General features: G+C 66.9%; 193 protein-coding genes and 1 pseudogene (1 of these 194 cut by a window edge). 102 read left to right on the top strand and 92 right to left on the bottom strand.

Translation table 11 applies throughout. From position 1 onward, the window contains the following. The 15 genes and pseudogenes from B9C43_RS43820 to mpaM form a co-directional block, all read left to right on the top strand. On the top strand, positions 1–10,220 hold the 3' portion of the coding sequence (locus tag B9C43_RS43820) for a non-ribosomal peptide synthetase (protein WP_084433291.1). It extends 1,960 nt beyond the left edge of the window; 10,220 of the gene's 12,180 nt are visible here — the last part of the coding sequence; its start codon lies beyond the left edge, outside the window; its stop codon occupies positions 10,218–10,220. A gap of 18 nt (positions 10,221–10,238) precedes the next feature. Next, positions 10,239–15,837, top strand: a pseudogene (locus tag B9C43_RS43815) (amino acid adenylation domain-containing protein). After that, complete coding sequence (locus B9C43_RS43810; RefSeq protein WP_033383682.1) at positions 15,834–16,043, top strand: MbtH family protein; 210 nt, start codon at positions 15,834–15,836, stop codon at positions 16,041–16,043. Before B9C43_RS43815 ends, B9C43_RS43810 begins: the two are co-directional and overlap by 4 nt. Before the next feature lie 122 nt (positions 16,044–16,165). Next, positions 16,166–17,341, top strand: a complete 1,176-nt coding sequence (locus B9C43_RS43805; RefSeq protein ID WP_033383683.1) for a cytochrome P450 — start codon at positions 16,166–16,168, stop codon at positions 17,339–17,341. Between the two features lie 22 nt (positions 17,342–17,363). Next, the gene (locus B9C43_RS43800; protein WP_084433290.1) at positions 17,364–18,518 is read left to right on the top strand and encodes a cytochrome P450; all 1,155 of its coding nucleotides are present in this window, start codon (positions 17,364–17,366) and stop codon (positions 18,516–18,518) included. Beyond that, entirely contained in the window at positions 18,508–19,704 is a 1,197-nt protein-coding gene (locus B9C43_RS43795) for a cytochrome P450 (RefSeq protein ID WP_033383680.1), read from the top strand. Before B9C43_RS43800 ends, B9C43_RS43795 begins: the two co-directional genes overlap by 11 nt. Positions 19,705–19,867: 163 nt before the next feature. Next, positions 19,868–21,094 (top strand): cytochrome P450, encoded by a 1,227-nt coding sequence (locus B9C43_RS43790; protein ID WP_084433289.1) that lies wholly within the window; start codon positions 19,868–19,870, stop codon positions 21,092–21,094. A 67-nt stretch (positions 21,095–21,161) separates the two neighbouring features. Continuing rightward, on the top strand, positions 21,162–22,640 hold the full coding sequence (locus B9C43_RS43785) for a tryptophan halogenase family protein (RefSeq protein WP_084433288.1): 1,479 nt from the start codon (positions 21,162–21,164) through the stop codon (positions 22,638–22,640). A gap of 59 nt (positions 22,641–22,699) precedes the next feature. Next, entirely contained in the window at positions 22,700–23,926 is a 1,227-nt protein-coding gene (locus B9C43_RS43780) for a glycosyltransferase (RefSeq protein ID WP_033383677.1), read from the top strand. A gap of 165 nt (positions 23,927–24,091) precedes the next feature. Next, a complete protein-coding gene (locus B9C43_RS43775) occupies positions 24,092–24,910 on the top strand; it encodes a PIG-L deacetylase family protein (protein WP_033383676.1) in 819 nt (272 codons plus the stop codon). A gap of 33 nt (positions 24,911–24,943) precedes the next feature. Continuing rightward, positions 24,944–25,912 (top strand): acyltransferase domain-containing protein, encoded by a 969-nt coding sequence (locus B9C43_RS43770; protein WP_143447017.1) that lies wholly within the window; start codon positions 24,944–24,946, stop codon positions 25,910–25,912. Between the two features lie 97 nt (positions 25,913–26,009). Then, on the top strand, positions 26,010–26,834 hold the full coding sequence (locus B9C43_RS43765; RefSeq protein WP_084433286.1) for a PIG-L deacetylase family protein: 825 nt from the start codon (positions 26,010–26,012) through the stop codon (positions 26,832–26,834). Positions 26,835–26,906: 72 nt separating this feature from the next. Next, positions 26,907–28,655, top strand: coding sequence for an ArnT family glycosyltransferase (locus B9C43_RS43760; protein WP_084433285.1), 1,749 nt, complete (start codon positions 26,907–26,909; stop codon positions 28,653–28,655). A gap of 38 nt (positions 28,656–28,693) precedes the next feature. Next, entirely contained in the window at positions 28,694–29,167 is a 474-nt protein-coding gene (locus B9C43_RS43755; RefSeq protein WP_051895527.1) for an acyl-CoA thioesterase, read from the top strand. Positions 29,168–29,295: 128 nt separating this feature from the next. Next, positions 29,296–30,093 carry a daptide-type RiPP biosynthesis methyltransferase gene (mpaM, locus tag B9C43_RS43750; RefSeq protein WP_033383671.1) on the top strand — a complete coding sequence of 266 codons (798 nt, stop codon included), beginning with the start codon at positions 29,296–29,298 and terminating at the stop codon, positions 30,091–30,093. A 180-nt stretch (positions 30,094–30,273) separates the two neighbouring features. Here the strand turns inward: mpaM and B9C43_RS43745 are convergent, their stop codons facing one another. Beyond that, entirely contained in the window at positions 30,274–31,557 is a 1,284-nt protein-coding gene (locus tag B9C43_RS43745) for an aminotransferase-like domain-containing protein (protein WP_084433284.1), read from the bottom strand. A 268-nt stretch (positions 31,558–31,825) separates the two neighbouring features. Between B9C43_RS43745 and B9C43_RS43740 the strand changes: the two genes are divergently transcribed. The 11 genes from B9C43_RS43740 to B9C43_RS43690 all read left to right on the top strand — a co-directional run bounded on the left by B9C43_RS43740 (position 31,826) and on the right by B9C43_RS43690 (position 45,058). Further along, a complete protein-coding gene (locus tag B9C43_RS43740; RefSeq protein WP_084433283.1) occupies positions 31,826–32,656 on the top strand; it encodes an alpha/beta fold hydrolase in 831 nt (276 codons plus the stop codon). Continuing rightward, complete coding sequence (locus tag B9C43_RS43735; protein WP_084433282.1) at positions 32,653–34,389, top strand: amino acid adenylation domain-containing protein; 1,737 nt, start codon at positions 32,653–32,655, stop codon at positions 34,387–34,389. The genes B9C43_RS43740 and B9C43_RS43735 overlap by 4 nt, the downstream gene beginning before the upstream one ends. Before the next feature lie 15 nt (positions 34,390–34,404). Further along, positions 34,405–35,604 carry a cytochrome P450 gene (locus tag B9C43_RS43730; protein ID WP_033383664.1) on the top strand — a complete coding sequence of 400 codons (1,200 nt, stop codon included), beginning with the start codon at positions 34,405–34,407 and terminating at the stop codon, positions 35,602–35,604. 207 nt (positions 35,605–35,811) lie between these two features. After that, positions 35,812–36,885 (top strand): 4-hydroxyphenylpyruvate dioxygenase, encoded by a 1,074-nt coding sequence (gene hppD / locus B9C43_RS43725; protein ID WP_407657159.1) that lies wholly within the window; start codon positions 35,812–35,814, stop codon positions 36,883–36,885. Next, on the top strand, positions 36,882–37,973 hold the full coding sequence (locus tag B9C43_RS43720) for an alpha-hydroxy acid oxidase (RefSeq protein WP_084433280.1): 1,092 nt from the start codon (positions 36,882–36,884) through the stop codon (positions 37,971–37,973). Before hppD ends, B9C43_RS43720 begins: the two co-directional genes overlap by 4 nt. Positions 37,974–38,213: 240 nt before the next feature. Continuing rightward, positions 38,214–39,797, top strand: coding sequence for an outer membrane protein assembly factor BamB family protein (locus B9C43_RS43715; RefSeq protein WP_033383659.1), 1,584 nt, complete (start codon positions 38,214–38,216; stop codon positions 39,795–39,797). Positions 39,798–39,996: 199 nt separating this feature from the next. Then, positions 39,997–41,097, top strand: coding sequence for a 3,5-dihydroxyphenylacetyl-CoA synthase DpgA (gene dpgA, locus B9C43_RS43710; RefSeq protein ID WP_084433279.1), 1,101 nt, complete (start codon positions 39,997–39,999; stop codon positions 41,095–41,097). After that, a complete protein-coding gene (gene dpgB / locus B9C43_RS43705) occupies positions 41,091–41,747 on the top strand; it encodes an enoyl-CoA-hydratase DpgB (RefSeq protein ID WP_084433278.1) in 657 nt (218 codons plus the stop codon). The genes dpgA and dpgB overlap by 7 nt, the downstream gene beginning before the upstream one ends. Then, positions 41,744–43,042: a (3,5-dihydroxyphenyl)acetyl-CoA 1,2-dioxygenase DpgC gene (gene dpgC / locus B9C43_RS43700; protein ID WP_200825965.1), complete on the top strand. Its 1,299-nt coding sequence runs from the start codon at positions 41,744–41,746 to the stop codon at positions 43,040–43,042. The genes dpgB and dpgC overlap by 4 nt, the downstream gene beginning before the upstream one ends. Further along, the gene (gene dpgD, locus B9C43_RS43695; RefSeq protein ID WP_084433277.1) at positions 43,039–43,842 is read left to right on the top strand and encodes an enoyl-CoA-hydratase DpgD; all 804 of its coding nucleotides are present in this window, start codon (positions 43,039–43,041) and stop codon (positions 43,840–43,842) included. Before dpgC ends, dpgD begins: the two co-directional genes overlap by 4 nt. 130 nt (positions 43,843–43,972) lie before the next feature. After that, positions 43,973–45,058: a 3-deoxy-7-phosphoheptulonate synthase gene (locus B9C43_RS43690; protein WP_084433276.1), complete on the top strand. Its 1,086-nt coding sequence runs from the start codon at positions 43,973–43,975 to the stop codon at positions 45,056–45,058. A gap of 11 nt (positions 45,059–45,069) precedes the next feature. Here the strand turns inward: B9C43_RS43690 and B9C43_RS43685 are convergent, their stop codons facing one another. The 6 genes from B9C43_RS43685 to B9C43_RS43660 form a co-directional block, all read right to left on the bottom strand. Next, positions 45,070–46,632, bottom strand: a complete 1,563-nt coding sequence (locus B9C43_RS43685) for an alkaline phosphatase D family protein (protein ID WP_084433275.1) — start codon at positions 46,630–46,632, stop codon at positions 45,070–45,072. A gap of 43 nt (positions 46,633–46,675) precedes the next feature. Continuing rightward, the gene (locus tag B9C43_RS43680; RefSeq protein WP_143447016.1) at positions 46,676–50,386 is read right to left on the bottom strand and encodes a tetratricopeptide repeat protein; all 3,711 of its coding nucleotides are present in this window, start codon (positions 50,384–50,386) and stop codon (positions 46,676–46,678) included. A 9-nt stretch (positions 50,387–50,395) separates the two neighbouring features. Next, positions 50,396–50,731 (bottom strand): trypco2 family protein, encoded by a 336-nt coding sequence (locus tag B9C43_RS43675; protein WP_084433274.1) that lies wholly within the window; start codon positions 50,729–50,731, stop codon positions 50,396–50,398. Between the two features lie 47 nt (positions 50,732–50,778). Beyond that, positions 50,779–51,126, bottom strand: a complete 348-nt coding sequence (locus B9C43_RS43670) for a YybH family protein (RefSeq protein ID WP_033383633.1) — start codon at positions 51,124–51,126, stop codon at positions 50,779–50,781. A 1-nt stretch (position 51,127) separates the two neighbouring features. Then, on the bottom strand, positions 51,128–51,838 hold the full coding sequence (locus tag B9C43_RS43665; RefSeq protein ID WP_084433273.1) for an SDR family NAD(P)-dependent oxidoreductase: 711 nt from the start codon (positions 51,836–51,838) through the stop codon (positions 51,128–51,130). Positions 51,839–51,937: 99 nt separating this feature from the next. Continuing rightward, positions 51,938–52,861 (bottom strand): LysR family transcriptional regulator, encoded by a 924-nt coding sequence (locus tag B9C43_RS43660; protein ID WP_084433272.1) that lies wholly within the window; start codon positions 52,859–52,861, stop codon positions 51,938–51,940. An 83-nt stretch (positions 52,862–52,944) separates the two neighbouring features. On the opposite strand from B9C43_RS43660, the gene B9C43_RS43655 reads away from it, so the two are divergent. The 5 genes from B9C43_RS43655 (at position 52,945) to B9C43_RS56115 (ending at position 60,943) form a co-directional block, all read left to right on the top strand. Continuing rightward, positions 52,945–53,238 carry a muconolactone Delta-isomerase family protein gene (locus B9C43_RS43655; RefSeq protein ID WP_084433271.1) on the top strand — a complete coding sequence of 98 codons (294 nt, stop codon included), beginning with the start codon at positions 52,945–52,947 and terminating at the stop codon, positions 53,236–53,238. Next, positions 53,235–54,314: a YbfB/YjiJ family MFS transporter gene (locus B9C43_RS43650; RefSeq protein ID WP_235039199.1), complete on the top strand. Its 1,080-nt coding sequence runs from the start codon at positions 53,235–53,237 to the stop codon at positions 54,312–54,314. Before B9C43_RS43655 ends, B9C43_RS43650 begins: the two co-directional genes overlap by 4 nt. A gap of 206 nt (positions 54,315–54,520) precedes the next feature. Then, positions 54,521–58,273, top strand: a complete 3,753-nt coding sequence (locus tag B9C43_RS43645) for a discoidin domain-containing protein (RefSeq protein ID WP_235039198.1) — start codon at positions 54,521–54,523, stop codon at positions 58,271–58,273. Beyond that, positions 58,266–60,077 (top strand): glycoside hydrolase family 127 protein, encoded by a 1,812-nt coding sequence (locus B9C43_RS43640; RefSeq protein WP_143447015.1) that lies wholly within the window; start codon positions 58,266–58,268, stop codon positions 60,075–60,077. The genes B9C43_RS43645 and B9C43_RS43640 overlap by 8 nt, the downstream gene beginning before the upstream one ends. Before the next feature lie 23 nt (positions 60,078–60,100). After that, entirely contained in the window at positions 60,101–60,943 is an 843-nt protein-coding gene (locus tag B9C43_RS56115; RefSeq protein WP_033383622.1) for a hypothetical protein, read from the top strand. Between the two features lie 39 nt (positions 60,944–60,982). On the opposite strand, the gene B9C43_RS43630 is transcribed toward B9C43_RS56115, so the two are convergent. The 7 genes from B9C43_RS43630 to B9C43_RS43600 form a co-directional block, all read right to left on the bottom strand. Then, a complete protein-coding gene (locus tag B9C43_RS43630) occupies positions 60,983–61,531 on the bottom strand; it encodes a hypothetical protein (protein WP_084433267.1) in 549 nt (182 codons plus the stop codon). A 21-nt stretch (positions 61,532–61,552) separates the two neighbouring features. After that, the gene (locus B9C43_RS43625) at positions 61,553–62,953 is read right to left on the bottom strand and encodes a glycoside hydrolase family 30 protein (protein ID WP_084433266.1); all 1,401 of its coding nucleotides are present in this window, start codon (positions 62,951–62,953) and stop codon (positions 61,553–61,555) included. Further along, positions 62,950–64,416 (bottom strand): PQQ-dependent sugar dehydrogenase, encoded by a 1,467-nt coding sequence (locus B9C43_RS43620; RefSeq protein WP_235039197.1) that lies wholly within the window; start codon positions 64,414–64,416, stop codon positions 62,950–62,952. The genes B9C43_RS43625 and B9C43_RS43620 overlap by 4 nt, the downstream gene beginning before the upstream one ends. 88 nt (positions 64,417–64,504) lie before the next feature. Then, the gene (locus B9C43_RS43615; protein ID WP_143447014.1) at positions 64,505–65,329 is read right to left on the bottom strand and encodes a carbohydrate ABC transporter permease; all 825 of its coding nucleotides are present in this window, start codon (positions 65,327–65,329) and stop codon (positions 64,505–64,507) included. A 1-nt stretch (position 65,330) separates the two neighbouring features. Beyond that, positions 65,331–66,206 carry a carbohydrate ABC transporter permease gene (locus B9C43_RS43610; RefSeq protein WP_235039196.1) on the bottom strand — a complete coding sequence of 292 codons (876 nt, stop codon included), beginning with the start codon at positions 66,204–66,206 and terminating at the stop codon, positions 65,331–65,333. 3 nt (positions 66,207–66,209) lie between these two features. Beyond that, the gene (locus B9C43_RS43605) at positions 66,210–67,481 is read right to left on the bottom strand and encodes an ABC transporter substrate-binding protein (RefSeq protein WP_200825962.1); all 1,272 of its coding nucleotides are present in this window, start codon (positions 67,479–67,481) and stop codon (positions 66,210–66,212) included. Between the two features lie 11 nt (positions 67,482–67,492). Next, entirely contained in the window at positions 67,493–69,364 is a 1,872-nt protein-coding gene (locus B9C43_RS43600) for a glycoside hydrolase family 127 protein (protein ID WP_235039195.1), read from the bottom strand. A 130-nt stretch (positions 69,365–69,494) separates the two neighbouring features. On the opposite strand from B9C43_RS43600, the gene B9C43_RS43595 reads away from it, so the two are divergent. Further along, on the top strand, positions 69,495–70,511 hold the full coding sequence (locus B9C43_RS43595; RefSeq protein ID WP_084433263.1) for a LacI family DNA-binding transcriptional regulator: 1,017 nt from the start codon (positions 69,495–69,497) through the stop codon (positions 70,509–70,511). Between the two features lie 238 nt (positions 70,512–70,749). Beyond that, complete coding sequence (locus B9C43_RS43590; protein ID WP_235039194.1) at positions 70,750–71,757, top strand: glycoside hydrolase family 43 protein; 1,008 nt, start codon at positions 70,750–70,752, stop codon at positions 71,755–71,757. Positions 71,758–71,808: 51 nt separating this feature from the next. On the opposite strand, the gene B9C43_RS43585 is transcribed toward B9C43_RS43590, so the two are convergent. Beyond that, positions 71,809–73,608 (bottom strand): alpha-galactosidase, encoded by a 1,800-nt coding sequence (locus B9C43_RS43585; protein WP_160097122.1) that lies wholly within the window; start codon positions 73,606–73,608, stop codon positions 71,809–71,811. Positions 73,609–73,625: 17 nt separating this feature from the next. Beyond that, positions 73,626–75,077, bottom strand: coding sequence for a glycoside hydrolase family 43 protein (locus tag B9C43_RS43580; protein WP_084433262.1), 1,452 nt, complete (start codon positions 75,075–75,077; stop codon positions 73,626–73,628). Between the two features lie 254 nt (positions 75,078–75,331). Between B9C43_RS43580 and B9C43_RS59760 the strand changes: the two genes are divergently transcribed. The 4 genes from B9C43_RS59760 (at position 75,332) to B9C43_RS43560 (ending at position 80,635) form a co-directional block, all read left to right on the top strand. Further along, the gene (locus B9C43_RS59760) at positions 75,332–75,457 is read left to right on the top strand and encodes a hypothetical protein (protein WP_268811616.1); all 126 of its coding nucleotides are present in this window, start codon (positions 75,332–75,334) and stop codon (positions 75,455–75,457) included. 322 nt (positions 75,458–75,779) lie between these two features. Next, positions 75,780–78,371, top strand: coding sequence for a P-loop NTPase fold protein (locus tag B9C43_RS43570; RefSeq protein ID WP_084433260.1), 2,592 nt, complete (start codon positions 75,780–75,782; stop codon positions 78,369–78,371). 37 nt (positions 78,372–78,408) lie between these two features. Continuing rightward, entirely contained in the window at positions 78,409–80,175 is a 1,767-nt protein-coding gene (locus B9C43_RS43565; protein WP_235039193.1) for a vWA domain-containing protein, read from the top strand. Then, a complete protein-coding gene (locus B9C43_RS43560) occupies positions 80,156–80,635 on the top strand; it encodes a hypothetical protein (RefSeq protein ID WP_143447013.1) in 480 nt (159 codons plus the stop codon). The genes B9C43_RS43565 and B9C43_RS43560 overlap by 20 nt, the downstream gene beginning before the upstream one ends. Positions 80,636–80,677: 42 nt before the next feature. On the opposite strand, the gene B9C43_RS43555 is transcribed toward B9C43_RS43560, so the two are convergent. After that, positions 80,678–81,409 carry a carboxypeptidase-like regulatory domain-containing protein gene (locus B9C43_RS43555; RefSeq protein WP_084433257.1) on the bottom strand — a complete coding sequence of 244 codons (732 nt, stop codon included), beginning with the start codon at positions 81,407–81,409 and terminating at the stop codon, positions 80,678–80,680. A 238-nt stretch (positions 81,410–81,647) separates the two neighbouring features. Between B9C43_RS43555 and B9C43_RS43550 the strand changes: the two genes are divergently transcribed. Together B9C43_RS43550 and B9C43_RS43545 are read left to right on the top strand one after the other, a co-directional pair. After that, on the top strand, positions 81,648–84,497 hold the full coding sequence (locus tag B9C43_RS43550) for a PKD domain-containing protein (protein ID WP_084433256.1): 2,850 nt from the start codon (positions 81,648–81,650) through the stop codon (positions 84,495–84,497). Positions 84,498–84,571: 74 nt separating this feature from the next. Continuing rightward, positions 84,572–85,285, top strand: a complete 714-nt coding sequence (locus B9C43_RS43545) for a hypothetical protein (RefSeq protein WP_084433255.1) — start codon at positions 84,572–84,574, stop codon at positions 85,283–85,285. Positions 85,286–85,341: 56 nt separating this feature from the next. Here B9C43_RS43545 and B9C43_RS43540 read toward each other — a convergent pair whose 3' ends face one another. The 3 genes from B9C43_RS43540 to B9C43_RS43530 all read right to left on the bottom strand — a co-directional run bounded on the left by B9C43_RS43540 (position 85,342) and on the right by B9C43_RS43530 (position 88,995). After that, the gene (locus tag B9C43_RS43540) at positions 85,342–86,196 is read right to left on the bottom strand and encodes a DMT family transporter (RefSeq protein WP_051895631.1); all 855 of its coding nucleotides are present in this window, start codon (positions 86,194–86,196) and stop codon (positions 85,342–85,344) included. Positions 86,197–86,364: 168 nt separating this feature from the next. Then, positions 86,365–87,327, bottom strand: a complete 963-nt coding sequence (locus B9C43_RS43535; RefSeq protein ID WP_235039192.1) for an alpha/beta hydrolase — start codon at positions 87,325–87,327, stop codon at positions 86,365–86,367. Positions 87,328–87,432: 105 nt separating this feature from the next. Further along, positions 87,433–88,995, bottom strand: a complete 1,563-nt coding sequence (locus B9C43_RS43530; RefSeq protein ID WP_084433253.1) for an AMP-binding protein — start codon at positions 88,993–88,995, stop codon at positions 87,433–87,435. Positions 88,996–89,085: 90 nt separating this feature from the next. On the opposite strand from B9C43_RS43530, the gene B9C43_RS43525 reads away from it, so the two are divergent. The 8 genes from B9C43_RS43525 (at position 89,086) to B9C43_RS43490 (ending at position 98,939) form a co-directional block, all read left to right on the top strand. After that, positions 89,086–89,919, top strand: a complete 834-nt coding sequence (locus tag B9C43_RS43525; protein ID WP_084433252.1) for a helix-turn-helix transcriptional regulator — start codon at positions 89,086–89,088, stop codon at positions 89,917–89,919. 73 nt (positions 89,920–89,992) lie between these two features. Further along, positions 89,993–90,646 carry a TetR/AcrR family transcriptional regulator gene (locus tag B9C43_RS43520; RefSeq protein ID WP_084433251.1) on the top strand — a complete coding sequence of 218 codons (654 nt, stop codon included), beginning with the start codon at positions 89,993–89,995 and terminating at the stop codon, positions 90,644–90,646. Between the two features lie 198 nt (positions 90,647–90,844). Then, positions 90,845–92,620 (top strand): CocE/NonD family hydrolase, encoded by a 1,776-nt coding sequence (locus B9C43_RS43515; RefSeq protein ID WP_084433250.1) that lies wholly within the window; start codon positions 90,845–90,847, stop codon positions 92,618–92,620. A gap of 2 nt (positions 92,621–92,622) precedes the next feature. Beyond that, a complete protein-coding gene (locus B9C43_RS43510; protein ID WP_084433249.1) occupies positions 92,623–94,152 on the top strand; it encodes an ABC transporter substrate-binding protein in 1,530 nt (509 codons plus the stop codon). Between the two features lie 15 nt (positions 94,153–94,167). Next, positions 94,168–95,478 (top strand): GH1 family beta-glucosidase, encoded by a 1,311-nt coding sequence (locus B9C43_RS43505; RefSeq protein WP_084433248.1) that lies wholly within the window; start codon positions 94,168–94,170, stop codon positions 95,476–95,478. After that, on the top strand, positions 95,466–96,407 hold the full coding sequence (locus B9C43_RS43500) for an ABC transporter permease (RefSeq protein WP_084433247.1): 942 nt from the start codon (positions 95,466–95,468) through the stop codon (positions 96,405–96,407). The genes B9C43_RS43505 and B9C43_RS43500 overlap by 13 nt, the downstream gene beginning before the upstream one ends. After that, complete coding sequence (locus B9C43_RS43495) at positions 96,404–98,233, top strand: dipeptide/oligopeptide/nickel ABC transporter permease/ATP-binding protein (RefSeq protein ID WP_200825960.1); 1,830 nt, start codon at positions 96,404–96,406, stop codon at positions 98,231–98,233. Before B9C43_RS43500 ends, B9C43_RS43495 begins: the two co-directional genes overlap by 4 nt. Beyond that, on the top strand, positions 98,205–98,939 hold the full coding sequence (locus B9C43_RS43490) for an ATP-binding cassette domain-containing protein (RefSeq protein ID WP_143447012.1): 735 nt from the start codon (positions 98,205–98,207) through the stop codon (positions 98,937–98,939). Before B9C43_RS43495 ends, B9C43_RS43490 begins: the two co-directional genes overlap by 29 nt. A gap of 9 nt (positions 98,940–98,948) precedes the next feature. Here B9C43_RS43490 and B9C43_RS43485 read toward each other — a convergent pair whose 3' ends face one another. The 10 genes from B9C43_RS43485 to B9C43_RS43440 all read right to left on the bottom strand — a co-directional run bounded on the left by B9C43_RS43485 (position 98,949) and on the right by B9C43_RS43440 (position 108,994). Beyond that, positions 98,949–100,220, bottom strand: coding sequence for a glycosyltransferase (locus tag B9C43_RS43485; protein ID WP_084433245.1), 1,272 nt, complete (start codon positions 100,218–100,220; stop codon positions 98,949–98,951). Continuing rightward, the gene (locus B9C43_RS43480; RefSeq protein ID WP_084433244.1) at positions 100,217–101,389 is read right to left on the bottom strand and encodes a phthiocerol/phthiodiolone dimycocerosyl transferase family protein; all 1,173 of its coding nucleotides are present in this window, start codon (positions 101,387–101,389) and stop codon (positions 100,217–100,219) included. Before B9C43_RS43480 ends, B9C43_RS43485 begins: the two co-directional genes overlap by 4 nt. Continuing rightward, a complete protein-coding gene (locus B9C43_RS43475) occupies positions 101,386–103,365 on the bottom strand; it encodes a CocE/NonD family hydrolase (RefSeq protein WP_160097120.1) in 1,980 nt (659 codons plus the stop codon). Before B9C43_RS43475 ends, B9C43_RS43480 begins: the two co-directional genes overlap by 4 nt. Further along, positions 103,362–104,366: a 3-oxoacyl-ACP synthase III family protein gene (locus B9C43_RS43470; protein ID WP_084433242.1), complete on the bottom strand. Its 1,005-nt coding sequence runs from the start codon at positions 104,364–104,366 to the stop codon at positions 103,362–103,364. Before B9C43_RS43470 ends, B9C43_RS43475 begins: the two co-directional genes overlap by 4 nt. Positions 104,367–104,381: 15 nt before the next feature. Further along, positions 104,382–105,122 (bottom strand): ABC transporter permease, encoded by a 741-nt coding sequence (locus B9C43_RS43465; RefSeq protein ID WP_084433241.1) that lies wholly within the window; start codon positions 105,120–105,122, stop codon positions 104,382–104,384. Beyond that, complete coding sequence (locus B9C43_RS43460) at positions 105,119–106,045, bottom strand: ATP-binding cassette domain-containing protein (protein ID WP_084433240.1); 927 nt, start codon at positions 106,043–106,045, stop codon at positions 105,119–105,121. The genes B9C43_RS43465 and B9C43_RS43460 overlap by 4 nt, the downstream gene beginning before the upstream one ends. A 78-nt stretch (positions 106,046–106,123) precedes the next feature. Next, on the bottom strand, positions 106,124–107,113 hold the full coding sequence (locus B9C43_RS43455; protein WP_160097118.1) for an AraC family transcriptional regulator: 990 nt from the start codon (positions 107,111–107,113) through the stop codon (positions 106,124–106,126). A 289-nt stretch (positions 107,114–107,402) separates the two neighbouring features. Continuing rightward, complete coding sequence (locus tag B9C43_RS43450; RefSeq protein ID WP_084433238.1) at positions 107,403–107,780, bottom strand: STAS domain-containing protein; 378 nt, start codon at positions 107,778–107,780, stop codon at positions 107,403–107,405. Positions 107,781–107,791: 11 nt separating this feature from the next. Next, positions 107,792–108,211, bottom strand: a complete 420-nt coding sequence (locus tag B9C43_RS43445; protein WP_143447010.1) for an ATP-binding protein — start codon at positions 108,209–108,211, stop codon at positions 107,792–107,794. Positions 108,212–108,508: 297 nt separating this feature from the next. Beyond that, positions 108,509–108,994, bottom strand: a complete 486-nt coding sequence (locus B9C43_RS43440; RefSeq protein ID WP_084433236.1) for a GbsR/MarR family transcriptional regulator — start codon at positions 108,992–108,994, stop codon at positions 108,509–108,511. An 87-nt stretch (positions 108,995–109,081) separates the two neighbouring features. Between B9C43_RS43440 and B9C43_RS43435 the strand changes: the two genes are divergently transcribed. Continuing rightward, entirely contained in the window at positions 109,082–109,897 is an 816-nt protein-coding gene (locus B9C43_RS43435; RefSeq protein ID WP_084433235.1) for a class I SAM-dependent methyltransferase, read from the top strand. 40 nt (positions 109,898–109,937) lie between these two features. Here B9C43_RS43435 and B9C43_RS43430 read toward each other — a convergent pair whose 3' ends face one another. From B9C43_RS43430 to B9C43_RS43380, 12 genes are all read right to left on the bottom strand, one after another. Continuing rightward, positions 109,938–110,645, bottom strand: coding sequence for a carbohydrate-binding protein (locus B9C43_RS43430; protein WP_084433234.1), 708 nt, complete (start codon positions 110,643–110,645; stop codon positions 109,938–109,940). 136 nt (positions 110,646–110,781) lie between these two features. Further along, positions 110,782–112,164, bottom strand: a complete 1,383-nt coding sequence (locus tag B9C43_RS43425) for a rhamnulokinase (protein ID WP_084433233.1) — start codon at positions 112,162–112,164, stop codon at positions 110,782–110,784. After that, positions 112,164–113,564, bottom strand: coding sequence for an L-fucose/L-arabinose isomerase family protein (locus B9C43_RS43420; RefSeq protein WP_084433232.1), 1,401 nt, complete (start codon positions 113,562–113,564; stop codon positions 112,164–112,166). Before B9C43_RS43420 ends, B9C43_RS43425 begins: the two co-directional genes overlap by 1 nt. A 9-nt stretch (positions 113,565–113,573) precedes the next feature. Beyond that, on the bottom strand, positions 113,574–115,595 hold the full coding sequence (locus B9C43_RS43415; protein ID WP_084433231.1) for a bifunctional rhamnulose-1-phosphate aldolase/short-chain dehydrogenase: 2,022 nt from the start codon (positions 115,593–115,595) through the stop codon (positions 113,574–113,576). A 9-nt stretch (positions 115,596–115,604) separates the two neighbouring features. Continuing rightward, positions 115,605–116,975 (bottom strand): BNR repeat-containing protein, encoded by a 1,371-nt coding sequence (locus B9C43_RS43410; RefSeq protein ID WP_084433230.1) that lies wholly within the window; start codon positions 116,973–116,975, stop codon positions 115,605–115,607. 1 nt (position 116,976) lies between these two features. After that, on the bottom strand, positions 116,977–118,143 hold the full coding sequence (gene rhaI / locus B9C43_RS43405) for an L-rhamnose isomerase (RefSeq protein ID WP_084433229.1): 1,167 nt from the start codon (positions 118,141–118,143) through the stop codon (positions 116,977–116,979). A gap of 10 nt (positions 118,144–118,153) precedes the next feature. Then, entirely contained in the window at positions 118,154–118,471 is a 318-nt protein-coding gene (locus tag B9C43_RS43400; protein WP_084433228.1) for an L-rhamnose mutarotase, read from the bottom strand. Next, a complete protein-coding gene (gene rhaS, locus B9C43_RS43395) occupies positions 118,471–119,535 on the bottom strand; it encodes a rhamnose ABC transporter substrate-binding protein (RefSeq protein WP_084433227.1) in 1,065 nt (354 codons plus the stop codon). Before rhaS ends, B9C43_RS43400 begins: the two co-directional genes overlap by 1 nt. Next, on the bottom strand, positions 119,499–120,518 hold the full coding sequence (locus tag B9C43_RS43390) for an ABC transporter permease (protein WP_084433226.1): 1,020 nt from the start codon (positions 120,516–120,518) through the stop codon (positions 119,499–119,501). Before B9C43_RS43390 ends, rhaS begins: the two co-directional genes overlap by 37 nt. Further along, on the bottom strand, positions 120,511–121,503 hold the full coding sequence (locus B9C43_RS43385; protein WP_033383963.1) for an ABC transporter permease: 993 nt from the start codon (positions 121,501–121,503) through the stop codon (positions 120,511–120,513). The genes B9C43_RS43390 and B9C43_RS43385 overlap by 8 nt, the downstream gene beginning before the upstream one ends. Further along, positions 121,500–121,748, bottom strand: a complete 249-nt coding sequence (locus B9C43_RS56110) for a hypothetical protein (protein WP_143447009.1) — start codon at positions 121,746–121,748, stop codon at positions 121,500–121,502. Before B9C43_RS56110 ends, B9C43_RS43385 begins: the two co-directional genes overlap by 4 nt. After that, positions 121,745–123,235 (bottom strand): sugar ABC transporter ATP-binding protein, encoded by a 1,491-nt coding sequence (locus B9C43_RS43380; RefSeq protein WP_084433224.1) that lies wholly within the window; start codon positions 123,233–123,235, stop codon positions 121,745–121,747. The genes B9C43_RS56110 and B9C43_RS43380 overlap by 4 nt, the downstream gene beginning before the upstream one ends. 109 nt (positions 123,236–123,344) lie before the next feature. On the opposite strand from B9C43_RS43380, the gene B9C43_RS43375 reads away from it, so the two are divergent. From B9C43_RS43375 to B9C43_RS43350, 6 genes are all read left to right on the top strand, one after another. After that, positions 123,345–124,325 (top strand): LacI family DNA-binding transcriptional regulator, encoded by a 981-nt coding sequence (locus B9C43_RS43375; protein WP_084433223.1) that lies wholly within the window; start codon positions 123,345–123,347, stop codon positions 124,323–124,325. A 105-nt stretch (positions 124,326–124,430) separates the two neighbouring features. Further along, positions 124,431–124,808, top strand: coding sequence for a YciI family protein (locus tag B9C43_RS43370; protein ID WP_084433222.1), 378 nt, complete (start codon positions 124,431–124,433; stop codon positions 124,806–124,808). Positions 124,809–124,825: 17 nt separating this feature from the next. After that, entirely contained in the window at positions 124,826–126,001 is a 1,176-nt protein-coding gene (locus B9C43_RS43365) for an RNA polymerase sigma factor (protein ID WP_084433475.1), read from the top strand. Between the two features lie 13 nt (positions 126,002–126,014). After that, positions 126,015–126,341, top strand: a complete 327-nt coding sequence (locus B9C43_RS43360) for a TfoX/Sxy family protein (RefSeq protein ID WP_084433221.1) — start codon at positions 126,015–126,017, stop codon at positions 126,339–126,341. Between the two features lie 4 nt (positions 126,342–126,345). After that, positions 126,346–127,254 (top strand): AraC family transcriptional regulator, encoded by a 909-nt coding sequence (locus B9C43_RS43355; protein WP_235039191.1) that lies wholly within the window; start codon positions 126,346–126,348, stop codon positions 127,252–127,254. Between the two features lie 59 nt (positions 127,255–127,313). Beyond that, a complete protein-coding gene (locus tag B9C43_RS43350) occupies positions 127,314–128,498 on the top strand; it encodes an epoxide hydrolase family protein (protein ID WP_143447007.1) in 1,185 nt (394 codons plus the stop codon). Here B9C43_RS43350 and B9C43_RS43345 read toward each other — a convergent pair. Genes B9C43_RS43345 through B9C43_RS43325 form a run of 5 tightly spaced genes read right to left on the bottom strand, consistent with a single transcriptional unit; the run spans position 128,479 to position 133,722 of the window. Beyond that, a complete protein-coding gene (locus B9C43_RS43345; protein ID WP_033383969.1) occupies positions 128,479–129,123 on the bottom strand; it encodes a response regulator in 645 nt (214 codons plus the stop codon). The two genes, B9C43_RS43350 and B9C43_RS43345, sit on opposite strands and share 20 nt — an antisense overlap. A gap of 3 nt (positions 129,124–129,126) precedes the next feature. Then, complete coding sequence (locus tag B9C43_RS43340) at positions 129,127–130,302, bottom strand: sensor histidine kinase (RefSeq protein WP_143447006.1); 1,176 nt, start codon at positions 130,300–130,302, stop codon at positions 129,127–129,129. A 10-nt stretch (positions 130,303–130,312) separates the two neighbouring features. After that, a complete protein-coding gene (locus B9C43_RS43335) occupies positions 130,313–132,796 on the bottom strand; it encodes an ABC transporter permease (RefSeq protein ID WP_084433217.1) in 2,484 nt (827 codons plus the stop codon). Between the two features lie 3 nt (positions 132,797–132,799). Further along, positions 132,800–133,534 carry an ABC transporter ATP-binding protein gene (locus tag B9C43_RS43330; protein ID WP_084433216.1) on the bottom strand — a complete coding sequence of 245 codons (735 nt, stop codon included), beginning with the start codon at positions 133,532–133,534 and terminating at the stop codon, positions 132,800–132,802. Continuing rightward, a complete protein-coding gene (locus tag B9C43_RS43325) occupies positions 133,531–133,722 on the bottom strand; it encodes a hypothetical protein (protein ID WP_084433215.1) in 192 nt (63 codons plus the stop codon). The genes B9C43_RS43330 and B9C43_RS43325 overlap by 4 nt, the downstream gene beginning before the upstream one ends. Positions 133,723–133,942: 220 nt before the next feature. Between B9C43_RS43325 and B9C43_RS43320 the strand changes: the two genes are divergently transcribed. After that, positions 133,943–134,314, top strand: coding sequence for a DinB family protein (locus B9C43_RS43320; RefSeq protein WP_084433214.1), 372 nt, complete (start codon positions 133,943–133,945; stop codon positions 134,312–134,314). A 72-nt stretch (positions 134,315–134,386) separates the two neighbouring features. Next, positions 134,387–134,818, top strand: coding sequence for an SRPBCC family protein (locus tag B9C43_RS43315; RefSeq protein ID WP_084433213.1), 432 nt, complete (start codon positions 134,387–134,389; stop codon positions 134,816–134,818). A 16-nt stretch (positions 134,819–134,834) separates the two neighbouring features. Here B9C43_RS43315 and B9C43_RS43310 read toward each other — a convergent pair whose 3' ends face one another. Then, entirely contained in the window at positions 134,835–135,074 is a 240-nt protein-coding gene (locus B9C43_RS43310) for a DUF6480 family protein (protein WP_033394025.1), read from the bottom strand. Positions 135,075–135,175: 101 nt separating this feature from the next. Between B9C43_RS43310 and B9C43_RS43305 the strand changes: the two genes are divergently transcribed. Further along, entirely contained in the window at positions 135,176–135,673 is a 498-nt protein-coding gene (locus B9C43_RS43305) for an ATP-binding protein (protein WP_160097116.1), read from the top strand. A gap of 26 nt (positions 135,674–135,699) precedes the next feature. On the opposite strand, the gene B9C43_RS57115 is transcribed toward B9C43_RS43305, so the two are convergent. Beyond that, entirely contained in the window at positions 135,700–135,861 is a 162-nt protein-coding gene (locus tag B9C43_RS57115) for a hypothetical protein (RefSeq protein WP_160097114.1), read from the bottom strand. Between the two features lie 215 nt (positions 135,862–136,076). Between B9C43_RS57115 and B9C43_RS43300 the strand changes: the two genes are divergently transcribed. Then, positions 136,077–137,039 carry a glucosyl-3-phosphoglycerate synthase gene (locus tag B9C43_RS43300; RefSeq protein ID WP_084433212.1) on the top strand — a complete coding sequence of 321 codons (963 nt, stop codon included), beginning with the start codon at positions 136,077–136,079 and terminating at the stop codon, positions 137,037–137,039. Continuing rightward, the gene (locus B9C43_RS43295) at positions 137,036–138,208 is read left to right on the top strand and encodes a glycosyltransferase (RefSeq protein WP_033394023.1); all 1,173 of its coding nucleotides are present in this window, start codon (positions 137,036–137,038) and stop codon (positions 138,206–138,208) included. The genes B9C43_RS43300 and B9C43_RS43295 overlap by 4 nt, the downstream gene beginning before the upstream one ends. Here the strand turns inward: B9C43_RS43295 and B9C43_RS43290 are convergent, their stop codons facing one another. The 5 genes from B9C43_RS43290 to B9C43_RS43270 are packed head-to-tail and all read right to left on the bottom strand — an operon-like array spanning position 138,209 to position 143,472. Then, positions 138,209–139,318, bottom strand: coding sequence for a zinc-dependent alcohol dehydrogenase (locus B9C43_RS43290; protein ID WP_200825959.1), 1,110 nt, complete (start codon positions 139,316–139,318; stop codon positions 138,209–138,211). After that, on the bottom strand, positions 139,315–140,283 hold the full coding sequence (locus B9C43_RS43285; RefSeq protein WP_084433211.1) for a Gfo/Idh/MocA family protein: 969 nt from the start codon (positions 140,281–140,283) through the stop codon (positions 139,315–139,317). The genes B9C43_RS43290 and B9C43_RS43285 overlap by 4 nt, the downstream gene beginning before the upstream one ends. Before the next feature lie 29 nt (positions 140,284–140,312). After that, on the bottom strand, positions 140,313–141,605 hold the full coding sequence (locus B9C43_RS43280) for an MGH1-like glycoside hydrolase domain-containing protein (RefSeq protein WP_235039190.1): 1,293 nt from the start codon (positions 141,603–141,605) through the stop codon (positions 140,313–140,315). Continuing rightward, a complete protein-coding gene (locus B9C43_RS43275; protein ID WP_084433210.1) occupies positions 141,602–142,399 on the bottom strand; it encodes a sugar phosphate isomerase/epimerase family protein in 798 nt (265 codons plus the stop codon). Before B9C43_RS43275 ends, B9C43_RS43280 begins: the two co-directional genes overlap by 4 nt. Further along, positions 142,396–143,472 carry a zinc-binding dehydrogenase gene (locus B9C43_RS43270; protein ID WP_084433209.1) on the bottom strand — a complete coding sequence of 359 codons (1,077 nt, stop codon included), beginning with the start codon at positions 143,470–143,472 and terminating at the stop codon, positions 142,396–142,398. Before B9C43_RS43270 ends, B9C43_RS43275 begins: the two co-directional genes overlap by 4 nt. A gap of 110 nt (positions 143,473–143,582) precedes the next feature. Between B9C43_RS43270 and B9C43_RS43265 the strand changes: the two genes are divergently transcribed. The 4 genes from B9C43_RS43265 to B9C43_RS43250 are packed head-to-tail and all read left to right on the top strand — an operon-like array spanning position 143,583 to position 147,916. After that, positions 143,583–144,956 carry an ABC transporter substrate-binding protein gene (locus B9C43_RS43265; protein WP_200825958.1) on the top strand — a complete coding sequence of 458 codons (1,374 nt, stop codon included), beginning with the start codon at positions 143,583–143,585 and terminating at the stop codon, positions 144,954–144,956. A 5-nt stretch (positions 144,957–144,961) separates the two neighbouring features. Then, on the top strand, positions 144,962–145,897 hold the full coding sequence (locus B9C43_RS43260; RefSeq protein ID WP_084433207.1) for a carbohydrate ABC transporter permease: 936 nt from the start codon (positions 144,962–144,964) through the stop codon (positions 145,895–145,897). Continuing rightward, the gene (locus tag B9C43_RS43255; protein WP_033382472.1) at positions 145,894–146,760 is read left to right on the top strand and encodes a carbohydrate ABC transporter permease; all 867 of its coding nucleotides are present in this window, start codon (positions 145,894–145,896) and stop codon (positions 146,758–146,760) included. Before B9C43_RS43260 ends, B9C43_RS43255 begins: the two co-directional genes overlap by 4 nt. Continuing rightward, positions 146,744–147,916, top strand: coding sequence for an ROK family protein (locus tag B9C43_RS43250; protein ID WP_235039189.1), 1,173 nt, complete (start codon positions 146,744–146,746; stop codon positions 147,914–147,916). Before B9C43_RS43255 ends, B9C43_RS43250 begins: the two co-directional genes overlap by 17 nt. A 19-nt stretch (positions 147,917–147,935) precedes the next feature. On the opposite strand, the gene B9C43_RS43245 is transcribed toward B9C43_RS43250, so the two are convergent. After that, positions 147,936–148,334 (bottom strand): STAS domain-containing protein, encoded by a 399-nt coding sequence (locus B9C43_RS43245; protein ID WP_084433205.1) that lies wholly within the window; start codon positions 148,332–148,334, stop codon positions 147,936–147,938. 218 nt (positions 148,335–148,552) lie between these two features. Here B9C43_RS43245 and B9C43_RS43240 point away from each other — a divergent pair, with 218 nt between their 5' ends. Both B9C43_RS43240 and B9C43_RS43235 read left to right on the top strand, forming a co-directional pair. Then, on the top strand, positions 148,553–148,999 hold the full coding sequence (locus tag B9C43_RS43240; RefSeq protein ID WP_084433204.1) for a nitroreductase family deazaflavin-dependent oxidoreductase: 447 nt from the start codon (positions 148,553–148,555) through the stop codon (positions 148,997–148,999). A 320-nt stretch (positions 149,000–149,319) separates the two neighbouring features. After that, positions 149,320–150,027 carry a GAF and ANTAR domain-containing protein gene (locus B9C43_RS43235; protein WP_084433203.1) on the top strand — a complete coding sequence of 236 codons (708 nt, stop codon included), beginning with the start codon at positions 149,320–149,322 and terminating at the stop codon, positions 150,025–150,027. Positions 150,028–150,043: 16 nt separating this feature from the next. Here B9C43_RS43235 and B9C43_RS43230 read toward each other — a convergent pair whose 3' ends face one another. From B9C43_RS43230 to B9C43_RS43215, 5 genes are all read right to left on the bottom strand, one after another. After that, on the bottom strand, positions 150,044–150,853 hold the full coding sequence (locus B9C43_RS43230) for an ANTAR domain-containing response regulator (protein WP_084433202.1): 810 nt from the start codon (positions 150,851–150,853) through the stop codon (positions 150,044–150,046). Positions 150,854–150,926: 73 nt separating this feature from the next. Continuing rightward, entirely contained in the window at positions 150,927–151,184 is a 258-nt protein-coding gene (locus tag B9C43_RS43225) for a hypothetical protein (RefSeq protein WP_084433201.1), read from the bottom strand. A gap of 13 nt (positions 151,185–151,197) precedes the next feature. Next, a complete protein-coding gene (locus B9C43_RS43220) occupies positions 151,198–152,007 on the bottom strand; it encodes a GAF and ANTAR domain-containing protein (protein ID WP_084433200.1) in 810 nt (269 codons plus the stop codon). 247 nt (positions 152,008–152,254) lie between these two features. Further along, the gene (locus B9C43_RS56105) at positions 152,255–152,488 is read right to left on the bottom strand and encodes a hypothetical protein (protein ID WP_143447005.1); all 234 of its coding nucleotides are present in this window, start codon (positions 152,486–152,488) and stop codon (positions 152,255–152,257) included. A 44-nt stretch (positions 152,489–152,532) separates the two neighbouring features. Beyond that, on the bottom strand, positions 152,533–153,336 hold the full coding sequence (locus tag B9C43_RS43215; RefSeq protein ID WP_235039188.1) for an ANTAR domain-containing protein: 804 nt from the start codon (positions 153,334–153,336) through the stop codon (positions 152,533–152,535). Positions 153,337–153,561: 225 nt separating this feature from the next. Between B9C43_RS43215 and B9C43_RS43210 the strand changes: the two genes are divergently transcribed. The 7 genes from B9C43_RS43210 to B9C43_RS59755 all read left to right on the top strand — a co-directional run bounded on the left by B9C43_RS43210 (position 153,562) and on the right by B9C43_RS59755 (position 164,310). Beyond that, positions 153,562–154,200, top strand: coding sequence for a hypothetical protein (locus tag B9C43_RS43210; protein ID WP_235039187.1), 639 nt, complete (start codon positions 153,562–153,564; stop codon positions 154,198–154,200). Between the two features lie 211 nt (positions 154,201–154,411). Then, positions 154,412–160,393: a ThuA domain-containing protein gene (locus B9C43_RS43205; protein ID WP_084433198.1), complete on the top strand. Its 5,982-nt coding sequence runs from the start codon at positions 154,412–154,414 to the stop codon at positions 160,391–160,393. Between the two features lie 56 nt (positions 160,394–160,449). Beyond that, on the top strand, positions 160,450–160,962 hold the full coding sequence (locus B9C43_RS43200) for a hypothetical protein (RefSeq protein WP_084433197.1): 513 nt from the start codon (positions 160,450–160,452) through the stop codon (positions 160,960–160,962). 90 nt (positions 160,963–161,052) lie between these two features. After that, the gene (locus B9C43_RS43195) at positions 161,053–162,690 is read left to right on the top strand and encodes a sigma-70 family RNA polymerase sigma factor (protein ID WP_084433196.1); all 1,638 of its coding nucleotides are present in this window, start codon (positions 161,053–161,055) and stop codon (positions 162,688–162,690) included. Positions 162,691–162,820: 130 nt separating this feature from the next. Next, the gene (locus tag B9C43_RS43190; protein WP_084433470.1) at positions 162,821–163,657 is read left to right on the top strand and encodes a DUF4097 family beta strand repeat-containing protein; all 837 of its coding nucleotides are present in this window, start codon (positions 162,821–162,823) and stop codon (positions 163,655–163,657) included. 87 nt (positions 163,658–163,744) lie between these two features. Continuing rightward, complete coding sequence (locus B9C43_RS43185) at positions 163,745–164,179, top strand: hypothetical protein (protein ID WP_084433195.1); 435 nt, start codon at positions 163,745–163,747, stop codon at positions 164,177–164,179. Further along, a complete protein-coding gene (locus B9C43_RS59755; protein WP_268811615.1) occupies positions 164,176–164,310 on the top strand; it encodes a hypothetical protein in 135 nt (44 codons plus the stop codon). Before B9C43_RS43185 ends, B9C43_RS59755 begins: the two co-directional genes overlap by 4 nt. A 6-nt stretch (positions 164,311–164,316) precedes the next feature. Here the strand turns inward: B9C43_RS59755 and B9C43_RS43180 are convergent, their stop codons facing one another. Beyond that, positions 164,317–167,448, bottom strand: coding sequence for an ATP-binding protein (locus B9C43_RS43180; RefSeq protein ID WP_084433194.1), 3,132 nt, complete (start codon positions 167,446–167,448; stop codon positions 164,317–164,319). A gap of 620 nt (positions 167,449–168,068) precedes the next feature. On the opposite strand from B9C43_RS43180, the gene B9C43_RS43175 reads away from it, so the two are divergent. Beyond that, entirely contained in the window at positions 168,069–168,611 is a 543-nt protein-coding gene (locus B9C43_RS43175) for an NADPH-dependent FMN reductase (protein WP_084433193.1), read from the top strand. After that, positions 168,608–169,783: an MFS transporter gene (locus B9C43_RS43170; RefSeq protein ID WP_084433192.1), complete on the top strand. Its 1,176-nt coding sequence runs from the start codon at positions 168,608–168,610 to the stop codon at positions 169,781–169,783. The genes B9C43_RS43175 and B9C43_RS43170 overlap by 4 nt, the downstream gene beginning before the upstream one ends. Here B9C43_RS43170 and B9C43_RS43165 read toward each other — a convergent pair. Further along, positions 169,719–171,095 carry an MFS transporter gene (locus tag B9C43_RS43165; protein WP_084433191.1) on the bottom strand — a complete coding sequence of 459 codons (1,377 nt, stop codon included), beginning with the start codon at positions 171,093–171,095 and terminating at the stop codon, positions 169,719–169,721. The genes B9C43_RS43170 and B9C43_RS43165 overlap by 65 nt on opposite strands. A gap of 92 nt (positions 171,096–171,187) precedes the next feature. Here B9C43_RS43165 and B9C43_RS43160 point away from each other — a divergent pair, with 92 nt between their 5' ends. Further along, positions 171,188–172,144, top strand: a complete 957-nt coding sequence (locus B9C43_RS43160; RefSeq protein WP_084433190.1) for an Lrp/AsnC family transcriptional regulator — start codon at positions 171,188–171,190, stop codon at positions 172,142–172,144. Here the strand turns inward: B9C43_RS43160 and B9C43_RS43155 are convergent. After that, positions 172,128–173,288 (bottom strand): cytochrome P450, encoded by a 1,161-nt coding sequence (locus B9C43_RS43155; protein WP_084433189.1) that lies wholly within the window; start codon positions 173,286–173,288, stop codon positions 172,128–172,130. The genes B9C43_RS43160 and B9C43_RS43155 overlap by 17 nt on opposite strands. Positions 173,289–173,384: 96 nt before the next feature. Here B9C43_RS43155 and B9C43_RS43150 point away from each other — a divergent pair, with 96 nt between their 5' ends. Continuing rightward, entirely contained in the window at positions 173,385–173,708 is a 324-nt protein-coding gene (locus tag B9C43_RS43150; protein ID WP_033382453.1) for a PadR family transcriptional regulator, read from the top strand. Then, positions 173,705–174,952 carry a DUF1700 domain-containing protein gene (locus B9C43_RS43145; RefSeq protein WP_084433188.1) on the top strand — a complete coding sequence of 416 codons (1,248 nt, stop codon included), beginning with the start codon at positions 173,705–173,707 and terminating at the stop codon, positions 174,950–174,952. Before B9C43_RS43150 ends, B9C43_RS43145 begins: the two co-directional genes overlap by 4 nt. A 57-nt stretch (positions 174,953–175,009) precedes the next feature. On the opposite strand, the gene B9C43_RS43140 is transcribed toward B9C43_RS43145, so the two are convergent. Next, positions 175,010–176,494 (bottom strand): FAD-dependent monooxygenase, encoded by a 1,485-nt coding sequence (locus B9C43_RS43140; RefSeq protein ID WP_200825957.1) that lies wholly within the window; start codon positions 176,492–176,494, stop codon positions 175,010–175,012. Positions 176,495–176,568: 74 nt separating this feature from the next. Between B9C43_RS43140 and B9C43_RS43135 the strand changes: the two genes are divergently transcribed. Together B9C43_RS43135 and B9C43_RS43130 are read left to right on the top strand one after the other, a co-directional pair. Then, the gene (locus B9C43_RS43135; RefSeq protein WP_084433187.1) at positions 176,569–177,318 is read left to right on the top strand and encodes a TetR/AcrR family transcriptional regulator; all 750 of its coding nucleotides are present in this window, start codon (positions 176,569–176,571) and stop codon (positions 177,316–177,318) included. Positions 177,319–177,658: 340 nt separating this feature from the next. Further along, positions 177,659–178,114 (top strand): hypothetical protein, encoded by a 456-nt coding sequence (locus B9C43_RS43130; protein ID WP_084433186.1) that lies wholly within the window; start codon positions 177,659–177,661, stop codon positions 178,112–178,114. Between the two features lie 32 nt (positions 178,115–178,146). On the opposite strand, the gene B9C43_RS43125 is transcribed toward B9C43_RS43130, so the two are convergent. Continuing rightward, positions 178,147–181,278: an AfsR/SARP family transcriptional regulator gene (locus B9C43_RS43125; RefSeq protein ID WP_084433468.1), complete on the bottom strand. Its 3,132-nt coding sequence runs from the start codon at positions 181,276–181,278 to the stop codon at positions 178,147–178,149. 46 nt (positions 181,279–181,324) lie between these two features. On the opposite strand from B9C43_RS43125, the gene B9C43_RS43120 reads away from it, so the two are divergent. Both B9C43_RS43120 and B9C43_RS43115 read left to right on the top strand, forming a co-directional pair. Next, on the top strand, positions 181,325–182,935 hold the full coding sequence (locus B9C43_RS43120) for an AfsR/SARP family transcriptional regulator (protein WP_084433185.1): 1,611 nt from the start codon (positions 181,325–181,327) through the stop codon (positions 182,933–182,935). Between the two features lie 50 nt (positions 182,936–182,985). After that, the gene (locus tag B9C43_RS43115; RefSeq protein ID WP_084433467.1) at positions 182,986–183,726 is read left to right on the top strand and encodes an SDR family NAD(P)-dependent oxidoreductase; all 741 of its coding nucleotides are present in this window, start codon (positions 182,986–182,988) and stop codon (positions 183,724–183,726) included. A gap of 65 nt (positions 183,727–183,791) precedes the next feature. Here the strand turns inward: B9C43_RS43115 and B9C43_RS43110 are convergent, their stop codons facing one another. After that, complete coding sequence (locus tag B9C43_RS43110) at positions 183,792–184,670, bottom strand: SDR family NAD(P)-dependent oxidoreductase (protein ID WP_084433184.1); 879 nt, start codon at positions 184,668–184,670, stop codon at positions 183,792–183,794. 68 nt (positions 184,671–184,738) lie between these two features. On the opposite strand from B9C43_RS43110, the gene B9C43_RS43105 reads away from it, so the two are divergent. Next, a complete protein-coding gene (locus tag B9C43_RS43105) occupies positions 184,739–185,320 on the top strand; it encodes a TetR/AcrR family transcriptional regulator (RefSeq protein ID WP_084433183.1) in 582 nt (193 codons plus the stop codon). Positions 185,321–185,466: 146 nt separating this feature from the next. Continuing rightward, the gene (locus B9C43_RS57110; RefSeq protein ID WP_033382439.1) at positions 185,467–185,847 is read left to right on the top strand and encodes a hypothetical protein; all 381 of its coding nucleotides are present in this window, start codon (positions 185,467–185,469) and stop codon (positions 185,845–185,847) included. Between the two features lie 27 nt (positions 185,848–185,874). Here the strand turns inward: B9C43_RS57110 and B9C43_RS43095 are convergent, their stop codons facing one another. The 6 genes from B9C43_RS43095 to B9C43_RS43070 all read right to left on the bottom strand — a co-directional run bounded on the left by B9C43_RS43095 (position 185,875) and on the right by B9C43_RS43070 (position 190,193). Further along, on the bottom strand, positions 185,875–186,450 hold the full coding sequence (locus B9C43_RS43095; RefSeq protein ID WP_084433182.1) for a DUF6346 domain-containing protein: 576 nt from the start codon (positions 186,448–186,450) through the stop codon (positions 185,875–185,877). Continuing rightward, a complete protein-coding gene (locus tag B9C43_RS43090) occupies positions 186,451–187,437 on the bottom strand; it encodes a WXG100 family type VII secretion target (protein WP_051895254.1) in 987 nt (328 codons plus the stop codon). Further along, positions 187,425–187,751, bottom strand: a complete 327-nt coding sequence (locus B9C43_RS43085; protein ID WP_051895253.1) for a hypothetical protein — start codon at positions 187,749–187,751, stop codon at positions 187,425–187,427. The genes B9C43_RS43090 and B9C43_RS43085 overlap by 13 nt, the downstream gene beginning before the upstream one ends. Further along, complete coding sequence (locus tag B9C43_RS43080; protein WP_084433181.1) at positions 187,748–188,224, bottom strand: YbaB/EbfC family nucleoid-associated protein; 477 nt, start codon at positions 188,222–188,224, stop codon at positions 187,748–187,750. The genes B9C43_RS43085 and B9C43_RS43080 overlap by 4 nt, the downstream gene beginning before the upstream one ends. 96 nt (positions 188,225–188,320) lie before the next feature. Then, positions 188,321–189,070, bottom strand: a complete 750-nt coding sequence (locus B9C43_RS43075; protein ID WP_033382437.1) for a thioesterase II family protein — start codon at positions 189,068–189,070, stop codon at positions 188,321–188,323. Between the two features lie 100 nt (positions 189,071–189,170). Further along, positions 189,171–190,193, bottom strand: a complete 1,023-nt coding sequence (locus B9C43_RS43070; protein ID WP_033382436.1) for an LLM class flavin-dependent oxidoreductase — start codon at positions 190,191–190,193, stop codon at positions 189,171–189,173. Between the two features lie 69 nt (positions 190,194–190,262). Between B9C43_RS43070 and B9C43_RS43065 the strand changes: the two genes are divergently transcribed. Then, on the top strand, positions 190,263–191,084 hold the full coding sequence (locus tag B9C43_RS43065) for an alpha/beta fold hydrolase (protein WP_033382441.1): 822 nt from the start codon (positions 190,263–190,265) through the stop codon (positions 191,082–191,084). Here B9C43_RS43065 and B9C43_RS43060 read toward each other — a convergent pair. The 4 genes from B9C43_RS43060 to B9C43_RS43045 form a co-directional block, all read right to left on the bottom strand. After that, positions 191,081–191,506, bottom strand: a complete 426-nt coding sequence (locus B9C43_RS43060; RefSeq protein ID WP_084433180.1) for a hypothetical protein — start codon at positions 191,504–191,506, stop codon at positions 191,081–191,083. The two genes, B9C43_RS43065 and B9C43_RS43060, sit on opposite strands and share 4 nt — an antisense overlap. Before the next feature lie 108 nt (positions 191,507–191,614). Continuing rightward, on the bottom strand, positions 191,615–192,538 hold the full coding sequence (locus B9C43_RS43055) for a chymotrypsin family serine protease (protein WP_084433179.1): 924 nt from the start codon (positions 192,536–192,538) through the stop codon (positions 191,615–191,617). 13 nt (positions 192,539–192,551) lie between these two features. After that, positions 192,552–196,403, bottom strand: coding sequence for a hypothetical protein (locus B9C43_RS57105; protein ID WP_084433178.1), 3,852 nt, complete (start codon positions 196,401–196,403; stop codon positions 192,552–192,554). 13 nt (positions 196,404–196,416) lie between these two features. Further along, the gene (locus B9C43_RS43045) at positions 196,417–199,437 is read right to left on the bottom strand and encodes a hypothetical protein (RefSeq protein ID WP_143447002.1); all 3,021 of its coding nucleotides are present in this window, start codon (positions 199,435–199,437) and stop codon (positions 196,417–196,419) included. A 67-nt stretch (positions 199,438–199,504) separates the two neighbouring features. On the opposite strand from B9C43_RS43045, the gene B9C43_RS43040 reads away from it, so the two are divergent. The 3 genes from B9C43_RS43040 to B9C43_RS43030 all read left to right on the top strand — a co-directional run bounded on the left by B9C43_RS43040 (position 199,505) and on the right by B9C43_RS43030 (position 202,051). Beyond that, a complete protein-coding gene (locus B9C43_RS43040) occupies positions 199,505–200,248 on the top strand; it encodes a helix-turn-helix transcriptional regulator (RefSeq protein WP_084433176.1) in 744 nt (247 codons plus the stop codon). A 57-nt stretch (positions 200,249–200,305) separates the two neighbouring features. Continuing rightward, a complete protein-coding gene (locus B9C43_RS43035; RefSeq protein ID WP_160097112.1) occupies positions 200,306–201,178 on the top strand; it encodes an alpha/beta fold hydrolase in 873 nt (290 codons plus the stop codon). Between the two features lie 156 nt (positions 201,179–201,334). Beyond that, a complete protein-coding gene (locus tag B9C43_RS43030) occupies positions 201,335–202,051 on the top strand; it encodes a heparin lyase I family protein (protein ID WP_084433174.1) in 717 nt (238 codons plus the stop codon). A gap of 87 nt (positions 202,052–202,138) precedes the next feature. Here the strand turns inward: B9C43_RS43030 and B9C43_RS43025 are convergent, their stop codons facing one another. Continuing rightward, positions 202,139–202,855, bottom strand: coding sequence for a DUF4386 domain-containing protein (locus B9C43_RS43025; protein ID WP_084433173.1), 717 nt, complete (start codon positions 202,853–202,855; stop codon positions 202,139–202,141). Between the two features lie 203 nt (positions 202,856–203,058). Here B9C43_RS43025 and B9C43_RS43020 point away from each other — a divergent pair, with 203 nt between their 5' ends. Continuing rightward, the gene (locus B9C43_RS43020; protein ID WP_084433172.1) at positions 203,059–203,733 is read left to right on the top strand and encodes a TetR/AcrR family transcriptional regulator; all 675 of its coding nucleotides are present in this window, start codon (positions 203,059–203,061) and stop codon (positions 203,731–203,733) included. A 4-nt stretch (positions 203,734–203,737) separates the two neighbouring features. Here the strand turns inward: B9C43_RS43020 and B9C43_RS43015 are convergent, their stop codons facing one another. From B9C43_RS43015 to B9C43_RS43005, 4 genes are read right to left on the bottom strand one after another with little or no spacing between them, the layout of a single operon-like run. Beyond that, entirely contained in the window at positions 203,738–204,301 is a 564-nt protein-coding gene (locus B9C43_RS43015; protein ID WP_084433171.1) for a DUF5825 family protein, read from the bottom strand. Continuing rightward, entirely contained in the window at positions 204,298–206,109 is a 1,812-nt protein-coding gene (locus tag B9C43_RS43010) for a RiPP maturation radical SAM C-methyltransferase (RefSeq protein WP_084433466.1), read from the bottom strand. The genes B9C43_RS43015 and B9C43_RS43010 overlap by 4 nt, the downstream gene beginning before the upstream one ends. 7 nt (positions 206,110–206,116) lie before the next feature. Continuing rightward, complete coding sequence (locus B9C43_RS57100) at positions 206,117–206,260, bottom strand: hypothetical protein (protein WP_160097110.1); 144 nt, start codon at positions 206,258–206,260, stop codon at positions 206,117–206,119. A gap of 46 nt (positions 206,261–206,306) precedes the next feature. Beyond that, positions 206,307–209,114 (bottom strand): AfsR/SARP family transcriptional regulator, encoded by a 2,808-nt coding sequence (locus B9C43_RS43005; protein ID WP_084433170.1) that lies wholly within the window; start codon positions 209,112–209,114, stop codon positions 206,307–206,309. Between B9C43_RS43005 and B9C43_RS43000 the strand changes: the two genes are divergently transcribed. After that, on the top strand, positions 209,113–209,745 hold the full coding sequence (locus B9C43_RS43000; RefSeq protein WP_084433169.1) for a DUF4386 domain-containing protein: 633 nt from the start codon (positions 209,113–209,115) through the stop codon (positions 209,743–209,745). The two genes, B9C43_RS43005 and B9C43_RS43000, sit on opposite strands and share 2 nt — an antisense overlap. Here B9C43_RS43000 and B9C43_RS42995 read toward each other — a convergent pair. After that, positions 209,711–210,844, bottom strand: coding sequence for an MFS transporter (locus B9C43_RS42995; RefSeq protein ID WP_084433168.1), 1,134 nt, complete (start codon positions 210,842–210,844; stop codon positions 209,711–209,713). The two genes, B9C43_RS43000 and B9C43_RS42995, sit on opposite strands and share 35 nt — an antisense overlap. A 110-nt stretch (positions 210,845–210,954) precedes the next feature. Here B9C43_RS42995 and B9C43_RS42990 point away from each other — a divergent pair, with 110 nt between their 5' ends. The 3 genes from B9C43_RS42990 to B9C43_RS42980 all read left to right on the top strand — a co-directional run bounded on the left by B9C43_RS42990 (position 210,955) and on the right by B9C43_RS42980 (position 213,405). After that, complete coding sequence (locus B9C43_RS42990; RefSeq protein WP_084433167.1) at positions 210,955–211,869, top strand: AraC-like ligand-binding domain-containing protein; 915 nt, start codon at positions 210,955–210,957, stop codon at positions 211,867–211,869. A 52-nt stretch (positions 211,870–211,921) separates the two neighbouring features. Beyond that, positions 211,922–212,491, top strand: coding sequence for a flavoprotein (locus B9C43_RS42985; RefSeq protein ID WP_200825956.1), 570 nt, complete (start codon positions 211,922–211,924; stop codon positions 212,489–212,491). 428 nt (positions 212,492–212,919) lie between these two features. Continuing rightward, positions 212,920–213,405 carry a hypothetical protein gene (locus B9C43_RS42980; RefSeq protein WP_084433166.1) on the top strand — a complete coding sequence of 162 codons (486 nt, stop codon included), beginning with the start codon at positions 212,920–212,922 and terminating at the stop codon, positions 213,403–213,405. A gap of 43 nt (positions 213,406–213,448) precedes the next feature. Here the strand turns inward: B9C43_RS42980 and B9C43_RS42975 are convergent, their stop codons facing one another. From B9C43_RS42975 to B9C43_RS42960, 4 genes are all read right to left on the bottom strand, one after another. Then, positions 213,449–213,736, bottom strand: coding sequence for a DUF4235 domain-containing protein (locus B9C43_RS42975; RefSeq protein ID WP_033382416.1), 288 nt, complete (start codon positions 213,734–213,736; stop codon positions 213,449–213,451). Next, a complete protein-coding gene (locus tag B9C43_RS42970; protein WP_051895244.1) occupies positions 213,736–214,074 on the bottom strand; it encodes a DUF3618 domain-containing protein in 339 nt (112 codons plus the stop codon). Before B9C43_RS42970 ends, B9C43_RS42975 begins: the two co-directional genes overlap by 1 nt. Beyond that, positions 214,071–214,469, bottom strand: a complete 399-nt coding sequence (locus B9C43_RS42965; protein ID WP_033382415.1) for a phage holin family protein — start codon at positions 214,467–214,469, stop codon at positions 214,071–214,073. Before B9C43_RS42965 ends, B9C43_RS42970 begins: the two co-directional genes overlap by 4 nt. Before the next feature lie 62 nt (positions 214,470–214,531). Then, a complete protein-coding gene (locus tag B9C43_RS42960) occupies positions 214,532–215,092 on the bottom strand; it encodes a CGNR zinc finger domain-containing protein (RefSeq protein WP_084433165.1) in 561 nt (186 codons plus the stop codon). Between the two features lie 50 nt (positions 215,093–215,142). Between B9C43_RS42960 and B9C43_RS42955 the strand changes: the two genes are divergently transcribed. Further along, on the top strand, positions 215,143–215,826 hold the full coding sequence (locus tag B9C43_RS42955; RefSeq protein ID WP_033382409.1) for an AzlC family ABC transporter permease: 684 nt from the start codon (positions 215,143–215,145) through the stop codon (positions 215,824–215,826). After that, a complete protein-coding gene (locus B9C43_RS42950) occupies positions 215,823–216,131 on the top strand; it encodes an AzlD domain-containing protein (protein ID WP_033382408.1) in 309 nt (102 codons plus the stop codon). Before B9C43_RS42955 ends, B9C43_RS42950 begins: the two co-directional genes overlap by 4 nt. A 6-nt stretch (positions 216,132–216,137) precedes the next feature. On the opposite strand, the gene B9C43_RS42945 is transcribed toward B9C43_RS42950, so the two are convergent. Next, entirely contained in the window at positions 216,138–216,746 is a 609-nt protein-coding gene (locus B9C43_RS42945; protein WP_084433164.1) for a lipoprotein, read from the bottom strand. A 220-nt stretch (positions 216,747–216,966) separates the two neighbouring features. Between B9C43_RS42945 and rox the strand changes: the two genes are divergently transcribed. From rox to B9C43_RS42915, 6 genes are all read left to right on the top strand, one after another. Next, positions 216,967–218,433: a rifampin monooxygenase gene (rox, locus tag B9C43_RS42940; RefSeq protein ID WP_084433163.1), complete on the top strand. Its 1,467-nt coding sequence runs from the start codon at positions 216,967–216,969 to the stop codon at positions 218,431–218,433. Between the two features lie 232 nt (positions 218,434–218,665). After that, positions 218,666–219,892 (top strand): PQQ-dependent sugar dehydrogenase, encoded by a 1,227-nt coding sequence (locus B9C43_RS42935; protein WP_084433162.1) that lies wholly within the window; start codon positions 218,666–218,668, stop codon positions 219,890–219,892. A gap of 323 nt (positions 219,893–220,215) precedes the next feature. Next, positions 220,216–221,331, top strand: a complete 1,116-nt coding sequence (locus tag B9C43_RS42930) for an erythromycin esterase family protein (protein WP_200825955.1) — start codon at positions 220,216–220,218, stop codon at positions 221,329–221,331. 450 nt (positions 221,332–221,781) lie between these two features. Next, positions 221,782–222,762, top strand: a complete 981-nt coding sequence (locus B9C43_RS42925) for an SDR family NAD(P)-dependent oxidoreductase (protein WP_084433160.1) — start codon at positions 221,782–221,784, stop codon at positions 222,760–222,762. A 27-nt stretch (positions 222,763–222,789) separates the two neighbouring features. Then, a complete protein-coding gene (locus tag B9C43_RS42920) occupies positions 222,790–224,043 on the top strand; it encodes a M24 family metallopeptidase (RefSeq protein WP_084433159.1) in 1,254 nt (417 codons plus the stop codon). A 70-nt stretch (positions 224,044–224,113) separates the two neighbouring features. Then, on the top strand, positions 224,114–224,968 hold the full coding sequence (locus B9C43_RS42915; RefSeq protein WP_084433158.1) for a helix-turn-helix transcriptional regulator: 855 nt from the start codon (positions 224,114–224,116) through the stop codon (positions 224,966–224,968). Positions 224,969–225,029: 61 nt separating this feature from the next. On the opposite strand, the gene B9C43_RS42910 is transcribed toward B9C43_RS42915, so the two are convergent. From B9C43_RS42910 to B9C43_RS42900, 3 genes are all read right to left on the bottom strand, one after another. After that, a complete protein-coding gene (locus tag B9C43_RS42910) occupies positions 225,030–225,359 on the bottom strand; it encodes an NIPSNAP family protein (RefSeq protein ID WP_200825954.1) in 330 nt (109 codons plus the stop codon). Between the two features lie 65 nt (positions 225,360–225,424). Beyond that, positions 225,425–226,081 (bottom strand): response regulator, encoded by a 657-nt coding sequence (locus B9C43_RS42905; protein ID WP_084433157.1) that lies wholly within the window; start codon positions 226,079–226,081, stop codon positions 225,425–225,427. Beyond that, positions 226,078–227,232 carry a sensor histidine kinase gene (locus B9C43_RS42900; protein ID WP_235039186.1) on the bottom strand — a complete coding sequence of 385 codons (1,155 nt, stop codon included), beginning with the start codon at positions 227,230–227,232 and terminating at the stop codon, positions 226,078–226,080. Before B9C43_RS42900 ends, B9C43_RS42905 begins: the two co-directional genes overlap by 4 nt. 159 nt (positions 227,233–227,391) lie before the next feature. On the opposite strand from B9C43_RS42900, the gene B9C43_RS42895 reads away from it, so the two are divergent. After that, a complete protein-coding gene (locus B9C43_RS42895; RefSeq protein ID WP_084433156.1) occupies positions 227,392–227,832 on the top strand; it encodes a DUF6326 family protein in 441 nt (146 codons plus the stop codon). A 109-nt stretch (positions 227,833–227,941) separates the two neighbouring features. Here B9C43_RS42895 and B9C43_RS42890 read toward each other — a convergent pair whose 3' ends face one another. After that, a complete protein-coding gene (locus B9C43_RS42890) occupies positions 227,942–228,718 on the bottom strand; it encodes a MerR family transcriptional regulator (RefSeq protein WP_084433155.1) in 777 nt (258 codons plus the stop codon). Positions 228,719–228,784: 66 nt separating this feature from the next. Continuing rightward, positions 228,785–229,948, bottom strand: a complete 1,164-nt coding sequence (locus B9C43_RS42885) for a serine hydrolase domain-containing protein (RefSeq protein ID WP_084433154.1) — start codon at positions 229,946–229,948, stop codon at positions 228,785–228,787. 438 nt (positions 229,949–230,386) lie between these two features. Between B9C43_RS42885 and B9C43_RS42880 the strand changes: the two genes are divergently transcribed. Next, positions 230,387–230,686: DUF5662 family protein (locus B9C43_RS42880; RefSeq protein ID WP_235039185.1), on the top strand; the 300-nt coding region annotated here is incomplete at its 3' end.

Below are 230,686 nucleotides of genomic sequence, written 5' to 3'. Positions count from 1 at the left end.
AGATGTGGGTGCCGCTGGTGTCTGGCGCCCGGGTGGTGCTGGCCGGATCGGGTGCGGTGGACGGCGAGGCACTCGCCGGATACGTGGCGGACGGCGTCACGGCCGCGCACCTGACCGCGGGGGCTTTCCGCGTGCTGGCCGAGGAATCGCCGGAGTCGGTCGCCGGTCTGCGCGAGGTGCTGACCGGTGGGGACGCGGTGCCGTTGGCGGCGGTGGAGCGGGTCCGGCGGACGTGTCCGGACGTGCGGGTGCGGCATCTCTACGGCCCGACCGAGGCCACGCTGTGCGCGACGTGGTGGCTGCTTGAACCCGGCGACGAGACGGGATCGGTGCTGCCGATCGGACGTCCGCTCGCGGGGCGGCGTGTCTACGTCCTCGACGCGTTCTTGCGACCCGTACCCCCGGGTGTGGCCGGCGAGCTGTATGTCGCCGGAGCCGGTGTGGCGCAGGGATATCTGGGCCGTTCGGCGTTGACGGCCGAGCGGTTCGTCGCCGATCCGTTCGTTGCCCATGCGCGGATGTACCGCACCGGGGACCTGGCGTACTGGACCGGCCAGGGTGCGCTGGCGTTCGCCGGACGTGCCGACGACCAGGTGAAGATCCGCGGGTATCGGGTCGAGCCTGGCGAGATCGAGGTGGTCATGGCCGGCCTGCCAGGTGTCGGCCAGGCCGTGGTGTCCGCGCGGGACGAGCAGCTGATCGGTTATGTGGTCGCCGAAGCGGGCCAGGACGTCGACCTGGTCCGGCTGCGCGAACAACTCGCCGAGACGTTGCCCGAGTACATGGTTCCGGCCGCCCTGCTGGTGCTGGACGAGTTGCCGTTGACGGTCAACGGAAAGGTGGACCGCCAGGCACTGCCCGAACCGGACTTCGCCGCGAAGTCGTCCGGCCGCGAGCCGGCCACCGAGGCCGAGCGAATCCTTTGTGGAGTATTCGCCGAAGTCCTTGGCCTTGACCGGGTGGGGATCGAGGACAGCTTCTTCGAGCTGGGTGGGGACTCGATCTCGTCGATGCAGGTGGCGGCCCGTGCCCGGCGCGAGGGAATTTCCCTTACGCCGCGGCAGGTTTTCGAGCTTCGGACCCCTGAGCGCCTGGCCGCGCTGGCGCAGGAGACGCAGACCACGCGACGCTCTACAGTGGACACTGGCGTGGGAGAGATCCCATGGACGCCGGTGATGCGCGCGCTCGGAGATGACGCGGTGCGTCCTGGCTTCGCCCAGGCGAGAGTCGTCGTCACCCCGGCGGGCTTCAACCCGGATGCACTGGTGAACGCCCTGCGAGCGGTGCTGGATGCGCATGATCTTCTGCGGGCACGGGTGGAGCCCGACGGACGGCTGATCGTCGCCGAGCGCGGTGCGGTGGACGCGGCCGGGCTCTTCACGCGGGTCGCGGCCCAGGCCGGGAACATCGACGAGATCGCCCAGCGGGAAGCCAGGACGGCGGCGGGCACGCTGGACCCGTCGGCGGGAACCATGGCGCGGGTCGTGTGGGTCGACGCCGGAAACGCCGAGCCGGGCCGGTTGGCGTTCGTGGTGCATCACCTGGCAGTCGACGCGGTGTCGTGGGGAATCCTGCTGCCGGATCTGCGATCGGCGTACGACGATGCGAACTCCGGCGGGACCCCCGCCATCGAACCCGCGACGACGTCGTACCGGCAGTGGGCGCGGCGGCTGACCGAGCAGGCGTTCAGCGAGAACACGATCGCTGAAATGGATCACTGGGTCGCCGTGCTGGATGGCGCGCAGCCATTGCCGGAGCAGCACACCGGGTGGTCGCACTCGTGGTCCACGACCCTGTCGGGAACCGACGCGCGCAACTTGGTCGGCCACGTGCCGGGGGCTTTCCACTGCGGCGTTCAAGAAGTCCTGCTGGCTGGCCTCGCGGGCGCGGTGGCGCGCTGGCGCGGTGCTGACGGCGGGGTTCTGGTGGACGTGGAAGGCCACGGTCGCCACGCAGCCGACGGCGAGGATCTGCTGCGTACCGTCGGCTGGTTCACCGGCGTTCACCCGGTCCGCCTCGACGTCTCCGGCGTGGATCAGTCACCGGGCGACTTGCTCAAGGCCGTGAAGGAACAGGTCCGTGCCGTCCCCGGCGATGGGCTGGGTTACGGACTGTTGCGCTATCTCAACCCCGACACCGGAGCCAGGCTCGCCGAGTTGCCGTCCACGCAGATCGGGTTCAACTATCTCGGCCGTTCCAGTGCCACCACCGAGGACACCGCGTGGCAGGTGACTGAAGGATCGCTGGGCGGCGGCCAGGACGTGGTCCTGTCCCACGCACTGGAGATCGGTGCGGACGTCCAGGACACGCCGGACGGACCCCGGCTGAGGCTTGCCATCGATGGCAGGGATCTCGACCCCGCCACGGTGGAGCGGCTCGGCGAGGCCTGGCTGGAGATGCTGACCGCTCTCGCCGCCCTGGCCGAGGATCCCGCCGCGGGCGGGCACACACCGTCCGACTTCGATCTCGTCGAGCTGACGCGGCGCGACGTGGCGGAGCTGGAGACAGCGGCACCAGGGCTGACGGACATCTGGCCGCTGTCGTCGCTGCAGGAAGGCATGCTCTTCGAACGAGCCTTCGACGAGGACGGGGTCGACGTCTACCAGACCCAGCGGATCCTGGACCTCGACGGGCCGCTCGACGCGCAACGGCTGCGTGCGGCATGGAACCAGCTGGTCACCCGGCACGAATCGCTGCGGGCGAGCTTCCACGAGCTCGGCTCCGGCGAAACAGTGCAGGTCGTCGTCCGCGAGGCCGAAATCCCATGGCGTGAGGCAGATCTGTCGCATCTCGACGAGGCGGCCGCGGCCGCGGAGGTCGAACGCCTTCTCGCAGAGGATCGGGCGCAACGGTTCGACGTGACGCAAGCGCCGCTGCTGCGGCTGCTGCTGATCCGTCTCAGCGAGGACAAGCACCGGTTCGTGGTGACGTCGCACCACGTTCTGCTGGACGGCTGGTCGACGCCGATCGTCCTGGGTGAGATGTCGACCGGCTATTCGGGTGGACAGGTCTCGTCGACGGCACCGTCCTATCGGGACTACCTGGCGTGGCTGAGCCGTCAGGACGAGGAAGCGACCCGATCGGCGTGGCGGTCCGAGCTTGCCGGCTCGGACGAACCGACCATGGTGGACGCCGACGCGGACAAGACGATGGTGATGCCCGACGAGCATTCCGAATGGCTGTCCGAGGAAGCGACCCAGACCCTCACCGATTTCGCACGCGGTCACGGCTTGACGGTGAGCACGATCCTGCACAGCGCATGGGCGTTGGTGCTGGGGCGGCTGGCGGGCCGGACCGATGTGGTGTTCGGAACGGTGGTGTCGGGGCGTCCGGCGGATGTGCCGGATGTCGAGCGGATGGTCGGGATGTTCATCAACACCGTCCCGGTCCGTGTCCGGCTCGAAGGCAGCCAGCCGGTGCTGGAGATGCTCAAGGACCTGCAGAGCCGCCAGTCCGCGCTGACCGAACACCAGTACCTCGGGCTGCCGGAGATCCAGAAGGTGGCGGGTACCGGCGCGATCTTCGACACCATCGTGATGGTCGTGAACTACCCGCACGACGCCACCGGTCTCGGTGACGACAGCGGGGTCGCGATCAGCTCGGTTCACACGCGGACCGGCACCACCTACCCGCTGACGATGAGCGTTTCTCCCGGAAACCGCTTGCGGATCAACGTGTCCTACCGGCCCGATCGGATCGGCCAGGAAACGGCCACCGAGGTGGCCCGGCAGGTCGTACGGGTCGTGGAACGGCTAGTGGCGGAGCCCTTGCTGCCCGTGGGCCGTCTGGCCGTGACGAGCGAATCGACACGCGCGTCGGTGGTGCAGCACTGGAACTCGACCGGCGAAGCGGCCAACAGGTCGTCCGTGCTGGAGCTGTTCCGGCGGCAGGCCGACGCTTCTCCGGACGCGGTGGCGGTCATGGACAGCGGACGCACCCTGTCCTACGCCGACCTGGACCGGGAATCGGATCGGCTGGCGGGGCACCTGGCCGGGATGGGCGTGCGGCGCGGTGACCGCGTCGGTGTGGTGATGGAACGCGGCACCGACCTGTTCGTCGCGCTTCTCGCGGTCTGGAAGGCCGGTGCCGCGCAGGTACCGGTGAACGTGGACTACCCCGCGGAACGCATCGAGCGGATGCTGGCCGACGCCGGTGCATCGTTGGCGGTCTGCGTGGCAGCGACCCGCAACGCGGTGCCGGACGGGGTCGAACCGGTGGTCATGGACGCACTGGTGATCGAGCATGAGGTGCCGCCGCTGACAGTCGGGGCACAGGACGTGGCCTACGTGATGTACACGTCGGGTTCGACCGGGGTGCCGAAAGGCGTCGCGGTGCCGCACGCGAGCGTGGCCGCACTGGCGAGCGACCCGGGCTGGTCGCAGGGCCCTGACGACTGCGTGCTGCTGCACGCGTCGCACGCGTTCGACGCGTCGCTGGTCGAGATCTGGGTGCCGCTGGTCAACGGAGCCCGCGTGATGGTCGCCGAACCGGGCGCGGTCGACGCGCAGCGGCTGCGAGAAGCGATCTCCCGTGGCGTGACCACCGTCCACCTGACGGCAGGCGCTTTCCGTGCGGTGGCAGAGGAATCGCCGGATTCCTTCATCGGGCTGCGAGAGATCCTGACCGGCGGGGACGCGGTACCACTCGCGTCGGTCGTACGCATGCGCCAGGCATGCCCGGAGGTTCGTGTCCGGCAGCTTTACGGCCCCACCGAGATCACCCTCTGCGCCACGTGGCTCGTCATCGAGCCGGGGGCGCAGACGGGCGATACCTTGCCGATCGGCAGGCCGCTGGCCGGCAGGCAGGCATATGTGCTCGACGCGTTCCTCCAGCCGGTAGCCCCGAACGTGACCGGCGAGCTCTACATCGCAGGCGCCGGCCTGGCGCACGGATACCTCGGCAACAACGGGCCGACCGCGGAACGGTTCGTCGCCAACCCGTTCGCTGCCGGTGAGCGGATGTACCGCACCGGCGACCTGGCGCGGTGGACGGACCAAGGTGAGCTGCTGTTCGCCGGACGGGCCGACTCCCAGGTGAAGATCCGCGGTTACCGGGTCGAGCCGGGGGAGATCGAGGTCGCGCTGACCGAGGTTCCCCAAGTCGCGCAGTCGGTTGTGGTGGCGCGGGAGGACCGTGCGGGTGAGAAGCGGCTGATCGCGTACGTCACCGCGGACGAGGAACTGGAGTCCGAAGCGGTTCGCAAGCACCTCGCCGCGCGGCTGCCGGAGTTCATGGTGCCCGCGGTGGTGGTCGTGCTGGACAGCTTCCCGTTGACGGTCAACGGAAAGATCGACCGCGCGGCCCTGCCCGACCCCGGGTTCACCGGCAAGCCAGCCGGTCGCGAACCGCGCACCGAGACCGAACGAGTGTTGTGCGAGCTGTTCGCCGAGGTCCTTGGGCTGGATCGGATCGGCGCCGACGACAGTTTCTTCGAGCTGGGCGGGGACTCGATCCTCTCGATGCGCCTCGCTGCCCGCGCACGCCGCGAGGGTTTCGTCTTTGGTGCCAAGCAGGTCTTCGAGCAGAAGACGCCCGCGGGCATCGCGGCGATCGCCGCGCGTGGCGACCAGACACGGGCCGACCTCGCCGACGGCGTCGGTGATGTCCCGTGGACGCCGGTTCTTCAGGCACTGATCGAAACTGATCCCGGTGCGCTGACCCGAGGCGCACTGGCCCAGTGGGTGACCGTGGGTGCCCCCGATGACCTGTCGTTGGATGCGTTGGCGGCCGGATTGGCCGCGGTGATCGACACCCACGACATGTTGCGGAGCCGGATCGTCGAAGCCGACGGAGCACAGCCCCGGCTGCTCGTGGCCGAGCGGGGTGCGGTGGACGTGGCGACGTTGGTCGAGCGGGTCGAGGCCGGTGCGGGTGATCTTGACGAGATCGCGGATCGCTGCGCCAATGAGGCTGCCGCACGGCTGGATCCTGCCGCGGGCGTGGTGCTCCGGGCGGTGTGGGTGGACGCGGGACCTGGCCGCGTCGGACGGCTCGTGGTGGCGGCGCATCACCTTGTGGTCGACGTGGTGTCGTGGCGAATCCTGCTGCCGGACCTGCAGGCAGCATGTGAAGCCGTGGTCGCGGGCCGGGAACCGGCGCTCGACCCGGTGGACGTCTCGTTCCGGCGTTGGGCGCGAACCCTGGCCGACCAGGCGTCGACCCGGACCGCGGAACTGGCGGCGTGGACGGAGATCCTCGACGGCGGGCAATCGCGGCTGGGCGAGCTCGATCCCAAGCGCGACACCGTATCGACCGCGGGACGCAAGTCCTGGACCTTGCCGCGCGAACAAGCGGGTGTGCTCGTGGAGAAGGCCATCTCGGCCTTCCACTGCGGTGTCCACGAAGTGTTGCTGGCCACCCTGGCGGGCGCGGTCGCCGATTGGCGCGGCGGCAATGCCGTCGTGGTGGACGTCGAAGGTCATGGCCGTCAGCCCATTGACGAGATGGACCTGTCGCGGACACTCGGCTGGTTCACCGACATCCATCCGCTCCGGCTGGATGTGACTGGGGTCGACACGGCCGAGGTGCTCGCGGGTGGCGACGCGGCTGGTCGCTTGCTGAAGCAGGTCAAGCAGAACGTGCGAGCCGTGCCCGACGGCGGGCTCGGCTACGGGATGCTGCGTTACCTCAATGCCGAGACAGGGCCGCTGCTGGCGGCGCTGCCGAAGGCGGACATCGGGTTCAACTACCTTGGCCGCTTCTCGTCCCGGCCCGACGGTGCCGTCGTGCCCTGGCAGATGGCGGGAACCATCGGTGGTGCGGCGGAGCAGGACATGCCGTTGCGGCACGTCGTGGAGATCGACGCGGTCGTGCTGGACGCCGCCGACGGACCCGAGTTCACCCTGACCGTCACCTGGGCAGGGCGGATTCTCGGTGACGCCGAGGCGGAGTCGCTCGGCAAGGCATGGCTGGACATGCTGACCGGCCTCGCCGCACACGTCGGCGCCGGTGGCGCAGGCGGGCACACGCCATCCGACTTCCCCCTGATCTCGCTGACGCAGCGAGACGTGGAGGAGGTCGAGGCTGCCGTACCGAGCCTGGTCGACATCTGGCCGCTCTCCCCGCTCCAGGAAGGCATCCTGTTCCATGCCGCCGACCAGCGCGGCGCGGAGGTCTACGCGGCCATGCTCGCTCTCGCCGTCGAGGGCCCGCTGGACGTTGCCCGCTTCCGGGCGTCCTGGCAGGCCCTTGTCGACCGGCATGCCGCCCTGCGGGCGAGTTTCCATCAGGTCGAGTCCGGCGAGACCGCGCAGGTGATCGCGGCCGAGGTCACGTTGCCGTGGCGGGAAACCGACCTGTCGCACCTGCCCGAGGACGAGGCGCTGGCGGAATTCGAGCGCCTCGCGGCGCAGTCACAGGCCGAGCGGTTCGACCTGGCCCAGGCGCCGCTGCTGCGCGTGCACCTGGTGCGCCTCGCCGAACGCAGGCATCGGCTGATCATCACCTCGCACCACATCTCGGCTGACGGATGGTCCTTGCCGATCTTCTCCGCCGACGCGATGGCGGTGTACGAAGCCGGCGGTGACGGTGCGGCTCTGCCTGCCGCGACGTCGTACCGCGACTACCTCGCCTGGCTCGCTCGCCAGGACAAGGAGGCCGCAAGGGAGGTCTGGCGGACCGAACTCGCGGGCCTCGACGAGGGAACCCACGTCGTACCGCCGGACACGATCACCGCGCCCATCGAGCGTGAGCGCCTGCTGTTCGAACTGGACGACGAGCTGAGCAGGCAGGTCGTGGAGTTCTCCCGCCGCCACGGCGTGACGATGAACACCCTCTTCGAGGGGATCTGGGGGCTGCTGCTGGCCCGGCTGACCGGGCGCAATGACGTGGTCTTCGGTACCACGGTGGCCGGGCGTCCGCCCGAGATCCCCGGCGTCGAGTCCGCGGTCGGCCTGTTCATCAACACCCTGCCGGTCCGAGCTCGCCTCATCGGCGCGCAACCGTTCCTCGACATGCTGACCGACCTGCAGGAACGTCAGGTCGCGACGATGGCGCACCAGCACATCGGGCTGGCCGAGATCAACCAGCTCGCCGGCCAGGGCGCGACATTCGACACGCTCGTGTTGTTCGAGAACTACCCTCGCCCGCCGCGTCCGGCCGACGACCCCGACACCCTCTCCCTGCGCCCAGCGGGAACGCTGAACGACAGCGGGCACTACGGGCACTATCCGCTGTCGCTGCGCGCGTCGGAAAGCGGCGGCGTGCGTGGTGACATCGTCTTCCGTCCGGACGTGTTCGACCGGGTCCAGATCGGACAGATGCGCGCGGCGATCATCCAGGCGCTGCAGCAGGTGGTGGCAGATCCGCGGATACCGGTCGGCCAGGTCGCCCTGATCAGTCCGCAACAGCGCCGTCTGGTCGTCGAGGAGTGGAACCAGACCGATGTGCCGCTGACGACCGAGACGCTGCCCCAGTTGGTCCGTGAGCAGGCCAAGCAGACGCCGGATGCCGACGCGGTGCAGGACGCGGTGCGGAGTCTGTCCTACAGCGACTTGCTCCGCGAGGTTGAGGCGCTGGCACGACTGCTCGTGGGGTTGGGCGTGCGGCGTGAGGACCGGGTCGGCGTGTTGGTCGAACGCTCGGCCGAGCTGGCGGTGACCCTGATGGGGGTGTCATTCGCCGGCGGGGTGTTCGTGCCGGTCGATCCGGACTACCCGCGTGAGCGGATCGAGTTCATGCTGACCAACTCGGCGCCAGAAGTGTTGGTGTGCACGAAGACGACCCGAGCGGTCGTGCCCGCGCAGTTCACGGGCACAGTGGTGGTGCTCGATGAGCTGCCCGCCGCCGATCCGGCAGTGGTGTTGCCGCAAGTGGCACCGGAAGACGCGGCGTACGTGATCTACACGTCGGGGTCGACAGGCGTGCCCAAGGGCGTCCTGGTCACCCACTCCGGCCTGGTCAACCTGGGGTACGCGCACATCGAGCGGATGGCTGTGACATCGGCGTCGCGGATCTTGCAGTTGTCCGCGATCGGCTTCGACGCCATCGTCTCTGAGCTCTACATGACTCTGCTGGCCGGCGCGACCTTGGTGCTGCCGGACGCGTCGAGCATGCCGCCTCGGGTGACGCTCGGTGACGCGATCCGCAAGGCGGGGATCACGCATCTGACCGTGTCGCCGAGTGTCCTGGCCAGTGAGGACGACTTGCCGGACACTCTGCGGACGGTGTTGACGGGCGGCGAGGCACTACCGCCCGCGCTGGTGGACCGCTGGTCGCCGGGCCGTCGGGTGATCCAGGCCTACGGGCCGACGGAGACGACCATCTGCTCGACGATGAGTGCCCCGTTGTCTCCGGGACACGAGCAGGTCCCGCTCGGCGGCCCGATCTACAACGTGCGGCACTACGTCCTCGACGCCTTCCTGCAGCCGGTGCCACCCGGGGTGGTCGGCGAGCTCTACATCACGGGCGTCGGACTGGCTCGCGGATACCTCGGACGCCCTGGCCTGACGGCGGAGCGGTTCGTCGCCAGCCCGTTCGCTCCCGGTGAGCGGATGTACCGCTCAGGCGACCTGTTCCGCTGGACCCAGGAAGGCCAGCTGATGTTCGCCGGCCGGGTCGACGCGCAGGTCAAGGTGCGTGGCTATCGGGTCGAGCCCGCCGAGATCGAGGCCGTGCTGGTGCAGCATCCGGGTGTCGGCCAGGTGGCCGTCGCCGTCCGCAGGGACGGGCCGGGCGACAAGCAACTGGTGGCGTACATCGTCCCGGCGGCCACCGAGGCGGATACGGGCGCGCTGATGTCCGCACTGCGTGAGCTGGCGGCGGAACGCTTGCCGGAGTACATGATGCCTGCGGCGTTCGTGCCGCTGGACCGGATGCCCTTGACGCCCAACGGAAAGCTCGATCACCGGGCGCTGCAGGCCCCGGACTTCGCGGGGATGGCGTCCAAGCGGGACCCGCGCACGGCCATGGAGGCGAGGCTGTGCGAACTGTTCGCCGACGTTCTCGGCCTGGACCGCGTCGGCGCCGACGACAGCTTCTTCGAGCTGGGCGGTGACTCGATCCTGTCGATGCAGCTGTCGGCCCGGGCCCGCCGCAAAGGGCTGGAACTGACCCCGTGGCAGGTGTTCGAGGAGAAGACGCCGGAACGACTGGCGGTCGTGGTCACGGAGCTTCCGGCGCAGGGCGAGGACACCGCGGCGGCTGAGCCCGCAGGCGGCACGCTCGTCGATCTTTCAGCTGACCAGCTGGACCAACTCGAGGCCGGACTGGCCGGCGAATAACTTCCATAAGGAGCAATCGTGACCGTTGACGATACTCGGGCGAAGCCGCGCTCCGGCGTGGAAGACGTCTGGCCTCTTTCGCCGCTGCAGGAGGGAATGCTCTATCACACGGCCCTCGACCGCGACGGGCAGGACACCTATACCGTGCAGTCCGTCTACGCCATCGACGGCCCGCTGGACTCTGCACGGCTGAAGGCGTCGTGGCAGGCGGTCGTGGACCGGCATGCCGCGCTGCGGGCCTGTTTCCGCTACGTCAGTGGCGCGCAGATGGTGCAGGTCATCGCGCGCGACGCGGAGATCCCCTGGCGCGAGACGGATCTTTCCGGGCTGCCGGACGACATCGCCGACAGCGAGGTGGACCGGCTGGCGGCCGACGAGTTGGCCGAGCGGCTGCGCATCGAGGCGGCGCCGCTGATGAAGCTGCACCTGATCCGGCTCGGCCCGGACAGTCACCGGCTCGTGCACACCCTGCACCACGTCCTGCTGGACGGCTGGTCGGCGCCGATCATCCACCGCGAACTGTCCGCGATCTACGCGGCGGGAGGGGATGCGTCGGGGCTGCCCGCCACCGTGTCCTACCGGGACTATCTCGCCTGGCTTGGTCGGCAGGACAAGGAGGCGGCCAGGGCGGCATGGCGGGCGGAGCTCGCCGGGCTGGACACACCCACCACGGTCGCCCCGGCCGACCCGACCCGCGTGCCGGACATCAGCACAACGGTGATCGAGCTGTCCCCGCAGCTGACGGACGACCTGGCAAGGATGGCGCGTGGCCACGACCTCACGCTGAACACAGTCGTGCAGGGCGCGTGGGCCATCGTGCTGTCGCAACTCGCCGGCCGTGTTGACGTGGTTTTCGGGGCGACCGCCTCGGGGCGGCCTGCCGAGGTGGCCGGTGTGGAGTCGATGGTCGGCCAGCTGATGAACACCTTGCCGGTGCGTGTCCGGCTCGACGGCGGGCGGCGGGCGGTCGAGCTGCTCGCGGAGTTGCAGCGCAACCAGTCGGCACTGATGGCTCACCAGCACCTCGGTCTGCAGGACGTGCAGGCCGTCGTCGGACCCGGAGCGGTCTTCGACACGCTCGTCATCTACGAGAACTTCCCCCGCAAGGGACTCGACCAGCCGCAGGACGGCGGCCTGGCGCTGCGCCCGGCGAAGCGGGGACGTAACGCCTCGCATTACCCGTTCACGCTGATCACCGGGCCCGGCGAGCAGATGCCGCTCATCCTCGACTACGACCAGGGCCTGTTCGACCACGCAGCCGCCGAATCGGTTGTCGGCGCGTTGGCCCGCGTGCTGGAGCGCCTGGTCACCGAGCCCGATGTGCTCATCGGCCGGCTGACGCTGCTGAGCGAGACCGAGCGCGCCTTGGTGGTGGACGAATTCAACGCGACCGCCGGCCCGGTGCCGGGGGAGTCCGTGGTCGCGATGTTCGCAGACCGGGTGGCGCAGGCGCCGGACGCGGTGGCGATCACCGACGCCAGTGGCACGGACCTGACCTACGCCGAGGTCGACAAGGCGTCGAACCGGCTGGCCAACTACCTCGTCGGACGTGGCGTCGGCCGCGGCGACCGGGTCGGGGTGGCCATGGAAAGGTCCCCGGACCTGTTGATCACGTTCCTGGCGATCTGGAAGGCCGGCGCCGCGTACGTCCCGGTGGACGTCGAGTACCCGGCTGAGCGGATCGCGTTCATCCTCGCCGACTCCGAGATCTCGACCGTCGTCTGTACCCACGCCACCAGCGGAGTTGTGCCGGAGAACGCGATCGTCCTCGACGCGCCGCAGACGCGTGCGGCCGTCGACGAGTCGGCCGGCACGGCGCCGGAGATCCGGCTGAGCGCGGGCGACCTGGCGTACGTGATGTACACGTCGGGGTCGACCGGGACCCCGAAGGGCGTGGCCATCCCGCACGGCGCGGTGGCCGGCCTGGCAGGCGACGCGGGCTGGCAGATCGGTCCCGGCGACGGCGTGCTGATGCACGCGACGCACGTCTTCGACCCCTCGCTCTATGCGATGTGGGTTCCGCTCGTCATGGGTGCCCGGGTGTTGCTCACCGAGCCGGGAGTGCTGGACGCGGCCGGGGTACGCCAGGCCGTGCAGCGGGGCGCGACCGCCGTCCACCTCACCGCCGGTACCTTCCGCGCGCTGGCGGAAACGTCCCCGGAATGTTTCACCGGCCTGGTCGAGATCGGGACCGGCGGTGACATGGTTCCGGCGCAGTCGGTGGAGAACCTGCGGCGGGCTCAGCCCGGCCTGCGGGTGCGCAACACCTACGGACCGACCGAGACCACGTTGTGTGCGACGTGGCTGCCGATCGAGCCGGGTGACGTGATCGATCGGGAACTGCCGATCGGTCACCCCATGACCAACCGTCAGATCTACATCCTCGACGCGTTCCTGCGCCCGGTCGCGCCTGGTGTGGCGGGGGAGCTGTACATCGCGGGCACGGGGCTGGCATGCGGGTACATCGGCAAACCGGACCTGACCGCCGAGCGGTTCGTGGCGTCCCCGTTCCTCGCCGGTGAACGCATGTACCGCACCGGCGACCTGGCGCGCTGGACGCGCGACGGCGAGGTGGTGTTCCTCGGCCGCACCGACGAGCAGGTGAAGATCCGCGGCTACCGCGTGGAGCTTGGCGAGGTGGAGGCCGTGCTGGCGGCCCAGCCGGGCGTGGTCGAGGCAGTCGTGATGGCGCGGGAGGATCAGCCGGGCGAAAAGCGGCTGGTGGGCTATTTCGTCTCCGACGGAAGTGCCGCGGAGCCAGACGAGATCCGCAGGCAGATGGCACTGGTCCTGCCCGGGTACATGGTTCCCATCGCCGTTCTCGCCCTGCCTGGCCTGCCTGTCACGCCCAACGGCAAGGTGGATCGCCGGGCCCTGCCCGCTCCGGATCTCGCGGGAAGCGCGTCGGACAAGGCGCCGGAGAGCGAGTCCGAGAAGATCCTGTGCGGGCTTTTCGCCGAGATCCTCGGCGTCGACCAGGTGGGCGTCGACGACGCCTTCCATGACCTCGGCGGCAGTTCCGCGCTGGCCATGCGGCTCATCGCGCGGATCCGTGAGGAGCTCGGCGCGGATCTGCCCATCCGGCAGCTGTTCTCCTCGGCGACACCCGCGGGTGTCGCCCGGGCGCTGGCCGCGAAGTCGCGCCCCGCGCTGGAAGCCGCCCAGCGGCCGGATCGGGTGCCCCTCACCGCACGGCAGCTGCGTTCCTGGCTGCTGGCTCAACCCGGAGAGGAGTCGGCAGGCCTGCAGATCTCGGTCGCGCTGCGGTTGCGCGGCCGGTTGGATGTGCCGGCGCTGGCGGCGGCGCTCGGCGACGTCGCGGCCAGGCACGAGATTCTCCGGACGACCTTCCAAGGCGACGTACAGAGCGTTCACCAGCACATCCACCCGGTCTTGGCGGTTGAGCTGACTCCGCAACCCGCCACCGAGGAGGACCTTCCCGGGTTGCTGGCCAAGGCAGGCGAGTCGGTCTTCGACCTCACCCAGGATGTGCCGTGGCGCGCAGAGCTGTTCGAGCTCTCGGAAAAGGAACACGTGTTGCACCTGAAGGTGCACCGGATCCTGGCCGACGACGACTCGATGGACGTGTTCTTCCGTGACCTGGCCGCCGCGTACGGCGCGCGGCGCGCGGGCCGGGTCCCGGAACGTGCGCCCCTGGCTCTGCAGTTCGCCGACTACGCGATCTGGGAGCGGCGACTGCTCGAGGGCGAACGCGAGCCGGACAGCCTGATCAACGAGCAGATTGTCTTCTGGCAGGACAACCTGGCCGGCATCGACGGGGAGACAGTGCTTCCGTTCGACCGCCCGCGGTCGGCTGTCCCGTCGCGGCGGGCCGGTTCGGTCGAACTGCGGCTGGACGCCGGCCCGCACGCCCGGTTGCTGAAGGCGATTGATCCGACCGGCGCGCACACGCTGCAAGCGGTGCACGCCGCGCTCGCCATGCTGCTGGCCAGGTTCGGAGCCGGCAACGACCTGGTGATCGGCACGACGCTGCCACGCGATGACGACCAGATTGACCTGGAGCCGATGGTCGGACCGTTCGCCCGGCCGCTTGCCCTGCGTACGGACCTCTCGGGCGACCCGACCTTCCTGGAGGTCGTCACCCGGGCGCAGGAGGCTGCCCGGACCGCCCGGCAGTACCTGGACGTGCCCTTCGAACGGATCGTCGAGCTGCTGGACCTGCCCGGCTCGCTTTCCCGCCACCCGGTGTTCCAGGTGAGTTTGGAGGTGCAGGAGGAGGACCTCGGCGCGTGGGACGCGATGGAACTGCCCGCCGTACGCACCATCGTGGAACCTGTCGGGCCTGAGGCGATCGAGCTGGATCTCGCGTTCAAGCTCACCGAGCGCCGCGACGAGGATGACAACGAGGACGGCATCGAGGGCACTCTCCACTTCGCCGCCGACCTCTTCGACCAGGCCACGGCCGAGTCGTTGGCCCGTCGGCTGGTCCGTGTGCTCGAACAGGTGGCGGAGGACCCCCAACGGCGGATCAGTGACCTGGATGTCTTCCTGGACGACGCCGAACGCGGACGTCCGGTGGAGGCACCGGCGACGTGGTCCGGGGCTGTGCCTCCGGTGGCCGCCGACCTGGCCAAGGACGGCCCGCTCGGCGCGCTCGTGCTCGACGAAGGGCTGCGTCCCGTCGTCGCAGGGGCCGTTGGTGATCTGTACCTGACCGGTTCGGTGGTGGACACGAGCCCTGCCGAGAAGACTGTGGCCTGCCCATTCGGTACAGAGGGGAGGCGGATGGTGCGCACGGGTCTGCTTGCCCGCTGGAACTCCGCCGGCGCCCTGACCGTGGTGGGCGAGCGGCGGCAATCGAGCACTTCGGTGCGCACCGGCACGGGTGACTTCGAGGTACTGCTGCCGCTGCGAGCAGGCGGCAACCGCCCGCCGCTGTACTGCGTCCATGCGAGCGGGGGCCTGAGCTGGAACTATGCGCCCTTGCTGCGGAGTCTTCCGCCGAATCAGCCGGTCTACGGAGTACAGGCACGCGGCCTGGCCCGTACCGAACCGCTGGCAGCCAGCGTCGAGGAGATGGCGGCCGATTACGTCGAGCAGATCCGCGCCGTGCAGCCGACCGGGCCGTACCACCTGCTCGGTTGGTCACTCGGCGGCCGGATCGCGCAGGAGATGGCCGCGGTGCTCGAGGCGCAGGGGGAGAAGGTCGGCCTGCTCGCCTTGCTCGACGCCTACCCCACCGACAAGGGGAAGTTCCGGCGCTCGGGCGGTGACGCGGCCGACCAGGAGGCCAAGGACTTCGACAAGCAACAGGAGCAGCAGGTGGAGCTCGCCGCGGGCATAGCCAGGGAGGCAGGCACCCGGACGCGCTTGGACGAGGTCATGCAGCACCTCGCCCGAGTCGGGCCGATGCACACCTCCCGGAGCTTCAGCAGCGACATCCTGCTCTTCGTCGCCACGGTGAACCGTCCCTCGCATCTGCCCGCGGCGGACGCGATAGCCAGCTGGCAGCCCCTCACCACCGGGACCGTGGAGCCGCACGAGATCGCCACCGACCACATGCAGATGCTGCAACCCGCGGCGCTGGCCCAGATCGGAGCCATCGTCGCCGAGAAGCTCCGGCCCCGGCCGGAGAAGTGAAAGGACACAACGATGACCAACCCGTTCGACAACGAAGACGGTTCCTTCTTCGTGCTCGTCAACGACGAGGGACAGCACTCGCTCTGGCCCTCGTTCGCGGAGGTGCCCGCCGGCTGGACCCGGGTCCACGGCGAGGCCACCCGCCAGGAATGCCTCGCCTACGTCGAGGAGAACTGGACGGACCTGCGGCCGAAGAGCCTCATCGCCGAAGTCGGCGCCTGAGCGAGGGGTGTCCAGCCGCTTGATGCGGACGGTTGGACGGGCGCCGAGCCCGTCCGACCGGCCTGGGACCACCGCCGCCAGACGCGCCGGTCGGATGAGGCGAAAGGACCTGTGAAGTGGAAGTGTTCGAGGAGCTCAACGTCGTGCTGCCCACGCAGATGCACTGGAGGGACCGATTCGATCCGGTACCGCTGCTGCGTGGCTTCATGGCCAAGGGCCCGATGAGCAAACTGGGCACCGAGGATTCCCCGGAAGGACGGACCGCGTGGCTCGCCACCGGGTTCGACGAGGTCCGGCAGGTTCTCGGCTCGGACAAGTTCAGCTCCCGGTTGCTCTACGGCGGGACCGCCTCCGGTATCACCTTTCCCGGTTTCATCACCCAGTACGACCCGCCAGAGCACACGCGCCTGCGCCGGGTGCTGTCACCCGCGTTCACTGTCCGGCGGATGGAGCGGTTCCGGCCGCAGGTCGAGCAGGTCATCGAGGACACGCTGGACGCCATCGAGTCCATCGGTGGCCCGCTGGACTTCGTCCCGCACTTCGGGTGGGCCATCGCGACGACGGCGACTTGCGACTTCCTTGGCATTCCACGGGATGACCAGACGGAGCTGTCGCGCACCCTGCATGCCAGCCGGGCGCAACGGGCAGGCAACCGGCGGATAGCGGCCGGGAACAAGTTCATGACGTACATGGAGCAGATCGTGGCTCGCACGCGCCGCGATCCCGGTGACGACATGCTCGGTGTCGTGGTGCGCAAGCACGGGGACGAGATCACCGACTCGGAGCTGACGGGGTTGGCCGCGTTCGTCATGGGCGCGGGCGGTGATCAGGTGGCTCGGTTCCTCGTGGCAGGCGCGTGGCTGATGGTCGAGGCCCCCGAGCAGTTCGACCTGCTCAGGCAGAAGCCGGACGTCGTGCCGGACTGGCTTGAGGAAGTGGTCCGGTATCTCACCACCGACGAGAAGCTCACTCCTCGTATCGCGCTTGAGGACGTGCGCATCGGTGATTTCCTTGTCAAGGCAGGCGATACCGTCACGTGCTCCTTGCTGGCCGTCAACCGCCGGGACTTCCCCGGCCCGGCGGATCAGTTCGACATCACCCGGGAGAGAACGCCGCATGTCGCGTTCGGGCACGGCATCCATCACTGCCTAGGCAGGCCGCTGGCCGAGTTGGTATTCCGGTCGGCGATTCCGGCTCTGGCGCACCGCTTTCCGACACTTCGGCTGGCCGAGCCGGAACGCGAGATCAAATTGGGGCCGCCGCCGTTTGACGTGAAGGCCCTGCTGCTCGACTGGTAAATGCCAGAAGCTGAGGAGAATCATGGTAGTTCCGCTGCCGCATCAGCGGCTTGGGCTCGATCCGGTGCCGGAGCTCATTGAACTGCAGAAGGCCGGGCCGCTGCACGAATATGACACCGAGCCGGGGATGGACGGCCGCAAGCAATGGCTGGTCACCGGATATGACGAGGTCCGGGAGATCCTCTCGGACGCGACCCGGTTCAGTTCCATGCGCCCGGTCGACGACGAGGCGGAGCGAGCCTGGTTGCCGGGAATCCTGCAGGCGTACGACCCGCCTGACCACACCCGGCTGCGCGGAACCGTGACCAGGGCGAACACTGTCCGGCGGATCGAGAGCCTGCGACCAGGCGCCGAGGAGATCGTCGAGGAGTGCTTGGACGACCTGGAGAGCATGGGCTCGCCTGCCGACTTCGTCCGGAACGCCGCCTGGCCCATCCCGGCGCTGATCGCCTGCGACTTCCTCGGCGTCCCTCGTGACGATCAGGCTGAGTTGTCACGGATGTTCCGGGAGAGCCGGGAGAGCCGCCTGCCCAGGCAGCGGAACTTGTCGGGGCTGGGCATCGTCAGCTACGCCCAGAAACTGGCAGCTCGCAAACGTCACGATCCCGGCGAAGGGATGATCGGCGGCATTGTGCGCGACCACGGGGATGAGGTCACCGACGAGGAGCTGGCCGGGCTCGCCGAGGGGGTCATGATCGGGGCGGTCGAGCAGATGGCCTCCCAGCTGGCGATCGCGGTGCTGCTCTTCGTTACCCATCCCGCCCAGATGGCGCTGCTGCGCGAGCGTCCGGAGCTGGTGAACGGTGCGGTTGAGGAAGTGCTCCGCTACGCGTCGATCGTCGAGACCCCTTCGCCAAGGACCGCACTTGTCGACATGCGCATCGGCGGACGCGACATCCATGCCGGTGATGTCCTGACCTGTTCGATCCTCGCGGTCAACCGGGCGCGGGGGGACCGATTCGACATCACCAGGGAGAACCCCGAGCACATCGCGTTCGGGCACGGCATCCACCACTGCATCGGGGCACCACTGACCAGGCTCCAGCTACGAGTGGCGCTGCCCGCGGTGGTCCGCCGGTTCCCGTCGCTGCGGCTGGCGGTCCCTGAGGAGGAACTGCGGTTCAAGCCCGGCAGGCCGGCACCCTTCGCCGTGGAGGAGCTTCCCGTTGAGTGGTGACGACTTGCCGCCGGTGCACACTCGCCGGCAGGGCTTCGATCCGGCGGACGAACTACGCGCTGCCGGAACACTGTCGAAGATCACCATCGGATCAGGGGCGGACGCGGAGACCACCTGGCTGGCCGCGGGGCACGCCATCGTGCGGGAGGTGCTCGGCGATCACAAGCGGTTCAGCACACGGCGCCGCTGGGACCGGCGGGACGAGATCGGCGGGAAGGGCATCTACCGGCCGGCTGAGCTGGTCGGCAACCTGATGGACTACGACCCGCCCGAGCACACCCGGCTGCGGCAGTTGCTGATGCCCGCGTTCACCATGCGCAAGATGCGGCGGCTGCAGCCGGAGATCGACCAGATCGTGGCGGACCGTCTCGATGCCATGGAGCAGGAGGGATCCCCGGCGGACCTGGTCGAGCTGGTCGCCGACGAGGTGCCGGGGACCGTGCTGTGCCAGCTGCTCGGGGTGCCCCGGGACGACCGAGCCACTTTCATGCAGCTGTATCACCGGCATCTGGACGCCTCACTGAGCCAGAAGAGACGGATGGCCGCCGGTGAGGCGTTCTCCCGCTATCTGCTGGCGATGATCGCCAGGGAACGCAAGGACCCAGGTGAGGGTTTCATCGGGACGGTCGTGGCCGAGCATGGCGACACGGTCACCGACGAGGAGCTCAGAGGCGCCAGCGTGCAGCTGATTCTGGCCGGCGACGACAACATCTCCGGCATGATCGGGCTGGGCGTGCTGGCGCTGCTGCGGCACCCCGAACAGGTCGCCGCGTTCCGGGGTGACGATCAGTCGGCGGACCGGGCGGTCGACGAGCTGATCCGGTACCTGACGGTCACGTATGCCCCGACGCCCCGGATCGCCATGCAGGACGTCACCATCGCAGACCAGGTGATCAAGGAGGGGGAGACGGTCACCTGCTCGCTCCCGATGGCAAACCGCGATCCCGCGCTGATGCCGGACGTGGACCGCCTCGACGTGACGCGTGAGCCTGCCCCGCATCTCGCGTTCGGGCACGGCGTGCACCATTGCCTGGGAGCCGCGCTGGCCCGCATCACCCTACGAACGGTCTACACCGCGCTGTGGCGGCGTTTTCCCGCGCTGCGGCTGGCGAACCCGGAGCAGGAAACCATGTTCCGGCTGACCACCCCGGCGTATGGATTGTCCAGTCTGATGGTCGCATGGTGAACGCAGGCACGTTCACTACGGCAATCCATACCGTCCATTGTTAGGCGCTGGACATATTTCAAGACCGCAGGCGAAGATTGGATTGTCCGAACGTTCGGGTCATGTGCACCGGTTTGTGTCTCCGGAACGCTATTCGTGGTCAGTGAAGGAGTTTTCAATCGGTATGGATCACGATATCGATGAGGTCGCGCCAATCGTGCAGCCGACGGCGAACTACATGCTGAGAACGCTCTGCGATCCGCATGAGGACATGTTCACGCTCAGGGCGCACGGCCCGCTGGTCCGGATAGTCGGGAGTGCGTCCACTCAGCTGCGGACGGACTATGTCTGGCAGGCATTGGGCTACGACGTCGTGCGACAGATACTCGGTGATCACGAGAACTTCACGACGCGGCCCCGGTGGAGTTCGGCGGAATCGCCCCTCGATGAACCCATACCGCAGGATCTTGTCGGGCAGTTGTCGGTTTACGACCCGCCCGAGCACACACGCCTGCGCGGAATACTGACGCCGGAGTTCACCGCCCGGCGGATCCGCAGGCTTGAACCCGCGATGCAGGAATTGATCGACGATCGCCTCGACGCGCTGGAGGTCGAGGGGCCGGGCGCGGACATCCAGGCGTTGTTCGCCGATCCGGTCGGCGGCGGAGCCCTGTGCGAGTTGCTCGGCATCCCGCGTGATGATCGAACCGAGTTCATCAGGCGGGTCCGGCAGAACGTCGCTCTCAGCCGCGGATTCAAGGCAAGGGCGGCCGACAGCGCGGCGTTCAACCGGTACCTGGACGGCCTGATCACCCGGCAGCGGAAGGACCCCGACGAGGGGTTCATCGGCATGATCGTGCGAGAACACGGAGACGAGGTCACGGACGCCGAGCTGCGGGGTGTGTTCACCGCGTTGATCCTCGGTGGTGTCGAGACTGTCGCGGGAATGATCGGTTTCGGGATTCTCGCGCTGCTGGAACATCCGGACCAGCGGAAGGTGCTGTTCGCCGGCCGTGAAGAGGCAGATCGGGTGGTCGCCGAACTGCTGCGTTATCTGTCGCCCGTGCAGCAGCCGAATCCACGGATGGCCGTCAAGGACGTGGTCGTCGGTGGCCAGCTGATCAGGGCGGGGGAATACGTCCTGTGTTCGATCCTGATGGCCAACCGGGATGAAGCGCTGACGAAGAATGCCAACGTCCTGGACGTGAACCGTGATTCCGGCTCGCACGTCGGATTTGGGCACGGCATTCATTACTGCATAGGCGCGGCGGTGGCCCGGACGCTACTGCGTATGGCATATCAAACCTTGTGGCTCCGCTTCCCAGATCTGCGCCTGGCTGTGCCCAGGGAGGAAATAAAGCTAAGAAACGCGTTCATTGACTGCCCGGATCAGTTACCGGTCGCCTGGTAGCACGTGAGCGCGGCCCGGTTCTCGAAATCAGCCGCAGCAATGGCACTCGATACAGGAATGGTGGGACATGTCGGTCGAAGAGTTCGATGTTGTGGTGGCTGGTGGCGGGCCGAGCGGTTCGACCGTGGCCACCCTCGTGGCAATGCAGGGGCACCGGGTGCTGTTGCTGGAGAAGGAGGTCTTCCCCCGCTACCAGATCGGTGAGTCCCTGCTGCCCTCCACGGTTCACGGGGTGTGCAAGATGCTCGGCGTCACCGAGGAGCTGGCGGCGGCGAACTTCCCGGTGAAGCGGGGCGGCACGTTCCGGTGGGGCGCCCGTCCGGATCCGTGGACGTTCTCCTTCTCCGTCTCGCCGCGGATCACCGGCCCGAAGGCGTTCGCCTACCAGGTCGAGCGGGCGAAGTTCGATCACATCCTGCTGAAGAACGCCAAGAGCAAGGGTGTGGACGTGCGCGAGGGCTGCACGGTCACCGAGGTGCTGGAAGACAGTGAGCGCATCACTGGCCTGCGGTACACCGATCCCGACGGCAACCAGCGTGAGGTGTCCGCGACCTTCGTGATCGACGCGTCCGGCAACAAGAGCCGGTTGTACTCCAAGGTCGGTGGCGCGCGGGACTACTCGGAGTTCTTCCGCAGCCTGGCGCTGTTCGGCTACTTCGAGGGTGGCAAGCGGCTGCCCGCGCCGTACTCGGGCAACATTCTGAGCGTCGCGTTCGACAGTGGCTGGTTCTGGTACATCCCGCTGAGCGACACGCTGACCAGCGTCGGTGCCGTGGTGCGCCGGGAGGACGCTGAGAAGATCCAGGGTGACCGGGAGAAGGCACTCAACGCGTTGATCGCCGAGTGCCCGCTGATTTCGGAGTACCTTGCCGACGCGACCAGGGTGACGTCCGGCAACTACGGGGAGCTGCGGGTCCGGAAGGACTATTCCTACCAGCAGTCGTCCTACTGGCGTCCGGGCATGATCCTCATCGGTGATGCCGCGTGTTTCGTGGACCCGGTGTTCTCCTCCGGAGTGCACCTGGCGACCTACAGCGCGATGCTCGCCGCTCGTTCGATCAACAGCGTCCTCGACGGTGATCTGGACGAGAAGACCGCGCTGACCGAGTTCGAGGCGCGCTACCGCCGCGAGTACGGCGTGTACTACGAGTTCCTCGTGGCGTTCTACGAGATGAACGTGAACGAGGAGTCGTATTTCTGGCAGGCCAAGAAGGTCACGAAGGACATCGAGCACACCGAGCTCGAGTCGTTCGTGGACCTGGTCGGCGGGCTGTCCTCTGGCGAGGCGGCGCTGGCAGCGAAGACCCGGATCGCCCAGCACAGTGCCGAGTTCGCCGCGGCCGTCGACCAGATGGCGAGCGGTGACGACGCCAGCATGGTGCCGCTGTTCAAGTCGCACGTGGTCAGGCAGGTCATGCAGGAGGGCGGCCAGGAGCAGATGCGGGCGATTCTCGGCGAGGACGCCGAGCCCGAGCTGCCACTGTTCCCCGGCGGACTGGTGACCTCACCCGACGGCATGAAGTGGCTGCCGCACCGTCCGGTGTGACGCCACCGCCCGTCAGTCAATTCGCCGATAGCCATCATCCACGGGACAAGGATTGCGAAATGCGTGTGTTGTTGTCGACGACTGGCTCACGCGGAGACCTCGAACCGCTGGTGGCGTTGGCGGTGCGGTTGCGGGCACTCGGTGCGGAGGTGCGGATGGCCGCACCTCCGGACTACGTGCAGCGGCTGGCCGAGGTCGATGTGCCGCTGGTGCCGGTCGGCCGGTCGGTGCGCGAGGCGATGCACGGTGCGAAGCCGCCGTCGCCTGGGGACGGGCCCCGGCTCTCGGCCGAGGCGATCGCCACGCAGTTCGACATGCTCCCGGCGGCTGCCGAGGGGTGTGACGCGGTGGTGGCCACCGGCCTGCTGGCCGCCGCGGTGGCGGTGCGGTCGGTGGCAGAGAAGCTGGGCATCCCCTACTTCTACGCCTTCTACTCGCCGATGTACGTGCCGTCGCCGCACTACCCGCCGCCACCGCCGCTCGGCGGTTCGCACCCGCCGGACGTGACCGACAACCGGGCGCTGTGGGACCGGAACAACCAGGGTGCCTACGCACGGTTCGGTGGTGCGCTCAACAGTCAGCGGGCTTCACTCGGCCTGCCGCCGGTGGAAGACATCTACGGCTACGGCTTCACCGATCGGCCTTTGCTGGCCGCGGACCCCGTCCTGGCTCCGCTGCGGCCGACAGACCTGGACGTCGTGCAGACCGGTGCGTGGATCCTGCCGGACGAACGGCCGCTTTCCGCGGAGCTGGAAGCATTTCTGGCGGCCGGTCCACCGCCGGTGTACGTGGGTTTCGGCAGCGGGCCGGCGCCGGCTGACGCCGCGAGGGTGGCCATTGAGGCGATCCGTGCTCAGGGTCGCCGGGTGATCCTCTCCCGCGGCTGGGCCGACCTGGTCCTGCCCGACAACCAGGGCGACTGCCTGGCCGTCGGCGAAGTGAACCACCAGGTGCTGTTCGGCCGAGTGGCCGCGGTCGTGCACGCCGGCAGTGCGGGCATCACGACCGCGGCCACTCGGTCCGGCGCTCCCCAAATCGTGGTGTCCCAGATGACGGACCAGCCGTACTTCGCCCGCCGGGTGGCCGAGTTGGGCATCGGTGTGTCGCACAACGGCCGGAACCCGACTGTCGAGTCCTTTTCGGCTGCGCTCGCCACGGCCCTGGCCCCGGAAACCCGCGCGCGAGCGACGGCCGTGGCAGGCACCATCCGCGCTGACGGGGCAACTGTGGCGGCGGAACTGCTGCTTGACATCGTCAGCCGGGAAAGGCCGTCTGTTTCCGTATGAACAACGCCGAGTCGGTGCCGAGCAGCCGGAGGATGCGACTCCTTCGGCCACTCGGCACCGATTCCTTTTTGGACTCGGGGTTTCTCGCCGCGCCGGTCGCACCGAGGAGCACTGTCCAGGCTGCACGTGTTGTAGCGTCGCAATGCAGTCAGCAGACTGATCCCTATGTTTGAAAACCCTGGTGCCGCCCGGTTTCTGGCGATATCCCCGCATTTGGGCGATGCGGCCCTGTCCATCGGGGCCGGCCTCTTCCAGGCCGCGCAGCACGGCGCGAAGGTGACCGTCTATTCGGTATTCGCCGGTACCGCGTCACCTCCTTACTCCCCGGCAGCGGAGCGAATGCACACAATCTGGGGTCTCTCGCCGGACGACGACGCGCAGCTCTATCGCCGAAAGGAAGACGCTGCCGCTCTCGACCACCTGGGGGTGGCTTATCGACATGGTCGCTTCCTCGACTCCATCTATCGCAAGCTGTCCGATGGCCAGTGGTTGACAGACCACAAAGAGGGCAAGCAGAAGCTGGCGACCAACCAGGACGCGCCGGACAGTGATCCTGATCTTGTCGCGGAGATCGAGGATGATCTCAAGCCGATCATCGACGAGGTCGATCCGACGGTCATCGTCACGTGTGCGGCCATCGGTGGGCACCCCGACAATGAGGCCGCGCGAGACGCCGCGTTGTTCACCGCGTACGAGAAGAACATCCCGGTACTGCTGTGGGAAGACCTTCCCTATGTGCTATTCCGATCGGACGCTGTCGGACTGCCGCAGGGTTTTCGTCTTGGCGCTCCGGAATTCAGCTCTGTCGAGCCGGATGCGCGGACGCGGAAGTTTCAGGCTGTGGAGCACTATCCGTCTCTTCTTTCGATGTTCAACGGGCCAGGCAAGGATTTGTTCGGTCAGCTGGAAGAGCATGCCCGGAAAGCGTCACCACAAGGCGGATACGGCGAAACGACCTGGCCGGTCACCCGTCACGAAGATTAGACACCGAGTCGTCGAAGCCGAGGGCGGTTGCCGATGGATGCCAAGGTAGTACGCAGTGACCTGAAACTGGGGGACGGGGAGAGGATGACGGCGTGGCTCTCCCAGCTCGACGAGCTCGGCCCGCCTGCTGAGCCGGTCCGGCTGCCGCAAGGCGATGACGCGCGTGAGCTGTTACGGCGGCTGGAGGTGGCGGACGCGGACGCCGAGGAGATCGTGGCGGCCATCCCCGATCCGGATCGTGACCCGGCCCTGTGGTGGCTGCTCGAACGCACCCACCACGCGATCGTCCGGAACATGGGCGACTGGAAGGTCAAGCGGCGTGGTGCGCCGTCCCTGGCGTACGACACCGGCCCAGCCGCGCGCTACTTCCATGTGTACGTCTACCTCGCGACGGTTCCGGCGGTGCGCCGCTTCCACGCGAGCCGAGGCATCCCCGAGGCGACCACCTGGGAGACGCTGGCGCAATTGGGGGAGTCGGTCGCCGTGCATCGCCGCAAGCACGGCGAGGGCGGCATGAACATGCAGTTCTGGACCGCCTACATCCTGTCCGGCATCGTCTACCGGCTCGGCCGTCTCCAATTCAGCCTTGGCGTCGGCAGTGACGGAACGCCCGAGCTCGGCATGCACATCCCCGAAGGGGGCGGACCGCTGATACCGGAGATCTTCTACGACTCGTTACGCCGGGCCCGTCCGTTCTTCGACCGGTACTTCCCGGAGCACGGCGCTCAGGTGGCGACGGGCACATCGTGGCTGCTCGATCCGCAGCTGACGGAATATCTCCCCGAGGACTCCCACATCATGCGGCTCCGCCGGGATTGGACGCTCACCGACTCCGAGCCGTTCGCGATCGGGGACGATTCGATTCTGGAGTTCGTGTTCCGCTACAACGGTCAGCCGCTGGACGAACTTCCGCAGCGAACCAAGCTGGAGCGGGCGGTGGTCGCCCACCTGAAGGCGGGGCGTCACTGGCACGACCGGGTCGGCCGGGTCCCGCTGCCATAACCGGTACGCCGTCCGGAGCCGGTCACACAGGCCACTGTGAAGACTGTCCAGTCCTCACGTGTTGTAGCGTGGCAATGCAGTCACCAAACTAATCCTTATGTTTCAAGACCCCGAGGCGACTCGGCTACTGGCAATATCTCCTCATTTGGACGACGCAGTCCTTTCCATTGGGGGCGGTCTCGCCCAGGCGGCGCAGGACGGTGCCAAAGTGACTGTTTATACGGTGTTTGCCGGTACCGCGCCACCTCCTTATTCCCCGGTGGCGGAGCGAATGCACGCGGTCTGGGGTCTCTCGCCGGATGACGACGCACCGCTTTATCGGCGAAAAGAAGATGTCGCCGCGCTTGATCACCTAGGGGTGAGCTATCGGCACGGCCGATTCCTTGATTCGATCTATCGCACGTTGCCCGATGGCCGGTGGCTGGCAGACCACGCAGAGGGCGGGCGGAAGCTGTCAGTCAGCGAGCACGCGCCGGACGGTGACCCTGATCTTGTTGCTGAGATCAAGGACGACATCAAAGCGATGATCGACGAGTGCGCTTCGACGTTGGTCGTCACGTGCGCGGCCATTGGCGGTCATCCCGACCACGAGGCCGCGCGAGATGCCGCACTGCTCGCCGCGCGTGAGAAAAACATTCCGATACGGCTGTGGGAAGACCTTCCCTATGCGGTATTCCGGCCAGCGTCGGTCGAATTGCCGCAGGGCTTTCACCTCGGCTCTCCCGATTTCAGCTCCGTCGCGACAGAGATGCGGACACGGAAATTTCAAGCCGTGGAGTGTTATGTTTCCCAACTGGCGATGCTCGACGGAAACGACGTCAGTATGTTCGACCGGCTGGACGAGCATGCTCGGAAAACTTCCCCACATGGCGGTTACGGCGAAACGACCTGGCCGGTTATCTGTAAGGAAGACGACAGCTGAGCAAATCCACGCTCGCGTGAACTGAAGTCCTGCTCTCCACCATCGACGCCATATCGAGCCCGGAGGTACAGAGTGTCTGCAACACTCACTCATCTGCCGGCGCCGCCCCAGGACCTCGTGTCCGATGACGGCCGACCCAACCGCTGGGCGGTATGGCGCTCGCCTCCTGGGCAGCCGAAATGGGCCCGGCCCGCGCTGCTGGGCATCGCGTTCGTGGCACTGGTGCTCTATGCCTGGAACCTCCCGCTGGTCGACTACGCGCCGCTGTACTCGGACGCCGTCAGGAGCATGTCCGGGAGCTGGAAAGCGTTCTTGTTCGGCGCCGTCGACCCGGGGGCGACGTACACGCTCGACAAGCTCGCCGGGTCGTTCGTACCGCAGGTCATCTCCGCCAAGATCTTCGGCTATCACGCCTGGTCCCTGGCGCTGCCGCAGGTGATCGAGGGCGTGATCTCGGTGCTGGTGATGTACCGGGTCGTGCGGCGGTGGGCGGGCGTGGTGCCCGGCCTGCTCGCCGCGGGCATCTTCACCCTCACCCCGGTCGCCGCGTCCATGTTCGGGCACAGCATGCAGGACGGCCTGCTGACGATGTGCCTGCTGATCGCCGTCGACTGCTATCAGCGTGCCGTTCTGGAAGGACGCCTCCGGTCGCTGGTGTGGGCCGGTGTCTGGGTCGGGCTGGGTTTCCAGGCCAAGATGATGCAGGCGTGGATGATCCTGCCCGCCCTGGCGGTCGGCTACCTGCTGACCGCGCCGATCGAAACGCGCCGCCGGCTGAAGCACCTGGGGATCGCCGGGGTGGTGACGTTGGCGGTGTCGCTGTCGTGGGTAGCGCTCTACACGGTCACTCCTGCCAGCGCCCGGCCGTACGTCAGCGGGAGCACGAACAACAGCGCCTTCGCCATGGTGTTCGGATACAACGGCCTCGGGCGCGTGGGCATCGACATCCCCGGCGCCGCGGACGCCAACGGCAGGAACGGCCCGAAGGTCGGTCCGAGGGGCGGCGGTCCACGGGGCGGTCCGAACGTCCAGGAGGGACCAGGGCCGAATGGTCCGCAGGCCCAGGAAGGTGCCGGGCCGAACGGTCCGAAGCCCCAGGAGGGATCGGGTCGCGGGAAGGTCGGTCCGAAGGCTCTCGGCCTCCCGCCGATCGCTCTGGGGCAATTGGGCGGGCCACCCGGAGGGGACCAGTCCAAAGTGGAGAGCAGGCCGGACCCGATGGGGTGGACCAAGCTGTTCGACGGCCACCTCGGCGTCGCGATCGCCTGGCTGTTCCCGCTCACGTTGCTGGCTCTGCTGTGCGGGCTCTGGTGGTGGCGGCGGGCCGAGCGCACTGACCCGGTGCGCGGCGGGGTGGTGATGTGGGGCGTGTGGCTGGTGACCTTCGGCTTCGTGTTCAGCGCGAGCGCGGTCGCGCACACCGCGTACGTTGCCTCACTCGCGCCTGCGATTGCTGCCCTGTCCGCTCTCGGCATTGTGATGTTCTGGCGGGCATACCGGCGTGGCGGCAGACAGGGTTGGCTGCTGCCGGCCGCGGTTGCGGCCGAACTGGCTTGGTGCGCCTGGCTGTGGTCCCACTACCCCAACTTCTTGCCGTGGGCGAAATGGGGCTCGCTCGTGCTCGGCGTAGCCGCCCTCGCTGTGCTGGTTTTGGCGCGAGTGATCAAGCCCGTCTCCAACGCCCTGGTCACGGCCGGACTCGCCGTCGGCGTCGCAGCCATGCTGGCCGCGCCCGCCACGTATGCCATCTCCGTCCTTGATCCCAATTACTCCGGCAACTCCTTCGACGCCAATGCCGGACCGGCATCAGGCTCCGCGTGAGGTGAGCCCGGTGAAGACAATGAGGATGAGGGGATCGAATGACCGAGGTCGTCACCCAGCTCACGGCCCCTGCGCGGCCGATCGAGGTGCACGACGCTGCCAAGCGGCACATCTACCACCGCCAGATCCGCTTCGCCGACATCGACGCCCACGGCCACGTCAACAACGCCCGCTTCCTTGAGTACCTCGAGGACGCCCGGATCGCCCTCTACCTCGACTACGCGGGCGTACTGCAGGAGGACCGCAACGGGCTGCCCTCGGTGGGGGTCGTGATCGTCCGGCATGAGGTCGGCTACCGCAAACCGCTCAAGTTCCGGCACGGCCCGGTGCGCATCGAGTCGTGGGTGACCAAGATCAACGGGGCCAGTTGCGAGATGGCCGCGGAGATCTGCTCGGACGAGGGTGTGTTCCTCGAGGCCCGCTCGACGATCGCGGCGGTCAACCCGGATACCGCGAGGCCGCGTCGCTTCACTGTCCTCGAGCGCGCTTTCCTCGAGCGCTACATGCCGTGATGCGCATTCAGCTTCCTGCGGTATTCCAGTGTCGCTCACGCCCCAGCATCGTCAATCCTTCGATCATGTCGGAGATGGATTTCTGCCAGTAGTTTGGCCTTATGAGCAATCAAATAGAGCGCGGATCCGTGCGGACCGTCCACGCGGATGTCCTGCTGGCCTCGGTAGGCGAGAGAGGCGTTCTGTGCGACTTCTATGACGAGGACGCCGCGGGCACTTACCAGGATTTGATGCGCGAAGAAGAGGATGGCACCCCGGAAGCGCGGGAGTTCGCCGCCCACATTCGCCCGGCCTCCGGACCGGTGCTTGAGCTCGCGGCTGGAACGGGCCGGCTGACATTTCCTCTGCTCAATCTCGGCTTCGAGGTAACCGCCCTTGAACTGTCGGCCGCGATGCTCGACACCCTCCGTGGACGGTTGGCGGACGCCCCTGCGGACGTCCGGGACCGGTGCACCGTGGTCCAGGCAGACATGACCGCCTTCGCGTTGGCCAAGCGCTTTGGAACGGTGCTCGTCAGCCCGGGCACCATCGATCTTCTTGACGAGGCCGACCGGCCCGGCCTGTACGCGTCGGTTCGTGAGCATCTCGCGCCGGGCGGGCGATTCTTGCTCAGCCTTGCCCAGTCGGACGCCGTCAAGTCGGAGTCACTCGAGCGCCATCAACAGTTCCCAGGCAAGAGCGGCCGGCTGTACAAGATGCATGTCAAAGCGTTCCCTGCGGAGAAGATCCGCGAGGTCACCATCTACCCTGCCGATGAAACGGCTGACCCGTTTGTCGTCTGCACGAGCCGCATCAGGATTCTCAAAGTGGATCAGATGGTGGCGGAACTGGAAGAGGCCGGCTTCGACGTGATCACGCGGACTCTGCCCGCTTTCAAGGAAATGTTGTTGCTGGAGGCGACACCGAGGAGCGACTCCTCGTCGTGACCCGCCACGCTCACGCCGAAGCCGTACGGCGCGGATGAGCAGATGAGTGGTGCGGGACTTTCGCGCAGGCAGACCACGGCCGGGCGCGAGCAGGTTGCTTGACGGGCTGACCATCGCCCGCTGCTCGCCCCGCCGCTGTCCACGACCCGGATCGGCGCAGATCGACGCGCAAGCCCGTCTTCAGAGGCGTGCGGTGATGAGTGCGGCGAGCCGGGAGACGCCCTCTTCGATCAATTCCGGCGTGAGCAGGCTGATCGACAGCCGGAGTTGGCTGAACCCGTCCTTGCCGCCGTAGAAGTGATGCATCGGGGTGAACAACACGCCATGGTCGCGAGCAGCGTGTGCCAGCAGTTCGTCGTCGACGGTGAAGGGCACGGTGACGGTGACGAAGAAGCCGCCCGTCGGTGTGTTCCAGCTGACTCCGGGGCAGGTACCGAGCCTGCGGGACAGTTCGCCCAGCGTGAGGTGGAGGTTGCGCTGGTAGATGGCAATCTCGCGGGCATTGGCCTTGGTCAGGCTGAAGTCGTTGAGCAGGAGCTTCCCGGCGATCACCGCCTGTGCGATGGGGGAGGTGTTCACCGTGAGCATGCCCTTGAGTTTGGAGAGCTGGTCGGCGAGCAGGCCGCCCCCGGCCACCTGCTGGTCCGCCACCACGTAGCCGACTCGGGCGCCGGGCATGCCGGTCTTGGCGAAGGAGCCGATGTAGACCACGTTTCCCGACCGGTCGAGGGATTTCAGCGACGGGAGGCGTTCGGATCCGAAGAGCCCGTACGCGTTGTCCTCCAGCAGCAGGATGCCGTTGGCCTCGGCGACCTCGAGCAGGCGGTGGCGGGCGGGCAGGTCCATGCTGGTGCCGGTGGGGTTGGCGAAGTTGGGTGTCACGTAGCAGGCCCGGACCCGCTTGCCCTGTTCGTCGGCGCGTTTCAACTGCAGGACAAGGTCTTCCGGGTCGATGCCGTTCCCGGTCGACCGGACCGGCCAGACGGGCGTGTCGGTGAGCAGCGCCGCTCCGGTCAGGCCGACGTAGGTGGGGGCGGGGGCGAGCAGCACGTCATGTTCGTTCGCGCGCAGCGTGCGCAGGATCAGGAACATGGCCTCCTGAGCGCCCACGGTGACGACCACGGACTCAGGGGAGGCGTCGATGTTCTCGTCCTCGGCGAGGTTGCGGGCGATGAGATCGGCGATGACGCCTTTTGTGGTGCCGTATTGAAAGAGCGTGCGGGTGACCACTGCCTCGTCCAGTTTCCGATCGCGCCGCAGATGCTCGCAGTAAGCGTCGATGTACTCATGAATGAGACGGACGTCGAAAAACTCCTCATACGGCCGGCCAGCTGCCATGGAAATGGCTACCGGATATTCGTCGATCAACTCGTTCAGAAGGTTCATCGACGAGATGGCCGGATCGGTGAGCGATCCGTGTAGCGTTTCCATGCTCAGCTGGGTGGACAGACCGTATGAATCCATGAATACTAGGATTTCCGTACGCAGTCGAGGTGTCAAGCAACGGCAGTGGACGCGATCTGACGGCGATTCTCGCTGATTTCCACTCCAGTACTCACCGGGGAACGAGTGGTAGTCGAATGTCCATCGTCAATTCCGCCAGACACTCGATCTCTGCCGGTACGGTCGGACGAGTGCGCCACAGCACCTGGGGAAGGGCACAACCGTTGAGGGGAAACAAGAACTCGTCGCTGCGCGCCCGTGCATGTGCGGTGGGCGGGGGAGGACCTGCATGCTGATGACAACTGAGACCGGGATCCGGTTGTCGTACCACGACCATGGCGAGGGTCCTCCTGTCCTGTTGCTGACCGGCACCGGGGCGCCGAGCTCGGTGTGGGACCTGCACCAGGTGCCCGCGCTGCGCGCCGCCGGATTCCGCGTGATCACCATGGACAACCGTGGCATTCCGCCAAGCGACGAAGGCGCGGACGGGTTCACCATCGACGACCTCGTCGCGGACGTGGCCGCCTTGATCGAGCACCTCGGCGTGGCGCCGTGCCGCGTGGTCGGCACGTCGATGGGCTCGTACATCGCCCAGGAGCTGGCACTGGCCCGTCCGGAACTGCTGGACGCGGTCGTGCTGATGGCGGCGTGCGGCAGGAGCAGCCTGGTCCAGCGGGTGCTCGCGGAGGGCGAGGCGAAGCTGATCGAACTGGGCACCGAGCTGCCATCGGGGTACCTTGCCGCCGTCCGCGCCATGCACAACCTCGGACCCGCAACGCTCGCTGACGACGACCTCACCGCGGACTGGCTCGACCTGTTCGAGGCGTCGGACGGCCGGGGACCGGGTGTCCGGGCGCAGCTGCGGCTGAGCGCGTTGCCCGACCGCATTGAGGCCTACCGTGGGATCAAGGTGCCCTGCCACGTCGTCTCGTTCGAGCACGATCTCGTGGCGCCGCCGTCGGCCGGACGGGAGCTGGCCGCCGCGATTCCCGGTGCCACACACCGCACCATCCCCGGTTGCGGGCACTTCGGCTACTTGGAGAACCCGGAAGCGGTGAACCGGGAGCTGATCCGGTTTCTCCGCGCCGAGTCCGCCGCGCGACTGGAGGAGACCGCATGACCGGCGCGTTACAGCCGCCATCCACGGCGCCTGCACTGTTCGAGGCAACCGCCGCCGCGGTGCCGGACCGACCGGCAGTGGCGATGGGTACCACCACACTGACCTACGCCGAGCTGAACGGGGAGGCCAATCTCCTCGCGCGCCGGCTCGTCGCGCACGGGGTCGGTCCGGAAAAGCTTGTCGCACTGGCGATGCCGCGGTCGATCGAGTTCGTCATCGCGATCCTGGCCGTGCACAAGGCAGGTGCCGCGTATGTGCCCGTCGATCCGGACTATCCGGAGGATCGCAAGCGGCACATGCTGGACGACACGTCAGCGCACTGCCTGCTGGCTCTGCCGGGGCAGGACGTGGCCGGTGCTTCCGTTGTGATGACTGTGGAACGGCAGCCAGGCCGGTCCGAGCCGAACCTGACCGACCAGGACCGGCTCAGCCCGTTGCTTGCCGATCACCCCGCGTACGTCATCTACACATCGGGCTCGACCGGGCAGCCGAAAGGCGTGCTGGTCACGCATCGAGGCATCCCGAACCTGGCCGACGACTACGTACGCCGCCAGAACCTGTTGCCGGACAGCAGGTTGCTGGCTTTCGCGTCACCCAGCTTCGACGCCGCCGTCGCCGAGTTCTGGCCGATCTGGCTGGCCGGTGGCTGCCTGGTGCTCGCTCCCGCGCCGGACCTGATCCCCGGCGAGCCGCTCGCCCGGCTGGTGCGCGACCAGCGCATCACCCACATCACGTTGCCGCCGTCCGCGCTGGCACCGCTTGAGGAGGGCGGCGGCCTGCCCCCGGGACTGACCCTCCTGGTCGCGGGCGAGGCGTGCCCGGCTCCGGTCGCGAAAAGCTGGGCACGGGACCGTGTCATGATCAACGCGTACGGCCCGACCGAGGCCACGGTCGCGGTGACCGCGAGCGACCCGCTGACCGGCGAAGGCACGCCACCGATCGGCAGGCCGATCACCGGTGTCAGCACTTACGTCCTGGACGACCGGCTGCAGCCTGTCCCAGACGGGGACGTGGGCGAGCTGTACATGACCGGCCCTGGCCTTGCCCGCGGTTACCTGCGCAGGCCGGCCGCGACCGCGGAGCGGTTCCTGCCGAATCCCTTCGGTGGCCCGGGTGAGCGCATGTACCGCACCGGCGACCGGGTGTGGGCAGGGTCGGACGGCCAGCTCGTCTTCGTCGGCCGCGTCGACGATCAGCTGAAGGTTCGTGGTCACCGGATCGAGCCAGGCGAGGTCGAGTCCGCGCTGCTCGCGGTGGACGGGGTGGCCCAGGCCGTGGTGACCGAGCACGACAACAGGCTTGTCGCTTACGTGGTCGGCACCGCGGGTGTGCGGGTGGCTGCCGAAGACCTCTTGCCACAGTTGCGAAAGCAGCTGCCCGGTTACTTGGTGCCCGACGTGGTCGTGGGCTTGCCGCGGCTGCCGACGTCGCCGAACGGCAAGGTCGACCGGACCGCCCTGCCCGATCCCGATGGCGCCGAACGCGTGACCTCGGGGCGGGCGCCGAGCACACCCACGGAGATCCACCTGGCCGAGTTGTTCGCTGAAGTGCTCGGTGTCCGCAGCGTCGGCGTTGACGACAGCTTCTTCGACGTCGGCGGCCATTCGCTGCTGGCGACTCGTCTGGTGGCCCGGATCCGGTCCAGCCTGAAAGTCCGGCTGAGGGTGCAGGCCTTCTTCAACGCGCCGTCCGTGGCACAACTGGCCAAGGTGCTCGACGGCGCATCGACGTGACCTGGAGAGGCATTCATGCGGACGACGAAAGCCGTCGATGCGGTTGATCTCGGCAACCCCGATCTGTACACGACCTTGGACCGGCACGCCCGCTGGCGCGAGCTCGCGGCGCAAGACGCGATGGTGTGGAGTGAGCCGGGCAGTTCACCGACCGGCTTCTGGTCGGTGTTCTCGCACCGGGCGTGCGCCGCGGTCCTCGCGCCGTCCGCGTCGTTGACCTCCGAGTACGGGATGATGATCGGCTTCGACCGGGACCACCCGGATCAGTCGGGCGGCCGGATGATGGTGGTGTCCGAACAGGAGCAGCACCGCAAGTTGCGCAAGCTGATCGGGCCGTTGCTCTCCAGGGCGGCCGCGCACAAACTGGCTGATCGGGTGCGGACCGAGGTCAGCGGCGTCCTCGACGAAGTGCTCGACGGTGGGGTCTGTGACGTGGCTGCGGCGATCGGCCCGCGTATTCCGGCCGCTGTCGTCTGCGAGATCCTCGGTGTGCCCAGCGAGGACGAGGACATGCTCATCGAGCTGACCAACCACGCGTTCGGCGGCGAGGACGAATTGTTCGACGGGATGACGCCACGTCAGGCGCACACCGAGATCCTTGTCTATTTCGACGAGTTGATCACCGCGCGCCGCGAGCGCCCCACCGACGACCTCGTCAGCACGCTGGTGACCGATGACGCGCTCACGATCGACGACGTGTTGCTCAACTGCGACAACGTGTTGATCGGCGGCAACGAGACCACACGGCACGCGATCACCGGTGCGGTGCACGCGCTCGCCACGGTGCCCGGCCTGCTGACCGGGCTGCAGGACGGGAGTGCGGACGTCGACACCGTCGTGGAGGAGGTGCTGCGCTGGACCTCGCCCGCGATGCACGTGCTCCGGGTGACGACCGACGATGTCACGATCAACGGCCGCGAGCTGCCGTCCGGCACACCGGTGGTCGCCTGGTTGCCGGCCGCGAACAGGGATCCCGCCGAGTTCGACGATCCCGACACGTTCCGCCCCGGGCGAAAGCCCAACCGGCACATCACGTTCGGCCATGGGATGCACCACTGCCTCGGGTCGGCGCTCGCCCGGATCGAGCTCTCTGTCGTGCTGCGGGTTCTCGCCGAGCGAGTGTCGCAAGTGGAGCTGTTGGACGAGCCGACCTGGTTGCGGGCGATCGTCGTGCAGGGCTATCGGGAGCTTCCGGTGCGGTTCACGGGGCGTTGACTGGGGGCGCGCTGACAGACGTCAATGCGAATCGGCCGAGTCCTGGCGCTCGGTCAATTCGGCATAGAAACCTTTTTGCTTTGAGGTTGTCGTGACCCGGTGAGGTGTCAATGGACAACCATTGATGTGCATTTTGCTTGAAGCCATCCTGTGAACGAGTAGCACTTCTATATTTCACGGAGGACAACCTTGACTGCGGGATCGTCTGTGCAGAATTTCGAGATCGACTATGTGGAAATGTATGTGGAAAATCTCGAGGTGGCTGCGTTCAGCTGGGTGGACAAGTACGCGTTCGCCGTGGCCGGTACGAGCCGGTCGGCGGACCACCGGAGCATCGCGCTGCGGCAGGGGCAGGTGACGCTGGTTCTCACCGAACCCACGTCGGATCGTCATCCCGCGGCGGCCTACCTCCAGACGCACGGCGACGGTGTCGCTGACATCGCGCTGGCCACTTCGGACGTCGCCGCCGTTTACCAGGCCGCGGTGCGAGCAGGGGCAGAAGCTGTCCGCGCGCCGCGGCGGCACACGGACGCAGAGGTCGTCACGGCCACCATCGGCGGTTTCGGCGATGTCGTGCACACCCTGATCCAGCGCGACGGTGCAACGCCCGCGCTGCCTCCTGGCTTCACCGGCTCGCTGGATGTCACCCACCACGGCAGGGGAGATGTGGACCTGCTGGGGATCGACCACTTCGCGATCTGCCTGCCCGCGGGTGACCTAGGTCCCACGGTGGAGTACTACGAGCGGGCACTGGGGTTCCGGCAGATCTTCGAGGAGCACATCGTGGTCGGTGCTCAGGCGATGAACTCCACCGTCGTGCAGAGTGCGTCGGCAGCGGTCACCCTCACTCTGATCGAGCCGGACAAGAACGCCGACCCCGGCCAGATCGACGAGTTCCTCAAGGATCACCAAGGGGCGGGCGTTCAGCACGTCGCCTTCAGCAGCAACGACGCGGTCGGCGCGGTCAAGGCGCTGTCCCAGCGCGGGGTGGAGTTCCTGAAGACGCCGGGGACCTACTACGACATGCTCGGTGAGCGGATCAAGCTGCAGACGCATTCGCTGGACGACCTGCGGGCGACGAACGTACTCGCCGATGAGGACCACGGCGGCCAGCTGTTCCAGATCTTCACCGCCTCCACTCATCCGCGCCACACCATCTTCTTCGAGGTCATCGAGAGGCAGGGGGCCGGCACCTTCGGCAGCGCCAACATCAAGGCCCTGTACGAGGCCGTGGAGCTGGAGCGGACCGGGCAGAGCGAGTTCGGCGCCGCTCGGCGATGACGTACGTTTCCCTGGCCGACCTCGAACGTGCCGCCCGTGCGGGGCTGCCCGGCGAGATCTGGGACTTTCTCGCCGGGGGCAGCGGTACCGAGTCGTCTCTGGTGGCCAACCGCACCGCGCTCGAGCGGATCTTCCTGATCCCCCGGATGCTGCGCGACCTGACGGACACCACCACCGAGGTCGAGATCCTTGGCCGGCGCGCCGCGCTGCCGATCGCGGTCGCGCCGGTCGCGTACCAGCGGCTGTTCCATCCCGAGGGGGAGCTCGCGGCGGCTCGCGCGGCCAGGAACGCAGGCGTGCCCTACACCATCTGCACCCTGAGCAGCGTCGCGCTGGAGGAGATCACGGCCGTCGGCGGCCGGCCGTGGTTCCAGCTGTACTGGCTGCGGGAGGAGAAGAGATCTCTGGAGCTCGTCCGCCGCGCGGAGGACTCCGGATGCGAGGCGATCGTGTTCACCGTCGACGTGCCGTGGATGGGGCGGCGATTGCGTGACATGCGCAACGGCTTCGCACTGCCGGAGTCGGTGACGGCGGCCAACTTCGACGCCGGAACTGCCGCGCACCGTCGTACCCAAGGAGCTTCGGCCGTCGCCGATCACACCGCCCGCGAATTCGCCCCGGCCACATGGGAATCTGTGGAGGCGGTCCGCGCGCACACGGGCCTTCCGGTGGTGCTCAAGGGGGTCCTCGCCGTCGAGGACGCACGCCGGGCCGTTGAGGCAGGTGCCGACGGCATCGTGGTGTCCAACCACGGAGGGCGACAGTTGGACGGTGCCGTGCCAGGCATCGAGATGCTCGGCGAGATCGCCGCCGCGGTCGCCGGCGGCTGCGAAGTGTTGCTGGACGGGGGAATCCGTAGTGGCGGGGACGTCCTCAAGGCAATCGCTCTCGGTGCGTCGGCCGTGCTGGTCGGGCGGCCCGTGATGTGGGGGCTGGCCGCGGCGGGCCAGGACGGCGTTCGGCTGGTGCTCGACCTGCTCGCCGACGAGTTCCGCAACGCGATGGGCTTGGCGGGATGCGATTCGGTGAGCGCGATCCGTCGACTGAGCACCAGGACCCTTGGTACGGCTGATGATCCGGGGAAGTGACTGAGCGGTCCTTGGCATGACACGAAGCCTGCGGCGTCGTTGGAGATCCTGACGGCCATGCTGTTCGCCGGCTGCGCCCGGGTTGGACGAGGCTGGCAGCAGGCCATGGCCGACGCCCGCGGCCGCTGCACCAGGAGATCGCCCGTGTCCTGTCACTGTCCAACGGGTGGATCGACGTGTGTGGTGTCTGGCGGGAAGATCGGTGTGTTTATTGGGGTTTGTTTCTGGAAGGGGTTATTTGTGTTGTCGCGCGCCAGGAAACTGCTCGCGCTCGGTGCCGTCGTGGCTCTGACCGTCCCGCTGACCGGCAGTGTGTCGGTTGCTGAACGGTCCACAAGCGACGGTGACTGGGCGACGTGGCAGAAGGATCTCTTCGGTTCTCGATACGCCGCGGCCGAGCACCGCATCAATGCGCGGAATGTCAAGGACTTGAAGCTGAAATGGGCGTTCGCCTATCCGAAGACCGCGAACTCGATCGCGCGCAGCGAGCCGGCTGTCGTCGGTGACACGATCTACTTCGGCGGCTCGGACGGCAAGTTCTACGCCCGGCACGCGAAGACCGGTGCCGCGAAGTGGGAGTTCGCCCTGGCGTCGGTCAACCCCGCGGAGCGCGCGATCGTGTGGGACGGGCCGGCGGTGTCGGGCGGCAAGGTCTTCTTCGGCGACGCGAGTGGCTACTTCTACGCGCTCGACGTCCGCACCGGCGCGCTGAAGTGGTCGAGTCGCCTCGACGCGCACCCGTACGCCACCGTCACCAGCTCGCCGATAGTCTACAAAGGACGTGTTTACGTCGGCGTATCCAATTCCGAGAACTCCGAGGGCGGCCGGGACTACCCGTGCTGCACGTTCCGCGGCCACATCGACGCGCTCGACGCGGACACTGGAAAGTTGGACTGGCGTTACTACACTGTGCCGCAACCACAGCAGGTCGGCACCTGGCCGAGCGGCGCGGCGAAGTACGAGCCGTCTGGCGTCGGAGTGTGGAGCTCGCCCGTGATCGACCCGTTCACCGGCACACTCTACGTAGGCACCGGCCAGAACTACTCCGGCAGCGGCGGCGACTTCGACACGCTGCTGGCGCTGGACGCCAGGACAGGTGGCGTGCGGTGGAAGAACCAGGTCACCAAGGCCGACACGTGGCGGGTGGAGTGCACCCAGCCGGATCCGGCAGGCTACTGCCCGGGACTTGCCGACGGCACCGCGCTTGACTACGACATCGGCGCCACACCGAACATCTTCCGCGTCGGCCACCGCACGCTCGTCGGTGTCGGCCAGAAGTCGGGCGTCTACCACGTGTTCGACGCCCGCACAGGCGAGGTCGTGTGGCGCCGCCAACTCGGCGTGGCGGCTGGTGGTGGTACAGGCGGCATCCAGTGGGGCTCCAGCTACGACGGCAAGCGGCTCTATATCGCCTCGTACAACGCCAAACCGGGCACGCTGTTCGCGGTGAACCCGGCGAACGGCGACCTGTTGTGGCAGACACCGAACCCGGCGGACGGCTGCACCACCGGTGGCGCGGGGCAGAACCCCGGCCGCTGCACCCTGGCACACGGGCCAGCCGCGACCAGCAGCCCCGGCCTCGTGTGGGAGGGCTCGAACGACGGCAAGCTACGGGCGTATGACTCTGCGAACGGCCGCGTGCTGTGGACCTACGACACGGTCCGCACCTTCACCGGCGTCAACGGAATCGAGGGCAGTGGCAGCGCGATCTCCGGCACCGGCGGCGGTGCGGTGATCGCGAACGGAATGGTCTACGTACAGTCGGGCTACTGGCCGCAGTACCCATCCGACACAGGACGCGTGCTACTGGCGTTCAGCCTTTGATACTCCGGGGATGTCCACCTGCCACGGGTGGACATCCCCGGCGTACCGCTCGTGACGTTGGACGATCTGGACCGCCCAGATCGGCCGCGGTTACCTTCGCGATGAGGCGATGAGATCAACGAAAGGTGAGGTCAATGGCCGTGTCACAGGTCAAGCAGCTACTGAGGAGCAAGCTCCGTACCTGGGGGTGGATGTATCGATGACGACCAGCATCGCGCCGGCCGAGGATCTTTCCGTCCTCACCGGACTGACCGAGATCACCAGGTTCGCCGGCGTCGGGACCGCCGTGTCCGACACGTCCTACTCGCAGTCCGAGCTTCTCGAAATCCTCGACGTCGACGATCCCAAGATCCGGTCGGTCTTCCTCAACAGCGCGATCGATCGGCGCTTCCTCACGCTTCCCCCGGAGAGCCCCGGCGGCGGACGGATATCCGAACCGCAGGGCGATCTTCTGGACAAACACAAGAAGATCGCTGTCGACATGGGCTGCCGGGCGCTCGAGGCCTGCCTGAAGTCGGCGGGAGCGACGCTTTCGGACCTGCGTCACCTGTGCTGCGTCACGTCCACCGGCTTCCTGACCCCCGGCCTGAGCGCACTGATCATCCGTGAACTGGGGATCGACCCGCATTGCAGCCGTTCGGACATCGTCGGCATGGGGTGCAACGCGGGCCTGAACGCACTCAACGTGGTCGCGGGCTGGTCTGCGGCACACCCGGGCGAGCTCGGCGTCGTCCTGTGCAGCGAGGCATGTTCCGCCGCTTACGCCCTGGACGGCACGATGCGGACCGCGGTCGTCAACAGCCTGTTCGGCGACGGAGCCGCCGCACTTGCCGTCGTCTCCGGTGATGGGCGGGTGTCCGGTCCGCGGGTCCTGAAGTTCGCCAGCTACATCATCACCGACGCAGTCGACGCGATGCGCTACGACTGGGACCGCGACCAGGACCGCTTCAGCTTCTTCCTCGACCCGCAGATCCCTTACGTGGTCGGTGCGCACGCCGAGATCGTCGTCAACAGGCTGCTGTCCGGTACGGGCCTGCGGCGCAGCGACATCGGGCATTGGCTGGTGCACTCCGGCGGCAAGAAGGTGGTCGACGCAGTCGTCGTCAACCTCGGCCTGAGCCGGCACGACGTCCGCCACACCACCGGTGTGCTGCGTGACTACGGCAACCTCTCCAGCGGCTCCTTCCTGTTCTCCTACGAGCGACTCGCCGAAGAGGGCATCACCCGGCCCGGGGACTACGGCGTGCTCATGACCATGGGGCCTGGCTCCACAATCGAAATGGCGCTCATCCAATGGTGAATAGCGAACTGGTGCTGCGGCTCGATGGCACTCGGCCACTGTCGGCGGCGTCGGTCGAGGAGCTGGCCGGCCTCTGTGACCGCGCCGAGGACCATCGGGAGTCCGGCCCGGTCACGATCCACGTCACGGGTGCCCCGCCTGCCGGCTGGTCCGAAGGGCTGACAGTCGGTCTGGTCTCCAAGTGGGAACGGGTGGTGCGCCGGTTCGAACGGCTCAGCCGGGTCACGATCGTGGTGGCGTCGGGCGACTGCGCCGGAATGGCACTGGACCTCCTGCTGGCTGCGGACGTCCGGATCGTCGCTCCGGGCACCCGCTTGCTGCTCGCCGAGGCCGGCGGTGCCACCTGGCCGGGGATGACCGTTCACCGGCTCACGCAGCAGGCTGGTGCGGCCGCGATCCGGCGGGCTGTGTTGCTTGGTGCCCCGATCGATGCCGACCGGGCGCTCGCCCTCAACCTGATCGACGAGATCTCCGAAGACCCGGCAGCGACGCTGGCCGATCTGGCCGAGACGGTCGATGCCGTGGACGGCAAGGAAATGGCGATCCGCAGGCAGCTGATCTTCGAAGCCGGCTCGACCACCTTCGAGGACGCGCTCGGTGCTCACTTGGCCGCGGCTGACCGGGCCTTGCGGCGGGAAGCCGCGTCGTGACAACGGATTCCGTGACTCTGTCGCCAGGGCTCGACCGCCGAGCCCTGGCGATGGCGGCTCAACGAGTCGATGACCTGCTCGATGAGCTGCCGTTGCCTCCTGCCCGGACCTCTGCGCAGCGCGACACCGCGTCCTCGGCGCTGGACAAGATCAGGGCGATGCGCGCGGACTACGTCGAGGCGCATGCCGAGGACATCTACGACGAACTCACCGCGGGCCGGACTCAGTACCTGCGCGTCGACGAACTCGTCCGGGCCGCCGCCTCGGCTTATCCCGGCCTGGTGCCCACGGACGAGCAGATGGCAGCCGAGCGTTCGCGGCCACAGGCGGAAAAGGAAGGGCGCGAGATCGACCAGGGCATATTCCTGCGCGGGATCCTGCGTGCCCCGAAGGCCGGTCCGCACCTGCTCGACGCCATGCTTCGACCCAGCCCCAATGCTTTGCGGTTGCTTGGAGAGTTCGCCGAGTCCGGCGTCGTGGAAATGGAGGCGGTCCGGCTGGAGCGCCGTGACGGCGTCGCGTACCTGACCCTGTGCCGGGACGACTGCCTGAACGCCGAGGACGTTCAGCAGGTCGACGACATGGAGACCGCGGTCGACCTGGCGCTGCTCGACCCGTCCGTCCGAGTCGGGATGGTCCGGGGCGGAGAGATGACGCATCCCCGGTACCGGGGGCGCCGGGTGTTCTGCGCGGGCATCAACCTCAAGAAGCTGAGCTCTGGCGACATTCCGCTCGTGGATTTCCTGCTGCGGCGCGAACTTGGCTACATCCACAAGATCGTTCGCGGCGTGTTCACGGGCGGTTCGTGGCACTCGCGGTTCATCGACAAGCCATGGCTGGCGGCCGTCGATTCCTTCGCCATCGGCGGCGGAGCCCAACTCCTGCTGGTCTTCGACCACGTGCTCGCGGCGTCCGACGCCTACATCAGCCTGCCCGCGGCGAAGGAAGGGATCATTCCCGGCGCGTCGAACTACCGGCTCACCCGGTTCACCGGGCCGCGCGTGGCCCGGCAGGTGATCCTCGGCGGCCGTCAGATCCGGGCGGACGAGCCGGACGCACGGTTGATCGTCGACGAGGTCGTCCCGCCGGAGGAGATGGACGCGGCGATCGAGAGCGCACTTGCCCGCCTCGGCGCGGACGCGGTGCTGGCCAACCGGCGCATGATCAACCTGGCCGAGGAACCACCCGAGCAGTTCGGCCGATACATGGCCGAATTCGCCCTGCAGCAGTCGTTGCGCATCTACGGCGCGGACGTGATCGGCAAGGTCGGCAGGTTCGCGGCGGGATCGGCATGAACTACACCCGGGTGCGGTACGAGAAAAAGGACCACGTCGCCTACGTGACGATGGACCGGCCCGAAGTGCTGAACGCGATGGACCGGCAGATGCACGAGGAACTCGCTGGCATCTGGGATGACGTCGAGGCCGACGACGAGATCAGGGTGGTAGTCCTGACCGGCGCGGGGAATCGCGCGTTCACCGTCGGCCAGGACCTCAAGGAACGCGCTCAGCGCAACGACGCCGGCGAGGAAGAGTCGACATTCAGCAGCCGGGGCCAGGCAGGCCATCCCCGGCTGACCGACCGTTTCACGCTCTGCAAGCCGGTGGTCGCCCGGGTACATGGCTACGCGCTGGGCGGAGGCTTCGAGCTGGTGCTCGCCTGCGACATCGTCATTGCCTCGACGGAGGCGGTATTCGGCCTGCCAGAGGTCCAACTTGGACTGATCCCGGGGGCGGGAGGCGTGTTCCGGCTGCCGCGGCAGCTGCCGCAGAAGGTGGCGATGGGCTACCTGTTGACCGGTCGCCGGATGGATGCGGCGACGGCCCTTCGATACGGACTGGTGAACGAGGTCGTGCCGCTGGATGAGCTGGATCAGTGCGTCGCCGGATGGACCGACAGCCTCGTGCGCGCTGCCCCGCTCTCGGTTCGCGCGATCAAACAGGCCGCACTGCGGTCGCTCGACCTCCCTCTCGAAGAGGCATTCACCGCCACGTATCCCTGGGAGGAGCGCCGCAGGCGGAGCAAGGACGCGGTCGAGGGCGTCCGGGCCTTCACCGAGAAACGGGATCCGGTTTGGACAGGGCAATACATGTGAAGATGGGTTTGCTGACCCGAGACCACCAGTTTCGAGCCAGGTCAGTCGTTGACCTCCAGACCGCCGGCCGGGCCGGGAAATCCTGGCTATCGCTACCGCCTGGTGCCGGCAGAAACCGTGGATACCTGTGATGACAACACCTACTGCCGCCGCCGCGGTCGACCTGGACAACCAACGGATCGACCGCATGGTCCCACTGGTCACACCGGCCCTGCTGCACCACGAACTGCCGCTCAGCGCCAAAGCGGCAGACACCGTGCGACGAGGTCGTGAGACTGTCCTGCGCGTTCTGGACGGTACGGACGACCGGCTGCTCGTGATCACTGGGCCATGCTCGATCCACGACCCCGCCGCGGCACTCGACTACGCCGACCACCTCGCCACCATGGCCGGCCGGTTCACCGACGACCTCCTGATCGTCATGCGCGTGTACTTCGAAAAACCACGAACGATCGGTGGCTGGAAAGGCCTCATCAACGACCCCCACCTCGACGGCACCGGCGACGTCAACCATGGACTGCGGATCGCCCGGCACCTCCTGCTCGAGCTCGCCGAACGCGGCCTGCCCGTCGCATGCGAATGGCTGGACACCACCATCCCGGCGTACCTCGCAGACAGTGTCTCGTGGGGCGCTATCGGCGCCCGCACAGTGGAAAGCCAAAACCACCGCATGCTCGCCAGCGGCTTGTCGATGCCGGTCGGGTTCAAGAATCGCCGCGACGGCGACATCACCGTGGCCATCGACGCGATCCGCGCGGCGGCAGCACGTCACGTCGTTCCTGGCGTCGATCCCGGCGGCCTGCCCGCCATCCTGCATACCGTCGGCAACCCCGACTGCCATCTTGTGTTGCGTGGCGGCAATTCCGCGCCCAACCACAACGCCTTGTCTGTCCACACAGCACTCAATGCGCTGCAGGACGCGGGTCTGCCCCGCCGGGTCGTGATCGACGCCAGCCATGACAACAGCCGCAAAGACCACCACCGGCAACCTGTCGTCGCCGGGCAGATCGCCGACCAGGTCAAGGACGGCCAGCACGGCATCGTCGGCGTCATGCTCGAATCCAACCTGCACGCTGGTCGCCAAGACCTGCGCCCCGGCCAGCCACTCACGTACGGTCAGTCCATTACGGACGCCTGCATCGACATCCCGACGACGCAGACCGTATTGCAGACCCTCGCCACAGCAACCGCGGCTCGCCGCCGCCTCGGCAAGTAATCTCGCCGGGGTCAGTCACTCAACGGGATGGTGATGATCGGAGTCAGGCCGTGAACGTCGGCCTTTTCCAGTTCCACCACTGCTTTCCGGCCACTGATCCGGAGTGTGCCCAGTGCGTTGGTCATGTACGGGCCCGCGAGCTTGCGCCAGTCCAGAGGCGGTCGCAGGGATCGCTTTCCCAGTACGACAGCCAAAGCGCGGGACCAGCCGATCCGGAACAGCGGGTGGAAGATGCGGGGGATCCGGTTGTGCATGGGGGAGCAGACCAGTTGGTACACCTTGGCGTTGACCGGGGTGTCGAAGCTCGCCTCGGCCACGTAGAGATGGTGCACGTCGCCCGAGAGCACGCACACGGTCGCCGCTGAGCCGGAGGCGGAACGCTGCACGAGCCGGGTCAGGCGGTCGAATGACGTCTTGAACGCAGGCCAGTGTTCCTGGTCGACGGCCCGGCGGATCTTCTCGGCGATCCGGCCGGGTAGTCCGGGCCGGGCGCTGGCGGCTTCGTTGGCTGTCTGCATGGCGCTGATCGCGTGTGGCATCAGCCAGGGCAGCGACGAGCCGATCAGCAGGTGGTCGTACGAGCCTTCGGCGTTGGCCTCGATCCATTCGAACTCGTCGTCGCTGACGATCGAACGCCGTCCGCTGGACAGGATCCGGCCCGCTCTGGTGTCGATCATCAGCAGCCGGACGCGCCCGAAGTCACGCCGGAAGCTCCACCGCGTCGTCCTGCGGCCGTTCGCCTCCCCGGTCGCCGACTGGGCGAAGTCCCGCAGCACCTCGGTGGCGTCCTCGGCGGCACGGACTTTCGCGTACGTCGCGTCGGCGGCCAGCTCGTCCGGGTGCAGGTTGCCCAAGTGCTGATACACCCAGTACGACATGAGGGCACTTGTCTCCCGCTCGGCCCACCACGGCTTCTCGGCCATGTGGTCGCGCCAGGCAGGCGAGGTGTTCCAGTCGTCGATGACTTCGTGGTCGTCGAGGATCATCGAGGTCGGCACGGTCGACAGCAGCCAGCGCACCACCGGTGTCGACCACGCCTCGCGGTAGAGGTGCGCGTACTCGTCGAAGTCGGCGACGCCGTCCGGCTCACCGGTCCCGCGCCGGTCGGCGATCCACCGCCCGGTGGCCTTGGACGTCTCGTCGGCGTAGATCTGGTCGCCGAGCAGCACCAGCGAGTTCGGCCAGTGCACGGGATCCTGTCCGGCCATTCGCCGCGCGTAGGCGGCCAGCGCGTCCGTGCCGAACACGCGCTGCTCCTCGGCGTCGTCGCTCTGGGGCATCCGGCACGACCCGAAGACCACGGTGACGTCGTCCGAGATCGCGGGAATCCGGCTCGGTGGCAGCGTCGTACCGGCTTCGGGCCAGACCTGGGCACCGTCGAGATGAACCTGGTACGGCGCACCCGGTGTGAACCCCGTGACCACGACGAGCGCGTAATGATGGCCGCTGACTTGGAAAGTCTCTGCCGAGCACCCGGCGATCGTGACGGTGCACGGCCCGTCGGTCTGCACCCAGATCGTCGCCGACGAGTCGTCCACGTGCCGCAGCACCGGACCCAGCACAAGATCGGTCACGCCGTGAATTCAACACGACGGTCGCATCCCGAACGCCACGACATCAAGCGTCCAGCGAGCCGGGTGGGAAGAGGTCGGGCCGGGCGGTGCTCAGGAAGCTGGCGGTTTCGGTGTACACCGCCTTGGCCTGCGCCAACCGGCCCAGCTCGGCCAACCGGTAGGCAAGGTTGCGCATGCTGCCTTCGAGATCGGGCAGGAAGGTTTCCGGCCGATCCGCGGCCAGCCGACGGTAGTGCTCGACGGCTTCAGTGATCGGCGCCAGTGCCTCGTCCATCCGGTTGAGCTCGGACAGCCGGTGCGACAGGTTTCCGAGGCTGGTCGCGAGGTCCGGCAGGAACTCCTCTGGCCGACCGGCCGCCAGCCGACGCCGGAGCTCGACGGCTTCGGTGATCGCCGCCAGCGCCGCCTCGGACTGCCCGGCGTGAAACAGCCGTCCTGACAGGCTGTTGAGGCTGCTGGCGAGTTCGGGAACGAAGGCGCCCGGTGTGGCCGTCGCCAATCGGCGATAGATCTCGACCGCCTCGGTGCACGCGGCCACGGCCTCCTCTTGCCGGCCGTCGTCCTCCAGGTCCATCCCATGGTTGTCAAGGCTGCCAGCCAGTCGCGGCAGGAATGTCTCCGGCTCAACGGCTGCCAACCTGCGGTAGATCGCGACGGCTTCGGTGCTCGCCGCAACAGCCTTGGCCGCCTCCCTTAGTTCGGCGAACCGGTTGGACAGGTTGGTCAATCTGTAGGCGAACAAGGGAACGTCCGGCAGCGTCCTGGAGATGTCGACGGCTTCGGCGAAGGCCGTCATCGCCTGCCGCGGCTGCCCCAGAGTCCAGTGCCGGGCGGCCAGAATGTCCAAGCTCTCCGCGAGTTCGGCTGCGAAGGCGCCTGGTGTGGCCACGGCCAACCGGCGGCGGATTTCGACTGCCTCGGTCATCGCCGCCAAGGATTCCTCTGGCCTGTCCAGTTTCACAAGCAGGTTGGACAGGTTGCGCAAGAGGAGGGCGAGGTCTGGGGCGACGGCGTCAGGGCGTGCCGCGGCGAGCGAACGATAGATGCCGACGGCCTCGTGCTGGGCTGCCAGGGCTTCCTCTCCCCGGCCCTGGTCTGACAACAGTCCCGACACGGTGTTCAGGCTGTCGGCGAGGTTTCGCCGGAACAGGTCGGGCATCGCCTCCGCCAGTGCGCGATGGAGCCCGACAGCCTCGCTGCTCGCCAGCATGGCCTCGTCGTGGCGCCCCGCCTGGTGCAGCAGCCTCGCCATGACGCCCAGGCTCGCGGCACGGCCGGGCACGACCGCGTCCGGCCAAGACGCGGCGAACGCACGGTGGATGGCGACCGCTTCAGTGATCGTCTCCAGCGCCTCTTCCCACTGGCCCAGATCCTCCAGGTCCGCGGCGAGACCGTTCAAGGCGTCGGCCAGCCCGAGCTGGAACTCGTCCGGCTGGTCGGCGGCCAGGGTGCGGTAGAGGCTGACGGCCTCCCTGCTCGCCGCCAGCCCTTCTTCGCCGTGCCCCTGCTGGACCATGGCTCCCGCGAGGTTGATCAAGCCGTCGGCCAGTTTGGGGAGATAGACGTCCGGCTGGTCGGCTACCAGCGTGCGGTAGAGCCCGACTGCCTCGGTGATCGCCGTCAGCGATTCCTCCCACCGGCCCAATGCGATCAACCGCGCTGACAGGTTGTGCAGACTGGTTGCCAGGGAGGGAATGTTGTTGTCCGCGCGGTGCTGCGCGGCGAGCCGCCCGCTCATGTCGGCAGCCCATGCGGCGAGGACGTGACTGCTCGCCGGGAGGGCGTCGGAGAGGATTTCCAGTTCCCGCACCGGGAACGCGGGGTCCTCGACGATCCGGTGCAGGGCGTCGATGAGTGGTCCCGGACGCTCGACCTGGACGATCACCCGGACGGCTGGCAGAGCGAGCGTGGCGTGATGCCGTACGCACAAGCTCGTCAACCACTCATCGAGCCGCGCCTGCAGGATCGGATGCCCTACGGCGCGGGAACACAGGGTGAGCAGCCGTTCGGCCGGGTCCTGCGCGAGATCGATCACCAAGTGGTCGAGGAAGTCGGGCTGACGCTGGATATGACGGCCAAGGAAGCGCTCTGCCAGAAGGTCGGGCTGCAGGACGTCCCACGGCCGTGCGGACACGACGGGCGGATAGAGGTCGGCGATCCAGCGGCGGACCGCGTCGACGCGGATGCGAGGCTGATCGGACAGGGTGGGCACCCGGGTGAGAACTGCGTGGGCGTCAACGCTGGTGGCTGCGTCGAGGACGATCGCCGCGATCAGCGCGTCGGTCAGCGTTTCCATGCTCAGGGACTGGTCGAGGCCACGGGCACGGGCGATCATCGTCCAGTAGCGCAGTTCGTGTACCAGCAGCCGGTCTATGACATCGCCGGCGCCGTCCTGAACGACGGTGGGGTAGGCGGCATCGAGCAGATCGGCCAACGCCGTCATGTGCAAGGTCAGCGCGCTCTGGAAGCCCGCACCTTCCACAACGCGCTCCGGCAGCCGCTCAGCGATCGGCAGCCAATCGATGTCGGTGTGACCGCGTACCGCGGGCAACGCGGCCGCGAAAGCGGCCACTGCGTCCCGATAGCCCGCACGCCGTCCTTCGAGCTCGGGTTCCAACGGGGGCAACGGGATCGCGGCGGCACCATCCAGGATTTCCTGCGCCGGCGCCGATTCGGCTGGCAGAGTCTCCCACCAGGTTCCCGCGGTGCGTGCCATGAGCAGCACCTTGATCGGGCTCACAGTAGGGTGCCGCGCGCAGGCCTCAAGCAGTGCGTCGAGCTGATCGATCCGAGACTCGGCGTAGTCCACGACCACCAGCAGTGGCGCCGCCGCCGCGGCCACGGTACTGAGCTGCTCCCGCGTGGCTCGTGGGTCCAACCACACCGTGGTCCACTGCGCGGGCAACCGGCCTGCCAGCTCCCGAGCCAGGCGCGTCTTGCCCTGGCCGCCCGGTCCATGCACGAGCCGCACGCTCACACCAGGCAGCTCGGCCCACCCGAGCAGTTCGCCCAGCAGCTCGTCACGGTGCCGGAACGGCACGATCTCACGCCGAGGCTGCACCAGGGACGCGGCGGACATCACCAGACCGGCGTACTCCGGCTCGACCACGTGCTGGAACTCCGCTGGCTCCAACACAATCCGGCCATCGGCATGCTCGGCCAACGCAGCGCGGAACCGTTCGTCGTGAACCAACACATAAGCGGGTACAGCCTCCAGGCGCGCGTGCCCCCAGCCAGCCGGATCCGACGCGATGACCCCGGTGAGCAGATCTCCGCAGAACAACGCGGCGCCGGACAACCCGCCCCACGGCGAGCCACCTTGGGGCGGCGGCTGATCGAGCGAGAGCACGTAACGGTGGCCCACCGCCCGGTCACCCGGGTTGATCGTGCCGCTGGGCTGCACCGTCTCCGCCGGCCGATCCCGGCGTTGCACCACGTCCGGCAGCCCCCACGTCTGTCCGTGCGTGCCGGGCAGGTTGGTCACCAACCGGCCCCAGCGCACGCGCGGCAGCACACCGCCGTCCACGATGGCGCGTTCGAGCCGGACCAAGGCCGCGTCGTCACGGCCGCCGGGAGTGCCGCGCCACACCACACTGCCACGGACGGTGTCCGGGTGACCAGGCCGGAACACCACGACCTCAGTCCCGGCTTCGCCGACCACATGGGCCGACGTGAGAACCAGTGCCGCGGTGACCAGATACCCCGAGCCGGGCACAGTGGGGCCGGAGACACCCACAACCCGCACCCGGTCCACCAAACCCCCTTAGCGCTGCAGGTCGTCCTCGCCTTCGACACCAGGACCGGGTGCGCGCGCCGGGTCGCCGGAGATCATCAGGTCCTCGCCGTCCGGGGTGGTCGGGGTGACGGTGAGCTTGACCTTGTGGGTCCGGGCGCGTGCGGCCCCGACCTCGGCGTCAGCGGACAGCACCCATGCTTTGAACCCGGTCTTCGCCTTCGCGTCCGCCCGCAGCTCGACGGCGAACTCCAACTCGATCGGGCCGACCTTGAACCCGATGTGCTGCCCCGGGTCGTGCCGCGCGGCCGCCTCGATCAACTCGTCGCGCAACGCCGTCACCGCGGCGGCCAGATCAATGTCCACGTCCGAAGGTCGACCTTCCGTACCGCGACGTTACGGTTCGGACGCCGTCAGGGGAGTCTGGACACCTGATAGTGGGCGATGAGGTCGTCGCGTACCAGCACGCTGAGATATACGTTCAGTGCCGGACGGTCGGTGAAGGAGAAATCGACGCTCAGATAGCCGAGTACCACGTCGTCGGAAATCCGGCGGGTTTCGAGAATCTTGTACTCCGCTGTCAGGCCGAGCGGCTGGGAATCGTAATACTCGGCCACTGCCTCGCGGCCTACGCCGTAGGGATGTAAGCCCTGGAAAATTGCGTCCCTGGTGAAATTCTCGGCTACCCGCTCGGGTTCGTGTGCGTCGACGGCGTCCTTCCACCGGTCCATCACGTCCTGCAGGATCGTTGTCTCGTTCATGTCAGTGCCCCGCGCTCTGGCCACCGTCGACGTGCAGGATCTCGCCCGTGACGAAGCCGGCTTGTTCCAGGTAGGTGATGGCGTCGACCACCTCGTCGATCTCGCCGAGACGGCCGACCGGATGCAGTGCGGCGAGGAAGTCATGCGTCTCCGGTGCGTGCATCGGTGTGCGGATGACGCCGAGCGCGACGGTGTTGACGCGGATGCTTCTGGCTGCGTACTCGGTCGCGAGCGACTTGGTGACGGCGTTGATGCCGCCCTTGGTCAGCGACGCGAGTGCCGACGGCAGCGGGGAAAGCGCGTGGTCGACCAGGGTGGTGGACACGTTCACCACGTGGCCGGGATCGCCTTGGGCAGCCATCGCCGCGATGGCGCTGCGGGAGATGTCGAAGAAGCCGCGCAGGTTGGTGCCGGTGACGGCGTCGAAGTCCTCGTCGGTGTACTCGGTGAACGGCTTGGCGATGAAGGTGCCCGCGTTGTTGACCAACGTGTCGACCCGGCCGAATCGGGCAAGCGCTTGCTCGACGACCCGGGCTCCTTCGCCCGGTCGCGACAGGTCAGCGCGCACGTTCAGCACCTCGGGGTCGTCCGAAATGCCGATGGACCGCGACACGGCCACTACCGAATAACCGAGCTTGCGATATGCCGGAACGAGAGCCGCGCCAATTCCCTGCGATGCGCCCGTGATGATTGCCACCTTGCGAGTGGACATATCGAATACCTGCTTTCGAGGGAGGAACGGAACTTACGTTCTGATCGTGCGCGCGCACGAGTTGCCGCGCCACGACTTGTTTCCTCCCTCGTGAGAGGTTCAGTCTCCGAGTGGCCGATGCGGGTCGTCCCCGGGCAACCACACGCCCTTTTCCCGCAGGCCGAGGTCGCCGACGTCACGGGTGATGGCGTGGGCTGCGGCCAGCACGGTGGCTCGGACCTCGTCTTCCCGCCATACGAGCGACCACGTCCACACCACCTGCGGGTCGATCACCGGGCGGTGGACGAGATCCGGCGGCAGCGGCGTGTTCTGTCCCTTGGGTGAGTTCAGTACCGGCGTGGTGCATGCCCGGACGTGGTCGAAGAACGCGGGTCCGGTGATGGCGCCGTTGTGGATGCGCACAACGCGAGCGCCGGTGTCGCGGGCGAACTCTTCGGCGTAGGAGTTCCAGGACGCCCATGATGTGACGTCGTCGTCCACAAGCACCGCGATGTCCTGTGCCCGCACCGGGCTGGTGTCCGTGCCGGTGGACACCGCGTAGAGCCGGTCCGCGCCGAGCAGCCGGCCCACCAAGCCGTGCTGGGTGAGATCCGCGGTGCGTACCCAGCACACGGCCAGGTCGAGGCTGCCGTCGGCCACGCGTGCCGCCTGCGCGTGCGACGGCACCACCCATGTGTCCACGTACAGCTGGGCGACACCGGACGTGCGCTTGGTCAGATCAGGCGGCAGCCAGTTGACGTAGCCGATGCGCACCGGCTCGGACCCGGACAGCTGCTGAGCCCGGCGACGCAGTTCGTCGGCGCGATCGAGCAGTGCGCGCACCTCGGGCAGCAGCGCCGCACCGGCCGCGGTCAGTGTGACCGTCCGGCGGTCACGAGCGAACAGCGGCACACCCAGGTCGCGCTCGAGGGCCTTGATCTGTTGCGACAGTGACGGCCCTGCGATCAGCAACCGAGCCGCTGCCCGGCCGAAGTGCAGTTCCTCGGCGACCGCGACGAAGTACCGGAGCTGGCGCAGTTCCACAGCGGAATCCTAGGAGGTTGAGCCTCTCACACGAGAGAAAACATGTCGTGGCGGCGAGTTCGGGCCAGTCGCACGATGAGGCCATGACACGAGAATTCATCGTCGAGATCACCACGACGATCCCCGACGGCGTCTCGCCCTCCGAAGTGGACGAACGTCGTGCGGCGGAAGCCTTGCGGGCCAAAGAACTCGCGGCCAACGGAAACCTGGTCCGGCTGTGGCGGCCGATCGGCGAACTGCGCAGCACCGGCCTGTGGCGCGCCGAGGACGAGCACGACCTATGGGTGAACGTGCTCGACACGCTGCCGCTGCGGTCCTGGATGGCCATCACCGTCACCGCGGTGCAACCGCACCCGAACGACCCCGGCCAGTCTTGAGCGCACGTCAGGCCGCCGCGGCGCTGGCGGCGGGTATGGGCATCGGGCGTTTCGCCTACACGCCGATCCTGCCGTTGATGGCCGCCCAGGCCGGTCTCACTGCTCAGGCGGGAGCGAGTCTTGCGACCGCCAACTACGCGGGTTACTTCGTCGGCGCGCTCGCCTGCACAGCCATTCCGGGCCTGAGCCGTTCCCAAGCCGTGCATCGCTGTTCGCTCGTGCTGCTCGTGGCCACACTCGCCGCGATGCCGCTCACCCACAGCACGGTCGTCTGGCTGGTGCTCAGGCTCATTGCGGGCCTGGCGAGCGCGCTGGTGTTCGTGATCGCCGTCGGCGCACGTCCGGGCTGGGGCATGGGCGGCATCGGGGCGGGGATCGCCTTGTCTGGCCTGGTCGTGCTGGCGCACGCGCAGTGGCAGGTCGCGTGGTGGCTGGCGGCGGGGTTGTCCGCACTGCTCGCCGTCGGTGCGTGGACGCTGTGCCCAGGCACGCCAGCTACATCTGCGACGCCGTCGGCGGACGCTCCTCGACGATGGTTCGTCGCGCTGTTCACGAGCTACACCCTTGAAGGCGTCGGTTACATCATCGCCGCGACGTTCCTTGTCGCCGCTATCAATGGGCCGCTTGGCAGCGGCGCCTGGGTGCTCGTCGGCCTCGCTGCGGCCGGTTCACCCGCCCTGATGCTCCTGTTGGGCCGCCGTTGGGCGCAGACCCGGCTTCTCCCGGTGGCTTTGATCATCCAGGCAGCGGGCATCGCGTTGCCCGCACTCGTCGGTGGACCCGTGGCTGCCTTGGTCGCGGCTGTCCTCTTCGGTGCCACGTTCGTCGGGATCGCGACGACAACCCTCGGCATTGGCGCGCACCTGCGGGTTCCTCGCGCGGCTTCCGCGTTGACCGCAGGGTATTCCGCCGGTCAGATCCTCGGCCCGCTGCTGGCCGCTCCGCTGCTGCACCACGGGTACCATCTCGCCCTGCTGCTGGCCTCGGTGATCGTTCTGCTCGGCGCGGTAGCCGCGAACGGACTCAGGACGGCCGCCAGGCCGCGCTCTTTCACCGCTGGAGGAACCGGGTCCTGAGTCCGGGAAACACGCCGAAACATTTCGGCAACCGCTTTCAATGATCATCTCGTGCGAATCCGGAGAAGCTGTCGTTGACAGTGCTGTAACACGTCCATTACCCTCCGAAAAGGTTTTCGGCACTCGCGAATCCCGCCTGCCTTCGGGAAGTGATGCGTATGCGCAGATCAGCCGCCGTCACCGTTTTGGTCGCATGTGGACTGTCCATGGCAAACCCCGTTACCGCGGCACAGACGATTGGTTACCCCAGCTTCACGGGGCCTGCCATTGCTCAGCCGCCGGTCGCGTACACCACCAACGACATGATGCGGGCCATCTACGACCAGGAGAGTCAGGGCACTGACTTCTGGATGGACCGCCTGCTAGCCCGGCAGGGCAACGATCCTGCTGGTACGTGGTTGATGACGCGTGGCCGTGCCGTGTTCATGAAGACGCATGATCCGGCCGTGATCGGATTCGGTGGCCAGGTCGCGTATTGGGAAAGCATCCACAACCGCGGTGCGTACTCGATCAGTCTTCCCGGCACGTTCACCGAGAACGTCAGCCAGCGCGTGCAGGCACCGAGTTACTGGAAGGGCTTGTACACCAGTGGCTCCCTGCGGGTTGAGGCGCTGAAGTTCATCACGCACAACAACGTGGCGGTCACCAACCTCACCGTTACCAACACCGGGAGCAGTCAACAGTCCGTGCAGATGCGGGCCAGTTCGCCGTACGCCAAGACCGTGGAAGGCAATGAGCTCACCGGAAGTGTGGACGCGAAGAACAAGCTGACCACGGTGTTCCCCAGGCTGGCCGGCGACGGGTTCACGGTGAGCGGCACCGATCTGACCCGCTCGATCACCGTCCCGTCTGGCCAAAGTGTACAGACAAAGGTCGTCATGGGGTTCGTGACCGAGGAGATCCCGGCATCGCTGACCGAGTACCAGTCCTACCGGGCCGCGACTCCCGCTGCGGCCCATGCCTCCCATGTGCGTGCCTACAACCGTTGGTGGGCAGACAATGTGCCGTATTTCGACGTCCCGGATCCGGCGATCAAGAAGCACATCTACTACCGCTGGTGGCTGATGCGCTTCAACTACCTCGACGCGGACATCCCCGGCAACGACTTCCAGTTCCCCACGTCGGTCGAAGGCGCGTTGGGGTACAACAACGCGATCGTGTTGACCGTGCCGATGTTCGTCGACGACCTGAAGTACCTGCGCAACCCGATGTATTCCTTCGGGCCGTGGGTCTCGGCCGGAGAGGTGTCCCGTAACCGCCGGTACACCGACAATCCCGGCGATCCGGAGAACTGGAGCAACAGCTATGCGCAGTACATCTCCGAAGCGGCATGGCGTAGTTACCAGATCCACGGCGGGCAGCCAGCGATCGCGGGCAACCTCGCCCGCTATGCCGAGCAGGACGTCAAGGGACAGCTGGACTTCTACGACCAGGACCGCAACAACCTGATCGAGTACGACTGGGGCGCGCTGACCGGCAACGATGCCGACGCCGTTTCGTTCCACTGGCGCGACGGGCGTCTGGACCGCACCGAGTCCGCGTACGTCTACAGCAACGCTTTGGCTGCGGCGCAGGCCTACGACACGGTCGGCAACACCGCGAAGGCCAACGAGATGCGTGCCATCGCCGCCCGTGTTCAGCAGGCTGTCGTGAACGTCCTGTGGAACCAGCAGGCTCAGGTGTTGCAGCACAGGCATGTGGCGACCAACTCGTTGGTGCCGTGGAAGGAGATCAACAACTTCTACCCCTACTCGGTCGGCCTGATGCCGAACACCGCTCAGTACCGGGAAGCGCTGCGGTTACTGGCCGACGAGAAGGAATACCCGATCTTCCCGTTCTACACGGCCAACCAGCGGGACAAGGCCGCCGCCGCGGCCGCGGGCAAGCCGGGTACCAACAACTTCTCGCAGATCAACTCGACCGTGCAGTTCCGGCTGCTGTCCTCGGCGCTGCGCAACTACCCGACCTCGTACGTCACCACGGAGATGTACAAGAAACTGCTGTACTGGAACGCGTGGGCGCAGTACGTCGGCGGCGACACCCGGTGGCCTGACTCCAATGAGTTCTGGGCCGACTGGAACGCCGCCACCAAGACCATCGACTACCGATCGTGGATCCACCACACGACACTGGGCAGCAGCAACTGGACGGTCGTCGAGGACGCGATGGGCCTGCGGCCACGTAACGACGACAAAGTCGAGCTGTCCCCGATCAACATCGGCTGGTCGCATTTCACGGTCAACAGCCTGCGGTATCGCAACAACAACCTGACCATCGTCTGGGACGACCCCGCCGACGGTGTCACCCGGTATCCGGGCGTGCCGCAGGGATATTCCGTTTACGTCAACGGAACTCGGGCCGTCACCATCGACCGCCTCACTCATGCGGTCTGGGATCCGCGGACCGGCGCGGTGACGTTCCTCGGACAAGCGGGAACCGTGCTCCACAGCACCTCGGTGCCCGGTATGCAGGCACCCAGCCAGGTCGTGCACACCGACGCACGGATGGTCGACGTGTTCGCCAAGGCCGGTGTGAACCTCCAGTCGAACAGCCCGAACCTGGCAGCGGGCGCCACCGCTTCGGCCTCGTACACGGCCACCGGGACAACCGCGGCGGCTGCCGCGGACGGCTTCACGATCAACGAACCGTTCTGGGGGAGCAAGGGATCACCGAACGCGCAGGACCACTACGAACTCGACCTGGGCTCTGCCAAGACGTTCGACGACGTTCGCGTGCATTTCCGCAATGACAGGGCAGGGTATGCCGAACCCGCGATGTACCAGATCCAATACCTCAACGGAAGTACATGGGTGACGCTGCCAGGCCACAAGACACCGGCAGTGCCAAGGTCCAACTACAACCGCGTGCAGTTCCCCGCGATCACCGCACAGCGGGTCCGGGTGGTGATGACGCATCAGCCCGGGCTGAAAACCGGACTGACCGAGATGAAGATCTTCAACACCGGCAGTCCACCGACAGCCACGAACACAGCACCCTATGTTCTCGCGAGGCGCGATCCGGCCGTGAACCAGCCAGGGCAGGCGAGGCTGCTCGGCAAGGTCAAGGACGACGCCCTGCCGTCCGGCACGTTGACCACGACGTGGTCCAAAGTAAGCGGCCCTGGCAACGTCGTCTTCGACGCTCCCAACACGGCTAACACCACGGCGTCTTTCAGCGCTCCCGGCACATACACGCTCCGGCTGACCGCCAGTGACGGTGCCGCATCCACGTCGTCTCAAGTGACCTTGACCAGTACACAGGGCGCCTTCAACCTCGCTCCGTCCGCCACACCGTCCGCCTCGTACACGTCTGCATGGGAAAGCGTGGCGGCAGTGAATGACGGGTTCGAACCAGCAAGCTCGAACGACAGCCCGCGGTGGGGCACGTGGCCGGAGACCGGCCAGCAGTGGGCCGAACTCACTTGGGCACAGCCTCAACGCGTGAATGCCGCCGCGCTGTACTTCTTCGACGACGGTGGGGGAGTCCGGGTGCCGAGTGCCTGGAAACTCCAGTACTGGAACGGTTCCGCGTACGTCGACATCCCGAGTCAGTATCCGGTGGCGGTCAACCAGTTCAACAACGCCACCTTCGCCGGTGTGACCACAACCCGGTTGCGCGCAGTGCTCACCTCAGGCGCCGGATCGGTCGGGTTGGTCGAGTTCAAGGCACTGGCGGAGACTCCGGTTTCGCTCAAGCGGGTGCGGTCGACCGACCAAGTCAGCATCACGTTCGTTGAACCCGAGAACATTGTGACCACTGTCGGTGTGGCACCTGTGTTGCCGCCGACCGTCACAGCGACCTTCAACGACGGCTCGCGCGACAACGTCACCACCTCAGTGACTTGGGCCGCTGTCGATCCGTCGCGTTATGCGCAACCAGGGACCTTCACCGGGACTGGCCAGGTTCCGGGCACATCCCTGATCGCACAGGCGAACGTGGAGGTGAAAGCCAATGGGTGAACTCAGCCGTAGAACCGTACTCCGCGCCGGTGCTATGGCGACCGCGGCCACCACACTGGGCGCTGGCCCTGCCTCGGCCGCCGACATCGGTGTCTCAGCGGATGCCTTCCCGCTGTCCGCAGTGACCCTGTTGCCTGGTCCGTTCCAGGCCAACACCAGCAGAACGCACAGCTACCTGCTCTTCATCAACCCGGACCGTTTGCTCCACACATTCCGGCTGAACTACGGCCTGCCTTCATCGGCAACGCCGTGCGGCGGATGGGAATCACCGACCACGGAGTTGCGCGGACACTCCACTGGGCACCTGCTGACGGCATTGGCCCAGGCGTACGCGAGCACCGGACGCGCGGAGTTCAAGTCCAAAGGCGACTACCTCGTCGCCGAACTGGCCAAGTGCCAAGCCAGGGCGCCCTCGCCCGGCTACCTCTCGGCGTTCCCGGAGAGCTTCATCGACCGCGTCGAAGCCCGCCAGCCGGTGTGGGCGCCGTACTACACGCTGCACAAGATCATGGCCGGTTTGCTGGACATGCACACGCTGGCTGGCAACGCCCAAGCGCTGACCGTGCTCACAGGCATGGCCGCGTGGGCAAAGCGGCGCAACGACCGGCTCACCCTGACCCAGCGGCAGAACATGCTGGACACCGAGTTCGGCGGGATGAACGAGGTGCTGGCGAACCTGTACCAGCTCAGCGGGAACCCCGAGCACCTCGCTGGCGCACGGCACTTCGACCACGCCGAGATCTTCGACCCGCTGGCGGCGAACCAGGACCGGCTCAACGGATACCACGCCAACACCCAGATCCCTAAGGCCATCGGCGCGATCAGGGAGTACCACGCCACCGGCGAGACCCGGTACCGCGACATCGCGGTCAACTTCTGGAACATCGTCACCCGGGATCACACCTACGTGATCGGCGGCAATTCCAACGGCGAGTACTTCAAGGCGCCGCGTCGGATCGCGAGCGAACTGAGTGACACCACCTGTGAGTGCTGCAACTCCTACAACATGCTCAAGCTCACGAGGCAGTTGTTCCGCACCAACCCGCAAGTGTCCTACGTGGACTATTACGAACGGACGCTCTACAACCACATCCTCGGTGCGCAGAACCCGCAGTCGGCACACGGCTTCCACTGCTACTACGTCCCGTTGCGGCCCGGTGGGATCAAGACGTACAGCAACGACTACGACAACTTCACCTGCTGTCACGGTACCGGCATGGAAAGCAACACCAAGTACGTCGACAGCATCTACTTCTTCAGCGGAACCACGTTGTACGTCAACCTGTTCATCGCCTCCGAGCTGCGCTGGCCCGGCCGCGGCATCACCGTCCGGCAGGAGACGCGGTTCCCGGAGTCGCCGTCGACGAGGCTGACATTCACCGGGTCCGGCCAGACCGCACTGAAACTGAGAATTCCGTCGTGGACCTCGGGTGTGCGGATCCGTGTCAACGGCACGAACCAGAACGTGCCGGCCACACCGGGCACCTTCGCGACGATCAACCGCACGTGGGCCAGTGGTGACGTCCTGGAGCTCGACCTGCCGATGGTGTTGAACCGTGAGGTCACCCCGGACGACGGAAGCGTGCAGGCCGTGAAGTACGGCCCGATCGTGCTTTCCGGCGCGTACGGCACCACGAATCTGTCCACAATGCCCACACTGAACCCTGCGTCGATCCGTACGACGAGCACACCGCTGCGGTTCACCGCGACGGCAAGTACCGGGCCGGTGAACCTGTTGCCGTTCTACGCCATGCACGGCCAGCGGTACACGGTGTACTGGAGGATCGGCTCCGCTGCCCCATAAGGGAATGCGATAGGAGGAGAGCGATGAAACGACGAAGGGGCACCGCCCTGCTGGCCGCGGTCGCGGCCACGGTGTCCATGTTCTCGATGTTGTCGGCGCCTGCGAGCGCGGCGGACCAGTGGAACCCGCCCGCGAACCTCGTCCGGCCGATCGACGAGGTCTGGCGGCACGTCGAGACCACGTACCCGAACCTGTACGGGTTCCGGAACTACGGCTGGGACCAGATCATGGCCAACCGTGGGTACATCAACTACTGCGTGCGGTGGGACTCCAGCCAGCCGGTGTCCGCGGCCCTGCGCGACCGGATCCACGCCGGACTGGCCCGGCAGTTCAAGAAGTGGATGGACGTCCAGCTGGAGAACGGCCAAGGCTACAACAACTGGCCGTACCGCGAGATCCCGCTGAAAGTCGTCGGCTGGGCCGTGCGCAACCGCGGTACTCTGCAGTGGACGGACAGTTCCGTCGACATCTACGTGGGCAACATCAACGAGAACGCACCGCAGTGTGCTCCCGAATGTGGCCGGTTCTTCAACCAGAACGGCAGTTACCCGCGCTGCCCTGGCGGAGTCGCGCGGCACTATGACATGTCGTTGTGGCTGACCGCCGGTTTGGGCGGTGGTTTCGGTGGCGACTGGGGTCAGCGGATCGGCAGCGAGTACTACGTCAACTCGCTCAACAACGACAACATCCACATCTTGTTGCACGAGATCGGTCATTCGTTCGGTCTTGACGACTTCTACGACTGGACGCCGACAGGTGTCTGCTGCTTCCTGATGAAGGCGGGCAGCGCCGCGCAGATCACCGAGTTCGACAAGTGGATGTTCCGCGACTTCTGGCGGCATCTGAAGAGCCGGTACGGGTATTAGGACGACAGGGGCGGTGAGTCACTCACCGCCCTTCGCCGGCTACCGCTCGATCAAGGGCGCGAACACCGTCCGCCAGTTACCCTGCAGGTTCTCCCCGAGCGACACGAAATAGCGGGACACCACCAGTTCCGCGTCCGGACCAGTCAGTTCCATGCAGCGGTCGACGGACTCCCAGTCCTCGTCCGGATCGAGTTCAAGGCGCTTCAAGGCGGCGACGACCTCGTCGTCCTCGAACAAGTCGGTATTCCACGAACTTGCCGCGCCCAGCAGGTAGCGCAGGTGATACGTCGTCCGCCCGGACCGCAGGTCGTCGGTGGAGAAGTCACGGTCGTCCGGTTCGGTCAGGTCGGAATTGTCCACCGCGTCGGTGACGAGTTCCGACCAGTAGGCCTCATCATGGGTGCCGTCGCGCTGCGCCATGTACTTCGCGGCGTACGCCGCCATCTTCGCCTGGTCCTCGAGCAGAGGGGAGAGGACCAGGTCGCTGCTGTAGTCGAACCCGAAGAAGTACCGGGTGCCGTCCAGCGTGATCGATTCGATCCCGCCGGCCCAGCCGACCCGGTCGGGGTCCAATGGTGCCAAGTTCACCGCGCTATTTTCCGCAACGCCTCAGCGCAGCACCACTGTGGTCAGCGAACGGGGAGCGAGGTGCGCGGAGAGTGTCCGGCCTCGTACCCGGACAGTGTCGGTCGCCGATACGGAACGCGTGGTGTCCGTGACGTAAGCGGCCGGACGGCCCGGCACGTCGAGGGTGAAATCGGTGCTGACGGTCGTGGCCGCGGTGTTGAGGATCGTCACCACCCGGCTGCCGTCAACGTTGCGGTACGCCGAAACTTTCAGCGCGGCATCGCCTGACCGCGCCTGCACACGCACTGCGTCCGGCCGGATGAACCGGCTGTAGGAAGCCAAGGCCCACAACCGTTTGGAAATCCGGTAGCTGTCGGTGCCGTCACCGAGCTGGATCAAGCCACGGGTTGCGCCGAGCGACGCACCGAACCAGAACACGTAGCCGTTCGCCTGCCCGGCGGTCAGCGTGTCGTGGATGTTCTGCGCCACCGCGAAACCGTCGTACCCGCTGTTGTCGTCCCAAGCCTCGTTCCAGGTGGTGCCGTTCGGCGACCACTCGGACATCCAGGTCCGCTTGCTGGTCGGCAACGGTCCGGTGACCGGGTTGCGGTACGGGTGGCCAGTGTGTGTCGCAACCTCCGCACGTGCCACCGGATCGGCCTCGATCGCCGTGGTGTACTCGATTTGCTGGCTCCAGCCCGCCGCGTCACAGCAGGCGACCTTGATCGGCATACCTGAGCGCCGGACACGAGGGCCGAACACCTTGGTGAACTCGGCTGCCTGCGCTGGGGTGAACCGCATGGAGGCGTACGACGTTGTCAGGTCGGGTTCGTTGGTGAACCCAAGGTCGGTGATGGCAACGCCTTCCTTGGCGTAGAACCGGGCGTACTGCACCAGATAGTCCGCATACGCCTGCCGCCAGTCGCCACTGGCGCAGTTCGTGCCCTGCAGGCCGCAGAGTGTTCCGCCGTTCGCGTCGTCGCCGTTGTCCTTCATGTAGCCGGGCGCGCTCCAAGCATCGGCGTAGAACCGAGTCACGCCGTATGCCTTGGCCTGCTTGGCCAACCACACCTGCCCGCCGTCATCGCCGTCCCACACGTACTTCGGCGGCGCGGTGGGGCCGCCGGGGTCCACCGGCTGGATGGAGCGCATGTGGTCGTAGACGTTGTCGGCGGACGAACCGATGCCCAGCCGCAGAATGCTCAGTCCCGCTCCGGTGCGCCGGTTGAGCAAGAGGTCGAGCACTTCCCGTTGGTTGCCCTGTGACAGGCCACGTATTCGGTCCGCGCGCTGAAATGCCTGTGAGAAGCCGAACCCGTCGATGGGCTGGAGGCTGTGACGGAAGGTGATGCTGCCCGCGGCACGCGGCTCAGCCTGTGCCGCGGGCACCGCCAGAACTGACAGGGCGAGTCCGGCGACGATGAGTGCGGGGATGCGACTCATCGGCAACTCGATTCGTTCAGGGCGAACGACGTCGGCGGGGAATTCGCGCCCGGGTGGGACGCGAGGAAGCCGAACGTCGCCGACTTGCCTGGCTCGATCTTCGCGTTCCAGTTCGCGGCTGCCGCTGAGACAGCCTGGTCGCTCTGCCGCACCGTGGCGTTCCAGCTGTTGGAGACCTGCTGGCTGTTGGCGAACGTCCAACGCAAGTTCCAGCCGTCGATCACCGTGGTGCCGTTGTTGGTGACCGTCACCGACGCGGTGAACCCGGTACCCCACTGCGACTCCACCCGGTAGGACACCGAACAGTCCACCTTGCGCGCGAAACCGACTTGGTGCAGTTGTCCCGGCAGGTCGTTGACCAGATAGATCTCACCGTCGGCGGACGTGCCGAAACTGGTCGGCTGGATGGGGAACTCACCGATCTTCGCCTGGGCGTACGTGCCGTCGGCGTTCTTGCGCAGTGCCCACGCGGGGTTGCTGCAGTAGTCGGAGGCCACGTACGTGCCCGCGGCCAGGTCCGCGTACCGCGAGCCGCGGTAGACGACCCCGCCGATGACCGAGCACCCTTCGACCGAGGTCTGGTAGCTGAACACCGGATCGGTGTACGTGGCTCCAGGCGTGCATCGGGCAGGGTCGAAGACCTGCGGACCTTCCCGGCAGGACCATCCCAGGTTCGCGCCACCCGCGGTCAAGTGGTCGATCTCCTCGAACGCGCCCTGCCCCACGTCACCGATCCACAGTGATCCGTCGGCCGGATCGAGCGAGAACTTCCACGGGTTACGCAGACCGTACGTCCAGATCTCCGCCCGCGCGCCTGCGACGCCGGCGAACGGATTGCCCGGCGGGACGCAGTACGGCAGCGGAGCGCAGGCTCGGCTGACGTCCAGCCGGAGGATCTTGCCCAGCAACGTGTCCAGGCGCTGGCCGCTGCGGAACGGATCGCCCGCGTCGCCGCCGTCGCCGATTCCCCAGTAGAGGTAGCCGTCCTTGCCGAACGCGATGTGGCCACCGTTGTGGTTGGAGTACGTGGCGTGCTCCTGGTTCAACAACTCCTCGACCTGGCCATCGGTCAGCCGGTATCGCGCCAGGGTGACTGCGTTGTCCGGAACCCGGGTGTACGCCAGGTACACCGTCTGGTCGTGGGCAAAGCCTGGCGACGCGGCGATGCCGAGCAGGCCACGCTCGTTGCCGGTCTGGCTGACGCGGTCCTGGATGCTCAGGATCGGGTCGGCCGCAAGGCCGGTCGTCGGGTGGTAGGCGCGGACCGTGCCTGCCTTCTCAGTGATGAACAGGCGGCCACTGCCGTCGTCCGGCGCGACGATCGCCGTGGGTCTGCGCAGCCCAGAGGCCACTTGCGTGGTGGTGACCGAGATTTCGGCCAGGCCCGCAACCGCCGCTGGCCGCGGCTGGGCTGCCGCTGGAGTGCTGACCAGGCTGGCCAGCACTCCTGCCGCGGCGGCCATACCCAGATGGTGTCGCCACATGTCCACTCCGACGGTGCAGGGAATCTGGGAGCGCTCCCAGAGTGGACCGTCCGGCTCCTCTTGTCAATCAGCCCTTCAGCGCGCCCGAGCTGAAGCCGCGGACGTAGTGCCGTTGCAGCAGCATGAAAAGGATCATGCATGGGATCGCCGAGACCACGATCCCTGCTTGCAGAGCGCCGTAGTCGATGGCCCCGAAGTTGCCGGAACGCATCGCCGCGAGAGCTGTGGGCAACGTGAACTTGTCGCCGTCGGACAGAAAGATCAGCGGCGCGATGAACTCGTTCCACGAGGCCAAGAACGCGAACAGGCCGACCGTCACCATGCCGGGCACCACGGCGGGAAGCAGCACCGACCACAGCACACGCAGCGGCCCGCAGCCGTCGACCAACGCGGCCTCGTCAAGTTCTCGTGGCACGGCCTCGAATGAATTGCGCATCATGAACAACGCGAACGGAAGCTGGAACATCACCAGCACGATCGCCAGCCCCGGCAAGGAGTTCTGCAGCCCCAGCGAGCCGAGGAGGACGTACAGCGGGATCAGGATCGTCGGGTACGGCACCATCATGATCGCCAACGTAGCGAGGAACAACACGGTCCGGCCGGGAAAACGGAACCGAGCCAAGGCGTATCCCGCCAGCACCGACACGAACAACGTCCCCGCCACGGTCATCACAGCGACAGCCGCACTGTTGACCAGATACGTTCCCAATCCGGCGCCGTAGTCGAACAGTCGTTGGTAGTTCTCGCCGCCCACACCGCCGGAACCCCCTGTCGCCCGTGGTCCGGTCACCGACGACCACGCCGTCCACACCAGGGGGAACACGAACAGGATCGCCAGCGCGAGGCCGGTGGTCAGATGTGCCGCGTGCCGGATCCGGATCACCAGGCGCATCTCATTCCCCGCCCTTGCGCACAATGGACAGTTGGAGCACGTTCCCGGCGATCAGCGCCACCAGGACGACCACGGACATGGCCGCCGCGACGCCGAGGTCCAGCAGCCGGAACGCCTGCCGGTACAACACCATCACGACAGTGACCGTCGAGTTGTCCGGTCCGCCGCCGGTCAGCAGGTAGAACTGCTCGAACGCGAGCAGCGAACCGGTGACCGACAGCACGAGGAGCAGAGCGATGGTGGGGCGCATCAACGGCAACGTGATCGAGCGCATCATCCGCCACCACCCGGCACCGTCGATCCGCGCCGCCTCGTAGACGTCGACCGGGATGGCCTGCAGACCTGTCATCAGGATCAGCATCTGGAACCCGGCGAACCGCCACGTCACCATCGCCACGGTCGACCACAGTGCGCTGTCCGGCGTGTCCAGCCATTGCACCGGCTGGTCCACCACGCCCAGCCAGATCAGCACATCGCTCAGCGGGCCCACATCGTTGCTGTACAACGCGAACCACAACAAGCTCGCGGCTGCCAGACCGACAGCCGCGGGCAGGAAGTACGCCGTGCGCATCAGCCCCACACCCGGCCGGGAGTGCTGCACCAGCAACGCCATTCCGAAAGCGATCACGAACAGCACGACCGTGGTGATCACGGTGTACTTCACCGTGAACCAGATCGCGGACGTGAACAGCTCGTCGTCCGCGATCGCGGTGTAGTTGTCCGTGCCGGTGAAAGTGGGCTCACCGAGCAGCGGCCACTCGTTCAGCGACATCCACACGGCCAGGCCGAGCGGGATCAGGAAGAAGACGCCGACGACGAACGCCGCGGGCAGCGACAGCACCCAGCCGACACCGGCGTCCCGCCGGAGCACACGCACTTGTCAGGACTTACCAGACAGCAACGCGGTGACCTTCGGATTGTTGTCCCGCAAGGCACTGGTCAGATCCGGGCCGAAGAGCGCCCCTCGGATCATCGCCAACCACGGTCCTTGCGGGTCGTTGAACGTGGCCCCGAAGTTGACCGCCTTGGGAGTCCGTCCCTTCTTCACGACGTCGTTGAACACGGCGACCCGCTTGTCGGCGGGCGCCCGGTCGGTGAGATCGGTACGGGCCAACACGTCACCCCGGGCCGCCAGGACGTCCAACTGCGCTTGGTCCGACAGCGTCCACGAGACGAAATCCCACGCCGCCGCGGTCTTCTTGGTCGTGGACGACACGCCGAGCACATCGCCGCCGACGAACGTGGACTCGGTGCCGTTCAGGCCCCGGATCGGCGCGATACCGATCTCGAGGTCCGGTCCCTCGTTCATCAACCGCAGCATGGTCGAACCCATCGGGCCGACGCCGATCTTCCCGGTGGCGAACGTGGAGACCCACGTGTTGCCGTTCTCCTGGCGGACACCCTGCGGCACAACGCCATCGGTCGCCATCTTGCGGTACACCTCGAAAACCGCCTTGGCCTGCGGGCCGTCCAGCAACGCCTTCGTGCCGTCTTCGGACAGCACTTCTCCGCCGTCGGCCCAGATCGACGGCCACATCGTGAACAACGCGCACCCCGGGCAGTTCCCACCGAAATACGAACCGCTCACGCCGTCGCCGAGTTGCTGGATCTTGGCCGCATGCTGTGCCATCTCGGTCAAGGTCGCCGGTGGCTGCTCCGGATCGAGCCCGGCCTTGCGGTAGAGGACCTTGTTGTAGAACACCGCGGAGACGTCCAGCGTGTGCGGAACCGCGTACGTCTTCCCAGAGTCGGTAGTGGCGTCCACATGCGACTTGGCGAGCGCACCCGCGAACGGCAACGCTTTCACGCTGTCGGAGATGTCCTGGAAGAAGCCCTGTTTGATGAAGTTCGGCGCGTAGACGACGTCGGCGCCGAGCAGGTCCGGCAGGTTGCGCCCGCCTGCCGCGGTCGAGACCTGTTGCAAGTAGCTGTCGTTGGGCACCACCGTGAGCTCGACCTGGTTGCGCCCGAGCTTGTTGTACGCCTCGACGAAGGACCGGGTCTGCGCCTCGGTCGCCGCCCTCGTCCAGATCGAGAGCGTCTGACCGGTCGCGCCACCACCTTCCGCCGAACCGCCGCCACATGCCACAGTGGACGTTCCTAGGCCGAAGACTGCCAGTGCGGCCAAGCACCGTTGCCATCCGGTCCGCACGGCTCCTCCTTTCATTGTGGTGGATGTTCTGGTACGAAGACCCGCATCGTGCTGGGCCCTCGGTTGCCCCACAGGTGGTACGGCACGAAAACAGCCGTACTGGACAGCTCCTGCGGCGTGATCGCGTTGCCGTACGGCCAGGATCGGTCGGGCAGACGTGACCATCGGGCAGGTGCTGTCAGGGTGAGCCCGCCCGACGGTTCGGGCGGCTGGGTCGTCAGTACGGCCAAGGTGGCAAGGTCCGCGTTCGACTGATCCACCGACTCGAGGCAGTAGACCAACGGGCCGCGTTCCGCCGCGACACAGCCGCGGACGGCGTCGATGCGGGGGTCTGGCCACGTCCACCGCGCGGTCATCGGCAAGTCCAGCACAATCTGGTCCCCGGCTTGCCATTTCCGGCGTACCTTCGCGTATCCGGGCCGCACTGTCTGCTGGGAGTCCCCGGTACGGATCGTGGCGTTCGCCGCCCAGGAAGGTATCCGGACCGAAAGCGTCCACTCACGACTGACAGTGCGCAGGACGTGCACGGTCACCTTGCCGTCATGGGGGTAGTCGGTCTGGACGTGCAGATCGGCCACATCGGTCTGGATCTGCGCGGCCATGAACTGGTGCAGTTGCACGCCTTCGACATCGGTCGTGGCGACGTAACCGCCGAGGCTCGCCAGCGTGCGTGCGATGTTGGTCGGACAGCAGGAGACCTCGTACCACGGTGCGCGCATTCCGGCCGCGGCGCGCGGGCTTTCCGCGTCCGTGACAGGGAGGTCCGGCAGCCGTCGCTGGTGCAGTGTGTTGCGGTAGAAGAACGACGTACCCTGCTCGTCCGGCGAGACCGCGACAGCGTTGAACAGGGTGCGCTCGATCAGATCGGCGAAGCGGGCCTCGCCGGTGGCGAGCAACAACCGCCAAGACAACATCACCGAGGCGATGGCGGCGCATGTTTCCGCGTAGGCCCGATCCGGGGCCAGTTCGAACGCCTCTCCGAAGGCTTCATCCTGATGGCGTGACCCCATGCCGCCGGTGATGTACGTCCGGCTGGCAAGCGTTTGCTCCCACTGCCGTACGACCGCCCCGAGCAGTTCGTCGTCGCCGGTTTCCACGGCTACGTCGACCGCGCCGCAGGCCAGGTACAGCGCTCGGACCACGTGTCCGTGCAGGACATCGGCCTGTTTGACAGGCACGTCGTCCTGGAAGTACTGACGGCCGAACTCGATGTCGGCCAGCGTCCGCGTCCCTCGCCGGTCGATGAACAGCTTGGCCTGCTCCAGGTACCGGCGTTCGCCGGTCGCCCGGTGGAGCTCGACCAGTGCCATCTCGATCTCCGGGTGCCCGCACACGCGCTCTCGTCCGTCCGGTCCGAACTCGGCACAGACGTGATCGGCCGCGCGGATGGTCACAGCGGTGAGATCGTCTTCGCCGGCCGTGCGCAACCTCGCCACCCCGGCCTGCATCAGGTGGCCATAGCAGTACAGCTCGTGGCCCCACTCGAGGTCGCTGTAGCGCGCGGCTTCGAACTTGGTGTTGAGATACCCGTCGGGATGCTGTGCCGCGGCCAGGAGCTCACCGAAGTCGAGCACCTCTTTGTCGAGCCGTTCGTTGCCGCTGCGGCCGACCTCCCATGCCATGGCTTCTGCCACCTTGTACACGTCGGCATCGGAGAACTCACGGCCACGTCGTGCCGCCGGGAGCGTGCCGTCGACCGCAGCGGTGAAGTTCGCCAGCCAGCCGGCTCGGCGCATCCAGGTCAGGCAGTGCCCGATCGTCCGGTCCGCGTTGCGTTCCTGTCGCTTGCCCCAGAAGCCCCCGGTCAGCCGGACGTCGTCGATCGCGATCGGTCGAAGGGCGCCCGTTGTGGGAAGAACCGGACAGGCCATCGGCTGCGGCACGGGACGTCCCCCTCGGTCGAAAGAAACCGAAAACGTTTTCGAAACGCTAGGCGGCGGCGGGTGCACTGTCAAGAGCGGCTGATGTCGTATCCTTGGCCGAAGGCTGAAATCGGGTCGTGGAAAGGTTTCGATGGGCAGACGGGGTAGTGGAACGCCGACGCTCACCGACGTGGCCGCGCTGGCCGGCGTGTCGCCCGCGACCGCGTCGAAAGCGCTCAACGGCCGTGACGAGGTCGCCCCGGCGACCCGGGCGAAGGTGCTCGAGGCGGCCGAGAAGCTCGCCTTCCGGCCCAACGCGCTGGCCAGGAGCCTGGTGTCCGGCAACACCAGCACCATCGGCCTGCTGACCAGCGACAGCGGTGGGCGGTTCAGCATCCCGGTGCTCCTAGGTGCCGAGAACGCGTTGGGCGACAACCAGATCTCGGTACTGCTCGCGGATGCCCGTGGCGACGCGATCCGGGAACGGCACTACGTCCGCACCCTGCTTGCCCAGCAGGTGGCCGGCTTGATCGTGGTGGGGGAGAGCAGCAACCGCCGTCCGTCGATCGGCCGGGACGTGCCGGTTCCGGTGGTCTACGCGTACGCCGAGTCGACCGACCCGCAGGACTTGTCCTTCCTGCCGGACGACCGTGGTGGCGCGAAGATGGCGCTGGAGCACCTCTACTCGCTCGGCCGCCGCAAGATCGCCCACATCACCGGGCCGGTCGACTACCGCGCCACCGTCGAGCGCGTCAACGGCCTCAACGAGTTTCTCGACGATGTCGGTTTGCCGCTGGCTGGGCGGGAAGTCCGCTACGGCGAGTGGTCCCAGCGCTGGGGCAGGCACGCGGCCGAGTTCGTGCTGAACGACGACCCGGACGTGGACGCGATCTTCTGTGGCAGCGACCAGGTGGCCGCCGGTGTCACCGAGACGTTGGCGGCGCGGGGAGTGCGGGTGCCCGACGACATCGCCTTGGTCGGCTTCGACAACTGGGAGATCTTCTCGACCGAGACCAGCCCGCCGCTGACCACAGTGGACATGAATCTGCAGCGGCTCGGTGCGATCGCCTCCCAGCACCTGTTCGCGGCCATCGGCGGTGAGCAGGCCACCGGCATACGGCACTTGCCTTGTCGCTTGGTCATCCGGGACTCCTCCGGCGGCCGGTGAGGCGCCGACCCTGCTGACCATCGCGCATTCCTTTCAGGACAAGGGATCACTGCCGACGTCGGCATCGTCCACATCGGTGCTTGTTGGTTGCTGGCTGTGTACAAGCGAGTCGTATTCGTTGTAGCGTGGTGGACGGGCGCCCCTCTTTCCCTTTCTGCTTGGAAGAAATGAGGGCTCGATGATGTGTCCTGTTTCGGCAAAGCGATCGCGGTGGACCACGTGGCTGATGGCCGTGTGCATGGCAGCCGCGCTGATCACCCTGGTTCCCGTCGGGCAAGCCCGTGCCGCGGCCACATTCACAAATCCGTTGGACCGCAACGGGCCAGACCCATGGCTCCACTACTACAACGGTTATTACTACCTTGCCGCAACCACATGGAACTCGACGATCACGATGCGCAAATCGCGCACGCTGGGCGGGCTGGCGACCGCGCCGGAGACGGTCATCTTCAACCTGACCCGGCCCAACGGCGCCGGGACGATGTGGGCGCCGGAGTTCCACCTGCTCGACGGGCCGAACGGCAAACGTTGGTACTTCTACTACACGGCCGGCCGGATACCGTTCAACCTTGGCAGTCAACGTATCCACGTGCTGGAGAGCGCCGGGACCGATCCGATGGGACCGTACAACTTCAAGGCGGACATGCTGGATCCCCAGCAGGACAACACATGGGAGCTCGACCCGAGCATCCTTCAGCTCAACGGCAAGCTCTACCTGCTCGGCACCTTCTACAACGGATCCCAGCCCAACTTCATCCGCCCGCTGTCCAACCCCTGGACGGCAAGCGGTACGAGGCGCATCCTGTCCAGCCCGACCTACAGCTGGGAGACCGTGGGCGGTGCGGTCAACGAAGGTGCCGAGGTCCTGCAGCGCAACGGCAAGACCTTCATCGTCTTCTCCGCGAGTCACTGTTCCACTCCCGACTACAAGCTGGGAATCCTGACCTACAACGGGGGTGATCCGCTGCAGCAGTCCTCGTGGGTCAAATCCAGTCAGCCGATCTTCCAGCGCAGCAACGCCAACGGGGTGTTCGGCCCTGGGCACAACGGGTTCTTCAAGTCGCCCGACGGTACGGAGGACTGGATCGTCTACCACGCCAACAGTTCCGCCAGTGGTGGCTGTGACATGAACCGTTCCACCCGCGCCCAGAAGATCACCTGGAACGCCGACGGGACACCGAACTTCGGCGTCCCAGTGGCGCTGGGAACGAGGCTGGCCGTGCCATCCGGTGAACCCGCTTCGTAGTGCACCGTCCGCCGCTGGCGGGTGATCCACCTACCAGCGGCGGTATCCATGTCAGGCCCGGGTGCGCTGCCACTGTTGGTTGGTGCCGGTGCCGCAGGTCATCTGCACAGCGAGCGCGCCGTCGGTGGCTGCTGCGTTCTGGATGGTGAGGCATTTGCCGCTATGCCGGGCGATCAGCTGAAGATCACCGTTGCCGGTGTCCTGAAGCCGCCACTGTTGGTTCGCGTCGGTGTGGCACGTCCACTGGGTGATCCGGACACCGTCGGCGGTGGCGCCGGTGCCGCCGTACACGTCCAGGCATTTACCGCTGTTGACGTTGACGACGTTGTAGTACCCGTCTCCGGCATCGCGGAAGTCCCACCGTTGGTTGTTCTGCCCATTGGCCGCCCACTGGACCACATCCGCGCCGTCGTCGGTGGAGAGGTTGAAGACGTCCAGAAGTTTGGCGCTGTGCCGAGCAGTGAGGGTGTACGCGGCGGCAGTGCTCTGTGGTGAGAGCCGGTACAATCCAGCGCCGTGTGCCGGGAGTGACCTGGTGAGCGTTCCGTTGACGGTGCCGATGTTGGCTCCAGACCACAGGTCCGTCACGGTGGCTGAGCCGATACCGAGGGCGGTGAGGTTGAGCGAGACATTGCCCGCCGCACCATCGCGGTTGAACAACGCGACGTACTTGTCGTTGCTGCCCGGTATGTCGGCCGCCCATGCCTGGCGGGTGCCGTCGACGATCTGGCGGTTGTTGGTGCTGTTCTGATCAACGGCCATCACCGCGGCATTGGTCATCAGCGCCAGGTCGGACGGACGGTTCTCCACGAGGTTGCCGCCCCACATCAGTGGCGAACGGTTGATCGTCCACAGTGTCATGAGGGTGCGTTGCTCGTCCGGAGTGAGGTTCGAATAGCGCGGCGCGCCAACTGGCCCAAACTTCGACAACCGTCCTATGGGGATCATGTCCGGGTCGGGATATGCGCCCTTCGCGCGGTACGGCGTCCAGTTCCGAAGTTGGTCGAACAGCGTGTTCACGCCGGGCCAGTCGTCCCACAGATCGTTGACGATGCGCCACATGTGGGCATTGTTCTGCACGTGCGTTCCGGCCGAGAGTGGCGTGGGGCCGGGGGAGAGGCTGAGCACCATCGGCCGTCCACTGCGCTGGATGGCCAGCCGGTAACCCTCGACCTCGGCTTGCCGGTATGTCGGGGCGGCGATGTCGTCGACCTTGACGTAGTCCACGCCCCAACTGGCCAGCAGCTGGAACATCGAGTCGAGGTACGCCTGGGCACAGGGTTGGCTCATGTTCAAGCCCCACATGAGGTTGAGCCAGGCCGCGGTGGTGTCGTTGTTGATCTGGCTGGCACGGCAGTTGGTGCCGAGGATCGGCACGTTGTCGGCCACGGCCTGGCGGGGGATCCCGCGCATCAGGTGTACGCCGAACTTGAGACCTTGCGCGTGAACGTAGTCAGCCAGCGGTTTGAAGCCGTTGGTGCCCGCCGCTGACGGAAAACGTGTTGTGTCAGGCAGCAAGCGGCCGTTGGCGTCCATCCTCAGCCGAGGGTTGAGGTTGCTGTCCTGATTGGGACTGTTGTTGTGCCTGCCTGGGTAGTACCACGCCCAGTCGATGACGATGTACTGCCAGCCGTGCTGCCGCAGGTTGGTCCTCATGTAGTCGGCGTTCGCCTTGACGTCCGCTTCGGTGACGCTCCAGTTGAACGCGTCGTAGCTGTTCCACCCCATCGGCGGGGTGTCGGCCGTTCCGTTGTCCCATGCGCTGGCCACAGTCGGTTGGCTGACGGCGACAACCGCCGAGATCGCCAAAGTTGCCACCGCAGTCGCCGAACGCCGTCGGAAACGCTTCATCTCGATCTCCGGTCGGGTCAGTTGGTGATGCGGAATGTGGCGTCGGCGCGGCCCGTCGCGTCCGTGATGGGATCAAGCCGGAGCACGTAGTTCAGGTGTCTGACGTACCGATCTGGGAAGTTGTAGGACTGGAAGGACGTCCACGAGGAGTCGGCGAGGCCGGGGACTTGGCGGAAGGTGGCATCCGCCCGGAACGCCGCCGATCCGTCGTCGGGCGCGAGCACGAAGTCGTACCCGTAGTGCCGCAGGTAGTACCCGGGATAGTTGACCGAGTGGAACGACACGTGGCCCGAGTTGTCCGCCAGTCCGGGAACCAGCCGGAACTGGGCGTCCTGGAGCGGACTGACGTTGGGATCGATCCGGACGTCCAGGTTCACGTGCCGGACGTACCGATCCTGGAAGTTGTAGGACTGGATCCGGTTGACCGGAGCGGAGTTGCCCCACCGGCCGAGGACACGGCTCTCCTCCGCGGCCGTCAGGTTGAGAATGGAGCCGTGGCGCTTGCGGTCGGCGCCCATGCTGTAGTCCGAGCGGGTACGGAAGTTGCGGGTACTGCCGAGGTTCGTCGACGTGATCGGCATGTATCCGCGACCGGTGGCGAACTGGTCGAGCCAGAGGTTCCACTCGTTGCGGCCGTTGAACTGGGCCCACATCGGACCTTCCACGACGGTGCCACCGGTCGCACCGTTGGAGATGCCCATGTGCGAGAGGTTCCCGATGGACGTCCAGGAACCCAGGATCGAGTTACTGCCCTCGATCGTGATGTGTCCGTCAGCCGAAGCACGGTAGTAACGGAACCCGCCGACGCTACCGGGCACCTCGATGATCTGCGTGTCGATGATCCCTTGGGTGCCAGGGCGTTCGATGTACACGGCCGGTGTGGTGGTACTACGGAAGTCGCGGGTGCGTGCGGCGTAGATACGGTGCTTGTACGCGCCGTTGACCGGGGTGTTCGTCGCCCAGTACAGGACATAGTCGCCTGTCGCGGAGTCGTAGATGGCCTCCGGTGCCCACGCGTTGCCTGCGCCTGAGATCGCGCCCGCGACGTTGAGCAGCCATGGGGCCGACCAGTTCACCAGGTCCCGCGATTCCCACACGACCAGCGATTTGCTCCCTCGTTTGGCGGCGTCGTCCCACGAGATCCCACTCGCCATACGCAGGTCGGTCGCGACGATCCAGTAACGGTCACCGGCGGGGGAGCGGACGATCGCCGGATCGCGAACGCCTCTGGTGCCCACAGTGGACAGCATGACCGGCGCGGAGGTGTTCAGATCGTTCCAGCGTAAGCCGTCCTTGCTGTGTGCGAGGTAGATCTGTTCACCGTTGGCCGACTCACCGGTGAAGTGGACCATCAGATATCCGGTGAACGGGTCGGCAGCCGCGGACTGCGATGCTGTCGCCGACCATGCGGTGAACGAGAGAACGATGACGGCGAGCAACGCGGTCACCCGGGATAGCGCTCTGGACATCTACGGCTTCTCCTCATTGACAAGCACGTGATTGATCACTGCAGGGGAATGTTAGCGCTAACATTTTGTTCTGTTAGATAGTAGACCCGATACCCGCGCGACATCAACGCTTCCTGCTCGCCGAGGCGCGCCCTAGCGTTCGCAACATGCCGTACGAGGGCATGATTGTTAGCGATAACAAGTGTGGTTGGCCGCGCTGGTCCTGAGGGCGACCATGCTGACCGGAGTGGTCAGCGGCCCTTGGGCAGGTGCGCATGCCCGACGAGTCGGTGTTCTATCCCCAGCGTGACAACACGCAGCGGGCGGCCGCCGCGGCGGTCACCGTGCTGAGCGGGTTCCAGCCCGAGACGGTGATCTCGGGCCTGCTCACAACGGGTTGACCGATTTCAACTTCGCGCCGCTGTTCCCCGGTGTTCCTGACCCGAACCCGCCTCTGGCGGGCAATCGGTTGTGCTCGTCGATGGCGCCTCGGCTCAGGTCGAGAAGGCGTTCCTCGCGCGGCCGGAGACCGCTGAACTGATCGCGGGAAGTCGTCCGATGATCGACGGTCTGTGGCGGTCCGGCGTAGCCCATGGTTGGGCCGGAGTTGCCAACGACGCGGCCGTCACTGACTCAACGATGTCCTCCATGGACGGTTGCCACGTTCGGCAAGCTTCCCGAATCGCCGGGGCCGGGAAAAGGACACACTCTAAGGTCGGACGAGTGACTTCTGAGGCCTTTCCTGGAACCACCGGCCCGATCCGTGCCATCGCGGTCACCGCGGACGGTTCCCGCATCATCTCTGGCGGCGAGGACGGCGTCGTTCGCGTGTGGGATCTGGTCAGCGGTGCTGGCCTGGCCGTGCTCACCGGTCACAAGCGGCCAGTGCAGGCGATCGCGGTGTTGCCCGGCGGCGACCTCATGACCTGCGACGGGGACGAGACCTGGCGGTGGGATCTGGGCAAGGACACCAGTGAGTCCGCGCCCTGCCGGTGGAGCTTGGCGGCCACGGTGATCGCGCCGGACGGACCTCTTGTCGTGGGCGGGTGGCTGAACCACGTGGGTGTCTGGACTGTGGCTGGCGGCGAGATGCTCGCGCGGCGGACCGCGGACAACGCGTTGGTCCAATCGGTTGCGGCGACAGGGGATGCGTCCGTCGTGGCGTTCGGCGACGACAAGGGCTTGGTGCGGCTCTGGCGGCGCGGGGACGACTCCATCAAGGTTTTTGGCGGTGGGGCAGCGGTCAGCCGTGTCGCGCTGGCCGCCGACGGCACCCAGGTCCTCGTCGCTGACCAGGCAGGCGGGGTCCGGCTCTGGAGTGAGCAAGGCAAGGTGCTCACGGAGTTCGCCGAACCGGCCGAGGTGAGTGCGATCGCGTTCGGCGCTGATGGCTGGTCGGTGGTGTCCGGCAGGCAGGACGGCGTCATCGTGGTGCGGGACGTTGTCCGTGGCGGTACGACGACCCTCGTCGGGCACACCGACCGAGTGCACGCGGTCGCCGCTGTGCCGGACGGCAGGTTCCTGGTCAGTGGTGGGGCGGATGGCACGATCCGGGTGTGGGACCACCATGCCGGCGTCGAAGTGCTCAGCAGCGGTGCGCCATGGCGGATGCCGCCCCGGCGGGTCGGGCTGACCAGCGACCAGGAAACCGGCGAGGATCTGCTGGGGTTCTACGACGACGTCGACACCATGGCCGCGATGATCGCCGACCGGGCCACCGAACCGCCGCTCTGCGTGGCGCTGTTGGGCCAGTGGGGGTCGGGCAAGTCGAGCTTCATGCGCCAAGTCCAGGACCGCGTCGACAAACTGGCTGAGATCTCCCGGCGCGACCGGGACCGCAACATGTTCGCCGCCAACGTGCGTCAGATCCGGTTCAACGCCTGGCACTACAACGACGACCACCTCTGGGTCGGGATGGTCGACCACCTGTTCCGCAACCTGGCCGCGCCGGAGGCCCAGCCGAAGGTCGAGGATGTCCGTGCGGAACGGGAGAACCTGCGTTCCCGCCTGACGGCCATTCAGGCTTTGAAACAGCGGTCGCGCGGGTGGTTGCTGCTGTTCGGTGCCACGCCGCGTGAAACGCGTCGCCGCTGGTTGGCGTTCATCCTCGCCGTGCTCGCGATTGTCGTTGTGGTGCTGGGCTTTACGGTGTGGCGCAACGTGATCGTAATAGTCGGTGCCGCGTTGACCGCCCTGTTCGCGGCGGCCGCGCCGTTCACCAGACTGGCGGCGCCGTATCGCAATTCCCTGGACGTGGTACGACGTGAGCTGGACAAACACCAGGTCAGCCTGGACACGGCGGAACGGGAGACCACCGAGCGGCTACACCGGCTCGACGCGGCCGAAAGGCTCGCCGCGCTGATCGAGGAAGCCCGCACCGGCCGGTACGACGAGTACCGCGGTCTGCTCGGCCGCGTACACGACGACCTGCAACGGTTGAGCACCGACATGGAGGACGCCAAGCGCCAGTGGGAGGCGACGGACGGCAAGGAGCCGTGTCCGCTGGAACGGATCGTGCTCTACATCGACGACCTCGACCGTTGCTCGCCTGCCAAGGTCGTGGACGTCCTCGCCGCGGTGCACCTGCTGTTGGCGTTGCGGCTGTTCGTGGTGGTCGTCGCGGTGGATCCCCGTTGGCTGCAGCAATGCCTTCGCCAGCACCACAGCGAACTGTTCGAGCGCGGTGAAGCGCGCCCGCCGGACTACCTGGACAAGATCTTCCAGGTGGTCTTCGCCTTGCGCCCCTTGGGTTCGGCGGCTGGGGAACTGGTCAGCTCACTGATGCCGTACGTGGATCCGGTGCGGGCGCCGGAGTCCGGCCTGGCGAATGCCGAACCTCCGGGCGCACCGGCTGTGTCGTCTGTGTCGTCTGTGTCGCCGGGGATCCGCAAGCACATGACGTTCACCGACCTGCAGCCCGACCGGCTGCGGATCACCAAGGCCGAACGCGACTTCGTACACCTGCTACAACCCAAACTCAAGACACCCCGGACCGTGAAGAAGCTGGTCAACCTGTACCGCCTGGTGCGCATCGGAATCCCGGACGCGGAGCTGGAGGCGTTCGTGGCCGGGCCGTACCAGGCCGTGCTGATCCTGCTCACCCTGCTGGTCGCCGATCCTGAAGAGGCGCGGTCGGTTTTCACGCGCCTGGCAACGGCGAAAGACCTGGCTGAGGCGCTTCCGCCGAACTGGCTGACGATGCCGGAAGATCAAGTGCACACGGATGTCGCGACGTATCGCACCTGGACAGGGACGATCGCCCGGTTCAGTTTCGAGACCTACGACCTTGTCGAACCGCTGAAAGTTTCAGGGTGACACAGTGATCCACACGGTCATGAGTTAACTTTGCGGGATGGGGAGGTTGCCGAGCCGGCCGCGAATGGTGCTGGCGCTGGTATGTGGTGCGGTGATGGGTGCGATCGTGCTGGTCGCGGTGATGATCCTGGTTCCGGCTACCGAACGGGCCACCAACTGCGTGACCCTGGTGACCAGTTCGTCCACCGAGAAAGGCGATCTGATCAAGGAACTGGCCGATCGCTACAACGCCGCCGGCCGGACCTTCGGTGGCCGTTGCGCGCGGATCGAGTCCTACAAGAAGACCTCGGGCGCCACCCTCGATCTGCTGGCCGCCGGTAAGTGGGCGGACACCGAGGAGGGCCAGCCCGAGCCGCAGGTGTGGATGCCGAGTTCGGCGCTGTGGCTGGGACTGCTCGAACAGCGTGGCAAGGCGGGGCAGATCGGCGCGGGGCAGGGCACGTCGCTGACGGTCAGCCCGATGGTGATCGCCATGCCGAAAGTGATGGCCGAGGCGTTGGGCTGGCCGCACAAGGACATCGGCTGGGGCGACCTGAACCTCAACAGCCGCGGCGGCTGGGCCGCGACCGGGAAACAGAACGAGCACTGGGGCCGGTTCACCCTCGGCAAGGACAACCCACTGCGGTCGACGTCCGGTCTTGCCTCGACCATCGCGACGTATCACGCCGCCACGAAAGGCGATTACAACAACATCGACACGGCGGACGCGGTCGCGTTCGTGCGCGGAGTCGAAGCCTCGGTCGCGTACTACATCGACGATTCCGTGCGGTTCCTGAAGACGCTGTACGAGGAAGATCAGAAAACCGACACGCCGTACATCAGTGCGATGGCGATGCAGGAACAAATGGCGTTCCTGTACAACCACGGCGCGCCTACCGGAGATCCCAAGCAGCTCAGCAGCAACCCGGTCAACCTCAAACGTCCGCTGGTGTCCATCCAGCCCAAAGAGGGCACGCTGGTCATGGAGCACCCGTTCTACACGCTCGCGTCGGCCACTGCGGACCAGAAGGACGCCGCGCAGGACTTCTACGACTTCATGCTTGAGCGGCCGCAGCAGGACCGGTTCCAGGAACTCGGTTTCCGGGACCGGTCCGGAACTGCCAATGGCAGGGTGCTGGCAGGTGCCAACGCGAAGAACAGCGGGGTGCCCAACCGGATCGCGGTGCCCTCCGCGGCCGACCAGGACAGGATGCTCAAGGCCTGGGAGTACACCCAGCGGCGAGGACGGATTCTGCTGGTGCTCGACACGTCCGGCTCGATGGGTGACCCCTTCGACAAGAACAGGAAGGATCCGCCGTTCGCGTCCAAGCGGATCGAGCTGCTCAAACCCGCGGTCCAGAAACAACTGGCCCTGCTGCACGACGACGACATGGTCGGCCTGTGGACGTTCGCCACGGACGGTTACACCGAAAAGGTCCCGATCGGCCGGGCAGGGGACGTCCGCGGCACGATCAGTTCGACTGTCGCGGACCTCAATCCGTCAGGGGAGACCGCGCTGTACAAGACTGTGCTGGACGCCAACAAGAAGATGCAGGACGAGTTCGACTCTTACCGGATCAACGCGATCGTCCTGTTGTCCGACGGCGAGGACACCGATGGCAGCGTCACCAAGGAGGCGATGCTGCAACAGATCGACGCGTCCAGATTGGACAACACGGTCCGGATCTTCACCATCGCCTACAGCGCGGACGCTGACAAGGGCGTGCTGGCCGAGATCGCCGACAAGTCCAAGGCACGCAGCTATGACGCCAGCAACCCGGTGAACGTCGACAGGATGTTCGTGTATGCCTTCAGCAACTTCTGACCGGTTATGGTTCCGGCTCGGGGCGGTGATCCTGCCGATCGCTTTCGGCGTGGCCACGTTCTTCGCCGCGGGCCGGTATGCCTGGCTACTGGGTGTGGGGGCGGCGGTGGCGGTGGCCGCGGTCATCTGGGCCATGTACTGGTTCCTGGGACGACCAGCGGAACCGCCAACGCCGCGGTTGGTGAAGACCACCTCGGATCAGGACCGGTGGATGAAGGTCTGGACGGAGGTGAACGAGAGCGAACTGCCCGAAGCCAAGACACTGGAACCGATTCTCAACGACTACATCGCTGTCATCACCGCGGCGGCGCACAAGCTCGGCGATGACGATGACGATGTCATCCAGTTGCGCAACGACCTTGAGATGCTGGTCAAGGTCCTCCACCAGAACCCCGCCAACCTCCAGTCCGCGATCCAGAACCTGAAGACACTCGTCACCGAGGTACGTGCCCGGTTGTGAACTCGGCGCGCGTGAACTGGGCGCCACGCCTGGGAGACGACGTCAGACCCGCGGGTAGAGCCGCAAGGAAAGCGGGCCGTGCTCGTTCGCACGCACGTCCGCGTACGTCACCGGGTCGTGCCAGTAGGCGTCCGGCGTCCGCACCCTGACCTCGTACCGCCCGACCGGCAAATCGGTGATGAGGAATTTGCCGTCCGAATCGGTGAATGTCGTTGCCGTGCGGTCTATGTCAAAGTGACCGACGACGGTTATGCGCACGCCCGCCACACCCTCGCCCGGATCCACGCGGTGGTCGCCATTGCGATCGTGGGTGGCTTGCCCGGTAAGGATTCCCGTAGCACCTGGTACGGAAGCCTGGCTGCTGCCAATGTTGTTCGACTCGTCGGCGTCGCCGTTGGCTCCTCCGAAACCGTAGGCGATGGTCACCCGGCCGACGTTCGCCGAAGAGGCAGTCACGGTGCCGCGGAGCTTCACGTGGACGGTCCCTCCGGCCGGGATCGTGATGCCCTCGTCGGACGGGCCGACCCCACCCCAGTCGGTGATGTCCAGTTCCCACGGCTCACCGGAACCACCGGCGTTGATCACGACCTTGAACGCGTCCACCGATCCGGTGTTGACCAACACGTATGTGACTGTTGCTGTGTCTCCGGCGGCGTATTCGTATTTGCCGAACATGGTCGCCGGCACACCCACGTTCGGCAACGCCGGCGCCGCATGGCCAACCGCGGGAACAGCCGTGAGCGTTCCCGACAAGGCCGCCGCGAGTATCAGCAAACGTGAACTCTTCCGTATTCCCACTGTCTCCTGCCCCCATCGGGTCGTTGTCACGGCAAAGATCACCTCGATCACTCGTGGTAATCTCTCTGACTGTCGCGCTGACGCAGGTTCAGCATGGGGCAGCCGAGTGGATGCCGGGGAGGGGTTTCCCGTCGACCGCGGCGGGGGAAACGGGCTCCGGGACCGCCCTTGGTGACCACAACGGTGTTCGCGCCGATCATGACGGGGGCCAAGGATGATCAAGGCCAAGCGCTGGGCTGCGGCAGTGGCAGCCGTGACGTGCCTCGCCGGTGTCGTAGTGCTGGGTATGGACAAGGCGCATCACGCACCGCAGGTGCGGCTGCACGGTGGCGCCGCGTGGTTGGCTTCCAGCAAAGTCGGCCAGTTGACCCTGTTGGACGGTGCCTCGGCGGAAGTGGCCGCCCGAGTCCCGGTCGCGCCACCAGGCGTACCGATCCGTGCGTCCCAGGTGGGATCGACCGGATACGCCCATAACCTTGTGGACGGATCGGTTGTCAGAGTGGACGGTGCGACCCTGCAACCGTCCGCACCCACGCTCTCCACAGCCAGGCTTTTTGCCACACCCCAAGCCCTTTACGCCTTGGACTCGGACCGTGGCCTTGTCACGCCACATGACCCGGTCACACTGACGCCCCTCGGCGCACCGCATTCTCTTACCGCCAATGGCGACAACTCCATAGTGGACGGCAACGGTCGACTGTGGACTCTCGACCCCCGCACGGGTGACCTGACTTGGTTCTCCCTGAATACCCAGCATTCCCGGACCGGCGCGGGTACCGCGCTCGCGGTCGCCGACGGTCGTCCAGTGACGCTGGATCTGACTCGCCGCAGGGCAGAACTCCTCGACCCGGAAACCGGATCGGTGGACGAATCGATGCCCGTGGGCGTGCGGTCCGACGACACCGTGGCGGTGGCCGGTTCTCCGGGCAAGCGCCGGATCTTGATCTCCGTCGCCTCCCGTGGCCTGCTCCTGGTGTGCGAGTTCGGGGCCTCCTGCAAGAACCCTGCCCCCTTGGGGGCGGGAAAGGCGGATCTCGGGGCGGCGGTGGAAGTGGGTGACCACGCGATCGTGCCCGACTACTCCACCGGGCGGGTGTGGATCGTCAACCTGGAGAGCATGCGCGTTGTCGTGCAACGGCAACTGTTCGACCACCCGGTGCGCTTCGAGCTGCTGACCCGCGACGGCGTGGTGTTCTACAACGACCCGGACAGCGCCGAGGCAGGCATCCTGGACCTCAACGGAAACCTCCGGGCGGTCTCGAAGTACAACCCGGTCAAACCGGAATCCGGCCCCGCCCAAGTCGCCGTGGACAGCCGCGACACGTCACGGCGACAACCCCCTTCAGCCGGCCGTCCACGCTCCGGGCCGCCTGGCGCGGTGCCACCGGTGCTTGGACCAGGCGTCACTGAACCCGCGCCCGTGGGCGCTCCGATGGCGGACATCGTCATCAAGCCCCGCAACCGCGGGTTGGTCGGCGAGGAGTTCGAACTCGCGGTGGTCGCGCGCAGCCCGATCGGCCTGGCTACCGCACAGTGGACGTTCGGCGACGGGACTTCGGCGACCGGGCTTGTCGTGCGTCACCAATGGGATCGTGCTGGCGAATTCCAGGTCAACGTGGCGACGACGCTCACCATCGGCCTGCCTGCCCCAGTCGCCACCGCCACGGTTGTCATCGAGCCTGCGGACGCACCTCCTCGGATTGCTGGGATCAGTGTCGATCCTGAGGCTCCTCGGGTTGGCGAGGTCGTGCGTTTCAGCGCGGAGGTCACGGGCCGGTCGCCTGATCGGTGGGAGTGGGCTGTACAGGGCGAACCGGCGTCTTCGGCTCCGGAGTTCCGGCATACTTTCGCTGCCCCAGGCACGTATACCGTGAGTCTCGCTGTGACGGCTGGGGCTATGCGGGTTCAGCAGTCCCGGCAGGTGACCGTCGCGCCTGAGCCTCCGCCGGTGGGTTGCGGTGACGTCCTTGTCGCCAGCGCTGTTCTGAAGAGCGACCTCGTGTGCCCGCAGGAGATCGGGCTGACCATCGCCGCTGACAACGTGACGCTGGACCTCGGCGGCCACAGCATCACCACCGGCAACCCGACAGAAAACAGTGCCGGGATCAAAGTGGCCGGGCCTGCGGTGGTGCGGAACACCACGATCAAAAACGGAAGTGTTCGCGATTTCACTTCAGGCATCGCCCTGAGCAACGTCGCTGGAGTGAAAATCTCACATGTGGGACTGAGTGCATCCCAGCCCATCGGGTCGTTGTACAAGGGCGTCGCCATCCGTGCCGCCAACGCTCAAGGTGTTTCGATTTCCGATGCGAGTATCGGCGGGCACGCCGCGTTCACGTTCCAGGACAGCTCGGAAGTCACAATCAGCGATTCAAAGGTCGAGGACCGTGCCGCGGCTGGCGGCAAGTGCCTGAATCGCAGCTCATGCACGATACTGCGAAGCACAGTCATGCTGCACAGTGTCGACTGCGCGAACGCGGCACATGACGTGAGCTCCGCCATCCATATCGAGGGCGGCGTCCTCGGGGTGTGGAACATCGGCGATATCTGCCGATCGGTCATCGTCAGAAACAACACCATGACCCCGGCCCGAATCACAGCAGACAGGGCTCTGGAGTTCGCCGGGAACACCGTCTCGCACAAGCACAATTGGCCCAAGCGGAACGATATGGAGATCTTCGCCGAGAATGCCACCAGTTCGCTCATCGCGGACAACACGTTCTCGGAAATGCAAGTAGGGCTGACTGTGCACGGACCGACTGGTGGCGTCATGAGAAACGCCTTCTTCGGCAACCACATCATCGGCCTGAAGGCACTTCATGGCCGGTCGATGCTGATCTCCGAGAACACGTTCGTCGCCAACGGGCCCTACTACAAGGGAAGCCCCATGCATCACGGCGGCTTGATCTACACGGCAGATCGAAACGACCAGGTGAGCATCTCCAACAACCGCGCGCGAGACAACACCGGATACGGGATATACGCCGAGAACGCCGGCGGCGACGGGAATACCACGTTCGGCGACGAGAAGGGCTGCGTCGGCGTCGTGTGCGTACCACCCTGAGGGTTCGCTGTTCAGGGTTCGGTCGGGGACTTACCTGATCAATTCCGCGTCGCCAGCCGGAACCCTCTACAGGCATGACCTTCACACGATTCCTTCGCGCGGCCGCCGTTACCGTTGCCGCGACAACGTTTCTGGGGCTGACGGCGCACACCGCGACCGCGCAACCACCGGCATTCGACTTCAGCGACTGCCCGGCGATCCCGGCAGGCGCGGATCCGGCCAAGTGGCGGTGCGAGGTCCTCGTCTCCACCGGCACCGTTCGATTAGGCACGCTCGCCGAACTACCGACCGGATCGATGCGGCTGACCTTCGCCGAGGGCGAACTGGACGGCAAGTACGCACAGGTCTTCGGCGCGCTGCGCAGTGAGCCGGTCCGGGTGCCCGGCGGCTTGCTCGGCATCCCCGAGGCCGAGGCAAACCCGTTGCTGCGCATGGACATCCAGCTCCGCTATGGAGGGTTCTCCGACTTCTACTCCGACGGCGACCGCATGGGCACGCAGCACCTCAAGCTCGGCGTTGTCTCACCGCTGGTTCCGAAGAAGTGCACGATCGGCAGTGACGCCGACCCGATCGTCTTCCGACCCATTCGCACTGCGGGCCCTGATGTGATCTCCACGAACCCGCAGGTGTTGCGGTTCACCATCAGCGACAACGCCTTCGCGGTACCTGGTCCACATGACTGCGGCGCGTTCGACCGCCTGCTGAGCAAGAGACTCGGTGTGCCGGCACGCGCCGGAACCAATGCGATGACGCTGACCACCTATGTCGGCCTGCGTGGCTATGCCTGAGTAGTCGCAGTACGGGTAACTGACCCGCCACACATCGAATGGCTCGCAGCATCGCGTCAGTGCTGCGTGACCTGAGGGTGGTGGCGGGTCAGTTGCACCACTCCGCCGATCGCCACCAGCCCCGCGCACACCATGCCGACGGCTGTCCAGGTGCTTGCGGCCGGAGCCTCGTCGAGCAACCAGATCGCGATTCCGGTCGCCACCAACGGGTTGAGCACCGTGTGGCAGCCGACCACGACGTCCGGCGGCCCGCTGGCGTAAGCGAGCTGAATGAACCAGGAACCGACCGCGAAAGTGACGACCAGCCCGATCACCGACACCAATGCGACGTCGGCCCACCCGTTGATCTGCACGGTGTACATCACGTCGCGGGCCAATATTGACAGCAAGCCGTAACTTGCGCCCGCACCACTGGCCAGCAACACGCAGCGGACGATTCCACGGCGCAGTACCGCGGACAGCCCGAGCAACACGGTCGTGCCCGCGATGATCTGGCATGCCAACCACACCGATGAGTCCGGGAAAGCCACCGCGGTCGCGGTACCGGACGCGAGTGCGACGAACACCGCGATACCGAGCGCACTGGCTATGACCGCCGTGGTGGCGACACGATCCAATCGTTTCTTCGAAGTGTGCGCGTTCAGGATGGCGGTCGCAGGCAGTGCCAGCACAACGATCGGCGCCACGATGGTCACCGGTGCCAGCGCGAGTGCCAAGGTCTGCAACGCAGCGCACGTCAACAGCGTCACGAAGCCAAGCAGCCATTGGCGGTTGCGCAGCAAACGCCTCGCGATACGCAGTCCTCGCCGGGAGACTTCGGCCTCGTCGCGTACGCCCTGGTGCTGGAGGTGGGCGCCGATCGCGCTACAGCAAGCGCTGATGACGGCGAGTGTGATGGCGAGCGCGGTCATCGGGTGTCAGCTGCGCCGCAGTAGTGACCACAAGTCCATCGTGTCCTCCTAGCGCAGGTCGTTGAAGTCTCCTGCCGCTAGTACCCGATGTGGCCGCGATCAACCAATCGATGGGCGCATCGGGTGCGGGACGAGCCTGACTGCTCGCCCCGCACCCAGAACAGTGGATCACGCGCCGATCGCGCGGGTCAGCATCGGGAAGGAGGTGTGCAGTTCACGTTGCCACCAGGGCCAGGAATGCAGGCCCGCGCCGTAGAAGTGCGGTGTGACGGTGCCGCCGAGTTGCTGGATCCGGTGCACGAACGCGACACTCTGGTCGAGACACACCGGTTCGACCGCGAAGTCGGGCAGCGCGCCGCTCGGGTCGAGTGCGCCGGGCTGGCCATTGCCGCACGAGACGTACAGTGGGATGCCGAGCAGCTTGTCCGCCAAGTCGTACGGGTTGTGAGCGGCCCACACGTCAGCGTTGAGGGCGGCGTCTCCCCAGAGTGCGTACGGGTCATAGCCGTCTTTGAGCAGGACGCCTTGGATGAGGCTGATCGAGCGTGCGGATTGGCGTGTGTGGAGCAGACCGCTGTACGACGCCGCCGCACGGAACATGCCTGGACGGCGGGCCGCGTACGACATCGCGCCGAACCCGCCCATGGACAGTCCGGCGATGGCGCGTGAAGTGCCTGCGCCGTAACCACGTTCGAGGATCTGGACGACCTCGGTGAGATGAAAGCTCGCCCAACGTGGGGCCCCGCCCGCGCCATGGTTGCGCCAGTCCGAATAGAACCCGTCGCGGCCGCCGGACGGCATGACGACGAGCATGTTCTTCTGCGCGGTAAGTGCTGCGACATCAGTGGATCGCGTCCACGAGGTGTAGTCGTCACCAGCGCCGTGCAAAAGGTAGAGCACGGGCCAGGCCCGAGTCGTACCGGGCGTCCAGCCGGTTGGGACAAGCAGTCGTACGGGTGCGTTGGTCTCCAGTGCGGGCGACGAGATGGTGATGTCCAGCATTCGGGGATTGATCTGGGTTTCACCGACGACGCGGGCTCCGTTCTCCGCGACGGCTGTGCCGGACAAAGCCAGCGATGACAGGGCGGCTGTGCCGAACACGAATGTCCGGCGCGTAATCTGGGCAGGCACCATTGCCTCCTTCAGATACAGGGAAAATGACCGGAGCCGGAGACGGGCGCGTTGTCTCCAGCCCCGACCGCCGCGCTCAAGGCGGGGGCTTGGTAATGAAACCGGCTACCGGTTTCGGCGCAGCACGGATCGCTGCAGTTTGCCGCTGGAAGTCTTGGGCAGTGCCGGAACGAACCGGATTTCGCGGGGATAGACGTGCGCGGCGAGCCGGGTTTTCACCATGTGTTGCAGCTCGCTGCCCACTGATTCCGGAATACCTTGCCGCAGCACGACATACGCGATGAGGACCTCGCCGCGCAACTCGTCGGGAATTCCGACAACGGCTGCTTCAGCGACGCCATTGTGCTGCAGCAACACGTTTTCGACCTCGTGCGGGGAGATCCGGTACCCGGCCATCAGGATGATGTCGTCGTCGCGGCTGGAGAAGTAGATGTGGCCGTCGGCGTCCTTCGCGGCGGTGTCACCGGTGAGGTACCAGCGACCGTCCTGAGTGAACCGGCCAGGTGCTCCCCGGTAGCCGGAGAACCACATCATGGGACTTCCGGCCGTGTTCACCGCCAGCCTGCCGTTCTCGCCGGCCGGCGCGATCGAGTCCGTGTCCGGTCGCAACACGTCGAGTGACCAGCCGGGCAGGGCGAGGCCCATGGATCCTGGCCGTGGCTCGCATTCGACGTCGGGATGCCAGCCGTTGGCCACGGCCATCCCGAGTTCCGTTTGTCCATAGTGGTCCCGGACCGGCGACCCCAACGCGTCCTTCGCCCACGAAGCCACGTCAGCGGGGAGAGGTTCACCCGCGGAGGAACAGTGCCGCAGACGCAGACCTGAGATGCCTGCGTTGCGCAAGGCGCGGTACACGGTCGGGCCCGCGGTGAAGTTGGTGACGTGGAACTCGCGGAGCACAGCGCCGGTCAGCTCCGGCGAGAAACCACTGTGCAGCAAAAGACTTCGCCTGCCGAGGGACAGCGGGCCGATGATGGCCTGGTAGAGGCCGTACGCCCAGCCCGGGTCGGCGGCGTTCCAGAACACGTCGGACTCCTGCTGATCCAGGCCGTACAGCTGGTAGGAACGCATAGCCGCGACGGCTTTCAACGGAACCAGTACACCTTTGGGCGAACCAGTCGTACCCGACGTGTACAGCTCCACGATCGTGCCGTCACCGCCGACGGTGGCAGGAAAGGGTTGTGGCTCTGCGGAGAGCAGACTGGCGAACGACATGTCGCCGTCGGCCGGATCGCCTGTGGTGATGACGTGTCCCGGCCACGCGCCGAGCTTCGCACGTTGAGAGGGTTCCGTGATCACGGCTTTCGTCTCGTTACCGGTGATTCTCGTGGCGATCGCGGGTGCGGCCAGCGCGGTGAACAGCGGGACCTGGACCGCGCCGAGGCGCCAGATGGCCAGCGTCGCGATGACCAGCTCGGCGGATTTGCCCAGAAGCGTGGCGACCCGGTCGCCTCGGCGTACGCCCAACGCCGTCAACGCCGTGGCGAATCGAGCGGACCGTTCTCGTAGTTCCCCGAAAGTGAGATTGTGGAAGGCCAGGTCGGGTTCGATGACGGTGAAGGCGATCGCATCCGACGGGTGCTGGTCGCACAGGAGCTCCGCGGTGCAGGCCTCGGGACGGCCGAACAGGGCGAGCAGGCCGGCGACGTGCTGCGCTGGGCTTGTCATGGGAGCTCCTGGCGTATCGTTTTCGGGATGTTCCAAGGATCTTTTCCCGGCAGTCATCGAGCTACCCCCGGGTGAGGGGAGGAAAGCGGCATGTACCGGACCACGGACGACCGCCCGCCGATTCAGCGGACACTGACGCACATCCAGGAGACGACCGGACTCCCGCTGGCGTTCGGGGGTGTGGTCGACAGCGAGCGGCAGACCAGACTCACTCAGTTCGCCGGGCCGATCGCGGGTCCACTGCGTGGCGTCCGGCTCGACTACGGCCGTGGGCTCGGCGGCAAGGTGGTGGTGCTGCGCCGTCCGGTCGTGCTCAACGACTACGTCACGGCCGAGGGGATCAGTCACCACTACGACCACATCATCCGTGCCGAAGGCCTGCACGCGATGGTGGCGGTTCCGGTGATCGTGCGGCGGGTGGTGCGTGCTGTGCTCTACGGAGCACTGCGCAGCGCCCTGCCGATCGGCGACCGCGTCGTGCAGTCGGTGATGGAGTCGGCGCGGGACCTCGAGCAGAACCTGGCTGTGCAGGACGAGGTCACGTTGCGGATCAAGTCGTTGGAGAAGTACGACGTCGCAGACCCCGCGCGGCCCCAATGGGAGTCGCTCCGCGAGGCGTACGCCGAGCTGCGGGTCGTGGCGAACGGCTTGCCGGGCGACGAACGGCAGCGGGTGCTTCAGGTCTGCGACAGGTTGTCCACCCTAGGCGAGCGGACGCGCGACAAGAGGCCGAAACTGTCCGCGCGTGAGGTGGACGTGCTCGCGTGCGTCGCGCTGGGCTGGACGAACGACCAGGTGGCGAATGATCTCGGGCTGAGCAAGGAGACCGTGAAGAGCTACCTGCGTACGGCCATGCGCAAGCTGCACGCCCGATCACGGATGGAGGCCGTGGTCACCGCCCGGCGCCTTGGTCTACTGCCGTGAAGGTACGAAATAGGGTACGTTAGTACCAGATATTGTATGTGGCTCGGCCTGAGGAGTCTCCTGCGGTGCCATCATGCGAGGGACGAACATGCAAGGGGACGAAGCCATGACCGCGAAGCCGTCCTGGATGACGCCACCGGCGCGCGCGGGCCGGGCCCGCAAGATGTCCGACGCCCGGCGCGAGGACCTGTTGCAGCGCCTGGAGAACCTCATCCTGGCCGAGGGGTTCGCCCGGCTGACGGTCGACGACCTGGCCGGCAGGCTGCAGTGCTCCAAGTCGACGTTGTACGCCATCGCGTCGAGCAAGGAGCAGCTGGTCGTGGCCGCGGTGCAGCACTTCTTCCGCGAGGCGGCCGTACGGGTCGGCGAGAAGGTCGCGTCCATCACCGACCCGCCGCAGCGGATCGCGGCCTACCTCGCCGGGCTGGGCGAGGAGATGCGGCACATGTCCCCGGAGTGCTATGCGGACATGGTGAGTTTCGAGGCGACGGCCGAGATCTACGCCAAGCATTCGCTCGCCACCGCGCACCGCGTTCGCGAGTCCATTCAGGACGGTGTAGCGTCCGGCGCCTTTCGCGCGGTGAACGCCGAGTTCGTCTCGGCCGCGGTGAGCTTGTTGATCGACGGCATCCAGCACGGCGAGCTGCTCGACCGCAGTGGCCTGTCCACTGCGGACGCTTACACAGAGTTGGGTGCACTCGTACTGTCCGCTCTCGCCAATCCGTAACGACGTAATTCGCCCCGCGCGGGGCTTGCGGTTTTCCGACCCGCCTGTCTACCGTACGAGAACCGGTACTCAAGTATTCAATTTAGTACCCACTCGGCGGCCTTGGCGGAGGCAACGGTGCCCGTGCGCACAGAAACAGATCGTCATTACGCGGTGACTGTCCGCCGCGATGTCCGGATTCCGATCCGGGAAAGGGACATGACACTTTCCGGGGACTTGTTCCTGCCGGAAGACGCGGGCCCGGTGCCCGTGCTGATCACTGCTTTGCCGTATCGCCGGGACGTCTCGGCGATGAACGGGTCCACCACAGAACGGTGGTTCGCGTCGCGCGGGTATGCCTCGTTGCTGGTCGACCTGCGTGGCACCGGCTCTTCGGATGGTTCGCAAAGGCCGCCGTTCGACCCGGCGGAGACCGACGACGCCTTGGCGGCGATTGACTGGGCCGTGGCACAACCGTGGTGCGACGGGATGGTCGGAATGTGGGGTCATTCCTATGGCGCGATGACCACTCTTCGCACGGCGTCTGCGAAGCCGTCGGCGTTACGGGCCATCATCGCGGTCCAAGGGCTGACGGATCCCGCGCGGGATTTCGTGCACCCAGGTGGTGTTCGTGGCGCGTTCTCACCCTTGGGTGTGTGGGCGATCGGCAACTTGTTCAACCAGTTGTTGCCACCACTCGACGACTACGAGGATCCAGCCGAGCAAGCCCGTTGGCGTAGGCGACTGACCGCCGCGCCGTACCTGCTTGACCTTTACCGCAACGGTCCTGGTGCGCCGACGTGGGAGGATCGCGCGGTGGACCTCGCGGCTGTCGAGGTTCCCTCGTTATGCGTGGCGGGGTGGCGTGACCTGTTCGTCGACGGCACCATCCGCGCGTACGAGCGGATCAGCGGGCCGAAACGATTGGTCGCCGGCCCGTGGATGCACGTGATGCCCCAGGAATGCCCGAACACCCCGATCGATTTCCTCGGCCTGGCGAAGTCGTGGTGGGACAAGTGGTTGTGCGGCATCGAGAACGGCGCCGACGAACCTGCTGTCAGCGTGCACGTGATGGGCGCACAGCCGCGTTGGCTGGAATTCCCCGAATGGCCGCCGCGCGGAACCGGCCGGACCGACGACGTGAGCACCTGGCAGCGCTGGACACCACAGGAACCCGACCCAGCGGTCGGGTTGCAGTCCGGCCTCTGGTCCACCCCGGCCGGACTGTTCGGACTTCCGCTCGATCAGCACGACGACGACGTCCACAGTCTGTGCTACACGTCGCCGCCGCTGGACAAGCCCTTGCTGATCAGTGGACGCCCCGCGGTCGAAATCGGCCATCCGTGGCGGAGGGTCTCGGTGAAGCTGACGGACGTCGACCCGGCCGGAAGGTCCACTTTGGTCACCGCGGGCATCGAGTCCGGTGCGGTGGAAACACTCGGCGTGGGCCTGAACCCGGTCACGTACGAGTTCGCGGAAGGTCACCGGATCCGCGTGGTGCTCGCACCGAGCGACTTTCCCCGTGTCTGGCCGGAGTCCCCGGCCGCGACCGGCTGGCCGGCGCTGAACACTGTCTCGCTGCCTGTGGTCTCGGCGCAGGACGCCACCGAGATCGGCTATCCGGCACCGGACGAAGCCACGGACCTTCCCCTCATCGAACCGGAGTCCCCGGAGCCCGCTGTCTGGGAGACCACAACGGATCTGCTCAACGACACTGTTTCACTGAAGCTGGCGGCGACCAACGTTGTGCGCCCGGACCGGGCAGGCATCCGCAAGCACCGCCTGCGCATCGGCCAAGTGCTTGTCGCCACGGCGAATCGCGCCGACCCCGAGGCGTCCAACGTCACCGGGACGATCACCGGGACCGTCGACATCGACACGGGCGCGCACATCACGATCGACGTCAGCCTGATCGCGACGTCGTCGAGCGTCGAAGCCACTGGCCGGATCACCTGCGACGGTGACACCGTTCTCGACCGGCGTTGGAGGGGTTAGCCATGAGCGCCACAGCCGTACTGACCAGACGTGAATTCACCATCGCGAGCCTGATGCTGGCCACGGCCGCGTGCGGCACGTCGACTCCCCGCTCGCCGCAAGGATCAAGCGTGCTGCGGATGGGTACCTACTGGCCACCGGTCAGCCTCAACCCGGCCAAAGCGGGTGGGGAATCGTCCTACTACCTCAGTCCCGCGTACGAACCGCTCATCTACCGCGCCCCGGACGGCACATATCAGCCACGGTTGGCCAATTCGTGGCGGTACCTCGGCACCGGCAACAAGGCCTTCGAGATCACGCTGCGGCAAGGTGTGACGTTCAGCGACGGCAGCCCGGTGAACGCCGACGCGGTCAAGGCAAGCATCGAGTACTTCCGGAAAGCAGCCGGTCAGGCGGCCGCGTTCCTGGCGCCGGTCACCGAGATCACCGTGGTCGGTCCATCCACCCTGCAGCTGCGGCTGTCCGAGCCACATCCCCGGATGCCGACGTTGTTCACCCAGGACTTCCTGGCGGGCAACGTGATCAGCCCTGCCGGGATCGCCAGCCCTGAGTTGCTGGCCACCCAGTCGTTCGGCGCCGGGCCGTACGTGCTGGTACCCGCCGAGACCGTCGCCAACGACCACTACACCTACACGCCGAACCCTTCGTACTGGAACGGAAAAGGCCGCCACTACGAGAAGATCACGATCAAGGTGCTGCCCAACGAGAACACCGCGCTGGCCGCGCTGAAGACCGGTCAAGTCGACGTGATCGCGGGCAGCTACGCGATCGCCGACGGCGCGAAGTCGGCGGGCATGCGCATCACCACGAGCCCGAACATCGTGATGGGCATCCAGCTCAACGACCGGGAGGGCACACTCAGCCCGCCGCTGAAGGACATCCGCGTCCGCCAGGCGCTCAACTTCGCGGTCGACCGGGTGAAGATCACCAAGGCGTTGCTCGGTGAGTACGGCATTCCGGTCGACCAGCCGTCCGCGCCCGGTGAGGACGGATACCGCCAGCCCTTCTACTACCACGATCCGGGCAGAGCCGCGGCGATGCTGGCCGACGCCGGATATCCGAACGGGTTCGAGTTGCCCGTGGTGATCCCGTCGACACCCGCCTTTCCCGCGGAAATGGCCCAGGCCATCGCCGCGGAGCTGGAACGGGTCAAGGTCAGGCTGAAGATCACCACCAGGGAACCGGCGAGTGCCGCGACCGAGCTGACCAAGTTCCCCGCGTCCTCGATGGGGTGGGGCGTGCTTCCCGCGTATTTCATGGGACGTGGACTGTGGTTGCGTGACGCGATCGGCATGAACCCGTTCCACAGCTCGGATCCCATGCTCGAGGACCTCGACCGGCAGGCCGCCGCGGCCGACGAGACCGCGAGGCCCAACCTGGACAAGCAGATCATCGGCCGGGTCGTCGAGCTCGCCTGGTTCCTGCCGGTCTGCCTGAGCCCGGTTTTCCTGTTCTACCGCGACACCGTGGCCATCGACGCGGTGGCGGGCAAACCGTTCCCCAGCGTGGTGTCCTGGCATCCGGCCGGCTGAGCGAGAGGTGGCCTCGTGGCCGACGACGACCTGGTCTTCCCGCGTGGTTTCCACTGGGGTGCGGCCACCGCCGCCTACCAGGTGGAAGGCGGGTGGGACGCGGACGGCAAAGGACCGTCCAATTGGGACACGGTGGCGCACCGGCGTGGCTTCGCCGATGGCGCCACCGGGGATGTGGCGTGTGACCACTACCACCGGCTGGCCGAGGATCTGGACCTGATGGCCGGGCTTGGCCTGACCAGCTACCGGTTCTCGGTCTCCTGGCCACGTGTCCAGCCGCAGGGACGGGGTGGCTGGAACCCCCGCGGGCTGGAGTTCTACGAGCGCCTGGTGGACGGGCTGCTCGAAAGGGGGATCCGGCCCGCCCTCACGCTGTACCACTGGGACCACCCGCAACCGCTTGAGGACGCGGGCGGCTGGATGAACCGCGACATGGCCGACTGGTACGCCGACTACGTCACGGGGATCGTCGACCGGCTGGGCGACCGGGTGACCCGGTGGATCACGATCAACGAGCCGCTCTCGGTGATGTACGCGGCCATGACCGGATCATCCCGGCTGGCGGGGCCATTGGGCCGCGACGGGCTCGCGATGGCACGGAATTTGCTCCTGGCACACGGATTCGCGGTGCAGCGGCTGCGTTCGTCCGGCGAAGTCGGGATCGCGCTCAACTTGTCCGGGATCATGGCGGCGAGCAGCGATCCGGGGGATGTCCGCGCGGCCGTGCGGGCGGAGGCCTACGAGGACAGACTTTTCCTGGATCCCCTGTTCTGCAAGCAGTTCCCCCGCGTCGACGGCGAGCCGGTACTGGACTGCGATCCGGCCGATCTCGACGTCATCGCCACGCCGATCGATTTCCTCGGCGTCAATTGGTACGCGCCCGCGCGGATCGCCGCGTCGGAGACTGGACTGTTCGGGTACGCCCGGGTGGATTTACCCGGTGCGCCGAAGAAAAACATGCTCGGCTGGCCGATCGCGCCGGAGTATTTCGGTGACCTGCTCGCGTGGCTGCGGCGCAGTTACCCCGGTTTGCCGCCGGTCTACATCACCGAGAACGGCCTGCCGTTGGACGGCGGTACGCAGGACTACGAGAGAATCGCCTATCTGGCTGACTGTCTACGCCAGATCAAGTCCGCGATCGACATGGGCATGGACATCCGCGGCTACCACGTCTGGTCCTTGATGGACAACCTGGAGTGGGAGCACAGCTACCGTCCCAGGTTCGGCCTGGTGCACGTCGACTTCGCCACGTTGCAGCGGACGCCGAAGGAGTCGTACCACTGGTACAAGGCCCTGATCGCGAGGCAGGGATCATGGCGCGGCTGATCACGAGAAGGCTCCTGGTGTCCGTGGGCCTGGTGTTCGCCGTGTCACTGGCGACGTTCCTGTTGCAGTCGGCCGCGCCCGGCGACATGGCCCGCACGATCCTCGGTGATACTTACACTCCTGATGCGCACGAACGGCTACGCCACCAACTGGGCCTCGACCAGCACATCCTCGTGCAGTACTGGCACTGGCTGGTGAACGCGCTGAGCGGCGACCTTGGCACGTCACCGATCAGCGGGCTGAACGTCGCGGACGAGATCGCCAGCAGACTGTCGGTCACCTCCTCGCTGGTGATCTGCGCGACGCTGGTGACCACGATCGCCGGTGTGGCACTGGGCGTGGTGAGTGCGGTCCGGGGTGGGCGAGTCGGTCGTGCGGTCGACGTGCTGTCCCTGATCGGGTACGCCCTGCCGAGTTTCTGGTTCGCGCTCGGCATGGTGACGGTGTTCTCCGTCATGGTGAACCTGTTGCCCGCCACTGGATACGTGCCGTTGTCCAGCTCGCCGGGCGAATGGTTCCGGAGCATGATCCTGCCGGTGACGACGCTCGCGTTGCCGGGAGTCGCGTTGTTCGCCAAACAGACCCGCGACGCGATGCTGGACGTGTTGTCCCGTGATTTCGTGGTTGCCCTGCGCGCCAACGGTGTCTCGGAACGCTCCATCGTGTTCCGGCACGCTCTGCGCAACGCGTCCATTCCTGTGGTGACGCTGGTCGGCCTGACGCTGGTCAGTCTGCTGAGTGGAACGGTGTTCGTGGAGTCGGTGTTCGCGATGCCCGGACTGGGTGGACTCGCGGTACAAGCCACGGCCCAGCACGACATCCGGATGATCCAGGGAGTCGTGGTCGTGTTCACCCTCGTCGTCGTCACCGCCAACCTCGTGGTCGACCTGGTGTACGGCTGGCTCAACCCGAAGGTGCGTGTCCGGTGAGAACGAAATTGCCGATCGCCTATCTCGCCATCGTCGTGCTGGGTTCAGTCCTGGCGTCACTGTTGGCTCCGTACAGTCCAACCGCGACGGATCTCGACAACGTGTTGTCCGGGCCGACACTCGCGCATCCATTCGGAACTGACGGTCTCGGCCGTGATGTGCTTTCTCGGTTGATGTACGGCGGTCAGGTCAGTCTCGTCAACGCGGCCATTGTCGTACTCACTGTGTTGGTGGTCGGCGTGGCGAGCGGTATCGCGGCGGGCTTTCTCGACGGCTGGTTGGACCGGGCCTTCAACTGGGTCGTGGACATGATGCTGGCGATTCCGGTCATCGTGACGCTGCTCGTTGTGTTGGCGGTGTTCCAAGGCAACCAGCTCGCCGTGATGATCGCGCTCGGGATCCTTGTTTCGCCTGGGCTTGCACGCGTGACGCGGGGCGCGACATTGGCTGTACGGGAAGAATTGTTCGTCGCCGCGGCCCGTGTATGTGGCCTCCGCAACCGCGACATTGTTGTCCGGCACGTGCTGCCGCGAGTGGCCGGGCCGATCACCGTGCAGATGTCGGTGCTGGCCGGTGGCGCGTTGCTGATCGACGCTGGCCTGAGTTACCTCGGATTCGGTGCGCAGCCACCGGACCCGACGTGGGGCAACATGATCGCCGAGGCATCGACGGTGATCGACCGGCAGCCGTGGCTGCTCGTCCCGCCCGGTGTCGTGCTGGGGTTGGCGATCTTGGCGTTCGGCGTGCTCGGTGACGCCATCCGGGACGCGACGGCGGAACGTACCCGCAGGATTCCGGCCAGGTCGCATCGCCGCGTGCGTAGACCGGCTGTCGCAGGTCCCGTTCCAGCCGCCATGCTGTCCATTGAGGATGTCGCGGTCGACCTGAGCGGTACGACGGTCGTCGAAGGCGTCAGCCTGTACATCGATGAAGGCGAGACCGTGGGCCTGGTCGGGGAATCAGGGTGTGGCAAGACGATCACCGGCCGGGCGGTTCTTGACCTGCTGCCGGCCGGGGGTGACGTGCCGCGCGGCCGGATCTTCTTCAACGGCCGCGATCTGCTGGCAACGGGCCTGCATGGGTTGCGTGGCGCGCAGATCGCGATGATCTCCCAAGACCCTATTGCCGCACTGGATCCGGTGTTCACCGTGGGCCAGCAGGTGGGGGAGTTGGTGCGGCGACATCACGGCGGATCTCGTGCGGCGGTCCGGTCGCGTGTGCTGGAACTGCTCCGGGATGTGGACTTGCCTGATCCTGTCCTGGTGGCGGGGCGCTACCCACACCAGTTGTCCGGGGGAATGGCGCAACGAGTTGGAATCGCCATGGCCTTGGCGGGCGAACCGGGATTGTTGATCGCCGACGAGCCAACCACCGCATTGGACGTGACGGTACAGGCGGAAGTGCTCAAGTTGCTGCGGCGGTTGCAGTCCGAGCGAGGTATGGCCATCTTGCTGATCACGCACGACTGGAAGGTCGTCGCCGACATGTGCCGTCGCGCGTATGTCATGTACGCGGGGCACATCGTGGAGTCCGGGCCGGTACTGGATCTGATGAACAGGCCTGCGCACCCCTACACAGCAGGCCTGTTGGCCGCCCGCCCGCAACGCGGGCAACGACCCAAGGCCATCAGGGGCGCGGTGCCAGAGCCATCGGCGTGGCCGTCCGGGTGTCATTTCGCCCCGCGATGTGAGCTAGCCACGGACGAGTGCTCGGAGATGCCGATCGCGATGTTCGAACCGGCACTGGGGCGGCGGACACGGTGCCTGCACCACGTGAAGCTCAGTGAGGGAGGGCAGCATGAGCGAACGTCTGCTGGATGTCCATGACCTGCGGGTGGAGTACCCGGGACACGTTGCCGTCGATGGTGTGAGCCTGCGCGTCGATCGGGGCGAGACACTGGGACTCGTCGGTGAGTCGGGTTCGGGCAAATCGAGCATCGGTCACTCGATCGTGGGCTTGGTCTGGCCGGTGTCCGGCCGGATCGTCCTGAATGGCAACGACATCAGCGACGTCGACCCGCGACGAAGACATCAGGTCCAGATCATCTTCCAAGATCCGTACGGTTCGCTGAACCCGTCAAGGACAGTGGGTGGAACGCTGGCTGAGCCGTTGCGACTGGTGCACAAGCTGTCCCGGCGTGCGGCGGCGGACCGGGTGACCGATGTGCTCGCGCGAGTCGGACTTCCGGCCGACGCGGCGAGTCGTTATCCCGGTGCTTTTTCGGGTGGGCAACGGCAACGCATCGCGATCGCGCGGGCATTGGTGCTCGATCCCGAGCTGATCGTGTGCGACGAACCGACGAGCGCGCTGGACCTGTCGGTACAGGCGCAGATCCTGAACCTGTTGACGGACCTGCAAGAACAGCTCGGGTTGAGCTACCTGTTCATTTCCCATGACATGGACGTGGTCAGGTACATGTCCCATCGTGCGGCGGTGTTGTTGAAGGGGCGGATTGTCGAGGAGGGAAGCGTGGAAGAGATCACCGAACGGCCGCGTGAGCTGTACACGCGGGCATTGGTGGCGGCAAGCTGAGCGGCCGCCTCAGGCGATTGTCTCCAGGATTTTCACGGCCTGATGCGCGCCGTTCTCGGTACGGACCAGGTGCCCCAACTCCTCGGCCCGCATGGCATACGAAGCATCGCACGCCGCCTGACGGATGGCTGACGCCAACGCGTCCGATGTCAAAGTCCGCAATGGCAAGGCAGGAGGCGCCACACCGCACGCATGTAGCCGCCGCCCGAAATACGGTTGGTCGAACATGAACGGACACACAACCTGCGGGCGGCTGGCGGCGAGGGCAGCACCGACGGTGCCCGCGCCGCCGTGATGGACAACGGCGGCCATCCGGGGAAACAGCCAATCGTGTGGAGCCTGGTCGAGGCAGAACATGTCCTTGCCCACCACCTCCGGCCGAATTCCGCCGCGGCCCACCGCGACCACAGCGCGAACTTCCGCTTTGCGAACCGCTTCCGCGACTGTCCGGGCCGTCTTGGACGGATCGCTGCCCACCATGCTGCCGAACCCGACGTAGACCGGAGGCGGGCCGTCGGCGAGGAAGTGCGACAGGTCCAGCGACGGGGACCAGTCCGGCTGCGCGTTCAGATAAAAGAACCCAGGAGTGTGCACCGAGTCCGGGTACCGCACGTCCTCGGGGAGAAGATGCCGGCTGAACGCCTGCAACACCACAGCGGGAGAGCCATCCGGATTGCGCAGCACATCGGAGGCGTACCGCCGGTCGGGCAACGCGAGCCGTTCGTTGCGCCACTCGCCGAAGTTCCCGGTCAGAGCACGGACGAATGTCTTGGTCGTCAGGTACGAGGCCCGGTTCAGCACGGCTGGTACCGGAAAGGGAAACAACGGGTCGGGAAAGGACGCAGTCGGCACCCAGAAGGGTTGCAGGCACACCACGACCGCGGGAACACCGAGCTTCTCGGCGATCGCGTGCCCGGGGACATTCACCTGGTGCACCACCAGGTCGACTTGGCCGGCCACGTAGCTGGCCAGCACCGCGAGGTCCTCGAACACCGGCGCCATCGCCGTCCGGTTGTGCCACATGAGCTGCAGGCCGAGCACCTTGCCGCGCACGCCGCGGAAGTTCGACTCGACCGCTTTCCAGGCCTTTCGGTCATCGACGAGTTTGTTCGTGCCGTCGTCGAGCGAGATCACCTTCTCGCAGTAGGCCTTCGCGAGGCTCGCCGAACCGGCTGGGCACGCCAGCACGACCTCATGCCCAGCGGTTGTCAACGCCAACGACAATGCCACGAACGGCTGAACATCTCCCCGGCTGCCGTGGGTGATCAGCAGGACTCTCACGAGGACGCTCCGACGATCAGCAACTGCTCGGTGATCTCCCTGGCCAACTGGTCGGCCTCGTCCTGGCTGAAGAACCGGGAAGTCAGCACGGACAACACCGTCAGCCTGCCCTGGTAGGTCCAGACGTAGTGGCCGGGGAACAACGTGTCGCCCACGGTGTTCAACACCCGGAAGCCGACGACGGAAACTCCATCCGGTTGGGCGAAATCCTCGATGACGCCGAGGTTGCTGACCAACGCGAACGACAGGTTCCGGCCAAGATAATCAGCCATTGGTGTGCCTGAGCGCACGCCTTCCTTGCGCGTCAGCACGGCGTCCAGCTGTGTTTTGATCGACTGGCCGATGACGACCGGGCTGCTCCTGCTGCTCACGTCGACCTCGGCCGCGTAGGAGAGCATGAAGTTCGTCGTCTCGAGGAGTTCGACGGGCGGATCGACCCGGCTGCGGAAGTCGACTGGCGAGACGCAGAACATCTTCGCGGGTTCCGAGCCACCCGCGAGCGACCGTTGTGCCGCCAGGATCGCGCCACAGACCAGACCGTGCACGGACGACCGGTAGAATCTCGCGGTCCGGCGTAGCCAACTGGTTTCCTGCTCGCCGAGTGTGATGTAGCTGCTGATCAACGACGCGGAGCCGTCCAGCGCGGGATCGTTCGCGGTCTGGAACAGCCTGCGGTCGTAGGGAATCGAACCCAGCCGCTCGTGGAACAGCTCGGCCGGCGGCAGCGGCAGCGACGTTCCTGGCGTCACTTCGGGGTCGTCGGCCAGGAACCGCATCAGTTCACGGAACATCTCCAGCCAGGCGTTCGCGTCCACAATCGAGTGGTCCGCACGCAAGGCCAGGTAGCCGTGCTGTTCCCCGCGAACGTGGACGAGATCGGCCACCGACGAGCCGGCGTCCCACGGCAGTTCGACTACTTTGGACAGGACGTCCGGGACGTCGTCGATGACGATCACCTCTGGTACACGATCGGGCATGACGTGGAAGACCGCGTCCTGGCCCGTGCCACGGACATGCGCTCGCAGCACCGGGTACGCGTCGCACAGCTGCCGGAACGCGTACTCCACCGCGCTGTGCTCCAGGTCGCCCTCGTACTCCGCGGCCATGATGACCACCCGGTTGAGGTGGGCGAGCTCCAAGTAGTTCAGCGGACGCTCCAGCACAGTCACGTCAGTCTCCATTCCCTTGCCAGGAACTGCTTTCCGTTGACAACGACCTCAGCGACGACGTTCGCGTCGGACATGCCCATGTCGATGGCCGCCCGCACGGCGACCTGGTCGCCATCGCTGGTCTCCGCGGCCATCTCGCCGGACGCCGCCATCCGTGCTTTCGCCGGATCGTGTTCATTCACCGCGAGCACCACGTGTGTGCGCATCGACAGGGAATCCTGGTCGCTGCTGGACGACCGGATCCGGTCTTCCTTGGCCACGGTCAGGCGAACCGAGCCACGCAGGTGGTCACGAGCGATCTCCCACCGATCCTTCGGCACGCCACGCGGTGGCACACGCTCGCGTTGCGGGACAACGACACCGGTGAGGCTTTCGGGATCGCAGACTGGCAGGCTGAGTGTGGTGGCCGCCAGGCCGCCGTACCCCTCGGCCGCGAGCCCCACGTAATCCCCGGCGGCCTGGATGACCCGGATGACGAGCCGGCCCGGTGACGCGACCGGCCACAACCTCGGGATGTCCGATTCCGCCAGTACCAGCCGGACACGGTGGCCGGCCGGAAGCTGGTAGCACGTCGGATCCAGGTGTACCGCGACGAGTTCTCCCGCGGGTCTCGATCGCGTCAGGTCCACTGTGCCCATCGAGATGAGGGTGGAACGCCCGCGTTCGTCCACGTCGGTCACCTTCACCACACAGCGTTGTGCGGTCGTTTCCGGAGCGACCAGCAACCGCACCACCGGTTTTCCCGCGATCAGCAGCGGTTCCGGTAGTGGTGCGCTCGTGAACGACAGCGACCTGGAGTCGTCCTCGTGCTGGTCAAGGGGATAGCCGAACTTGTCGATCGGGTGCTTTGTCAGGCCGCTCAACGCGCCGACCGTGACATCACTCATCCGGGTTGCCGTGACCACGATCGCGGATCGCCCGATTCGGGACGACTGATACAAGTGACCAGAACACGCTGCCACAAAGACGTGATCCGCCTTCTTCTCCGGCGGCCACTGCTCCGACCGCACCCACCGGCCAACGCCACCCTGCACGAAATACGTCGCCGACTTCTCACCCCTTCCGGTCATGTCCCTGCCGTTCAACCACGTGTCCCACCACTCGCACGCCATTGCCGCCGAGGGGACCGGCTCGGTCCCGGCCACGTCGGGGAAGGAATGCAGCCACGGTCCGACGATGAGTCGCTTCGGTGCCCTGATCTGCTGGTAGACGTCGACCATCACGTCACAGAACAAGTCACGCCAACCGGCGACGCACAACGCGGGAACATCGATCGAGCGAGGGTCGAACCGCCGCTCGGACCACACCTCGTGGCCAGGAGGATGCCGCCACGAATCGACGAACCACGGCTCGACCCTTTCCAGTCGTTCCTTCCACAGCGTCGCGTACTGCTGTTTGTCGTACGCCCGCAGTGGCGGCAACAACGAGCAGAAGATGTTGTAGAGACTGAGATGCCCGAACATCCCGATGCCGCCGCGCAGCCCGTGCGGGTGGACGAGTTGGTTGCCGACGTCAGTCCACCCCATCACCGGGAAGATGGCCCGCAACGGCGCAGGACGTCTGCTCGCGACCGCCAACGTGGTCATGGCGCCGTGCGACAGCCCCCACATCCCGACACTGCCGGTGCACCACCCCTGGCGTGCCGTCCATTCGACGACCGCCACGCCGTCGTCGACCTCGCCGGGATCCAGGATCGGCCTCGGCAGTCCGCCGGACGTCCCGATTCCGAAGCAGTCCACGTACAGCACGGCGTAGCCGCGTTCCGCGAAATACTTGAGGAATCGTCGTGCCGCTATGCCGCCGAGCCCGTCCTTGCGTCCGGTGTGGAGTGTCACGAGCGCGGGGAAGGGGCCGCGGGCCTTGGGCAGATAGAGATCGCCGCCGAGCGTGACGCCTGGTTCGCTGGAGGGAATCCTGACGTCACCGTGGAATTCCACTTCGTATTCCGGGCGGCGCGCGTCGGCGAACCGGATCACCAGCTGCCCTTCTTCTGCTTGGCCCACCGCATCGCGGCGGCGCCACTGCTCATCCCGCCACCGAACGCGACCAGCAAGACCGTGTCGTCGGTGTGCACGAGGCCGTTGCGCACGGCGTCGTCGAGGGTGATCGGTACTGAGGCGGCACCTGTGTTGCCGTATCGCTCGATGGTCATGTGCATCTGGCCGGGGCGAAGATCGAGGGTGTCGGCGATGGCTCGCAGCATCGTGCCGTTCGCCTGATGCGGCACGATCAGGTCGACGTCGGCGAGGCTGAGGTCGGCCGACTTCACCACGTCGGTGATCAGATCGGGGACCACTCGGGCGGCGAAGTCCCTTACCTGTCTGCCGTCCATGGCGAAGTAGTGCTGGCCGTCGGCGACTGACTCGGCGCTGGCCGGGATCCGGCTGCCCCCGGCCGGGATCTTCACTATGTCGGCCAGCGTTCCGTCGGAACTGAGCGTGCTGGCCAGCAAACCTCTGCCGTTGCTGTGTTTGCTCAGCACGACGGCGCCCGCGCCGTCACCGAAGAGCACACAGGTACGCCGGTCTTGGTAGTTCAGGATCCGTGAGTAGATGTCCGCGCCGATCACGAGAGCGGTTTGCGGCCGAGGGTCGGCACTCAGCAACGCGTGCGCGGTCACCAGTGCGTAGACGAACCCTGCGCACACCGAGTCCACGTCGAACGCCGCAGCGCGCACAGCACCGATCTTGGCCTGCACCGCACACGCTGTTGCCGGGATCGGCTGGTCTGGAGTGGAGGTCGCGACGAGCAACAGGTCGATGTCGGCCGCGTGCAGCCCGGCTTCGTGCAAAGCGCGATGCGCGGCATGGGCGGCGAGATCCGAAGTCGCCTCGTCGGGTGAAGCTACGCGCCGCTCGGAGATCTGGGTCTTCTCGACGATCCACTGCTCGCCGACACCCAGCCGGTGACCGAGCTCCGCACTGGTGAGAACGTTGTCCGGCAAGTACGAACCGGTTCCGAGAATGGCGGTGGTCATCAACCATCCTTCCTTTCAGACACGTTTGTGGTAGGCGCGCATGGCCAAGGGAAAGAACACCAACGCGATCGCGGCCAGCCACACCGCACCGCCGACCAAGCTGACCGGCTGGCCGTTCAACAGGCCGCGCATGACGTCGGTGAGCAGGCTGACCGGATTGATCTCCGACCACGACCGCAGCCAGCCCGGCATGGTGTGACTGGGGACGAACACGTTGCTGGCGAAGATGAACGGCATGAAGACGGCGACCGCGACACCCTGGACCGAGTCGGCCCGTCGGGCCACCATCCCGATGTACACGGTGATCCAGCAGAACGACAGCCCAGTGACGACGAGTACGCCTGCCGCGGCGAGTACCTCGATCGGTCCACTGTGGATCCGGTATCCCATGGCCGTCCCGACGCCGAGCAGGACGACGAACGCGATCAGATACCGCACGACGTCGGCCAGTACGGCACCGACCAGCGGCGCGAAGCGGGGAATCGGCATGCTCCGGAACCGGTCGAACACCCCAGTGGCCAGGTCGGCGTTGAGTCCCGCCCCAGCCGCCATACTCGCCAGCAGCACAGTCGGCACCAGAAGTCCCGGCACGAGGTTGGCCAGATAGGCGGCCTGGTTTCCGGCGATCGCGCCACCGAACAAGTAACCGAACATCACCAGGAACAGCGTTGGCTGGACGGTGACATCGACCAGGTACTCGGGATTTCGGCGGATCTTGCGAACACCGCGCCCGCAGAGCACGAAGGAGCCGTTCATACCGAGGTTCCGGTCAGTGTCAGGAACACCTCGTCCAGGCTGGGCAGCCGCAGTGCCACCTCGGCCGCGGTGACACCGGCTCGATCGAGCTCCCGGATCACAGCGGTGAGTACGGCCGGATCAGACACCGGTGCGGTGAGTAGTCCCGTGTCAGAGTCCTGGAGCGGCGTGCTGCGGGTGATCCGCCGGACGATCTGCGCTGCGGTGTCCGTGTCCGCCAGTGATGTTGTCCGGACTTGCAAGGTGTGCCCGCCTGTCCGGCGTTTCAGCTCGTCCGCGGTGCCCTCGGCCACGACGCTGCCGCCGTCGAGCACCGTGATCCGGTCGGCCAGTTGATCGGCCTCCTCCAGGTACTGAGTGGTCAGCAGCACGGTCACGCCGTCCGCGACGAGGTGCCTGACTTCGGCCCAGAGTTCCCTGCGCGCGTGGGGATCCAGCCCGGTGGTGGGCTCATCCAGGTACAGCACACGCGGCCGGCCCACCAGACTTGCCGCGAGATCCAGCCGCCGCCGCATGCCGCCCGAGTACGTTGTGGACGGCCGGTTCGCGGAGTCGGTCAACCCGAAGCGTTTCAGCAGCTCGACGGCTCGGGCCTTGGCCGCGGCCCGGCTCAGCCCGAGCAACCGGCCGACCAGCACCAGGTTTTCCACGCCGGAGAGGTCGGCGTCGACCGAGGCGTACTGGCCGGTGAGGCCGATCACGCGGCGCACCGCGGCCGGATCGCGCACGACATCGTGCCCGCCGACCACGGCGCAACCTCCGTCTGGCCGCAGCAATGTGGCCAGTATCCGGACCGCGGTGGTTTTACCAGCGCCGTTCGGCCCCAATACCGCGGCTACGCTGCCTGCGGGTACCGAGAGGTCGAAACTGCGCAGTGCCACCGTTTTACCGAAGTTTTTGACCACATTCTCGGCCAGTATCATCCGCGCTCCTTCCGCTATAACCCATCCTTCTGGGAAACGGCGGTCGCGGACAATCCGAGAACCGACCCGCTCGGTCCGTCAGCGACGCAACGTATCCGACGGTTTCTCGCCGAACCGCTGCTGATATGTGGCTGCGAAGTGCCCGGTGTGCAGGAAACCCCATTCCGCGGCGAGCCCGGTGACGGTCACCGCGTCGGCTTGTGCCGCGAGAAGCTCGTCACGAATTCGGCGGAGCCGCACCTCACGCAAATACTCCATCGGGCGCATGTTCAGGTGCTTGCGAAAGCCGCGCTGCAGTGCGCGTTCGGTCACATCTGCTTCCTTTGCCAAGCTGGCTGTGGTGTGCCGCCATTTGGGGTGTCCTTCGATCCACTCGAGCGCGATGCTCACCGCCCGCGACGGCGCGATCTGCGCCTCGCCGCGGATCATCGGCGTGTAGTTGCTGTTGTGCGCCACGAGAAGCGCGCTCATCAGCGTCCGCTCGAACGGGCGCGCGACGAGTGGCTGTTCGACCATGGTGTCCGGACGGTCCAATGCGGACACCAGCAGATCCAGCCCGCGCCGCCAGGTCAGGCCGTATCCCGAGTCCAGAGCCATGCTCGGGGTGAAGCGCAACGGTTTGCCGAGCGGCTTTTCCAGCAACCCGGTGAGCTGTGCTTCCAGTGCCGCCCTTTCGAGCCGCACGATGAGCAGCGTGCAGTCCGAGGGCCAGTACACGGTCACCGGGTCGGTGGGCGAGAGCACCGCGGCCACTTCACCGCCCAAGCGGACTCGTTCACCGCTCACCGTGACGTCGGCGGTGCCGGACAACGGGATCAGTACGGCGAAAAACGTTTGCAGCGGCCCGAAGTCGACACAGACGTCGGTGCCGTGACTGATCAGGCTCAGCGACAAGTCGCGCAGCCGCACGGATCTGACACTGGCGTCGAGATCACCGGTTCCGGCCACCGTGAGGCGATGTGGCCGCAGAACGCGGCTGGTGACTTCCCGTACTTCGGCCGCGTTGCGGGAACGGATCAGTTCGTGGCGCGCGAGAGGCAGCGATGCCGGGAGATCTTCTCCGCTCAACAATGTCCAACCTCCGATTGTTCGCATTCTTCGGAAGTCGCCCATCGCGGCTCGCACGACCGGGTGCGATGGCGCACGGCGACAGCTGAACCCGGCGCGGGAAATGGCGGCCGACAGTGGCCGCCGAGTCATCTTAGGGCATTCGCAGGGTTGCCTGGCATCGGTCAAACGAACGAATTCATGTCACACCAATGTCGCTGGTACAGGCCGGACAGCGCTTCATGCAATCGCGAAACCGCGCGATTTCATCCCGGAAGCGACGGGCATATCAGCTTCAATGCGGCTTGGCTCAACGACGCAGGGCCTCATCGACGCTGTGGAACAGCGCGAGCACGCTGTCCAGGCCGGTGATCTCGATGGGCCTGATCACTGGCCGGTTGGAGTCCACGACGATCCGCAGGGGCTCCTGACGGGCATTGGCCTGCAGGGTCGCGTTCACCAGAGCGGTGAGACCCGGCGAGCTGAGGAAGGTGACAGCGGTCAAGTCGAGTATGCGGAGCCGATCAGCGGCCTGACCGAGCGCACTGGTCACGGCCGCGCTGAGCACGGGTGCGGTGTCCATGTCGACCTCGCCGGTTGCCACGACAAGCGTGGCGCCGTCCACGACGCGCTGGGTGATGTCCAGTTTCGCTGGTCGTGGTTCGCGGCCGGGCTGGTCGTCGGTCATGGTCGGGCAGATTAGTCGCCCTCGGCCGCGGTGGAACCAGGTGACGCACGGACGGCGCCAAGGTGCCGGGTGTTGCGAGCGTTACCTGGGCCGTCGAGGACGAGCTCGGCCCAGACCGTCTTGTAGCCGGCGTGGTACTGCACGCCCCACGAAGCCGCGAGCCGGTCGATCAGGATCAGGCCACGTCCGCCGTTGAGGTCGGGTGTCCGCTTCCTTGGCGGGGCGTATGAGGCGTCGTCCACCTCGACGAGCAGGCGCCTGCCATTGTCGATGAGGCCCAGACGGCACTGCCGGGGTGACAGGCCGTGACGGCGTGCGTTGCTGACCAGCTCGTCGGTGACCAGGAGGGCGTCCTGGACCGCCATGTCATCACGGCCTCGTACCAGGTCACGTAACAATTGCCGGACTTCGGCGAAGGTCGCCCTGTCCACGTCGCATATGACCATGTTCGAATCAGGTCTGTTACATGCCTTGCTCCGCGGCTCGACCGACATCGCCGCATCACCTCAAGCCTCGCAGTATCGCTGTCCTTGCACGGGGAGTGTTACCCGTTGTTCAAGATCGCGAACCGCCTCGCCCGTGGGTTGTGACGTACCACAAGACGCTCAGCCGGAACATCAGGACCGTTCTGCCTCGGTGAAAGCTGGCTGATCGTTGGGTAGGACTCACACGCGACTACGCCGCGGTTATCAACGGGCTCACGGACAGCAGCCGGAAGGAGGGATTGGTCAGCTCCCGGCTTCGGTTTCGGCTGCCTGGAGCCGCCGCCACTTGGCCATCGACTGGTTGATCTCCTCGCGTAGGAACACGAAGAACCGGCGGGTCTCGTCCAGCCGCCGCCCGGCGGGGGAGTCGAGACCCATAAGCGCGACGCCCTCGTCGGCGCCGGTCTGCACCTGGACCAGCACGGGGTCGGACTGGCTGATGAAGTGGCTCCAGGTGTGCTCGTGGATCCGGCAGAAGTCGTGCCGGCTGCGGGGTTCGCGGCCGCGTTCGACCAGCCGTACCTGCACCAGGTATTTGACCGCTCCCGAGATCGCCGACGCGCCGGCGTCCAGTTGCTCGGCGAGTTCGGCGGCCGACAGCTCGCCGGAGTCGGTGACCATCAGCGCGGCGAACACACGCGAGGCCATCCGGGGCATGCCGGATTCGACCATGATCTGTGCGAACCGTTCCCGGAAGCCGGCGATGGCGCTCTCGTCCGCTCGCGTCACCGAAGCTCCCCTCCTCGTCGTGGCCCCGACAGTTTAAGTCCTTTCCAGATTTCACGAAATTCGCGAAATAAGAGTAGCGTCGCTGGCGTGAACGACACCGGACTCGTCGGAGTGCAGAAGACCCTCAGCCCCGTCCTCAGGGCCAAAGCACTGGACAACCGGCTGCCGGACCCGATCCTCGGTGACAAGTACGCCGAGCAGGCGATGCGCCGACTCGACCCCGACTACGACAACCGCAGATTCGGCACCAGCCAGATGGGCCTCGCCGCCGTGGTGCGCGCCAAGGCCCACGACGACTGGGCCCGAAGCTTCCTCGCCGATCACCCCGACGCGGTGGTGCTGCACCTGGGCTGCGGCCTTGACGCCCGGGGGTACCGGATCGACCCGCCCGCCACCGTCGACTGGCACGACCTGGACTACCCCAACATCATCGAGCTGCGGCAACAATTCCTGCCACCACGCGAGCACTACACCCTGATCGGCTCCAGCGTCACCGACCTGACCTGGCTGGACCGTATCCCGCGCGGCCGGCCGGCGCTGATGATCGCCGAGGGACTGGTGCCCTACCTGACCGAGACCGACGTCCGGCGGCTGCTGACCAGCGTCGTCGACGCCTTCCCCACCGGCCAAATACAGTTCGACACGGTGGCGGTCTGGGCGTGGCGCACCTCGAAATGGAACCCCACGCTGCGCAAGTACGGCACCCAGTTCCACTGCGGCTTCAACGATCCGGCCGCGCTGGCCGAATGGCACCCGCGGCTCGAATACCGTGACGAGGCGCCGATGAACGACTCACCGGTGCTGATGGCCAAGGCGCCCGCGAACGTACGCCGCATGTACCGTCTCATGAACCTGCTGCCGGGCATGAAACGGTCCACCCGCATTGTGCGGTTCCGGTTCTAACGCGCTGAGGTGGACGCCCGCCGGTGGGCGTCAATGCCTGTCAACTGGGTGGCAGAACCACAGTGACCTTGTCGAGGTTCGGGCCGCCGTTGTCGGACGTCGCGATCACCTTGATGCTGTTGTTGGAGCCGGTCAGCAGGCTTATGTGGACAGTCAATGTCCGCCAGTCCGACCAGCCGTTGGTCACTGGGAAGGCAACCGACGCGACCAGGATCCCGTTCACTGTGATGGCCGTCGGCCGGGGTGCGTTACTGCCGTTGGCGAACCGGAACACCGCGTCGGTACGTCCGGTCGCCGTCGCGGTCACGATCCATTCCACCGACCCTCCGCGTTCGTTGACGTAGTCCACGAACCCGGAGCCGGTGAACCCGGAGTGGTTCGACTGGACACTTCCTTTGTGGATCCTGGCCTGCTCGGCCTGGAAATCCACAGGCACAGGCTGGGCGGGCGCCGGCCGCGCCGGGGGCGCGAGTGGTTCGCGAGGCGCCGACGTGGTTGGCGGTGTCCGTGGTGGCGGGGGTGGTGGTGCGTCGCTCGTCGTGCCGACCGGGGGCGCGGGCAGGATCACAGACACACTGGTCGGCGGCGGGTTGCGGATGCCCGGGTCGATGTCGGCATCCTGCGCCTGCGGCACAGTGATCTTCGCGCTGAGTGGCTCGTCGGGCTGACTGACCAACAGCGTTGTGACCAGGACCGCGACCGCGCACGTACTGCCGCCGATCATGGCCCGCTTGAGTCTGCGATCCACTTGTTGTCCTCCCCAGGACTCCCTGCTTGGGGAGTAGTAGCACGGCTCAGCAGGCGGGTGCCGGGTTCATGCGCGCAGAGCATCGCGGCCAGCTCCCCGGAACCGGTTCCAGGCTGTCTGATGTGGACGGCGATACCTATCCGAAAGCCAAACCGATGCGCTGGGCTGCGGCGATCCAGTCGTGCCGATTTCCTTGCGGCTCATAGCGGGCGAAGGGCGGGCTGGGATCGGCGTGGACTCCGGCGGCGTTCGCTTGGACGATGATGTTGCCCATGGCGCTCGCCTCGACCGGGCCTGCCAGCACGGGCAGTCCGCACGCGTCGGCGGTGAGTTGGCACAACAGTTCGTTGCGAGCGCCACCGCCGACCAGGTGGACGACTGCCACGTCCTGGTTGGCCAGTCGTGCGGCGGCCTGCAGGGTCGTCGCGTGCGCCAGGGCAAGGGATTCCAGAATGGTACGGACGATCCCCGGTGGACTGCCGGGCGGTGTCTGGCCCGTCCGGCGGCATTGCGAGGCGATGCGGGCCGGAATGTCGCCTGGCGTAAGGAAGACTTCGTCGTTCGGATCGATCACGGCGGCGAACGCGGGTTGCCGGGCGGCCTCCGCCAGCAACGGCGCCAGCTCGGCGTTCCAGACTCGGAGTGATTCGCTCAGCAGCCACAAACCCATGGTGTTGCGCAGGAACCGGGTTGTTCCGTCGATACCGGCCTCGTTGGTGAAGTTGGCCTCCCGCGCGGCTTCAGTGAGCATGGGGGAGGAGAGGCGCAGTCCAACCAGAGACCAGGTTCCGCAGGAGATGTATCCGAAGTCGTCGCGTGTGGCGGGGACCGCGGCAACCGCTGACGCTGTGTCGTGTGACGCCACCGCCACGACCGGAATCGACTCGAACAGTCCGATGTGTTCACCCGGCTGGCGCAACGGCGGCAGCAGAGACGGCGGAATTCCGCTGGCGTCAAGCACTTCCTGCGACCACTGCCGGGTTTTCGCGTCGAGCAGGCCGGTTGTGGACGCGTTGGTGACTTCCGCGCCCAGCTCGCCGGTCAGCAGGTAGCCGAGCAGGTCGGGCACCAGCAGCATGGTGTGGCCGTCGAGCCGCTCAGGTGGTTCGGCCAGCAACTGGTAGACCGTGTTGAACGGCAGGTACTGCAAACCGTTGACGCCGTACAGGGTTTGATCATCGATCCGGGACCGCAGCACATCGGCTTTGCCCTCGGTACGGGGATCGCGGTAGCAGCGGACGTCGCCGTCCAGCCGGCCCGAAGCGTCGATGAGGCCGTAGTCGACGGCCCACGAGTCCAGCCCGATGGACACCGGATCCGCCGCTGCCGCGGTGCGGATGCCTGTGATGGTCTCGGACAGCATCGTCGAGATGTCCCATCGCAGGCCGCCGTCGGGTCTGGTGCGTGGGCCGGTGTCGAACCGGCGGACTTCCACCAGCTCGATCGGCCCGCCGTCGGCGCGGCCCAGCATCACGCGGCCACTGCTCGCCCCGAGATCGACGGCGACGAACGCAGGCATCAGCCGACCTCGGTCAACGGCATGTCCAGCAAGCTGGCCACGGCACGCAGATCCGCGATCCGGTGGCCCGTTCCCAGTGCCCAGTGGTGCCCGACGCCGCTGGCCGACCACTCGTCGGTCCACTCGCCGGGATCACGGCCGAAGTCCACCCGGCTTGTGGTGTTGCCGATCTTCATGTGCGGCCCGTCCACGACGTCGCCTTGCGCGGCGATCAGCTTGTACCGGCCGTCGCGGGTCTGCCCGACGCCGAGCAGCGTGACCGGTCCGTGCGCGACGTCGAACTCGACCGACACGCCCCAACCGCGCTTGCCGTGGAACACACCAAGCCCGCGGAGCAACGGTTTGCCCGCGCTGATGGCCAGGTGTCCTGGGCCGTCGTGGCCCATCTCGACGTGGCCACGGGTGAAGTCCAGCGCCTGGAACTCGGTGAACGAACCGCCCGCGCCCAGGACGTCCATGATCAGCATGGCCAGGCTGGTGCGCAGCTCGAACTCACCGGCCGCGGGGACGCCACGCGCGGTCAGCAGGCTGGCGCCCAGGATCATCCCGGCCGCCAGGCGTTCGTGCTGCTCGCCGTCCAGTCCTCGGTGGTAGTACGCCAAGCTGTCCAGGCCGAAGTCGGTGACCAGCCGGTCAAGCCCGACCGCGACCTTCGCGCCCCAGGCGAAGTCCTCGGCGTTCACCGATTCGGTCACCTCGAAGATCTCCGATGCCTCGGCCGTCTTGGCGGCGACCTCGGCGTCGGTGACCTTGTCCACTCGTACCCGCAGGTCGTCGTACTCGAGGACTTCGACGTGGCCGCCGAACTGCGCGTTGACCATCGTGAGATCCGTTGAGACGTCGTACATCCCCGGATACAGGTGGCCCATCAGGCCGTGCCGCCCATGGCGCAGAACCTTGCGGACACTCGCGGCCCTGATCCAGTTGCCGATCTTGGCCCACGCCCGTTCGTCGCGCAGGAAGCCCGACACACTGCGGAACTCGATGCCCGCGCGGGTGAACGCGTTGGCCATCTCCGGCAGCGGGCATGCGCCGCAGTACGCCAGCCACTGTCCAGTGTCGACAGTCGCGTGATCCATCGATTCGGTCGGCTGCAGGTTGATCAGCAACACCGGCGCAGCGGACCGCTGCGCGATCGGCATGAGCATGGTCGCGGTCATGTACGTGGTGAGGAACCCGACGATCAGGTCACAGCCCGCCGCACGGAGCTTTTCCGCAGCCACCGCGCCTTCCTGGGCGTCGGAGATGAACCCCACGTCCACGATCTCCGCGTCGTAGCCGGAGATCCGTTCGCTGACGTACGCCGCCGACTGCCGCAAGGTCGGCAGCAGATCGGGGAATTGCGGCCAGTAGGCGCCGAGCCCACCGGCCACCAGGCCGATCGTGGGTGTGCGGTCCATGGTTCCTCCTCAGCGCAGAAAGGCGGCGGCGACTCCGGCGTCGACCGGGACCAACAGGCCCGTGGTGTGCGACAGCTCGTTCGTGGTCAGCACGAACACGGCATTGGCGACGTGCTCCGGCAGCACTTCCCGTTTCAACAGCGTCCGCTGGGCGTAGAACTCGCCGAGTTTCTCCTCAGGCACGCCGTACACCGCGGCTCGCTGCGCGCCCCAGCCGGACGCGAAGATCCCCGAACCACGGACCACACCGTCCGGGTTGACACCGTTGACGCGGATACCGTGCTCGCCCAGTTCGGCCGCGAGCAGCCGGACCTGGTGCGCCTGGTCGGCTTTGGCGGCGCTGTACGCGATGTTGTTCGGCCCGGCGAACACCGCGTTCTTGCTGGCGATGTACACGATGTCGCCGCCCATCCGCTGCGCGACCATCACCTTGGCCGCCTCACGCGACACCAGGAACGAGCCACGGGCCATCACGTCGTGCTGCCGGTCCCAATCCTCGAGACTGGTGTCCACCAACGGTTTCGACACCGACAGCCCGGCGTTGTTCACCACCAGGTCAAGCCCGCCGTATGCCAGGCACGCGGCCCGCACAGCCTCAGCGACCGCTTCCTCGTCGGTGACGTTCACCGAGACGGAAACCCCACCGATCTCCTCGGCCACTGTGGACGCTGACTCGGCGTTGACGTCCGCGACCACGACCGAAGCGCCCTCGGCGGCCAGCCGTTGTGCGATCGCCTTGCCGATGCCCGACCCGCCGCCGGTGACCAGGGCGATCCGCGTGGCGAGCGGTTTGGGCTTGGGCATCCGGCGCAGTTTGGCCTCTTCCAGCTCCCAGTACTCGATCCGGAACTTCTCCGACTCGGGGATGGGGGAGTAGCGGGAGACGGACTCGGCGCCGCGCATCACGTTGATGGCGTTGACGTAGAACTCGCCTGCCACTCGTGCGGTCTGCGGATCGCGGCCGAAGCTGAACATGCCGACGCCCGGGACGAGCACGATCGCCGGATCCGCACCGCGCATCGGCGGTGAGTCAGGTGTCGCATGCCGTTCGTAGTAGGCCGCGTAGTCCTTGCGGTACGCGGCATGCAGGTCGGCCAGCCGGGCGATGACGTCCTCGATCGGAGCCGTACCAGGAAGATCGACCACCAGCGGCGCGACTTTGGTGCGCAGGAAGTGGTCCGGGCACGACGTGCCGAGCGCGGCGAGCCGAGGGTGCTCGGCGTGCGCCAGGAAGTCCAGCACCTGGGGGCTGTCGGTGAAATGCCCGACCTGGCGCACGTCGGTGGACACGAGCCCGCGCAGCACCGGGAACAGCCGCGCGGCCCTGGCTTTCCGTTCGTCCGGGGAAAGGGCGCCGTAGCCGGGAAGCTCGGCACCGAACGGATCGGCTTTGCCGTGCTCGGCCAGGTACCGCTCGGCGGTCCGGATGATCTCCAGCGAGTTCGCCTGGCACTGCTCGCTGGTCTCGCCCCACGCCGTGATGCCGTGGCCGCCGAGGATCACGCCGATCATGTCCGGGTTGGCCCGCTTGATCTCGGCGATGTCGAGTCCGAGCTGGAAACCTGGGCGCCGCCACGGCACCCAGCCGACCCGGCCGCCGAAGATCTTGCCCGTCAGCTCTTCGCCATCGACAGCCGTCGCCAGCGCGATGCCCGAGTCCGGATGCAGATGGTCGACGTGGGTGGCGTCGAGCAGGCCGTGCATGGCCGTGTCGATGCTCGGTGCCGCGCCGCCCTTGCCGTGCAGGCAGTAGTCGAACGCGGCGACCATCTCGTCTTCCCGCTCCTCGCCGGGGTAGACGTCCACCAGCGACCGCAGCCGGTCCAGTCGCAACACCGCCAGCCCGGCCTCGGTGAGGGTGCCGAGGTCGCCGCCGGACCCCTTGACCCACATCAGCTCGACGTCCTTGCCGCTCACCGGGTCGGGTGCGAGCCCTTTCGCCGACGCGTTGCCGCCCGCGTAGTTGGTGTTGCGCCGGTCCGCCCCGAGCTCGTGGGCCCGGTTGAGCAGGTCGGTTACCGGTGTGGTCACAACAACTCCTTATCCAAGACGGAAATCGGCGACCCGGATCGGCGACGGTGTGGTTCCGGTGGATCGCTGTTGGTAGAACACGGACAGCACGCCGTCGCTCGCCACCCGGGAGGAGTCGACGGTCACCTCGCCGAAGACGTTCATGCTCGGCCGGTCGAACACGAGCGTCCAGTCGGTCCAGCCGCTGGCCTTCGACGCGGTGACGATCCGGCCGTATGGCATCACGAGGTAGGCGTTGTCGTTGCGGTCGAAGACGATCCGGGTGCGCCCGGTCGCGTTCGGCGGGATCGGGATCTCGCGTTTGGTCCACGACCCGTTGGCGTTGCGCACCAAGTGGAACGATCGGGCCCACCGGGTGCGGTCGGCGGCGTAGCTCGTGACGCACTGGGTGAACCGGCCTGGCACATAGCTGATGATCACGTGCGGAGTGCCTGCCGAATCGACCGCTTGGCTTTCCTGGTTCATCAGGCCGTGGTTCGGGTCGAGCGGATCGACCACCAGATCCTGCGACACCGCAACAGGTGTGATGACCGCGTTGCCGGTGTTGTTGCGCCAGGTACGGCCACGGTCGTCGCTGTAGACGTATCCGGTGTCGTGGTTGGTCAGGCCACCCGAGTTGCACAGCACGCCAGCGTTGCCTTCACGCCAGGTGAATGTGGCGTGCAGACGCCCGTTGCGGTCGTAGGTCAGGCCGTGCAGGTACATGTTGCGGGTCGTGCTCGTGACGCCGTTGGGCGCGGTCCACGAGCCGGTCGCCGACGACCACTTGCCCAGCTTGCGCCAGGAAGTCCCGTCGTACTCGGCGAGTTCGTTGGTGCCGTTGCCCGAGCCGCCGGTCCGGTAGCTCAGCTGCAGGCGTCGTTCGGGCGTGACCACGAACTGCGGGTACGTGATCGCGCCGAGGTCCACGCCGTCCAAAGTCCTTTGCACAGGGCCGAACCTCGCCGCGGACCACGTTGACGACCACACCAGGCCGGGCTCGGACTTGACGTAGAAAACCGGCGTGTTGTGCGTGTCCATGGCCACGTGCAAGCGCCCGTCGGTGGGGGAGATGCCCAACGAGATCACGTTGTGCGAGTCGTTGACGCTCAGCTTGTGCGGCAGTACGACCTTTTGCCAGCCGCCACTGGGCAGCTTGCGCCGCGCGACCACCACGCTGCGGTCGGCGGTGTACCAGGTCGCGTACTGGTAGCCCGCGTAGCTGAGGATCGCGTCCTGTTGGTAGGACTCGTTGTTCACCAGCCCGTCGTAGGAAACGAAGTACAGGGCCGAAGAATCGAGCTCGGTGTCCCGCAACAGCGACACAGTCGGCGAAGCAGCCGCAGCGGCTGGTGCGCTGACTAAGAGAAGACACGCGACAAGCAGGACTCGTAACCTCATGTCACGCTCCCCATCCCGCTGCGGCGCCGTCGGCGCGTTCGGCCCGGATCTTGTCGAAGTGCCCGGAACGACGGTAAGCCGCGATGGGATCAGGGTCGATGCCCATGTCCTCACGCAGTTCGGCGAGCATCGGCCGGACATCGGTGTTGAACGCGTCCATCAGCACCGCGTTGGCGCCCAGCACGTCACCCTCGCTTTGGGCTTGGCGCAAGGCGTTCGCGTCCACGAGCAGCGCCTTGGCGGTGGCCTCCTGGACGTTGAGCACCGACCGGATCAGTGCCGGGATCTTGGGCTCGATGTTGTGGCACTGGTCGAGCATGAACGCCACGCCCGAGGCCTTGTCCAGGCCACCACCGAGGACGATCTCGGCCATGATCCGGAACAGCTGGAACGGATCCGCGGCACCGACCATCAGGTCGTCGTCGGCGTAGAACCGTGAATTGAAATGGAACCCGCCGAGTTTGGCCCGGTACAGCAGGAACGCGACGATGAACTCGATGTTCGTACCGGGCGCGTGGTGCCCGGTGTCGACCAGCACCTTCGCCCGTTCGCCGAGATCGACGCAGTGCGCGTAGCTGGTGCCCCAGTCCGGCACGTCCATCGTGTAGAACGCGGGCTCGAAGAGCTTGTACTCCACCAACATCCGCTGTTCGCCGGTGAGCCGGTCGTACACCGCCCGCAGCGCCTCGCCCAGCCGCGCCTGCCGCTCGGCGATCGAGTCCTGCCCGGGATAGTTGGTGCCGTCGGCGAACCACAGCGACAGGTCCCGCGACCCCGTGGCGTCCATGATGTCCACGCACTCGAGCAGGTGATCCAATGCCTTGCGGCGCACCGCGGGGTCCGGGTTGCAGACGCTGCCGAGCCGGTAGTCGTCCTCCTGGAAGACGTTCGGGTTGATCGCGCCGATCCTGATGCCCTGGTTGCCGGCGTGCGCGGCGAGATCGGCGTAGTCGTCAACCTTGTCCCACGGGATGTGCAGCGCGACCGTGGGTGCCACGCCGGTGAACCGGTGCACGGTCGCCGCGTCGTCGATCTTCTCGTAGGCGTTGCGCGGAATGCCTTCCTGAGCGAAGACCTTGAACCTGGTGCCTGAGTTGCCGTAGGCCCACGACGGGGTCTCGATGTGCTGTGCGCGCAGTGCTGCCAGAACCGTCGAACGGTCAGGCATGCTGCCCTCCTTAGTCAAGGTGGAACACCTCTTCGACCGGAACGATCCCCTCGTCCGGCTGCCCGTCAAGGCCTTCGAAGAACGGCGCCATCTCGGCCTGCCACCGGCTGTTGACGTCGGTGGCGGCCATCCCGGCGAGCGCCGCGTCCAGGTCGTCGGTTTCGAAGTAGCCAACCAGCAGGCCGTCCGGACGCAGGAACAGCGAGTAGTTGCGCCATCCAGTTTCCCGCAGCGCGGCAAGCATGTCCGGCCAGACCGCGGCGTGCCGCCGCTTGTACTCGGCCAGCCGGTCAGGCTTGACCTTGAGCAGGAAACAGATCCGTCGCATCAGAAGTTGTACTTGTCGATGTTGCCCGCGTTGAACACGGTCGGCGGGCCGAGGATGATCTCGCCGTTCTTGCCGATCTTGCGCTCACCGAGCTTGCCCGCCTTGAGCGTTTCGCCTTCCTTGCCGCTGATCTGGCCGGAGGCGAGTGCGGACGCGGCGTAACCGGCAAGGTAGCCCAGCTCAGCCGGGTCCCACAGGGCGAACTCGGTGACCGTGCCGTCCTTGACGAACTGGCGCATCTGGTTCGGTGTGCCCAGGCCGGTGAGCTTGACCTTGCCCTTGTACGGCGAGGTCGACATGTACCGGGCGGCGGCGGAGATGCCCACGGTCGTCGGCGAGATGATCCCCTTCAGGTCCGGAATGGACTGCAGCAGCGCCTGCGCCTCCTGGAACGACTTCTGGTCGTCGTCGTCCCCGTAGGCGACCTTGACCAGTTCGATGCCCTTGTACTCCGGCTTGGTCAGCTCGTCCTTCATGAACTGGATCCAGGTGTTCTGGTTGGTGGCGTTGGGCGTCGCGGACAGGATCGCGATCTTTCCGGTGCCGCCGATCTGCTGCGAGATCAGCCGGACCTGCGATCGGCCGATCTCCTCGGAGTCGGCCTGGTTGACGAAGACCTGCCGGGCGTCCGGTGCCGCGTCGGAGTCGTACGTGACGACCGGGATGCCTTTGCTCATGGCGTCTTTCAGCGCAGGCGCCACCGCGTTCGGGTCGTTCGCGGCGATCACGATGGCGTCCTGCCGTTGCTGGATCAGCGTGTTGATGTAGGACACCTGTGAGGACGCCGACGCGTCGGACGGGCCGACCTCCTTGCCCTCGCCGCCGAGCTCCTTGACCGCGGCGATACCGCCGTTGTCGACGATCACCTCGTAGGGGTTGTCGATCTCCTTGGGCAGGAACGCGATCTTCAAGCCCGGCTTGATCGGGGCGTTCGGGTCCGCGGCACGGCTCGTGCCCGTGCTTGCGCCCCCGGCGCCCGGATCCGAGCCTTTGGTCGTGCTGCCGCAACCGGCGACGAGTGTGACGGCTAAGAACGCTGTGAGGACACGGTTGGTGCGGGACATGATTCCTCCTCGTCGAGGGTGGGTTCAGCAGTGGGGTGCTGGCGCTTGCGCCGGGCGAACAGCCGCGCCGACGCGGGCACGAGCACCGAGATGATCAGCAACAGCCCGGTGATCACGTTCTGGATCTCGTTGCTGACGTCCCCCAGGAACAGCACGTTGCGCAGGCCCGCCATCAGCAGCACGGCGGTGGCGACGCCGAAAACCGTGCCGCGGCCGCCGAAGATCGAGACACCGCCGAGCAACACGGCGGCGACCACAGCCAGTTCGAGGCCGTTGCCGTTGTCCGCGCGAGCGCTGTTGTAGCGCAATGTGAAGATCAGTGATGCCAATGCGGCAAGCCCACCGGACACCAGGTAGAGCGACATCTTGATCCGGTCGACCCGGATGCCGGAGAACCGGGCCGTCTGCTCGCCGAGACCGATCGCGTACAGCGCCCGGCCGACCGGCGTGTAGTGCACGACGACAGCGGCGATGATGCCGACCACGATCACGAGAATTGTCACGTACGGCAGGAACCCGAGCGAATCAGTCGCCAACGGCCGATAGGTGGACGGGAAACCGGTCACCGCGCCGTCGCCAAGCACGACGTAGGCCAGTCCCCGGTACAAGCCCAGTGTGCCGATGGTGACCGCGAGCGACGGTAGTCCAAATCGGACGATGAGCACGGCGTTGATCGAACCGAGCACCACACCCGCTCCCACTACGAGGGGCACAATCGTCTCGAAGGGCATGCCCGCGTTCCACAACGCGCCGGTCAACGCCGAACAGAACCCGAGCACAGACGCGACTGACAGGTCGATCTCGCCGGTCAGCACGATCGGCAGCAACGCGAACGCCAGCAGCGCGACTTCGCTGTAGTCCAGCAACAGGAAGCTGATGTTGTCCGCCTCGGCGAACCCGTCCGTGCTGATCGCGCCGTACGCCAGCACGAGCACGCACAGGGTGAGAAGTACGGTCTCCCAGCGGAGCAGTCGTTCACGCACGGGCCCGGTTCCTTTCCCGTTGTAGCCGTGCGGCTAGTCGCACCATCACGGTGCGGTCCAGCGAGATCGCCACCAGCAGCGCGGCACCGTCGACCGCGCGCTGCCAGAACGCCGGTACACCAAGGATCGGCAGTGCACTGGTGATCGTGGTGAGCAGCAAGGCGCCGAGCGCGGCGCCGATCACCGTGCCACTGCCGCCGAAGATCGCCACGCCACCGACCACGACCGCTGCCACCACAGCGAGTTCCTTGCCCGATCCGACCGCCGCGTTGATCGTGCCGAAGTACGCGGCATGCAGTACTCCCGCCAGCCCGACCAAGCCACCCGAGATCACGAACGTGGTGAACACCCGCCGCCCGGTCGGGATACCGGCGAGCCTCGCCGCGTCCGGGTTCGAACCGATCGCGTAGAGCTCACGGCCGGAAGAGAAGTTGCGTAGGGCGTATGCGATCACTGCGACGACAACGACTGCGATCAGGGTGAGGTTGGGGATGCCGAGGACGGAGCCGCTGCCGAACTCCAGGAAGCTCGGCGACATCTGATAGGCGTTGACCTGCTGCACGCCTGTCGCAGATGCCCAGGCATAGTCGAGGCCACGGAAGACGTACAGAGTTCCCAAGGTGACGACCAGCGCAGGAACTTTGGCGATCGCGACGAGGGCTCCGTTGATCGCCCCGCACAAGGCACCGAGCCCGATCCCGGCGAGTATCACCAGGATCATCGGCATGCCCTGGTTGCCAAGGAACATCTGACCGCTCATGTACGCGGTCAGGCCCATCACGGATCCGACGGAGAGGTCGATGTTGCGGGTGATGACCAGAAGGCATTGGCCTGCCGCGAGCAACGCGATGATCGAGGCGTTGAGGAAGAGATCGTGCACGCCTTGGCCGGACAGGAAGCTCGGGTTCGCCACGGTGGTGGCGGCGACAACCGCGACCAAGGCGATGACTATGCCGGTCTCACGGCTGCGAAGCAGGGAAGTCATGCCGCCCTCCCGGCTGCCATGGCGATGAACTGGCCTTCCGGCACCGTGACTATTCGGCTTTGGTGGTTGTGCGGCAGGATTTCCGCGCCGCACTTGTGGCTGCGGCGGTCGTGACGGTGTTGGCCTTCTGGTAGCGCGGCCATGCCGTTTTCGTAGCTGGGGAGCGGGCTTGTCGTGCCGGGCTTGTGGCTGCCGCGGTCACGGTGCCACTGGCCTTCCTGCATCCTGCGAGCCATGGCCGTCATGCCGCACTTCCCGTCGCCGCACGCATCACGGCCTCCTCGTTCGCCTCGGCCCGTGACAGCTCCGTGGCGATCCGGCCCTCGTGCATCACCAACACCCGATCGGCCATCCCCAGTACTTCCGGCAACTCCGACGAGATCATCAACACCGCCATCCCGGACGCGGCCAGGTCCGACAGCAACGCGTGCACTTCGACCTTGGCGCCGATGTCGATTCCCCGCGTCGGCTCGTCGACGATCAGCACCTTCGGCTTGGTGGCCAGCCACTTGCCGAGGACGACCTTCTGCTGGTTGCCGCCGGACAGGGTGCCTGCTTGGTCGGTGAGCCTGCCGAACCGCAGTCCCAGGCGCTGAGCCCAGGTACTGGCCAGCGAGCGTTCCCGCCCGGCGCGGACCAGGCCCCAGCTGGTGACTTTCCGCAGTTGCGACAGGCTGGCGTTGCGTTCGATGGACAGCTCGAGGATCAGCCCTTGTTCCCGGCGGTCCTCAGGGACCATGGCCACGCCTGCCGCGATTGCGGCACGCGGGTTGGTCTTGGGAAGTTCCTTGCCCGCCACGGTCACGGTTCCCGACTCACGGTCGTCGATGCCGAAGATCGCCCTGGCGACCTCGGAACGGCCGGAGCCGACCAGACCAGCCAGGCCGACGATCTCACCCTGGCGCACGGCAAACGAAACGTCCCGGAACACGCCCGGCTGCGTCAGGTTCTGGACGGTCAGGACCTCGTCGGCGATTTCAGTGTCCCGCTTGGGGAAAAGCTGTTCGACTGACCGGCCCACCATGCTGCGGACGAGGGTGTCGTGATCGATGTCGGTCATCAGCGCACTGGTGACCAGGGAACCGTCGCGCAACACGGTGACTCGTTGGCACAGCTCGTACATCTCTTCCAGCCGGTGCGAGATGAACAGCAGCGCCGCGCCGTTGTCGGCGAGCGTGCGCGCCACCCGGAACAGCCGCTCAGCCTCTACATTGGACAATGCCGCGGTCGGTTCGTCCATCACGATGATGCGGGCGTCGCTGGCCAGTGCCTTGGCGATCTCGATGATCTGCTGGTCCGCGATGGACAGGCCACGGGTCGGCAACGCCGGATCCAGTGGCACGCCGAGCGTCTCGAACAGTTCCGCGGTCCGCCGGTGCATCGCCTTGTGGTCGACCCGCCGCCCGCTGCGCCGGGGCTGACGGCCCATGAACACGTTCTCCGCCACGTTCAGGTCCGGAAACCTGGTCGGCTCCTGGTGGATCACCGCGACGCCACGGTGCTGGGCGTCGCGGGGACCACTGAACCGCACCGGTTCCCCATCCAGTCGCACCTCGCCCTTGTCTGGCTGGTGCTCACCGCCGATGATCCGGACCACTGTGGACTTCCCGGCCCCGTTCTCGCCGGCCAGGGCATGGATCTCGCCCGCGTGCAGCGTGAGCGACACGTCGCGCAGAGCCTGGACCGCGCCGAAGGCCTTGCTCACCCCGTGGAGCTCGAGCAACGGTGCCACGACGCCTCCTCGATGAAACGTTTCACGGCGGTCGCGCCCAAGCTAGGCCCTGATTTGTGTGCGGTCAAGACCCACTGGGGCGATCGATTTGATTGATACGATTCAGAGCATGGCCGTGAGCATCAAAGACGTCGCCGTGCGCGCGGGCGTGTCGGTCGGCACCGTGTCCAATGTGCTCAACCGGCCGGCCAAGGTCGCGCCCGCGACCAGGGAACTGGTCCTGGCCGCGATCGAGGAGCTGGGCTTCGTACGCAACTCCTCGGCCGCGCAGCTGCGCGCGGGGGCCAGCCGGTCGCTGGGCCTGGTCGTGCTCGACATGGCTAACCCGTTCTTCCAGGACGTGGCCAAGGGCGTGGAGGACGTCGCCACCGAGCTCGGCTACGCGGTGCTGCTGTGCAACTCCGACGAACAGGCGGCACGGGAGAACTGGTACCTGCAGGTGCTGGAGGAACAACGCGTGCGAGGTGTGCTCATCACCCCGGTCACGGCCGGATCGCAACGGCTGGACGTATTGCGCCACCGCGGTACGCCTGCCGTGCTCGTCGACCGGACCGCGTCACAGGCCGACTGCTGCTCGGTCGGCGTCGACGACATCGCCGGTGGCGAACTGGCCGGTGCCCATTTGAAGTCGCTCGGCCGCAAGCGGATCGCCTACATCACCGGGCCGTTGAGCCTGAGCCAGTGCGCGGACCGGCTGACCGGCCTGCGCCGCGCGGTCGGCGATGTCGAGGTCGTGGAGACCCCGGCGCTCAAAGCCGGTTTCGGGTACGCGGCCGCCCGCGAGCTGTTCGACAACGGCTCCGCGATCGACGCCGTGTTCTGCGCCAATGACCTGCTCGCCCTGGGCGTACTGCGCGCCGCGGTGAGCACCGGCCGCCGGGTGTCCGAGGACGTCGCCCTGATCGGCTACGACGACATCGAATTCGCCGCCGACGCCGCCGTGCCGCTGTCGTCGATCAGGCAACCCGCCATCCAAATCGGACGGATGGCCGCCCAGTTGTTGCTCCAGGAGTGCGACAGCCCGGATGACCACGCCCATCAGCAGGTCATGTTCAAGCCGGAGCTGGTGGTTCGCGAGTCGACTCGATGAGCCGCCATCCTTCTCGACATCATTTCGCTGCTGTTGTGTCGATCTGGGCGTGACCTGTTCGTAGTGGGGTGAGGCGGGGCGTGCCCGCCCGGAAGGAGCAGTGCCATGGCGAAGTACCTGCTGTCCGTGCACACCGCCGCGGAGCAGACCCGTGCCCCGATGACGGAGGAGGAGATGCGGCAGGCAGACGCGCAGCTCAGCGTCCTTGAGAAGGAGATGGGCGCGGCCGGTGCCTGGGTCTTCTCGGGTCGTCTGCATGATCCGGACACAGCGACAGTGGTCCGGGTGTCCGACGGTGCTGTGCTGACCACTGACGGCCCGTTCGTGGAGGCGAAGGAGCACCTCGGTGGGTTCTACGTGATCGAGGCGGAGGATCTGGACGCCGCGCTCGGCTGGGCGTCGAAGGTGACGGCGTTGATCAACGCTCCGATCGAGGTGCGCCCCTTCGCCGGGTTCGCGGCCGAACCGGGTGCCGGGGCCTGAGCGTGCTCGACGAGGCCATGATCGGCCGGATCTTCCGTGCGGAGTCCGGCCGGTCGGTGGCTGCCTTGATCCGGTTCTTCGGTGACGTCGACGTCGCTGAGGACGCGGTCCAGGACGCTTTCGCCACGGCACTGCGCAAGTGGCCGGTCGACGGGCTGCCGCCCAATCCAGGCGGCTGGATCACCACGGCGGCTCGCAAGTCCGCGATCGACCGTCTGCGCCGGGAGTCTCGGGGCCGGCAACTGCTCGACGAGGTCGCGGTGCTTTCTCCAGACGACGGCAGTGATGACAGTGTTGGCAGTGCTGTGGTCGACGATGTACCGGATGACCGGCTTCGGCTGATCTTCACGTGTTGCCACCCGGCGTTGTCGGTCGAGGCGCAGGTAGCGCTTACGCTGCGGCTACTGGGTGGGTTGTCCACGCAGGAGGTCGCTCGCTCGTTCTTGGTGAGCGAGCCGACGATGGCGCAGCGGCTGGTGCGGGCCAAACGCAAGATCAAGGCCGCTCGGATTCCGTACCGCGTGCCAGAACGCCCCGAGCTGCCTGACCGGCTCAAGTCGGTACTCGCGGTCCTTTACCTGCTCTACAACGCCGGAAGCGCCGAGGCGATCCGGCTCACCCGGATCGTCGCGGCGCTCATGCCCGACGAGCCCGAAGTCGCCGGACTGCTGGCATTGTTGCTGCTGACCGAATCCCGCCGGGCGTCGCGGACACGACCGGACGGTTCGCTCGTGCTGCTCAGCGACCAGGACCGGACGCGGACGCAATGGGATCGCGCCTTGATCGACGAAGGCCAGGCGATCGTCCGGTGGTGCCTGCGACGTGACGAACCCGGTGCGTACCAACTCCAAGCCGCCATCAACGCGGTGCACAGCGACGCGGCCACTGCGGAGCAGACTGACTGGTCGCAGATCGTCGCGTTGTACGACCAGTTGCTCGCCGTCGCTCCCACGCCGGTCGTTGCGCTCAACCGTGCTGTCGCCATCGGCGAGGTGCGAGGCCCAGCAGCCGCCCTGGCCTTGGTGGACGAGCTGGACTTGGACAACTATCACCCGTTCCACGCCACTCGAGCGGATCTTCTGCGGAGGCTAGGCCGCCATACTGAGGCGGCGGCTGCCTACGCGCGTGCCGCTCTGCTGGCACCCACGCAGGCCGAACGGGACTTTCTGCGCAAGGGCGGCCGGTGCACTTGAGAGGATCGAGGCAATGGCATACGACGAAGGCCTGGCCACCCGGTTGCGGGACCTGCTGCCCGCGCTGACCGAGAAACGGATGTTCGGCGGCCTGGCCTTTCTGCTCAACGGCAACATGACCGTCGGAATACTCGGCGAAGCGTTGATCGTGCGCCTGGACGCCGACGAGGCCGCGGACGCTTTGGCTGAGCCGGGCGCCCGGCCGTTCGATTTCACCGGCAGGCCGATGACGGGCTGGCTGATGGTCGATCCAGAAGGACATGCCGAGGACGACGACTTGCGCCGCTGGGTCGACCGCGCGATCGACTTCGTCGGCTCACTGCCTCCCAAGGTGCCATAAGAGCGTGCGGGGTAGCCTCGGTGAGGTGTTCGACTCGCCAGATTTCGATCTTGAGCCGTACGCAGGCGTCGACGCGGATCGATTTGTGCGCCGGACGTTCTGCAGTTGGGACAGGCTTGGCTGGCGGTCTCTGCTGGTTCAGCGGTTCGAGCACGTGTCGCAGGTCGAGGAGATGGCGTTACCGGCGACAGCCGACGTCCACCTGATCATGACCGTCGCGGGTCGAACCGAGATGGAGACCCGGACCGCGGGGCGCTGGAAGCGTCAGCGTTGGACGCCTGGGAAGCTCGACGTGCTTGTCCCGGGGCAGGACGCACAGCGCCGCTATCGGTCCGCGGTTGCGTTGCGGACGTTGCAAGTCCACATTCCACACACCACAGTGGACCGGGTGGCTGGGCAGCTGGCTGGCCGGGCCGTGGACTACGAGCAGATGGCCGCGTCGGTCGCGGCGGGTGATCCGGTTGTCGAGCACACCTTGCGGTCCCTTGAGACATCTCACGCGATCGACGACCTGTACGCGGAGTCCGCCGCCGCGTTCCTTGCCGTGCACCTGCTGACGCACCACGGCGGGCGAGCAGAACTACGCGGGCCCAATGATGACCAGCGCCCCGTGCGTAAGGCGGTCGCGGTGATGCGGGAACGTCTGGCTGAACCGTTGACGCTGGCGGACATCGCTGCCGAGGTGGGCTTGAGCGTGTACCACTTCATCCGGGTGTTCAAGGCCGCTACCGGACAGACCCCGCATCGGTACCTCACCGGTCTGCGGGTCGACGAAGCGCGCCGGCTGCTGCGCGACAATGATCTGTCACTCGAGCGGATCGCGGCGCGGTGCGGGTTCGGTAGCGCGGGCTCCTTCTCGACGACGTTCCTGCGGCACACCGGTGTGCGGCCGTCGACCTACCGCAATTCCTGATCGGTTGTCCGCAATCGCGCGCATTCTCACCGCATCGGCGCGTGCCTAGCCTTCGTCCTGTGCCGAGTTCATCCTCCACGGCCGATATCGAGCCGTTCACCATCGCCGTTCCCGACGCAGCACTCACTGATCTGCACGCGCGTCTTGACCAGGTCCGTCTCCCCGAACAGGAGACGGTGAACGACGCCTCGCAAGGCCTGCGGCTCGAGCAGATGCACGCACTTCTGCAACAGTGGCGCAAGCATGACTGGCGGGCACGCGAGGAACAGTGGAACGCCATTCCGCAGTACCGCACCGTCATCGACGGTCTGGGGTTCGTGTTCTGGCACGTCCGTTCGCCGGAACCGGCAGCGACACCGCTGCTGCTGACCCACGGCTGGCCAGGATCGGTGCTGGAGTTCGAGCAAGTGCTCGATCCGCTCAGCGATCCCGTGGCGCACGGCGGGGATCGCAGCGATGCGTTCCACCTCGTCGTACCGTCACTGCCGGGGTTCGGGTTCAGCGACCGTCCTAACGCGACCGGCTGGCACCCCGGCAGGACGGCGCACGCGTGGGCCACGCTGATGAGCCGACTCGGCTACGAGCAGTTCGGCGCGCACGGCGGTGACTGGGGCGCGTTCGTCAGCACTGAGCTGGCCAGGCTCTACCCGTCGCGGGTGACTGGCCTGCACCTGACAATGCCGGTCGCGTCGCCGTTGCCGGAAGACAGGCAGACCGCGTCACCCAGCGAACTGCGCATGATCGAGCGTCGCGACCTGCACCTGGCCGACGGCTACAGCTTCGGGATGCAGATGGGCACGCGACCACAGACGCTCGGGTACGCATTGCTTGACTCACCGGCCGGGTTGGCGGCGTGGCTGGGGGAGAAGTTCGCCGCCTACGCCGACACCCGCCCCGAGGCCGGTGGCGGTGTGAGCCTGCACCAGCAAGCCGACGGCATCAGCCTGTACTGGCTGACCGGCACCGGAGCATCCAGTTCCCGGTGGTACTGGGAGGCGTTGCGCTGGGTCCCGCGAGGCCCCGAGGAGGAGAACGCGCAGCCGGTGACCGTGCCTACGGCTTGCTCGCTGTTCCCAGCCGAGCCGTGGCCGACGGCTCGGCGGTGGGCCGAACGCCGCTACACCGACCTGCGCTCGTGGCACGAACTGGACCGCGGCGGCCATTTCGCCGGCCTCGAACAACCGCAACTGCTGGTCCAGGAACTACGGGAGGCGTTCCGGCGGCTCACGCCTTCAGGTACGTGAGCACTGCGAGCACTCGCCGGTGGCCCGCGTCCGTGGTCGGCAGTCCCAGCTTGGCGAAGATGTTGCCGATGTGCTTGTGGACGGCGCCGTCGCTGATCACCAGCATGCTGCCGATCGTGGTGTTGGAGTGGCCTTCGGCCATCAGCCCCAGTACTTCCCGCTCGCGTGGGGTGAGGGCGTGCAGGGGGTCGTCGGCACGGCGGCGCACGAGAAGCTGGGCGACGACCTCAGGGTCCATCGCGGTGCCTCCGGCCGCCACCCGCTCCAGCGCGTCGAGGAAGTCAGCGACCTTGCCGACCCGTTCCTTGAGCAGGTACCCCACGCCGCCGGATCCGTCGGACAGCAGCTCGGTCGCGTAGCTCTCCTCGACGTGCGCCGACAGCACGAGCACTGCGAGGCCGGGCCACCGTTTGCGTGCCTCGACCGCGACGCGCAGGCCTTCGTCGCGGAACGTCGGCGGCATCCGGACGTCGACCACGGCGACGTCCGGGCGATCGGCCTCGAGCGCGGCCAGCAGGTCATCGGGGTTGTCGACGGCAGCGGTGACGTCCATGCCCTCGGCACGCAGCAGGTGGGTGAGCCCCTCCCGCAGCAGGGCGTCGTCCTCGGCGATCACGATGCGCACGCCTCATGGTCCCGTAGGGATCTCCACCCTGATCACAGTGGGCCCGCCTGGCGGGCTGACGATCTTGGTCGTGCCGTCGAACGCGGCGACCCTGCGCTGGATGCCGAGCAGTCCGGTGCCGTGCGCGTTGTCGGCGCCGCCACGGCCGTTGTCGGCGACTTCCACGACGAGCACGCCGTGCTCGTCATGCAGGCTCACCGTGATGTGGTCGGCTCCGCTGTGTTTGACGGCGTTGGTCAGTGCCTCGGCCACTACGAAGTACGCCGCCGCCTCCACAGCGGCGGGCGCGCGTGGCAGGGGCTGCTCGTCAACGGTGCACGGGATCACGCAGTGGGCGGCCAGCGAGGCCACTGCGCCCGAGAGCCCACGATCAGCCAGCACAGGCGGGTAGATGGTGCGCACCACTTGGCGCAGCTCGGCGAGGGCGTCAGTGGCCGCGTTCTGCGCGGTGAGCACCGCGGGCAATGCTGATTCGGGATCGCGGCGCAGGGCACGTTCCACCATGCCCAGGTGCATCACCACCGCGACGAGCCGGTTCTGCGTGCCGTCGTGCAGGCTGCGCTCGATGCGCTGCAGTTCGGTGCCGTGCGCCTCCAGCGCGGCCGCCCGCGTCGCGGTGACCTCTTCGATGCGCTCGACAAGCGACTGCCTCGGCGGTCCGAGCCGTGTCGCGCTGACTCGCGCGTACCACCTGGCCAGTGGCGGCACGAGAAGCACGCCCACCAGGCCGTATCCGACGGCGGTTGCCACCGCGAACACGGCCTCGCCCCACGACCGCACCGGGACATCCAGGCTGGTGGTGACGCCGGGGAAGAGCCACCAGAACCCGGCGATCGCCAAGTTCTGCACGGCACCCAGCGGTGACCCGACCGCGACCGATCCGATGAACAGGCCGAGTGTCGCCTGCAGCCCGAGCCACTCGACGTTGCGGCGATCCTGGACCGCGGGCGGTGGCGGCGTGATCGAAATCCCCAGGAACCGGCCGGTGCGGTCCCGTTCGCGTGCCGCGAGCCGGTGGGCGAACGGCAGCACGCGGGACAGCAGCGGCAGCGTGACGACAGGCGCGATGGTCACGATCATCGCGAGCAGCACGAACAGGGCTTGAAATCCGACGAGCATGCCGTAGGCCAGAAACCGCCATGTTTTCGGCCACGACCGGTTCGGAGCGGGGGTGATCACGGCGGACACGCTAGGCGCCCGAGCCGACGGCGTCGACTGGACGTCCTCGCATGGCCGAGCGGGCGGCGAGCACGATCGCGGAGAACCCGATCACCGCGGTGGCAAGCACGATCATCCCGTATACCAACGGGTTGACGGACGGCAACGCTCGTCCGGTCGTCGCCACGCTGAGCCCGATCAGCGGCACGATCGCGACGGCGGTGCCGATCACCGTTGCCGCGCCGACCAGGACACCGGCTTCCAGCGTCATCATCCGCCGCACGTGCCTGCGGCTCGTGCCGATCAGCCGCAACATCGCGAACTCCCGAGCTCGGGCCCCGGTCGCCATCACCAGCGTGTTCACCACGGCGATGACCAAGTACAGCAGCAGCAACCCGTTGCCGATGAGGTTCGTCGCGGACTGCAGCGCCTGCTGTTCTTGCTGGGCGGCTGCGAACGTGGACCGATCGACCACGGCCACACTGGGATAGCGCTTCGGCAGCTCCCTCAGCGCGGTGACGTCCGCGCCGTCGGTGAGCGAAACGAGGATCGCGTCGTCGAACCCTGTGGTGGTGTGCCGGGCGAGCAGGTCGTGTGGTGCCGTGACGTCGCCGAATCCGAGTCCGTTGGCGTAGACCGCGACCACCCGGAGATCCTTGGGCGTGCCGTCCCCGAGATACACGTGCACAGTTTCGCCGACATCGGCTCCCACGGTTCCGGCCGCGGTCGTGCTCAGCGCGACCGTGTCGCCGTGTAGCTCGTCCATGGACCCTGATTTCACCGCGAGGTCCATTGTGGTGCGCAAGTGTTGCGGTGCGATCCCTTGTGCGGCAAAGGATTCGGCCTCGACCTCGTCGAAGATTTTGAACTCCAGCAGGACCTGCGTCCGAACCACCGGCATGGCGGACTGGACCCCGGCCACCTGGCGGACGGTGTCGGTAACCTCAGGCGACAGCCCGGCCGAGCCTCCCGACAGTACGAAGTCAGCGGTCACCCCGGTCTTGACCTGGTCCGCCGCGGCCGCCTCGGTGGTGGACATGCTGAAAAGCTGCACTGCCGCCATGGCCACCGCGAGTGCCAACGGCACGACCGCCGAGCTGAGCCTGCGGGCGTTCGCCCTGGTGTTGGCCACCGCGAGGTATCCGCTGATCCGTCCGCGGTTGAGCACTGGCGCCACGAACGTGACCGCGATCTGCATGAGACGCGGTCCGAGCAGGGCGGTGCCGATCATCAACAAGAGCACCGACCCGGCAGCACCACCTACGGCCGCCATGCCAGGCCCGATGAGAGGCACCACCGTACCCACGACCACGCCGAACACGAGGAGACCGATCCCGAATGCTCGTCGCCTGGCGCCGAGCTCGGCGGGTTCGACCGCGGCCTCGCCCAATGCGTCGACAGGGTTGGCTTTGGCGAGTCTGCGTGCCGCGAAGTATCCCGCCGCCCATCCGCCGAGTACGCACAGCAGTAGTGCGGCCACGGCGGGAAGCGGGCTGAACGCGAGTTGGAAGTCCGGTGGCAGCACGCCAACGGCTGCGAAGGCGTCCCGCAGCGCTCCGGCTGCGAAGAAACCGGGCACGCTGCCCAGCAGGGCTCCGGTCGCCGACACCAGGAGCACCTCGGCGCCGATCATCCGGTGGATCTGCTTGGGGGTGGCCGCGATCGCCCGCAGCACCGCGAGTTCCCGGCGCCTCTGCTGGATGGACAACCCCAACGTCGAGGAGACCACGAACAGCACGACCATGGCGATGGTCCCCATCAGCGATGCGGAGATCGCGATCAGGAAACCCCGTGCCTGACCGATGTCGAGGAACTCGACGTCGCCGATGTCCCGCCCGACGTACGTGGCCAGCGGGACGTCGGCCAGCTCCGCGGTGATCCGGTCCGCCAGTTCGCCGGGATGCACGCCCGGCTCGGCGAGAACCCCGACCGCGGCGAGCCGGTCAGACAACCTCGCGGCCGCCTCATCGGTGACGAACACGGCGGATTGCCTGCCTGCCAACGGACCCGACACGAGCCCAACGACACGGTAGTCCGCGGGCACGCCCCCGACAGCGACCCGCGTTGTGTCCCCTGCGGACAGTCCAAACGACGCGTCGACCACGACTTCGCCTGGTGCCGCCGGCTGCCTGCCTGCGGTCAGCGTGAACGGTGCCAGCTGCGCGGACGACCAACCGTGCGCGTACCCCTGGGTTGCATTGGGGGACAACACAGTCACCTCGACGCTGCGGTCAGGCACTGCTTGCCGGACGCCGGGCACCCGTGCGATTCGGTCCGTCACATCGGCTGGCAGGGGAGCGCGTTCGGCGAACGAGTTGAGGCCGTCAAGGCCCTGTTTGCCGCCGACCACGACCGCCGCGGCGGCGTAACGCTCTGGGGTGACACCGGACCGCAGCCCGGATTCCAGCAGGACACCGCTCGCGGTGATCACCGCGGCACCGAAGAACAGTGCGATGAACGCGGCGATGAACCCGCCACGACGAGCACGGATCGTGCTCCATGCAAGGGAGAACATCGGTCACGCCGCCCCGAGGTGAGTCATCCGCTCGGACACCTGCGCGGCCGTGGGGCGCCGCAGGTATCCCGCGATTTGGCCGTCGGCAAGGAAAACAACCTCGTCGGCGTACGACGCGGCGACCGGGTCATGGGTCACCATCAGCACGGTCTGGCCCAGTTCATCGACGAGGTGCCGGAACAAACTGAGCACCTGGCGGCCGGTGCGGCTGTCGAGAGCGCCGGTCGGTTCGTCGGCGAGAACCACGTCAGGCCGGTTGATCAGTGCACGCGCGATCGCAACCCGCTGCTGCTGACCACCGGACAACTGGGACGGCCGCCGGTCGAGCCGATCACCCATACCGACCCGTAGGAGCAACTCCCGCAACCACACACGATCGACATCACGCCCCGACAGACGCGGCACGAGCGCGACGTTCTGCTCGACGGTCAGCGCGGACATCAAGTTGTACGCCTGGAAGACGAACCCGACCCGCTCCCGCCGAACAGCGGTCAGCGCCGCTTCCTTCATCCCCGACAGCGTGACATCACCGAGCTGGACAGTGCCTGACGTCGGCTGATCAAGACCAGCCGCACAGTGCAGGAACGTGCTCTTGCCCGATCCCGACGGCCCCATCACGGCAGTGAACGTGCCCCGAGCGAGCTCAACGGACACCTCATGCAGCGCGGTGACTGCGCTCTCCCCGGCCCCGTAGGTCTTGGTCACGGCGTTCAGGCGCAGTGCGCACATGCGGTTCATGCCTGCGTTCCGTTCGCGGAAAGTCCCAGCTTGCCCCGGGTGGCCACGATCAGGACGACGACGGCGAGCAGGCTGAGCCCGAGCGCCAGGCGCCGCAGCCAGTTGGGCGGACCGCTGGCCCGGAGAACCGGTGTCTGCCTGCTGTTTTGCTGTGCGCTCAGGGATTGGGCGAAGGGTGTTGAAGTCATGGCGCAAACGTTAGGAATTGATCGTCCTGACGTCATTGCAGCCAAAGGGCATCCTGAAGGTAGAGCGCACTCCACCATGGAAGTGGGCCCGGCGCCCTGTCGACGGAGCACTGAGGCAACAGGGCTTTTGCCTAGGCTGGAGCGGCGAGGCGTCGCAGGTCGCATGATTACGTTGAGTTGGCGCGGACGCGATACCAAGTCCTCCAATCGCTCCAGCGGCATGACCGAGACGGCGGCTTGTACGGCGGTCAACACTTCGTTGAATTTTGTCGAGACGGCGGCCGAGCTGATCGGCAAATTCGGTGATTCGGCGTGCTGGAGCAGCAGGTCGACATTCCCGGCCCCTGGCACCACCGGGCTGCAGCTGGCCAGCATCAGCACGCTTGAGGTCCTGGTGCATGGCTGGGACATGGCCAGCGGCGCCGGCGTGCCTTACCAGCCGGACGATGCCGTCGTCAGGGCTGTGCAAACGTACGCCATGTCAGCGATCAGTGAGGCGCCACGCGGAGGTCCGTTCGGCCCGGTCGTCTCGGTGGCGGCCGATGCCGATCCGTTCACCGCGCTGCTCGGGTACCTGGGCAGACGCGGTTGAGTTCAGGCCGTGCGCGAGCAGGGCGTTTGTGATGCACTGTTCGCGCACAGGGCCGCACGAAGGGAGCCTGGTGTGGCAGTCGACGTCTGTCCGAAGGTGCTGATCCACCGGCCGAGGGCGCAGGTGGCGGCGTTCATGTTCGATCCAGCGAACGATCTGCGGTGGACCGGCGGGATCACGGCCAGCTCACCAGCTCAGCCGGGACTGCTCGTCACCGGGGCGACGGTCGAGCGCAGGGCGCGTTTTCTGGGCCGCTCGTTCACCTATGGGTACGTCGTCACCAAGCATGAACCCGATCGGCTCGTGGAGTTGCGGGTCGAACGGCCGTTCCCGATGACTGTTCGTTACGAGCTCGCTGATGCCGAGGACGGCACGGACGTCGCGATCCACGCCACCGGGCGGCCCGGGTGGTTCTTCCGCTGGGCGACCCCGTTGATGGCCCGGCAGGTGCACAAGAACATCGCCGCTGATCTCAAGCGGCTGCGAGCGTGCCTGGAGAACTGACTGTCCGGGATCTCTGTCACCACAACACGTCGATCAGGCCCACCGTCTGAGCGATGACCATGCCGAGCACGCACAGCACAAACAGTCCGATGAGGACGGTGAACCAGATCGGCACCGCCCGGCTGCGCATGGGTTGCGGGTGCGACAGCCCGGATGTGCTGCCCGAGTCCGGTGGGGTGTCACCGGGCCGCACGCCGCCCCCTGGTTCAAGGCCAGGGGTCCGGTCTGGGTCGGGATCGGGTGGGGGAGTACTCATCTGCCGGGGGTACCCGCTGCCGCGCGAACTACGCCAGGCGACGGATGACTACAATTCGGTTAGGACGAAATCAAATTCCAGTTCCGGCAGGGGTGCGACCGATGCAACCGCAAGAGCCAGGCCGGCTACCGCCGACGGCCGTGTGGACGTGGGCGGAATCGCTGCCTGATCTAGCGGCCGACGTGGTCACCGACGCCGATCTGACCCAGCCTTACCTTCATGTCCCCGTCGAAGTGTTGCCGAGCCGATTGGCGCCGCTGCGTTCCCGTGTGCTCGACTGGACGTACGCGGTCGGTCTGCTCGAGCATGAGCGGCAGGACATCGTCATGGCAACCGACGAGGCCCTCTCCAACGCGATGGAGCACGCCTTCCCCGACGGGATGGGCAAACTGACTTTGTTCGCCGCGCGGGATCGGTTGGCCCGGGCGGTGCATGTGGTGGTGTCGGACAACGGGACCTGGGCGGCACCGTTGAGCCCGTCCGCAGGCCGTGGGATGGGACTGGCCATGATGGACAGGCTCGCCGATGTTTTCGACCTGCACCACGACGAACGTGGAACCACGGTTGTGCTGCGTTGGTCAAGACGGGCCAACGCCTGAGCTACTCCACAGTAGACATACAGGTGTTACGTGTTGCCCTGCGGCGGCTGGGCGGATGTGTTGTCGGCCGGAGTGGGATCCGGGGCCCGGTTGCTGTGGGAATGTGTGGTCGGCCGGCTGCCGTCGACGATGAGGTCTGGTCCGCCCCAGTTGTCACCGTCGTGCTTGTCGAACCGATGTCTTCCCATCGCTACCTCCCGTGAGCGAACGCCCACGTCTATTACCCGCTACCGCCGTGCGTCATGTCCGCTCGTCGACGGATCGACCCGATCGAGTTATGCCTGTAAAGAGCCCATCATCCGCTCGGCTGCCGTGCCTGCCGTCGTCCTGACGAAGTTTGAACCGATCTGAAAAGGCAACTTCTCTCCCACCAGCTTCGGTCCGACGATGAGGGAGCGCCGCCATGCGTCAGATGAGTGCCGAGGTTCACGACTGGCTGGCCGGACGCAGCAGCAGCGCCGACGACTGGCCGGTGGAGGCACTGGTCGCGGCCAAGGGAGATGCCTCGGTCAGCGTGGTGTTACCGGCGCACAACGAAGCGGCGACCGTCGGCGTGATCGTGGAGATGATCCGCGAAACGCTGATGCGCCGCCATTCCCTCGTCGACGAGCTGGTCGTAGTCGATTCCTGCTCCACCGACGCGACCGCCGAGGTAGCGAGGGCAGCCGGTGCTCGCGTCGTCCACCAGCACGAGGTGTTGACGCACTTACCCACGCTGATGGGCAAGGGAGAGGCGCTGTGGAAAGGAATGTCCGCGACGAGCGGTGACGTCGTGGCGTTCATCGACGCGGACCTGATCGGCTGTCCGCCGACATTCATCACCGGACTGCTCGGTCCGTTGCTGATGAATCCGAAGATCGCGTATGTCAAAGGGTTTTACCGCCGGGCCTTGGTGCACGAAGGACGCACCGAACCCGACGGCGGTGGCCGGGTCACCGAACTGGTCGCACGGCCGTTGCTCAATTTGTACTGGCCGCAGCTCGCCGGGTTCGTCCAGCCGCTGGCCGGCGAATACGCCGGACGGCGGGAAGTGCTCGAAGCTGTTCCGTTCGTCGCTCACTACGGCATCGAGATCGGTTTGCTGATCGACCTGCTCGAACTGGTCGGGCTGGACGCGTTGGCCCAAGTGGATCTCGGCTACCGGCAGCACCGCCACCAGAGCAACGAAGCACTGGCGCGGATGTCGGCGCAGATCATGCTCACGGCCTTCACCCGCCTGGCCCGCCAGGGGATCGGTGAGGTGCCGGACTCCCCCCTGCTCATGCAATTCCGGCAGAGCGCGCACGGGGCGTTGCGTGATGTCGTGACGACCGAAATCGGTGTGCCGGAAAGACCACCGCTAGCGAAGGTACGGGCATTCCAATGAGCGTCCGGGTTTTGATCAACGCGGGTCCGTGGTTACCGGTCCCGCCCGATGGCTACGGCGGCATCGAGAACGTGGTTGCCACCCTGGTTCCGGAACTGCGGCGGCGCGGGGTGCACGTGGTCCTCGCGACCATCGGTGAAAGCCCGTTGGATGCCGACGAGAAAATCTTCGTGTACGACAAGCCTCAGTTCGGTCAGCTGCAGCGGCCGTACAACCGCGTCATGGGCTGCGCGACCGCGCACATGCAACGCGTGGTGCAAGAGCTGAGCGGTCGAGACGACATCGACCTGGTGCACGATCACCTCGAAGCCGTTGGGCCGACAGTGTTCGGTGCGATGGGCGCTGCCACTCCGCCTGTGCTGCATACATTGCATTGGGACCTCGCCAAGCATCCCGAGCTCTACGGCGGCTTTGACGGGCAAGACCGGATGTACGTCAACGGCGTCTCCGCCTCGCAACTCGCGCGAGCACCGAAAGCCCTGCAGGCGAACAGTCTCGGCCACATCCACCTCGCCACGCCGTTGGCCGACCACGCGGACCGCGTGATCGGGCCGGACAAAGACGACTACGCGGTCGTGCTCGGTCGCGTGACACCTGGCAAAGGGCAGCACGTGGCCGCCCGGTTGGCGCACGCCACGGGCATCAACGTGGTGCTGGCTGGACCTGTGGGTCCGTACCGGCAGCCTGCCGAGTTGGCGGATGCCCTGGCCACTGATCCTGAGGCGGCACGGAACCCGGACGTGCGTTATTGGTGCGACGAGGTCATGCCGTACGTCGACGGGCATCGTGTTCGCTGGCTGGGCTCGTTGTGTGCCGCCGAACGCAACCAGCTGCTCACCCGGGCCAAGGCGAGCCTGTTCCCCTTGCATTGGGAAGAACCCGGTGGCACCGCTGTGGTGGAGTCGCTGGCGCTCGGCACGCCGGTGGTGGGATATCGCCGTGGTTGTCTGCCCGAGCTGATCGACGAAGGCAGCACCGGGTTCCTGGTCGCCGCCGATGACGAGGACGCACTCGCGGCACGACTTCGATCTGCCGGCACCTTGAGCCCGAAAGCCTGCCGCAAGGCCGCGGCCACCCGCTTCACACCAGGAGTCATGGCCGAGATGTACCTCGACTTCTACGAGACCGTCCTGCGGCGTGCTCGTCGGGTGGCCGTAGCCACCGCCTGATCACGCGGTGCCGTCGAAAGTGAACACCGCTTGGACGACATGGCGTCGCCGTTCGGCTATCTCGGTGAGGAGTTCCGGCGCGCGCTCCACCGGCAGCACGTCGGTGATGACGTGCTTGAGGATCGTCTCGCCCTCCGCCCGCAGCATGGCCACCGTTTCCGCGGACAGTCGCTCTCGGTCCCATGAGTGCGACAGCCCGCGGGGAACCCGGCCGATCTGAGCGCAGCGAATTGCCAGGCCGTTGTGGTGGAATTCCTCGCCAAGTCGTACGGCGTCGGCTCCGTCCTGATAGAACGCGAGATCGATGACGGTGCCCTGCGGCCGCAACAACCGCAGGGCCAGCGCGAGGCTCGACGCCTGACCGCGGCACTGGAAAACCACATCGGCGCCCCGGTCGGCAGGCCCATGCCGCCAGCGGGTTTTCAGCAGCACCGCGGTGTCTTCGGCGTCAGGGTCCAGTGCGGCGAAGCCCAGGGACTCCGCGACCACGCGGCGTGCCTTCGTCGGATCGATGAGCACCACGTCCTCGGCGCCGTGCATGCGTGCGAAGAGCGCGGTCAGCAACCCGACGACGCCTGCGCCCGTGATCGCGACCTTCCGTCCGCACACACCGTCGGCCAACGAGCGGACATCCGCGCCGTGTTGGTCGGCGCCGGCGTGCAGCAGTCCGTTCGCGCAGATCGGACCCATGTGGGCGACGTAGATGCCCAGCAGCGGATTCAGGTCTTCCGGCACGGGAACCACCCGGTCACGCAGCGGATCGCCCCGGTAACCGCTGCGGTGGCCGTATGTCATGGCCACCAGGTCGTCCGGTGCCGGACTGGGGCTGCGGCTGGCCACAACCCGGCCGACCTGCATGTAACCCCAGCGCAGCACCGGATATCCGGTCGGCTGGTCGGTGCCGCGGAACAAACCGAGTTCGGGGTTCCAGCCGGCGGTGAGATTCGGGTGGCTGCCCTTGAAGAAGCTCAACTCCGTGCCAGCGGAAAGTCCGCTGTAGACGGTGTCGACGTCGAAAGCCCCTTCCGGTAAGGGCTCCGGCACTGTCTGCGTGCGCAGTTCCGCTCGGCCGGGCCGTTGGACAACCAGAACACGTTCGGTGCGCATCATGCCTCCGTCACCTTCACGGGAACTCCTTTGGCTGCGGACTCGGCGACCGCACAAGCAAGACGATGGGTCTGCAGCGCCTCGCAATAGGGCGTACGAACGTCGTCCCGCCTGCCCAGAACGGCATCCACGAACGCCCGGTCCGCCGCCGCTTTCGCAGTGTCCGGATCCACCGGGCGTACGGACGGGTCGCCGCCGTCGCGCAGCTCGAGCCCGTCTTCAGTCAAGGACAGGGCGAGGCCTTCGGCGTACACCTCGAGCCCGGCGCGGTGCTTCCACCCAAGCAGGCACGTGGCCGCGAGAGTGCCGACTGCGCCGTTGGTGAACCGCATGGTGACCACCGTGGCGCCGTCCACGTCGGCATCCGGCTCGCCAGGTGGCTTCCCGTCGGCGAAGGCGTGTACCTCGGCCACGTCCCCGACCAGGACCCTCGCCAGGTCGAGTACGTGGATGGCCTGTTCGATGACCTGCCCGCCGGACCGGTCGCGGTGCACCCACCAGCCGACCGGCGGGACCTTGTCCAGCCAGGCACCCATCGCCAGCCGCACGGGCCGATCGGCCAGTGCCTGCCGGGCCCACGTCACGGCGGGGGAGTACCGCCAGTGGTGCCCGACCGCGGTGACCACTCCGGTTTCGTCGACCAGCTTGCCGATCCGCTCCGGGACCGCACAGTCCAGACCGATCGGCTTCTCCACGAACATCGCGCGTCCGGCCGCGGCGACTGCTTCCTCCGCGGAACCGTGCGCGACAGGCGGCACACAGACGTACACCGCATCCACATCGGTCTCGAGCACCTCGGCAACGCCAGGCACCGCACGCATTTCGTGATCTTGCGCGAAAGCGCGGGCGCGGTCGGCGTCCACGTCGGTCACGCAGACCAGCTGTACGTCGTCAAATCCGGCGAGCATCCGCGCGTGCCGTTGGGCAACGCCGCCCGCGCCAACGATTCCAATCCGGCAACCAGCCATGCAGCTGGGATTACCCAGCAGGGAGGCGTTTAACGCGTGGCGCCGGCGAGCAGATCCACCGTGACGGCCGCGGTCCAGCTGAAGTCCCGTGCGCCGAGCCCCTGGCCGGTGATCGGGTTGACGTACTCGCGGAAACCGGCTGTGTCGGCCGCGCTGAGCAGCGCGTGTCGCACGGTGTCAGCGATGTCGTGCGCAGCGTGCAGGAGCAGCCCTCGCCAGATAAGCCAGCCGATGTTGAACCAGACCGGGCCACGCCAGTACCGGTTGGCGTCGAACAGCTCGTCGGTCAGGTCGAAACTCGGCGGCAGTCCGGTCTCGCCGATCCGGAACCGGCGTCCCACCGCGGTTTTCACCAGTGCGTCGGCCACCGACAGGCCGGGGACCACAAGCGGCACGATCCCGGCGACGCTGCCACCGCCCAGCGATTGTCCACTGTGTACATCGAATGACCGGAACGTCCCTTCGCCTTCGTCGAAGAGCACGTCCACCATGGCGGCGGACAGTTCAGCGACGGCCGCGCGGTGTGCGGCGGGGTCGGCGCCGATCTCGGCCGCGATGTCCGCCAGCGCCGATTCCGACGCGGCGAGCAACGCGTTGGTGAGCGGGTCCTCCACCGCGAACGCGTGCACGGCCAGGCTGTCGGCGTAACCGTGGTCGCGGTAAGTGGCAGCCAGCCGGACGTACCGGCCGTAGTCAGCGGCTGTCGGGCGTTCCGCCGCGGCCGCATGGTCCAGATCCCGCCGCTGGAATTCCCCGGCTGGCACGGGATTTATCCGGCTCAGCGGTGCGTCCCACGCGGGGCTGTTGTCCATTCCGGACTCCCAGGGGTGCACGATCGACACCAGCCCGTGCCCGCCGAAGCATCTGCGTTCGATGAGATATCGGTGCCACGCCACCAGACGCGGGTACAACCGCGGCAGGAAACCACGCCTGCGAGCCAGATCAGGGTCCGCGCGGAAGGTCTGCCACGCCGCCAGCGCGTGCACCGGGGGCTGGATGAGCCCCGAGGTCGCGGGACGGCCTGCGCCGAGCACCTCGGCCGAACGCCAGAAGTCGGCGCCGGGGAAGTAGGCCTCCGGTGGCGTCACCGGGTCGAAAACGATGTGCGGCACCCGCCCGTCCGGCCACTGGGCACCGAACAGCGACTCCAGTTCCCGCTGTGCGCGCAGTGCGGAGAGGTGCCGTAGCCCGACTGCGATGAACGCCGAGTCCCAGCTCCACTGGTGCGGGTACAGCCCACCGGCAGGAACTGTGGACTGCCCGCGCCAGTTGCCGAGCAGCACCCTGCTGGCCTTGGCGCGCAACGAAACCTGGTCGATCAAGATGCCCGCCGCAGGAACGGAGGGACCGACGCGACAGCGGCGGCTGGCTCGCCACGCAACCGGCACTCGAGCGACAGGTATCCGTCGTACCCGATGGCCGTCAGCGCGGCCAGCACTGCGGGCCAGTCGACGTGGCCGGTGCCTGGCTGGAACCGATTCGATTCGCTGACGTGGACGTGCCCGAGGTAGGGCGCGATCGCCACGAGCGCCGACGGCAGGTCGTCCTCCTCGATGTTCATGTGGTACGTGTCGGCCGCGACCTTCACCGACGCCAACCCGACTTCGCGCAGCAGGTCAGCGGCCTGCCCGAGCCGGTTGACCATGTGGTCCTCGTAGCGGTTGATCGGCTCGAGGTAGAGCGACACGCCCTCACGCGCCGCGTGCTCGCCCAGTTCGGTCAGCCCGGCGAGCAGCACCTCGCGGTCAGCTCCCTCGCTGCGGGGTGGCTCGAACGGGGGAAGCCTGCGCGAGAACATGCCGTAGGAGGCCGGGGTCATCACGCCCCGCCCGCCGATCTGCGCGATCACCGACAGCTGGGACTTCAGTTGAACGATCGCGTCCGCTCGCAGCTCGTCGTCGAAGGCGCCGAAGAAGTGCGACATCTCCACGCACGCCGTCGGCATCACGACTCCCGCGGCGGCCGCGCGCCGCAGTTCCGGCAGCCGCTCGCGGAAGGCGAAATCGCCCCTGCTGCGCAGCTCGATCCCGTCGTAGCCCGAGCGCACCGCGAACTCCCACTTCTGCTCGAGCGTGTCGCCGGGCAGCAACTGTTCCTGGCAGGCCAGTTTGGTCATTCCTCACCCCTGTTGTCCGGCCCCTGAAGTTCGGCGCCGAAGTCGAAGACGATCTGCAGGGCGTCCGCCGGGCTGGCGTCCAGCACCTGGTAGGCCTCCGCCGCGCGCGACGGCGGGAGCAGGTGGGTGACCAAGGCGGCCGGGTTGAGCACACCTCGTGCGCACAGCCGCAGGAAGGTCTCGTTGAGCCGGTTCTGATCCCATCGGCCGGACAGCGTCGCGGGAACGCCGCCGATCTGGGAGCTGACCAGCTCGGCCCGGTTGTGGTGGAACTCCTCGCCGAGCCGCAGCCCGCGGCCTTCGTCCTGGTAGAAGCCCGCGGCCACGACTCGGCCGCCGGGCGTCACGGTTCGGATGGCCTCGTGCAGTGCGAGGTACGAACCGCTGATCTCGATCGCCACGTCGACGCCGCGTCCGCCGTTGAACTCCCGCACACGCTCGGCGGCCGAGTCCGCGATCGGATCGACCGCGAGCGACGCGCCGAACTCCATCGCTCGTTCGCGGCGTGGCGCCAACGTGTCGACGGCGACCACGTCGACTCCGCTGCGGATCGCCATCTGGGTGACGAGCAGGCCGATGACGCCCTGGCCGAAGACCGCCACGAGCTCGCCGAGGTGCAAACCGGCGGCGAGCAGGGCGTTCAGTGCGACCGCGCCGACTCTGGCGAAGGACGCGGCGAGCGGATCGACACCGTCGGGCACAGTGCGCACCTTGTCGGCAGGCAGGACCGCTTCGCTGCAGTGACCCCAGATTCCCCACACGGTGTCGCCGACTCGCAGGTCTTCCGGCGCACCCGGGGCCACCTCGACGATCTCGCCGACCTCGGAGTACCCCCAGCCGGTGATCGGGTAATTCGGGTGCACACCGTCGCCGTTGGTGGTGAACAGCCGTCGCTGCGGATCCCACGTCCTGGTCAGGTACGGGTTCGTGCCGCGATACGCGGTGAGCTCGGTCCCAGCGGAGATCCCTGAGTACTGCGTCTGCACCCGTACTTCTCCCCGGTTCAGCGCTAACGCGGGGACGTCGACGAGTTCGACGCGTCGGGGACCGGTGAACTGGACGACGCGCGGCAATGGCCCTCCTCTGGACGATTCCGCCGGGCACTATACCTACTTTTGTATTGCCAACAAGCATAAGTACTGCTGTAGTGTCCATACGTCGATCAAAAGCAAGGGGGCTGATCGTGCGGGGACGGTTCAGGCTGGTCACTGCGGCGCTGGCCGCCTGTCTGGTCAGCGGGTGCTCCACCGGTGTGGCTGCGGACAACGCCCTGGTGGTGTGGAGTCTGGAGAACCAGACAGATCGGATCAGGGCCACCGAGCGGATCGCTGAGCGGTTCACCCAGCAGACCGGCATTCCGGTCCGGGTGGTCGCCATCGACGAGAACCAGTTCAGTCAGATGATCATGTCGGCCGCGGCGGCGGGCAGACCGCCCGACGTGATCGGCGCTCTGCCGCTCACCGCGACCTGGCAGCTGGCCGGTAACGAACTGCTCGACACCCGTGCCGCGCAGGAGATCGTCGACCGGCTGGGCCCGTCGACGTTCGCGCCCCGCGCGCTGGGCCTGACCAGGGACGGTGACCGGCAGCTCGCCGTGCCGTCGGACGGCTGGGCGCAAATCCTGGTGTACCGCAAGGATCTCTTCGCCGCCGCCGGACTGGGCACACCGGACACCTACGACAAGATCACGCAGGCCGCGCGAACCCTCAACCGGGACGGCATCGCCGGCATCTCGATCGCCACCTCGGCCAACGACGCGGCCACCGGGCAGGCCTTCGAAGGCCTCGCCTCGGGCAACGGCTGTGAACTCATCGACGGCAACGGCCAGATCACCCTGGACAACGCCCAGTGCCGTGGCGCGTTCCGGTTCGTCAACGAGCTGATCACCTCCTACTCGTCGCCCGGAGCGCAGGACCTGGACAGCACCAGGGCCACGTACCTGGCCGGGCGCTCGGCGATGATCATGTGGTCGTCGTACCTGCTCGACGAACTCGGCGCGCTGCGTGCCGACGCGATGCCGTCGTGCCCGCAGTGCCAGCAGGACCCTGGTTTCCTCGCGGCCAACAGCGGGGTGGTCGGCGCGATCAAAGGACCCGATGGCGGCGCCGCCGCGCAATACGGCGAACTCACGTCATGGACCGTGCAGGTCGGTGCGAAACGCGAGGAAGCGAAACGGTTCGTCGAGTACATGCTGGACGAACAGGCGTACCCGGAATGGATCGGGATGGCGCCGGAAGGCAAGATCCCGGCTCGCCGGGGCACGGTGGCCGATCCGCAGCGGTTCACCACGGCGTGGGAGCGGATGCCTGCCGGCGTCGACACGAAACGGCCGCTTGGTGAGATCTATCCGCCGGAGACGATGCGGGAACTGCGCGAGAGTACCGATCACTTCCGCCGCTGGGGGTTTGACCAGCGCCAAGGTGTGCTGATGGGCGCGGCGCTCAGCGAGATGCCGGTCAGCAAGGCAGTCGAGTCGATGCTCAGCGGGACGACCGCCGACGAGGCGGCCGAGCAGTCCGCGGCCGATGTCCGCGCGATCCAGACCTCCATGAGGTGAGGGGCATGCCCACTCTGCGACAACAGGAGAACCGCACTGGTCTCGCCCTGATCTCACCGACGTTGCTGGTCGTACTGGCGGTCGTGGTGCTGCCGCTGGCGTGGACGCTGATCTTGGCGTTCCAACGGATCCGGTTGATCAACATCCGGGACACCGGACTGTTCGAGCGCTACACGCTGACCAACTTCGTGATCGTGTTCGACTCGCCGGGGTTCTGGAGCTCGCTCGGTACGACCCTCGCCTACGCGATCGGCGGCACGGTGCTGTCGGTCATCATCGGGCTGGCCGCCGCGCTCGCGTTGCGAAAACCGTTCCGCGGCAGGGGTTTCCTGCGTGGTGCGATGCTCCTGCCGTACGTGGCACCAGTGGTCGCGGTCGCGTTCGTCTGGGAAGTCATGCTCAGCCCGCAGTACGGGATCCTCAACGAGTGGGGTGTGCGGCTGCTCGGCTGGGACCGGCCGGTCGCGTTCCTCACCCAGCGCGAGGCCACGCTTTCGTTGCTGGGCATCGAGATCTCGGTGCCGGTCGCGCTGCTGACGGTGATCGTGTTCGAGGGTTGGCGCTATTTCCCGTTCGCGTTCCTGTTCATCCTGGCCCGGTTACAGGCGATACCCGGTGAACTCGAAGAAGCCGCACGGGTCGACGGTGCCACGCCGTCGCAACGGTTCCGCCACATCGTCCTGCCGCAACTGGCCCCGGTGATCGCGCTGCTGGCGATGCTGCGGTTCGCGATGAACTTCAACAAGTTCGACGACGTCTACCTGCTCACCGGTGGTGGCGCGGGGACCGACGTGGCGAGCGTGCGCGTCTACAACTTCCTCACCGCCCGGTTCGACGTCGGCGCCGCTTCCGCGCAGGCGCTGGTGCTCGCCGTCGTGCTGATCGTCTTCCTGGTCGGCTACCTGAAGTTCTTCGCCCCCAAGCCAGTGGAGCCACGATGAACCGGGATGCCTTCGAGACCAAGCTCTTCGGCGTGCTGCGCTGGGTCGTCATCGTCCTGCTCGCCCTGCTGACGCTGTTTCCCTTCTACTACATGGTGTTGCTGTCGATCCGGCCGATCGAGAACCTGCTCGCCGATCCCGGCAAGCTCTGGGTGGGTTTCTCGGAGTGGACGACGACGACCTACCAGGAGGTGCTCGGGTCCACCGAGTCCGGCGGGCAGGGCATGCTGAACCTGCTGGCCAACTCCGCCATCGTGTCGCTCGGGGCGGTGGTGCTCACGCTGCTGATCTCGATCCCCGGCGCGTACGCGGTCAGCAGGCTGCGGTTCTTCGGCCACAAGCAGGTCCACTTCCTGTTCCTCGCGGTCTACATGTTCCCGGCGATCGTGCTGGCCGTGCCGTTGTTCGTGCTGTTCACCAAGCTCGGGCTGCGTGGCTCGCTGCCCGGCCTGATGATCGTCTACATCGCACAGACGCTGCCGGTCTCGATCTACATGCTGCGCACGTACCTGTCCTCGGTGCCCGCCGGTATCGAGGAGGCCGCACTGATCGACGGCTGTTCCCGCTGGCAGGTGATGTGGCGGGTGACCATGCCGCTGGCCACCCCGGCGATCATGGCGAACGCGCTGTACGTTTTCATGATCGCGTGGAACGAGTTCCTGTTCGCGTTGCTGTTCCTGGCCGAAGACCGGTCGAACTGGACCGTGTCGCTCGGTCTCGCGCAACTGGCCGGTGGCATCGAGGTGCCCAAGACCGTGCTGATGGCCGGGTCGGTCGTGCTGACCGTCCCGATCATCGTGCTGTTCTACGCGGCGGAACGGATGCTGACTGAAGGGCTCACCAGCGGTGCTGACAAAGGCTGACAGCAGCGTCCACCAGTCAGCGGGTTACCTGTTGTGGCTGGTGCGCACCGGGCGTGCGAACAGCCGCGCGGAACTGCAAGACCTCACCGGGCTCGCGCGCTCGACGGTCGGCCATCGACTGGACGCGTTGCGCACGGCGGGATTTCTGCGCACCGACGGCGTGCACGCCTCCGGTGGCGGCCGCCCGCCCGCGAGACTGGAGTTCAACAACGACCATGGCCTGGTGCTCGCGGCGGATCTCGGCGCGACACACGCCCGGGTCGCCGTGTTCGACCTCGCCGGCGCCGTGCTGGCCGAAACAGCGGCGCCGCTGCGCATCGCGGACGGCCCCGACCAGATCCTGACTTGGACAAGCGAACAGTTCCACGCACTGCTCAGCGAAGCCGGACGCGATGCCGCTCAGGTGCGCGGCATCGGCGTCGGGGTGCCCGGCCCGGTCGAATTCAACACGGGTGTGGTGCACCAGCCGCCGATCATGCCGGGATGGGACGGATATCCCATCGCCGAACACCTCCGCGCGAAGTGGCGTGTTCCCGTCATCGTCGACAACGACGCCAACGTGATGGCGTTCGGCGAGTACGTCACCCAATACCCGGACTGTCCCTCACTCGTCCTGGTCAAGATCGCCACCGGGATCGGCGCAGGCCTGGTCCTCGAGGGCGCCGTGTACCGGGGGATCGACGGCGGTGCGGGCGACATCGGGCACGTCCGAGTCGATGCGTCCTCCGAAGCCAGGTGCATGTGCGGCGCACTCGGCTGCCTCGCAGCCCTCGCCAGCGGCACGGCGCTGGCACAACGCTTGCCCGCGGCGGGAAGCCGCGAGTTCGTGGAACTCGTCCGAGCCGGCAACCCGAACGCCGTCGAACTGGCCAGGCAAGCGGGCAGGCTGGTCGGCGAGGTGCTCAGCACGGTCGTCTGCTTGGTGAATCCCCAGGTGCTGGTGATCGCGGGCGATCTGGCCGAGACACAGTTCGTCGCCGGTGTGCGAGAGGTGTTGTACCAACGCGCCTTGCCTCGTGCGACACGCAACCTCGACGTCGTCACCAGCGACCTCGGCGACCGGGCGGGCGTCCTCGGCCTGCGGGCGATGGTGGTGGAATCGGTGTACGCCCCGGCAGCGGTCGACCGGGAACTGGAACGCCTCGCCACGGAGTGACGAGGCCAGCTTCGTGTCTCTAGTGGACCGTCTGGGTGGTCGACGTCATGGTCGACGTCATGCAGGCGCTGACCGCCGCGTTGACCGACTGGTGGACGGGAAACAGCTCGGTGAGTCCCATGATCTCCAACGGGCGCAGCACCGACGGACGGGTCGCGACCAGGCGGACTCCGGTCCGCGTGGACTCAGCGTGATTGCGGGCCTGGACGAGGACGTTGAGCCCTGCGGACCCGCAGAAGCCGACGTCCAGGAGGTCCATCACCAGCCCGGTAGGACAGGTGTCGAGCTCACGGCGCACCGCCGAGGCGAATGGTGCGACGGAGGACATGTCGACGTCGCCGACGACATGGACCACGGCCACCTCGCCTACGCGGCTGGTGGTGACGGCGATGATCTGGTTGAACGCATCCGTGCTCATCGGGCGCTCCTCTGAGGGTGCGACCACGAAGTCATGCACGCGGAGCGGTGACGATGCCCGAACCGAATACAAAACCCGCAGCAACGAAGGGCGACTCGGTGCTCCTGCTTAACGCCATGCCGCCGTGGGCTGTTCTGGTGTACTCGACGCTACGGCGTCTGGGCGACAGTTGCAAGCCGTCCGGTTGCGCGGGGTCTGCCGAAACGCGAGGTGGTCAAATGGCCCGAAAATACAAGTACGGGGTGGTCAGGAAGGTCGGCAATGCCGTCATCGGCGCATTGCTGCGCGCTGGTGTGGCACCGCGCAGTTACGTCCTGCTCACGACGTCAGGAAGGCGCACCGGTCTGCCGCGCACGACACCGATTCGTCTTCTCAAGTACGACGGCAAGGAATGGCTTGTCGCGCCGTATGGCGAGGTCGCGTGGGTGCACAACGCACGAGCAGCAGGCAAGGTCGAACTCCGGCACGGCCGCAGTACACGGACAGTCAGCGTGTTCGAATGTGGGGCGGAGGAAAGTGCGCCGGTGCTGCGGGAGTACATCCGTAAGGAGCCCGTGACCCGGCCTTATTTCGATGCCAAGCGTCGTGACCCCGTGCGTGCATTCGCCGCGGAGGCGTCCGCACATCCGGTGTTCCGCATTGCCGATCCGCCTAATCCGTCGTGACCGCTGCTCGCTCATTCAGTGGCGGCGTAAGTGAGGGCGGTGACGACACCGTAGGCGACGGCTTCGCCGCCCCGAGGGTTGGAACGACGAAGCCTGGTCCGTTGTCCCACGCGCGCGCTCCTTCGGACCTATCAGGGTGGTTACCCGGGAGATGCCCCTCAAACGGGTGAACGCCGGCTACTCGGTTCGGAGCTGAAGTCAGGCGCCGCCGTTGTGGGTGGCGGGAAAGAGCCTGCGGTCCGCCACAATGTGCTTGGTGAGTCCGTTCCGGCTCACCGCTCCGCTGACATTTGCAGCCGTTGGAGTGGCGGGTGGGACGTATGACTGATCTGCTCGACGAGGTCACAGACGCCATGTCGGCGTTGACCGACGTTCTGGAGAACACATCCGGCACGTCCGAGGTGCTGGAGGCGGTGTGCGCTGAGGCGGTTCGGGTTGTCCCTGGTGCGGACATGGCCAGTATCACCGCGATCGATGATGACGGAGCGCGTACGGCCGCGTTCAGCGATGAACGCGCGATGACGGTCGACGAGGCGCAGTACGCGGCGGGCGATGGTCCGTGCCTGCGTGCCGCTGCGACGGGGGAGATCGTTCGGTTGGCGTTGGACACCGCGAGTGAGCTATGGCCGGACTTCGCCGCCTCGGCGAAGCGGCACGGTGTGGGCAGCTATCTCGCGGCCCCGCTGCGCGTGGACGACACCCTGACCGGAGCGATCAATCTGTTCGGCTTCGAGAACCACGGGTTCCACGAGACCGACGCCAAGCTGCTGGAGCTGTACACCACGATTGTGACGTTCGGGTTGCGCACGACCCGCCGCTACCAGCAGACCCTCGAGCTGGCGCGCCACCTGGACACCGCGATGCAGTCGCGTGCCGTGATCGAGCAGGCCAAAGGCATCCTGATGGCCACCCACAAGATCAGCGCCACCGAGGCGATGCAGCGCCTGATCACCGAATCGCAGCTGACGAACGTCAAACTCCGCCAGATCGCGGCCGATTTCGTCGGCAAGGCGTCGGCGCAGGGATGAGCGGATCCGGGGTGGATCACTGGCCGGGCGGGTCGAGTTCGGCGTGCCGGCTGGCCAGGGTGTAGGCGAGTTCGGCGAGCCTCACGTTGAGCTCTTGTGACGTACGGCGAAGCAGGTCGAATGCTTCGTCGGCGCTGATGCCGCGGCGTTGCATCAGGATGCCTTTGGCTTGGCCGATGATGTCGCGGCTGTCCACGGCGCGGCGCAGGTTTGTTTCGCGCAGTTCGGCCAGCTGGACCGCCTGGGTGCGTGAGACGGCGAGCGAGGCGTGGGTGGCCAGGAGCAGAGCCTGGTCGCGTGTGGTCTCGCTGCCGAGCTTGCCGGGAGTTCGGGAGTAGATGTTCAGCGCGCCGGACAGCCGGGGTGGAACGGCGTCGGGTACGAGAGCGGTGGACAGCACCGAGAAATAGCCGAGATCCGCGGCGGCCGGCCCGAACTGCGGCCACTTCGTTTCGGTGGCGAGGTCGCCGCTGTAGGTGTAGGCGACGCCTTCCTTACGGGCCGCGTCGAGGCAAGGGCCGTGACCGTAGCGGTTCTGCAGCTCGTCGAGTTCCACTCCGTCCGGGTCGGTCTCCACCGGCGTGTGCAATACGCCATCAGCGGATCGCAGCGACACGCTGACCACGTCAGCGTCGGGGATCACCGCGAAGGTCGCGCGCACCACCTGTTCCAGCACGCCCGCCACGCTGTCGGCGTTGAGCAGCGTCTTGGTCAACTGCGCGAACTGGTGGGCCAGCGGACTCTGGTCGGCGCCGTCGGCCGGATGAGGCGCGTCCGGCGGGTGCGCGATGAACTCGGCCTTGTCCCGGTCCCAGTCGTCCTGCATCTGTGTCCTCCATTCAGTCGATCGGCCGAGCATTGCCCATGGCGCGATGGGTCGCGGATCGGGCGGCCTGGTGTCAGTCCCAGTGCGCGTCTGGATCGGCCCGGCGGTTCGCGGTCGCGTCGACGAACGCGATCATCCGGTCTGCTTCGGCCTCCTGCCCGGCCCTGCCGTGCTCGGACAACAACCGGTCGCGGGCTTCCTGCTGGTGGCACAGGTTCCACGCCTGGAGGATGCCGACACCTTCGTTCAGCGCGGTTCGCTGCCTGAGCCGGGTCAGCAGTCGGCGCGCCGATGCCTCGCGCCATGAATTGGGGCCTTGGGTCATCGGCATTGGTGCGCTCTTTTCACGGTCTGGCTGTCGGCGAATCGGAGATGTCGAGTTCAGTGTGGTGAGTGGCAAGAAGGCGGGCGACTTCGGTGAGTTTGATGTTGAGGTTCTGGGAGGCGCGGCTGAGTTTGTCGAACGCCTTCTCGGCGGTGATGCCGCGCCGTGCCATCAGGATTCCTTTGGCTTGCCCGATGACGTCACGGCTGTCGATGGCTTTCAGCATGTGTGCCGCCGTGATTTCGGCGTGGGTGACCGCGGCGGTGCCAGCCAGGGCCAGCGAGGCGTGTGTGGCCAGCAGCAGTGCGGGCTCGTGGGCGTCGGCACGGAGGGCTCCCGGGCGCCGCGAATAAAGGTTGAGTGCTCCCGAATGCTGCGGCGGGCGCGCGTTCGGCAGCAGTGCGACCGAGAGCACCGCGCGCACGCCATGCGCGGCGGCGGCGGGTCCGAAATGGGGCCAGGCAGACTCGACAGCCAGGTCATCGCTGCAGGCCTGGGCCGGACCAGGCGACAGCGCGGCATCCAGGCATGGACCTTCTCCGGTCTCGTACTGCACCTGGTCGAGTGCGACCGCGACCGGATCGGTGTGCACCGGCGTGTGAAACGAGCCATCGCGGGAGCGGAGGGTGACCGAGACGAGATCCACACCCGGCACCACCCGGAGCGCGGCCGTCACCACCTGCTCGAGCACGCCGCGCACCGAGGTGGCGTCGAGCAGGTTTCTCGTCAAGTCGGTGAACTGCTCGGACAAAGGGCTGCCGTAGGGAAGATCCCGCTCATTGCGAAATGCCGCCCTGTCCGCCGCCCAAGCAGCCTCGTTGGTGACCACGGGAACAAACCTCCCTCACGCACGTACCCGCGATATGTGGAAACGGCTGGAAACAGGGTTTCCATATCGCTTGGTCGAGAACCGTGATGCTGGCCCTGCGCTGCTGAAGGCCAATACCGAGCGACGGCGGGTCCCGTGTCGCCTCGCCCACCTTGCGTTGCTCACGCTACGCCCATGGACGCCAGTCAGTACGGTTAGTGGCGTCCTGACTCAGCACGCAGTTCGTGTGGTGCGACGGTCCCGCTGGTTACGGCCCTGGCCAGGTCGCGGAGGGACTGACCGGTAGCGCCGCCAGCAGGGCGCGAGCCGTTTCCGCGGTGACGTCAAGAGCACCGGCGAGAACAGGTTGAGGCCGCCGACGGCGTACTCCATCAGCCGCAGCGGTGACAGCCCGCAGGATGTCGAGAGCATCGTGCCGCGCAGCCAGCCGCGCCGTGATGGCCGCGCTGGTGTCACTGATGACGTCCTGCGCGGGAGGCACCCGATCAGCATACGGTCGACACCGACAACGCTGCCCGGTGGCGTTCAGTCCTGGAAGGTGTCGGACGGTAGCTGGCGGGCGAGGATCGCGCGCGCGACCTCCAGCACGGCTTGGCCGGTGCTGAATGCGTGGGCGCGCAACCTCAGGAACGCGTCGTCGACACTGATCCGCAGCTGCGCGGCGAGCATGCCGGTCGCGACGTTCACGTCGTCGTAGTGGCCAGGCGTGTCCTCACGTGCCCATGGCGCCGTCCGGGTTGGTGCGACGTCAGTCAGCAGGGCGGTGGTGGCCAGGTCAGCCAGGACGGTCGCGTCTGCCAGGGCGTCGGCGGACAACGCCCCAGGCTGGTGGCGGTAGAGGTCAAGGGTCCCCAGCTGGATGGCGCCGGCCTGCAGCGGGAAGGCGAACACCGCCGCGAGCCCGTCGGCGATGGCCGCGTCCACGAAACCCGGCCAGCGCTGGTCGACCGTGGCCATGTCCGTCACCAGCACCGGGCCGCCTCTGCTGAACGCCTCCACCCCCGGCCCGTCTCCGGCGGTGTACTGCAGTTCCTCGAGCCGCCGCGCCCACGCGTCGCTGGTCGCGGCGAGCTCCTCCACCCGCGATGAGGACCGAAGGGATATCGCCGCGGCGTCGATGTCGACCTGGTCGACCGCTACATCGCAGACCACGCCCGCCCAACCGGGGAAGTGGCGACGACCAGCGCGTTCGGTGACGAGTCGCCAGAGTCGCTGATGGCGTTCACCATCCACCGCCTCGTTACCTCCGCGCTCGACCGTCGGCAGTTCGTCCTCAGGATGGCTCCTTCGGATGTCCATCATCACCCAGCGGCCCGGCCGATGCGTCACTGGCCGACGTCAAATTCGAGGTTCGCCGAACTGGGGGTGCTGCGTGTGACTCCCACGCCCGGTGGCGTCACCCCGACACCGGGACTGTCCTATCCGTCCAGCGGCAAGTGGTGGCCCAAGAACGACGACGGTTCCCGGTAAGCGGATCGGTAGGCGGAGGATGGTCTCGGGTGAGCCGAGGCCGTCCTGCTGTATAGCCATAATGGTGGTGAGCCAGGGGGTGAGATGAGCTCTGACGACCCGCCTTACTTGATGGCGTTGCCGGATCCCGTCGGCGCCGGAAAACAGAAGTTCCAGCTCTGCATGTCCGAGCTGCTCCAGTTGGTCCGCGTTCATCTTCCCGGCCGGATGGCTGGAGCTGGGCCCAGCGAGCGCGAGCAACGGATCGCCCTGCGCAAAGCCCTGGGTTATCTGGACTCCGACTACCTCATCGACCTGCCCGAGCCGTTCTTCGGCGCTCTGCTGCGTGCGGCGGTCTATGACCCGGATCCGAGTTTCAACCGGCAGTTCGTCGAGCCGCTCAGGGTGGCGTTCGGTGCCCGGCGGACGCAGGAAGCGCTCCTGGAAGTTCTGCGCACCGGTACGAATCAGGAACGGGCCGGAGCGGCACGAGCTTGGTACTGGGCCACGCTGGAGATGGTCGAAGACATCCAGGTGCGCTGGGACCAGGCCGCGTTGCGTGAGTTCGTGGTCAACGAGGACATCGACGTTCGCCGGTGCCTACTGCCTCAGCTCCCGCTGCACCCGTCGCACTACCCCGGGGAACTGCATCCGCTTGTCGCCGAGGCCGTGCACATCGGGCGGACACATCCCGACGAGTACCTGCGCCACCGCGTCGAACTCCAAGTCAGGACCGGTATTTAGTTCAGCTGGTGAACGAATGCCGACTCGTTCACGGCGTGGACAAATCTCGGTCTGACCTCTTGACGTGATCCCGGCCGTGTCGTTAATTGGTTCAGGCATTGTACAAATAGAGGCCGACCGTGCGGACGCGGAGCGAAAGGGGACAGTGCGGACAGTCCGCGGCTTCGGGGCCAACGACGTGGTTACCCCCGGATCCCCCTTGGGAGAGTTGATGATCCGCAAAGGCCTGAGAGCCGTGGGCAGACGTGTGCTGTCTGTCGCGGCCGTGGTAGTGACAGGCTTATCCGTGGCGACAGCTGGCGCCACCGCAGCGCCCGAGAACGATCCGTCGTTCCGGGCGCTTGTGTTCTCCAAGACCGCCGGTTTCCGGCACGACACCATCCCGGACGGCATCGCCGCGATCCAGAAACTCGGCCAGGAGCACAACTTCACGGTCGACGCGACCGAGGACGCGGCCGCCTTCACCGACGTGAACCTGGCCCGCTACCAGGTGGTCATCTTCATGTCCACCACCGGCGACGTCCTGGACGACACCCAGCAGGCGGCGTTCGAACGTTACGTGCGCGCGGGCGGCGGCTACGCGGGCGTGCACGCTGCCGCTGACACCGAATACGGCTGGGCCTGGTACGGCTCGCTGGTCGGCGCGTACTTCAAGCAGCACCCCGTGCCGCAGCAGGCGACTGTCAAGGTCGAGGACCCCGCGCACCCGTCCACACAGGGCCTGCCGACGCTGTGGTCACGGGCCGACGAGTGGTACGACTACCAGACGAACCCTCGTCCCAACGTGCACGTGCTGGCTTCCTTGGACGAGAAGTCCTACACCGGCGGCACAATGGGCACCGACCATCCGATCACCTGGTGTCAGGACTACGACGGCGGCCGCTCCTGGTACACCGGCCTCGGGCACACCAAGGAGAGCTACACCGAGCCGAACTTCCTGCACCTGCTGCTGGGCGGCATCCAGACCGCCGCGGGCGTCGTGCCCGGCGACTGCTCCGCCTCGCAGGGCAAGAGCTTCGAGAAGGTCACGCTGGACGACAACACGTCCAACCCGATGATGCTGGACATCGCGCCGGACGGACGCGTGTTCTACATCGACCGGCTCGGCGACGTGAAGGCCATCCGGCCCACCGGTGGTGTGGTCACGTCGGCCCATCTCAACGTGTTCACCGCCAACGAGAGCGGCCTGCTCGGTGTGGCACTGGACCCCGGGTTCGCCACGAACAACTGGATCTACTTGTACTACTCGCCCATCGGCAAGGACGTCGACCGGTTGTCGCGGTTCACCGTGAACGCCGACAGCACCTTGGACGTGGCCAGTGAGAAGACCGTGCTCGAAGTCCCCGTGCAGCGCGCGGAATGCTGCCATCACGGCGGTGGCATGGTGTTCGACAAGCAGACCGGCGACCTGTGGCTGGCCAACGGGGACAACACCAACCCGTTCGCATCCGACGGCTACACCCCGATCGACGAACGGCCCGGCCGCTCGCCGTGGGATGCCCAGGGCACCTCGGGCAACACCAACGACCTGCGCGGCAAGGTGCTGCGGATCCGGCCGCAGCCAGACGGCACGTACACCATCCCTGAGGGCAACTTGTTCCCGCCGGGAACGGCCAACACGCGAGCCGAGATCTACGCGATGGGCATGCGTAATCCGTTCCGCATCGGACTGGATCCCAAGACGCACAAGCTTCTTGTCGCCAACTACGGCCCAGACGCGGGCAATCCGAGCCCGACTCGTGGCCCGGAGAACACCGTCGAATGGGACATCCTCAACCAGCCCGGCAACTACGGCTGGCCGTACTGCGTCGGCAACAACAAGCCGTACAACGACTACGACTTCGCCACCAACACGGCTGGTGCGGCATTCGACTGCGCGAAACCGGTGAACAACTCGCCCAACAACACCGGTCTGGCAAACCTGCCGCCGTCGATTGCGGCGACGGTCTACTACCACTACGTCGCCGACCCGGCGTTCCCCGAACTCGGCGGCGGTGGCGCGCCGATGGCCGGCCCGGCATACCGCTACGACCCGGCGCTGGCGTCCGACCGCAAGTGGCCGGCGTACTGGGACGGCAAGGCGATCTTCGGTGAGTGGAACCAGAGCACCCTGTTCTCGTTCCAGCTCAACGAGGACGGCGGCAAACTCGCCGACATCAACCGCATCTTCGCGAACATGGGCTTCAAGAAGCCGATGGACATGAAGTTCGGCCCGGACGGCGCGCTGTACCTGGTCGAGTGGGGATCCGGGTTCGGTGGCGACAACACCGACTCGGGCATCTACCGGATCGACTACGTGCAGGGGAACCGAGCACCCATCGCCAAGGCCGCAGCGGACCGTACGTCAGGTCCGGCGCCGCTGGCCGTGCGTTTCTCCAGCGGTGGTTCACGTGACCCCGACGGCACGCCGATCACCTACGCGTGGGACTTCGACGGCAACGGCACGACCGATTCCACCGAAGCCAACCCGTCCGTCACCTACACGCAGAACGGCAACTTCAGCGCGACTCTGACCGTGAGCGACGAGGACGGCCGGACCGCCACTGCGAACGTCCCCATCACCGTGGGCAACAGCGCACCGGTGGTGACGCTGAACCTGCCACCGAACGGTGGTGTCTTCGACTGGGGTGACCAGGTGCGATTCGGCATCACGATCACCGATCCGGAAGACGGCACGATCAACTGCGACGACGTGCGCCTGCAGTCCATCCTGGGACACGACTCCCACGGCCATCCGCTGGACCAGTACACCGGATGCGGGGGAGCGGTGCAGACGACTCTGTCGTCCGGGCACAGTGACAGCGACAACGTGTTCGCTGTGCTGGAAGCCAGCTACACCGACAAAGGCGGCGCGGGCGGCTCGGCGCCGTTGACCGGCCGGGCGGAGGCGTTGCTGCAGCCCAAGCACAAGCAGGCCGAGTTCTTCAGCGCGACCGGCCGGGTGCCCGGCAGCACCAGCTCCGGCGACCCCGGCGTGCAGGTGGAGACCGCGTCGGACCCGCAGGGCGGGTTCCGCAACATCGGCTTCATCGAGCCCGACGACTGGTGGTCGTTCGATCCGGCGAACCTGTCCAATGTGGACGCGTTGCGGTTCCGGGTCGCTTCGGGTGCCGCGGGTGGCCTCATCGAGGTCCGCGCCGGGGCGCTCGACGGCCCGATCGTCGGCACCGTCACGGTGCCCGCGACAGGCGGCTGGCAGACCTACACCGATTCCACGTTGACGCTGTCCAATCCGCCCACCACCAGCGGGCCGCTGTACTTCATCGCCCGCAGGCCGGTCGGCAACAACACCAACGCCTCACTGTTCAACGTCAACTGGGTCGACTTCGTCGGCCGTGGTGTGACGGAGAACCAGCGGCCGAACGTGACGGTCACCGGAACACCGACCCGCGGCACCGCGCCGCTCACGGTGAACTTCCAGACCACCGCGACCGACCCCGAGGGCGACGACCCGCTGACCTACAAGTGGGACTTCGGGGTGGCCGGCGCACCGCAGCCGACAACGCCGAACCCCAGCTACACCTACCAGGTGCCAGGCGCCTACGACGCCAAGGTCACCGTGACCGACGCGAAGGGTGCGGCAAGGTCGGCGAACGTTCCGATCATTGTGGACAGTCCGCCGACGACCTGCCTGTCCGGCCGGTCGGACGCCTTCGACAGTCCGCTTAGCCGGACAAAGTGGACAGTCATCCGGGAGAACCAGGACCTGTCGGTCTCCGGCGGGAGCCTGCACATCCCGACTGCCGCAGCGGAGATCTACGGCACCGACAACTCCACGCCGGTCCCGAACATCGTCGCGCAGCCGATGCCGTCCGGGGCGTGGCAGGCCACCACAAAGGTGACCATGGCCGCTCGTAACGCCTACCAGCAGGCAGGTCTGGTGCTGTACGGCGACGACGACAACTACGCCAAGATGATGTTCCAGGCGCGGGGCACCGCGGACGCCAACGCCCGGGTCTTCCAGTTCATCCGGGAGGACAAGGGCGCGCCGAACGAGGTCGCCGAGTCCAACACGGCCAACCTCGGTGCGGCGTTCCCGGACACCGCCTATCTCCGGTTGTCCAGCGACGGGACGCACGTGACCGCGTCCTACTCGGCGGATGGCCTGTCGTGGACGGCGATGCCGCAGACGGACAAGCTGATCGCCGGGATCCCAAACCCGCGCATCGGTCTGGCGTCCTTCGCCAGCACCGGCAACCGCCCGGTGATCGACGCGGCGTTCGACTGGTTCCAGATCACGCCGGACGACACCGCGAGCGCACCCGGCCCGAACGACGAGTTCGACGGCTCCGCGCTGGACACCTGCCGGTGGGGCACGGTTGTCCGTCCTGACCCGGCTGCCATGCGCCTGACCGGCGGCAACCTGGAAATGGACACCACCCCGGGTGACATCTACGGCACGGGCAACACCGGGCCGAAGAACTTCACCCTGCAGACACCGCCAAGCGGTGACTGGACGGTGGAGACCAAGGTGGATGCCAGTGCCCTCAACGAGCAGTACCAGCAGGCGGGGCTGATCGCGTACCTGGATGACGCCAACTACGTCAAACTCGACTACGTTGCCGACAACGCGGCCGGTTCGCCGGTCGCGCGCAGGATCGAGCTGCGCAGCGAGGTCGGCGACGCCATCCAGGACCCGCAGCCTTCGGCAGGCAACCTCACCCAGGGTGTCTGGTGGCTGCGGTTGGCCAAGCAGGGCAACACGTATCGCGGGTCGTACTCCGCGGACGGGACGACATGGACCGAGATGGGACAGACGGTGAGCAACGCCGCTGTGGCTTCCGGCAAGGTCGGGTTGTTCACCCTGGGCACCAACCAGACAGCGTCGAAGACAGTCAAGTTCGACTACTTCCGTGGCTCGTGGGGCCAGCCCGCCGACTCGGAGGCGCCGGTCACCACGGCGACCACCGATCCGGCAGTCCCGGAATGGTCCACGAGTCCGGTCACGGTCACCTTGGCCGCGACCGACTCGGGCAGCGGTGTCGATCGCACTGAGTACAGTGTGGACGGTGGCGCTTGGACTCCGTACACCGTGCCGTTCACGGTCAGCGGCGACGGAACTCACCAGGTGAGTTACCGCTCCGCGGACAAGGCGGGCAACGTCGAGACCGCCAAGACCTTGACGGTCAAGGTGGACACGACCGCGCCGACCGCCACAGCGGTGACTACTCCGGCGGCGCCGGACGGTCAGAACGGCTGGTTCGTCGGCAGTGTCTCGGTTGCTGTGACGGGTACCGACGCGACTTCCGGGATAGCCAAGACGGAATTCAGTGTCGACAATGGACCGTGGGCGGCGTACACCGACCCGGTCAGCGTCTCCGCCGACGGCAGCCACACCGTGGCCTACCGGGTCACCGATGCCGCGGGCAACACGTTCTCGGCTTCCCTGCCGGTGAACAAGGACGCGACAGCACCGTTGACCACGGCCGAGTTCGCCGCGCCGAACGACGACGGCTGGCACGCCGGTGCCATCCCGGTGACACTGTCCGCAGTGGACCCGGCCGCCGGAGTCGCCTCGACGCAGTACTCGTTGGACGGTGGACCGTGGACGCCTTACACCGAACCGGTCAACGTCACCGGTGACGGCACCCACACGGTGGCCTACCGGTCAACCGACCGGGCGGGCAACGTGGAGCAGCAGAAGGCCGCCACCGTGAAGATCGACGGCACCAAGCCGACGGTCCTCGTCTCGGGAGTGGCCGACGGGCAGATCTACGGCGACAGCCAGGATCTGCGGATCAGCTGGCAGGCAGTGGATCCCACCTCAGGGATCAAGTCTGTCAGCGGTGCGCTGGACGGCAAGCCGTTCACGTCCGGTTCGCTGCAGGCGCTGTACGAGCTGGGACTCAACATCCACACGTTGTCGGTGACAGCGGTGGACAAGGCAGGCAACCAGACCGTGCAGACCGTCTCGTTCGGTGTCACCACATCGACACGGGACGTCGGCAACCTGGTCGACCGGTTCCGTGCCGTGGGCTGGTTGTCCCAGGCCAGCGCGAACAAGCTGCAGACGCAGCTGACCAAGGTGCGCAAGGCCGAAGCGGCGGGCAACGACGTGAAGACCGTGCAGGAACTCCAGCAGTTCCGCAAGCTGGTCACCAACCAGCAGACGGTTCCGATCGCCGAAGTCCGCCAGACCCTGACCAGGGACACCGACGCGCTGATCAAGCGCTTGTCCGGGCCAGTCAAGTAACCAGCCAGGCGGGGCGCCTTCCGGGCGCCCCGCCTGTTCCACCGGAAGGACAACGGATGAACCGCGCGATCGCAGTGCTAGCCGCGTTCGTGGTGACGGCGTTGCTGACCGCAGGCCCGGCACACGCCCACGGCGGGCCGATCAAACTCGAAGTGCAGAGCGACGGCGGGCAGGGCGTCAACGCCACCGTGACCTATCAGAACGACGGCCACATGGTGACCGACCAGGTTCTGTTGAGCTACACCGCCGTCACCCCCGACGGCCGGACAGCGGGACCAGTCCGGATGATCGCTTCGTCCGAAGGCCAAGCCTTCTATCGCAGCGAACAACCGCTACCGGTCGGGAACTGGACGGTCACGGTCACCGCCACCCGCCCGTCCCATGCCCAGAAGACCGTCGCCATCACGTCGAACGTCCTGCCGGTCCAACCCGCCGCGGCCGAGAGTTCGACGTCGACGATCGTCATCGTGCTCATCGCAGTTGTCGCGATCTTGATCCTGGGTGGGGTAACCGTCCTGGGACGGCGCCGGGCGCGACGGCTTGATCTGGCTCGCCCGTCGCGTTCTTGAGCGTGCACCGGACTGGCCGGGCTCGACCTGCGGCCGTCACCCGATAGTGTCCTGCTTCGTCGCACAGGGCATCGGGGAAGGGGGCAGCCGGTGATCGGGTACCCCGACGAAGGTGACGTGGAGCGGTGGCGGAGCAGTGACGCGGCGGTCATGCGCGCTGATCTCGACCGTGCCCTCGTCGCGGACGTGGAGAACTCGCCTCGCAGTACTGATCGCCCGCCCTCGGACACCGAGCTGATCGAAGCCGTACGCGGTGGGACGATCGAGGCTTACGCCCAGCTCTACATGCGCCATGTGCATGCTGCCCAGAACCTGGCCCGCCAGTTGGCCAAGTCGGCCATCGAAGCCGACGACCTGGTGGCGGACGCCTTCGCCAAAGTCCTTTCCGCCTTGCGGGCCGGTGGAGGCCCTGGTTCGTCCTTCCGTGCGTATCTGCTCACTGCCTTGCGCCACACCGCCTACGACAAGACACGGCGGGACCGGAAGGTCGAGCTGGCTGATGACGTCGAGGCGATTTCCGGCGCTGAACGGGTTACCAGGCTGCCATTTCACGACACGGCAGTGACGAAGCTGGATAATTCGTTGATTGTCAGGGCGTTCGCCAGCCTGCCTGAACGATGGCAGACGGTGTTATGGCACACGGAGATCGAGGGCCAGACACCCGCCGAGGTCGCGCCACTGCTCGGCCTGAGCCCCAACGGCGTCTCCGCGACGGCCTACCGGGCTCGTGAGGGCTTGCGGAAGGCCTACCTGCAGGCACACGTCACCCACAACCCCCCAGAGCGTTGCCGCGCCGCTGCGGCCAAGCTGGGATCGTGGACCCGTAGGGGCCTGTCCAGGCGGGAGACCGCCCAGGTCGAGGTGCACCTGGACCAGTGTGTCGCTTGCCGGGCCCTGGCCGCGGAGCTGGCGGACGTCAACGGAGCACTACGCGGCACCATCGCACCCCTGGTACTCGGCGCAGGCGCTGCCGGCTACCTGGCCGCCGGGGCAGGCAAGGGAAGCGCCGCTGTGGCACTCGCCGCGAGCAGTTCGTCCTCGGTGATTCCCTTGGTCGGCGCGGCTGTCTCGACGGCCGCGCTCGTTGTCGCCGTCGTGGTGGGTACCGACACGCCGGAGCGTACGGTCGGCCCCACCGCCGTCGCCGACCCGCCCGTCTCGGCCAGCACCAACCAACCGCCCGGGTCAACGGGCCCGTTGCCCAGTTCGTCCGCCCCCGTCGTGACGGGCACCGCGCCGCAGCCGCCGCCGACGGGGGCATCTGCGCCGGGGCAATCGAGCGCCGCTGCGCCGAGCAGTGCAACGCGTACACCCGTTGCCGCGCCAGCCCTGGCGCCTGATGCGCCCAGCACGTTCACCACGTCCACTGGCGGACCGCCGACCAGACTGCCGATCACCATCCGCAACTCCGGCTCGGCGCCCGCCCCACCCCCGACGCTGACGTTGTCCTTACCCGACGACGTCAAGGTGGTCGGACCAGGCGACAGCTTGCTTGGCGAGCCGCTGTTGCGGTTGAACGGCGCGGCTCAGGGGACGATCGCGTGCCCGGCGGGCAAGGGCGCGGTGACCTGCAAGGCTGAGCAACAACTCGCGCCGGGTGGCTCGGCGACGTTCGTCTTCCGCTTGCTCGCGGGCCCGAAGGCAGTGGGCGGCACGATCGTGGCGACCACAGACTCCACACCTGCGCTGCGGATGGAAATACGCGTCACCATCACGCCGAAGAAGTAGGTCGGACACGCCACTGACACCGACGACGTCTCCGCGTCGATCGGTGTCCGAGCTGCGGCAGCGGTATGTCAGGTCCCTTGTCGATCGTGGTCTCAACAACGAAGCACACGATCGACAACGGGAGACTCCGATGACTACCTTTGCCACGCCAGAGCCGATCACCGCCACATTGACCACCGGTGGCGCCCAGGTGCGGATCGCCGCGAGCGAGCGGTCGGACACGGTGGTGCTGGTCGAGCCGATCAACACGGCGAGCATGAAGGACGTGAAGGTGGCCGCCAAGACGAAGGTCGATTTCTCCGCTGGCGCGCTGACGGTCGACACGGTCAAAGCAGGGGACAAGGATGGTTCGGTCGCCATCACGATCGAACTGCCGGTCGGCTCGAAGCTGGTACTGAACACGGCGTGGACGGACGTGCACGCGGACGGCGTGCTCGGCGACTGTGAGCTGAACGTGGCTTCGGGCGAGGTGGAGCTCGACCGGATCGCCGCGCTGTACGGGAACGTCGCGGCCGGTGCGGTCAAGGTTGGGCACGTCGCCGGGACCGTCGACATCGAGGGCGGCGCGGCTTCGGTGCGGATCGACGCGGTGGCGGGCACGGTCCGGTATCAAGGCTCGACCGGGAAGGTCTGGATCGGTCACGCGTTGTCCGACGTGGATCTCAATGGCTCCAGTGGAAGTTTCGACATCGACCGGGCCGAGGGCAGTGTGGTCGCCAAGGCAAGCAACTGTCCTATCCGGATCGGCCAGATGACGCGCGGCCAGGCGGAACTGACGAACGCCTCCGGCGGTATCGAGGTCGGCATCAGCGAGGGCACCGCCGCCTGGGTGGACGCCACCAGCACGAAGGGCGCGGTGCGCAACTCCCTGCCATCGCAGGACAGCCCCGACCAGTTCGACGAGCAGGTCAAGCTCTACGCCCACACGCGCCTCGACGACATCGTCATCCACCGTGCGGCTGGCTGAGTGTCCTGCCTCGTCGGAGTACGTTCGTGCTGACTCGATCGTGGGCGACCAATAACCCGATCGGGTCAGCCTGAACGACATCCTGGCGTGCTTTGCTGGTCGGATGCGTCCCGACACGCCGCGCGCATCTTCGCCGCTGGGCAGGTTGCTGCGTCGCAGCCCACCGGCGACCAACTCGCCTCACCCGCCGTCGACGCCCGCCTTGGCGGGATCTATGCCCTGCAACGGATCGCCGCCGAATCTCCCAGGGACCGCTTGACCATCCGTAACGTGCTCGCCGCCTTCGTCCGCCACCACGACTTCTGCTCGGCGCAGCCGCCATCCCAACAGTGCACGGCTCCCATTCGGGACATGTACCTGGCCCGCACAGCCACGCCTCTGCCTACCGACGTCGAAGCCGCGTTCTCCGCGGCGTTGTCGCTCACCGCGGCGGGCGACGACTTCGCTGACTTGTCCCAGACACGTTTCCCGCGCGTTGTCTTCCCTGACAAGGGGCCGACTTGCGAAACATCACCGGGATGACCCCGGAGCAGATCCAGGCAGTGGCAGTAACAGACAAGGACACGAAGTTCGGTGAGGTACAGCGACGAGACCAGAACTTCTGCGGTCCACAAACGTCACTCGGCGTCGAACTGCACCCATTCCCGCAGTAGCGCCGCCTATCCGTTGTGGACAGTCATCTGGTGAACCAACTCCTGGACATCCAGATCCCTGCCCCGCATCAGTTCGGCGGCCAGGCCATCGTCGCCGAGGGACGCGCGCAACGACGCGGTGATCCGGTCGACGTCGCCGCGTTCGGCGGCAGGCAGCGGGGAACCGACGGATTCGCGCGCCGCGGTGGCCGCGCCGAGTAGTTGTGCCGCCAGGGTATGTTCACCGGTCAGGACACGGGCATCCGCGAGGCCTTCCAGAGCGTGGGCGACCGCGCGCGGGTCCCCAGTCGCCCACGCGGTCGCCAGTCCTTCACGGTGCAGGGACAGCGCCGCGGTGACGTCGCCGCGTTGTGCGGCGTTGAACCCCAGTTCGGTCAGGCCGAACGCTATCCCGACCTCGTAGTTGATCTGACGTTCCCAGCGCAGCAACGGCCGGAGCAACTCCTCGGCGGCCTCGAACCGGCCCTGTCTGCGGGCCAGCATCGCCAGGCCGCCACGGGCCAGGTTCACACCCGCCTCGGAGGAATGGTCCATGGCCACTCGCATCGAGCGTTCCAAGAACTCTTGGGCTCCCGCGTGATCTCCGGCAAGCAGCGCGTGACGGCCCATCCTGGCCAGCTGCTGCGCGACCAGCGGCCAGATCTCCAGCTCCTGCGCCATCTGCAGGGCGTCGTGCTGCAACTGGCCGGACGTCTGGTGGTCGCCCGCGATCTCGGCCAGCCTGCCCAGGATCTCCACGACCTGGATCTGGCCCCACCGGTCGCCTGTCTCGGCGAAGATCTCCGCGGCGGTGCTGGCGTTGTGCTTGGCCGTGGTCAAGTCGCCTCGCATCGACGCGAGTTCGGCCAGCGTGCTCAGCCCGGCCGCGAGGCCCCACTGGTCACCGAGCGACCGGAACACAGGCAAGGCCTCGGAGATCATCTTGGTCGCGGCGTCCGGCGTGCCACTGCGGCCGACGTAACCGAACAACCAGCTCGCGCGCGCCCGCGCCGCTGGATCCTTGTACTGGTCGAGCACTGCCAGCCCATGCTCCAACGGCGTGCTGTCGCTGCCTTTCATGAACGCGAACGCGATCTGCCACGCATGGGCGTCGGCCCGCATGTCCACTGGCGCCTCGGCTTCGAGGGACAGTGCGGTGGTGAGAGACCGATGCGCCTCTTCGTACTTGCCGCGCAGGATCCCGTACCACGACAACGCGTTGACTAGCCGCAACGCGAGCTCGGCGGCGTTGTCCCGGATCGCAGTGGCCAAAGCGGCGCGGAGGTTGCCGCCTTCGACGTCCAGCCGTTGCAGCCACAGCCGCTGATCGGGCCCACGCAGGTGGTTGTCCGCCTGTTCGGCGAACTCCACGTAATACTCGGCGTGTGTCCGCCGGACCGTGGTCTCTTCGTCCGCTTCGGCCAGGCGTTGACGGCAGTAGTCCGCGACTGTCTCCAACATTCGGTAGCGCACGCCCTGAGGCGTCTCGTTCGTGACCACGAGCGAACGGTCCACAAGTCGCGCGAGCAGATCGAGGACGTCGTATGCCTCGACGTCGCCACCCGCGCAGACAACCTCGGCTGACGCGAGCGTGCTGCCGTCAGCGTGTACGGCCAACCGCCGAAGCACCGCGCGTTCGGTGCTGGACAACAGATCCCAGCTCCAGTCGATCATCGCGCGCAGCGTCTGCTGACGAGCGGGCGCGGTCCGGTGGCCGCTGGTCAGCACCCGGAACCGGTCCTCCAGCCGGAGCGCGAGGTCGTGCACACCCAGCACACGCACCCTGCTCGCGGCCAGTTCGAGAGCGAGCGGCAGGCCGTCGAGCCTGCGACAGATCGCGGCGATGGCGCGGGCGTTGTCGTTCGTGAGGGTGAAGCCCGGTGTGACGGCCGCGGTGCGCGCCACGAACAACTGGACCGCGGGTGATTCGCTGACGTCCGCCGGGTTCTGCGCGTCCGGCAGGGCCAACGGCGAGACCGGGAAGAGCTGTTCACCCGCGATGGACAGCGGCTCACGGCTCGTGGCGAGCACTTTCAGGTCCGGTACGGATCCCAGCAGCAGCTCGGTGAGCTCAGCCACCGGGCCGATCAGATGCTCACAGTTGTCCAGCACGAGCAGGATCCGCTTGCGCCGCAACGCTTCCGTCAACCGTTCGGTCGATCCGCCGGAGGACGTGGCATCGTCACGGATGCCCAGTGCGGAATTCACCATGTCCGCCAGCGAATCGGGCGTCGCACCGGCCCGGGCGAACCCGGCGAGCTCGACCAACCACACGTCGTCCCGGCGACGCGCCGATTCCAGCGCCAGCTGGGTTTTGCCCACCCCGCCGGGACCGATGAGCGTCACCAACCGGGACTGATCGAGCAACCGGCTGATCTCCTCGAGCGCCTCCCCGCGGCCGACGAGATCGACGACCGGCGCCGTGAGGTTCGACACCGGCGCCGCTGGGGCACCCAATGCGGTGTCCTGACGCAGGATGGACTCGTACAACCCGGACAGTTCGGGGCTGGGATCGACGCCCAGCTCGTCGGAAAGCCTTGTGCTGAGCGTGCGATAGCACTCGAGCGCTTCCGCTTGCCGCCCAGCACGGTACAGAGCACGCATCAGGGCGCCGGAAAGCCTTTCCCGCAAAGGGTTCTGCTCGACCAACCGGGTGAGCTCGCCGACCAGGCCGCTGTGCCGACCGGCGTCCAACCGCGCCTCGGCGTGGTCCTCCAGAGCGGACAGCCGAAGCTCGGTGAGTTGCGCGATCGCCGGGGCCGCGAACGCCTCGTCGGCGAAGTCCGCGAACGCCGGGCCCCGCCAGAGCTCCAACGCCTCAGCGGGCCTTCCCGCTCGCACCAGACTGGCGAACCGGTCGGCGTCGACGGCGTCCGGCTCGACACGCACCATGTAGCCCGACGGACCCGACACGACGATCTCCCGCTGCGCGTCGTCCAGCGCCTTACGCAGCTGGGAGACCTTCACCTGCAGCGCCGCCTGGGCGTTCCGCGGGGGAGTGCCACCCCAGAGGTCGTCGATCAGCCGGTCAGCGGTCACCGGTTCCCCACGGTGCACGAGCAGGACGGCCAGCAAGGCGCGGACCTTGGCGCCCGGGATCGTGACCGGTGTCCCGTCGTCCGTCCACACGGCAAGCGGACCAAGCACGCCGAACCGCATTCGCCGAGCATATCGGGCTACGCGGGATGGCGCGGTAGTTGCGGCACGGGCCGACAGTCCCTGCGGACACCGAAGGCAATGGCCCTTGCGGACACCGAGGGCAATGGCGTCCGTCGCGATCAGCAGGGCATCGGCAGCCGCAACTTCGGCCAGCGCTGCGGCGGCTGGCGCTGCGGCGGCCGAAGTTGCGGCCGCCAAGGTCGATCACCTCCGGCGCCAACCGCCAAGGTCGACGACGTCGGTCCCTGCGGACACCAAGGGCGATCACGTCAGCCCCGGTCACCCAACTCCGGTCCCAAACCTCGGTCACCCACGTCAGCTCCGGTCACCGTGGACCGGCTGGCTGCGGACAACGAGGCCGACAACCGCAGCCGCAGCGGACGCCGACGACAATCACGTCAGCCGCACCGGACGCCAACGCAATCACGCCCACCCCACTCGCGCGCCACCACCACTTCGCTTTTACCACACCCCTCTGACAATTCGGCCCCACCAAACCCCACCACCAGGCCGAACCCCCTTTACCGACCATACCGGCCCGGCCGTAAGCGCACGGGAAGAACACCGTAAGCGCCTGCCAGCACGGTGAACACATCACCGAGTTGGAAGGGACAGAGACAATGAAGATCCTGGCAATCTCCGGCAGCCTGCGGGCCGACTCGTACAGCACCCAACTCCTGCGCACGGCCGCCGGACTGACCTCACTGCAGCTGTGGAACGGGCTCGCGACCGTGCCTCCGTTCAGCGAAGACCACGAGGACGCGCCCGCTCAGGCCGTCCACGACATGCGCGCGGAGGTTGCGGCGGCCGATGCGTTGCTGATCGCGACGCCGGAGTACAACACCACCATCCCTGGCCAGCTGAAGAACGCGCTGGACTGGATGTCTCGGCCGTACCTGGAGGGTGTGTTGGTCGACAAGCCGGTCGCCGTTGTGGGCGTGAGCCCTAGCGACTACGGCGCCGACTGGGCCCAGAACGACCTGCGCAAGGTCCTGAAGGTCTGCGGCGCCCACGTTGTCGAGAGGCACCTGTGCATTCCTCGTGCCGACTCTGCCTTCGATGACGAGGGCCGGCTGCGTGACAGGGCCGCGCAAGCGACGCTCGCGCTGGTGCTGGACGACCTGGGTGCCCTGGTCAACGAGCGCAAGCAGGTGCTGGCATGACGACCGTTGTGGTGCGAGTGGCCGCGCCTTGGCTGGCGTTGCTGGCGGCGCCCCTGTCGTTCGGGATCGCCGGGCTCGCGTTGATCTTGCCAAAGGCCGCTGGGGCCCTGCAGGTCTCGCTGGCGTCGGTGACCGTCATCGTGGTCGCGTTCGGATGGGGAGTAGCGGTGGGAACGCCGTTGCTGGCCGGGCTGCTCAGCCACAAGGGGACGCGATTCGCTCTGCTGGCGTGCGCTGGACTTGTCGCACTCGGGACGGTTCTCATGGTGACGGTCCCGGTCTTGGCCGTGCTCGTGGTGGGCAGCGCACTGCAAGCACTGGGTATGGCCGGGCAGACGGTCATCGCCATGCATTTGGCGGGGTCGCCCGCAGCGCTGGGCGTTGTCACCGCGTCGATGGCGTCGGTCGGTGCCATCTCGCCTCTGATCGGGTCTGTCGTCGCTGATCTGTTGTTCTGGCAAGCGGTTCTCGCGTTGCCTGCGATCAGCCTGCTGGCGATCCCGGTGATCATCGGACGCGCGCTGCCCGCTCCACCGGTCGAGAGCCGGTTCGACGCGACGGGCGCGATTCTGCTGACCACGCTCGTGACCGCGTTGACGGTCGTGCCTCATCAGCCGCTCATCGCGGCCACGGCGGCGGCGGTGGCCGCTGTCCTGGTGGCCACGCACGTCCGTCGGAAGCCGGACGGATTCCTGCCGGCAATCCTTGTGCGGACACCGGAGTTCCGCACGGCGGCGCTGCTTGGCCTGGCCTTGGCCGTGGCCAACTTCGGAATTCTGTACGCGGCACCGCGGATGCTGGCCGACCGGTTGGCGTGGACGACCGGTGAAGTCGGGATGCTGATGGTCTTTCCTTATCTGCTTGGCGGAATGGCATCGTGGTTCCTGGTTACGGCGGCGGGCAGGGTCGCAGCCCGGCTCGCGTTGGGTGGCCTGGCGAGCGCGTCAGCGATGGCCGTGATCATCGTCGTGCTCGGGGCGCCAGTCGCCTTGCTGATCGTCGCGATGTTGCTGGCTTCGCTTGCGGCGTCCACCGGACAGGGCTTTCTCATCGTCCGCGCCACGGACGCCTTGCCCAGCCAGTACCGTGCGACCGCGGTGGGGCTGATCACCCTTTGCTATTTGCTGGGCGCGGCTTTCGGCCCGGCGATCGCCGCAGCGGCCGCCGGGTAGGGATCATCGCGATGGTGAGCGCCAGGACCGCGACGATGAGAAGGATCGCGATGATCACGGCTTCGAGCGTGCCGAACCGGAAGAACACCGTGCCCAGCAACGCGACCCCGATGGTCGCGCCGAGTTGCTGTACCGCGTTGAGCAGTCCGGACGCCGAGCCGGTTTCATGCGGCGCGACACCGGACAGAGCGTTGCCGAAGAACGGCACAGTGAACATGCCCAGTCCGATTCCGGTGACGAACAGCGGGATCGCCGTAAGCGACACGGCGATCCCCGCCAGGCCCACGAGCACCAGCCCCAGACCGGCACGCATCACCTTCGGTCCGAACCTGGGCACGAGCACCGTGCCCGCGGTCCACGAACCGATCGCGAGCCCAGCCGACCACGGCAGCAACGTGAGTGCGGCGTCGGACGGGGTTTTGTGCTGTGTCAACTGAAGGAACAGCACGAGCACGAACAGCAGCCCGTTCATCACGGTGAAGAACAACAGCGAACTGATCAGGGATGCGGGAAAAACCTTGCCGCGGAACAAGCTCGGTTCGACGAGCGGGGATGTCCGGCCTCGCTGGTGCCTGGCGAACACGACCAGTATGGCCAGACCAAGTGCCATACAGAGCCACGTCCACACGGGCCAGCCGGAGTCGTTGCCTTCCACCAAAGGCAACACCAGCAGCCCGATCCCCAGCGACGCCAGCAATGTCCCGACCAAGTCCAGCCGGGGTTTGGTGGGGGAGTGGTCTTCCCGGATCAGCGGCGAGACCGCCAGCACGGCAAGTCCAAGCGGAACGTTGAGCAGGAACACCGGCCGCCAGCCAAGGCTGAGAACGTTTGCGTCGACCAGCATGCCACCAGCCACCGGGCCGCACAGCGCGGACAGTGCCATCACCGGGCCGATCGTGCCCAGTGCCTTGGCCACCTCGGTTCCCGTGAACATCGCGCGGATCAAGCCGAACGTCTGCGGGATGATCAACGCGGCGCTGACGCCCTGCAAGACCCGGCCCGTGAGCAGCACCGCCACCGTCGGCGCGCACGCGCACAACACGGAACAGACCACGAAGGTGAGCACTCCGGCGACGAACACGCGCCGACGGCCGAAAATGTCGCCGAGTCGGCCACCAGTGATCAGCAGCAGGGCGAAGGGAAGCGTGTAACCGGCGGTCAGCCACTGCAGCGCGGTGTCGCTCACTGCGAGATCCGTGCGGATCACCGGGCTGGCGACCGGGATCACGGTGCTGTCGAACAGGTTCATCGCCTCAGCGAGCAGCAACGCGGCGAGCGCGAGCCACCGCCAGCGATAGAGCTGACTTGTCATGTACGCGAAACTATGTTCTCAAGACTTACTTGACCTCGAAATGCGCGGATATCGACGGATAGTTCCATCGAGTAGGGTCTAGCATCGGAAATATGACACTCGACGATCTCGACCGCGCGGTGATTCACGCCTTGCACGTCGACGGTCGTGCCCCGTTCAACCAGGTCGCGGCCGTGCTCGGTACGTCACAGCAGACCGTGGCCAGGCGGTACCGCAAGTTGCGCTCGGGCGGGGTGCTGCGTGTGGTCGGCATGACCGACGCCCGCCGTCTTGGCCAGGTGGAGTGGTTTGTGCGGCTACGTTGCACGCCGGACGCGGCACTTCCAGTGGCTCGGGCGCTGGCGCGGCGGACGGACACGTCGTGGGTGCAGCTGACGTCAGGTGGTACCGAGATCTCCTGTGTCACTCGTGCGCCGAGTCACAACGCGCCAGAAGCTCTGCTGCTGCAACAACTTCCGAAAACACCTCGAGTCGAGTCGGTGTCCGCGCACTGCCTGCTGCGTTCCTTCGTCGGTGGCCCGATCGGCTGGTACGGCCGGGCGAGCGTGCTCACCGACGATCAGACCGCCCGGCTGACGCCTGCCCGTGAACCAGCTTCGTCCGAAGTGGACATAGCTGGTGACGAACGTCTGCTGGCCGCGATGCGCCAGGACGGTCGCGTGACATACGCCGAACTGGCCGCGGCGACCGGATTGTCCGAGCCGACCGTACGCCGCCGGGTCAACCAGTTGCGCGGCAGTGGAATTCTCTACCTGGACATCGACTTGGACTCGACCGTGCTCGGGTTTCACGCCCAGACGATCCTGTGGATGTCGGTGCGACCGGCGCAGCTGGTGACCGTCGCGCAAGCCCTGGCGCGGCAACCGGAAGTGGCCCTCGCGGCGATCACGACCGGGCCGACCAACCTACTCGCGAAAGTCGTCTGCCGCGACGTCGACGCGCTCTACACCTATTTGACCGAACGAGTCGGGACAATCGAGGCGATCGAGCACCTGGAGACCGCCCCGGTCATCCGGACCTTGAAACGCGCGGCTACAGCGGCTGGCTGATCTCCTCCCAGCGGACGTGGATGCTCGCGGGCTTGCGGAACACCAGGCCGGTCGGTACCGCCGGGGCGGCCAGCCGCAGTCCTGTCAGCCGATCGAGCAAGGTCTCGACGGCGATCCGTGCCTCCAACCGGGCGAGATCCGCGCCGAGGCAGAAGTGCGGCCCGTGCGCGAAGGCGAGTTGCTTGCGCAGATTCGGCCGCCGCACGTCGAAGGTGTCCGGATCGGCGAACACTGCGGGATCCCGGTTCGCCGCGGTGAGCGAGACGGTCACCAAGTCGCCGCGATGGATTGGTACTCCGTCCAGTTCGACGTCACGTGTCGCGTACCGGTCGACGACGGCCGCGGCGGGCTCTAGCCGCAGTGACTCCTCGACCGCGCTGGCAACCAATGACCGATCACGGTCGACCGCGGCCAGTTGCGCGGGATCGCTCAGCAGATGCAGCACGGCGTTCACGATCATGCCTTCGGTCGTCTCGATGCCGCCGAACATCAACACGGCGGCGTTCGACACCACTTCCGGCAGCGCCAGCGCCTTGGCCGCATCGGTCAGCAGCGAAGGGCTGGCTTCGGCCACGGAGCCTTCGATGTGTGTACGCAGCTCGCCGAACGCTTGCGTGCCAGCAGGATCGGGTGGCAGGCCAGCGGAGATGTTGCCCACTGTGGACACAATGGCGTCGTACCACGTCAGCACCTGAGTGGCGTCCGTGTCGGCCAAACCCAACGCCTCGGCCATCACCGCGGCGGCCAACGGCCCAGCCAGGTCGCGCCGTAGTTCCGCCTGACCGGCGGGCAGAATTCGGCTGACGAGCCGCTCGCACTCCGCCCGCACGAACGCGTCGAACCGTTCCTCGATCTCCCGCGGCCGGAACTGCCGCGAGAACGGCGCCCGATGCCGCGCGTGTTCGTCGTCGTCCAGCGACAGCATCGACGGCCCGACCACCCGTGCGGTGGAGAACCGGGGATCGGCAACAGTGAATGCCGTGGAGTCGCGCATCACCTGCAGCGCCAGGTCGTGTCGCGTGACGAGCCAGCCGTTCAGCGCCGGTAGCCACGACACGGGCTCGCTCGCACGCAACCGCGCCAGCACTGGATGCGGATCCGTCGTCAGCTCGGTGACCGTCACCCCGGCGCCAACTGGAAACACCTGGTCGAAGCTACCAGCCGGGACCCTGCAAGCCTGCGCTGTGCGTACTACTGCGCAATGCGTGGTAGTGTTTGGTCCGTAAGACTGGAGGGTGCGGTGGAGATCAGTCAGCTGCTCAAGGGCGTGCTCGATCTCGCTGTCCTCGCGGTGCTCCGCGACGAGGACGGCTATGGCTACGACGTCCTGCGAAGACTCAGGGCGGCCGGCCTGGACGAGGTGGGGGATGCGTCGGTGTACGGGACGTTGCGCAGGCTCTACAAGGCAGGCCTGCTCACGTCGTATGTGGTGCCCAGCGAAGAGGGGCCGCACCGCAAGTACTACAGCCTGAACGAGCCGGGCAGGCTCCGGCTCGCGGAGTCCGGGAAGACCTGGCTGAGCTTCGCTTCCACGATGAATTCGCTTTTGGGAGAGGCAGCATGAGTGACACGGCGACTGCGGTTCGTGTGTATCTGGCGCGGGTCCGGACCTCGCTCGCCGACCTGCCCGCGAGCGAGGTCGAGGAGATCCTCGAGGATGTCCGCCCGCACCTGGCCGAACTGGAGTCCGAGCTGGGGCCGGGCGCACGGGTCGAAGCCATGATCGAACGGCTGGGCACGCCGGAGAGCTACGCCGCGGAACTGCGTGCCGCCGGGGGCTACCCACCGGCCTCAGAACCAGGCGAGGCCAAGAAGACCAGGGCGAAACAGGGCCTCGCCCGGCCGCGGATCGCGTTGTGGGGACTTGTGCTCTCCGCCGTCGCCGCCGGGCTGGTGGCCTTCCTGGCCGGCGTCTCGCTCGACCCGGACATGCTGCTGGGTCTGGGCTGGCCTGCCCCGGTGTTCGTGATCAGCCTCGTCTTGCTGCTGCGCGACGGCGTGGGATCGGTGATGGCGCTGCCGGAAATGAAGTGGCTGTCCACGACAGTGGCCCGCGCCCGGGAGAAGGACGACACCGGGAAGGCGATTCGGTGGCTCGGATCGCTCAAACCGGCGTGGTGGCTGCTGTGTGCGTTGGCGCTCGTGGCGTTCGGACTGCTGCTGATGGCGCGACACCGCCAGGCAGTGCTGCTGATGCCGTTCCTGATCGCCGCAGGGGTGGCGGCGGTGTGGGCCGGACAACGGGTGGGCGGTGACAGGCGCCTGCTGTGGGTGGTCGCGCCGGTGTCGACCTTCGTGATCGGCGGACTGCTCGGCGGGTTCGGCGCCACTGTGGACCTGATCGGCAACCGCACGCCGTACCAGAACGCGACGTCCTACTACCCGTCGACGGACGAATACGGCAATCAGCAGTTGAGGTACGGCGGCAACCAGGTGGAGAACATCTACGCGTTCGACGCGGAGGGCAAGCCACTGACAGACGTCTACCTCTACGACGAACAGGGCCGGCCGATTTCGCTCACTCGCTACGGCTGCAAGGCCGCGACCGGCTACCGCGAGAAGATCGGCGAGGACAACCGGTTCCCGCGCCCGCAGATCGACCGGAGCTCGGAGCCATTCATCGACAGCCAGGGCAACCAAGCCGGCTATCGGAGTGTTTGTCGCGAGAATACGGAAGTGCCGTTCAGTGCGGCGATCCCGAGGGCGACCCCGCCTTCCTCCACGCCAGCGCCTACTACGTCAGTGCCTCCTTCTTCGTCGCCGTCAGCGCCCTCGTCCACACCGACGAGCCCGACGCCGACGAAGTGAGGAACGTGGACGCCAGGAGCGGCAATCGGGGGCCGCTCCTGGGTCCACGTTGTCCAGTCAGCTCATGACGGCGGTCCAGTACTCGGTCGCGCGCCTACTGCTGTCAGTGACCAACCCGATGTAGCCGTCGGGACGGATCAGCATGAGGGTGCCGTCGTTCGCGTCATAGCTGGCGCGGATGTGTCCGTCGTTGTCCACCAATGTGTTTTCGCCCGCTGGCTCGCCTGGCCGGACCACTGTGTACGCGCGCAGTGCGGGATCGAGTGGCTCGCTCGGTGGCGTGCCGAAGGCCAAGAATGTCCAATGTGGACCACGGAACAGGTCGAACAGGCGGACCGGCGTGCCGTCGATGGTTGCGGGCGCATCCGGTGCGCGGTCGCCTGCCCTGAGCGCTCCGGGTTCGGTGCGGTCGTCGATCGAAAGTGGACTGCCGCGGTAGTGCAACGTGAGACCGTGCACCTCTGGGCCGCGGATGTGGGCGTCGTCGTCTCCTCGCCGGTGTTTCTCCAGCAGCGCTGTGCTGATGTCCAACGCGGTGCGTGCAGCCGCCATTCGTTCCGGTTCGTAGCTGTCCAGGAGGACGTCCGGGGCTCCGGTCAAGGTGGCGGCAATCTTCCAGCCGAGGTTGTAGCCGTCCTGGATGCCGGTGTTCATGCCCTGGCCACCGGTCGGCGGGTGGACGTGCCCGGCGTCGCCTGCCAGGAAGACCCGGCCTTCCCGGAAGCGTTCGGCGAGCCTGGTGTTGGCCCGCCAGGTCGTGTGCCAGGTGACCTCCCGTACCAGGATGTCGGTCCGGCCGGAGGATTCGGTGACTTGCCGCTGCAGGTAGTCGCGGATCGGCTCGTGCTCGTCGGCCGGTGGCCGTGCCGTCACGACGAACAGTTCGGTACCGGCCAGCGGAACGACCGAGACGCCACCGTCACCGTTTTGCCAGATCCGGCCGTGGTCGTGGCTGATCCCGTCCACCCTCGCGTCGGCGAACAGCATCGTGGTGGTCTCGTCTGTCTCGCCGGGGAAGGGAATGCCGAGTCGCCTGCGCACTGTGCTGCGCCCGCCGTCCGCGCCCACCAGGTATCGGGCACGCACCGTCTCGACCGTCCCGCCGGTGGTCAGTGTGGCGGTAACACCGTCGACGTCCTGGGTGAAGTCGGTCAGTTCGGTCGACAGTTCGACGCGCCCGCCCAACTCGGCGAGCCGCTCGCGGAGGATCTTCTCGGTGCGGAACTGGGGCACGAACCAGATGTTCGGGTACGGCACGGACGGTGTCGGTTCGACTGGCTCGGTCATCTGGCCTTTCCAGACGACCTCGTCACCTTTGTAGGCACGGATCACCATGCCGAGATCGCCGCTGGCCAGTATCGAGTCGAGGACCCCGATATCGGCGAAGACCTCCATGGTTCTCGGCTGGATGCCGTCGGCGCGCGAGCCGCCGAAGAAGCTTGCGGCCCGGTCGACGATCCGCACCCGGACGCCGCGCACCGCGAGTTCGCAGGCCAGTGTGAGTCCCGTCGGACCTGCTCCGACGACCAGCACATCGATCACGATCCGACTCCTGTTCGTATGGTGTACGAAATCCTCGTACGACGTACGAACAACGTTAACGGTACGGTGTACGAATGGCAACCGGCGATGACTCGGCACTGATCTGGACCCGACCCGAGCCAGGCACCCGTCGGCCGAAGTTCACCCGTGACCAGATCGCCTCGACCGCACTGGCCATCGCCGACACCGAGGGCTTCGCCGCGGTGTCCATGCGCCGCATCGCCAGCGAGCTCGGCGCGGGAACGATGACCCTCTACTACTACGTCCGCACCAAGGACGAATTGGTCGCACTGATGGACGACGCGATCATGGGTGAGGTCCTGATCCCCGCCGACGAGTTCCCGGCCCATTGGTACGACGCACTGGCCGCGGTCGCGGAGCGCACGTGGGACGTACTCATGCGCCACCCATGGGCTCTGCAGTCACTGCAGAACGCACCAGCCGGACCCAACGCCATGCGGCACTTCGAACAGTCGCTCGCCGCACTGGCCGATACCGGCCTTGACCCTGCGGCCAAGTTCGCCCTGATCGCCACAGTGGACGATTACGTGCACGGCAATGTGCTGCGGGCGGCGGAATTCCGCACGACGGTGGACGCTCCGGTGGACGAAGAGATGATCGAAAATGCCATCCGATTCGCCGAAGCCCAATACGCGACCGGCGAGTTCCCGAACACCCAAGCACTGTTCGGCGACAAGGATCCCCGCGATGTGTTTCCCCACCTCATCGGCGACACGTCCGAACGCGACCGGTTCCGCCACGGCCTGTCCATGGTGCTGGACGGTGCGGCACGCAGGCTGAAACTCAGCCCGCCCGATCACTGACGAACGTCCAGCAGAGCTCCTGTTAGTCTACATTGGACACGCTGGCTTCGTGGTACATCGCAGCCGCGCGGATGCTGCATGACGCCTGGAAGACGCGACGTGAGTGGGGTGCCCCGCCCACGCGTCGAAGTTCGCGAGGCTGCGTCGCCAGCTCAATGCCGAAGCTCTTGTCCGGTTGGTATGCAGGTTCCCTGCCGCGCCGAACATTGCCATGATGGTGCGGTGCGTCGAACCTGGGCTTGGGTGGGCGGCTCGACCGCGGTGGCGTGTGCGGTCGTTGCAGTCATTCTGGGGTACATTTCTCCTCCGCCCTGCGATGAACAAGCACGGAGGCAGCGCCATGAAACGGGCGGACGTGGACGGGGTACTGCGCGAGTTCGAAGACGTTGTGCGGCGCGCGGGCTTCACCGGGACTCGTGGCAACTACCGCTTGGCCAACGGTGTGCACGTCAAGGTCCTGCTCGACAAGTTCGGCTGGGATTCCCAGCTGGGTTGGGGATTCGTGCTGGACGTGGCGGACACCTCGAAGAAGGACGATTGGGGCAACGTACCGCCGGAGTCCCGGATGCAAATCTCTCCGCACACGCTTGAGAAGACGTTGGGCCGCAACAAGCTCGGCGCGTTGTACGCCGACAACCCGGTACTGCGCAGCCGGTTGAGAAGTGGGTGGTTCGCATTCGACCACACCGACCGGTTACGTGCCGTCCTTGCGGCCGTGTTGGAACCGGCCCTGACCCACATCCGGAAGTGGTCGGAGAACAACGAGTCCACTGAGGACAGGGCCGGTCGGCAGTAGGGCGAAATCGTCCACTGCCCGAGGTCCTGCATTTACGCGCCGAGCGTGACCGTGACCAGCTCACGCCAGCTTGTCCGCGTGCCTTCCTTGGTCGCTTCGGCGAACCGCGCGTCGCCGAGGTGACTCCGGGCAGCCTGTTCGATCCTGGCCACGTCCGGCAGGGAACGATCCGGCAGGCCGCGCACGCTCGTACTCGCGGCGAGCAGCCGTGCTGCTTGCTCGAACTGTTCCTGGCGCAGGGCCAGGTCTGCGATGCCGACGAGTATCGCCGCGGTCAGCGGTGCGTTCGACTCGTCGGTTGCCTGGAGGGCCGCGACACGATGTTGGCGGGCCTTGTCGAGATCGTCGGCAAGGTAGCCGAGCAGGTCTTGTATCGACGCGCGGTAGTTGGCTCGCTCGGCGTCGGGGCCCAGCGTGGCTGTCGCGACGCCGAGTTGGCGGTGTGCCTCCTCGCTGTCGCCGTTCCAGCGCGCGAGCTCTGCCTTTGTCAGGGCCAGCTCCGCGAGCGCGTTGGGCCAGGCGACCTGTTCCGCGGCCCGCTGGGCGTCCGCTATGGCAGCCGCGCTCGCCTCTTTGTCGCCCAGCAGCCAGTACAACCGGGCCTGGTGTGACCGCATCCCGACGATGTCCTCGAGCGCGCCGACCTCTGTGACGACTGCGATCGCTTGCTCGTAGTACTCGCACGCAACGGCGAACTCGCCGCGCACGGCGATCCGGTTCGCCAGCTCGATCAGGGCGAACGAAATCGCCCACCGTTCACCGATCGCGCGCAGCTCGGCGAGCGCCGTCTCGAGATGGGCGTCCGCCTCCCGCCCGCCGTGGCCCAGCATGATCCGCTGCTTGCCGAGCTGGATCCGGGCCAGGGCACGTACCCAAGGCTCGTCGTCGGTGAGCAGTGGTTCGAACGCTGTCAGTGCCGCGTCTGGCCCGTGCAGCAGGCGCTCCAGTGGGGCGGCGACCTTCAGCAGTGGATGACCGCCCTGGACACCCTGGCTGAGCCGGTGCGCCTCGCGGATCCACTCCGCCACATCGTGCTGGCCACTGCGCCCGGACACCCCGAACTGCACGGCGAACGAGTACACAATGGCCCGGATCTCGTCGGTGACCTCGCCGGGCAAAGCGGTGGCCGCCATGGTCAGCTCGCTGCCCACAGTCTTGTGCCCGCCGAGCCACCAGTACCAGTTGGCCGACGCCGCAAGGCGCATTGCCCATTGCGCCTCACCGGCCGCGAGCGCACCACGCATCGCGGCAACGATGTTGTCCTGCTCGAGGTCAAGCGTGGCAAGCCATTCCAGTTGCTCGGCGCTGCGAAGATGTGGCTCCGCGGTCTCGACCAGGTCGGTGAAGTACGCCAGATGCGCACGGCGCGCGAACTCCGATTCGCCCGCCTCGGCGAGCTTTTGGGCGGCGTACTCCTTGATCGTGCCGAGCATCCGGTAGCGCGGCGCTATGTCGCCTTCGGTGACCACCAGCAAGGATTTCTCGGTCAACGCGGTCAGCAGGTCGAGCACTTCCCCCTCGTCGCCAGCGCAGACCCACTCGGCCGCTTCCAGGCTCGCCCCGCCGGAGAACACCGAAAGCCTGCGCAGGACCATCCGTTCGGCCTCGGTGAGCGGTTCCCAGCTCCAGTCGATCACCGCGCGCAGCGTCCGGTGCCGTGGCAATGCCGTCCGGCTGCCGCCGGTCAGCAGGCGGAACACGTCGTCGAGCCGATTGGCGAGCTGATCCAGTGACATGGTGCGCAACCGGGCCGCGGCGAGTTCGATGGCCAACGGCATTCCGTCCAACGCCCGGCAGACACGGGCCATCGTGGACAACGTCGACGCGTCCATCACGAGGTCCTTGCGCACCGCGCTCGCTCGATCCCGCAGCAGCTGGACGGCCGGCGAGGACTCGATCTGGGCGGGGGCTTCCCGCTCCGCGGGCAGAGCCAGCGGCACGACCTGCCACAACGCCTCGCCGGTGATGCCGAGTGGTTCCCTGCTCGTGGCCAGGATCCGCAGCCGCTGGCACTCACCGAGCACTCGATGGGCGAACGCTGCCGCCGACTCGATCACGTGCTCGCAGTTGTCCAGGATCAGCAGCACCTGCCGATCGCGGATCGCGGCGACGACCCGGTCCGTCGGCTCGGCGTCCGGCGCTCCGCCAAGCAGCCCTTCCCGCTGACCGAGCGCGGCGAGCGTCGCCTGCGCCACGTCACCATCGGCGCCGATGGCCGCGAGCTCCACCATCCAGGCGCCGTCCGGCAGGTCGCCGAGCAGTGTGCGTACGGTTTCCGTGGCCAGCCTGGTCTTTCCGGTGCCTCCGGGCCCGATCAAGGTGGTCAGTCGATGTTCAGTGACGAGTTCACGGACCGCGGCGACATCGGCGTCCTTGCCGACGTAGCTGGTCAGCTCGGCACGCAGGTTGGTGTTCCGGGTTGTCTCCCGCCGTCCCACCTCGCCCCGCAGCAGCGCCACGTGCAACGCGGACAGCTCCGGTGACGGATCGGCGCCCAGTTCGTCGGCGAGGGCCTCCCGCGCACGCTGGTACACGACCAGTGCCTCGGAGCTACGGCCTGCCGCGCCGAGGGCACGCATCAACGCGGCGACAAGCCGCTCTCGCAGCGGATGCGCGGCCACCAAGTCGGTCAGCTCAGCGACCAGCTCGGCACCGTGGCCGAGACTGATCTCCGCGTCGAACCGGTCCTCCAGCGCGGCGACGCGCAGCCCTTCGAGCCGGGTGACCGCCGCGTCGAATGCCCCGCTGTCCTGCAAGCCGACGTCCTGCATGGCCGCGCCACGCCACAGTCCAAGGGCTTCACGCAGCAGTTTGACCTGCTGGTGATCATCGCCACCGCGTGCTTGCCCGACGAGTCGTTCGAATCGCACGGCATCGACAGCGTCCGGCTCCACCGTCAACCGGTAGCCGTCGGTCAACCCTTCGACCAATTCCCGTTCCGGCAGAGCCTTCCGCAGCCGGGAAACCAAGCGCTGCAAGGCATTCGCCGCGTCGGCCGGTGGGTTTTCACCCCAGATCCAGTCGATGAGCGTCGCTTTCGGGACGATCCGGCCCGGGTCGAGTGCGAGGGCGATCAACAGTGCGCGCAACCGGGCGCCCGGCACGTCGGCGACGGTGCCGTCGTCCGTACGAACCTCGAATGATCCAAGCACCCCGATTTGCACCCGGCCGATTCTGTCATGGGTGCTTGGCACGCCCGGTCCGGTTCGCATGAAGTTGAACATCGAGCACGTGCTGAGCGGATTTCGAGGAAGCGAACCGGGGCGCCAGGCGTTGCCGCGGAGTATGAGCCTGCGCTTCTCCCTGATGGGTCCGGTCCGCGCCTGCCGAGACGGTCAGGAAGTCCAATTGGGGCCGCGCCAGCAACGCTCCGTTCTCGCCGCCCTGCTGCTGAACAACGGCGTCTGGCTGAGCAACGACCAGCTGATCGGCATGGTCTGGGACGAACCCACACCGAGTGCGGTGATGGCAGTGCGCACATACATGTACCGGCTCCGCCGTACGCTGCCTGAGCTGGACGTGAAGTCGGCCAACGGCGGTTACGCCGTCAACGCGGAGGTCCTGGACGACTGCCAGGGCGAGCCGCTGGAAGGCCTCCAGTCCGCTTACTTCGACGCGCAGCGTATCCGGCTGTCCCAGCAACGGCTCAAGGCCCGTGAGGACTGGCTCGAACGTGAACTCGATGTGCTGGAGCTGCAGAAACACAGTGCCGCGCACCCGCTGCGCGAACGTCCGCGTGCCCTGCTGATGTACGCGCTCTACCGTGACGGCAGACAAGCGGAGGCGCTCGACCAGTTCCACGAAGCGCGCTCGATCCTCAACCAGGAGCTCGGCATCGAGCCGGGGCCCGAGCTGCGCGCGCTGCATGAGTCCATCCTGCGCGGCGACCTCAAGTACGTGTACCGGCCTGAGCAACTGCCTTTGGACCTGGCCGACTTCACCGGGCGGGAAACCGAGATCGCGCAGGTGCTCAAGGCGCTGCCGGCCACCGTCGGGATCACCGGCATGCACGGCAGCGGCAAGACCACGCTCGCGACCAGGATCGGGCACCTCGTCAAACACCGATTCCCGGACGGACAGCTGTTCGTCCGGTCGACGGACGTCGCGGGCGAGCTGCTGCGCGCGGTCGGCGTGGAGAACCCCAAGGGCGACAAAGCGGCGCTGTGGCGGGAAAAGGCGCGCGGCAAGCGGTTCCTGGTGATCGTGGATGACGTCGAACGGGCCGCGGACGTCCGTGACCTCGCGACCCCTGGCTCGGCGATGATCCTCACCAGCGTGCGCAGGCTCAACGAGTTGCCGGGCGTGACGTGGGTGAACGTCGCCGGACTGGCGCCACAGGACGCGGTGGCGTTCCTGCGCACAGCCATCGGGCACCGGGTGGACGTCGAACCCGAGCACGTGGAGGAGTTGCTGGACCGCGTGTCCCGCTTGCCGCTGCCGATCCGGGTGCTCGGCGGGAAGCTGGCCTCTCGTCCAACATGGACGGTGGAGATGCTGCTGCGGCAGTTGTGCCAGGAAAAGGCGGTCGGTGACGCCACTCCGGTGGACTGCCAGGCGATACTGACGCCGTTGGTCAGGGCACAGCAGGAACTCGGCGCCGTGGAGGAACATCTCCTGATGCGGCTCGTGCGCCGCGACACCGCCGAGTTCAGGACGGTCGACGTCGCTGAGGCGTCCGGGCTCGCGCCGGACGCGATCGAGTTGGCCATGGAGGCGCTCGCGGATGTGCACCTGATCGAGCCGATCGAGCTCGGCCGGTATCGGCTGCCGCGCTTCGTGCAGCTGTACTTCGGTCTGCCCACGTCCATCCTGACCAGCTGATTCATCGCGAATTTATGGCTGGACCATCGGTGCCGAGCAAGTTCGTAGACATGCGAACTAACGAACTTGATGGGCAGCGGGCAGTGGTCACCGGCGCGACCGCGGGCATCGGCCGCGCGATCGCGGTCAAGCTCGCGGAGGCGGGTGCCACTGTCCACATCGTCGGCCGCCGAGAAGAGCTCGGCAAGCAAACCGTGCGGCTGGCCGAGCAGGCCGGTGGGGAGGCGCATCTGATCCTGGCTGACCTGGCGGACATCGAGGACGTGCGCAGGGTGGCCGCGGAAGTCGGCGAGACCGACGTGCTGGTGAACAACGCGGGCATCTACCCGTTCGCGCCGACCCCCGAGCAGTCGCTGGAAAGCTACGAGCAGGTGTTCGGAATCAACGTGCGCGCGGCGTACTTCCTCACGGCCGCTCTGGTGCCGTCGATGATCACCCGCAAACGTGGCTCGATCGTCAACGTCTCGTCGGTCGCCGGGCAGGTCGGTCCCGCGGGCACATCCGTCTACTCCGCCTCCAAGGCCGCGATGGACGCGCTGACCAGGTCGTGGGCCGCCGAATTCGGGACTGCGGGCGTACGGGTCAACTCCGTCGCGCCCGGCCCGATCCGCACCGACAACGCCGTTGAGAAAGTCGGGGAAGCCTTCGAGCAGTTCGGTGCCGACACGCTGCTCGGCCGGGTCGGCGAACCCGACGAGATCGCGGAGGCCGTGCTGTTCCTGGCGTCCTCACGATCCAGCTACATCACCGGCGCGGTGCTCAACGCCGACGGCGGTTACGTGGCGGTCTGAGACTCGGCCGCTGAAGGACTGGTAAGGGAAGCGGCTCGTGCGGGCCACTTCCCTTCCATTCCCCGTCAGAGCGAGGGCACCAGCATCCGGCGCCCGGCGGCGATTCCGCCGTCGACCGGTACACAAGCCCCTGTCAGATAAGCGAATTCGTCACCCGCCAGACCGAGGACAGCCTGGGCGATCATCGCAGGCGTGGCGACTTTCTTCAGCCCGTCGACGTTCTCCTGGCCAAGGTAGGCGAGCGCGCGCTGCCAGGTCGCGTCGTCAAGACCAGGCGGGCGGATCATCGCGGTGTCGGTGATGCCGGGCAGGATCGCGTTGACCCGGATGCCCTGGGCGCCGTACTCCAGCGCCGCCGACTTGACCAGCGCCTGCACGGCTTGTTTGGTGGCTTGATACGTGGACAGGTTGGGGCGGCCGACGATCGCACCCACCGACGAGTTCACGATGATGTGGCCGCCGCGAGCGAGCATGTGGGGAATCTGGTACTTCATCGCCAGGAACACTCCGCGCGCGTTGGTGTTCGTGACGTCGTCCCATTGCCCGGCCGTCACTTCGTGCAGTTTCGCGCTGATCTGCACGCCCGCGTTGTTGAAGGCGATGTCCAGCCGCCCGTACCGCCGGACCCCGCCGTCCACGAAGTGCCGGACCTCGTCGGGAACCCGCACATCGGCCTGTATGTAGGTGGCCTCGCCGCCTGCCGCCCGGATGCTTCTCTCGATTTCCCGGCCTAAATTGGCGCGGCGGCCACAGAACACGACTCTCGCCCCCGTCGCTGCGAAGGCGCGGGCGGTCGCTTCGCCGATACCCGAGGTCGCGCCGGTGATCATCACGACCTTCCCGCTGAACCGGCCAGGCGTCGTGGCGGCCGCCTGCGTGGCCAGCGCTCCGAGTCCCACACCTGCGGCCCCGCCCAACACGGCTCTTCTGCTCGGTGTCCCCATACCCGTCTCCCTAAAAGCAACTTTTTGTTGCTTTTAGCCTGCCGTGCTGGGCAGGTTAAGGTCAACCCGTGGCTGAGAGTCCTGTCAGGCGCACCGGCGGGCGCAGTGCCCAGGTCCGGGCAACGGTGCTGAACGCCGGGCTGGCGGAGCTCGTGGACGTCGGCTTCCACGCACTGAGCCTCGAAGGCATCGCCAAACGCGCCGGCGTGAACAAAACGACGCTCTACCGCCGTTGGGGGACAAGGGAAGCGTTGATGCTCGACGCCGTTCGCGAGCGCGCGTTCACCAAGGTTCCCATTCCGGACACGGGCACCCTGCGCGACGATCTCGTCGAGCTGGTGCGTGCGGCGATCGCCAACCTGCAGACCCCTGAGGTTCAGGCGATGGTCCGGGTGGGAATCTCCTTGGCGCCGCACGAGAGCTCAGTGGCCACAATGGTCAGTTCGTTTTGGACTGAGCGGTTGGCGGTGGACGGCGTGATCGTCGAGCGGGCGATCGACCGAGGGGAGATCGCCCCGGTCGACCCGGGTTCGGTGATCGAGGCCGTGCTGGGGCCGCCGTACTTCCGGCTGCTGATCACCGGGCGACCGGTGACCGACGACTTCCTTGTCGCGACAGTCGATCTGGTGCTGAGCGGACTTCGGTCGTGACGGACCACGCAGGGGTAAGAGGGCATTTCTACGCACACCGACTGGCGGTAGGACACACCGGCGTCACTGCCTAGCCTGGTGCGGACAACGCGTAGAAGGCGGTTTCAGTGGTAGTTCCCGCAGGATCCGAACCCCGGACCTCCCCATTGACCTCATGGGCGATCGGGGTGGTGATCGGTGCGGCGGTCGTCGGCCTGCTCTGGTTGGTGACCGCGGACTTCAGCGAACCCGACGGCGCCGAGGGCGACGCCGTCGCCGCTTGCGCGGCGCTGGAACGTATCGGCGAACTGAAGCCCATGACCGGACGCGCGGACAGGCTGCCCGAGAGCAACTACACACGCACTGCCGCCGACCGGCTCGCCGCCGCCAAAGCCCTCGCGCAGGCCGCGGCTCGTGACGATTCCCGTTACGCGACACTCAGTTCGACGATCGACCGGGCCGACGAGCTGATCAACCGCAAGCTCCGGCTCACCGACGAGTCGATCGGCGAACTCGACAGTGCCCGCAACCAATGCGCCAACCTCTGAGCACTCGGGTCCTAGATGGACGCTCAGTCAGGAGCCGCGGCGCTTACGGGAGCGGTTGAACCGCTTGTCTCGGTCGTGCCGGGTGGACATTTTCGAGCGCAGAGCGAGCTTTTCGGGTTTGGCAGGCTTCGCCGGTGGCTCGGGGAGCAGCCTCGCCAGCCGCGTCCCGGCGAAGTAACCGGCGGCCGCGCCTGCGACCGGGAAGCCCATCATCATCACGAAGAACAACGCGCCGTCGCTCGTGCCTGGGAAGTCCGCTGACACGACTTCCCGGGCCGTACTCACTCGTTTGCGGGGGACGACTCGTTCGTGAACGTCCACAGTGCCGGTGAGCTCGCGGACTGAGATCACGCGTTCGGCGACGGTGTTCGTTTCACCGTTCCACCGCACTTGGGCGTCGCAGGTCCAGGTGATCCACAGGTAGAGCGGATCCCTGGAGCACGTCTGCGTTTGGGCTTCGCCGGTGCGCTCGGCTTGCGGGAGCTCACTGGTTGTCAGGCCCATTCTGTGCTGCACCGCGATGAACGCCCAGATGCCGAGCAACGCGAGGACGCCGGCCAGGACGAAGGCCGGCCAGTGGTAGTACCGGCGGTCTGGGCTCATCTAGTCCTCGTCGGAGTTCACGGTCTCGTTCGTCGCCTTCGTTCCTTCTTTGACCACCTTCGTGCCCATGCCGTCCAGGCGCTTGCCGATGGCCGAGTTGCCCATCTTGTCCACGTAGTCCGTGTACGCCTTGAGTTTGCCCGAGTCCGGCGCCAGGTTGTCCAGTGTCTTGGTGGTTTGCTTGATCGCCTTGTTCGCTTCCCGGCCCAGTTCGGTCGACTTGCGGCCAAGCGCTTTGGCCGCGTCGGCCGACTTGTCGCCGAGCACGCGGTACTTGGCCACGAACTGCTGGATCGCCTGCAACAGCTTGCCAACCCGCTTCTGCAGTTTGGCAGCCAGCTGAACGGCGTCGGCGACGACGCTGGCGATGAACGCGCCCACCGACGCGCCGAACGTGAACCATGACGAGGCCAGCGCCAGCAGGGCACGGGTGATCACGTTGCTGATGAACGTCGCGATCATGTCGAAGATGATCGCCCTTGTGGTGGCGACCACGACCCCGGCGATCTTCACCCCGGATGCCGCGTCCTGCGCTTGCTTCGCGATGTGGCCGAGCGCGTCGATGTAGGACTGCGCCAGCTCGCGGTACTTGGTCGCCGAGTCACCGCGCCAGCCTTCGGTGAGCGCCATCGCGGCCTGGTACTCGTTCGTCGCGTCCACCAGCCGTTTGCCGATGTTCTGCCACGTCTCGGCGATCGCGTTGATCTGGCCGGGGTCCCCGGTCAGCACTTCGAGCGGCTCACGGATGAAGTCCAGGTGCTCCATCAGCCAGCCGATGCCCGCCTTCACCAGCTCACCGAGCGGGTTCATCACCATCGACAGCGCGTCCAGGCCGACCAGCGCGCCGTCGATGGTCAGTTCCTGCCAGTTCGATTCGTTGCCGATGTCCTTGACCAGGTTGGCGACCGACTCGACGCCACCGGAGCCCTCGAAACCGGTTTGCGCGTCCGGCTTCGCCACCAGGTCCTCGGCGCTCAACTCGTCCACCCCAGCTCGTCGTTCTGCGCTTTGATCTGCTGCTCGACGCCTGTGTAGTCGGTGATGGCGCGCTTGATCCCGTCGGCGAGCGCACCAGCGAGATCCGATGAGCTCTGCAGCAAGTCGTCCATGTCGCCCTGGAACGCCTGCAACGCGGGAATCATCAGCGGTGAGCACAGCACGCCGTACGCGCCGACACCGCCGAGGCCGACCTGCTGGCCCGCGGTGTTGGCCTCGCGGATCATGTCGGCGACGCCGGCGACCTTGCCGGCGTGCGTCGAGAGCGTCGCCGGGTCTTCGATCTCGTAACCGGGCGTGCTCACCTGCGATCACCGCCGTCGGAGAAGCCCTGGAAGCCCTCTTCGTCGTCGAAGTCGGTGCGCGGGCCCCGGCTGAAGTTCTCGAGACGTTCTTCCTGCTCGGTCGCCGGCAGCTCGGGCATGGCCTGGCGGACGATGTCCAACGCCTCGGAGTCCTCGCCGACCAGGCCGGCCATGATCTGCATGGTCTGCGTCGCGGCCTGCCGCGCAGCCTGGTTGTACGTGGTCAGAATCAGACCGGCCAGCTGCCGGTGGCCCATCCGGTCGGCCTCGGGCGACAGCGACAACGCGGTCATCCCGCCGCCCGGGTTCACAGTCACCGTCACGACCTGGTCCTGGCTCGTGCGGGTGACCGAGTTCTCCGCCAGCCTGGCCTGGGCGTCCTGTGCTTTGGCGAGCAGTGCCGCGGTGCGTTGCTCCTGCTCACGCATCCATTCATGCGGATCACGGATGTTCTCGGCGAACGGTACGGACACTGACCCCCCTTGGGCCGGACGGACGTCGTCACTGCATCGGGCAGCCTAGCCGTCAGGTCCGGATGGCGGGCGGGAACTCCGTGAAACGCGGGCGCGTCAGCGGGTGAGGACCTCGGAGATGACGTCGATGACGCTGGGGGCGTGCTGGTTGAGGTAGAAGTGGCCGCCCGGGTAGGTGCGCATGTCGAAGTGCGCTGTGGTGTGCTCGCCCCACGAACGCACCTCGTCCACGGTCGCCTTCGGGTCGCCGTCGCCGACCATCGCGTAGATCGGGCTGTTCACCGGCGGGCCCGGCTCGTAGCGGTAAGTCTCCGCGGCCCGGTAGTCGCTGCGCAGCGCCGGGAGCACGGATTGCAGGACCTCTTCGTCGTCCAGCAAAGTGGACTCCGCGGCTCCGAGTGACTTGATCTCGGCGATGAACCCCGCGTCGTCGAGCAAGTGGTACCGCTCGTCGCGGTGGCGCGAAGGAGCCCGGCGCCCGGACACGAACAGCGCCAAGGGTTTCACCCCTTCCCGCTCCAGCCGCAACGCGACCTCGAAGCCCAGAGTCGCACCCATGCTGTGGCCGAAGATCGCCAGCGGCTTGTCGGCCCACAGCAGCAACTGGGCGGCGACCGCGTCGGCCAGTTCGGCGATGCTGGACATGCAGGGTTCCCGCCTGCGGTCCTGACGGCCGGGGTACTGCACCGCCAGCACGCCGACCTTCGGCGACAGCGCTCGGGACACCGGGAAGTAGTAGCTCGCCGAGCCGCCGGCGTGCGGCAGGCAGGCCAGGTTGACCTTCGCGTCCGGGGCCGGGTGGAACCGTCGGACCCACAGCTGCGGGTCATGGCTGTTGCCAGTCAAGTCGAATCTCCCGTGACGTCGTGCAGCAGACGACTTGACTGTCCAGTCGGGACAGGCCCGGTTCAACCCCTAATCGGACCGCCCGCCCCCAGAAAACTCCTCAGCGCCAGCCCAGGGCGGGCGCGACATGGGTGAGCACGTTCTCGATCACGTGCGCGTTGTAGTCCACGCCGAGCTGGTTGGGCACGGTCAGCAGGAGCGTGTCGGCCTCCGCGATCGCCTCGTCCCCGGCGAGCTGGTCCACCAGCACGTCCGGCTCGGCGGCGTAGGTGCGGCCGAAGATCGCCCTGGTGTCGGCGTCGATGTAGCCGATCTGGTCGGCGCTCCCGGCGTCCCCGCCGAAGTACTGGTGGTCCAGCTCGGACGTCAGCGCGAAAATGCTGCGCGACACCGACACGCGCGGTTCGCGCTGCCACCCGGCCTCCGCCCAGGCCTTGCGGAACGCCCGGATCTGCTCGGCCTGCTGGACGTGGAACGGAGCCCCGCCCTCGTCGTTCTTGAGGGTCGAGCTCATCAGGTGCATGCCTTGCTGGGCAGCCCACACCGCGGTGCCGTTGGACGCCGCACCCCACCAGATCCGGTCGCGCAACCCCGGCGAGTGCGGCTCGACACGCAGCAGCCCAGGCGGGTTGGCGAACATCGGGCGTGGGTTGGGCTCGGCGAACCCCTTGCCCTGCAACACCATCAGCAGGACCTCGGCGTGCTTGCGGGCCATGTCGGCCTCGGTCTCGCCCTCGCTGGGCTGGTAGCCGAAGTACCGCCACCCGTCGATCACCTGCTCGGGCGAGCCACGGGAGATGCCGAGCTGAAGCCTGCCACCGGCGATGAGATCGGCGGCACCGGCGTCCTCGGCCATGTACATCGGGTTCTCGTACCGCATGTCGATCACGCCAGTGCCGATCTCGATGCGTTCGGTCTTCGCCCCGATCGCGGCCAGCAGGGGGAACGGCGACGCGAGTTGCCTGGCGAAGTGGTGCACCCGGAAATAGGCACCGTCGGCACCCAGTTCCTCCGCGGCCACGGCCAGGTCAACGGCCTGCAGCAGCGCGTCCGACGCCGACCTCGTCTGCGAGTGCGGGCTGTCCGACCAGTGCCCGAACGAGAGGAAACCGATGTTCTTCATGTCCTCGACAACACCCCGCCGCGTTGATTGATTCCTCAACTAACTTACGCTGTGCCTAGGGTGGCGGTCATGACGGAGCAGGTGCTTGAGGTCAACGGTGTCGAACTGTGCGTCGAGACCTTCGGAGACCGCGCGGACCCCACGATCCTGCTCGTCGCCGGAGCCGGTGCGTCGATGCTCTGGTGGGACGCGGACCTGTGCCATCAGATCGCGGCGTCAGGCCGGTTCGTCATCCGCTACGACAACCGGGACACCGGCAGGTCCACCAGCTATCCACCGGGGCAGCCGGGCTACTCGCTGACCGACGTCACCGAGGACGCGCTCGGCATGCTGGAGGCCTTCGGCATCGACCGCGGGCACCTGGTCTGCCAGTCGATGTTCGGCGGAGTCGGGCTGATCGCCGGGGTGGATCACCCTGACCGAATCGCGTCGCTGACGTTCGTGAGCACCTCCACGGGTGAGGATGGTCTCCCGCCGCCCTCGACCGTGTTCCCAGCCGAACCGGATCCCGCCGACCTCACCGCGGTGATCGATTTCGTGGTCGAGTCCGTACGGGCGGAATCGGGCGGTTCCCCGTACTTCGACGAAGCCGCCACACGGGCGCTGGTCGAGCGCGATCTGGCCCGCGCCCGCGACTACGCGGCGACCCTCACCAACCACTACCTCATCACGTTCGACCCTCCCGTCAACGGAGGCTTTCGTGACATCGAGGCGCCGACGTTGGTCGTGCACGGGGATCGGGATCCACTGCTTCCCCTGCCGCATGGCGAGGCGTTGCGTGACGCGATACCGGGCGCCGAACTGGTGGTCCTGCCGGAAGCGGGGCACGCTGTGCCGCGGCCCACGTGGGACGTCTTCGTCCCGGCGCTGATCCGGCACACCGCGGGCTAGAGGTCCAGTTCGGGAGCGACCCGGAAAAGTTCGGTGCGAAGCAGCCGGATGGCCGGGTTGAGCTGTTGCGGGCGGGGCCGTCGACGCTTGCCGAGCTTCCACCACGGATCCGGCCGCAGCAGGCCCGCCGCGACCTCGTGGCCCTGCTGGAACGCCACGTAGAGGCCGAAGTCCAGCTGGTGGCGAGGCCCGGACAACAGCTGCGCCGTCACTTCGAGCAGGTGGCACAGCTGGGTGAGCAACTTCTCGACGAAGGGTTCGGTGTACGGCTTGGCGGTCCGGGAAAGATCGACGCTGACCTTCGGCATCGACGGCAGTTTCGGGCGTTGCGGCAGCGGCTTGCCCAGCGGCTTGCCCTTCGGCTGCTCGGCGGCCTGCCGGATCTTCGCCAACCACTCCTCGGACAACTCGTCATCGGCCACCGCGTCAGCATGACACCCCGGACCTCACGAGGTGCAGCGGCCGTTCAGCCCTTGACCCACGACAAACTTGAGCCCGCACTGCCGCCGAGGGACAGTGCGGGCTTGGTCTCACGCAGTGGCGACGGTGACGCCCAGACCGCTTTCCACGTCCGAGATCTTGTGCATCAGCACGGTGTCCGGGCTGGCCTCACCGATGATCATGCCGCGGATGATCGCGTCGGCGGTGCCGGATTGGGAGTACACCGGGCCGCCGGAGTCGCCGCCCTGCACGATCGTCACGCCGGGGCGCCTGCCCACCATCAGTCCGCTGGTGCAGCCGAACTCATCACACGCTGTTCCGCTGCTCAGGCTGATCATTGTGATGCTGCATCTGGCTCCGGTGATCGAGCCGCTGACACAAATGGGGGTGGTCAGGGTTGGGTCGCCCTTGCCGATCACCCGTCGCTTCGTCGGCGCGCCGGGGTCGGTGTGGATGAAGGGTTCGTAGCTGACGGTGAAAAACCCGTGCAGGCGAGCCATGTCCCGAGTGGTGGTGCGCAGGCTGCCTTGGGTTTGGCCGTAGAAGAGGCCTGCTCCCGTGTGGTAGTTGACGATGTTGCCGTGTCCCGCGCAGTGCCCGGCGGTCACCGAGCCGAGGACGCCGAAGCCGTCACGGATCGCGAAGCCGGATGTGCATTGGCGAGCAGTGGGGGAGTCAGGGGTGATGAACGCTCCACCGGTGAACGGCGGCAGGTTGTTGAACCGGTCGCCTGCCTGGATGGTGGGTGTTTCCGCGGTGTAGCTCACCGCCACTTGATCACCGAGTGCCCGGCTGAGCGCGGTCCCGACGGCTCGGTTGCGGTCCGGGAACGAGACGTGATACTTCGAGTCCGTTGGGTCGAAGTAGTAGCCGTAGCTGATGCGGGCCGCGTCCGGGTGCCAGGCGCGGGCGGCGAGCACGTCGTCCGCCCGCTGGGCGCTGTGCGCGGCCGGGCTCGCGGTCACGGCGAGTCCCGTGACCATCGCGGCTATCAGAAATACCTTGGTACGCATGGGGATCTCCTCATTACTGTGCGGTGAATTCCGGGATGTCGATGTAGTCCGTCCACACCACGCGGGACGTGCTCGCCGGATCGGCCACCGACCAGGCCTCGCGGCGTTCCTCAACCAGAATTCGGCCTGCCATCAGGCGATCAAGATCCGCTCCGGTCGCGGTGGTGCGGATCACGCCTTGGCACAAGGTTCCGGTCGGGCTGACCGGCGCGATCCACTTCGGCTCCACCGCGGGCGCGTCAACGCAGATGTCCTGGGCGTTCGCGTCGAGCAGCCGGGTCTGCCAGCGGGCCTCGATGAAGCTCGAGCCGCCGAACGCCTGCACGCTCACCTGGATCTGGTCCGCCCCGGTCTTCGAGGCGTGCAGGTAGCGGGTGGGCGGCAGGCCGACGAAGTCGGTCAGGACAGTGGCCGAGCATTCCGGGTGGAACTCGCTCGTGCCAGGTTGGTAGCGCACCAACGACAGTCGCACCATCGGGAAGACGCGGCCACGCAACTCGGTGGCGTCCATGTCGAACTCGATGTCGGCGAACCACAGGTCGCGCTCGGCGTCGAACTGGACTTCCACACCGGCGATGGCGTGGCCGAGCGAACCCTCCGGGTTGTCCGGCAGGTCGGCCGACAGCCCGGTGTGCACCCGGTTGGAGATCATCGCGGGCGCCAGGTGGGGTGCGGGCTCGCTGTTGATCTCGTACGGATCACTGCCCCAGTGCGAGATCAGGTCCCGGTAGGCGCCGTTGGCGACTGTATCGCCGAATTCCTGGCTCTGGGTCACCGAGACGCCGAGCAGTTCCCCCTCGCCGGTGGTGAACCACGGGCGGCGCAAGTAAACCCGCACACCGATGGTCTCGTGGATGCTGGTCAGGCTGTTGCCGTGGACCGTACGCGCATAGCGGCGCAACGGGATCACTGAGTGGATCCGGGGTGGTTCCGGGCGTCTGGTGGATCGTACGTCGTACTTGGCGGGCTCACTCTCACGAACCATGCTGCGGTCGCCCGGTTCAGCGACTGGGAAGTACTCGCGGAATCGCGTTGTGCCGACGGCACGGTAGGACACGATCCGGCGTTTGGTGTCGCCGAAGTGGTGGCGGACGTCGAAAGGCAGCGGGCCGGAGGTGCCCGGGTTGATTCGGACCGTGCCCGCGACCGCGCGTCGTTGTTCGTACCGCACCGGGCCGAAGCCGCGATCGATGATCTCCGTCCACGTTCCTTCGATGTCTACTGTGGACGTGCTCGGCGCGTGTGCGGTCACCGTTCCCTTGATCCGGTCGGACGTGCTGTGCAGTGGACGATCCGGCGAGAACCCGAAGGGCGGTGGTGGGTCCACTTTGATCGTCGGTGCGATCAACGGCTTGCGCACCGCGTGCACGAGGGTGATCTGCTCGGCCGGGGTGAGCCACGGGATCTGCCCGGCCAGCGCGGCGGCCTCGATCGCCGGGTGCAACGGTTCGATCGCGGCGAGACCCGGCTTGCTCAACGCGGAACTGAGCGTGACCGTGATCTCGGCGGCAGGCGGCACGACGACTTCCACTGTGGAGCGTTCGCCCTTCTGGGGTGGTGGCACGATTGTGGTCTTGCCTTCCTGTCCTGCCCGCGCCACAAGGCGGTGTGGCCCGACGTCGGGCCAGGAGCCGTGCCACGGCACCACAACTGGTTCGGTCGTGCCGGGCAGCCCAGCCCAGGCCGAACCGGTCGAAAGCGGATCGGCGAGGTAGGGCACGACGAGTGTGTCGGTGTTGTGCACTACGTATTCGCCGTCCGCCAGCGGTTCGCCACGCGGGATCGGCAACGTCGAGACCGGTGGCGGTGCGCCGACGTTGGTGACGATCGCGATTCCTTCGGCCGGCCGGGCGACTCCGTCCGGTCCTGGCACCATCTCGTCGAGGAATGTGCCCTGCTCGCGTTTGGCCAAGGCGAGCATACGATCACGAACGCCTTGCGGTACCGTGGATCCGAACGCGGAGTCGAACATCCCGTGCCGCTCGACCAAGTGCTGGCTCGCCTTGGCCGGAGCGATGTGCCGCTCGCAGGACGTGCCAAGCGGGTTGCCGTCCCCGTCGGAACGCACGACGATTCGGCGCAACGACTCGCCAGGCTGGAAAGCCGCACGGGGCACCAGTACCGGCGCCGGGACGGGTTCCCGCCTGCGGAAGGTGAACGGCATGGATGCCTTGTCCTGCCCGGCGATCTGCGGATCGATCGAGTTGCCCGCGAAGTCCGCCGTGCGGACCCGGAACCGGTATTTGGCGCCGTAACGCAGTGGTGTCAAGGAACCAGGCTCCGCGGCGACGTCGATCAGCAGCGGCATTCCTGGAACCGGCCTGCGGTCCGGATCGGCGACTTCGGGCTGGCCCGGCTCGGCGGCCACAGTCCGGCCAGGCTTGCGTGCCACCAGGCTCCAGCCGTCGAAGGTGAACACCTCGTCGTTGACGAACAGGTGCGGCACTCCGTCCGGTCCTCGTTGCTCGATCGGGCTGAACGGGTCGATCGCGCCTTCGTCCTTGACTTCGATGACCTGCGGTGCCTTGCCGTCAGCCGATTCCACCGTGTACTTGATCCGGCGGCGCATGAGCGACCGGAAAGGACCGTCGTCCTTGGCGACGTCCACTCGGTACCCGGCGGTGACGTCATCGGCGTACAACACCGGCGCTTCCTGTACCTCGGCCGGTCCCATTCCGGAGTCGAAGCGTGCGTTACGAGCGAGGACGTGCGCGAAGGTACGTGCGCACCGATCGTTCTGCGCCACGATGATTCCCGCGTCCCGTCTTGTCGGCACGGTGTCCGCTGCTGCTTGCGAGCCCGCCGCGGCACGGCCCTGCGCGGCCAGGTTCGCCGTTCCGGCCAAGGTGGCCAGCTGCGCCACGACCGGGACCGGATCGACATCGGTGATCACGTAGTGCTGGCTGGAAGCGTTGGGACGCAGGTCAAGCTGACCGCCCTGGACCTCGGTATCCGGTGCGCCGGGCTGGGTGGTCATGGTGAAGCTGCGGGCGGCCGGCGTGCAGCGGACCGCGCTCCAGGGCTGCCGCAGCTGCGGGTGCAACGGCTGGCCTTGCGCGTTGCCGATCCTGATCAGCCGTTCACCGTGGAAAACTGGGATGCTCAGGTCGATCCGCAGACCGACCCGGACCGCGAGCGCGGGGTGATCCATCAGCAGCCCGATGATCTGGTGCAGTTCGGCGTCGGCCAGCGTCGGGATCGAGGTCAGATGCCCGGGCTGCGGCGGGTTGACAGCCGGCGCGGAACTGGCCGCCAGAAGTCTGCGCAGGACGGGCACCAGTGCGACGACGTCGGCCGCGGCGTCCCGGCCTTGCTCACGCAAAGCCTGCCGCGCCTGGTTCAGCCGCGCCGCGGTGAGCCGCCGGGGATCGAGCAGATCGTCGATCTCCGTGGCCCGCAACGCTTCAGCGGACAACCACTCCGCCAGCCCGGTGACGACTCGCCGGACGGGATGGTCGCCAACGCGCTGCGGGTCCGCGGTCGCCGCGTACAGCTGATCCACTGTGGACAGGGCGGCGCCGAACGGGAACGCCGACTCGGCCGGTGCGAAGATCGGTGTGGCCGCCGTTCCCGCGTACGGCAGAGCCGGTGCGTCCGGCGGCAGCAGCCGGTCCCACAACGCTTGGTCAGGCCGGGGGCTGGTGATCGTCGCCGGGATCAGCTCGGTACTGCCTGCGGTCACCACAGTCAACGTGCCGAGCCCGGCGACCACCGTCGGCCAGCGGGCGATCAGCGAGTCCGCGGCGACGGAGTCGCCCGGTTGCTTGGTGAGCACCCGTGGCGAGGCAACCAGGCTGAGAGTGGCCCGCGTGCCATTCTCACTGACCCCGGCTGGCAGCAGGGTCCACAACACACTCATCGTCATGACAGGCTCCGGATCACGCGAACGCGAGGCAGTAGGTGTCCCATGGCCGGGGGCCGTCCCCGCCCGGATCCATGAGCTGGGCGAAGGTCGGGTCGCCGTTGGACCCGGCGAAGGTCCGTTCCATCGACACGCGGACGGTCTTGGACACGAAGAGCAGCTTGACCTTGACCGACATCTCGGCACGGCCGCGCAGGACGCCGTTGTCGTAGGTCAGCGCGAGGAACAGCTCGATCGCGGCCGAGATGAGGCCGAGCACGTTGAGCTCGCCGCGAATGCGCAGGTATCCGGTGAGCCGCTCCCGATTTTCCTCGACGAGGAAGTACACGCCACCCATCGCCGAGACGGAACCCTTGGCCACCCCCAGATTGACCCGCATCGACGCACCGAACTCGAGCGCTCCCTCCAGCCGCACCAGACCTGAGCCCGCGGACATCGCCAGCGCGAGATAGCCGCCGCCGCCCAGCGCCGAGACGGTCAGCCGGAACGGGTTGCCGAACGTGGCGAAGTTCAGCGCCAGTTCGGGCGCCTGGTCGAAGAACACGTCCAGCTGCGCGCCGAACACGATGTTCTCCAGGCTGAACATGCCGACCGCGACATTGGGCACCGGCGCGGAGAACGTGGACCGCACCCGGTCGGGCAGCACGTCGAGGGCGGGCGGGTCGTGGAACCCCGCCGGGTCGACCAACCGGGCCAGCACGCCGACGAACGCGAGCACGCCGAGGAACTGCACGCGACCGAGCTCGGCGTCCAAGTCCGGTTTGCGGCCGTCGATCGAGGTGAACGAGAGTTTCCGGAACGGCACCACCACCAGGTCCTGCGGGCCGAGGCCGAAGCACAGGTCGACGTGGCTGACCGTGCACGTCGTGCGGGCGACGCCACCGCCGGCCGCGGGCGTGACGACCGACTCGATGGTGAGCTCTGGCTGCCCGCCGGATCCCTTGCGCAGCCGCGCGAAGCCGCCAGGCGCTGGGATCACGTTCTGCTTGGCGAAGAGCCGAGTGGTCCACCGGACCGTCTGGGACCGCAGGCCGTCGACGATGCCCTGCGAGATCACCGGAGCGTCGGCCAACAGCCCGCTGTCCGGGATCAGCTCCTTGATCTTGACGATGCCGAGCAGGGTGAACTGGTCGAGCGCGGACTTGAACCACTGCTTCGGATCGAATGTACCGGCCACCGTCTGTTCGACGATGCCGCCGACTGGGCCGAGCCGCCGTGACAATCCGGTGACATGCATGGACAACGCGGACGCGATGCCGCCGTTGACCGCGCGCTCGGCCAGACCCAGCACCGGACTCGTCTCCGCTATGCGCAGGAACACCTCGCCCGGGTTGGCTGTCCCGAAGCCGTTGTCCAGGAACGTGGTCACATAACGGAGTTCGAGCGGCACCGGCGCCTGAGTGAACCGCTCGATGCCCGGAACGCGCCCGGTCAGCTCACGGAACACCGGGCGAAACGAACTGTCCGGAGTGGCCCCAAGGCGAGCCAGGTTGGCGATCACATCGACGCCGTCCAACGGCCGTGGGGCTGCCGAAGCCCCACCAACCGGACCGGGATCGGCGATCGCGATGGTCTGTCCGTCGAGCCGCGCGGTCGAGAGGTCCAGCCGGTTGGCGTACGCCGTGGCGAGGTCGCCGAACGTCGGCTGGCCGCTGACCGTGCCGAAGCCTTCCGGCACGAACACCAGCGGCAGTTCGAACCGGACCGGACGGCCCGCTCGATCCGTTGCCAGGCATTTGAAGTGGGCCGTGTACTTGCTGGTGCCCACGCCGACGCGGATGTAGCGGGCCGAGCCGATCAACGTCTCGACGGTCCCGTTTGGAGTCTCGGTGGTGAGCAGTTCGACCGAGCTGAACGGAAACTGCCGACCGGCCTTGTCGTTGCCCGGATAGTTCTTGATCGGATTTCGCACCGTGACGCGGTCCCGTGCTCGCAGGCGTGTCCTGCTGCCGTTGGGAACGCCGTTGATCACTCGTTCGCGGGTGATCGTGAGGATCGCCTCGTGGCCGAAGGGGTACAACCGGCCGAAGAGCACTCGGCGCTCGTACTGGTCACGTCCCAATGCTGTGCGATGCCGCCACGCCTTCAGCATCGGTGCGCCCGGCCAATCCCCGCGCATGTCCACAGTGGCCCCCAACGGGCTGAGGATCACGTGGCTCGCACGCAACGGCGACGCTGATGTGGCCTGGTTCGCGACTGCTGTGGCCTCCTCGATGGACAGCGTGCTGAGCGCGGAGTTCACATCAGCTGCCCATGCCGCTGATGTGCCCGAGGCTGTCTTGGCCCGTAAGCCGATCAGGTCCGCACTGCGCTCGACGACACCACCGCCGAGCCGGGCGACGGCCAGCCGCGTGTGCCAGTACTCAATCCGTCCATTGTGGTCAGCTGGGTCGACGGAGTGCGTGAACCTGGTCGAGTTTCCTCGCGGTGTCAAGTCCAACCGGGACGACACCGCCAACGCCGACGCGGGCAGCGTCGTGGCGGCCGGAGCGCTGACAATCGGCACAGCGGGGAGATCTGCTTGTGCGGCGCCCCGCTTGGCCAGGTCGTCGCGGTGTGCGGTGCCAGTTGGCTCGCTGAGCACCTCGACAGCTGAGGAGAACTCGGCCTCGGCTGCGGCAGGGGCGACTTCCCCGGCTCGCGGGTCGACCACGAGCGGCAGATCCCGGACCGCGGCAAGAATTCCGGTGAGGGAGAACGGGATGCCCGGGTGGTTCGCCGGAACCTTGAACGTGAGCACGGTAGGCGCCGAGATGACCAGCCGGGATGGTACGCCGGTCAACCGTTCCATCACGTGCTGCGCGGCCAACGTCACCACGATGCCGCAGTCGGTGGCGCCGTTGGTGGGCCGCAGTACGTGACCTGCCCCTGCGGGCATCGGGACCAGCCCGATCAGGTCGACTTCGACGCGTACCTGGTCGCTCGGCCGGACCAGGATGAATCTGTTCGCGTGGTTCATGGGCAACCGGTACTTCCGCTCGGTGGCGTGGTCGGGGCCATACGACACCAAGCGGCGGAACTCCCGGGCAATACGCAATTTTGCGGAGTATCAAACCGGCGCCGGGCGCCTCTTTTCCGTGGGGACTTCTGTCTGAGGGGAGCACATGGTGGACTTGGCTGCTGACGACCTGCGTAGGGCGTTGGATTTCGTCGGTGCGCTGTACGAGGACATCGACGATGTCGCCATAGGGTCGGAAACCCTGGCGATCCTGGGCGATCTGGTCGGCTGTGACCTGGTGTCAGCGACTTCGATGGACCACACGGACCGCCGGGTGCTCGAGTCGACGATCGACCGAACGGAGCGAGAATCCTTGCTGGACAGGCAAGGGTTCGCCGAAGCGGTGAGCGAGCACCCGGGGTTCGGGGCCTATCGGTCGGGCGCGCTGCGGCTGGGCACGTCGGTGGCGCTGACCGATCTGGCCGCGCCGTCCGTACTCCGCCGGTTTCAGTTCTATGTGGACTTCTACCGGCCGGAGGGCACCGCCGACCAATTGGTCTGCGCGATCCGGTCAACCGGCAGGCTGGGCACGGTGATCACCTTCAACCGGGACCGATACGGCTTCTCCGACCGTGATCGCGCCGTGGTCGACCTCATCGCGCCCCACGTGTCCTCAGCACTCGCGGTCCGTGAGCGCATCGCGGCGCTACGTGCGCCCGACGTGGATCTCGCGGACTGCACACCACGCGAACGTGAGGTGATCGCCCTCGTCGCCTCGGGGGCGACCGATCGTGAAGTCGCCCGTGCCCTGTCGATCAGCCCGCGCACCGTGCACAAGCACCTGGAACGGATCTACCGGAAGTTCGACGTGACCAGCCGCACCAGCCTGATCGCCCGGCTGACGTCGTGATCAGCGGGATCGCCGGAACCAGGCGTCCGTACGGCGACTGGGCGATAGATTGCGGCTGTGGACTTCGAAGAGATCGTGATTCGCACGGACCGACTTGACTTTCCCGCGCTCGCCGTGGGCGATGGGCCAGTTGTGGTGTGCTGGCACGGCTTTCCCGACCACCCCGCCACCTTCGGGCCGCTCGCCGAGCACCTGGTCGCCGCAGGCCGCCGAGTGGTTGCGCCGTTCCTCCGCGGCCACCATCCCGTAACAGCGGACCAGATGACCTACGCCGACAGCATCACGCTTGCGGCCGACGCCGCTGCGGTCGCCGAGGCACTGTCGCCGGACGCCGGTGTCGACATGATCGGACATGACATCGGCGCGGGCGTGGTGGCCCGGCTGGCGGGCGCCTGGCCCGAACGACTCCGCCGCGGCGTAACGATGGCCGTGCCACCGCCCAAGGCTCTGCCGCCGATACTCCTCGATCCGGCACAACAGCAACGGTTCTTCTACCTGTGGCTGTTCCAGCTGCCGAATGTGGCGGAAACCGTGCTGGAAAGTGACCGGCGACTGATCGACTACCTCTGGGCAACATGGTCGCCCGGCCTGGATCCCGGCGAGCACCGGGTGCGGGTGCACGAACTCTACGGTGATCCAACGCTGTTGCGTAACGCATTGCGGATCTATCGCGGCAACTTCGACATGACATTGCACGATCCTGAGTTGGCCGCACTGGCCGCTCGGACCGAAGCACCAGCAACAGTGCCGCTGCTCGTACTTGCCGGCGCGGATGACGGCTGCATTCCCCCTGAGCATTTCGCCAACGCACAAACAGGTCTGGCTCCCGGCTCGTCGGTGCAGGTTGTGGCGAACGCAGGTCACTTCATGCACCTCGATCAGCCGGGCAAGGTCGCCAAAGCCGTCCTGGACTGGTTTTCCGCCGACTGACACCGCTGCACACCAGTGCTGGCCGTAGCTGGCGGTCCGTGCCGACGAGTTGAAGATCGAATCCGATGATGCCGAACCGCTGCCGGTGTGCGGTTGACACGGCCGAAATAATGCACAGTGTCCGCCGCAACCTTCGCATGAAAGGTTCGATGGCGGATGGAAACTCTGCGTAGATTTCTCGCTGTGCCGTTGACGGCGGTGCTGGCGCTGTCCCTTCTGGCGAATCCGGCGCACGCCGCGACGATCTGGAGCGGTGATCCGTCAGGCGGGTTGCGCGTGTTCGGCAATATGAACTGCGACTCGCCCGGCAGCGTGACGGCAGTCGACGACCCCGCCCACGGTCGGGTTTGGCGGTACAACAAACCCAGTGGCAGCAATCGGTGCGAGAACCACGGCATCGCTGTCGGGGGCAAGCGGTACGAGTTCCGGAACGGGTCGACCTACTACCTCGGCTGGCGGAGCAAACTGTCCAGCGCGGTGAACAACAACGCCACCTTCCAGTGGAAGTCCTACGGCAACCACATCCAGAACTTTCCCGTCGTGCTCAAGGTGATCAGCGGCCGGATCTCCATCCTGCAGCGGCAACCCGGGGGAGTCGAACGCATCACCTGGTCCCGGCCGATCACCGCGAACACTTGGCACACCTATGTGCTGGGCCTGCACTTGTCCAGTGCGACCACCGGCGGGTGGGTCGAGTTCTGGTTCGACGGCCAGAAACAGACCTTCACCAACAACTCGCAGCGCTGGGCTTGCCGTACGTGGGACAGCATCAACGAACCCAAGTGGGGCATCTACGGTGCCAGCGGCACGTCTGTCGCCAACTACGTCGACGCTCTCAAGGTCGGGACGGCCTACTCCGACGTCGCACCCTGAGACGAACACCAGGTCGACCATCCACTGACCCGAGGTCTGCTGTGGCCTGGTGGGCGCTTCGGGCGTGCCCGCGTTGCGTGGTTCACATCATCCGTCAAGCCGACCGGCTACTGCAGTCCTACGGCGACCATAAGTGACAGGAGCCTTGACCAAAAGCCATGCGATGAACGAAAGTTCCGCGACGGCCGCGAAGGTCAGGGCGAACGGTGAGATGCCGGCGCCAAAGTCCGGTGCGAGGAAGCGGGAGAACACGTCCACGAGGTGCCCGCAGCATCCGATCACCAGCAGGACGCCCAACGCCTTGGGGAAGTAGCCCGACTTCATGACCAGGTAGCCCAACGGCAGCAGCCACAGGCCGAAATACGTCTGGGCAATGAGGAATCCGTTGCTCTGCATGTCGGCGAACAGCATGGTCAGCTGGGCGGCGACTGGTTGGCCGAACGCAGTGGTGTAGTCCTGGCTGGTGGCGATGGTCAGCGCCGTGTTCTGGTTGAGCAGGTTCAGAGTCTGGATCGCGACGCTGACGGCGACGAAGACGACCATCGCCGCGGCGGCCATCTGGTTGACGTGTTTGAGCAGCAAGTACAGCGTCATGCTCGTCAGCAGAAAGGCCGTGGCGCCAACCAGTTCGCTGACGAAGCCGATGCGGTACAGCGTCGCCGACGCTTCGATGTTGCCTGCTGTGGCCGCTGCGTTGCCTGACTCCACGATCCGCGAGTTCACCAGCCCGGCGAAGATGGTGGACGAGGCGACGATCAAGTACAGCAACCCCGCGGTCCTCGCGAGCCCGCGTGGGGTGCTCATGCTGGCTCGCCGGCGTGAGCGAGGGTCGATGGGGCCAGCCGGCCGACAATGGCCTCGACCATGAACTGCGCGTAGTCCACGTACACGTCCTTTCCGCCGCGGATGATGTGCCAGCCACACGGGAACAACCGTGCGTCTGGCCTTACGCCGTAAGGTACAGCCTTATGGTGTAAGGTTGTCAAGCAGTCAGACGGGAGGACCTTGTGGCCGCCGAGCCGACCGACACGCCTCGACGCAACCCGCTCAGCAAGGAAACGGTTCTTCGCGCGGCCATCGAGCTGGCGGACGAAGCGGGCGGAGGCGTGCCGAGCATGCGCAAACTCGCCGAGCGGCTCGGTGTCGAGGCGATGTCGCTGTACCACCACTTCCGCAACAAGGACCTGATCCTCGACGGCATGATCGACACCGTCTTCGGCGAGATCGAGCTCCCGCAGGACGACGTCGGCTGGCAGACCGCGATGCGCAGGCGGGCAGTGTCTATGCGTGGCGCGCTGATCCGCCACCCGTGGGCGATCAGCCTGATGGACTCACGGACCAATCCTGGCCATGCGACTCTGCGACACCACAACGCGGTCGTCGGGTGCCTGCGGGCTGGAGGCTTCTCGATCGCTGGTGCGGCACACGCGCTCTCGGTGCTGGACAGCTACATCTACGGGTTCGTGCTCCAGGAGCTCAGCGTGCCGTTCAAAACCCCGGTCGACCTGGAGAACGTGGCGAGCTCGATCCTGGATGAGATGCCCCGCGACGAGTTCCCGCACCTCGCCGAGATGATCGTCGACCGTGCGCTGAAGCCTGGTTACGCGTACGCCGAGGAGTTCGACATCGGCCTTGACCTGATTCTGGACGGACTGCAGCGCCAGCGCGAAAACTGGGCCTAGGCGATCAGACGGCGAAATAGGGCACCGGCCAGCGGAGCAGCCGCACGGCCAGCACGACGTGTTCGCCGTCGCCCAGCCGTATCGCAAGATCCGCGGCCACCAGTTCGTCAAGCAACCGGTTGTCCACAGCGATCCTCGCTACCAAGTCGCGGAACGGCTGCACCCAGTCGGCACCCAAAAGGCCGCGGAAACGATCCTTGCCAGGGCGATTGTCGCGCAGCACCACGAAATCCGGGCCGTACCGGTAGGTGCACAGGGCCAGACCGGACTGTTCCCGCCATTGCCGTGCGATGTCACTGGCTGCATCGTCCGCTGTGGCCGGTGGCGGCAGGTGCACAACGGTGTGCAAGGGCCACGGCAACTCGCCGACAAGGTGCCACTCGACCCGTACGTACCGCTCCGCGGCCGAGACAAGGAACCGGAGTGCGGCCGCGTCCTGCGCAGGGTTCGCTCCGAACATCAGTGGGACACGCAACCGAAAGCGTTGGCAGTTCCGGTCTGCGGTGTCGATGTCGGCGTCATTCGACGGGATGGTGTCCAGAACCGTGACGTCCGGCCAGTGATTCATCGGGGACCCGCCCAGGTCGTGGCGAGCGCGACGTAGTACCCGCCCTCGGTGAACAACAGGCCGCGCTCGCACAACTCGGACAGCCAGCGTGCCAGGTCGTAGACCTCCCAGCTCAGTCCCGCGTCGGCGAGCCGGCGGGCAATGCCCGCCAAAGACCGGCCGTACTCCAGTTCTGTCCACGCTCGCTGTTGCCGGGGATTCTCAAGTACGTGGTCTTCCTCCGGCCACCCGATGCGGCGGTCGCGCAGCACGGTTACGCCGTCGATGTGTTTGCGCACAAGGGTGCTCGCGGCATGCTGGGCTGTCCACGTCCGCACTGCGGTCCATAAAGGACTGGCCTGCTGCTCGGTGAGACCACGGGGAGTTGTGTCAAACAGGTAGACCAAGTCCTGCAACGTTTCCGCCGGCAACGCGTACACGTACCGGTACGCCTCCGCAGGCGACCGATCCGGGAACCCGAGGGACGGATCCTCGAAGTACGGACTGAAGCGTTCCAGCTGGATCCGTGTCACCCCGTCCGGCGGTTGCAAGTGGACCAACGCAGGCAGTTGGTCGACCACCGCTTTGTAGTCCTCTTCCCGCTCACCAGGAAAGCCGTAGAGCCAATTCCACGCCACAGTCAGCCCGGCCGATTCGCAGTCGCGCAACGTGCGGACGTTGCGGACAGCCCGGACACCTTTGTTCATCCGCCCCAACACGTCGTCGACGAGCGACTCGATGCCGGGTTGGACGCTGTACACACCGGCGTCCCGCAGCACCTCGATCTGCGCCCCGGTCAGATTCGCCTTCACCTCGTAGTGCAAGCGCAGGTCCCACCCCCGCCTGGCAAGTTCCGGCAACGCAGTGCGCAGATAGCCCGGTGCGAGGATGTTGTCCACGACCATCACGTCGAGTACCCGGTGTTGTCGGATGAGGCCGTCCACCTCGTCGACGAAGGTCTCGGCAGGCTTGGCCCGGAAGGCCATCGACGTGCCGTTGAGCCCGCAGAACGTGCAATGGTGGTGTTCGCCCCACCAGCATCCGCGCGCGGATTCCACCACCAGTTCCGGTTCGGCGTACCGGCTCACCGGTGAGGCGTCGAACGCACCGAACCAACCCTCGAAGTGCGGTGCGCTCATGCGTGCTGGTGGCACCAGCCGAGCGGGATTGACGGTGTCGCGCCAGCACAGCCCTGGCACGTCGGCGAGTTCGCCGTCGCCGTCCAAAGCCCGCAGCAGCCGGGGAAAGGTCTCGTCGGCCTCGCCACGCAGCACCATGTCGACGAACTCGAACTCACGGTGCAGCGCCACTCCCATTGGCCCGTCGCAGTTGCCGCCACCGAAGAGCACGGTCAGTTCCGGTCTGCGGTGCTTGAGTTGCTTCGCCACGGCGAGGCTGGGCACGTTCTGCATGAACGTGGTGCTGAACCCGACCAGCTCCGGGTCAGTGGCCAGTACCTCGTCAACGACAAGTTCGACAAAGGACGCGGCGAGGTCGCGCATCGCGCGCAGTGTGCGCATGGCGATCCCGTGCCGTGCGGCGTAATCCGCCATGCCATCGAGACCGAACTCATCGCCGTTCACCACACCCGCGAACACCCAATCGCCCAGCGCGTGCGGGAACCCGGTCTCGGCGACCGCCGCGTAGTCGGACGGAGTCACCACGCCGTTGGTCTGGTCCAGCAGGAACTCCGCGAACCGCAGTCCGCCGTGGTACTCGGCGGGCGGCATGAGCCCTTCGCGTCGGCACGCGGAACTCAGCACGCCCAATGCCAGACTGGGTCGCGACAACGCGTGCCACGGCATGCAGACAAGAGTCGTCCTGGGCATGGCCTGATCAGTCAGGCGCATCGACCGGGGCGCGGTCCAATGTGCACTCGTCCAGTCCGGCTGATGGTGTGGCGCTGATGCGTACACCGTTGCTCACCGGCGTGCGGTCAGCCGGCAGCATCGGCTTGATCGTCAGGATCTGTTCTTCCATGACGCGCATGCTGCCCCGGGGTGCTCACTTCCGGGTCACTTCCCGGTCACTCGAGTTCGACGAGGACGTCGCGCATGTAGGCGAGCGCCGCGCGGTCGTCGACGGCCGGTGTCGTATCGGCGCTGTGCTCAGCGATCCTGGTCGCGGCCTCCGCGACGAGAGTTCTGGCGGCCAACGCGCCGAACTCGTTGACAGCCTTGAGGTACCTGAGCATGTGGGCGGCCTCGGTGATCCGGTCGATCTTGGCCATCATGGTGACGAACTCGATGCAGACGATGCTGGCCGCGACCACGTTGTCGGTGTCGATCAGTTCGTCGATGTGGGAGCGCAGGAGTTGGAACGCTCGCTGTCGCTCGCCGCGCCGGAAAGCCGACCGGGCTTCGGTGCTCTTGTTGGCCGAGAGCGTGCCCGCGGGCAGGCTGACACGGGACGCTTCGTCGAAATACCGGTCGGCGTCCTCGGCTCTGCCCTGGAACGACGCGCGATAGCCGAGGGTCTGCAGCGCCCAGTGCAGGAGCGTTGGCGGGCCGTGGACTCGATACCGATCCGCCAGGACCGTGACCGATTTGTCGACCTGCTCGAAGCGCCCGGTGCCCAGCAAAATCCCCGCGGACGTCATTTCGAGGAAGGCAGCCAGATCATCGCTGTGCAGACCAGCGACGGCATCCGGCAGACACTGCCACAAAGCCTCGCCGTCGCCGCAGGCGTACGCGTCGGCGTAGCGGCTCAGCGGCCGGTCCGTGCCGTAATGCTCGGCGACCTCGCGATAGCCCGCCGGATTGGCGTTCTGGGTGTAGCGTTCGGCGACCCAGACGAGCCAGAAGGCGCGCACGTCCGCATCTGACGTCATGGCCAGGATGTGTTCGGCCCACACGCCGATTTCCTGCCGCCCCCGCAAGGGCAGTTCAGTGACGATCGGCCGGACCAGTGCGTCGGCCAGACCGACGTCTCGCGTCCATGTGACCGCCGCGCGCAGGTTCGGCCAGAGCTCGGCGAGCCGGGCGACGCCTTCGATCTCGTCCGGTCCGGTGAGCAGACGGTGGATGTGGGTGACTTCGCTGACGCACCAACGGGCATGACGTTCGGCGATGACGTCCCGGTCCCGCAAGTGTTCGGCGGCGAACTGACGCATCGGCTCCAGCAAACGGAAACGCCGTCCAAATGGTCCATTGTCGACGGTGATCACCGACCGCTCGACCAGAGCGCTGATCAGGCCGTCCGCGCCGTCAGCCACTGCTTCCGCCGCGCTGAGGTCGAACGGGGCGCTGAACACCGAAAGCTGTTGGAACAGCGTCTGTTCGGCGGGGGTGAGCAGGTCGTATGACCACTGGATGGCTGCCCGCAACGTGCGATGCCGCGCGGCGCCGGTCCTGCGGCTGCCGGTCGCCCGCAGGCGGTCGTTGAGCCTGGCGACGAGGTCGGCGGGCTGATGGCTGATCGTCCGTGCCGCGGCCAGCTCGATGGCCAGCGGAATCCCGTCAAGCTGACGGCAGATCTCCGTGACGTGATCCCGATGCGCAGCAGCGTCATAAGTTCGATCCGCGGCGGTCGCGCGGGCGTTGAACAGCTCGGCACCGGCGTGGAGGTCCAGCGGCCCGACGGCCAGTACCTGTTCCGCTGCAAGGGAAAGACGTTCCCGTGACGTGGCGAGGACGTGAACCTGCGGGCAGCCGGACACGACGGCTCGGATGAGTTCGGCCGCGCCGTCGATGACGTGTTCGCAGTTGTCGACGACCAGCAGTGCCGAACGTGACCGGAACGCCGCGACGATCGACTGGGTCAAGGTGCGGCCCTGACGCTGCGCGACACCCAGTGCGTCGGCGACCGCGCGGGGCACGTCGGCGGGCGAGGTGATCTCCGCCAACTCGATCAGCTGTCCGTGATCGGCGGCTGCTGCCAGCGCGAGCTGGGTCTTGCCGATTCCGCCCGGTCCCACCAAAGTCACGACAGCTGATCGCGCCAGGGCGTCGGCGATGGCCTGTAGGTCCTCGTCGCGGCCGAAGAGCGGTCCCACGCGACGGGGTACGTACCCCTCATGTGCGGCACGTTCGCGCAGGCGCGTGTCCTGGTCGAGGATCCGCGACTCGAGCTCACGCAACGCGGGCCCAGGTTCGACGCCGAGTTCCGTGACGAGATGGTGCCGTGCCTGCCGGAACGCCGCGAGAGCGTCCGCCTGACGGTCCACACGGTACAGCGCGGTCATCAGCAGGGCCCACACGTTTTCGCGCAGTGGATAGCGTTCCGCGAGCTCCGCAAGCGAACCGATGACGCCTCGCGGGTCGTTTCCGACTCGCCGCTCAAGGTCCGCTTCGACCGCGTTCAGCCACTGCTCGGTCAGCCCAGCCACCGCCGCAGCGAGGCCTGGTGCGTCCAGACCGGCCAGGGGAGTGCCGCCCCACTCGGCGAGGGCCGCGCTGAAATCACCATCGCGGAAGTGGCGCTGGAAACGAGCCACATCGACCGCATCAGCCGCTACGTCAAGGCGGTACGCGGCACCGACGCGCACGATCGCCTCGGAACCAAGACCCTTACGCAACTGGGCGATGTGCCACTGCAGCGCCTTGTGCGCGGTTTGCGGGGGCTCGTCAGCCCAGACAAGCTCGACCAGGCGTGACACCGTTACGGACGTGCCCGGTGACAGGGCCAGCGCCGCGAGCACCGCCTGCGACTTCGCCGAGCCGATATCGACCGGCTCGCCGTCGTCGGAGGTGACGCGGACACCACCGAGCAGACCGATCCGCACCACAGCGCTGCTCCCAGACGTTGACCTTCCGCCAAGCCTGTCACAGCGCACACCCTCAGCAAACCCGGCCCACACCGGCAGCACACCGGTGTCGTCGACCGTGAGGCCCATGACAATCAGGAAAACGTCAGCACGAGTGGTCGGTGCCCTTTTCGTCATGGCGACGGCTGCGGGAGTGGTCAGCGCGGTGCTGCTCGGGCCAGGTGATCAAGCCAGCGCGCCGGCATCGGCAGCGGCCTTGATGGTGCTGATCATGGCCGTTGCGATCGCGATGATCCCGCCGGTGCTGTTCCCGATCCTCAAGGAGCACAATGAGGCGCTCGCGCTCGGCTACGTCGTGGCCAGAACTCTCGAGGTCGTGCTGGTGCTTCCGGCGACCGTCGGGCCGCTCATGAGCCTGTCCGGCGCACCCGATGACATCGTCCGGATCGTGACCGGGACGTATGACGTGTGGGGCCACCCGGGCAGCATGGTCTTCTTCTGCCTCGGTGCGGCGATTCTCAACGTGCTGTTGTTCCGGTCAGGGCTCGTTCCCCGGTGGATCTCCGGCTGGGCGCTGATCGGGGTGCTGCCGTATCTCGCCGACGCAGGTCTGGTGATGTTCGGTGCGCTCGCGCCGTTCTCGGCGATCCATTCCGTACTCGTCATCCCGTTGGCGCTGAACGAAATGGTGCTGGCAGGATGGCTGCTCACGCGCGGCTTCGCTGTCACGACGGCCGGGGCCGGATACAAGCGCCGATGAGCCCGATCGCGGCGCATGCGTAGAACGCCGCGGTGCCACCCGACACATCGGTGAGCACCCCGGCCAGTGGGGCACCGGCCACCTGGCCGACTGCGATCATCAGGAATGACACGCCCACCCCGAAAGATGGACGTTGCGGGTAGATCCGGGTGCTCCACAACAGAATCACGCCGCACAGGCTCACGTATGAGGCCCCGAACACCGCTGCGGCAATGAAAATAGGCACAGGGGTACCTGGCAGGAAGGCGAGAAGCAGTGTGGCACCTGCCATTGCCACCATCACCGTCGTCCATGAGCGGGCCATCCCTGCGCGTGCGACCAAATCGCCGCTGAGAGCGCCGACGAAACCGGCTGCGCCGAGCACTGCCCACATCGACGTGGACACGACGTCACTGACATGACCGACCGAGGTGACCAGATCACGGCCGAACGTCCACATCGCGACACTGCTGAACCCCATCAGGAAAGCCCCGGCGATCAGTAGGAAAGTGCCTGGCCGCCAACCGTTTCCGGCTGTGTCGGTGTGCCCTTCGGACTCCGTGAACGGGATCGCCTTGGACAGCCAGACCGTGACGGCGGCTGAGATCACGGTGAACACCGCCCACGCCCACCGCCACTCGTCGATCAGGGCAAGCGCGATCGGACCGGAGACCAGAACTCCCAGTCCTGTGCCCGCGTTGACGATGCTTTGCGCCCGATCCTGCGCTGGGGCGTGAATCCATCGGCTCACCGCCGCGGCCATCGGTGGGGATGCCAGGCCGGTGCTGGACCCGGCGATGAGCACACCTGCCGCGAGCACAGGCGCCGAAGGGGCAAAGGTGATCATGGCGATCCCGAACGTTGCCACGACACCCGCGCTGACCGCGATTCTGCGCGCACCCAACCGCTCGGTGAGCACAAGACTGGCCACAATCGCCACGCAGTAACCGATGTAGCTGCCCGAACCAATGATGCCCGAAACGGTGGAGGAGATCTGGAATTGCGTCTGGAACTCGGGCGCGAACAGGCCGTAGGCGAACCGCGCGAACCCATAGCAGGTACCGATCAGTGCCGTGCCCGCACATACCAGCGCCCACCGCACCCCAGTCCCGGTTTGCACACGATCAGTGTATTCGCGCCTCGGTCAGGCCGCGAAGCGAGAACGGCGACTAGTCGCCAGTGTCCACAAGGGAATTGGCATCGTTGCTGGTCAGTGGTCATGATGGGGGAGTGGGGCAGACTGTGTGGTCCACTGCGGACGTTCCGGACAAAGAGGCGTTCGGCTACTGGGCCGACGTCGTCTGTGACGCGTTCGTGCACGTGTCGGCACGGCCGTTAACTCCAGAGGCTTTCCATGGGCAGCTGACGCACACGACGGTTGACAGGGTCGCCATCTCGGCGCTGTCGTCGAGCGCGCAGCAGGTGCGGCGAACCCGGAGCCAGATCGCGCGTGGCCAGGAAGACAGCGTGCTGGCCAACATCCAGCTCACCGGCCACGGACAACTGGCGCAGGATGGCCGGGTGGCCGTGCTGGCGCCGGGGACTTTGACGTTTGTGGACAGCAGTCGTCCGTACTCTTTGGACTTCGTGGACCCGTTCTCCCAATTCGTCGTCCGGGTACCGCGGTCGCTGATGTCTCGGCGTTCGCTGACGAGTGCGACAGCGGTGGCGCTGGGGCCGTCCGAGCCAGTTCGGTTGGTGGCGGATTTCTTCGCAGGCTTGGAACGCCTCGACCTGGCCACAGCGGCACAATTGCTGCCGCACGGTGTCGGGCTGCTGGAATGTGCGTTGGGCTGGGCGGCTGGCGCGACGCCCACGAATGCCGCGCTGACTCGTGAGCGGGTGCACCGGTTCGTCAGCCGCCACGCCCGCGAACTAGGCCTCGACGCCGACGCGGTAGCAGCGGGATGCGGAATCTCGCGGCGGACGCTGTACCGGGCCATGGCCAATGAGTCGCTCACCGCGCTGATCCGCGACCAGCGCGTCGCCTTCGCCCGTCAGATGCTGCGGTCAAACCCTTCGAGCCCATTGGACGTGGTGGCCCGCACATGCGGGTTCGCTGGCGTGGCGCAATTCCACCGCGCCTTCCGAGCGGTCACCGGCACGACCCCGGCCACCTATCGAAGTGGCACAGATCGTCACTGACACTGGCACAGAAAATCACTGCGATGCCATCCCAGCAATTCACGATGACATCGTGACGAACGACGAAACCTTCAGCGGCCGCCTGCTGATCGGCGCAACCGGATCGGCCGCCGTAGCAATGCTGCCCGTATACCTTTCCGCACTGCGTAGCCAGTTCACCGGAACAGTCACAGTGCTGATGACCCACACAGCAACCCGTTTCCTGCCCGCGCACACTGCGGCCCTCTTCGCTGACCAAGTCGTCACCGGCGAACCAGAATCAACCTGGGCCCGACACAACCAAGTGACGCTGGCCGCCGAACACGACATGCTCGCCGTGCTCCCAGCAACCGCCAACATGTTGGCCGCGACAGCGACGGGTGCGGCGGGAAACCTGCTGTCGGCGACGGTGCTTGCCGCGTCGTTCCCAGTGGTGTTCTTCCCGGTGATGAGTGGCGAGATGTGGGAGAAACCGGCAGTCAAACGAAACGTCGAGGCCGTCCGCGCGGACGGATACCACGTCGTCGATCCGGCGTGGGGCCCGCGCTACGACGTCGCCCTCGGCACCTTCGTCAACAGCCCAATGCCACCCCCACCGCCTCGGTTCATCGATGTGGTCCGAGAGTTCATGCCTCAGGCGTGACCGTTTGAGGTCGCGGCGCGAGCTGCATCTACGATGGTTCCCTGCATTTCTCGGCGTAATCGTATTTTTCCCTTGACACCAAGGACGAGAAACCAATGTGACCGCCGAGATTCATGTGAGTGCCGACTGGCTTGGTCAACTGCACGCCAGGTATCGGCACGGCGACTGAACGGGTTCCACTCTGGCGCATTGGCGGGAATCACGCTGTCCGCGCCACAACGTCCGCAGATCTCCTCCTAGTCTGGCCCGATTCCATGAGAATCGGGGTGGGGACATGGGGTATGTCAGGTCTTATCGGCGGCGTGATGGCACGCGAGTCCGTGGCCACTATCGATCAAATCCGCGACGCGGGAGCGCGACCGCTGCCGCGATCTTGCTCGCCGTGATCATCGCGTTGGTGCTTCTCGTGACGCTTGGATGACGCTGCGATGGCATACACGAGCCGGAGAACCCGCTCTGCGTCGTTCCGGCATTGGGGCACGGTCATGTTCGGCCTCGGTGTCTTCACGGCAGCGCAGAACTCGTGGGCGGTCAGCGGTGTGATTTTCGGGTGTTGGATCGCGTATCTGCTGCTGATCCGACTCGCTCGGTGCCGGGTCGAGACCAACAGGGGCGCACCCTGTCGATGGCTTGTCCGTGGCTTGCTTGGTACGTGCGACTATCACGTCGGCTATAAGCGCGGCCTGCCGCAGCTTTATCACCCTGGCGGGTTCCACTTGCCGATGCTGATGTGGAAACGCTCAATTGACCAACCGGGCGGTTACGAGCGGCAACCGGCGGACAGGGCAACTATCGCGGATGCGACCGCATCGCGCGCGAGGGCAAAGGGGATTGAGGCATGGGCGCTCGTCATCACAGCGGCAAGCTTGTTGGTGGCAATCGCCAGCTTCGTGCGTGACTTGGTCGCGGGGTAGTCGACGACGAGCCGCCCAACCGTATTGGCTGGGCGGCTTTGCTTCAGTCGTCGTCCGTCTTGGAGGACTTGTCGCCGGGCCACTCGCCGGTCACCTTGCGGTAGCCGACGGCGCCGCCGCGGTCGACCGCGGTTTTGACGAGGCCGAATACCGCGCCCTGCACGGCGGCCGCCGCCAACACTTCGGTCCAGCCGCGGTCTTCGTCAGTTGCGCTGGGGGCTTCGTCGTCGCCGGTGACCATTTTCCACACGCGGGCGAACACCGCGCTGGCGGCGATTCCGCCCAACACTCCGAAAATCAGGCCCAGCGGCCGGTACAGCAGTCGCAACATCAGCTCTTTCGCCTCCTGCGTGTCAGCCGCCGCAGGACCACGAGCGATGCCACCGCACCCGCGACGAAGGCGCCTGGGCGTTTCTTCACCGCGACGATCAGGCCCCTGGCGCGTTGTGCCGCGGGCTCGGGCAGATTGTCGATCTTCCGCTGGGCCTGCTCGGCCACGTCCGCGGCTTTGGCTTTCGCCGTGTCGAGCACCTCGGCTGCTTTCTCTTTCGTCCGGGCGGGTACGTTCGTCTTGTACGCCAATGCTTCCGCCGTGTCGCCGAGTTCGCGGCGGGTGCGTTCGATGTCCTGGCGGATGTCGTTGGCATCCGGTTGCCGCGTGTCACTCATCGGTGCAGGCCCTTCTTCACGGTGGCGATGTCGGCCTTGACGCCCTCGGCCGCTTCCTGGGGGATTGGCGGTGTCGCGGCGTCGATCTGCTTCTTGCCCACCAGCGAGGCCACGCCGGCGATCAGCAGCAGCGCCACTCCCACCAGCAATGCGGCCAGCCACGGGGCGAGTACCAACGACAACGCCAGGATGGCGCTGGTGATCAGCACGCCGAGCCCGAGGAACGCGAACAGCCCGGCCCCGCCGAACAGTCCGGCGCCGATCCCGGCCCGTTTGCCCTTCTCGCCGATCTCCTTGGCCGCCAGCCGCATCTCGTCGCGAACCAGGTGGGAGATCTGCTCGGACGCCTGCCCCACCAACTCCGAGATCGATCGATCATCGGTCCTACTGGACATGGTCAGCCGCTCCTTCCCGTCTTGAGCAGTGACTACCCACTGGACGGGAGCTCAACCGGCGGTCATCCCCGTGCCGGGTGAGCCCGCCGGTAGTGCCTGCGGGCCCGTTCCCGGTTGCCGCAGTCCTGGGAACTGCACCACTGCCGGGAGTGGTTCCGGGTGCGGTCAAGGAAAAGCCAGCCGCAGCCGCTCCCCGCGCACTGCCGTACCAAGGCGGCGTCGTGGGAACGGAGGAAGTCGTCCGCGACGAGCGTCAGGGCGGGGACCACATCGTCGATCCGGTTGATCGGGACGGTCCACCGCAACGGCAACGCAGGCTCGGCGATGGCCAAGCCACGCGCCGCGGCCACTGACTCGCCGAAGCGGGCGACATCGGCCGGAACCGGTGCTGTGAGCAGCCGGTACACGGTCTCCCGCAGCTCGCGCACCGGATCGACCACGGCGGTCTCACCAGTCACCGGATCCGCCACCACGCCGGTACGGGCCAGCCACAGCGACAGGAAGCCAGGGACGGCCAGCCGGTCGAAGGTCCTGGCCGCGTCAAGGCGCCAGGACACCGTGTTGACCAGGTCGAGGGTCGGGTTACCGCCGATCAAGTGGTAACCGCGCCAGCTGTCCGTCACACCCGATATTCTAACACCCTAAACTCCCAATAGGGTGTTAGTGTGAGGTCATGACATCGACCGAAAGCGGATACGCAGCCGGCGTGCGCGTCGGCCTGGGGATAGGCGTGCCGACGTTCGTCATGGGTGTCACCTTCGGGGCCATGGCGCACTCGCTGGGCTGGGGAACCCTGGCGCCGGTCATTTGCTCGTTAGCGGTGTTCTCCGGCTCCGCGCAGTTCGCACTGGCGACTTCGTTGGCAGGTGGCGGCAGCGTCGCGGTGGCCGTCGGTGCCGCTGCGATGATCAACGCGCGCTTCTTGCCGATGGGTGTGGCCGTCGCCTCGGACCTGAAGGGTGGGCGCTTACGCCGTGCGCTGGAGGGACAGGCGATCGTGGACGCCTCGTGGGCTGCGGCGCACAAGGGCAACGGCAGGTACGACCGCGAGAAGATGATCGCGGCAACGCTTCTCCAAGCGCCCGCGTGGATCCTGGGGACACTCCTCGGCGCGCTCACCGCGCCATCCAGCGAGATCATCCACCGGTTCGGGCTCGACGTGGTGTTCCCGGCGTTCTTCCTGTTGCTGCTCATCGACGAACTGCGCGGGTCCGTGCAAGCCCGATGGGTTGCCGCGACCGCCGCCGCGTTGGCGGCCGGACTCAGCCTGGTCGTCCCGGCCGGTCTTGCGATCATCGGATCCGGTGCGGCAGCGCTGATCGGACTGCGGACCAGGACGGCGGTGGCCGCCCGATGAGTTCACTGTGGATAGCGATCGTGCTCGTGGCGTTGGTCAGCTTCACGCTCAAGGCGGCAGGCCCGGCGTTGCTCGGCAACCGTCCCCTGCCCGCGCGGGCGGCAGCCGTGATCGCGTTGTTCGCGCCTGCCCTGCTGGCCGGGCTGATCGTGACCGATTTCGCCGGCCCAGGCTGGAGCGAAGCCGACTGGACGATCGCGGCCGGCCTGTCGAGTGCTGTCGTCGCTTACCTGTGCCGCGCACCGGCTCTGGTCAGCGTTGCCGTCGCCGTTGCGGTGACCGCACTGCTCAGAGTTGTTGTGTGAAGCCGATCAGGGAATGCGCAGCGACTTCTTCGCCAGTTCGTACGCGGGAAGCATGTTCGTGTGCTCATCGTCGTCGAAGCCGCCGAGCGCAAGCACGACCGCACCACTGGGCGTGGGCACCGAAAGGAGCCGCTCTCGCTTCTTGACCTCGGCATTCGGGTTGTCCCGGATGTACGTCACCTCAGCGGCGGTCGTCGAGGCGACCTGGGCCTCACTGTGCTCCGGGACAGTGATGTGGCGGTCCGCGGCGAGGAAATCGTCAAGCGCCGCACGTGCGCTGCCGGTCTTCGTACTGGTCCAGATCCGCAGGAAACCAAGGTGGCCAGCGGGTTTGGCGTCGATCTCGCAGGCAGCCGTGAAGCCGCCCTGGTTGCCCAGCGAACCGAGGCTTTCCGCGTCCTCGATGGCTTTCGGCTTCCACTTGTCCGCCAGGTCGAACGACAGCGGCAGTTTGCAAGCCGAATCCGCACCACCGACACGACCCGCGCTCGCGGCGGCAGCCGGTGCAGCGGACGTACCCGGTGGTGTGGCCGTCGGCTCAGGTTCCGAAGTGCACGCGGCGGTCAACGTGACAACGGCGAATGCGACAAGACAGGTGTTTTTGATTCCCCCCATGCGCGGCAGTATAGGAGACCCCGCGCACGTGGCTGGCAAAGGATTGGACGAGGCGGTACTCGGGCTTGTAGCTTGCCGTGGACCGTGACACCGCCCGAGGAGGTGAGACCCATGAACGCTGTATCGACGTGGGTGCTCCCCTATACCGTCACGGCCGGCGATTGACGTAGGTGTCGCCGGGAGCGCCTCGCAACAAGGCACTCCCGAAAGGCAACACCTAATGGACTCTTCGCAGTTCACCGCCGAGCCGTCGTCGAACTTCATGGTCGACGTGATCATTGCCGGGTGCGGGCCGACCGGCGCGATGCTGGCCGCCGAACTGAGGCTGCACGGTGTGCGGGTACTCGTTCTGGAGAAGGAAACCGAGCCCGTGTCGTTCGTCCGCATAGTCGGTCTGCACATTCGCAGTCTCGAGCTGATGGCGATGCGCGGACTGCTGGATCGCATCCAGGAGCACGGAAGACAGCGTCCAGCCGCCGGATTCTTCGCCGCCATCAGCAAACCCGCGCCCGAGAGCCTGGATTCCGCGCACGCCTATCTGCTGGGCATCCCGCAGCCGGTCATCGTTCAGCTGCTCGAAGACCATGCGATCCAACTGGGTGCGCAGGTCCGGCGCGGTTGTGCGGTGGCCGATTTCGAGCAGGACGACGAGGGAGTGACCGTCAAGCTGGCCGACGGCGAACAGCTGCGTGCGCGCTATCTCGTCGGCTGTGACGGCGGGCGCAGCACGGTGCGCAAACTGCTCGGCGTCGGCTTTCCCGGCGAGCCCTCGCGGACCGAGACGCTGATGGGGGAGATGGAAGTGGACGTGCCGCAGGAGGAGATCGCCGCCACAGTGACCGAAATCAGTAAGACCCATCGGCCCTTCTGGCTCCGGCCCTTCGGCAAAGGGGTCTACAGCGTCGTAGTCCCCGCCGCGGGAATCAGCGATCGCTCGGAAGCGCCCACCCTCAAGGATTTCCAACAACAGCTGCGCACCATCGCCGGAACTGATTTCGGGGTGCACTCCCCGCGCTGGTTGTCCCGCTTCGGCGATGCCACCCGGCTGGCCGAACGTTATCGGGCCGGGCGGGTGCTGCTGGCCGGCGATGCGGCGCATATCCACCCACCCATCGGCGGACAGGGCCTCAACCTGGGCGTTCAGGACGCGTTCAACCTCGGCTGGAAACTGGCCGGGCAGATCCGCGGCTGGGCGCCGGAACCACTGCTGGACACCTACCAGGCCGAACGTCATCCGGTCGCCGAGGACGTGCTGGACAACACCCGCGCCCAGATGGAACTGCTGTCAGACGAACCGGGCCCGCAGGCCGTGCGCAGGCTGCTGACCGAACTGATGGACTTCGACGAGGTGAACCGCTATCTGATCGAGAAGATCGCGGCGATCGACATCCGCTACGACTTCGGTGCAGGCCCAGACCTGCTCGGCCGCCGCCTGCGTGACGTCGACGTGAAACAGGGCAACCTCTACGACCAGCTACATCGGGGTCGCGGCCTGGTGCTCGACCGCACCGAACGGCTGACCGTCGAGGGCTGGTCGGACCGAGTCGACCTCATCCCGGATCCCACTGCCGCACTAGATGTTCCGGCCATTCTGCTCCGCCCCGACGGATACGTCGCGTGGATCGGCGAGCACCAGCAGGACCTGGACGACCACCTCGCTCGCTGGTTCGGCAGGCCCGCTGACTGACGGGCCCAGCATGCCCTCGTAGCTGCGCGATCGCCCGACAGCGACAGTCGAAACATGGGAGCGCTCCCAGTTTTCCAGACGATCGTGGTCGTGTCCTTGCCGTCTTGCCAACCGATACTTCTTGTCTGATCGGGAAAGGCGGCAAGGCGGCGGGCTGGATGTTGCCCAGAAGTCGATGTACGGTTGGGAGCGCTCCCAGATTATGTCCTCCCCCTGCCCGAGGAGCTGAGACATGTCGCGACGACGTCGTCGCCCGGCCACCATGCTGGCCGGCCTGCTCGTTCTTGTCCTGTCCGCGTTCCTGTTGCCTTCGGTGTCGGCGGCCAGCGCATCCCACGCCCGTGCGGTGCCGCTGGCTGAGCTGACCGTGGTATCCGAACGGGTGGCGTCCGGTCTTCGGCGTCCGATCGCGATCACCGGTCTGCCGGACGGCCGGATGCTGATCGCCGAAAAGGACGGCACAGTCCGCTCTTACCACCCCGACACCGGCCTGGCGGCCGAGCCGGTGCTCGACCTGACCGCCCGGATCGACACGTCGGACAACGAGCGCGGCCTGCTCGGTATCACCCCTGCGCCGAACTTCGCGCGGACCGGGATTCTCTACGTGGCCTACACAAGCCTGCCAGCCGGTGCGCTGACCCTGGCGCGAGTGTCGATCAGCGCTCCTGAGCGGCTGCAGGTGCTGCTCACCCAGGAGCACGCCGAGTACGGCAACCACAACGGCGGACAGGTCGCGTTCGGCCGCGACGGCTACCTCTACTGGTCGACGGGCGACGGCGGCCACGCGAACGACCCGTTCAAGGCCGGTCAGAACCTCGGCACGCTGCTCGGCAAGATCGTGCGGATCGACGTCAACCGCACCTGCGGGGCGAAGCCCTACTGCGTGCCCTCCAACAACCCGTTCGTCCGTGTCCAGGGCGCGCGGCCGGAGATCTGGCTCTACGGGCTGCGCAACCCGTGGCGGTTCTCCGTCGACCCGGTCGACGGCTCGCTGTGGATCGGTGACGTCGGCCAGGGCCTGGTCGAGGAGATCAACCACATCCGCCCGTGGCAGGGAGGGGCGAACCTCGGCTGGTCCTGCCGCGAGGGCACCCCGGTGTTCGACCCGCTGCAATGCCGGCCGGGCGTGCGGTACACCGACCCGGTCTTCGAATACGACCACTACAACGACAACTGCTCGGTGACTGGCGGCGTGGTGTACCGAGGCACCCGGACCCCGGAGGCATGGGGCACCTACGTCGCGAGCGACTACTGCTCGACCCGTGTGTTCGCCGTGCGTCCCAAGTCCGACGGCGGCTACGAGTCCGCCACGATCGGCAACTTCCCCACCCAGCCGACCGCGATCGGCACCGACGTGCACGGCGAGCTGTACGTGCTCAGCGACCTCCCGGGATGGCTGAACCGAGTGCGGTTCGAGCGGATCCAGCCAGCCGCGGGCGGCGGGGTGGCGAACCGCTGACCCCGCGCCTCCGCAAATACCCTTGGGGGACGGCCGTTTCCGGGCGGCCGTCCCCGATTCACTCCGACGCAGCCCTACTGCACGGGGAGTAGTTCGCGCGCGATCTCGGCTGGTGGGCGTAGCTGGAACAGTCATCTCCGGGACGACGACGCAGGAATCCCTGCGGGCCATGCTCATGCGCCATGACGAGAAAACTGATCGTGACTCTTACCGCGGGGCTGTTGCTCGTGGGGGCCGCACCGGCATCTGGGAGTTCGCACGCCGATCCTGTTGTTCGGGCGCTTGAGAGGGTTGCTCGGCCTCTCGACAGGTTTGCGGAGACGGTGGGTGACGCGTCGGTGGTGGGCGTCGGTGAGGCCACTCACGGCTCGCACGAGTTCTTCGTCCTGCAGCACCGTGTCTTCGCGCAGTTGGTGCAGGGCAAAGGATTTGGCACGTTCGCGCGGGAGGTGAGCTGGAGCGGCGGGCTCCGGCTCGACGAGTACGTCATGCACGGCACCGGCGACCCGAGGCAGATCATGCGCGAGGAGTTCCAAGGTAGCTACCTGTGGAACACCGAGGAGTATCTCGACCTGATCGAGTGGATGCGGGCGTACAACGAGCGGCATCTGGATCCGATCCGGTTCATGGGCGACGACATCGGCTATCCCGGACCGGAGCTGTTCGACCGGGTGAGCGCTTACGCACGCCAGTACCGCCCCGGACTCGTCGCGGAGCTCGATCGGTTACACCGCAACATGGCCCCGACCGTTGGTGTCGCCGACTGGATGTCGACTTACCGACGCCGTCCGTTGGATGAGCGACAGGACAACCGCCACCGCGCGTGGCAGGCGGTGAGTCTGTTGGAAGACAGCGGGTCCGACGCCTGGGTGGTTCAGCACGCGCGGGTGATCGCGCAGTCGATGACGTTGTGGGCCACCGACTTCACCGATCCCGGGCAAGTCACCGCGGGTTTCGTCTACCGTGACGAAGCGATGGCCGACAACATCCTGTGGTGGCGTGAGCACACCGGCGACAAGATCGTGCTGGCCGCGCATGACGGGCACGTCGCGGACGAGAGCTACTGGTCGAGCTACCCGCGAGTGCAGGGCACTTACCTGCGGGAGCGGCTGGGCGAGGGGTACCTGAGCGTGGGCACCACGTTTCATCAGGGCGCGTTCAACCTGCTCGACGCGGCCGACAACCAGCTGCGCACAGTGACGGTGGGCCCGGCCGGGCCGGGCAGCAACGAGTCCACTCTGGACCAAGTGCGACGGCAGGACTTCGTGCTGGACATGCGAAACGCGACCAGACCGGCGCGCGACTGGCTCGCCGAAGCCCGGTCCACGCGGCAGTACGCCGAGTCGTTCCCCGCTGCGGACAAACAGATCGCTCTCGGTCGTTCGTTCGATGTGCTGGTCCATTTCCACCGTGCCACACCGTCGCGGCTGCTGCCGTGAAGTCCGCAGGCACCGGCAGGACTCGTCGGCGCCTCGTAAAACAAGCACTACTAGCCTCATTTTAGGCTCTTAACAAAAAGCAGGAGCAGCAGCCCGACGGACAAACGGAGAGCGAGATCCACGAGTGTGCGGGCGATGCCTGGTATCTGCGCCAGGTGCGGTGATTCCGGCAGGTAGATAACGGGGACCTGTTCGCCGACCGCAGGAAGCCTGCCGGGGTTTTAAACCCATGTGGGCCCGTCGAGCTGGTCCAACGTGCGCTGGTGAGTGTCCTCAGTGAACTGGGAAGCGTTCGATGACGGGGCTGATCGGTCGATTCCGAGGAGCCCGTGCAGACGGGTACAGGTCGGTCCTGGATGAGGTGGTCCTGGTTAGCCGTGGCCGGGCGGTCGACGCTGGTCTGGTGAGCTCGCCAATGCGAGAAGTGCAGATGAGGCAGCAGGAGTTGACATGTCGCAAGACACCAGGGGCAACACTCGGACCATCGTCATCACCGGGGGCAACAGCGGCCTCGGCTACGGGTGCGCGCAGGCCCTCCTCGGCTCGGACAACGGGTCATGGCACGTCGTGATCGCGTCCCGCGACGCAGACCGCGCACAGACCGCCGTCGACGCACTGGCCGCCGGAGCCGCCGCCGGCCACACGGTGGAGGCGATGGTGCTGGACCTGGCATCCCTCGCTTCGGTCCGGTCCTTCGTCGCCGAGCTGACCGAGCGGCTGGCGACGGGTGCGCTGCCCCCGCTGCACGCCCTGGTGTGCAACGCGGGCGTGCAGATGGGGACCACCCTCGCCAAGACCGCCGACGGATTCGAGGCCACGTTCGGGGTCAACCACCTGGGCCACTTCGCCCTCGTCAACGGGCTGCTGCCGGTGCTGAGGGCGCCGTCGCGCGTGGTCGTGGTGTCGAGCGGCACCCACGACCCCGCACTCAAGCTCGGGCCGCCCCCTGCGTGGAACGACCCGCAGGCTCTCGCCCAGGGCCAGCTCGGCCCCGCGGCTGCGAAGCTCAACGCCCTGATGACGGGCCAGGCCCGCTACTGCACGTCCAAGCTCGCGAACGTCTACTTCACCTATGCGTTGGCCCGCCGCCTGCCCGCAGGCGTCACCGCCAACGCGTTCGACCCCGGGATGATGCTGGGGACTGCCCTGGGACGCTCGCTACCCGCCCCGCTGCGGTTCGCGTCGGAGCGCATCTTCCCGCGGATCACCTGGCTGCTGCGGCGGACTATCACGGACAACATCAACACCGCCCAGGAGTCGGGCCGGGCGCTCGCCTGGGTCGTCACCGCGCCCGAGCTGGCCGGCGCCACCGGCAAGTACTTCGACCTGCGCCAGGAGAAACGCACGTCCGAGGAGTCATACGACGCCGCCCGCGCGGAGCAGCTATGGAACGACAGCCTGGCCCTGACCGGCGTGGCCGCCACCCGCTGACACAGCGGCGAAGCTCGAGGAGTGGTCGTGACCGATCCGGCGGTACCTACGTACTCGACAACCGAGCGTGATCGCCGATGGGGCCTGGCGCGCGAGCTCATGGACCGTGAGGGCCTGGACGCGCTGCTCGTCTTCGGTGAGCACGAGGACGCCGGCCCGGCGTCAGGTGCCTACGACAGGTGGTTCACCAACGGCAGGCCCGGCATGACGGTCGTCTTCCCCAGGACCGGCGATCCGGTCGCGCTCCTGCCCTCCGGGCAGTACATCATGGACCACCTGGAGTCCTCGCGCCGAGGCGAATCGGTGTGGATCCCACCGGAGAACCTTCGCGCTTCTCGTGACTCGGGCATGATCGCCCGGACGCTCGACGAGCTGGAGCTCACCGATAGCACCATCGGTGTCGTCGGCCTGGGGCCTCACCTGCCCTGGCACCCGGAGGGCATCATTCCGTTCCGGCTCTGGAACAGCGTCCTGGCGCAGGCCCCCAAGGTGCGGTTCACGTCGGTCGACATGGCACTGGCTCTCCTCGTCAGCCGGCTGAGCCCCGAGGAGATCGACGTCGTGCGCCACGCAGCGAGCGTCGGCGACGCCATGGCGAGGGCCATGGTCGAGACCGCCGCACCCGGCGTTGCGGAGAGCGAAGTGTTCGCGGCGGGCATGGCCGAGGGCTACCGGCGAGGCACGGTGCCGCCGGCGATGCACTTCTGGTCGGGCCCGGACCCCGTCGCGGTCGGCTGGCCGGCCTGGGGCTACCGCCCGCAGGCACCCCGGGTCCTGCAGGACGGCGACGTCATCTATGCCGAGGTCTTCTCACAGTTCGGCGGACGCGAGGCACAGAACCAGGTCACGATCGCCGTCGGCGACGTGCACGACGACTTCCACCGGGCCGGCGACGTCGCCCGCGCGGCCTACGACGCCGGTCTGGAAGCGTTGCGTCCGGGCCGCACGTGGGGCGACGTCGTGGAGGCGGTCCACGCGCCGCTCGACGCGGCCGACGGTTCGATGTTCCTGATCGCGCTCCACTCGCTGAACCCGGGCCTCGTGGTCGGCCGCGGCCGTGGGGACATCAGCAAGCTTCCCGGTGCGCAGGCCTACCCGGCCGTGAACGCTCACCCGGCCATCATGACCGACCTGGTGCTCCAGCCCGGGATGTCCTTCGTCCTCGAGCCGCAGTACGCCTTCGGGCGCCACCTGGTCCACGTCGGGGGGACCGTGATCGTCGGCGAGGACGAGCCCATCGAGCTCAACCCGTACACGGCGCAGATCCTCCGCTCGGGCTGACGCCACCGGCCGCGTATCCAGGACCGACCTGGTCCTGGATACGCGGCTCGGCGCGGCCGACACTGGGGGCATGGTTGACCGTCCTGGGCTCGCCGACTTCCTCCGCCGCCGCCGGGAGATGCTGCGTCCGGCCGACGTCGGGCTGCCCGACGGCGTCCGCCGTCGCACCCCTGGCCTGCGGCGGGATGAGGTGGCGCACCTGGCCGGCATGTCGACCGACTACTACGCCCGGCTTGAGCAGAGCCGCGGCGCCAACCCCTCCGAGCCGATCGTGGCCTCCCTGGCCCGCGTGTTGCGCTGCGACCTCGACGAGCGAGACCACATCTACCACCTGGCTGGGCTGGAGCCACCGGCGAGGCTCGCGTCTCGGCACATCCGCCCAGGGCTGATCAGCCTGCTCGACCGGCTCACCGACGTCCCCGCCTCGATCTGCACCGACCTGTACGACGTGCTGTGGCAGAACGCGATCGCCGACGCCATCCTGGGCCCTCAGGACCCCAGGGTCGACGCGCGCGACCGCAACCTCGTGTGGCAGTGGTTCACCAACCCGGCCACGCGCGCCCGGGTGCCGGAGGAGGACTGGCCGCGGCACTCGTCGGATCACGTGGCCTACCTGCGCGCGACGCACGCACGCCGTGGGCGCGACAAGGACGTGGCGACGTTCGTGCGAGGCCTGCAGGAGCACAGTGCCGAGTTCCGCGACCTGTGGGAACAGCACCGGGTCTCCGTGCGCCGGTTCGACCGCAAGAGGCTGCTGCACCCGGACGTCGGCGAGCTGCACCTGACCTGCGAGGTGCTGCTGACCCCCGCCGATGACCTCATGGTGGTCACCTTCTTCCCGACCCCCGGCACCGATGCGCACGAGAAGCTCGACCTCCTGCGCGTCATCGGCATCCAGGGCTTCGAGCCTTCAGGGGACCTCTGAGCCCCAGGGGAATTTGCCGCTGATCGAGCTTGTACGTGGACGCCCATGTGCGCTGCGAAGCTCAGCAAGCAGCCGTGACCTCCCGAATGTCGGTCTTCACGAGGTAATCCTCCGGATCCAGCCCGATCGCGACTCGCTTCGGCGACGCCCAGTACTGGGAATTGCGCTCCGTGAACGATTCCGGCCCGTCATAGGAGATCACCCACACGAACTGACTGCGTTCCCGATCCAGCCACGCGCCCTGAATCTCGAACCCGAACTCCAACCGCAACGGCACCACCAACTCCCGCCACTTGGCCGCCCACTCGTCCAGCAACCCCTCACGCACCGTGTAAGTTCGCAGCTGAGTAGTCCTCGGCACAGTGGTCTCCTCATCGCACGACTCGATCATGGCCCCCTGTTTCCCCGTTGCCGAGGATTTCAGGACGCCGCGAAGACGCGTGAGGCACACCGGCCCTAGGGCCGCACTCGCTTGGTTTCGTATGCCCAGATGGCGATCTGGACGCGGTTGCGGGCCCCGATCTTGTTCATGAGGCTCGCGAGGTGGAACTTGACGGTGCTGAGGCTGATGTGGAGTTCGTCGGCGATCTCGGCGTTGGTGCGGCCCTGGGCAACGGTCAGTGCGACCTCTTCCTCCCGGTCGGTCAAGGCGACGAGTGGCCTGGAGCGCTTTGAGGAGGATGCGGAGTCGGCGAAGCTGGCGAGCAGGCGGGCGGTGACGCTGGGGGCGATGAGGGCGTCGCCCTTGGCGGCGGCGTGGATGGCTTGGACCAACAGGTCGGGTCCGGCGTCCTTGAGCAGGAAGCCTCTGGCGCCCGCTTTCAGGGCGCCGCTGACGTGTTCGTCGGTGTCGAAGGTGGTGATGACGACCACGGCCAGTGGATCCGTGACGTCGGGTCCCGCGAGCAGGCGGGTTGCCTCGACGCCGTCGAGGTGTGGCATCCGGATGTCGAACAGGCACACGTCGGGGCGTAACCGGCGGGCGAGCGTGACGGCCTCGTTGCCGTCGGCGGCCTGGCCGATCACGTCGATGTCGGGTTGGCCGTTGAGGATCGTGGTCAGTCCCGCTCGGATGATGTTTTGATCGTCGGCGATGATGACACGGATGGTCATGTGAGGGCCTCTCGCCTCGGGATCACCGCGTGGACCGTCCAGCCCTGGTCGGGGCCCGGGCCCGCCTCGAGGGTTCCCCCGAGCAGCGTTACGCGCTCAGCCATGCCCACGAGCCCATAGCCTGGCACACGGGAGTTGGACAGGCCGCGCTCACCGTCGTCACTGACGCTCAACCGCACGGTGTCGGTGCCGCCGTTTAGGAGGACGTGAACCCGGGTCGCGTGCCGTGCGTGGCGCTTCGCGTTGGTGATCGACTCCTGGGCAACCCGGTACAGCGCCGCCTCGACCGATGGCCGCAGATCGTCGAGATCGCCGCACTGCTCGACATCGATCCGCAGACCCTGGTCTCCTTCCGCTGTGGCCAAACCCTCGATGTCGGCCACGCCGCGTTGGGCGAACACCTCCGGCGTGCCGTTGCCCCGGCGCAGCGACCCGACCATGGAGCGCATCTCGGCCAGAGTGCGCGACGCTTCTCCCTCGATGACTTCGAGAGCCCTGGCGGCTCCGTCCAGGTCACGTGAACTGGCCAGGAATCGTCCCGCCTGTGCCTGAATGGCGATGGCGGACACGTGATGAGCGACGGTGTCGTGCAACTCCCGGGCCAGCATTTCCCGCTCGTGGAACCGGATCCGCTCGAACCGTTGGGTGCGCACGATGCGCCGGTAGCGGACCAGAACGCCGAGCGCGGCGGGGAACAACAACACGACCAAGCCACCGCTGGCGTCGGCGACGCCGGGGAAGTCGGTTGTCACGGCGACGAGCCATTCCAGCAGCACGATCGCCAACCCGATCGCCGTCTGCTGGCCAGTTCCCCACCGGAACAGCGAGTACACGAGAACCACGACGAACATGCTGGCGTACAAAGAAAAGGGCTCGCCGCCAACGAAGATCGCCGCCAGGTCGACCACCATCAACCCGCCGAACCCGAGCGCCACCGCGGCAAGCGGGCGAACTCGCCGCCACAACATTGTGAGCGCCAACGTCAAACCGAACACGACGCCGACGGGGCGCCACACCATGTCGTCGCGAACGACGACCTCCGCCATCGCCGTTCCCGTCACGCCCGCGACGAGCAACCAGTCGCGCCACACGCGAACCGGTGGACTCTCGCCGTCAGGCTCCATCCGCAGCCAACCGGGCGTTCTGTTCACCAGCAGGAGAATAGGGCCTCGGACGAGAAGGCGGATCGACCGAAAAGGCAGGTCCAGCACTGGCCGATCGGTCAGGGCAACACTGACCGAGACCCCGGTGCGCCACGTACCCGACGCGATGACACTGGACATCCTCGCCCAACCAGAGGAGCAGATTCCGTGACGACGCCAAGGCAGTACCGAGACACCCCGGTCGATGTGAAGCTCGTGCTCTGCGCCCTGTGGGTCACGATGCTTCTCGTGTTCGCCTACGTCGACATCTTCGGGTTCTACCGCGCTGATGTCCTCGACGCCGCGCTCGACGGCAAGGTGGCGACCACGGCATTCACGGTCAACCAGGTGTTCCTGACCTCCACCCTGATCTACATCCTGCCGCCAATCCTGATGGTGGTTCTGACACTCCTACTGACACCACGCGTCAACCGAACCGTCAACATCGTCGTCAGCTTCCTCTACCTGATCAGCATCATCGTGTCGTGCATCGGCGACACGTGGGTCTACTACCTGCTCGGCAGCCTCATCGAAGTGATACTCCTTGTCGTCATCGCCCGAGCCGCCTGGAAATGGCCGCCACCGACGGTCGCACCCTCGCAGCCGTAACCAACCGAGGCCGCACTCTGCTGCCGATGTGCGATCGCGCGGTGTGGTCGTCAGTCGGTGCTCGACGATTGTCGTCGGACGCCGGAGCCGATGTGCCGCGAGGCTTCCGTTATTGGCGTGGGATGGGTACGCCCGCGGAGCGGAGTTTGGTCTCGGTGAGCGCCGTCAGCCGGGCTGAGATCGGTGCTTGGTCCTCGCGGTGGTTGTTGATCAGCCTGTATTGGGTGGAGTTGTTGGTCCAGGCATGCAGGCGGTTGGGATTCCCCAGTAGCGTGGGGTTGGCGAGGTAGTGGTCGGCCATGGCGGTCGCGAGTTCTTCGATCCTCGGGTCGTCCGGTTCCCAGGTCTCGGCCTCCGAAGCGCGCTTGGTCAGGTCGACGTACCCGGGGTCGTCGAGCCGGTGTTCGAGTTGGGCCAGGAAGCCCTCGAAGCCCTGCGGCATCATGGCCCGGGTCAGCACCATGGCCTCGCGTTGGGCTGCCACGTAGTCGGGCCTGAAGCCGAGGGCGGACATGCGGTCCAGGATCGCGCAGGCGCGGTCGGGCAGCAGGGCTCGGTCGCCGTCGGCAAGCCGGTGCAGCGTGTCGCGCCGGTTGATCAGGTCCGCGATTTGATCGGTCAGCCGCCGCTGCGCGGCGGCAAGGGTGGCGGCGAACTGCTCGGCGTCGGCGTTGAGTAGAGGTCCGATCTCGGCCAACGGTACGCCGGCGGTGGCCAGTGTCCTGACCTGGACCAGCCGCAACAACTCGGCCGATCCGTACCGCCGGTAGCCGGAGCTGTCGCGTTCCGGCTCCTCGACCAAACCGAGCTTGTGGTAGTGCCGCACCGTCTTCACCGTGACGCCGATAAAGGTCGCCGCCTGCCCGATCGTCACTCCGTGCCTCATCTGTTCAGCCTGCCTTGTGCTCGAGCTCGGCGACGAGGCACACCATGGTCGAACACGAGCATGTGTTCAGTCCGTCGGCTGAGCTGGTTCGGCCTGCCCGCCGCAAAACACCTCGTTGACGAGCCGTTGCCGGGCGTCATGAAATGCTGTCGCGATGGCCATGTCGGCGTCGGCCACCCACGTCAACGCCGCGGTCAGGGTCTTGCTGCCGTCAGGCGTGCTGTACATCTCCGCCGCGGAGCCCACGGTGCCGCCGTTGTGGGAGATGACGGTGCCGCCGTCGTCCGTGGTCACCACGAACACTCCCAGGCCGTAGTCCATGTTCGGGATGCCCGTCGGGTGCGGTGTGCGCATCTCGGCCAGTAGCTCGGTTGGCAGGAGCTGGCCACCGTTCAGCGCGGAGATGAAGGTGTGCAGGTCCTGGGTGGTCGAGATCATGTCACCGCCGGTGGAGACCCAGGAGGGATTGTGGCGGGTGATGTCGATCGTCTTCTGCCGGCCGGCGTCCTCGTACCGGTAGTAGGCGTGGGCGTGCGGCTCGGGGATCTCCGGCGAGGTGTCCGGCACTACCGTGCCCGACAGCCCGAGCGGCCCCAGAATCCGCCGCTGCATCTCCTCGGCGAGCGAGCGGCCGGTGACCTTCTCGATCACCAGCCGGGCCAGCACGTAGTTGGTGTTGGAATAGCTCCAGCCCGTGCCCGGCTCGAACCGCGCCGGCCTGGACAACGCCAGCTCCACCAGCTCCTGTGGCCGGTAGGTCCGGAACCGGTTGTCCACCCACTCTTTGCCCGTGGTGCCGTAGGGCACGGGGATCCCGTACACGATCGTCCCGTCGTCGTAAACCTCGCCGGTGAAGTTGAACACCCCGCTGGTGTGCTGCAACAGCATCCGCACCGTGATCCGCTCGTCGAGCCCGAACTCGGGCAGATAACCCACCACCGGGGTGTCCAGCCCGATCTTGCCCTCGGCCACCAACTGCAGCACCAGAGTCGCGGTGAAGGTCTTGGTGTTGCTGCCGATCCGGACATGCCCGTTGATCGGCGGCTTCGCGGTCCCACCCAGCTCGGCCACCCCGGCGCTGCCGACCCACTCATCCCGCTCATCGTGCACGCGCAGCGTGACCCCGGTGAAACCGGACTCGACGATCTCCTCGATCATCTTTCGCAGCTCCGGGCGGTCCCGCCCGGCAGCGTCGAGGGCTTCGGTGGTCGTGCGGGTCGTGATGGACATGGTGGTTGCTCCCTGCAGATCAGTTATGCCCTGGTCGGGTATGTCGTGCCGCTGAGACGAGCGTGGGCCCTGACCCGAGGTCAACCTCCATCGTGATCTGGCTCACTGCTACTTCACAGTCAGGTACAGCTTTCGGAAAGGAGGACAGCGCGCAGCACCTCATGCCGCGACGGGTGATGCTGGGTGGGGTTTGGGCTCACGCTCGGCAGACCATCACGATGCGACACCCCGGAGCTCTGACCCTCACGGCAGCATCCGCTTCTGCCGCGGGTCGTGCAGTCCCGGCTGGGCGTGGCGGCCACAGTGGAGACGCGCTGGGCCGTGGTGAGATTGCCGACGTGGGCATTCCGGATCACACTTGGTCCTGCGCGTTGGGAATGGCATCACGGGCGTCCTGGCTGATGGGCTGAGGAGGCCCACATCAGGGGGTACGTGATCATGTCGTACGACTCCACGCCAGACACTCTTCGGCATAGCCTGCGAGTCGCCGAGCTGATGGGCGAGCTGATCAAGGAGTTGCTTGACCGGTCGGTCCGACACGACCTGAGCAAGACCCGCGAGCCGGAGCGGGCCGTCTACGACGAGGTCGTGCCGCAACTGCGCGCCACGACTTACGGCAGCGTGGAGTATCGGACCCTGGTCGACGCGATGGGCGAGGGGCTGCGACACCACTACGCGCACAACCGTCATCACCCAGAGCACTTTGCCGACGGGATCAACGGCATGACCCTGGTCGAC

The sequence above is a fragment of the Kibdelosporangium aridum genome (genome assembly GCF_900176515.1).
In the GTDB taxonomy this organism is placed as follows: Bacteria; Actinomycetota; Actinomycetes; order Mycobacteriales; family Pseudonocardiaceae; genus Kibdelosporangium; species Kibdelosporangium aridum.
The sequence above is the reverse complement of the archived record's forward strand: the minus strand, read 5'-3'. Positions and strand labels throughout refer to the sequence as shown.

Coding starts and splice junctions, on each gene's coding strand:
- B9C43_RS43810 (WP_033383682.1), top strand. CDS start 15,834: ATGACCAACCCGTTCGACAACGAAGACGGTTCCTTCTTCGTGCTCGTC.
- B9C43_RS43800 (WP_084433290.1), top strand. CDS start 17,364: ATGGTAGTTCCGCTGCCGCATCAGCGGCTTGGGCTCGATCCGGTGCCG.
- B9C43_RS43790 (WP_084433289.1), top strand. CDS start 19,868: ATGGATCACGATATCGATGAGGTCGCGCCAATCGTGCAGCCGACGGCG.
- B9C43_RS43785 (WP_084433288.1), top strand. CDS start 21,162: ATGTCGGTCGAAGAGTTCGATGTTGTGGTGGCTGGTGGCGGGCCGAGC.
- B9C43_RS43780 (WP_033383677.1), top strand. CDS start 22,700: ATGCGTGTGTTGTTGTCGACGACTGGCTCACGCGGAGACCTCGAACCG.
- B9C43_RS43775 (WP_033383676.1), top strand. CDS start 24,092: ATGTTTGAAAACCCTGGTGCCGCCCGGTTTCTGGCGATATCCCCGCAT.
- B9C43_RS43770 (WP_143447017.1), top strand. CDS start 24,944: ATGGATGCCAAGGTAGTACGCAGTGACCTGAAACTGGGGGACGGGGAG.
- B9C43_RS43765 (WP_084433286.1), top strand. CDS start 26,010: ATGTTTCAAGACCCCGAGGCGACTCGGCTACTGGCAATATCTCCTCAT.
- B9C43_RS43755 (WP_051895527.1), top strand. CDS start 28,694: ATGACCGAGGTCGTCACCCAGCTCACGGCCCCTGCGCGGCCGATCGAG.
- B9C43_RS43745 (WP_084433284.1), bottom strand. CDS start 31,557: ATGGATTCATACGGTCTGTCCACCCAGCTGAGCATGGAAACGCTACAC.
- B9C43_RS43740 (WP_084433283.1), top strand. CDS start 31,826: ATGCTGATGACAACTGAGACCGGGATCCGGTTGTCGTACCACGACCAT.
- B9C43_RS43735 (WP_084433282.1), top strand. CDS start 32,653: ATGACCGGCGCGTTACAGCCGCCATCCACGGCGCCTGCACTGTTCGAG.
- B9C43_RS43730 (WP_033383664.1), top strand. CDS start 34,405: ATGCGGACGACGAAAGCCGTCGATGCGGTTGATCTCGGCAACCCCGAT.
- B9C43_RS43720 (WP_084433280.1), top strand. CDS start 36,882: ATGACGTACGTTTCCCTGGCCGACCTCGAACGTGCCGCCCGTGCGGGG.
- dpgA (WP_084433279.1), top strand. CDS start 39,997: ATGACGACCAGCATCGCGCCGGCCGAGGATCTTTCCGTCCTCACCGGA.
- dpgB (WP_084433278.1), top strand. CDS start 41,091: ATGGTGAATAGCGAACTGGTGCTGCGGCTCGATGGCACTCGGCCACTG.
- dpgD (WP_084433277.1), top strand. CDS start 43,039: ATGAACTACACCCGGGTGCGGTACGAGAAAAAGGACCACGTCGCCTAC.
- B9C43_RS43690 (WP_084433276.1), top strand. CDS start 43,973: ATGACAACACCTACTGCCGCCGCCGCGGTCGACCTGGACAACCAACGG.
- B9C43_RS43670 (WP_033383633.1), bottom strand. CDS start 51,126: ATGAACGAGACAACGATCCTGCAGGACGTGATGGACCGGTGGAAGGAC.
- B9C43_RS43665 (WP_084433273.1), bottom strand. CDS start 51,838: ATGTCCACTCGCAAGGTGGCAATCATCACGGGCGCATCGCAGGGAATT.
- B9C43_RS43655 (WP_084433271.1), top strand. CDS start 52,945: ATGACACGAGAATTCATCGTCGAGATCACCACGACGATCCCCGACGGC.
- B9C43_RS43645 (WP_235039198.1), top strand. CDS start 54,521: ATGGCAAACCCCGTTACCGCGGCACAGACGATTGGTTACCCCAGCTTC.
- B9C43_RS43640 (WP_143447015.1), top strand. CDS start 58,266: ATGGGTGAACTCAGCCGTAGAACCGTACTCCGCGCCGGTGCTATGGCG.
- B9C43_RS56115 (WP_033383622.1), top strand. CDS start 60,101: ATGAAACGACGAAGGGGCACCGCCCTGCTGGCCGCGGTCGCGGCCACG.
- B9C43_RS43625 (WP_084433266.1), bottom strand. CDS start 62,953: ATGAGTCGCATCCCCGCACTCATCGTCGCCGGACTCGCCCTGTCAGTT.
- B9C43_RS43620 (WP_235039197.1), bottom strand. CDS start 64,416: ATGGCCGCCGCGGCAGGAGTGCTGGCCAGCCTGGTCAGCACTCCAGCG.
- B9C43_RS43615 (WP_143447014.1), bottom strand. CDS start 65,329: ATGCGCCTGGTGATCCGGATCCGGCACGCGGCACATCTGACCACCGGC.
- B9C43_RS43595 (WP_084433263.1), top strand. CDS start 69,495: ATGGGCAGACGGGGTAGTGGAACGCCGACGCTCACCGACGTGGCCGCG.
- B9C43_RS43590 (WP_235039194.1), top strand. CDS start 70,750: ATGGCAGCCGCGCTGATCACCCTGGTTCCCGTCGGGCAAGCCCGTGCC.
- B9C43_RS43585 (WP_160097122.1), bottom strand. CDS start 73,608: ATGAAGCGTTTCCGACGGCGTTCGGCGACTGCGGTGGCAACTTTGGCG.
- B9C43_RS43580 (WP_084433262.1), bottom strand. CDS start 75,077: ATGTCCAGAGCGCTATCCCGGGTGACCGCGTTGCTCGCCGTCATCGTT.
- B9C43_RS59760 (WP_268811616.1), top strand. CDS start 75,332: ATGCCCGACGAGTCGGTGTTCTATCCCCAGCGTGACAACACGCAGCGG.
- B9C43_RS43565 (WP_235039193.1), top strand. CDS start 78,409: ATGGGGAGGTTGCCGAGCCGGCCGCGAATGGTGCTGGCGCTGGTATGT.
- B9C43_RS43560 (WP_143447013.1), top strand. CDS start 80,156: ATGCCTTCAGCAACTTCTGACCGGTTATGGTTCCGGCTCGGGGCGGTG.
- B9C43_RS43550 (WP_084433256.1), top strand. CDS start 81,648: ATGATCAAGGCCAAGCGCTGGGCTGCGGCAGTGGCAGCCGTGACGTGC.
- B9C43_RS43545 (WP_084433255.1), top strand. CDS start 84,572: ATGACCTTCACACGATTCCTTCGCGCGGCCGCCGTTACCGTTGCCGCG.
- B9C43_RS43540 (WP_051895631.1), bottom strand. CDS start 86,196: ATGACCGCGCTCGCCATCACACTCGCCGTCATCAGCGCTTGCTGTAGC.
- B9C43_RS43530 (WP_084433253.1), bottom strand. CDS start 88,995: ATGACAAGCCCAGCGCAGCACGTCGCCGGCCTGCTCGCCCTGTTCGGC.
- B9C43_RS43525 (WP_084433252.1), top strand. CDS start 89,086: ATGTACCGGACCACGGACGACCGCCCGCCGATTCAGCGGACACTGACG.
- B9C43_RS43520 (WP_084433251.1), top strand. CDS start 89,993: ATGCGAGGGACGAACATGCAAGGGGACGAAGCCATGACCGCGAAGCCG.
- B9C43_RS43515 (WP_084433250.1), top strand. CDS start 90,845: ATGACACTTTCCGGGGACTTGTTCCTGCCGGAAGACGCGGGCCCGGTG.
- B9C43_RS43510 (WP_084433249.1), top strand. CDS start 92,623: ATGAGCGCCACAGCCGTACTGACCAGACGTGAATTCACCATCGCGAGC.
- B9C43_RS43500 (WP_084433247.1), top strand. CDS start 95,466: ATGGCGCGGCTGATCACGAGAAGGCTCCTGGTGTCCGTGGGCCTGGTG.
- B9C43_RS43490 (WP_143447012.1), top strand. CDS start 98,205: ATGAGCGAACGTCTGCTGGATGTCCATGACCTGCGGGTGGAGTACCCG.
- B9C43_RS43470 (WP_084433242.1), bottom strand. CDS start 104,366: ATGACCACCGCCATTCTCGGAACCGGTTCGTACTTGCCGGACAACGTT.
- B9C43_RS43465 (WP_084433241.1), bottom strand. CDS start 105,122: ATGAACGGCTCCTTCGTGCTCTGCGGGCGCGGTGTTCGCAAGATCCGC.
- B9C43_RS43460 (WP_084433240.1), bottom strand. CDS start 106,045: ATGATACTGGCCGAGAATGTGGTCAAAAACTTCGGTAAAACGGTGGCA.
- B9C43_RS43450 (WP_084433238.1), bottom strand. CDS start 107,780: ATGACCGACGACCAGCCCGGCCGCGAACCACGACCAGCGAAACTGGAC.
- B9C43_RS43425 (WP_084433233.1), bottom strand. CDS start 112,164: ATGCCTGCGTTCGTCGCCGTCGATCTCGGGGCGAGCAGTGGCCGCGTG.
- B9C43_RS43420 (WP_084433232.1), bottom strand. CDS start 113,564: ATGGACCGCACACCCACGATCGGCCTGGTGGCCGGTGGGCTCGGCGCC.
- B9C43_RS43410 (WP_084433230.1), bottom strand. CDS start 116,975: ATGAGGTTACGAGTCCTGCTTGTCGCGTGTCTTCTCTTAGTCAGCGCA.
- rhaI (WP_084433229.1), bottom strand. CDS start 118,143: ATGCCTGACCGTTCGACGGTTCTGGCAGCACTGCGCGCACAGCACATC.
- B9C43_RS43400 (WP_084433228.1), bottom strand. CDS start 118,471: ATGCGACGGATCTGTTTCCTGCTCAAGGTCAAGCCTGACCGGCTGGCC.
- rhaS (WP_084433227.1), bottom strand. CDS start 119,535: ATGTCCCGCACCAACCGTGTCCTCACAGCGTTCTTAGCCGTCACACTC.
- B9C43_RS43385 (WP_033383963.1), bottom strand. CDS start 121,503: ATGACTTCCCTGCTTCGCAGCCGTGAGACCGGCATAGTCATCGCCTTG.
- B9C43_RS56110 (WP_143447009.1), bottom strand. CDS start 121,748: ATGACGGCCATGGCTCGCAGGATGCAGGAAGGCCAGTGGCACCGTGAC.
- B9C43_RS43375 (WP_084433223.1), top strand. CDS start 123,345: ATGGCCGTGAGCATCAAAGACGTCGCCGTGCGCGCGGGCGTGTCGGTC.
- B9C43_RS43370 (WP_084433222.1), top strand. CDS start 124,431: ATGGCGAAGTACCTGCTGTCCGTGCACACCGCCGCGGAGCAGACCCGT.
- B9C43_RS43365 (WP_084433475.1), top strand. CDS start 124,826: ATGATCGGCCGGATCTTCCGTGCGGAGTCCGGCCGGTCGGTGGCTGCC.
- B9C43_RS43360 (WP_084433221.1), top strand. CDS start 126,015: ATGGCATACGACGAAGGCCTGGCCACCCGGTTGCGGGACCTGCTGCCC.
- B9C43_RS43335 (WP_084433217.1), bottom strand. CDS start 132,796: ATGTTCTCCCTTGCATGGAGCACGATCCGTGCTCGTCGTGGCGGGTTC.
- B9C43_RS43330 (WP_084433216.1), bottom strand. CDS start 133,534: ATGAACCGCATGTGCGCACTGCGCCTGAACGCCGTGACCAAGACCTAC.
- B9C43_RS43325 (WP_084433215.1), bottom strand. CDS start 133,722: ATGACTTCAACACCCTTCGCCCAATCCCTGAGCGCACAGCAAAACAGC.
- B9C43_RS43320 (WP_084433214.1), top strand. CDS start 133,943: ATGACCGAGACGGCGGCTTGTACGGCGGTCAACACTTCGTTGAATTTT.
- B9C43_RS43310 (WP_033394025.1), bottom strand. CDS start 135,074: ATGAGTACTCCCCCACCCGATCCCGACCCAGACCGGACCCCTGGCCTT.
- B9C43_RS43305 (WP_160097116.1), top strand. CDS start 135,176: ATGCAACCGCAAGAGCCAGGCCGGCTACCGCCGACGGCCGTGTGGACG.
- B9C43_RS57115 (WP_160097114.1), bottom strand. CDS start 135,861: ATGGGAAGACATCGGTTCGACAAGCACGACGGTGACAACTGGGGCGGA.
- B9C43_RS43300 (WP_084433212.1), top strand. CDS start 136,077: ATGCGTCAGATGAGTGCCGAGGTTCACGACTGGCTGGCCGGACGCAGC.
- B9C43_RS43295 (WP_033394023.1), top strand. CDS start 137,036: ATGAGCGTCCGGGTTTTGATCAACGCGGGTCCGTGGTTACCGGTCCCG.
- B9C43_RS43290 (WP_200825959.1), bottom strand. CDS start 139,318: ATGATGCGCACCGAACGTGTTCTGGTTGTCCAACGGCCCGGCCGAGCG.
- B9C43_RS43285 (WP_084433211.1), bottom strand. CDS start 140,283: ATGGCTGGTTGCCGGATTGGAATCGTTGGCGCGGGCGGCGTTGCCCAA.
- B9C43_RS43275 (WP_084433210.1), bottom strand. CDS start 142,399: ATGACCAAACTGGCCTGCCAGGAACAGTTGCTGCCCGGCGACACGCTC.
- B9C43_RS43260 (WP_084433207.1), top strand. CDS start 144,962: ATGCCCACTCTGCGACAACAGGAGAACCGCACTGGTCTCGCCCTGATC.
- B9C43_RS43255 (WP_033382472.1), top strand. CDS start 145,894: ATGAACCGGGATGCCTTCGAGACCAAGCTCTTCGGCGTGCTGCGCTGG.
- B9C43_RS43245 (WP_084433205.1), bottom strand. CDS start 148,334: ATGAGCACGGATGCGTTCAACCAGATCATCGCCGTCACCACCAGCCGC.
- B9C43_RS43240 (WP_084433204.1), top strand. CDS start 148,553: ATGGCCCGAAAATACAAGTACGGGGTGGTCAGGAAGGTCGGCAATGCC.
- B9C43_RS43235 (WP_084433203.1), top strand. CDS start 149,320: ATGACTGATCTGCTCGACGAGGTCACAGACGCCATGTCGGCGTTGACC.
- B9C43_RS43230 (WP_084433202.1), bottom strand. CDS start 150,853: ATGCAGGACGACTGGGACCGGGACAAGGCCGAGTTCATCGCGCACCCG.
- B9C43_RS43225 (WP_084433201.1), bottom strand. CDS start 151,184: ATGCCGATGACCCAAGGCCCCAATTCATGGCGCGAGGCATCGGCGCGC.
- B9C43_RS43210 (WP_235039187.1), top strand. CDS start 153,562: ATGAGCTCTGACGACCCGCCTTACTTGATGGCGTTGCCGGATCCCGTC.
- B9C43_RS43205 (WP_084433198.1), top strand. CDS start 154,412: ATGATCCGCAAAGGCCTGAGAGCCGTGGGCAGACGTGTGCTGTCTGTC.
- B9C43_RS43200 (WP_084433197.1), top strand. CDS start 160,450: ATGAACCGCGCGATCGCAGTGCTAGCCGCGTTCGTGGTGACGGCGTTG.
- B9C43_RS43190 (WP_084433470.1), top strand. CDS start 162,821: ATGACTACCTTTGCCACGCCAGAGCCGATCACCGCCACATTGACCACC.
- B9C43_RS59755 (WP_268811615.1), top strand. CDS start 164,176: ATGACCCCGGAGCAGATCCAGGCAGTGGCAGTAACAGACAAGGACACG.
- B9C43_RS43180 (WP_084433194.1), bottom strand. CDS start 167,448: ATGCGGTTCGGCGTGCTTGGTCCGCTTGCCGTGTGGACGGACGACGGG.
- B9C43_RS43175 (WP_084433193.1), top strand. CDS start 168,069: ATGAAGATCCTGGCAATCTCCGGCAGCCTGCGGGCCGACTCGTACAGC.
- B9C43_RS43170 (WP_084433192.1), top strand. CDS start 168,608: ATGACGACCGTTGTGGTGCGAGTGGCCGCGCCTTGGCTGGCGTTGCTG.
- B9C43_RS43165 (WP_084433191.1), bottom strand. CDS start 171,095: ATGACAAGTCAGCTCTATCGCTGGCGGTGGCTCGCGCTCGCCGCGTTG.
- B9C43_RS43160 (WP_084433190.1), top strand. CDS start 171,188: ATGACACTCGACGATCTCGACCGCGCGGTGATTCACGCCTTGCACGTC.
- B9C43_RS43145 (WP_084433188.1), top strand. CDS start 173,705: ATGAGTGACACGGCGACTGCGGTTCGTGTGTATCTGGCGCGGGTCCGG.
- B9C43_RS43135 (WP_084433187.1), top strand. CDS start 176,569: ATGGCAACCGGCGATGACTCGGCACTGATCTGGACCCGACCCGAGCCA.
- B9C43_RS43130 (WP_084433186.1), top strand. CDS start 177,659: ATGAAACGGGCGGACGTGGACGGGGTACTGCGCGAGTTCGAAGACGTT.
- B9C43_RS43120 (WP_084433185.1), top strand. CDS start 181,325: ATGAAGTTGAACATCGAGCACGTGCTGAGCGGATTTCGAGGAAGCGAA.
- B9C43_RS43115 (WP_084433467.1), top strand. CDS start 182,986: ATGCGAACTAACGAACTTGATGGGCAGCGGGCAGTGGTCACCGGCGCG.
- B9C43_RS43110 (WP_084433184.1), bottom strand. CDS start 184,670: ATGGGGACACCGAGCAGAAGAGCCGTGTTGGGCGGGGCCGCAGGTGTG.
- B9C43_RS43095 (WP_084433182.1), bottom strand. CDS start 186,450: ATGAGCCCAGACCGCCGGTACTACCACTGGCCGGCCTTCGTCCTGGCC.
- B9C43_RS43070 (WP_033382436.1), bottom strand. CDS start 190,193: ATGAAGAACATCGGTTTCCTCTCGTTCGGGCACTGGTCGGACAGCCCG.
- B9C43_RS43065 (WP_033382441.1), top strand. CDS start 190,263: ATGACGGAGCAGGTGCTTGAGGTCAACGGTGTCGAACTGTGCGTCGAG.
- B9C43_RS43055 (WP_084433179.1), bottom strand. CDS start 192,538: ATGCGTACCAAGGTATTTCTGATAGCCGCGATGGTCACGGGACTCGCC.
- B9C43_RS57105 (WP_084433178.1), bottom strand. CDS start 196,403: ATGACGATGAGTGTGTTGTGGACCCTGCTGCCAGCCGGGGTCAGTGAG.
- B9C43_RS43040 (WP_084433176.1), top strand. CDS start 199,505: ATGGTGGACTTGGCTGCTGACGACCTGCGTAGGGCGTTGGATTTCGTC.
- B9C43_RS43030 (WP_084433174.1), top strand. CDS start 201,335: ATGGAAACTCTGCGTAGATTTCTCGCTGTGCCGTTGACGGCGGTGCTG.
- B9C43_RS43025 (WP_084433173.1), bottom strand. CDS start 202,855: ATGAGCACCCCACGCGGGCTCGCGAGGACCGCGGGGTTGCTGTACTTG.
- B9C43_RS43015 (WP_084433171.1), bottom strand. CDS start 204,301: ATGAATCACTGGCCGGACGTCACGGTTCTGGACACCATCCCGTCGAAT.
- B9C43_RS43010 (WP_084433466.1), bottom strand. CDS start 206,109: ATGCCCAGGACGACTCTTGTCTGCATGCCGTGGCACGCGTTGTCGCGA.
- B9C43_RS57100 (WP_160097110.1), bottom strand. CDS start 206,260: ATGGAAGAACAGATCCTGACGATCAAGCCGATGCTGCCGGCTGACCGC.
- B9C43_RS43000 (WP_084433169.1), top strand. CDS start 209,113: ATGACAATCAGGAAAACGTCAGCACGAGTGGTCGGTGCCCTTTTCGTC.
- B9C43_RS43005 (WP_084433170.1), bottom strand. CDS start 209,114: ATGGGCCTCACGGTCGACGACACCGGTGTGCTGCCGGTGTGGGCCGGG.
- B9C43_RS42980 (WP_084433166.1), top strand. CDS start 212,920: ATGGCATACACGAGCCGGAGAACCCGCTCTGCGTCGTTCCGGCATTGG.
- B9C43_RS42975 (WP_033382416.1), bottom strand. CDS start 213,736: ATGTTGCGACTGCTGTACCGGCCGCTGGGCCTGATTTTCGGAGTGTTG.
- B9C43_RS42970 (WP_051895244.1), bottom strand. CDS start 214,074: ATGAGTGACACGCGGCAACCGGATGCCAACGACATCCGCCAGGACATC.
- B9C43_RS42965 (WP_033382415.1), bottom strand. CDS start 214,469: ATGTCCAGTAGGACCGATGATCGATCGATCTCGGAGTTGGTGGGGCAG.
- B9C43_RS42955 (WP_033382409.1), top strand. CDS start 215,143: ATGACATCGACCGAAAGCGGATACGCAGCCGGCGTGCGCGTCGGCCTG.
- B9C43_RS42950 (WP_033382408.1), top strand. CDS start 215,823: ATGAGTTCACTGTGGATAGCGATCGTGCTCGTGGCGTTGGTCAGCTTC.
- B9C43_RS42945 (WP_084433164.1), bottom strand. CDS start 216,746: ATGGGGGGAATCAAAAACACCTGTCTTGTCGCATTCGCCGTTGTCACG.
- rox (WP_084433163.1), top strand. CDS start 216,967: ATGGACTCTTCGCAGTTCACCGCCGAGCCGTCGTCGAACTTCATGGTC.
- B9C43_RS42935 (WP_084433162.1), top strand. CDS start 218,666: ATGTCGCGACGACGTCGTCGCCCGGCCACCATGCTGGCCGGCCTGCTC.
- B9C43_RS42925 (WP_084433160.1), top strand. CDS start 221,782: ATGTCGCAAGACACCAGGGGCAACACTCGGACCATCGTCATCACCGGG.
- B9C43_RS42915 (WP_084433158.1), top strand. CDS start 224,114: ATGGTTGACCGTCCTGGGCTCGCCGACTTCCTCCGCCGCCGCCGGGAG.
- B9C43_RS42910 (WP_200825954.1), bottom strand. CDS start 225,359: ATGATCGAGTCGTGCGATGAGGAGACCACTGTGCCGAGGACTACTCAG.
- B9C43_RS42905 (WP_084433157.1), bottom strand. CDS start 226,081: ATGACCATCCGTGTCATCATCGCCGACGATCAAAACATCATCCGAGCG.
- B9C43_RS42890 (WP_084433155.1), bottom strand. CDS start 228,718: ATGAGGCACGGAGTGACGATCGGGCAGGCGGCGACCTTTATCGGCGTC.
- B9C43_RS42885 (WP_084433154.1), bottom strand. CDS start 229,948: ATGTCCATCACGACCCGCACGACCACCGAAGCCCTCGACGCTGCCGGG.